Below are 229,641 nucleotides of genomic sequence, written 5' to 3' on the forward strand. Positions count from 1 at the left end.
AGTTGTAGAAAAATTCGGTGGAGCGGTAGTTCAGTCGGTTAGAATACCTGCCTGTCACGCAGGGGGTCGCGGGTTCGAGTCCCGTCCGTTCCGCCACTTATTAAAAGCCCTGAGCATTTGCTCAGGGCTTTTTCTTTTCCTGCTGTTCTATTTTTGCTTATTGAGCAAAAATCCTCTGCATTTATCGATCTTTTTCCCTTTCGTTACATCAACCATAATGACCTCAATCAGCCAACATTAAGAAATAACGAGGAATTTTATGGCAATCCCTGCATTTGGTCTTGGAACCTTCCGCCTGAAAGATGACGTGGTCATCGCATCAGTGAAAACGGCGCTGGAACTGGGATATCGTACGATTGATACCGCTCAGATTTATGATAACGAAGCCGCTGTTGGCCAGGCTATCGAAGAAAGCGCTGTGCCGCGTGATGAGCTGTTTATCACCACCAAAATCTGGATTGAAAACCTGAGCCCGGAAAAGCTTATCGCCAGTCTTGAAGAGAGTCTGCAGAAGCTGCGTACAGATTATGTCGATCTGACGCTGATCCACTGGCCGTCGCCGAATGATACCGTTGCCGTCGAAGCATTTATGCCTGCACTGCTGGAAGCGAAAAAGCAGGGTCTGACCCGTCAGATTGGCATCTCTAACTTCACGATTCCGCTAATGGAACGTGCGATTGCCGCCGTCGGTGCTGAAAATATCGCGACCAATCAGATTGAGCTCTCTCCGTACCTGCAAAACCGTAAAGTGGTGGAGTGGGCTACACAACACGGTATCCATATCACCTCTTACATGACGCTGGCTTATGGTAAGGCTCTGAAAGATGAAGTGATTGCCGGCATTGCGGCGAAACACAATGCGACGCCGGCACAGGTTATTCTGGCCTGGGCGATAGGTGAAGGCTACGCCGTAATCCCGTCGTCCACGAAGCGCGAAAATCTGGCAAGCAATTTGAAAGCTCAGGATCTGCAGCTGGATGCCGAGGATCGTCAGGCGATCGCCGCGCTGGATTGCAACGATCGTCTGGTTAGCCCGGAAGGCCTGGCGCCTGAGTGGGACTGATCGTCTGAATCAGCACGAGCGGCTGGCCGACTACGCGAAAAGAGCGGTCGGGAACGCGCGTATTACAGCTCCTGCGGGAGCTGTTTTACATGCTCGCTAAGAAAGTCGATAAATGCCCGGATGCGCGTGCTGACGGCTCTGTCACTGTAGTAAACCGCGCTGAACGGCATTTCAACCGGCAGGCGCTTCTCGGCCAGCAGTTCAACAAACTCCCCGCGCGCAATTTCCTGGTTGACCATATAATCGGACAGACAGGCAATACCATTCCCTGCCAGGCATAGCTGCTTAAGGGTTTCCCCGCTGTTCGATGAGATCTCACAATTCACTTCCAGCAGTTGACCATCGCAGCAGGAGACGGGCCAGGTATTCAACGAGACCGGTTCGGTAAAGCCCAGGCACAGGTGATCTTTCAGGTCTGCGACATTTTTCGGCGTACCGTGGCGAGCCAGATAGTCCGGGGAGGCGATAATTTTGCGGTAGCTGTTAAAAAGCGGCCGGGCGCGAAGGCTGGAATCTGTTAACGTACCGGCGCGGATCGCGACGTCGACTTTACGCTCAATCAGATTGATAAAGGTTTCTGATGACACCAGCGACAGGGTCATTTCCGGATAACGTTCGCGGAAAGGTTTCACCAGCGGCATCAGGAAATGCAGCATCACCGGCGTGGCGGCATCAACGCGTAACAATCCCCTCGGTGTCGTCCGTGTCTCCAGAAGTTCATTCTCCGCCGCCGCCATCTCCTGCAGGACAACCTGCATGCGACGAAAATAGCGCTCTCCTTCTTCGGTCAGATTGAGCTGACGGGTTGTACGGTTCAACAGGCTGACGCCAAGTTTTGATTCCAGCTTTTTTACCGCCCGACTGACGGCGGAATTAGCCTGCCCCAGCTGTTCAGCCGCCCGGCTAAAGCTCCCGCTTTCGACGACGGCGATAAAGATGGCTATCTCTTCTGAAGTGGCTCTCATTATTGCACCTGTAGCAAAATTCTATTGAGACTTTGATAGTTTTTGTTATTTAAACATCGCTTCATACTACGTGTCATCTTAATCCTGATGATACGGAGTAAATTATGCCACTGGCGCTACTTGCCTTAACAATCGGTGCCTTTGCTATTGGTACCACGGAATTTGTGATTGTGGGGCTGGTCCCCACGATTGCTGAACAACTGGCTATCTCGTTGCCTTCTGCCGGCCTGCTGGTTTCTATCTACGCTCTGGGGGTGGCCATCGGGGCGCCGGTGCTGACCGCATTGACCGGGCGTATGCCGCGTAAACAGCTGCTGCTGGCGCTGATGGTGCTCTTTACCGCCGGTAACCTGCTGGCCTGGCAGGCTCCCGGTTATGCGACGCTGGTCTTTGCGCGTCTGCTGACTGGCCTGGCACACGGTGTGTTCTTCTCGATTGGCTCAACTATCGCGACGAGCCTGGTGCCGAAAGAGAAAGCCGCTTCGGCCATCGCCATTATGTTTGGTGGCTTAACGGTCGCCCTGGTGACCGGTGTACCGATCGGTACCTTTATCGGCCAGCATTTTGGCTGGCGAGAAACCTTTCTCGCCGTTTCGATTCTCGGCGTCATTGCACTGGTGAGCAGTCTGATTTTGGTACCGAACAACATCCCAGGCCGCGCCAGCGCAAGCCTGCGCGATCAGATTAAGGTCCTCACCCATCCGCGTCTGTTGATGATTTATGCCATCACCGCATTGGGATATGGCGGCGTCTTCACCGCGTTTACTTTCCTGGCTCCCATGATGCAGGAGCTGGCCGGGTTTAGCCCATCAACGGTGAGCTGGATTCTGTTGGGCTATGGTATCTCGGTGGCCGTTGGCAACGTCTGGGGCGGAAAACTGGCCGATAAGCATGGGGCCGTTGCGGCACTGAAGTTAATCTTTGCCGCGTTGGTAGTTCTGCTGCTGGTATTCCAGTTTACCGCCAGCATCCAGTATGCTGCGCTGGCAACGGTGCTGGTGATGGGGATTTTTGCCTTCGGTAACGTGCCGGGGCTGCAGGTTTACGTCGTGCAAAAAGCCGAGCAGTATACGCCGGGTGCGGTTGACGTGGCCTCCGGCCTGAATATCGCCGCGTTCAACGTTGGCATAGCGTTAGGTTCCGTTATCGGTGGACAAACGGTGGAGCGCTATGGGCTGGCCGAGACGCCGTGGATAGGGGCCGTCATCGTCTTCGCCGCGCTGCTGCTGGTTGTGCGCAGTGGTCGTCTGGATAAGTACCGACCGGCAAAGACGGTGAATGTCGAAGGATAAAGGTTTCTCGCGAATTGCATTGAAAGTACCAGTGAAAGTCCCTATAACAGAAGAACCAGCCGCAGTCAGGCTGGTTTCCTGTTATCGAGGTTTGATGCCCAAATTGCGAAAGAATACTTATGCTATGCGCTACGTTGCCGGACAGCCCGCGGAGAGAATTTTGCCTCCGGGGTCATTCGCAAGCGTGGGCCAGGCATTTCCTGCCGGCGTGCCATTAAGCACAGATGAAAAGATCCGCGTCCTGGTGTGGAATATCTTTAAGCAGCAGCGGGCGGAGTGGAAGTCCGTTCTCAAGAACTTCGGTAAAGATGCCCATCTTGTGCTGTTACAGGAAGCGCAAACTACCCCTGAAATGGTTCGATTTGCGACGACTAATTACCTGGCCGCCGATCAGGTTCCGGCTCTGGTATTGCCGCAGCACCCCTCTGGCGTCATGACGCTGGCTTCGGCGCATCCGGTGTACTGCTGCCCGCTGCGCGAGCGTGAGCCGATTCTGCGGCTGGCAAAGTCTGCGTTAGTGACCGTGTATCCGCTGCCGGATACGCGTTTACTGATGGTTGTGAATATTCACGCAGTTAATTTCAGCCTCGGTGTCGATGTCTACAGCAAGCAGCTGCTGCCGATTGGCGATCAAATAGCCCATCACAGTGGGCCGGTGATTATGGCCGGTGATTTCAATGCCTGGAGCCGTTCACGAATGAATGCGCTCTATCACTTTGCGCGAGAAATGTCGCTGCGCGAAGTCCGTTTCCCTGACGATCAGCGCCGTCGGGCGTTTGGGCGTCCGCTTGATTTTGTATTCTATCGTGGGTTAAGCGTACACGATTCTTCCGTGCTGGTGACGCGCGCCTCTGACCACAACCCGCTACTAGTCGAATTCAGTCCCGGCAAGCCTGATTAATTAAGGTATGTCAGGCCTGCCACCGGGCAGGTCTGCGCTCAGCACGATGCTGCCCTTAATGATTCACACAACCGAAGGACAACACAATGACAACACGCTCTCACCATGACAATGTCGAAAAGCAGTTCGGCTCACAGGCTAGCGCCTATCTGACCAGCGCCGTACACGCTTCCGGGCGCGATCTGCAGCGCCTGGCCGAACGGCTGGCCGATTTCCCACAGGCAAAGTTGCTGGATATGGGATGCGGGGCAGGGCACGCCAGCTTTACTGCCGCGGGGCAGGTGGCGCAGGTTACGGCTTATGATTTATCGAGCCAGATGCTGGAGGTGGTTGCTGAAGCCGCAAAAGATAAAGGTTTCGCCAATATTGTTACTCAACAGGGGTATGCGGAAACGCTGCCGTTTGCCGATGACAGCTTTGATGTGGTGATAAGCCGCTATTCTGCCCATCACTGGCATGATGTTGGCCAGGCGCTGCGTGAGGTTAAGCGCGTCCTGAAGCCGGGCGGCGTGATGATAATTATGGATGTGATGTCGCCCGGGCATCCTGTACGCGATATCTGGCTGCAAACCGTTGAAGCGCTGCGTGATACGTCTCATGTACGAAACTACTCGAGCGGAGAATGGCTGGCATTAGCGAATGAGGCCGGGCTGGCGGTTAATCAGCTGTTGACCGATCGCTTGCCGCTGGAATTTTCCTCATGGGTGGCCCGTATGCGCACGCCAGCACCGCTGGTGGAGGCCATCCGTTTATATCAGGAGAGCGCATCCGCAGAGGTCAAAGCCTATTTCGCTTTGCAGCAGGACGGCTCCTTTACCAGCGATACGATTATGTTTGAAGCGCATAAAGCGCTTTAAAACAAAAAACGCTTTAAAACAAAAAGGCACCGGGATCCGGTGCCTTTTCTACTAAGCAGATGTATCAGGAGTCTGGCCTGTCGCTGTTCTTCACGTACAGCGTCAGCTGGTCGCCAGGCTTCAGGTCATCAGTGCCGCTATTCCAGCGCATCACATCACGTGTATTCACGCCGTGACGTTTCGCGATGCTCGACAACGAATCACCTTTACGTACGCGATAGGTGATGCTATCGCTGTTGTTGGCAAGACGCTGTGCGCTGCTACCGGCGCCAATCACCAGGTTCTGACCCACTTTCAGCCCGGACCCGCGCAGGTTATTCCACTGCTGCAGATCTTTCGTCGATACGCCAAGACGCGATGCAATCCCGGAAACCGTATCGCCCGAACGCACCCTGTAGCTACGGCTGGTCAACGGCGTGTTGTCCGCCAGCAGCGTAGGTTGCACGGCTGCAATATCGCCAGAGGCCAGTGATTCACGCAGCTGAGCAGCGTGTTTCTGTGGCACCATAACGTACTTTGGCCCGCTGGCACCAAGGGTTGATCCTTTGACGCCGGCGTTGAAGGTTTTCAGCTTGCCGACAGGCATGCCTGCCATATCTGCGAGCTGGCTAATCTCAACCGGACTGTCGAGGCGAACACGCGCCAACGCACGGCTTTCGTCTGCCGTCGGCAGCTTCACGCCATAACGTTTGCTGTTTTTGAGAATATCACTCAACGCCAGCATTTTTGGCACATACACCTTGGTTTCCCGCGGTAATGGCAGCGACCAGAAATCGGTGGGTTTACCACGCGAACGGTTCGCTTTCATTGCCTTCAGCACTCGACCTTCGCCGCTGTTGTACGCGGCGACCGTTAACAACCAGTCGCCGTCGAACATCTTGTTCAGACGCTGCATCATATCCAACGCCGCCGTGGTAGAGGCGACGACGTCACGACGCGCATCGTAGCTGCGGGTCTGTTTCAAACCATAATTGCGCCCGGTGCTCGGAATGATCTGCCAGATGCCTGCGGCATTGGCGCCAGACGTTGCGTGCGGGTCAAAAGCGCTCTCCACTATGGGTAGTAATACCAGTTCCATTGGCATGTTACGTTTCTTAACTTGCCCGGCTATCCAGTACATATACGGCTCTGCCCGTAAAGTTACATCGTGGAGATAGCTCTTATTACTTAAATACTTCTGTTTTTGTTCGCGAATCCGGGGATTTTCCGGTATTCCCATCTTTAGCTCGTCGCCTATGGAAGTCCACAGATCCTGGTCTTGCGCGTAGAAGGTTCCATCATCTAACCAGCGCGCTTGACTTGTGAACTTACCTGCTTCCCCTTGACCAGCTGCAGAAAGGCTCTGTGCGTGCTGTTGGACGTTGCCATCGTTTTTCGACGACTGGCACCCCACCAGCAGGACAGAGGCGAGTAAAATCGCTCGTGCCTTCATGTGTGTGTCAATAGTTGCTTAAAAGACGAGCAAGAATAACGGTGAAGGCGGCGAATGACAAGAATTAAATGTCAGAAGTCATCTTTCTTTGACCTTAACCAGGCAAATCTCTGCGCAGAGTGTTGCAAATTTGTTTCTTTGGATATTTCTTTAATTAAATCATTGTCATCCGTACGTAAGAAAATATTTATACGTCGCTCATTTTTCAGAGTTACGGGCAGTGTTTTTTGTTTTTTTGCACGTAACTCATTAACTTTATGGTAGTAATCATTTATATCCCTGTCATCAGGCAGGATACTCAATGCAAACTTCATATTCGCTAAAGTATACTCATGTGCGCAACAGATTAGAGTATCCTCAGGAAACGCGTTTATTTTCCTAAATGATTGATACATCTGATCTGCTGTTCCTTCGAAAAGCCTTCCACAGCCGCCGGAAAACATTGTATCGCCACAAAAAAGATAAGGTTCGCTGTAGAAACAGATGTGTCCTAAAGTGTGACCGGGGGTGGAAAAAATAGAAAATTCGTGACCCAAAATCATCACCCGATCGCCATCGGCCACAAGGTGAGTGGTGCCTTTATCCTGGGTTTCTGCCGGTCCGTAAACCACAAGACCCGGGAACTTTTCACGCAGTTGTTTTACGCCGCCAACATGATCGTGGTGGTGGTGGGTCAATAAAATGGCTTCGGGTTGCCAGTGATTGGCTTCGATGGCGGCCAGTACCGGTGCCGCTTCGCCGGGATCGACGATAAGACAGCGACCGTTCTCCTCACTAAGAACCCAGATGTAGTTGTCCTGAAATGCGGGAATGCTGATAAGATTCATAAATTACCTCTCAAAGCGTAGCGGAAGGTTGCGATGAAGCCGGCAAGGATACCTCAGACAATCACAGCGCCCGAGCACTGGTCCAGTATGCCCTGGGGCGAATACTATCGCGAATCGCTGGAACGGCAGATGAAACCGTGGCTGGCTAAATTATATGGCTTTCATTTACTTAAGATTGGCAATCTGAGCGCGGAAATCAACACGGAAGCCTGTGCTATCTCTCATCAGGTGAACGTGTCTTTGCAGGGCAACCCGATTCAGGTGAAAGCCGATCCGCTCCATCTTCCCTTTGCAGAAAAATCGGTTGATGCCTGCCTGCTGGCGCATACCTTGCCCTGGTGCAGCGATCCGCATCGTTTGCTGCGAGAGGCCGACCGGGTATTGATTGATGACGGCTGGATGATTTTGACCGGCTTTAACCCCGTCAGTCTGATGGGCCTGCGCAAGCTGGTGCCGGTATTACGTAAGACGACGCCCTACAACAGCCGGATGTTTACGCTCACGCGTCAGCTGGACTGGCTGGCGTTGTTGAATTTTGAGGTGCTGCATTATGGCCGGTATCAGGTGCTGCCCTGGTCCAGGCATGGTGGCAAACTCCTCAGCACTCATCTGCCGGCACTGGGCAGTTTGCAGCTGATTGTTGCCCGGAAGCGGACGGTTCCGCTGACGTTAAACCCGATGAAGTCGGGAAAAGCAAAAACGCAGCTGCGCCAGACGGTTGGCGCCACGCGTCAGTGGCGCAACGGCCAGAGTTAGCTTTCTGGCTGGTAGCCGGTATCGCTCTGCGTCGGGCTGGAGGCAGCAGCGCGCGCCAGCTCATCACAGCGTTCATTTTCCGGGTGGCCGGCATGGCCTTTGACCCATTCCCATTTGATTTGATGCTGGCCGAGCGCGGCATCCAGGCGCTGCCAGAGATCGACATTTTTAACCGGTTTTTTATCAGCGGTTTTCCAGCCGCGTTTTTTCCAGTTATGGATCCACTGGGTGATCCCCTGGCGCACGTACTGGCTGTCGGTGCTGAGGATCACTTCGCACTGCTCCTTCAGCGCCTCGAGGGCGACAATTGCCGCCATCATTTCCATCCGGTTATTGGTGGTGAGGTGATAGCCCTGACTAAAGATTTTTTCTTTTCCGCGATAGCGTAAAATCGCCCCATAACCACCGGGCCCAGGATTTCCCAGGCATGAACCATCGGTGAAAATTTCTACCTGTTTAAGCATCTCTGGTAGACTTCCTGTAATTGAAATCGATAGATAAACGGCAAGTCTGACATAAATGACTGATATGAGCACTGCAATTACACGACAGATTGTTCTTGATACTGAAACCACTGGTATGAACCAGATCGGTGCGCACTACGAAGGACATAAGATCATCGAAATCGGTGCGGTAGAGGTAATAAACCGCCGCCTCACCGGGAACAACTTCCATGTTTATCTGAAACCGGACCGGCTAGTGGACCCGGAAGCGTTCGGCGTTCACGGGATCGCCGATGAATTCCTGATGGATAAACCGGTGTTTGCGGATGTGGCCGACGAGTTTATGGACTATATCCGCGGCGCGGAGCTGGTTATCCATAACGCCTCGTTTGATATCGGCTTTATGGATTATGAATTCAGCAAGCTGAATCGCGGCATTGCGAAAACGAATACTTTCTGCAAAGTCACCGATAGCCTCGCACTGGCGCGGAAAATGTTCCCCGGCAAGCGTAACAGCCTCGATGCGCTGTGCTCACGTTATGAAATAGACAACAGTAAGCGCACGCTGCACGGGGCATTACTCGATGCCCAGATTCTGGCCGATGTCTATCTGATGATGACCGGTGGTCAGACGACGATGGCATTTTCAATGGAAGGAGAGGGGCAGCAGCAGGCTGGTGAAATGGGAATACAGCGGGTTGTTCGCGCCGCCAGCAAATTACGCGTGGTTTATGCGACTGATGAAGAGATCGTGAGCCATGAATCCCGACTCGATCTGGTGCAAAAGAAAGGCGGAAGCTGCCTGTGGCGCGCCTGAGTCACTGGGATATGCTGTAAAAATCACCTGGCGGGCGATTTTTACAGCAAACGATTCAAAACTGAAGAAAAAGCGTTGACGGCGTTACGGGGAATCCGTAATATTCGCCTCGTTCCCAAGGGAACAGTAAGTGGAGCGGTAGTTCAGTCGGTTAGAATACCTGCCTGTCACGCAGGGGGTCGCGGGTTCGAGTCCCGTCCGTTCCGCCACTATTCAGAAAGCCTGAATCAGAAATGATTCAGGCTTTCGTCGTTTCACGCCCCGCCAAAACAAACTCATTGAGTTCATTTTATATATTTCAATTGCTTGCGAATATGATGCTGCATAACGGCCAGCATGCAGGCACCGGACAGGCCGATCATCAGCGCCCCGTTGACCGCCTCCAGCGGACCGAGCAGTTTCCATCTGGCGCTCATCACAACATCGCCATACCCCAACGTCGCGAAGTTCACCCCGGAGTGATACACCGCATCCAGCAGCGTCGGAAACTCGCCCAGCCAGACAAACAGTATTCCCCAGAGCAAAATCTGCAGCAAATTACCCATTAAAATGATGATGATGGTGCCGAACAGCGCCAGCACGCCGGCAAGTAGCCCCTCTTTGCCGTGAAAACGCTTGAGATAAAAGCGAATGCACCAGACGGACACCAGAGATTGCAGCAGCATATTACACAGGATAACGGGCATGCCCGTAATCAGCGGAAGCAACATGTTAATCTCCTGAATGAAGTTTTGTTGAGGGGGCGTCAAGGGGGCGCCAGCGCTCAAGAAGGGCGATGCAGGCCCAGCCATAAAGCGCGATGATGAGATATAACGCGCAGCGCATCACGGCGGCTGTCCAGACATCTTTTCCTGAACTGCTGTCCTGAATCGCCGGGCCGAACAGAATGAGGGCGGTTATCCAGACATTGCTCCAGAAAGAGCGGGGAAACCGTCCCGGCACCAGACGAACCAGCCGCCGGGCCACCCACAGACTGACCAGGCTCAGCCAGAGCACCAGCATTAGCAGCGACGGCCAGAGGCTAAGACCGAACCACAGCCCCAGCGCCAGCAGCGCCCCCAGTAGCGTCGATAGCACCAGTTCTTTTCCCGACGTTTTCGTGGTGAGCGTCGTCGCCTGCTGCGCCAGCGTGACGGTTTTCATCACCGCCGGGATGTAGAACGTCGGGTGGCTCAGTGCCAGAAGCCAGACGGGGAGTACAATAATCACCGCCCGTAGCGCCCTGACATGGGGAGAACTCACCGCCGGCGATTCCCTGGGCTGGGGCGCCGGGCCCGGTGGCGGTGGGAATAACGCCACCGCCAGCCCGTTGACCAACGTACCGGTAATAAAACCGATCCCCAGCATTTGCGCCAGCCCCATCGCCAGCGCCTGCTCAATCAGCCCGGCAATGGGAATCACCGCTATTGCCACCACCAGCAGCATCGACAGCGTGGCCTTCCCGGAAAGGCCCATTAATATCAACTGATACAGCAACAGCGCCGTGAGCAGCACGCCCGGTAAGGCGTAATAGGTCAGTAATGGCACCATCAGAATGCCACCCGTCATGGTGACTATCAGGAGAGAACCAATGACGAGACCTTTTTTCAGCGCCAAAGGTTTCCCCTGGCACAGCACAATCCAGGCCATGATGCATCCGAGGTGCGGCATCGGCAGCGCGCTGGCATAGCAGACCAGCGCGGCCAGTCCGCTGCCACAGCTTATTCTCAGTACGGCACGGTCCACGTTATGCATCGCGCTGGTCCCCTAATAGAGCCAGGAGAACAGGCTCATGACACGGATATACAGGTAGCCTGCAACGTTCAGCAGGCTACTGCCGCTGGTATAAACCAGCACATCTGCCTGCCCGCCAACGCGAAGGCTGGTGGGCGGCGGGGTATCCTCTTTTGCAAAGGCGATTTTAACCGGGAAGCGCTGGGCCTGACGGAGCCAGTCACGGTTGTTATCCACGGTAGGGAGACCGCCGGCTGGCGGGGGTTGCGAGGCGTTGATACCATAGCCGATGCTGAGTACCCGGCCGGTAAAAATGTGTCCGGGCATGCTGTCGAGAAGAATCGCTACCTCATTACCCGGCCGGATACGACCGAGGTTATTTTCGGTCATGTCCGCGTTAATCCAGACATCGTTCAGGGCAATCAATGTCATCACCGGGGCGCCCGCGCCAACAAACTGGCCAGCTTCGGTGCGTAAATCGGTAATCAGCCCGCGGCTGCCGGCAATCACGGTGCTTTTACTGCGGTCCAGCTCGGCTTTGCGAACCGCGGCCCGGGCGCTTAACAGCTGAGAATTATCGTCACCGGCTGCACCGGCGGCTTCAATGGCACGCCGCACGTCGGCAGCGGCAGCGGCCATCTGACTACGGGCGGTTTCCCGGGTGGCCTGGGCTATTTCCAGGCGCCGGACGGAAATCGTGCCGGGATCTTCACGATAGAGCCGTTCCTGGCGCTCGGCATCTTTCGCCGCATTCTGGTAAGCGGTGGTGGCGGCCTGAAGGCCAGCCTTTGCCGCGACCACGCTTTCACCGCTGGCCTTCACGGAACTGAGCACCGTGGCATAGTCCGAACGTGCACGCGCCAGGGCGATATCATAAGGTTCCGGGTCCAGCTCAAACAGCGGTTCGCCCATAGCGACACGTTGATTGTCACGAACATATACCTTTTTTATTTGCCCGGTCACTTCCGCTGCGACCGGAATGACGAAGGCCTGTACCCTGGCCTGCGAGGTATAGGGCGTCACCCTGTCCGTGACTAAATAAAAGCCGATCAGCAGTACAATCACCACCACCAGGCCGATGGCCGTACGCCGGCTGGCCTGTCCAGGTGAAGAGGAGGGGGCATTCATAGCGAAGGTCCTTCTGAAGGAGATGTGGCGGAAGGAAGCGGGGTCTTCAGCAGCGGCAGCCAGCTATCACGCTGGCGCAGGTGCGTTTCCGTTGCGGCATCGACCAGCGGGCGTGTCCGTCCGCTTTCCCAGCCGCCCCCCAACGCTTTATACAGCGCGATCAGATCGCGCATCGCCGCGCCGCGGCTGCTGACCAGCCGTTCTTGTTGGTTGAACAGCGCCCGCTGCGAGTCAAGGACACGCTGAAAGTCAGCCATTCCCTCACGATACTGCGTGTTGGCTATTTCGAGGGAACGGCTGGCGGCTTTACCCGTTTGGCTCAGCAATACAATTTCATCTTTATCATTCGCGTAGGCGATAGCCGCATCGTCGACTTCACGCGCGGCCTGAAAGACGGTATCGCGATAGTGCTCGTGAAGCTGGAGAAAACGGGCATCCTGAACCAGAACCTGATTTCCGAGCCGGCCTTGATCCAGCAGATTCCAGCTGAATGTCGGGCCCGCCGCCCAGCTGAGCGTGCCATTGCTCTCCGTCCTGCCGCTAATCCCGACGCTGCCGATCAGCGAAATGGACGGGTAGAGCTCGCTCTCCGCTACGCCGATAAGCGCCGACTGTGCCGCCAGCTGTCGCTCAGCCGCCCTGACGTCGGGCCGTCGGCGCAGAAGGTTGGCAGGAAGTTCAGACACTAACGAGAGTTCGCCCAGCGGGATATCGCCGGTCTGGCTCGCCATTTCCGGCAGGGGGCCGGGCTTGCGTGCCAGCAGCGCGCTCAGGGCATTCTGGCTTTGTGCGAGGCTGGTTTCCAGTTGGGGGATCGTCGAAAGCGTGGAGAGGTATTGGGTTTTTGCCTGCTGAACGTCCAGCTCCGCGCTGTTGCCGCTGAGGAATAACCGCTCGGTGATCTGCAGGCTACGCTGCTGGATCTTCGCATTGCTGCGGGTTATTTGCAGGCGGGCTTCCAGCGTGCGGATATTGACGTACCACTGCGCCACCTGGGCCGCCATCAGCACTTGAATATCATCGTACTGCGCTAGCGTGGCGAAATAGCTGGCATCGGCGGACTCGACGCCGCGCTGAAACTTACCCCAGAAATCGATTTCCCATCCCAGATTAACCCCGGCGCTGTAACGGGTCCCTGAGCTGTAGTTTCCCGAACGCTGCTGGCCGGTGCGCAGCAGATCGCCGCTGCCGATCGTCGCCTGCGGTCCCAGTAAGCTCTCGGCGATCCCCAGCTGCGCCCGGGATTCCAGCAGACGCAGACCGGCGATTTTGACATCCGGATTTTTCCGCAGAGCTTCGTTAATCAGCGCGGTTAAGGTCGGGTCGTTGAGCTGCGTCCACCACCGTGCGTAATCGGCAGGCGTCGAGCGGGAAGCCATCCGCTGCGTGGCCGGCTGCCAGTGGGTCAGCTCCGGCGTTTTCGGCGGATGGTAGTCTGGCCCCAGCGTCGTGCATGCGGTGAGAACAAGGCAGGCGCCAGCGGTGAACAGCAGGCGCCTGGTATGGTGCTCATTGAGCATCTTTGTCGTCCGGAACGACAGGAGTCTGGCTATCGCCGACCTGCCCATCGTTGACCCAGGACATGAAAATACGATAGCCAATAGAGAGCAGGGTCGCGCCGATAAACATACCGAGAATACCGCTGGCCGCCATGCCGCCTAATGCACCAAGCAGCACGACTGGCATCGGGGCATCGACACCGCGTCCGAGCATCAGCGGTTTGAGTACGTTGTCTGCCATACCGGCCACAATCAGCAAGATCGTGTAGATGATATTCATCGCCGTTCCGTGGTCGCCGAGGCTCCACATCAGCACAATGGCCGGCGCGGTCACCAGAATCACGGGAATCTGCGCGATCCCGAGGATCAGCGCCAGAACAAAGAAGATCCCCACTGCCGGAATGCCCGCCACGATCATAATGACGCCTACCAGCAGCGCCTGGATCAGCGCGACGCCGATCACGCCCTGCGCCACCGCACGGATCGTGCTGGTACACAGTTTCACCAAAGCGTGTCCTTTTTTCTCATCCGTCAGGCGTATGGCAATGCGTCGGGCGCTGTCCGCCCCGGCGGCGCCCCAGGTCATGATAATGCCCGCTACGATGAAGGAGAGGATAAAACCGAGCAATCCACCGCCCATGCTGGCAAGAATACTGAGGATATTTTTAGCGATATCTCCGATCTGCGAACGGTAGTTGCTAATCAACCCCGGCAAATCGTTGGACGCTTTTAACCACAGGAGGCTAATTTTTTCTCCGACGATGGGAATGGTGGCGATATGCGCTGATGGCGGCGGAATGACGAAAGTACGGCCGCCGAGTTTATCAATCATCACGCTGACGCTTTCACCCAGAGAGCTTATCATCAGCACCGTAGGGACCACGATCAGCACAATGCCGAGCAGGACTATCAGGGTTGAGGACCAGCCCTGTTTTCCTCCCAGCTTCGTCGCAAAATACTGGTGGAGAGGGTAAAGAGTGACGGCCAGGATAACGGCCCACAGCATCATATTAAGAAACGGAGAAAATACGGTATAGCAGAAAGAGGCTAATGCCAGAATAAGTCCAAAGCGAATGAACATATCCAAAAAACGGGCAACCAGTCTTTTTTCAACAACAAGCAGGGTATTATTTTCCATGATGGTTTGTTCTCACTGATAATGCGCGCACGACCTTACAGGTCGGGCAATAAAACCAGACCAGGACCGAGATGGAATCGCTTTAAAAAAAGCTGAAAGTTATTTGAAAATGAAGTTTGTGCTTGTTGAATTTTATCCACTTAATGAGTGTAGAACAGAAATAATCCGTCCAAAAAAATATTATTTTTCCGCTTATTCTGCGGGCTGGCGGGGGAAAAGGGAGGGGCGAGGTATAAAGCGGATTCCCCTCGATTAACGAGGGGAGAAGGCGATCAGTTCAGGGTGAAAGGATCCGCATCCTGCCAGGCCGGAAACTTCTCTCGATACTCTTTGAGCGCCGTCATCGACAGCTCTGCATCCAGGCGCGTTGCCTGATGGGGTTCTGCCGTTGCCAGAATCTCTCCCTGCGGGCTGATAATGCGGCTATCGCCGCGGTAATGATGGCCGTTACCATCGGTGCCGACGCGGTTACAGCCGGCAACATAGGCCAGATTCTCGATGGCGCGCGCCACCAGCAGAGACTGCCAGTGCAGTGAACGCGGGGCAGGCCAGTTGGCAACATAGAGCGCTAAATCGTAGTCGTTATGGTTACGTGACCATACCGGGAAGCGCAGGTCATAGCATACCAGCGGCAGAATTCGCCAGCCGCGCCACTCAAACACGACCCGTTCGTTGCCCGCCTCATAATGGTGATGTTCTTCGGCCATGCGGAACAGATGGCGTTTGTCGTAGAAGTGGGTTGTGCCATTAGGCTCTACCAGCAAGAAGCGGTTAACCGGCCCACGATCGGTTTGCAGCGCCGCGCTGCCGGCAATCAGGGCATTTGTTTGCACCGCTTTGCTCTGCATCCAGTCAATGACGTTTTCGGGTGACATCGACTGCTTTGCGGCCTCCATAGCGAATCCGGTCGTGAACATTTCCGGCAATACAATGACGTCACGTCCGGTGATGCCTTCCAGTTGACGATCGAAATGACGCAAGTTGGCGGGACCGTCCATCCACACCAGGGGTTGTTGCAACAACGTAATTTTCAAACCAGGCACAGTGTTGAACTCCATCATCATGAGAGCATCAGGGTAATTTTAACACCATATCAGTCTCTCGCTGCTCAGCGGAATATGTTGTTAAAAAAATGATAACGCAGACAGGTGAATGTCGGTCGACGGGTAAAAAAGAAAGGCGGGGAAATTCCCCGCCCTGGTCGTGATGTGGTGACGGTTATTGTTTTATGCGGCTTCAACCTTGCGGACTTTCTCCGGGAGCTTTACCGGTTTGGTCGCCAGCTCATCGGCTGCGAAATCGTCAACGTTAATGCTGCGCAGACGGCTGGTTTCCGCACGGCTCAGAATATCGGCTTCATCCTGATTGATTAAACCTTTTGCCAGCGCGTTGCGGGCCAGTTCATCCAGACGGGTAAACGGCAGGTTTTTACCCAGCTCTTTGCAGATACGCTGATGAATCGGATCGGCGGCCATGACATCAAGCAGCGCCTCTTCCAGCAGACCGACCGGGTTATGTTCACTCGGGGTCAGATACTGGCCGCGGCCGATACGTGAACGCGTTGCGCTCGGTACCTGCAGGATTTTTGCCACCTTATGATCCAGCTTATCGGACGGCGCGTCGTAGTGACGGCCGGTCGGGAAGATAGCAATGCGCAGGGCGCCGGCGACAAAACGGTTCGGGAAGTTCTTCAGCAGATCGTCAATCGCCTGTTCTGCCTGATACAGCGCATCCTGGACGCCCCAATGGACCAGCGGGAGGTCTGCTTCATTGCGCCCTTCATCGTCATAGCGTTTCAGCACCGCGGAGGCGAGATAGAGCTGGCTCAGGACATCGCCGAGACGCGCGGAGATGCGCTCGCGACGCTTCAGGCTTCCGCCCAGCACCGCCATGGAGACGTCGGACAGCAGCGCAAGGTTCGCGCTCAGACGGTTCATGTGCTGGTAGTAGCGACGGGTGCCATCGCGGGTCGGCGTGCTGCTTGTCAGCCCGCGGGTCAGGCCCAGCCAGAAGCTGCGGACTTTGTTACTGCCGACGTGACCAATGTGTTTAAACAGCAGTTTGTCGAAAGCGTTAACATCATTGTTTTGCGCGGCGGCCATTTCATCCAGTACGTACGGATGGCAGCGAATCGCCCCTTGACCGAAGATCATCATGCTACGGGTCAGGATATTGGCCCCCTCCACGGTGATGGCAATGGGCGCGCCCTGGTAGGCACGGGCGAGGAAGTTACCTTCGCCCAGCATGATGCCTTTCCCGCCGGTGATATCCATGGCGTCAATAATTGAGCGCTGGCCGCGATGGGTACAGTGGTACTTGACGATAGCCGACAGCACCGCCGGTTTCTCTCCCAGCATAATGCCGTAGGTAATCAGCGAAGCGGCGGCATCCATCACATATGCGTTACCGGCAATACGCGCCAGAGGCTCTTCGATGCCTTCCATTTTACCGATGGAGATTTTGAACTGGCGGCGAATATGGGCATAGGCACCGGTCGCCATCGCCACGGATTTCAGTCCGCCGGTGGCGTTAGACGGTAGGGTGATGCCGCGTCCCACGGACAGACATTCCACCAGCATCCGCCAGCCCTGACCGGCCATCGACGGGCCGCCGATGATGTAATCGATCGGCACGAAAATGTCTTTCCCCTGGGTCGGACCATTCTGGAACGGCACGTTCAGCGGGAAGTGGCGACGGCCAATTTCGACACCCGGCGTGCTGGTCGGGATCAGCGCGCAGGTAATGCCCAGATCTTCTTCGCCGCCCAGCAGACGGTCAGGATCGGAGAGTTTAAAGGCCAGACCCAAGACGGTCGCGATAGGCGCGAGGGTGATATAACGTTTGTTCCAGGTCAGGCGCATGCCCAGTACCTGCTCACCTTGCCATTCGCCCATGCAGACGACGCCGCTGTCCGGGATGGCACCGGCGTCAGAGCCGGCTTCCGGACTGGTCAGCGCAAAGCACGGAATTTCCTGACCACGTGCCAGGCGCGGCAGATAGTGATTTTTCTGCTCTTCTGTACCGTAATGTTGCAGCAGTTCGCCCGGGCCTAAGGAGTTCGGTACGCCGACGGTAATTGCCAGGATACCGGAAACGCCGGAGAGCTTTTGCAGCACCCGTGACTGAGCGTAAGCGGAGAATTCCAGGCCGCCGTACTCTTTCTTAATGATCATCGCAAAGAAACGATGCTCTTTCAGGTAGGCCCACAGCGCCGGTGGCAGATCGGCCATTTCATGGGTGATTTCAAAATCATTCGCCATGCGACAGGCTTCTTCTACCGGGCCGTCGATGAACGCCTGTTCTTCGGCGGTCAGGCGCGGCTGCGGATAGTTGTGCAGCTTCTGCCAGTCTGGCGTCCCGCGAAACAGGTCGCCTTCCCACCAGGTTGTGCCCGCGTCGATGGCCTCTTTTTCGGTACGCGACATTGGCGGCATCACCTTACGGAATGCGCGGAATGCCGGCGCCGAGAAAATTGACTTGCGCATCGGCGCAAAGTTGAACGGCAGCAGGATAATCGCCAGCGGTACCAGCAGCCAGATATTCCACAGCCCGGCCACGCTAAGCGCGGCGGTCCAGGCGAGCAAAATCACGCTGCTCAGCAGGAGATTAATTCGGTGATAGAAGAGCGCACCGAGTAAAACAACGGTTGCAACAATACTCAAAATCATCATAGAGAAATGCTCCCTGTCTTGTAGGAGGTCTGACCACTTGTGATGATATGGTTGTAGTGGATGTTATTGGCTTTAGCAATGTGTTTACAAAATAATTACAACCTTGCTCACATTGTTGTACGTAAATGCGGCACGTAAAAGCAAAACCACGGCGGATAACGTCGGCTGCTGCTTCTCGCTTCGGCGCCTATCCGGTACACTGCCAGGGTTATTCCAACCATACTGAAGGATTATCCTCATGTACCAGGATCTTATTCGTAACGAACTGAACGAAGCGGCGGAAACGCTGGCTAACTTTCTGCAGGACGAAGCTAATATTCACGCGATTCAGCGTGCCGCGGTGCTGCTGGCTGATAGCTTTAAGGCCGGTGGTAAAGTCCTCTCCTGCGGTAACGGCGGTTCCCACTGCGATGCGATGCACTTTGCGGAAGAACTGACCGGGCGCTATCGTGAGAATCGCCCTGGCTATCCGGCGATTGCGATTTCAGACGTCAGCCACCTGTCCTGCGTCAGTAACGATTTTGGCTATGAGTATGTCTTCTCCCGCTACGTCGAGTCCGTGGGGCGCGCCGGCGATGTGCTGCTGGGTATCTCCACTTCCGGCAACTCCGGCAACGTGATTAAGGCGATTGAAGCTGCCCGTGCGCAGGGGATGAAAGTCATCACGCTGACCGGCAAAGACGGCGGTAAAATGGCCGGCTCCGCCGATGTTGAAATTCGCGTGCCGCATTTTGGTTATGCCGATCGTATTCAGGAAATTCACATTAAAGTGATTCATATTCTGATTATGCTGATCGAAAAAGAGATGGTTAAGGCCTGATGACATGGTGTCGGGCGGCACAGTGTTTGCCCGACCTGCGGGCTGAGTTGTCGGCCGGGTAAGCAGTGCACTACCCGGCAGTGCCTGAAAGTGCGTAGAGGTGATGTATGTGCGAATTGCTCGGGATGAGCGCGAATGTGCCAACAGATATTTGTTTTAGCTTTACAGGGCTGGTTCAGCGCGGTGGCGGCACCGGCCCGCATAAAGATGGCTGGGGTATTACCTTTTATGAAGGTAAAGGCTGTCGCACATTCAAAGATCCGCAGCCCAGCTTCCAGTCGCCGATTGCCAAACTGGTACAGGACTATCCCATCAAATCGTGCTCGGTTATCGCCCATATTCGCCAGGCTAACCGCGGTATCGTTGCGCTGGAAAACACCCATCCGTTTACCCGCGAGCTGTGGGGACGCAACTGGACCTATGCTCATAACGGCCAGTTAGAGGGCTATGAGACCCTGGATACGGGGAATCTCCAGCCGATCGGCGAGACCGACAGCGAAAAAGCCTTCTGCTGGCTGCTGCACTGCCTGACCGAGCGCTATTCGGGGACGCCGGACGACATGGTTGAAGTGTTCAGCTTTATCGCGACCCTGGCGGGCTCGCTGCGGGAAAAAGGCGTCTTCAATATGCTGTTGTCGGACGGACGTTACGTAATGGCGTTTTGTTCGACGAATCTGCACTGGATAACGCGGCGGGCGCCGTTTGGCGTGGCAACGTTACTGGATCAGGACGTAGAAATCGATTTTCAACGGGAGACCACACCCAACGATGTGGTCACCGTTATCGCCACTCAGCCGCTGACCGGCAACGAGACCTGGCATAAAATCATGCCAGGCGAGTGGGCGTTATTTTGCCTCGGGGACCGTGTAGTTTGAAGCCAGCTGCGGCTGGATAACTTCATGACTGAGCGGCTTGCTGACGATATAGCGGCCATCGGCCACTGAGATAACCGGCGGCTTGTGGGTTTGCTGGAAATAGTCGTAGCCTGGCTTCAGCTGTTTCCAGAAATCCGCATAGTAGGAGTATTTGTGGCGTTCCATATTGGCGTTGGTCATGCGGAAAGGATAAATGCTGACCTGTACGCTGGACTGGCCGAACACTAGCGCGCCGGTCACAAACTGGAAAATCTCATCAATGCCGGTATCGGTCATCGCGTAGCAGCCGATGGATACGCAGGCACCGTGAATCATCAGGTATTTACCTTCATATCCATGAGCGCGATCGTAGGCGTTCGGGAAGCCGATATTAATGGCTTTATAGAAACGGCTGTCAGGCTTGAGCTGATTGCGCGTCACGCTATAAAACCCTTCCGGACTTTTGAAGTCGCCCTGACGCTGCTTCGGCCCCAGACCGCCGGAATAGTTACAGATCCGGTAGCTGTCGAGTAGCTGGTAGGTTTCGCCCATTTTGACGTAGAGATCGAGCGTGCGCTCTTCTTTGAAGATCTCAATGTAAACCGGGGAACCCAGTAATTGTTGCTTGTATTCTTTGCTAACCGGCGTCGTCGAGCCGCTATTGCTGAGTAACCCAGCAAATGAAACGCACGGCAACAGAAGCATCGCAATAAATAATGCGATTTTGCGCATACTGCTTGTTCCTTGATAAATCAAAAACCACATTGCCAGGACGGCAAGAGATACCCGAAATCAGACTTTTCTGGATTTAGAGCGCTCACATTAGCATCACGGCATTTTTTCGCAAGCGCGGCCTTGCCGCGTTTACAATTTAGTTGTCCTTTATAGCGAATCCGACGTCAAAGCGCAGTCAGAACTTTGCGCAATAGATCTCATTTTATAGGTAGTTAATGGTGGTTTATCTACTGACGCCGCTCACGAAATGTTACACTTGCGCCGCTTAACGATCAGGGTAAGAAAGGATGCTTCTCTCCCGTCTTGTGAATCGCCAGGACTCAGCTTTTCCTTTTCTCTGATTTCCCATCAATGTTGCTGGCCTCGATCTGATATCGAGGTTTAGGTTACGGATACCTGCTAACGATATGATTAAAATCACGAAAGGGCTGAATCTGCCCATAGCTGGCATGCCATCACAGCAGAAAACTTCTCAGGTTGCCGTCAAACGCGTCGCGCTGTTGGGCGAGGAGTACGTTGGTATGCGCCCCTCAATGGCGGTGCGCGAAGGTGACCGGGTACAAAAAGGGCAGATCCTCTTCGAAGACAAAAAGAACCCCGGTGTCTGCTTTACCGCACCTGCGGCTGGGGTGATTAGCGCCATCCATCGCGGCGAACGTCGGGTTCTGCAATCCATTGTTATCGATGTCGACGGCGATGAGGCCGTCTCCTTCCCCCGCTATGCGCCGGGCGATCTGGCTGGATTGGCGCGGGAAACCGTGCAGCAGCAGCTGCTGACTTCCGGCCAATGGACGGCATTTCGCACCCGTCCGTTTAGTAAAACGCCGGCGCCGGGTAGCGTACCGGCGGCGATTTTCGTGACCGCTATCGATACCAACCCGCTGGCGGCAGATCCGCAACCGATTATTCTGGCCCGCCGTGAGGCCTTTGATGCGGGACTCACCGTGCTCACCAGCCTGACGGATGGCAAAGTTCATGTCTGCCAGGCCAGCGGCGGCAAGCTCGGTGGCCACCCGTCAGGTCAGGTGACCTTTAACCAGTTCGCCGGACCGCATCCGGCCGGGCTGGCAGGTACCCATATCCATTTCCTTGAGCCCGTCAGCCTGAAGAAGCAGGTCTGGTACCTTAACTATCAAGATGTTATCGCTATCGGTCGGCTGTTTCTCGACGGGGAACTTTACAGCGAACGCGTGATTGCGCTCGGGGGCCCGCAGGTCAAAGAGCCGCGGCTGATCGAGTCCTGCTGCGGCGCCAGTCTTGATGAACTGCTGGCCGGTGAGCTGCTGGAGGGGGAAAACCGGGTGATTTCCGGCTCGGTGTTGAGCGGCACCCACGCCCAGGGGCCGTATGCGTTCCTTGGCCGCTATCACCTGCAGGTGAGCGTCGTGAAGGAAGGGCGTGAGAAAGAGCTGTTTGGTTGGGTGATGCCGGGCAAAGACAAATTTTCGATTACCCGCACCACGCTCGGACATTTTCTCAAACACAAACTGTTCAGTTTCTCAACGGATACCAACGGCGGCGAGCGTGCGATGGTTCCCATCGGCAACTACGAGCGCGTGATGCCGCTGGATATTCTGCCGACACATCTGCTGCGGGATTTGCTGGCGGGAGACACCGACAGCGCGCAGGCGCTGGGCTGCCTGGAGCTGGATGAAGAAGATTTAGCGCTCTGCACCTACGTCTGCCCGGCAAAATATGAATACGGCCCGCTGCTGCGTGACGTCTTAACCCGCATTGAGCAGGAAGGATAAGTGATGGGTTTGAAAAATCTGCTGGAAAAAATTGAGCCGCATTTCACCCACGGCGGCAAACTGGAAAAGTACTACCCGTTGTATGAGGCGGCGGCGACCATTTTCTATACCCCGGGTCAGGTGACGAAAGGGGCCTCTCACGTCCGTGATGCCATCGACCTCAAGCGGATGATGATCCTGGTGTGGCTGGCGGTGTTCCCGGCGATGTTCTGGGGCATGTACAACGTTGGTCTGCAAACTATCCCGGCGCTACACAAACTCTACGGCGCGGAGCAGCTGCAGCAGGTGATCGCCAGCCACTGGCACTATAGCGTGGCGCAGTGGCTGGGGGTGAACTTTGGCCCGGATGCGGGCTGGCTGAGCATGATGGGGCTGGGCGCAGTATTCTTCCTGCCCATTTATCTCACCGTGTTTATCGTCGGCGGCTTTTGGGAAGTGCTGTTCGCCATCGTGCGCAAACACGAAATCAACGAAGGCTTCTTTGTTACCTCCATTCTGTTCGCGCTGATTGTGCCGCCGACGCTGCCGTTGTGGCAGGCGGCGCTGGGCATCAGTTTTGGCGTGGTGATTGGCAAAGAGATCTTTGGCGGCACCGGCCGTAACTTCCTCAACCCGGCGCTGGCCGGGCGCGCATTCCTGTTCTTTGCCTATCCGGCGCAAATTTCCGGCGATCTGGTGTGGACGGCGGCGGACGGTTTCTCCGGCGCAACGCCGCTTTCTCAGTGGGCGAGCCGCGGCGGTGAAGCGCTGGTGAATGTCACCAGCGGCCAACCGGTAAGCTGGATGGATGCGTTCCTCGGCAATATTCCGGGCTCCATCGGCGAGGTCTCGACGCTGATGATTCTGATTGGCGGCGCCATCATCATTTTCGGTCGCGTCGCCTCCTGGCGCATTGTCGCCGGGGTGATGATTGGCATGATTGCCACGGCAACGCTGTTTAACGTTATTGGCTCTGACACCAACCCGATGTTCGCCATGCCGTGGTACTGGCATCTGGTGCTCGGCGGCTTTGCCTTCGGCATGATGTTTATGGCGACTGACCCGGTGTCGGCGTCGTTCACCGACAAAGGAAAGTGGGCATACGGTGCGCTGATTGGCGCGATGTGCGTACTGATCCGCGTGGTGAACCCGGCCTATCCGGAAGGGATGATGCTGGCCATTCTGTTTGCCAACCTCTTTGCGCCACTGTTCGATTACCTGGTGGTGCAGGCCAATATCAAGCGGAGGAAGTCGCGTGGCTGAGAAAAAAAGTAACGATAGCATCGGCAAAACGCTGCTGGTGGTGCTGGTGCTTTGCCTGGTCTGCTCGGTCATTGTTGCCGGTTCTGCGGTGGGGCTGAAGCCGCGCCAGCAGGAGCAAAAAGCGCTCGATAAACAGCGTAACATTCTCTCCGTCGCCGGGCTGATGCAGCCGGACATGAAGCAGGAGGAGATTGCCTCGGTGTTTGCCGAGCGTATCACTCCGCGGCTGCTGGATTTGAAAAGCGGCGCACTGCTGGAAAAAGATCCGGACTCCTTCAATCAGGGGCTGGCGCTGAAAGATCCTGAGCAAAGTACCGTGCTGGAGGCCAGCCAGGATCCGGCGGGCATCAAGCGTCGTACTAACGTGGTGGAAATCTACCTTGTGAAAGACGAGCAGAAAAAGGTTCAGGAAGTGGTGCTGCCGATTTACGGCAACGGCCTGTGGTCGATGATGTACGCCTTTGTGGCGCTTGATACCGATGGCCGTACCGTGAAAGGCATCACCTATTACGATCAGGGCGAAACGCCGGGCCTCGGCGGCGAAGTGGAAAACCCCGCCTGGCGTCAACAGTTCATCGGTAAAAAAGTGCTCGACGACAGCGGCATGCCTGCGCTGAAAGTGGTGAAAGGCGGCGCACGTCAGGGGGATGACTATGCGGTTGACGGCCTTTCCGGCGCAACGCTCACCTCCAACGGCGTGCAGCACAGTTTTGATTTCTGGATGGGGGAGCAGGGCTTTGGTCCGTTCCTCAAGCAGATTCGTGAAGGAGGCCTGAACAATGGCTGAGCTCGATGAGATGAAAGAAGTAAAACGGGTGCTGGTCGGGCCGTTGATCAGCAACAACCCCATTGCCTTGCAGGTGCTGGGCGTCTGTTCGGCGCTGGCGGTGACCACCAAACTGGAAACCGCATTCGTCATGACGATCGCGGTAACGCTGGTGACGGCGTTTTCCAGCATGTTTATCTCGATGATCCGCCACCATATTCCCAACAGCGTGCGCATTATCGTGCAGATGGCGATCATCGCCTCGCTGGTGATCGTGGTCGATCAGCTGCTGCGCGCCTACGCCTATGAAGTCTCCAAACAGCTGTCGGTGTTTGTCGGGCTTATCATCACCAACTGTATTGTGATGGGGCGTGCGGAAGCGTATGCCATGAAGTCGCCGCCGCTGGCGAGCTTTATGGACGGTATTGGTAACGGTCTGGGATACGGTGCCATTCTGATGATTGTCGGTTTCCTGCGTGAGCTTATCGGCAGCGGTAAACTGTTTGGCGTCACCGTGCTGCAAACCGTGCAGAACGGCGGCTGGTATCAGCCGAACGGCCTGTTCCTGCTCGCGCCGAGCGCGTTTTTCATCATCGGTCTGCTGATCTGGGCGCTGCGCAGCTGGAAACCGGAACAGCAGGAGAAGGAGTAACCGATTATGGCTCATTACCTCAGTCTTTTTGTCCGCGCGGTGTTTGTTGAAAACATGGCGCTGGCCTTCTTCCTCGGCATGTGTACGTTTCTTGCTGTGTCGAAGAAAGTCTCCACGGCGTTCGGTCTTGGCGTGGCGGTGACGGTGGTGCTCGGCATTTCCGTGCCGGTGAACAACCTGATTTACAACCTCGTACTGCGTGACGGTGCGCTGGTGGAAGGTGTCGATCTGAGCTTCCTCAACTTCATCACCTTTATCGGGGTGATCGCCGCGCTGGTGCAGATTCTGGAGATGATCCTCGATAAGTATTTCCCGTCGCTGTACAACGCGCTGGGGATCTTCCTGCCGCTGATTGCCGTGAACTGCGCCATTTTTGGCGGCGTCTCCTTTATGGTGCAGCGCGACTATAACTTCCCGGAATCCATCGTGTATGGCTTCGGCTCCGGCATCGGCTGGATGCTGGCGATAGTGGCGATGGCGGGCATCCGCGAAAAAATGAAATACGCAAATGTGCCCGCGGGTCTGCGCGGGTTAGGGATCACCTTTATTACCACAGGTCTGATGGCGCTGGGCTTTATGTCATTCTCCGGTGTGCAGCTATAAGGGCGGAAAGTATGGAAATTATTCTTGGCGTCGTGATGTTCACGCTGATCGTGCTGGTGCTGTCGGGGTTAATCCTGGCGGCGCGCTCGAAGCTGGTCAACGCCGGTGATGTGGTTATTGAAATCAATAATGAAGCGGATAAACAGATTCGCACGCCGGCGGGCGATAAGCTGCTGAATACGCTGTCCAGCAACGGGATCTTTATCTCTTCTGCCTGCGGAGGCGGCGGTTCCTGCGGCCAGTGCCGGGTGACGGTCAAGGAGGGGGGCGGAGATATCCTGCCTACCGAACTTTCCCATATCACCAAACGCGAGGCGAAAGAGGGCTGCCGTCTGGCCTGCCAGGTTGCCGTGAAGCAAAACATGAAGATCGCGCTGCCAGAGGAGATTTTTGGCGTCAAAAAATGGGAGTGTGAAGTTATCTCTAATGATAACAAAGCGACTTTCATTAAAGAGCTGAAGCTGGCCATCCCGGAAGGCGAAAGCGTGCCGTTCCGCGCGGGCGGCTATATTCAGATTGAATGTCCGTCGCATAAAGTGGCATATGCCGATTTTGACGTGCCGGACGAGTACCGCGCGGACTGGGATAAATTTAATCTGTTCCGCTATGTTTCCGACGTTAAAGAGCCGACGCTGCGCGCCTACTCGATGGCGAACTATCCGGATGAGAAGGGCATCATTATGCTCAACGTGCGTATCGCGACGCCGCCGCCGAAAGTGCCGGACGCGCCGCCGGGGATCATGTCTTCGTATATCTGGTCGCTGAAAGCCGGTGATAAGGTGACGATTTCCGGGCCGTTTGGTGAGTTCTTCGCTAAAGAGACGGATGCAGAGATGGTCTTTATTGGCGGTGGCGCCGGCATGGCGCCAATGCGTTCGCATATTTTCGACCAGCTTAAACGGTTGCACAGCAAGCGCAAAATCAGCTTCTGGTACGGCGCGCGTTCGCTGCGTGAAATGTTCTATGACGATGAGTTTGAGCAGCTGGCGCGTGAAAATCCGAACTTTACCTTCCACGTGGCGCTTTCCGATCCGCTGCCGGAAGATAACTGGAACGGCCACACCGGCTTTATTCACAATGTGCTGTATGAAAACTACCTGCGCGATCATCCGGCGCCGGAGGACTGCGAGTTTTATATGTGTGGGCCGCCGGTGATGAATGCCGCAGTGATCAAGATGCTAAAAGATCTTGGCGTTGAGGATGACAACATCATGCTGGATGACTTTGGAGGTTAATGATGTTGACGGTGTTTGTGGCAACCTTCGTCATTTTCGCGCTGGTGATTCTGGGGATGTCTTTAGGATATCTGATAAAGCGCAAAAGTCTCCAGGGCAGCTGCGGCGGTATCTCATCGCTGGGGCTTGAGAAGGTCTGCGACTGCCCGGAGCCGTGCGATGCGCGTAAAAAGCGCATCGCGCGCGAAGCGCAGCGCCAGCAAAATCGGATCCTCTGATCTCTCCGTAGGCCCGGCAAGCTTGCGCCGCCGGCGCATTATGGCCTGATGGCGTAAGCTTATCAGGCCTACAAACCCCACTTCTCATTCCTTGTATTATTACTGTATACTTAACCAGTGATCGTTGAGGGCTGAGTATGCGCAAAATTATCCATGTCGATATGGACTGCTTTTTTGCCGCCGTGGAAATGCGGGATAATCCAGCCCTGCGTGATATTCCCATTGCCATTGGCGGTAGCCGGGTACAGCGGGGGGTGATCAGCACGGCCAACTATCCGGCGCGCCAATTTGGCGTGCGCAGCGCGATGCCGACCGCGATGGCCCTCAAGCTTTGCCCGCATTTAACCCTGTTACCCGGCCGCTTTGATGCCTATAAAGAGGCCTCGTCCCATATCCGGGAAATCTTCTCTCGCTACACGTCGTTGATTGAACCGCTGTCGTTGGATGAGGCGTATCTCGACGTCAGCGATAGCGTTCACTGCCAGGGCTCTGCCACGCTGATCGCGGAAGAGATTCGCCAGACCATTTTTCACGAGCTTCAACTGACCGCCTCCGCCGGTATCGCGCCGGTAAAATTTCTGGCGAAAATTGCTTCCGATATGAATAAACCCAACGGTCAGTTTGTGATTGCGCCGCATCAGGTCGCGGAGTTTGTCCGCACCCTGCCGCTGGCGAAGATCCCCGGCGTGGGGAAAGTCTCAGCCGCAAAGCTGGAAGGCATGGGGCTACGTACCTGCGAAGATGTGCAGAAAAGCGACCTGGCGATGCTGCTCCGCCGTTTTGGTAAGTTTGGTCGTATCCTGTGGGAGCGTAGCCAGGGAATCGATGAGCGGGAGATCAACAACACCCGACAGCGTAAATCGGTGGGCGTTGAACGTACGCTGGTGGAGGATATCCACGAGTGGTCTGCCTGTGAGAGCATCATTGAGAACCTCTATCAGGAGCTGGAACGGCGGGTGCTGAAGGTCAAGCCGGACCTTCTGATTGCTCGTCAGGGGGTAAAGCTGAAATTCAATGATTTCCAGCTGACCACTCAGGAACACGTCTGGCCGCGTCTGAATAAAGAGGATTTGCTTTCCACCGCCTATAAAGCCTGGCACGAGCGGCGGGGCGGTCGCGGAGTGCGGCTGGTCGGGCTGCATGTAACGCTGCTTGATCCTCAACTGGAGCGGCAGCTGGTACTGGGGTTATAACGATGCTGAAGATCAGACCTTATCGCGACGATGATTTTACTGCGCTGGGCGCCATTTTTCTGCGCGCGGTACAAGAGACCGCCAGCCATGATTATTCCCCCCGCCAGATAGCCGCCTGGGCGCAGATAGACGAGGCCCGCTGGCGACACAAAATGAGGGATTCTCGGGTGTTGGTCGCGGTCATTGACCCGCTTCCAGTAGGGTTTATCAGCGCCGTGGACCGCTATATCGATCTCCTGTTTGTGGCGCCGGAGTATGGCCGTCGAGGCATTGCCAGCGCGCTGCTCCAGGAACTGTTTGCGCAGATGCCGCATGGCTCCTTGACGGTCGACGCGAGCATTACGGCAAAACCGTTTTTTGCACGGCATGGTTTCAGGGGCGAGGAAGAACAGCAGGTGGCGGTGCGCGGCGAGACGTTTATTAATTATCGGATGGAGAAGATGAGACGGCCCGGATAAGGCGCCACGCGCCGTTATCCGGACCGTTTATTGCCGTAACTTACTTCGCCGGAATCGCTTTCAGCAGTTCCGTCAGCAGCGTCCAGTATTGACCCACGCTTTCGATATGCACCTGCTCATCCGGAGAGTGCGGGCCGGTAATGGTTGGCCCGATGGAGACCATATCCATATTCGGGTACGGTTTTTTGAACAGACCGCATTCCAGGCCGGCGTGAATAATCTGGATGTTCGGCGTCTTGTTGAACAGACGCTGATAGGTTTCACGCACCAGATGCATCACCGGCGAGTTCGCGTCCGGCTGCCAGCCCGGGTATGCGCCTTTGGCTTCGGTTTTCGCGCCCGCCAGTTTACCCAGCGAATCCAGCATGCTGACTACGTAATCTTTGCCGCTGTCGATCAACGAACGAATCAGACAGTGGATCTGGACATTGTCATCGGTCATGGTCACGACGCCGACGTTCAAAGAGGTCTCTACAACGCCTTTTGCCACGTCGGAGTTACGAATAACACCGTTTGGCGTAGCGTTAAGCAGACGCACAAAGCCGTCACGGGATTGCGCCGTCAGGGCCGCTTTGTCATTGGCGGCGGCATCCAGCAGCAGCACCAGGTTCTTCTCTTTTGCCGCCAGTTCGTTTTTCAGGATGTCCTGATAGGTGGCGACCTGCGCTTTCAGAGCATCGACCTTGTCGGCCGCGACGGCGACGGTGGCGAACGCTTCACGCGGAATGGCGTTACGCAGGGTGCCGCCGTTGAAATCCACCAGACGCAGGTCCAGCTCTTGCGCATGACCTGCGAGGAAGCGGGCCAGCAGCTTGTTGGCATTCCCCAGGCCGACGTGAATTTCGCCGCCGGAGTGACCGCCTTTCAGCCCTTTTAAGGTCAGCTTAAAGCTCTGGAAACCTGCCGGAACCGCTTCGCGGGTTAAGGCCAGGTTTGAGGTAAAGTCGATACCGCCGGCGCAACCCATATAGATTTCGCCCTCTTCTTCGGAGTCGGTATTGATCAGAATATCGGCCTGCAGCCAGTTAGCCTGAAGACCAAATGCGCCGTCCATGCCGGCTTCTTCGGTCATGGTCAGCAGCACTTCCAGCGGGCCATGTACGACGTTGTCATCAGCCAGCACTGCCAGCGCAGAAGCCATACCGATACCGTTATCCGCGCCCAGGGTGGTGCCGCGCGCTTTGACCCACTCGCCATCGATATACGGCTGAATCGGATCTTTGGTGAAGTCATGAACGGTGTCGTTGTTTTTCTGCGGCACCATATCAAGGTGCGCCTGCAGAACAACCGGTTTACGGTTTTCCATACCGGCCGTGGCGGCCTTACGAATCAGAATGTTGCCAACCTGATCGCGTTCTGCGTGTAAGCCTTTTTCTTTTGCCCAGCCCATGATGTGTTCAGCGAGTTGTTCTTCGTGATAGGACGGATGGGGAATGGAGCAGATTTTGGCAAAAATATCCCATAGCGGCTGCGGGGATAATTGAGACAGTTCAGACACGATGAGTCTCCTTACGATCGCCTGCAAAAGTCTTTTACAGGTCGAGGGTTAGCAATAAAAAATACAACAGGCGCAGGCTTGCGCGGTGGGGTTGAGAATACCACTTTCCACGCCGACTGGTAGTGTAAACAACGCAAAAAGCGCTGGGATGGCCGCTTAACACTGGTTTTTAGTGCGTCAGATCTCTATAATCTCGCGCAACCATTTTCCCCCTCGAACATCATTTAAGCCGTATAACACAGGCTGGGACACTTCACATGAGCGAAAAATACGTCGTCACCTGGGACATGTTGCAGATTCACGCCCGCAAACTGGCCAATCGTCTGATGCCTTCTGAACAATGGAAAGGCATTATTGCCGTAAGCCGCGGTGGTCTGGTACCGGGTGCATTACTGGCGCGTGAACTGGGTATTCGTCATGTTGATACCGTTTGCATTTCCAGCTACGACCACGATAACCAGCGCGAGCTGACCGTCCTGAAACGCGCTGAAGGGGATGGTGAAGGTTTCATCGTGATCGATGACCTGGTCGATACCGGCGGTACCGCCGTCGCTATTCGCGAAATGTACCCAAAAGCACACTTCGTTACCATTTTTGCTAAACCGGCTGGTCGTCCGCTGGTTGATGATTATGTTGTTGATATTCCGCAGGATACCTGGATTGAACAACCGTGGGACATGGGCGTGGTGTTCGTACCGCCGATCTCAGGTCGTTAATTTACAAGGTGAGTGCTATTTACCACGCCCGGTTATGCCGGGCGTGGTTTTTTTTGCCCGTATGCAGGTTACAATAGTCCGGAGTGGCAACACGATGGAGGCTGCACATGTCACAAGCTAACCTTAGCGAAACACTGTTTAAACCTCGATTCAAACATCCAGAGACGTCTACGCTGGTGCGTCGGTTTGCGTCGGGTTCGCAACAGCCGATCCACTCTGCGCTTGACGGGAGCAATGTCGATCACTGGTATCGCTTGATTAACCGTCTGATGTGGATCTGGCGTGGCGTGGCGCCACAGGAGATCCTGGATGTGCAGGCGCGCATTGTGATGAGCGATGCTGAGCGTACGGATCCGGAGCTTTATGACACCGTGGTGGGCTATCGTGGTGGCAACTGGATTTTCGAATGGGCCAAACAGGCGATGATCTGGCAGCAAAAGGCCGGGCAGGAAGCCGATCCGCTGAGCAGCGGGCGTCACTGGCTGCATGCGTCCAATCTCTATAGCATTGCCGCCTATCCGCATATTAAAGGTGACGAGCTGGCGGAACAGGCGCAGGCGCTGGCTAATCGGGCCTATGAAGAGGCCGCGCTTCGCCTGCCGGGCGAGCTGCGCGAGCTGGAGTTTCCTGTGCCCGGCGGCGCGCCGGTGACCGGCTTTTTACATATGCCGAAAAGCGAAGGTCCGTTCCCGGTGGTTCTGATGTGCGGCGGGCTGGATGCGCTGCAGACGGACTACTACAGCCTGTATGAGAACTACTTTGCGCCGCTGGGGATCGCTATGCTGACGCTGGATATGCCTTCGATAGGCTTCTCGTCAAAATGGAAACTGACCCAGGATACCAGCCTGCTGCATCAGCATGCGTTGCGGCACCTGACGAATGTTCCGTGGGTCGATCATACCCGGGTCGCAGCGTTCGGTTTCCGTTTTGGGGCGAATGTCGCCGTCCGTCTGGGCTATCTGGAGCCGCAGCGCTTAAAAGCCGTGGCCTGCCTTGGCCCGGTGGTGCATAACCTGCTGGTGGATCCGCTGCACCAGGGCCGGGTTCCGGAAATGTATCTCGACGTTCTGGCATCGCGGTTGGGCATGCACGATGCGTCTGATGAAGCATTGCGCATCGAGCTGAACCGCTACTCATTAAAAACCCAGGGGCTTCTGGGCCGTCGCTGTCCGACGCCGATGCTTTCCGGCTTCTGGAAAAACGATCCGTTCAGCCCGGAAGAGGAATCGCGCTTAATTACCTCGTCATCCGCCGATGGCAAGCTGCTTGAGATTCCATTTAAGCCCGTTTATCACAATTTCGATCGCGCATTGCGCCAGATTGCCCGCTGGATCAATCATAGATTTAGTTAATATATTGCTAAATTTTATTGATTTGGTAAAACAGTTGCATCACTAAAGGAGATCGCAATGACGTTACCGAGTGGACACCTCAAGAGTAAGCTGATTAAGAAATTCACGGCTCTTGGCCCTTATATTCGCGAAGAGCAGTGTGAAGACAATCGCTTCTTTTTCGATTGCCTGGCAGTTTGCGTCAATGTAAAACCCGCCCCGGAAAAACGAGAGTTCTGGGGATGGTGGATGGAGATGGAAGCACAGACATCACGCTTCACTTACAGCTATCAGTTTGGCCTGTTCGATAAAGAAGGGGTCTGGCGACCGGTGGCTATCGACGATCCGGAAGTCAGCGAGAAACTTGAGAAAACGCTGCGTGATTTCCACGACCGGGCTAAGGCATTGCTGGCGACATTCAGTCTGAAGCTGGAACCCGCCGATGACTTTAGCGAGCCGCTCAGACTGCGGGCCTGATGTCCCACGTCTGTCAGATTCAGTCTAAAAAAATCCACGCCAGAGCGCGTGGATTTTTTTATCAGTCATCGGGCGGGACAGCGCGATGGTTTAGTCTGTTTTTAAAATACGATACGGCTGGCCTACGACAATCGCGCCGTCAGGCAGATCTTTGGTCACAACGGTTCCGGCGCCCACTTTGACATTATCACCCAGCGTAACCGGGCCAATCACAACCGCATGCGCACCGAATTCAACATTGTTACCGATGAGTGGGCTGATGCTTTCCTGCCCGTTGCTATCAGCGACGCTCCCGATCGTGACCCCCTGACGCAAAGTACAGTTGCTGCCAATGACCGTGTCCCGGTTAATTACGATGCAGTGTGGATGAAAGAGTTTTAATCCGTATCCTATACGTGCTTGCCAGGGAATTTCGACGCAAAATAGACATTCGTTAATGATCTTATTCAGGATCACAAACGGGAGAGCACACAGTTTCCAAATCGGATTGCGGCTGCGAAATAACGTTGCAAGACGATAAAGCAGGAGGGCGATTTTAGCTTTCATTCCGCCGGCGTGCTTGATTTCCTCTCCAACCTGTCGAATGGATTCAAACATAGTTATTCCTTAATGTTAAATGAAGCCATCGGATACCATCCCTCGGCATTTCCACCTTCGTTGGCGAGGCGAATGCGTGGTGTACCCTGCTCGTTGGTTAAAGCCACCTCCAGCTGGTATTTCCCGGAGGTCAGGGTTGCAGGCAGTGCAAGGGTGAACTGGCTCTGATAGCTGCCGGGCAGCCATTGGCGGATATCGTCCTGGGTTGTTTTCCGGGCAACGACCTCCCCCAGGGCATTAACGACTCGCCATTGCACCTGATAGGGGAGATAAACCGGCGCCACGCCGTCATTGTACCACGTGGCATCCACGGTCAGGGGCAGGCCCGGTGGTACAGAGCTCTCCAGCTGAAGCTGGCTCACGCGGAAACGATAGCCGATGCGCAATAGCGCCCGATCGACGATATCGCGGTATTCCTCGGGGACCGGGCGGGATTTCAGATTCAACGTACTGGCATGTTGTTGTAAAGCCCAGTCAAAGGTTGCCTGAACCTCTTCGCGAGTGTAGTGCTGCACGCTTTGCCATTCGTGCATATAGCCGCAAATCTCCAGACTTACCGGTGCCTGTTGCCAGCGGGTTTGCAATCCAGAATATGCGGCCTGAGCTGCCGCCAGACGCTGGGGATAGTCATCGCGCATATGGCTCCATTCGGGCGTAAAGTTATGCCAGTCCCCCCAGCAGTCTGCGCGCCATCCTGCGCCTTTTTGGCTTGCATAGGCCAGGGAACCACCGCCGCTGATGAGCATAATTTTGGGCGTTTTGGGAAAGCTGGAGAAGTGCATATCCACGTAGCGATTGAGCTGTTCCGGCGTATATTTTTCCAGTAAAGGCTGCACGTCGGTAAAATTGGAATTATGCCACTCTCCCCATGAACCCACGATACCAATATCGACGAACGCCAGTTCAGGATTGCCATCATAGCGGGCGCCCAGTGCGTTTAGCAGCTTCTGCACGTAGGCGACAAAGACGGGATCGCTGAGGTCCGGCACAAACGTTTTGCCGTTGGCGACCCACTGGCCTTTTATGCCTTTTGCAATTAGCCAGTCGGGTATTTTAGAACCTGACTGTGGTTCATCCAGCACCATAAAGCGCAGGCCGACGTTCATAGCCGGTTGATGGTATGCCGCGACGGCGAACGCATGGTCAATGAGATCAAAGTGATAGATCCCTTCCTGTGGCTCCAGTTCGTTCCAGTAAAAGCGATCGTATTCAAAGCCGGTTTCAGGATACTCCGCTGGCGTCGGTTTTTGCCCATAGCCATCATGAAAGCTGGCTACGCCCATACCGGGATTGGTCAATATGCCGTTGAAGGCAGGAAGAGAGACCGAGATCCGTTCAGCTTGCACGGGCAAAGAGGTGACTCCACCTGAGAGTAAAAGCGCCGCCAGGAGAGCTATCGCGCGAGGGGAAGTTACGGCCATCGTTAGTTCACTTTATCATGGAGGTTGACAAACCATGTCCAGATACCGACATGGAAGTTCTTAAAGAGGTCGATACCTAACGCGGACTTGAACATATACAGCATCAGCAGCACCGACAAAATACATATCAACAGAGCGATGGAGATCGCCAACGTCGAAAAAATACGCCCGAGGGTACTGTCCCGTGAAATTTTGCGCAGATCGCGGCCAAACAAAAACACCACAAAGTAACGTCGATGGAGAAAAGGAAAGCTGCGGCGAAAATCAATACGGTGGCGAGAAGAGAGCGTGGCTCTGACTAGCGCCTGCTCAATTCCGCGTTTTTGTTCCGGGGTCAACGAGGCTTCTACCTCCGCATCGAGCGAGGCATAGAAACGATCTACTACCAGTTCGGATGTCGGTTTCTCCACTATTCATTCCTGTCGGTCAAGCGCTGATACACTCGGGTGGTTTCAGCAGCAATTTCTGGCCAGCGATACTTCGGCATCAACAGGCTATAATCAACGGCGTCAGTAACGCTCCAGGCCTGCAGTTTTTGCGCCAGAGCTGTAACGTTGCCGACCGGGAAATAAACATCGGATGGCAGACCTATTTCCAGGTTTGCCGGAATGTCGCTGACCACCACCGGTAAGGACCACGACATCGCTTCCAGTAGCGCAATCGGCAGACCCTCATGGTACGAAGGCAGGACAAACAGCCCGGCTTGCGAAAATAACGTATGCAGAGGCTCGCCGCTGATAAAACCGGTCATGATTACATTCGGATTTGCCGCCGCCTGTGCTTTCAGCCGCTGGCTGTATTCATCAGGATGATCTGCGTCACCGATCAGCACCAGAGGAACCTGGCACTGTGCGGCTTCGTGGGCGGCTATCAGATCATGGAGGCCTTTTTCCTCAACGAAGCGGGCAACGGCCACAATATACTGACCTGTTTTCAATGCGTATTTATCCAACGTCGCAGCCAGAGACTCCGGCGAAGGCAACGCCTGCTGACGTACGCCATTGTAAATCACGTTAGCGTTGCTACGGCCATGTTTGCTCTTGATCAGATTGTTGATCACTTCCGAGATAACGATAACCTCGTTGGCATATTTAACGGCCCACTTTTCTCCCAGGCGTAACATCTCTTTGGCCATTTTTCCCCATTTCTGGCGATCGTAATCCGGGCCGTGATGGGTAAAAACGACGCGTTTGCCCAGCAGACGCAGCAGGGGAACAACCAGTCCTGGGCCAACGGCGTGGACGTGGACCACATTTGAACCATCAAACAGGGTGCTGAAAGCTGCCAGCGTCGAATGAATAATTGCCTCGAATTTCCGGCTCTTCGGCGCCCACAGGCTTTTCAGACGAACGCCTTTGTATTCACTATGGCGATAATTCACGTAGGGCGAACGGGCAATAACACAAATATCAGCATGACTCTGCTGATAAATTTCCGGATATAAATTCTGGCAATGTGTTTCTACGCCACCCTGAACGTCAGGAATTCCGCGGGTTCCAAGAACCGTCACTTTGAGCTTCATTGTTGTTCCCCCACGAGCTGCTGGTAGAGCGCTCGTAGCACCTGCATATGGTGGGCAAGATCGTATTTATCCTGCAAACGTTGGCGAGCATTGCTCCCCATTTCACGGGCTTTCTGCGGGTTGGCCGCCAGATCGTCCATCATCTGCGCTAGCGCATCGGCGTTTCCGGGTTCAAACAGATAGCCGTCAACACCATTACGGATCTGTTCAGGAATCCCGCCGATGTTACCGCCAACGACAGGCCGACCGAAGGCCATCGCTTCCAGGACAGACATCGAGCAGTTTTCATAGTATTCAGAAGGGACAATCACTGCCCTGGCGCCGCGTATCAAGTCGTTGAGGGCCTCTCCGTGGCGCATATAACCGAGGAATTCCGGGCCGGTGAACCGTGAACGCAGATCGGCATTTAATGGGCCATCACCGATGATTTTGAGCGGCATCTTTTGCTGCATTTTCTGCTGTGCTTGTGCCAGGGTGGCGACGCCTTTTTCCCGGCTCAGACGGCCAATATAGAGGAAATAATCTCCTGCGGTATCACCCGGGATGGTCGCGCTGGCATCGATTCCGTTGACGATGACGTCAATCCGCGCGTTGGGTAATTTTCGCAGCAGAGTCTGGCGCATAAATTCACTCGGCGCGACGATGGAATCGAGCATGGCGTAGTTTTTGGCAAATTTCTGCCAGTAGGCTTCCAGAGAGAGCAGCAGACTTTTACCAGTATCACCTTGCTGACAGCGATGACGGAAGGCATTCATTACTGAGCCAGTAATACAGTCATCGCAAACGTGACCATCACGCAACATCGTGTAGGAGGGGCAGACAATCTTATAATCGTGCGCGGTTAATACGGTTTTGCAGCCAAAGCGTTTGGCGATGCCAATGAGCGCTGGCGTGAGCTGATGATAAATATTGTGGAAGTGAACAATATCCGGCTGCTCCTGGAGCAACAAGGTATTGAGCTTTTCACATGCATCAGCATTATAAATAAAGTCGATACCGGCTTTTATCTTCCCCAGCAGACCATGACTACCATGATAATCTACGTTATGTACGAAAAACGGCTCCCAGGGCGAAGGCTTGTTCTCGGTATGTTTCATACTGAAATCAATAACCTGAAAACCAGATTGCAGCATGGCATCCCGTTCCTGGAAGAATACGGTTTCCGCTCCTCCTTTAATAAAGAAGAACTTATTAACGAATAATATTTTCATTTTCTGTCTTGATATGCTTTGGATTGGTAACGGTCACCGCCGGTCGTTTCATCGGATCTTTGGTTGAATTAATGACGCCGCGCAGCAGGCCCGCAGAAAAAAGCGATAAGTTGATGACGCTTTGTACTCCATCTCTCAGAGAGCGATTCTTGAGCGCTTTAAGGGCAATAAATGCCAGCAGAGGGAGGATAGCGATAGCGATCAGTTTGAGGTTCAAAGAAAGAAGGCAGATGAATAAGACGAGCAGATATACAGTAAATATCAGCTCATTGCGTACAATCCTAAACGCTGCCGGGAAATGGGGTTTTCCCCAGCAGTTGCGCAATAACTCGCCTGGAGCCCATAAAAAACCATTTTTCCAGCGATAGGCGAGCATCTTAAACGTGGGCATGGTGTAAGAGGCATGGCTGAAATAGGGGACGGAAAGACGATGCAGTTTATAACCTGCCGCCTGTAAACGAATGCCTAATTCCGCCTCTTCATAGCCATGCAGATTGAGGTTTGTCAGATAGCCAATTTTTTCTATGGCGGAGCGACGATAAAGACCGCCGCCGCCCAGATGGTCCGTGTCGCCCAGGGGATATATAAGATGCAGACGCTGCTTACGTGATTTGAATTCATAATTGGAAGCATCGTCCATTTCTACGCTCCCGGCCACGCCCGCGTATTCCGGATGGGCCTCAAGAAAAGCGATCGCCGTGTCAAGGAAGCCAGGTTCCAGTTCCATGTCACCATCCAGCAGCAGCAGATAATCCCCTTCGCTGAAGAGCCAGCCCAGCTGGTGGCCAATACCGCAGCAGCGGTCTTTGGCGTTATCCAGACAGACAACCATCGCATCTTTCGCCACCGCCAGTTCACGGGTGTTATCCGTGGAGAGGCTATCAGCGACGATGACCTGGTGAGGATAAGGCTGTAATTGCTTGCGCACGCTGTCGATCGTTTTTTCAATCCCCTGAGCTTCATTCAGAGTCTTAATGCTGACGGTAATGGAAGGAGTTTTATTCATATTAGATACCGGAATTCAAACGAACAGAGCGGTGGATGATAATCAGCGCCCCAAGGGCCAGCCATAATAAGAACTGTAGCATGGGAATGATCATCAGGATCTGGCTATAGGGAAGGCTAAGTAAACAGCCGATAGTAAAGACATAAAATGCCGGTGCTGAACTGAGAAGCTGTAAATCTTCCCGCTTCAGGTCGTATCGCGAAAATGTCTCTTTTGGCCGCATTGAGATAAGAATCGAGGTTATCATGGCAATAAAAATCACGACGCCAATAATGCCGACTTCCCAAAGCAGCATACTCAACGCCGTGGAGTCGAGAATTAAGTGGAACCAGGCGCCAATATAGCCAGGCGATACGGTACTCCCGCTGTTGGTGGCATTCAGGCCATAACCGAACAGCATTCCGCCGGGGCCGAAAAGTTCATTGTGCTGAAGCCAAAAGAAAATAGTGGTAAAGCGCCCCAGTTCACCGCTATCCATGATGTAGTTGGTGTCAAAAATATAACCGAGAGAGTCGATAAACACGGAGAATGCGCTTTTTGTCGGATCGCCGCCAAATGCGGCGGAATAGTTGGCGGCAAGAATGGTAATGGCAGAAAAAATTAATACCACCATTCCTGCGGCAATAATGAGCAGCGAACGCAGGCTGACTTTACTGACACCGCTGACATAGCCTGGCATGATCCAAAGCAAGACCAGCAGGAAAGGGGAGAGCAGAATAACGAATTTAACTTCACCAATGATACAGAGTACAAAAGCCAGCACGATATGTATGGACATGGATTTAAAGGAGCAAATGCCGTGCTTAAATTCAGACACTTTTAACAACATGATCAGCAGGCAAAACATCCCCATAGCCGCGGTATTCCCACCGCCCATCGGATCGCCGCCGAAGGTACCGACAACTGAATCCCACTTTTCATCTTCCCCGCGTATGGCAACCCGCTGTGGCACTACAAACAGAACCTGATAGATAGCAATCGGAAACTGTATGTAAAACAGCCAGTAAAATAACTGAATTAAGCGGTACAGTTGAGATTCACGGAACATACCGAGCAACATGCAAAACATGACCAGCGACAGCGCCAGCTCGTTCTTAAAACCAACGACAGTGGTCACGACTCCGGATTGCAAAACTGTCGAGGAAAGGCTCAGGATAATAAATGTCAGATAGAGGACAAGTACCAGCTTTTCACGTGTGCTGAGCCTCAGAGGCTGCGGATTGCTCTGCATCATCAGCAGCACAACCATGATCAGCACCATAAAAAACGGTATCCACAGTACCGCTACAATACCGGTGAAATACTGCACGGTCCCGCAGAAGACGATGGTCATCAGGGCGAATGCTTCCAGATAACGACCGGTATTCAGCTGCATGCCTTCTGCTCCTGCAATGAGAGTTTCTACGCCCGGGCGTTCATTTTTAGCAGGATGAACAGGTAGCGTACGCTGGTGAGCAACGAAAAGGCCAGCAACGAAATGTCATAACCAATGCCCATTTTTGGCATCACGACAAATGCCACGCCGATGATCAGCAGCTGTTCCAGCTGGATGCGCAGGAAGTAACGTTTTGAGCCAAAAATCAGCTCAATGACGGTCAATGGACTGACGGCCAGGGCGGCAAACAGATAGGGCAGCATGTAGCGTGATGTCGGGATGGAGTTGAGCCATTCCTGGCTGAAGCCCAGGCGCATGACCAGAGGATAGAAAATCCAGATCCCCATGATGCAGACCATCGCCGCAGCCATCAGTAATAAACGAACCTTTTTATATTCATGATAATTAAAGGTATTGTTGCGAAAATCCATCGACCATTTGGAGAAGATAGAGTTACGTACCGCATTACCAATGATCATGACCGGCGACAGGCAGAAGCGGCTGACAACGGAAAAATAGCCGGCAACCAGCGGTGAAAACCAGACGTTAATCAGCATGGTTGGCAGGTTGTTGCTGGCCATGGCCAGTACTTCAGCGCTGCCAACCCGGCTGACATGCTGCCAGTGTTCGCGAAGAAAGCGACCATTCATGGTGGGAGAAAAGTGCGCCAGCGTCAGCGTTCTGAAGTTGAACAAACGTAGCAGGCAGGCGCCCAGGAGCAGCAGAATTCCCACCATCCACGCCAGATAGAACAAGGTGGTATTGGGCATGATCAGCAGTGCGATCGCCACTACCAGCGAGACTGCGATACGCTGAAAGGTCAAAAACTGATAATTTCCGCCTCTCAGCGAGAGGTTTTCCGCAATCAAGACCAGCGCATAGCCAAACGTCATCAGATAGAGAAAGGCGATATTTAGCTCAAAAATCAGCCCGGTGATGACCGCCCACGGAATTGCCATGATAAGGCTTTGCAGCAGGCAAAACACCACATTTTGCCCGAGCTCATAATCTTCCTGGCGGGGGATTAGCAACTGCGAAGCAAAGGTACAGACCTGCGCGCCAATCAGCACGTTACTGTAAATCATCGCGTAATGCCCCACTTCGGCCATGCCGTAGCGATGGGAGATCAGCCAGACAGAAAATGCACCGATCAGTTGTGACAAGACGGAAGAGCTCGCGATGGATGAAATGCTTTTTATTAAATTCATAGGCTCTGCTTCGGTGAGATAAGTTCGCGCATACCGCGTTCAGGCAGGCGTCGACCTTCCTGAGTTTGCAGATTTTCTTCTGTCACCTGGTTGAGCATACTGGCTACCTGCAGGCTTCCCGCTGCACGCAGTCGACTGTCAGCATCCCGGATTCGCCCCGCCTGTTCAGCAGCTTTGACCACCAACAGCACCACATCGACATGCGGGGCCAGCAGCAGGCTGTCCTGAGCCTGGCTCAGCGATGGCATATCGAGGATCAGCGTGTGGTACGTCTGCTGCAATGATTTCAGGAGGGCAGGGAGCTTCCCGGACGACAGTAGTAATAAAGAGGAGTCGCTGAGCTCGCCGCGTGGCATTACATCAAGGTTTTCCCCCAACGCAATCACCGCCTGTTCCAACTGGCATCGCCCGTTAAGATACTGACTAAAACCGTCTTTATGCTGCGGCCATCGGGCTGATAATCCCGTATTCGTGAGGTAGTCCAGATCAATCAGCAGGGTTTTGTGGGCTTTACTGTTGGACCAGGCCAGCAGTTCGGCAATGAGGCTACTGCCCGATGGTGAACGAACGGCCGTGATCAGAATGGTGCCCGGGCGATCGAGTTTGTTCAGCAGCGCCAGGCGCAGACTGTGGATCATGTCGGCGTACACCACGTCGCGGAACGTTGCCTGCGCACTGTCCAGATGAGGCAGCCGCGGGAATTCACCGCTGGCATCAAGCATGGCTTTGGTTTTCAGTTCGCTGATGCTGTTCACCGTTTTATCCAGTGCGGTGCTGACTATCAGGTACATGACATACACCGCCAGCGCCATCATGGCTACCATGACAATCAGTAAGCCGCGGTTCGGTTTCGACGGTAAATCTGGCGGAACGGCGGCATCGTAAATAACTTCATCCGCAACGGAGAATTGTTCGGATAACTTTTGCTCATTGGCGCGCTGATACAACGACTTATACAGCTCTTCGGTTTTGTTCAGCTCCGTGGTCATGGTGTTGTACTTATCGCGTTTCGCCGCCAGTTCCTGGAAGTTACCTTTCTGTGCATTGAGCATCTGCTGATAACGTTGCTCATCATCCAGCGCAATCTGGTACTGCTGGCGTAAACCGTTTAACAACTCGCCGAGAACCTGCCCTATCTGGCTGTTGACCACCTGCAGCTGCGCCTGAGCCTGACGATATTTTGGATGATCGGGACCATAGTGTTTTGCCGCTTCCGAGAGGTTACGACGCGTCTGGGTTAACGCAATTCGCAAATCCTGAATTTGCGGGTGGCCAGAGATATCCGGCAGTGAAATGATCTCTTCCGGCGTTTTTCCCTGCTGGCGGCGGACTTTATCCCAGATTGTTTGCGCCTTAAGGCGACGCTGGGTGGCGTCGGCAAGATGGTTAATGGTGATACCGAGCTGCTCGGTTTCATAACCGTCCATACTTCGAAACGTTAATAATCCGTTCTGTTTCAGGAAATCATCGATGTCAGCTTTTTGCTGCGTCATCTTGTTTTTCAGGTCATCCATCATTTTTTCGTTCCAGCCCTGGGCCTGGAGTAACGATTTCTGCTTCAGCAGCAGACTGTAGTCGATGAATGCCTGGGCAACGCCGTTAGCGATGAGCGCTGCTTTCTCAGCCGATTTGGCTTCCATAGAAACCGACACCAACTGGGTGGTCCTCACGCCAGAAATGGTGATCCCTTTTTGCAAGGCGCGGATGGCGTTGTTCAATTTTGTCGCGTCGTCGAGGTTGTTACCGCCATTAAATTCCTCATCCTGGTCGAGCTTCAGGTTTTTGATCGCGGATTCAAGAACAACCCGCGACTTCATTAACGCATACTTTGTTTCGTAGTAATCGCTACGGGTAGAATCATAGTTTTCTAGCCGCGGTAACGGTGTCACATCCTGGGCCTGAGCTTTAAACAGCACCGTCGCCGTCGCCGTATAGCTGGATGACATAAAACGCGTCAGGATAAAGGCCGCCGCTCCCGCCAGGATAACCACCAGCAGGCACCAGATAAGCTTGTGCTTAATTTTGTTGAAATAGGGTGTAAAGTCGATAACACCTTCTTTCTTCTTTCCATTTTCTACTAATGAAATTGCCATATCAGAAGAAGCTCATTCCAATAATAATGGTATCTCCGGCCTGAACGGCGGAGTCGGCGGCGACATTCTCCAGCAGCTTACCGCTGCGTACCTGGCGAATGCGGATATCCTGGCGGTCGGCGCGATCGGTGAATCCACCGGCCAGCGCAATGGCTTTTTCAGCTGTTAGACCGGGCTCCCAGGCATAGCCGTCGGGTTTCTTGACTTCTCCTAACAGGTAGATCTTACGGTATTCAGCAATGCTGACGGTCACCATTGGCGCCTGCAGATAACTGCCGCGCAGCTTGTCGGCTATCTCCTGACTAACCTGTTCTGGTGTTTTACCCTTCAGCATCAGGGAGCCAATGTAGGGATACGCAATGTTGCCGCTGCTATCGATTTTAACGCGCATTGTCAGATCCTGTTCACCTGAGACGGTAATGTTGACTTCATCCCCTTGATCCAAATGATAGACGGCATCCGGCGGGTTTTTGACCGTTTGTGGCGGTGTCGAGCAGCCTGTCAGCAGCCATGCCAGAAGAGGAATCACTGCCAGTTTCCTGCTAGTTAGGATCATATCTGTACCTGCGTCATAAAAATAATTGCCGAATCGTTGTAGCCCAGCGTGCGCTCGACGGCATGGTCGTAGTTCGGGCCAATATAAAAGACATCCGTATCTTTATTGGAATGCATCGTGTTCCATTGCAGCTTCAGCTTAAAATTAATGGATGGACGATAGTCATAATTAAAGGTAAGCGACAAAAGATTTGACTGGTCTTTTCGCCCATTCGATTGATGTTTATAGTCTTCGGTGATGTAAGAATAATCTACCAGGGTTGAAAAACGATCCACCAGCCAGTGATGTTCATAACCGAGACCGAAATTAGAGACCAGGATATAGCCACCGGAGTCAGAAGGGTCCTTAATGCGTTGTGAACTGTGCAGGTTCAGCTTAATCTGCTCGAGTGGCTTCCAGTCGGCATTAATATCCCAGTTCAGGCCGTTAAATCCCTGTGAATCAGGGTTATGGATAAAATCTTTGTACAACCAGGCGACGTTGCCATTTACCTCAGTTTTACCGGAAAGGCGGTTTTTCATACCGACCAGCAGATAGTATTCGTTGGTATCTTTTAAAGGATTAAGTTCATAGCGACGTTGGTTGGTGATAAAACTGTAGCGATAGCGCAACGTTTTGGCTTTCTGGTCAAAAATCTCAGCAATCAGGCTGTTCTCATGCCATTCCTGATCGTGCATATAGTAATAAAAGTCAGCATCGGCAGCTTGAATGTCAGAGAGATCGCGAAAGCGGAGCTGTTTATGGAGCAGCGCCAGTTCTGCCTTACCGCGTCCCTCCGGAGCACCGTAGCTGTAGCGTAATTCGCTATTGAAAAAACGCGTACTGAGCGGTTTATTGATGCCAAACTCTTTAAACTGTTCCGGTAAAAAGCCCAGCGTGGTATCCAGTCCGCGCTCTTCATGACCGTATGTTTCATCAAGATCCAACGACAGACCGTGCATTTTCCCATAGCGCCAGCTGCCATTGAACATGAAAAAATGGTTACTGCGGTTGTCTGCGCTATCTCTGGTGTAGTTGCGATAATCCCCCGAGTACATCAGTAGATAGCGATCTTCATAACGCTGGCCAATAGCTTTCAAGATCGGTTTGATATTCTGATAACCTGAGGCAATCTTATTGTGGTCTGCGCGCTGCCAGGTCACGTTATCATTGTAACCGACGTCATAGCCTATCTGGCTCTCGAAATCGATGCCAGCGACGCCCGTATGCGGTTTTGCTTGTAGGTCAGCATATCCGTACGGGAGATACAGCAGACCGGCCAGAAAGATGAGCCTAGAACGCATTTTTCCCCACAAACCCTCGGAAAAAGGTCAGGAAGATAATTTTCAGATCGAGAAATAACGACCATGACTGGATATATTCCAGATCGTAGTGAATGCGTTTCTCCATTTTATCCAGGGTGTCCGTTTCGCCCCGGAAGCCACTGATTTGCGCCAGTCCGGTGATTCCCGGCTTCACTTTATGGCGAATCATATAGTTATCGACCAGAACACGATATTCCTCATTATGAGCAACCGCATGAGGACGGGGGCCGACAATCGACATTCTTCCTTGCAGGACATTGATAAATTGCGGCAGTTCATCGAGTGAGGTTCTGCGTAAAAATGCGCCAAAACGGGTAACGCGCGGATCTCCCCGGGTGGCCTGCTTAACCACGGCATTGTTTTCCATAACCCGCATCGTGCGGAATTTCCAGACCTGAATCTGTTTACCGTTCAGGCCATAACGGTTTTGCTTAAATAAAACCGGCCCGGGTGATGTTAACTTGATTCCGATGGCGATGAGTAGCATTGCCGGTAAGCTGAGCAGGGTGAAAAATGTACCGAGAATGATATCTTCGATGCGTTTTAGCAGCGCGCCATCACCATCAAAAGGTGACGTAAAGATACTGATTGTCTGAATATTGCCAAACATACGCAGCTGTGAGATATGCGAGCTATATGAAAACAGATCCGGAACCAGAAACACATCAACGGTGGTATCGGAAAATTCGTTAAGGAACTGACGGATGCGCTGTTGAGCGACCATGGGTAGGGCAATGTAGATTTCATCAACCTTATCCGCCTTCGCCAGCGCAAGTAAATCGCGTGAGTTGCCCTTTTGCTCAATGTTGATGAACCGACTATCGCGCTGAATATTCCGATCCTCAAAGTAGCTGATTTCGATGCTTTTCTTTGAAAACTCATGCAACAGAGCTTGTTCAATTGCCAGCCCGGCAGGGGTAATTCCCAGGATCGCTACATGGAGTTTTTTGCGGTTGAAAAAACATCTGATAATTAACCGGACGACCAGTACGCTGCTAAAGATAATAATTGAACATTGGCTAAGGGCTTTGGCCAGAAGGAGGGTATTTTCCGTTGAGTGTTTATTCAACAGTATCTCGGAGAGGACAAAAAATATGAACGAGAGAAGACTGCTTAAGCAAACGCTCAGAAACAGACTCACCGATTTCCTGAGTAAATTTTCTCTGAACTGACTTGCGTAAAGACGGAAATACTCATTACCGTGGATGAATATTAACGAGTAGATAACGCCGAGAAGGGCAGAGGCAGTTGATGGTTCGGTGTAAAAATACTTTAGATAAATAAATATCAGAGCGTTGACTGTAAAAAAATCCAGAAGCTTCATCAACTTGCTATAGCGGACGTTGTAAATTTTTATTTTGCTATCTGCCATTTTTTTCTCGTTTAATAGAGTTAATTAAACAAAATAATACATGCTTTAAATTAGTGACTGATATTCGATAATCATTCATATAATTAATGAATGATCAGCCCTTATCATTATAGCTTATAGTTCATATCATGTCGAATAGATGCGTATTTAAATTGAAATTTGTTTTGAAAAAAATGCTGTGAATTAAATGTAAATATATTTCACTATCAGCGTTATTTATAAACATGTTGTCTGTTTTATCATTCCATAATGGAAATAATTGGGTGCTAATAATAACAGTGTTATTTCGATGACGTATTGTGTCCGGGGGACTGGTTTACCCAGGCTGGTGGAAACCGCAGCATCAGAGGCGTGCTGCCCGTTATTGCAGCAAAAAGATCAACAAAAGAAAAGAGACAGGATTGTTCTTAGAAGCGCGCTGTCCCGAGAAAATGTGCTCCGCGAGAATGCCTGAACAGGCTATCCGTGTTACCGTCACCACATGGATCTGTAAACTAAAGATATTTATGAAAATTATATTACTAATGAGTCTGGTAAGCCTGTTTCTTTCTCCGGCATTTGCGGGTACTGCAGTGAAATTGTCCTGCTCGTTACGCAAAAGCGTGACGATCTCAAAATTCCATTACAAGCTGTCGACGATGAAATGGGGCGATCACTTCCAGGTTGCTTCCGGAATCAGACAGGCGCAAACCACAGGCAATGTCCCGTTTCGCGTGACGCGTTTTCAAAATGGCGATGATCTGGTCTTTTTCCCGGACAGCGAGGCCTATTATTTCTTCTATTCCGGGATGGCGACACCTGACCGCTGTATTGTACAGGAGACCTATTCCTACCCGGTTGTTGAGCTACCGCGCTATAAGAAAAGCGAGTAACCGGCGGCGCAAACGGAGCCCGAAGGGTTACCCCATCGGGACTCCGTTGCCAGGAACGGACGTGGATTAAAGGCCAATACACATGTATTTGATTTCTAAATAGTCTTCAATACCATACTTCGAGCCCTCGCGACCCAGACCGGAAGCCTTCACGCCGCCAAACGGGGCGACTTCGTTGGAAATCAGCCCGGTGTTGATGCCCACAATCCCATACTCCAGCGCTTCGCCGACGCGGAAAACGCGGCTTAAATCACGGGCATAGAAGTAGGCGGCGAGACCAAATTCGGTATCGTTGGCCTGGCGGATGACATCCGCTTCATCTGTGAAGCGGAACAGGGGAGCCAACGGGCCGAACGTCTCTTCTTTCGCTACTTTGGCGCCGTCGGGAACATCGACCAGAATAGTCGGCTGAAAGAAGTTGCCGCCGAGGGAAGCCACCTTCCCGCCGGTGATGACCCGGGCGCCTTTTCCGACGGCATCGGCAATATGCTCTTGCACTTTGGCAATCGCTTTCTCATCAATCAACGGTCCGGTTGTGACGCCCGGCTGTAGGCCATCGCCGAGGTGCAGCTGCTCCACCGCCTGCTGCAGTTTTTCGGCAAAGCGCGCATACACCCCGTCCTGCACGTACAGGCGATTGGCGCAGACGCAGGTCTGCCCGGCGTTACGAAACTTCGACGCCATGGCGCCTTCTACCGCTTTATCCAGATCGGCATCATCAAACACGATAAACGGCGCGTTACCGCCTAGCTCAAGCGAAACTTTTTTGATGTCCTGAGCACACTGTGCCATCAGCTGGCGGCCGATTTCCGTGGAGCCGGTAAACGACAGCTTACGCACCAGCGGGTTGCCGGTCAGTTCATTACCCACCGCGCTGGCGGAACCGGTCACCACGTTAAATACGCCGTCAGGGATCCCGGCGCGTCTGGCCAGTTCGGCCAGCGCCAGCGCGGAAAAAGGGGTCTGGCTGGCGGGTTTGAGAACCATTGTGCAGCCGGCCGCTAACGCCGGGCCGGCTTTACGGGTGATCATCGCCGCCGGGAAATTCCACGGCGTGATCGCAGCGGTAACGCCAATCGGCTGTTTAATCACGATCAGGCGCTTATCGGCCTGATGACCGGGAATGGTATCGCCATAAATGCGTTTTCCCTCTTCGGCAAACCATTCGATAAATGAAGCGGCGTAGCTAATCTCGCCTTTTGCCTCTGTCAGCGGTTTGCCCTGCTCCAGGGTCATCAGCCGGGCCAGATCGTCCTGGTTTGCCATCATCAGATCGAACCAGCGGCGCAGGATCGCGGCGCGCTCTTTCGCCGTGAGCTGTCGCCAGGCGGGAAGGGCGCGATGGGCGGCCTGGATCGCGTCGTGCGTCTCTTCTGCGCCCATTTTAGGTACTGAGCCCAGCACCTCTCCGTTCGCCGGGTTGGTCACCGTAATGACATCGCTGCTGAGGGCATCACGCCACTCACCATTGATAAATGCCTGCTGGCGGAACAAGGTTAGGTCATTCAGTTGCATGGTTATTTCCTGTCTCAGAACGTTAACGAGTGAATGGCGTACTCCAGCGTAGCGGAGAATCAAAAGCGGCGTTTGCGATGGCCTTCACGTTTAGCAACGGCTATGGTGCGAATCCGCGTTATGCCCGGTAAAGACTCTTTCGGCCCTCTTCTTGTACGCCAGCCAGGCACGCCTGTGTTTGTTTAGTGTAGTCGCCAGAGTCAGATGACAGCAGCGACTAAACAGTGACTAAACAGCGATGAGGGCGTTTTCACGATGTAAACCTGAGCCTGAATTCGCGACGCCTGCCACAAAATTCACACATCATGCACGATGACGGGGGGAAGCAACTTGCTTTTATCTGGCGAGGCGAATACGGTCTGTAACGTTACACTAAAACGTTACAGAAGAAATTTACCCTCCGGTTATGACTGAAGTCCCTGGCGATTTAGCGAGGCCCGAAGGTGCTACAGACACCTCAACGGTACGTGAAAGGATAACGATGATGAAAATGACACAGTTTTGTTCGGCCAGACGTATTTTAGCTTTTGCTTGTTTGAGCTCGGCCCTGATAGCGGGAAGTGCGGTGAGCACCTTAGCCCATGCGGCACTCAACTTCCGCGTTTATTCTTCTCTCCCCGCGGACGACTCCTCGGCGCACTACATCTGGTTCAGCCGTTTTCAGGAAAACATTAACAACAATGCCAAATTGAAAGGGCAAATTAAGCTCAACTATTTTGCCAACGGCATGTTGGGGAAAGAGGCCGATGCGACGCAGCAGGTTCGCATTGGCGCAATTAATATGATGATTTCCGGTACATCCATTTGGGCCACGCTGGTACCTGAAATGGGTGTCCTGGATCTGGGTTATTTATTTAAAGATTACAGTCAGGTAGGGAAAGCGCTGGATGGCAGCGCCGGGGAAAAACTCTCCGCCTTAATGATGGATAAAGCCAACGTGATGGTGCTCGGCTACGGCTTTAACTTAGGTGCTCGCAATATTTATACCAAAAAGGTGATTGAAAAGCCGGAGGATTTAAAAAACCTGAAAATTCGCGTGCTACCGGTGCCTAATTTTATCGCCACGTTAAACCATATGGGAGCAGTGGCGATCCCTATGCCGGGCGGTGAAGTCTATTCCAGCCTGCAAATGGGCGTTATTGACGGCGTAGAGCACGATGCCCCGACGATTTATGCGAGCAAATATTATGAAATCATCAAAAACGGCACCCTGACTCGCCACAGCTACAACCCGCTGATGATTGCGATGAATAAAAAGAGTTTCGAACAAATCCCGCCGGAACTGCGCGCGGACGTGCTGGCGGCGGCGAAAGAGGCGACGGACTATGAACGCATGCAAGCGGGTAAAAAAGAACAGGAAGCAATAAAGAACCTTGAAGCAAAAGGGGTGACGTTCCGCGAAACCGATCGCCAGTTCTTCTATCAGCAGGTGCAGCCCGTGTGGCAGTCGTTCCTCAAGCAGTATCCGGATATGAAGCCCATCGTTGATGAAATTACCGCGGCGGCAAAAGACCCGTCATGATCGGCGCCGCTTACCCGGCCGTGTCACGGTGGGGTTAAGCGGTGAGATTGGCAATCTTGTGGAGAAGATTCAACATGGCTGATATCTCTATTAAAGCAAAGGATGAGTGCTTCGTCCTTGCGCTATTGGGCAAGCTGAGCCGGTTTTTAACCACCTTAACCGCCTGGGCCGGAGCGCTGGTGTTGTTTATCAACGTGCTGGTGGTGTTCGCATCCGTTATCTGGCGCTATGCGCTGCACTCGCCCATTCATTGGGCCGAAGAGGTGGCCCGCGCGCTGATGATTGCGCTGGTGTTTTTCGGCGTGGCCACCTCGACGGCGAAAGGAGGCCATATTGGCGTCGATCTGTTCCTGCGTTTCCTGCCTGAACAGGTTCGGCCCTATGTCGTTCATGCCAGCCGCTGGATCCTGTTTCTGGTCTCGGTTGGGCTTGTCGTTTCCAGCTACGACCTGGTGCAGGCCGCGCGATTGCAAACCACGGAGACCGGTTTGCCGCAGACAATCTACGTCATTCCGGTGCTGATTGGTTCGCTGGTTATGATGGTGGCGGCGCTGGAGCTTGCCTTGCGGGAGCGCATTCGGGTTGTGCTGTTTAGCGGCCTTGGCATTGTGGTTCTGGCCGCCATTGGCTATATGAAACTCTCGCTGATGGCCGATCCCGCCAGCGCTGCAGCCGGGCTGATGCTGATCTGCTTTGTCCTCGGTATTCTCGCCGGCGTGCCGATTGCGTTTACCCTTGGTCTGTCGGCGATGGTGTTTTTTATCTGCGATCCGTCATTACCGTTTGTCTTTTTCTCCCAGCAGGTTGCGGCGGGGGTAGATCACTTCGTGCTGTTGGCCATTCCGTTCTTTCTGCTGGCCGGTGCCGCGATGGAGATCAACGGGATGTCAACGCGGCTCGTTGAACTTATCGTGCGTGGCATGGGGCGCTTTCGCGGCGGCCTCAACATGACCACCGTACTGTCGATGGCCTTCTTTTCCGGGATCTCCGGCTCCAAGCTGGCAGATGTTGCGGCGGTTGGCGGCGTGCTGATGCCGGCGGTGCGTCGGGCTAAACAGGATGGCGAAGAGGCCGCCGGGGTGTTCGCTGCCTCGGCCGTGATGGCCGAAACAATCCCACCTTGCGTGAATCTGATTGTTATGGGCTTTGTCGCGAACATCTCGATTGGCGCGCTGTTTATTGCTGGTCTGGTGCCCGCCGTCTGCCTGCTGGTACTGCTGATGATTGCCGCCAACCGGTTTGGCGGCAAAATCAACGTTAGCGAAGCGTATCCGGTATTACGGCCGCGCACGCAGCTCTACCTTGGCGCCGCCGTTGGGCTGGTGATGATTTTTATGATCGGCCGCGGCGTCATGATGGGGATCGCCACCTCGACAGAAATCTCCGCTTTTGCCGTGATTTACGCCATCGTCGTCGGTCGCCTTGCATTTCGTGAACTGACGTTCAAAGCAACGGTAAAAATGTTTATCGATATCGCCGCCATGTCCGGAGTGCTGTTGTTTATCGTCGCCTGCGCCACCAGCCTTTCTTATGCGCTCACGATACAGATGATCCCGCAGCAAATAGCGGAATTACTGGTCAGCATTGGGGTCGAGCAGGGAGCCTGGCTGTTTCTGCTATTAACCATCGTTATTCTGGTTATTTTTGGCGCCGTACTGGAAGGTGCTCCGGCGCTGATTATCTTTGCGCCGATACTGGTGCCGATCGCCGTTCAGCTGGGCTTCAGCCCGCTGCATTTCGGCATCATTATGATTATGGCAATGGGCTTTGGTCTCTTTTCACCGCCTATCGGACTTGGCCTTTATACCACTTGCGCCATTTGCGGCGTGGAGATGAAACACGTTATTCGGCCAATGGCAAAATATCTGGCGGTGGTCTTCGTCGGTATTATTATCGTGGCCATGGTCCCACCATTAACAACATGGTTGCCGGGGCTCGCTGGTTATTAATTGTGAATCCAGTAGTAAACCGCATTTTGTTATTTAAAGACGGTTAAAAGAGGCGTCCTGTCAATATCGACAGGGCGCAAGGTCAACATGTATCGCTAAGGTTCTGATATTTAACACGCCTGCAGGTGGGGATAACAACGTCCTGAATCTCTCGCTGATAAATATTATGCGCTGATGGCGGATTTATTCTGAAGAAAGGAGTATGCAATGGGGTCATTAACGGGAAAGAAAGTATTTATTACTGGCGCTGAGCAAGGTATTGGTAAAGAGACCGCGAGAAAACTGATTGAGGCCGGATGTGATATCTATATTCACTATTTCAGCGGTGAAGAAGGCCCCAGAGAATTAATCGCTATTGCCCAACAGCGGGGAGGCAAGGCCGCCTGCGGCTATGCGGATTTGACCAGCGAGGCGGATGCGGCACGCTGCGTTGCCGAGGCGGCGGCGTTCTTAGGCGGGATCGATATTCTGGTGAATAACGTCGGGGGAATTATTGCCCGAAAATGGCTCGGTGAAATTGACCCGCAGTTCTGGCGTACCGTCATTGATGTCAATATGACGACCATGCTCAATGTGACTCAGTCGGCGCTGCCGTGGTTAAAAGAGGCGACTGACGGCGCGAGTATCGTGAATCTCGCCTCGTTAGCCGGACGCTCCGGCGGGCACTCCGGATCGCTGGTCTATTCGATGGCTAAAGGCGCGGTGCTGACGTGGACCCGCTCCCTTGCCGCAGAGCTTGGTGAGTTTGGTATTCGGGTGAATGCTGTGGCGCCAGGGCTGATTCTGGGGACTCGTTTTCATAACCAGCATACCACTCAGGCCTCGGCCGATCGGACTATCGAAGATATTCCGCTGGGAAGAGCCGGTACGCCTGAAGATATCGCGCGCGCGATCTGCTTCCTGGCCTCGGAATACGATGGCTTTATCTCCGGGGCGACTCTGGATATTAACGGCGGTATTTATCGGGCATAAATCTCAGGGCGGGGTATATCCCGCCCATATTCAGAGAGCGTCGTCATGATCAAATCAGAAATTATTCATCCGGACTTACTCCAGGCGTTGGCCCAGTGTGGCCATAAAGCCAATATTCTTATCGCTGATGCTAATTATTCATTTTTAACCAACTCGTCGCCGCGGGCGCGGATTATTTATCTGAATTTTTCCCCGGGTTTAATTAGCAGCGTGGTCATCCTGCAAAAAATGCTCGGCTACATCAATATTGAAAAAGCGTTGCTGATGTCCTGCCCGGATGATTTTGATAATACGATTGCGCGTGAATATCGCAGTCTGCTTGCTGAGTCGACCGGAGTGGAATATGTGGCCCGGGAGGACTTTTACGCGCAGGCGAAATCGTCGGATACCCTGTTGGTTGTCGCCTCCGGCGAAACCCGCCGCTTTGCCAATATTCTGCTCACCGTCGGCCCGACGCTACTGTGACGTGGGAGAAGGAGAACGTGTTTTTCTCCCGTCACAGGCACAAAAACAGCGGCGCGAGAGTCAGACCTCGGGCGCATCGCGTACCGACTGACGGCACACCAGGGAAGGGGTAAACAGAAATTCCTGCGGCGGGAGAGACGGGTTGTCCGTCCGTTCAATCAGGCGTTGTACCATGACCTCCGCCATCTCACTCAGCGGAGGCATCACGGAACTCAATCTGGGGTAAACCAGGCCGGATAGCGGGATGTTGTCGATGCCGATGATGGAGATCTCTCCCGGCACGCTAATCCCGGCTTCGTGCAGGCCGGCCATCAGCCCAATGCCGAGCGCGTCATTAATTGCCACAATACCATCAGGACGGCGCGACTGGCGGCAGATTTTTTGCGCCAGCGAACGGCCCAGTTCGGTCATTTCCGCATCACCGTACGCCGCCTGCGTTTTCTCCTCGACAATCATGCCTTCACGAAATAGCCCATGACGCTGCACCGCGCTGAGAAAGCCTTCGATTTTATGGGCGCGACTCGGGATCATACCGGCGACGGTGGCGAACGTCAGATGCCGACACCCACGCTCAATCAGATGCTCTGTGGCTAAACGCCCGGCTTCGACGTTATCCATGGATACGCTGTCGAGCGCCAGGCCGCCGGAACCGGCGCTGGCCGGCATACGACTGTCGTAGTTGACCATAATCATGCCCTGAGAGGCGGCGCGCACAAAATGCGTTTTTTCAATATCACCGGCGGCGACAATAATGCCGCGCACGCCGTGGGCGAACATATCTTCCAGAAAGGCTTCTTCTTCTTCAATCTGACGGTAGGTGTTGCCGATCAGCACACGATAGAAGCGCTTTTTTGCCGCCAGATCCACTTCACGGACCAGCGAGGCGAAGCTGGGGTTGACGATGGACGGAACCAGCAGGCCGATCATTTTGGCCTGGCCTGTTTTCAACTGCTGGGCGACGCGGTTAGGGAAGTAATTGAGCGTTTGCATGCTTTGCTGGATACGCGCCAGCGTCTCTTCGCGCATCTGGTCTGTACGGCCATTGAGCACGTTGGATACGGTGCTGACGGACACGCCAGCATGCTTTGCGACATCGCGAATGTTTGCCATACATCTCCTTTGCAGCGGTGGGCGAGGCGCGGAGGAGAGCGATTCTCCGCGCCGTTTTATACGGGGGTCGACAAGCCTGATCCTGCATCGCTTTCTGATGAGGAACATCAACAATAACGGTTTAGTGTAACGTTACAGTTGGTGCTGTCAATGTGCTTGCGAGCGACAAGTGATGTAAGCCACGCGACAGCGGTCCAGGGCCTACGGGAAATCGCAGGCCCTTTCTTTAACCCGGTTCGACCCTCCGTAGGGTATTTTTCCCGCCGGGATGGCTATCAACGCAGGCAGTGAGGTGTCGCGAAAGGAGACAAATGAGAGCGGGAGAGTCTCGGGGTCATCGTGAGGCATCCTTACCTGCGATAGTAAACACTGTGGGTGTTAATGACCCTTTGATATTAAAAGACTCATTGCTGGCTACAATGCATTATGCTGTACACGGCAGCGCGTTAAGCGCGACATTAACTGCCGCTAACAATCGCGCTTCTGTGATGCCATCTCGCGCCTGAACGGAAAGACCATGTAAAAAGACGGCGAAATAGTCTCCCAGGCTGTCGGCATCGGTCGTATCCGGTAACTCGCCGTTATACACCGCCTGCCTTAGGCGGTCGATGATCTGTTGCGTGCGTTGCAGGCGATGCTGGGCCAGCCAGGTTTTGATCTGATCATTTTCCGCGCTGACACTCGCGGCAGAAGCGACGACCATACATCCTCGCGGCAATTCCGCCTGGCTGTACAGGTGCACGGCGTCCACTAGCATCTTTTTGATCGCCTCCTGCACGTTATTCTCAGCGGCGAAGGCCCGATCTGCAAACCCGCCTTCCTGGCTTTCATAATGGACTATGGCTTGTCGGAACAACTGTTCTTTTGAACCGAACGCTTTGTAAATGCGCGCGGAAGCGATGCCAAGTTCTGCCACTAAATCCGACATTGACGTACCTTCATAGCCCTGTCGCCAGAAGAGATTGCGCGCCTTCAAAAGTGCATGTTCGCGATCAAATTCGCGCGGTCTACCTGCCATTATGCTGCTCCATTTTGCCTGCCTTTCAGTCACACAGGATCGCTTAAACCTGCGCTATTACCAAAGAATTTATAAATTATTCTTGTGGTTCTCCGATTTTACTCCTATTGTTTGTCAATCGACAAACAATAGGAGTTTACGATGAAAACCATCAAAGGCCCAAGCCTGCATCTCGCCCAATTCAGTGATGGGATAGCCCCGTTCAACAGCTTGCCTACGATTGCCCGATGGGCGTCGGAAACCGGCTTCAAAGCATTGCAAATTCCGGCATGGGATCGGCGTCTGTTTGATGTCGCCACCGCGGCGGAGAGCCAGGCCTACTGTGATGACCTCACCGGAATGCTGGCGGAACACGGCCTGGTTGTCAGTGAACTGACCAGCCATATTTTCGGTCAACTCATGGCGGTGCATCCGGCTTACGACGCCATGTGCGACAGTTTTGCGCCGTCGGATGTGCATGGTAATTCGCAAGCGCGCGGTGAATGGGCGCGGCAACAGCTGCTGTTGGCCGTCAAAGCCTCCGCACGGCTTGGTCTCAGCGAGCTGGGTACGTTCTCCGGCTCACTGGCCTGGCCCTATCTGTTTCCGTTTCCGCAGCGTCCGGCTGGGTTAATCGAAGCAGCTTTTGACGAGTTGGCCAGACGCTGGCTGCCGGTACTCAATGCCTGCGATGAACAGGGCATTAACCTGTGTTATGAAATCCACCCGTGCGAAGATCTGCATGATGGCGTGACGTTCGAAATGTTTCATCAGCGGGTAGGGAAACATCCTCGCTGCCAGGTACTTTTCGATCCCAGTCACATGGTGCTTCAGCAGCTTAATTATCTGGAGTTTATTGATATTTATAAAGATTTTATTGGCATGTTTCACGCTAAGGATGCTGAGTTTAATCCAGACGGTCGCCAGGGTATCTATGGTGGATACCAATCGTGGATAGACCGTGCAGGCCGTTTTCGCTCGTTGGGTGATGGTCAGGTTGATTTTAAAGGCATCTTCTCGAAGCTGGCACAATATGACTATTCCGGCTGGGCTACCCTGGAGTGGGAATGTTGCCTGAAACACCCGCAGGACGGCGCCCGGGAAGGCGCTGCGTTCATCCGCGACCACCTCATTAACGTCACTGATAAAGTGTTCGACGATTTCGCCGGGGCACAGGTTAATCCTCATCAGATCAATACATTACTCGGCATTCGCTAAGCCGTAATATCACAAGGAACCCCCCATGAAACCGCTATATGACGAGATCCTCGAACAGGATCCCGGGATGGAACACGTCTATACGAAGGTAAACGGACAACGCATCCATTGCGTTGTCGCAGGGAAAGGGCAGCCAGTCCTGCTGATCCCCGGATGGCCACAGACCTGGTATACCTGGCGCCATGTTATGCGCGCGCTGGCCGCGGCTGGTTTTCAGGCGATAGCCGTAGACCCGCCCGGCATCGGCGATTCGGACAAACCGCGCGACGGTTACGACACCGGGAGTATTGCCGTGATGCTGCATACGATGATGACGCAACTGGGGCATTCACGTTACCGTCTGGTGGGTCACGATGTCGGGATGTGGATTGGCTACGCTATGGCGAGCGATTTTCCGCAAGCAGTCGAACGCCTGGTGCTGACAGAAGCGGTGATCCCCGGTCTTGCTCCGCCACCGCCGATTTTTGTCGCGCCGGAGGAGAACATTTTTCTTTGGCACTTCATGTTCAATCAGTTGGTTGATTTACCTGAAACCTTGACCCACGGGCGTGAATCACAGTATCTCAACTATATTTTCAACCGCTGGTCTCATCGCCGCGACCGGGTTGCCGCAGAGGTTTACATTGCCGCTTATTCGACTCCGGGTGGATTACGAGCAGGTTTTGAGTACTATCGGGCGATTCCGGAAACCATTCGACAGAACCAATTACGCGCGCAAACGCCATTAACTATGCCGGTACTGACAATAGGTGCTGAGCACGCGACGGGCGATGCGCCGCTGGCCACTCTACAAGGCAACGCGCATGACTTGCGCGGCGAGACGGTGGCCGACTGCGGACATTTTATTACCGAAGAGAGCCATGAGGTTTTTATCGCGCTGATCGTGCCATTTCTGTCTGAGGGGACTCGTTATGCCGCTTGATGAGCATATTGCCAACTTTTTGACCTCTTTGGCGGGAATACCAGCGCCCGTATCGCTGACCGATATGAGAGCGACGACAGAAACGGGTTTGCGCCAGCTGCAGGGAAAAGGGGAAATGAGCGGAGGTATTAAGGATTATGTCGTTGTCGCTGATGACGGCCATCGCATTACGCTTCGCGCCTATAAACCCGTAGCGGCAAATGACGGGAGCGCACAGCCAGCAATGCTCTTCGCCCACGGCGGCGGTTGGTGCCTGGGATCTCTGGCGCTGTACGATCAACCTTGCCAGGCATTGGCCAACGCGACAGGCCGGATAATACTGTCGGTTGATTACCGACTGGCGCCAGAATATCCGTTTCCTCGCCCCCTGGAAGATGTCTATCAGGCGCTATGCTGGGTTAATGAGCAGGCGCGTCGTCTGGGGATTGATGCCAGTCGGTTAGCGGTGGGCGGCGATAGCGCTGGAGGAAATATGGCTGCGGCGACGGCATTGTTGGCTCGGGACCGCGGTGGCCCTCATATCGAGCATCAGCTGTTGTTATATCCTGCGTTAAGTCGCGATATGGCGACGGAGAGCTACCGAGAGTTTGCCGAAGGCTACTTTTTAACGCACGATGCGATGGCGTTTTGCTGGGACAACTATCTTGGCCTGCGTCGTCATCCCTACGCCGAACCGCTGCATGCCGCTTCACTTAGCGGCTTACCTCCGGCTACCATTTTGAGCTGTGAATATGATCCGTTACGCGATGAGGCTGAAGAGTATGGGCAACGGCTGCAGAAAGCTGGCGTTAAGGTGCGCAGCGAGCGATTGCAGGGCATGGTCCATGCCTGTATCCATATGTCAGGTCTGACTCCGGCGGCAGGCCAGCTATTCGAGCTCGCCCGCGGTTAGCGGAAGACGTGCAGCCAAAAAAGCACATTGCAATGGCGCGGCGGGTGGTTTACAGCCGCTGATAATCCCCCTCTCAGGCATTTTTGCCCTGCCGATTTTCAGCCCGCATTAGCGGTAATCAGTGCCGGTTCAACCCCACAATGTTTGCAAATGGACCGGCATTTATCCGCTGCGACATGCTGCAATTGTACGTAGCATGTTGAGCCGCTCTGACGGTTTAATCCAACCGACTGGCTGTGCCTGCTTACGGGAAAATAGCCCGTAAAATGCCTGCATACTGGCGGAGGCATCTCGTGCCGACATTTGTTTATCTTTTCAACAGCATTGCGGACTTACCCGCGTAATGATCACGAAACCGCCGGCTCTTGCTGCCATTCGGTTCAATAAGCAAAGATAATCCCCGGCCATCTTCAGGTGTACAGGCTTTAGCCTCAGACTTCGTGCGGCGAATCTGCATATCGTTAAAAACACATATACACATTCCGTATCGGATTCTACTGGATGGTTGCGGACGATGATGGACTAAAAAGCGGTAAAATATTTATAAATCAATGTGGTTATGGATGAATGCGGACGTTTTGGGAAGTTGAGATGGTGCCGATAATAGGAGTCGAACCTACGACCTTCGCATTACGAATGCGCTGCTCTACCAACTGAGCTATATCGGCCCTGAAGAGGACATCTTCACGAATGTGAATCACGGGGTAAAAGGTTAAAACTAAGTGGAGGGGGCGTCAATGCCCTCTTGTACCGAATGGCTATTTTTCCAGCGCCTGCATGGTATTAAGCATCAAATTGTCCACTTCTACGACGATCATTGACCTGAATTGTGCCGGGTATTGGTGCGAGCTGCTCTTTAGCTACACGCTTTCAAAACGCTATCACTGCAGCCTATAAGAGCCGTAAAAAATGCTAACTGTATGCAACTAAAGGTAATGGGCCAACCTTAGTAGTTGTCAGCTTTCCCCTAAATGATAAAATCAGTCGCGGTTAATAACAGGATGATGCAGTGAAAAAAATACTTTCTAATCCCGCATTGAAATATGTAATGGTGGGGTTATTGAATACAGCAATAACTGCGGTGGTGATATTTTTATTAATGTCTACCGGGGTTGGAGTATATCTATCAAATGCCATGGGATATGTGGTAGGTATTCTCTTTAGTTTTGTGGTTAATTCGTTGTTTACCTTTTCAATAGCGCTGACCGGCAAACGGTTTATAAAGTTTCTGGCATCTTGTGCAATGTGCTGGGTAGCTAATATTATAACAGTTAAAATGTTTTTATTAATATTCCCTGATTTGATTTATATATCTCAGTTATGTGGCATGATTGTTTACACAATTGCTGGTTTTTTAATTAATAAACTCTGGGTGATGAAATAATGAAACAACCAAAGTTGGCTATTGTTGTGCCATGTTATAACGAGGAAGAAGTATTCAGTCACTGCTTATCTGAATTACAAGCGGTTCTGGCGGAATTAGTCACGGCAACACTGATTTCAGCTGATAGCTATATTTTATTCGTTGATGATGGCAGCTGTGATTCAACGTGGCAGTTGATTGCTCAAGCATCGATGGATTACTCAACGGTTAAAGGGGTTAAGCTTTCAAGAAATCGTGGTCATCAGGTAGCCCTGGTTGCGGGTCTTGAGGCCGCCGAATCGGATATTACTGTGAGCATTGATGCAGATCTTCAGGATGATACTTCTGTTATTGCATTAATGGTTAAAGAGTACCTCAATGGTAATGAGATCGTATATGGTGTACGTAATGATCGGGCATCTGACTCTCCATTTAAAAGAAAAACCGCGGGTCTCTTTTATAGTTGTATGAAGTGGATGGGCGTTCAGCAGATTCCTCAGCATGCCGATTTCAGATTGTTAAGTGATCGCGCTAAAAAGGCGTTGCTGAGCTTTAAAGAGCAAAATTTATATTTACGCGGATTAGTGCCACTGATTGGTTATCGTTCCACTCAGGTTGCATATTCGAGAACAGTTCGTCTGGCTGGTGAGTCGAAGTATCCATTAAAAAAAATGCTTGCCCTGGCAATTGAAGGCATCACTTCTCTGACCATTACCCCATTAAGGATTATCGCTATCTCAGGGTTTGCGATCAGTATTCTTTCGGTGTTTGCAGCAATTTATGCGCTGTTTGAGAAATTCTCAGGAAATACCGTTGAAGGGTGGGCCTCAGTTATGATCGCTATTTTCTTCCTCGGCGGTGTACAGATGCTATCGTTAGGCATCATTGGTGAGTATGTCGGTAAGATATATATGGAGTCTAAAGGTCGTCCTAAATATTTTATCGAAAAAACAACGCAGCAGAAGGTTGATGATGAATAACGAAAAAATAATCAGTAGAATACAGTATGTGGTTTTCATCGCCATATTATCAGTACTTTGTTATTCCTTTGTGGCAAGTGAAAATCAGGCTTATACATGGGATTCCAGATTTTACTGGGTAGTATGGAATGAGTATACTGGCTTACTGCATGACTCATTTAGTCAATGGCTTGCTAGTATAAAATATTCAGTCTATTCAGCTGATTATAACCCTTTGCCAGTCATTGCACTGATCCCGTTTAACTATCTGCCGATAGGAAATCGGGAAGCTTACATATTGGGTGTGTATATTCTTTATTTTTTACCATTTGCTTATATTGCAATGCGTTTGTTTGCGACTGCTGCAGGTGTGGACAACAAATACCAGCCGTATATCTTTGTTTTTCTGGCAAGTTTTATTCCTTTTGTCACACCAACCTTGCGCGGCTATCCTGATATCATAGGAATGATTCCACTATCGCTGTGCTGCTTGATTTTGTTTAAAGTTAATATCTTAAAATACCAGGGAGCCCGTTTTGTATTACTTGCAATCGCAATGGGAGTATTACTATGGTTGCCCTTTGCATTCCGGCGATGGTATGCCTATAGCGTAGTTTCCTTGTTTGTTACGTTGCCTTTTTTGAATACATTTTTGTTTGGTGAAGCGGCCAGGTTTAGTAAGGAAAGAATATTTAAATACTTTATTTTCTTTACTCTTTCTGGGCTGGTAGTGATTTTTTTAGTCTGTGTTTTTCAGTTCGAACTGGCTGAGAGAATACTGACGACAAACTATTCTGATATTTATTCTGCATACAAGGCGACAGAGCAAGCAACCTTCTTTATAACCCTGAACTATGCTGGTTTATATTTGCTGCCATTAATTGTTTTGGGAGGCTTGTATATTGTTTTCGGAACCAGTTTTCGTCTTAAAGTTCTTTGTGCTTTTGCATTAGCTAATTTTATTATCACCTATATTATATTTACCCGAACACAGACACCAGGGATGCAGCATGGAATGCCATTCTGTTTTTGGTTGGCAATACTCGTGCTTTCGGCTTTAAAACTATTCTTTGACAGGTTAAACAAAGGACTGGCGATAACACTTACGATCGCATTCTCATTACTTACGGTTGCAGTCTTTATTAGCACATATTCAAAACCATTTGGTAAACCGGAATTAGTCAGCCGCTATCTTCCTGGCAAAGAGTATCCTCTCAGATTAGAAAACTTTGACCATTACCATGAGCTGATTGCCTTTATGAGTGCGCGTGTTGAGCCAGATGATAAGGTGGCTGTTTTTGCATCCAGCGGTTCACTTAATAATGATCTGTTTTCAGCCATATCACCGGCATCGTTTGTCAGCCATATCGCCAACGTCTCGCAGGTAGATTTGCGTGATAAGCTGGCTACTGAAGCCTTTAGTTCTCGTTATGCGATTGTGACCGATCCAGCTCAAACGCATCTTGGAATTCATGGACAACAGGTTATATATCTGCCAAATAATCTTATCCTGGAAGGTAAGGGAATTGGTGCCGCTTATAAAAGAGTCAGTCAGCCATTTATACTTAGCGGCGGTGTTCAGGCATACGTCTATGAAAAAATCAGACCGTATACAATCGATGAATACAGAAGCATGATTGATGAATTTTCCCGTTCCTACCCCTCATGGAAAGCGGAGTATGAAAATAATCTTACAGAGAGTTATCTAAGCGCGGCAGTGGAGAAAGGCGACACCTGGGGGCAGTTTAGTATGTATCGTGAAGGTCGAATCTACGCCCACCCAGGCGCAACAACACCGACTATTGTCAGGATGTTCGTCGGGGAATATGACACCTTACGTATTACGTCAGTCAATAAAAACTGCGGGAAAACTGACGGAGTGAAAGTGATTATCAAAGATGCGACGCATCGTGTAGAAAAGCATATTGCCACAGCAGAGAGCGTGGTTTTTGATATGCGCGACTTTCACAACAAAGATATTACCTTGATTATTGATAATAATGGTTCTTCTGCTTGTGATAGCCTGGATATTAACCAGTAAAGAAAAAATGGGGGCAATCGCCCCCATTTTACTACCGTTGCCGATTTGACTTAACCACGAATCGTATCGTTGCCGAAACCAATCCACTTGTAGGTGGTTAACGCTTCCAGGCCCATCGGGCCGCGCGCGTGCAGCTTCTGGGTGCTGACCGCCACTTCTGCGCCGAGGCCAAACTGGCCGCCGTCGGTAAAGCGGGTAGAGGCGTTAATGTATACCGCCGAGGAATCCACTTCGTTGATAAAGCGGTTGGCATTGCTCAGCGTACGGGTCAGGATGGCATCAGAATGCTGGGTACCGTGCTCGCGGATATGGGCGATGGCCTCGTCGAGGCCAGCGACCACTTTGACATTCAGATCCAGCGACAGATACTCATCGTTGTACTGCTCCGCCTTCACCGGCTCGACGTTTGCCGGGCCGTTTTGCAATACCGGCAGGGTGGCGGCGTCAGCATGCAGCGTCACGCCGCTTTCCGCCATCTGTTGGCTCAGGGCTGGCAGGAAACGGTCGGCGATATGCTGATTCACCAGCAAGGTTTCTACCGAGTTACAGGCGCTTGGGCGCTGAACTTTGGCATTGACGATAATCTTCAGCGCTTCAGCTATATCGGCCGAATCATCAATATAGATATGACACACGCCAATCCCGCCGGTGATCACCGGGATCGTGGACTGCTCGCGGCACAGCTTGTGCAGACCGGCGCCGCCGCGTGGGATCAGCATATCGATGTACTTATCCATCTTCAGCATCTCGCCAACCAGCGCGCGATCCGGATTCTCAATCGCCTGGACCGTCGCGGCCGGCAGCCCGCACTCCTCCAGCGCCCGCTGAATCACTTTCACCGTGGCGGCATTGGTGCGCCAGGTCTCTTTCCCGCCGCGCAGAATCGCGGCATTGCCGGTTTTCAGGCACAGGGAAGCAACATCGACGGTGACGTTAGGACGGGCTTCATAAATCACCCCCACCACGCCCAGCGGCACGCGGCGGCGTTCGATGCGCAGGCCGCTGTCCAGCAGACCGCCGTCGATCACCTGGCCAACCGGATCGGCCAGATTGCACACCTGGCGAACATCGTTCGCAATGCCGCTTAGACGCGCCGGGTTAAGCGCCAGGCGGTCGAGCAGCGCCTCGCTTAAGCCATTGGCGCGCGCTTCCGTCAGGTCTTCGGCGTTGGCGCGCAGAATCTCTTCACTCTGCGCTTCGAGATAATCGGCGATCTTTTCCAGCACCTGATTCTTTTCACGGCTGGAGAGTTGCGCGAGTTTGTAAGAGGCCGCCTTGGCAGCAATGCCCATTTGTTCCAGCATTTTCAGCTCCTTAACGGATAATCATATCGTCACGATGGACGGCAACCGGGCCGTATTCATAGCCCAGAATGGCATCAATCTGCTGCGAGTGCTGGCCGGCAATCAGGCGCAGCGCATCGCTGTTATAGCGGCTGACGCCGTGGGCAATATCGCGACCTTCGCTATTGCGGATGCGGATAACTTCACCGCGGGAAAAGTTACCGGTGACGGTTTTGATGCCTTTTGGCAGCAGGGAGCTGCCGCGTTCCAGAATCGCCTGGGTGGCGCCGGCATCCACGCTAATTTCACCCGCCGGCGGGGCACCGAAGATCCAGCGTTTGCGGTTCTCCAGCGGCGATTCCTGCGCGTGGAAGCGAGTACCGACCGACACGCTCTCCATTACATCGGCAATCACGCCGGGACGGTTGCCGGCGGCAATAATAGTGTCGATACCGGCACGACAGGCGACATCGGCGGCCTGCAGCTTGGTTCCCATACCGCCGGTGCCCAGGCCGGAAACGCTATCGCCGGCGATGGCGCGCAGGGCATCATCAATGCCGTAGACATCTTTGATCAGCTCTGCCTGCGGGTTATTGCGCGGGTCGGCGGTGAACAGACCCGGCTGGTCGGTCAGCAGCAGCAGCTTATCGGCGCCGGCAAGGATCGCCGCCAGCGCGGAGAGATTGTCGTTATCGCCGACTTTAATCTCGGCGGTCGCCACGGCGTCATTTTCGTTAATGACCGGCACGATGTTGTTATCGAGCAGCGCGCGCAGGGTATCGCGGGCGTTGAGGAAGCGCTCGCGATCTTCCATATCCGCACGGGTCAGCAGCATCTGGCCGACGTGAATACCATAAATGGAAAACAGCTGTTCCCACAGCTGGATCAGACGGCTCTGTCCGACCGCAGCCAGAAGCTGTTTCGACGCAATGGTCGCGGGCAGTTCCGGGTAGCCGAGGTGCTCACGCCCGGCGGCAATGGCCCCGGAGGTCACAATGACAATACGGTGGCCCATTGCGTGCAGCTGTGCGCATTGACGCACTAATTCGACGATATGGGCGCGGTTCAGGCGACGGGATCCGCCCGTTAAAACACTGGTGCCCAGTTTTACCACCAGCGTCTGGCTATCACTCATGATTCTCTGCCGTTCAAAAGGAATATCGATATCGAGCTGATGTTGTAACAGGACTCAGGCCGCTTGCCAACACCTGGCGTATTGGGCGAGCCACTTTATTGCGCGAGATCGGGCATTATGGCGTAACACGATGACAAATTTATGACGGAAACATCTAAACACTCTTTTTTATAAAAAGTTCCACATTGTCATAAATTTTTAATATCGGAGCGTTAAAAAACCTCCTGTTTTTCACGGGGCCTTCGCCCGGAATTGATTAGCGCGTATAAATAAATCACCAGGACTGAATAATGAAAAAGAGCTCACTGGCATTAATGATGATGGGTCTTGTCGCTTCTTCAGCTACACAGGCAGCAGAAGTTTATAATAAAGACGGCAACAAACTGGACGTGTATGGCAAAGTCAAAGCGATGCACTACATTAGCGACTATGACAGTAAAGATGGCGACCAGACCTATGTCCGTTTCGGCATCAAAGGCGAGACCCAGATTAATGACCAGCTGACCGGCTACGGTCGTTGGGAATCTGAATTCTCCGGTAACAAAACGGAAAGCGACTCCACCCAGAAAACCCGTCTGGCCTTTGCCGGCCTGAAATTGAAAAACTACGGTTCTTTCGATTATGGTCGTAACCTCGGCGCCCTGTATGACGTTGAAGCCTGGACCGATATGTTCCCGGAATTCGGCGGCGACTCTTCCGCACAGACCGACAACTTCATGACCAAGCGTGCCAGCGGTCTGGCAACCTACCGCAATACCGATTTCTTCGGCGTGGTGGATGGCCTGGATATGACTCTGCAATATCAGGGTAAAAACGAAGGCCGCGAAGCGAAAAAACAGAACGGCGACGGCTTCGGCACCTCGTTAAGCTATGACTTCGGCGGCAGCGATTTTGCCATCAGCGCGGCCTATACCAGCTCTGACCGTACCAATGACCAGAACCTGCTGGCGCGCGGCGTGGGTAAAAAAGCGGAAGCCTGGGCGACCGGTCTGAAATATGACGCCAACAATATTTATCTGGCCACTATGTATTCTGAAACCCGCAAGATGACGCCAATCAGCGGTGGTTTTGCCAATAAAACGCAGAACTTTGAAGCCGTTGCTCAGTACCAGTTCGACTTCGGCCTGCGTCCGTCCCTGGGCTATGTGCTGTCAAAAGGCAAAGATATTGAAGGCGTTGGTAACGAGGACCTGGTGAACTACATCGACGTGGGTCTGACTTATTACTTCAACAAAAACATGAACGCCTTTGTTGATTATAAAATCAACCAGCTGAACAGCGATAATAAACTCGCTATCAACAATGACGACATCGTCGCTCTGGGTATGACTTACCAGTTCTAATCCGCGACCGCCGCAGGAGACTCCCGCGGCGGTTAGCAGGCTGAACAAAAAACCGCAGCGTTATTGCTGCGGTTTTTTATTGAAAAGGATTAATGATTTTTAGCCAGGTGCTGATGGTCGCTATTCATGGTGATCTGCGCGTTATATTCTTTCGGCAGGCGACGCGCCTGGTAGAAGACCGAGTTCCAGTAAGGGTTGTCCAGCGAGGAGCGCATGACGCCCTGGCTGCTGGAAGCGTGCAGGAAGTTGTGCTCGGTGTCATAGAAACCGACGTGCATCCCGCCACGAATACGGAAGAATACCAGATCCCCCGGACGGAGCTGCTGCTTGCTGACGCGGACGCCCATATGCAGGAGATCGCTCGTTGTTACGCGCTCCATGGGCAAATTGAAGCGGTCCTTGAGCGTTCGCCAGACGAAGCCAGAACAGTCGACGCCGCTTTGCTCGGTACCGCCCCATTCATAGGGGGTGCCGTGCCAGGTGTGCATTTGATCGTGCAGGGCGGCAACCACCGGAATCAGATCGTCAGATCCGCTATCGATCGGGGCGTATTGGTGTTTGGCGGCGGTTTTTGGCGGATGTTTAGATGAAGATGAGCATCCTGCCAAAATTAAAAAAGGCACCAATAATAAAGCGTGAGCAAGTTTAGGCGTCATATCGTTATTTTTCGTGAGGGGGAATGGGCCGTGGGTATTTATAGCGTATCCGCCATATTGTCAGAATGGTTCGCTGAAAAATTTACGAAACCTTACGTAGAGTAAACTTGTTACTTCACGTTTTTCATTGCTCCAGTTAAATATAAGAGAAAAATCTGTGGTGTCGCTTGTTAATAAATTATTTCACCATGAAACACTATTTCGCGATCGCATATAAGACGCATCTGATGTTAATGACTCTCTTCTCTTCGCGGAAGGTGAAAGATCCTCATCATCCGGCCATTGCGCGCCGGGGGCGGCGTCCAGTACTTTGTCCGCTCCAGGTCCCTGTGAGGCAAGCTTATGCATCTCGATTTTCGCCAGCTGCGCAACTTTGTCGCGTTGGTTGAATACGGTAGTTTTCACCGCGCCGCCGAGGCGGTATGCCTGTCGCAATCGGCCTTCAGCCGCAGTATTCAGTCGCTGGAGCTGAGCGTCGGCCATCCCTTATTCGACCGGCAGAATAAGCTGCCGACGCTGACGCGACACGGGCAAACGCTGCTGCCTTACGCCCGCCGTTTCCAGGAGCTAAACATTGAGCTGAGCAGCCTGCTGGGAGAAACGGACGATAGCGAAAGTGGCGAAGTGGCGTTCGGTTGCGGCCCGGCGCCAGCGGCGCGCCTGATCCCGGCGGCCATCGGTGAGTTTCATCGCCGTCTACCGCAGGCGAGGGTGCGTTTTCAGGTCGATAACTGGTTTGCCCTGCATCACGCGCTGACGACCCAGCAGTTTCCCTTCGTGGTGGCCGACAGCTGGCATGCGGAGCTGGATCCGCAGCTGCGGGTCCAGCCGCTCAGCCCGCAGCGCTGTTTCTTCATCTGTCATGCCGACCATCCCCTGGCGCAGAGCGGGCCGGTGGCTATTGAGGAGATGCTGCGCTACCCCTTTGCCGCGCCCTATCTGCCTCCGGGGGTGCGAAAAGTGCTGGCAACGCTCAGCCAGCAGCAGGATTTCACCCCGGCGATTCAATGCGATCACGTCTACGCCTTGCTGTCGACGCTGGCGCACACTCAGGCGATAAGCTTTGCCAGCGAAGACGGCTTCGCCCTGTGCCAGCACAGCCATCGGCTGGTGAAGCTGGAGCTCAGCAACCTCCCGGAAGAGTGGCGGCTGATGCAGACCCGCTTTGCGGTGATCTCCCCGGTTCATGCCGCGCTTTCGCCGCTGGTCGCCAGGTTTATCGATATTATCCTGCATACCGACCGCCAGCATCAGATCCCGCTGCTGGCGCAGGAGGAGGGGGCTTAGCCGGCGTCCGCCGCCTGGCCCTGGCTATCATACTGCGGCCAGTGGTTTTCCAGCTGCAGAGTCTTCAGCGCCCGTTCGACAAACTGCCCGTCTGCCCACTGCGTCACCGCAAAGGCGTTGCGAATGAGGCGACCGCTTTTGGCCTGCTCGACGCTGCTGCTGAAGCTGTCGGCCAGGAAGGGGTCGATGCGCGGCGAAGTGCTGAAGTTGAGATCCTGCGGCTGCAGATCCTCAAGGAACAACGCCTGCGGAATTTGGCTCTGCTGCGCCATCTCCGCCGACCAGGCCTCGCGATTCGCCGGGTTGCTGATTTCCGCCGCGTTTTTCACCAGCACGTCAATAACTTGCTGGGTGGCCTGCGGCCAGGCCTGAATAAAGTCCTGAGTTCCGAGAAAAGCCGCCTGGGTGGTATTCTGGCGACCGGAATCACCGCTTTTCAACACCACGTCAATCTTATCGCCGCGCAGCGCCAGCAGCGAGACGCCGCCCCACACCGCATCCACGCGACCGGCGGCCAACGCGGCTTTCCCGGCGCTCCAGTCCAGATTAATGACCTGCATATTGCGTTCGCTAAGTCCGACGGTCTGCAAAGCGCGATCGAAGGCCAGCTGGTCTGCGGTACCGCGATACACTGCCACGCGTTTCCCTTTCAGGTCCGCCAACTGTTTAATCGCCGATGCTCTGGTGACCGCGAGGTAGGATTCCGACCCGCGGCTGCCCAGCAGCAGACGGGTTGGCAGGCCGTTGGCTTTGCCGATAATCGCCGCCAGATCGCCGAGATAGACAAAATCGAGCTGCCGGTTGGCCAGCGCTTCATTCACCGCCGGGCCGGCGCCCTTAAAGAACTGCCACTGCACCTCCACACCCTGTGGTTTAAACACCGCCTCCAGCTGATGACGGATAAACGCCATCCCGACCGGCCCTTCAATAAACGGTTTGCTGCCGGCACTTTGATCCGGCACGCCAATGCGAATGGTGCGCAGACTCTCGGCCTGCGCGCTGGCCATCAGCGTGACCACGGCGACCAGCGCCAGCGCCGTACGGGTAAAAATAGCTTTCATCATTGGTGGTGACTCCCTGAGTTTTTTCTCACCCTAAAGAGGCTCACCGCGTACTGTTAAATGCTTTTATTCGCAGAGCAAAGGCAAAAATAAGCTAAATCAGAGCCCGCCTGTCCGCCAGGCTGAGATGCATTTGTTGCATCGGGATTATTCAGCAAACGCAATGACGACAGACGGTGAGGACGGTTTTATAGGGTGATGATTTCACTCAAAACGGACCGCTATGTCGCAGATGATCTTGAAAAGACGCAGGTACTCCTGGCCTGCTATCAGGCTAAACGGCTGGCCCCTGCTGCTGCCGGCGCTGATCGCGCTGCTGTGGCACATCGCCGCCGTAAAGCGCTGGATGCCGGAGCAGATCCTGCCCGCCCCGGCGGTCGTCGCCGATACCGCGCTGTCGCTTCTCAGCGGCGATCTGCTGGCGCAATGGGGGTTTAGCCTTCAGCACTTGGCCGTCGGGCTGCTGCTGGGCGTGGCGGCGGGTACCCTGCTGGGGGCGTTGTTTGGTCTCGTACCGGCCGCGGCTCAGCGGATAGAACCGCTATTTTATGCCCTCGCGCAGATCCCCACCCTGGGCTGGATCCCGCTGTTTATGGTGCTGTTTGGCATCGATAACGGCCTGAAGCTGGCGGTTATCGTCAAAACCACCCTTGTCCCGATGACTATCCATACGCAACTGGCGGTCACCAGCGTCTCGCCAGCGCTGGGGGAAGCGGCGCAGGTGATGAATTTTTCCCGATGGCAGCGGCTGCGCTGGCTGGTGATTCCCGCGAGCCTGCCGGGCTGGTTTACCGGCCTGCGACTGGCGTTATCTCAGGCCTGGGTGTCGCTGATTGTTGTCGAGCTGCTGGCCTCGTCTGAAGGGATCGGCTACCTGATGGTCTGGGGCCGCCAGCTGTTTCAGCTGGATATTGTCTTCGTCACCATCGCGGTGGTCGGGCTGAGCGGGCTGTTGATGGAGTGGGCGACCAACCGGGTCTATGCCCGGCTGGTCTTCTGGCCGCAGCCCGCTACCGGGCGGTTGGCCTGGAAGCCGCAGGCCAGCTGGCATGCATTCCAGCTGCCGCTGATCCTGCTGGCGCTGTGGCAACTGGCCAGCGGCTGGGGCTGGATCGACAGCACGTTATTCTCCTCGCCGCTGGCGGTGGCGCAGCGCTTTATGGCCGGAGCGGCCAGCGGCGAGCTGCCCGCCGCGATGCTGGCCAGTCTCGGACGGGCCTTTGCCGGCGGCGCGCTGGGGATCGCTATCGGGCTGCTGTGCGGGTTGCTGCTGGCCCTGCGCCCGCGAGCCGGGCAGATATTGACCCCGACGCTGAACGTCCTGCGCCATATCGCGCTCTTTGCCTGGCTGCCGCTGCTGACCGCGTGGGTGGGCAACGATAACGGCGGCAAAATCGTATTTATTGCCCTGGCTTCTTTCTTCCCGATGTTTTTTAGCACCTTGCAGGCCGTCAGCCAGCGCGATCCGCAGCTTGATGAAGTGGCGAAGGTGCTGCGCTTTGGCCCGTTGACCCGCCTGCGGACGCTGATTTTACCGGGGGCGGCGCCGGGCATATTTGCCGGTCTGCGCCTGGCGTTGATTTATGCGTGGCTGGGCAACATCGGCGCGGAATATTTCATGTCCTCCGGGACCGGTATCGGCAGCCTGATGATCAACGCCCAGCAGCTGCTGGATATGCCGACCATTCTCTGCGGCATGGTGCTGATTGGTATCACCGGCGCCGCGCTGGATAAAGCCGGACGTTTACTGGAATCTCGCGCCACCCGCTGGCGCCAACGGGAGCAACGATGACCGACTCGACCCTGGTCTCTTTTCGCCATGTGCATAAATCCTGGCAACAGGTGACGGCACTGCAAAACTTCAGCCTCGATATCGCCGCCGGCGAGCTGGTGGTGCTGGTGGGTAGCAGCGGCTGCGGCAAGTCCACGCTGCTGCGGATGTTGATTGGCCTGGAGCCGGTGACGCAGGGGGAAATCCGCGTTAACGGCGAGCCGGTACGCGGCGTGGGCAAAGAGCGCGGCATTGTCTTTCAGGAGCCGCGGCTGTTTCCGTGGCTGACGGTGATCGACAACGTGATGCTGGGCCTCGCGGATGAAAAGCTGAGTCGTGGGGTGAAGCGCCAGCGCGCGCTGGCGATGCTGGAGCGCGTGCAGCTACAGGAGTTCGCCCATGCGCTGCCATCCCGGCTTTCCGGCGGGATGGCCCAGCGGGTAGCGATTGCCCGCGGGCTGATCGCCCGGCCGCAAATTCTGATGCTCGATGAGCCTTTCGGCGCGCTGGATGCCCTGACGCGCCATACCCTGCAGCAGGAGCTGCTGCATATTCATCGCCGCACGGGGACCACCACGCTGCTGGTGACTCACGATGTGGAAGAGGCGGTGGCGCTGGCCGACCGGGTGGTGGTGCTCTCTCCCCGTCCGGGACGGATTCGTGAGGTGGTGACGCTGGCGTTGCCCCATCCGCGACAGCGCGATGATGAGTCGTTCTCCGCCGCCTGCCGGCAGATTCGTACCTTGATTACTTGTGCCTGATTTGACTATTTAAGGAGTGACAATATGGGACATCCTTCCGTCTACCCGACCGGCGCCACGCTCTACGATCCGCAGCGCGCGTGGAGCGGATATACCGTTTTTCAGGCCACCGAACGCGGGGCGATTCTGGTCGATATGAATGGCAACGTGGTCCGCGAATGGCCCGAACTGCACGGCTTTCCGAATAAAATCCTGCCCGGGGGGGCGATCCTGGGCCACAGCGGCGAACGCGATCCCCGCTACGGGATGCAGGATATGCTCGACCTGATTCAGGTGGACTGGGAAGGCAATATCACCTGGAAATTTGACCGCTATGAACAGGTGAGCGACCCGGGTCACGCGCCGCGCTGGATGGCGCGCGCGCACCATGATTATCAGCGCGCCGGGAATCCGGTGGGCTATTACGCCCCGGGGCTTGAGCCGCAGGTTGACGGCGGCAACACCTTAATTCTGGCCCACACCAACCTGGTGAATGAAGAGATTTCCGATAAGCTGCTGCTTGATGACACCATTATTGAGGTCGACTGGCAGGGCAATGTGGTGTGGGAATGGCGCTGCAGCGATCATTTCCACGAGCTGGGCTTTGACGAGGCGGCGCGCGCGGCGCTGCGCAATAACCCCAATATGCGCGCCAGCGGCGGCGGGATGGGCGACTGGATGCACATCAACTCCATGTCGGCGCTGGGACCAAACAAATGGTATGACGCCGGCGATGCGCGCTTCCATCCTGACAACATCATCTGGGATGCCCGCGAATCCAATATCATCGCCATCATTGATAAACAGAGCGGTAAGATTGTCTGGCAGCTTGGCCCGGACTACAGCACGCCGCGGTTGAAGCATCTGGGGTGGATTATCGGCCAGCACCACGCGCATATGATCCCCCAAGGATTACCCGGGGCGGGCAATATTCTGATCTTTGATAACGGCGGCTGGGCCGGGTACGGCGCCCCCAATCCGGCGTCGGCGGACGGGGTGAAAAACGCCTGGCGCGACTATTCGCGGATCCTCGAGATCAACCCGGTGACGCTCGATATCGAATGGCGCTACTCGCCGTATGAGGCGGATCTCCCGCAGCCAACCGACTCGTATCGGTTCTATAGCCCGTATATCAGCAATATGCAGCGCCTGGAAAACGGCAATACCCTCATCAACGAAGGCTCCAACGGCCGCATTTTTGAAGTGACCCGCGACCATGAAATCGTCTGGGAGTATATTTCGCCATTCTGGGGCAAGACCTTGAATAACAACATGGTTTACCGCGCCTATCGTATTCCGTATGCCTGGATCCCGCAGCTGGCGCGGCCGTCCGAAGTGCCGATTGCGGCGGTTGACGTGCGGACTTTACGCCAGCCCGGCGCCGCAGCGGCAGGTCCGGCGCAGAGCGTGGTGCGCGTCGCCGGCGTGCAGCCCTACAGTAAGAGCGCCGATGCGCTGTGCGTGGCGACCGATAACGATACCCTACGCCGCAGTCCGAAACTGTTCCGGGTGGCGGAGAGCCGCTTCACGCCGCTGAACGCGGAAAGCGAGCTCTCCGGCGAGTCTGAATCTCCGCTGCTGTTGTTCGTCGGCGCTGAACGCTGCGTCCACTGCCGTAAGCTGTGGCAGCTGCTGGGTCATGCGAGCCTCGCGAACCATCTGGCGGCGCTGGAGACACGCTATCTCGATGCCGATCGTCATCAGCAACTGGCGACAGCGCTGGGGGTCCGTGGTTTACCTGCGCTGCTGATGGTGAAATCGGGTCAGCCGACGGCGCGGGCCCCGGCGGACCTTTCCGTGGAAAGCCTGCTGGACTGGCTGCAGAGCGCGGTGCTGTGACTCCGTCTGGATAGGGCGCGGCTGCGGCGTCAGACCGGGCCGCCGTTCATCTGGCGGACAAACGCGGTGGGCGCCTGGCCGATCGTTTTACGAAACATGCTGGTAAAGGCCGCCGGATGTTCATATCCCAGGCTGAGCGCCACGTCGGTAATGGTTCTGCCTTCCCGCAGCGCCGTCAGGGCGTACATCACGCAGGCCTGCTGGCGCCAGTCGCGAAATGCCATGCCGGTCTGCTGGCGAAACAGGCGATGAAAAGTCCGGGCGCTTTTATTCAGCCTGGCGGCCCACTGTTCCGGCGTGCTGTGAATATCCGGCTGGCGCAGAAAGTCGCTGCATAGCGCAACCAGCGGCGCACTTTGCGGAAGTGGGGTAAACATCGGTAGCGGAGAGGCGGCTTTCAGCTCATGCAAAACCAGTTCGATTAATGCGCCATCATGTCCGTCTTCGTGGTAAAGCAGCGGTAGCTGGCAGGCGCTCAGCAGCAGCTGATGTAACAGGGGAGAGACCTGCAACACCTCGCAGCGTTCTCCGGCACGCGGCGCCGCATCCGGTTCGATGTACAGGCTGTGGGTGCTGACCCCCGGCATCAGCACCCGGTGCGGACGGGTGGCCGGGATCCACACGCCGCTGTAGGGGGGAACCAGCCACTGCCCGTCATCCGTCTCCACCTTCATCAGTCCGTTCATGGCATAGAGAAACTGCGCCCGGCGATGGCTGTGGCGCTCCAGCTGCGTATTCGCCGGGTAATCGCTGCCCAGCGCCAGCACCCGGCGCGGGAGGTCATCGACATCGTTCACCGCAATATTGCGCATGACACATCCTTCTGGCTGAAAATCGTAAGATGATGGCTTTTAATCGTAAGTCAGCCATGCCGCTATTCTATATCGTGATGACTCTGAACGGAGGAGAATCGAATGATAGGCTGGCTTTTTATCTGCGGTGTAGCGTGTGGCGTCACGACCTGGCTGTTTGGTTTTGGCGGCGGTTTTGTCACCGTACCGCTGATCTCGTTTCTGGTGACCGCAGTGTGGGGCGCGCAGAGCGATGTCGGCGGGCAGGCGATGCACATTGCGGTAGCCACCTCTGCGCTGGTGATGCTTTGTGCAGCGCTGCTGGCAACCTGGCGCCATCTTCGCGGTGGAACGCTGCGCTGGCGTCCTCTGCGGATGATGTTCGTGGGCATTGCCCTCGGCGGGATCGCCGGGGCGTTGCTGGCGCTCTCGGCGAACGGGCGGTGGCTTCGCTGGCTGTTCGTCGGCTATCTGCTGGTGACCATTCTCGACTGCTATTTTCGTCCGGGTTTTATGGCCCCTGGCGTCCGGCGTTCTGCGCCGGTTGCCGCGCGCGAGCTGACGACGGGCGGTGTGATTGGCCTGATTGCGTCGTTTCTTGGCGTCGGCGGAAGCGTCATGACCGTTCCGTTAATGCGTCGTCGTGGCGCGACGATGCCGGAAGCGGCGGCCACGGCCAATTTGCTGACGCTGCCGCTGTCGGCGAGCGCTACCGCCACGTGGGTGGCGATGAGCGGCGTGTCGCCCGCAGGGCTGCCGGCAGGATTTTTGGGCCATATCTGGCTGTCGGCCGCGGCGTTGCTGGTCGCCGGGAGCTGGCTGGGGCTGCGGTTAGCTGCCCGTTGGCTGACACGTCTGCCGGATCGCTGGCACGCGCGGATTTACCCGCTGTTGCTGATAGCGGTACTGCTGGTGATGATCTTGCAGGGATAGCCGAAGGGCGACATTTATGCCGCCACGGTTCGCGGCATATCGCCGCCGATCCGCTAATCTGACCCGTTTTTCCTCTCTTTTGCTACCCTTTGTCCGGTGCGCAGGCGAGTCATTCTCCTGTCATCTTGGTTAAGCATGCTCTGGCGAGCCAATTTTGCTGATTAGGGAAAATGAACAATGTCCAAAAATCTGACGATTTTCGATCTGGATAATACCTTGATTAAGGGCGACAGCAGCACGGTATGGAGCCGGTTCCTGGTGCGGGAAGGGTGGGTGAGCGATCCGGCGTATCTGGCGCGGGAGGCGATGCTGATGGACGATTACGATCGCGGCGAAATGAATATCGCCGACTACGTTGCCTTAATCCAGGCGCCGCTCATCGGCGTGCCGAAGGCGGAGGTCGATGCGCTGGTGGCGCGCTGCGTGCAGCAGGATATTATGCCGCGCGTCTATCCGCAGGCGTGGGATCTGCTGCAAACCCTGCGGGCGCAAGGCGAACAGATGCTGGTGATTTCGGCCTCGGTTAGCCTGCTGGTGCAGGCGGTGGCCTCGGCGTTGGGGATTGAGCAGGCGTTAGGTATCGACGTGGAGATGGCCGACGGCGGCTATAGCGGAGTGATTGCCGGTACGCCAAGCTACCAGCAGGGAAAGGTCGTGCGGCTGGCGGCGTGGCAGAAAGCCTGGCCGCACGAGAGCGGCGAGGTGACCTTCTATACCGATTCGATAAATGATCTGCCGTTGTGTCTGCATGCTGACCATGTCCGGCTGGTTAACCCGTGTCCGCAGCTGGCGGCGGTGAATGCCAGCCACAACTGGCCGGTGCTGGAATGGCGGCTCTGAGCAGGTCCCCGCGACCGCAGAAGCCGTAGCCCCGGTAAACGCAGCGCGACCGGGGAACGGGTTACTCCGCTTTGAACAAGGGCACCACGTTGCCGCCAATATAGCGGCGGCGTAACCACGCCGAGAGCGTATCCATCGCCATGACCACGATCACCAGCAGCAGGGTGATAAACATCACCACGTCCCAGTTCCACAGGCGCATGTTTTCCGCATAAATCAGGCCGATACCGCCGGCGCCGACGAAGCCTAACACTGCGGCGGAGCGGGTATTCGACTCAATCTGATACAGGCTCAGCGCCAGAAACGTCGGGAAAGACTGGGTAAAAATGCCGAAGCGGTGCTTCTGCAAGCCGTTGGCGCCCACGGCGGTCAGCCCGCGCCCCGGTGAGCGGTCAACCGCCTCATGTCCTTCGGCATACAGCCGCCCAAGCAGTCCGGTATCCTGCATAATAATCGCCAGCACCCCGGCCAGCGGCCCGAGGCCCACGGCGCGGACAAAAATCAGCCCCCAGATGGCCATATCAATGCCGCGCAGCACGTCAAACAGACGGCGCATCAACAGAGCGATAAATCCGGGAATCAACCCGCGCATAATGTTACGTGCCGCGAGGAAAGAGAGCAGTAGCGCAATCACCGTGGCGGTCAGAGTCCCGACGAAGACAATCGCCAGAGTGATGCCGATTTGCGTGAAGTAGTAGGCAAACGGCCAGTTCAAAAAGTCGTGCCAGACGAACATCCGCAGCAGATAGCGGCTAATTTGCTGCAGGCCGCTGGTGAGCTGTTCGCCGCTGATGCCAAACTGGCTAAAAAACCAGACGTAGTAAAGTAAGCCCGCCAGCGTCAGCAGACCGACGAAGCGCAAATAGCGCCCCTGGGCTTGATACAGTTGTCGATGCTGGCGGCGGCTGGCGGCGACATCCGGTTGGCTTTGCCATTGACTCATTTTTTGCCCTCAAGAACCCACTGTCGCAGGCGGCCGGACAGCATATCCAGCAGCGACACCACGATGATGATCAGCAGCAGCGTGATGCTGACCTGATCGTAACGATCCAGCTTGATGTTGGTCATCAGTTCCTGACCGATCCCGCCGGCGCCCACCAGCCCAAGAATGGTTGACGAGCGAAAGTTAATCTCCAGACGCATAAAGCCGTAGGAGAGAAAAATCGGTTTGACCTGCGGCCACAGCGCGAAGCGAATGCGCTGGATCGGTGAAGCCCCGCAGGCCATCAGGCCGCGTACCGGTTTGTCCTGCGCGCTTTCCACCGCTTCGTAAAACAGCTTGGTCAGGCTGCCGATGGTATGCAGCATCAGGGCCAGAAATCCGGGAATGGCGCCGATGCCGAAGGCCATCACGAAAATCACCGCCCACGCCAGCTCCGGCATGGTGCGTAAAAATGCCACCACCACGCGGATGGCGAAACGCAGCGGCGGCGGTGACCAGGCGTTATTAGCGGCGAGGAACGCCAGCAGCGTCGCAATGACCACCGCAATCAGCGTGGAAGCCAGCGCCAGCTGTAATGTTTCCCAGATCAGCGGCAGTTGAATCGGCAGACGATAGCCCCAGTAGGCCAGCGAGCCTTTGGTGTGGACATCGGCGAACAGAGCGCTGACGTGGAGCGTCGGCAGCGTCTCAAACATGTAATCGAGAAAATTCGGCAGAGAGCGCCAGATAGTGAAGAGATTAAATTCCGCGGCGCTGCCGGCAGCGAAATAAAGTACCAGCAGGAGCACAGACCAGCTAAAGGTATCGCGCTTTTGTCGCGCTCGTACCTGCTGGTAATAACGTTCAAATTCGGTATTCGGCATATTCATACGTCGATGGGTCTTCAGTATGCCGCCGCCTCACGCGGGCCTACGCGGAGGCGGCGTTGGGGCGGGATTAACGGGCGCTGACCAGCTCGCGTTTCATATCGATAATCTGCTGGAAGTCAGCCACGCTGCCCGGGCCGATATGCTGAGTACCGCCCATGGCTTTCACAAAGCAGGCATGCTCGTCGGTATCCAGCTTTTTGATCGCGCTGATGACTTTGGCTTTAAAGTCAGCCGGCAGCGCGTTGCTGACCAGGATCGGCCCGTTGGGGATCAGCGGCGATTGCCAGATGATGCGGATCTGCTTCATCAGATCCGGGTGATCCATACGAATCAGGCGGTTGAAGGCACCGACGCTATAGCCGCTGTTGTAGTCGCCGACCATCGAAGTCCAGGTGACCGCCCCCGCGAACTGGCCGTTCAGCACGCCCAGGATGTCCTGCTCGTGACCGCCAGAGAAGGTCACGCTGGAGAAGAAGTTGTTGTATTTGTTATCTGAAGTGCCGCCGAATTTCTGTTTGAAGGCGTGGTTCGGGATCAGATAGCCGGAAGTGGAGTCCGGATCGGCGAAGCCGAAGGCTTTGCCTTTCAGATCGTCTAACGATTTATACGGGCTGTCGGCTTTGACAATCACCACCGAGTGGTAGCCGCGGGACTGATCTTTATCATCCACGGCGATACCGACAATATCCACCGCTTTCGGGTTATTGATATAAACCGAAGCGTAAGACGAAGGCGACATACTCAGCACGACGTCGACTTTACCGCCCAGCAGACCCTGAATAACGCCGGAATAGTCAGAGGAGTTGCGTAATTTGGTATCGACGTTCAGCTCTTTGTCGAGAAACTGTTTTACACACTGGTTATCACCAATTTGCTGGGTGGCGTTCTGGCCCCCCAGGATCCCCAGGTTTAATTCTTTTGGCTGCTCCGCAGCGCCTGCCTGCCATGCCATCATCATTCCCGCGACCGCGGCGGATATACGAACTGCACCAGTGATGTATTGTTTCATTATCTTGTCCGTGTGAGTGGAAATTAATGCAATTGGCTAATTTCATCCCCGTACAGCTGATGCAGAATATCCTGAGTCAGCTGTAAGGGATGGTCGTCAAAAATAATGTTGCCCTTCGCTACGCCAATAACCCGCGTGCAATACTCTTTCACCAGTTCCACCGAGTGCAGGTTCACCATCACGCTGATGCCCTGTTCGCTGATTTCGCGCAGTACGTTCATGATGCGCTGTGTGTTTTTCGGATCGAGAGAGGCGACCGGCTCATCGGCCAGCAAAATACCGGGGTTCTGCATTAGCGCGCGACAAATCGCCACGCGCTGCATCTGCCCGCCGGAGAGATTTTCGGCCCGCTGCAGGGCATGCGGCAGCATATTCATCCACTCCAGCAGCGAGATGGCGCGCGCCCGGTCGGCGTCAGGGAAGATCTTAAACAGGGATTTCAGCGTTGAAGTCTGGCTCAGCCGGCCCAGCAGCACGTTGGTTAACACGTCAAGACGCGGCACCAGGCAGAAGTCCTGGAAAATCATGCCGCACTTGCTGCGCCAGGCGTTCAGCGCGCGGCCTTTTAGCTTCGCCACATCGTGCGGCATGCCCACTTCCGGGTAGCTGAGGATCTCACCGCCGGTGGCGCTGTGGGTGCCGTTCAGCACATGCAGCAGGGTCGACTTACCGGCACCAGAACGGCCGATCACCCCCACCAGTTCGCCGGCATGGAGATCAAAACTGATGTTATCGAGTACGGTTTGCTGCGCACTGTAAGACTTATTCAGGTTGCGCACGCTTAAGACTTTCCGCTGCCGGGCGGTATTCGGCTGACCAAAATGCGGATAATCGGTGTCGGTTACCGCGGCAAGAGAACTATTCATAAGAGCGTCCAGATTCATCATTAAACTGGGCACTATTAATGGCGTTTTATGTGATCGTTAGATGACGGTAAGACGAAAAAACGGTGAATGGCGAGATTATTGCACCGGCGATAGCGCGGGGAAAAGCGATGGAAGCCGCATCTGGCGCAGCGCGCCAGATGCGCAAAAAGCCCTTTATTCGTCATTCAGCAACGGGCTGACCAGCGCTATGTGGGTTTTGATACCGATGGCCAGGGCATCTTCGTCGATGCGGAAATGCGGATTATGCACGTTCCAGACGGCCCCTTTTTCCTTGTTACCGCAGCCGATAAACAGGAAGGTACCGGGAACCTTTTCCTGATAGGAGGAGAAGTCTTCGCTGCCAAACAGCGCTCGATCCTCCAGCTTCAGGGTCCCCGCCGGGAAGTGGCGTTCGATGGCGGCGCGGGCGATGGCGTTGGTGCTGTCGTGGTTGTGACCGACGGCGTAACCCTGCTGCCAGCGAATGTCGCAGCTCGCGCCGTGGGCGGCGGCAATCCCGTCAATGATGCGCGACATCAGCTGCGGCACCGCTTCGCGGACCTGCTGGTTATGGGTACGCAGCGTGCCGGCCAGGCGGGCGCTGTCAGGGATGACGTTGTAGCTGTCACCGGCCTGGAAGGTGGCGATGGTTAATACCGGCGCCGTACCCGGGTCGATATTGCGCGCTACGATCTGCTGCAATGCCCCGACCATTTCCGCACCGATGGTAACCGGGTCGATACAGTGCTGCGGCATTGAGCCATGACCGCCTTTGCCACGAATGGTGATATCGAAGTTGTCGCTGGAGGCGACGTAGACGCCTTCTTTCAGCGTCAGGGTGCCGACCGGGCTGGTGGGGAAGACGTGCAGACCGAAAATATGCTCCACGTCGTCGACCACCCCCAGCTCCACCAGCTCCCGCGCGCCGCCCGGCGGTACTTCTTCCGCCGGCTGGAAAATAAATTTAATGCTGCCGTGCAGGTTATCGCGCCGCTGGCACAGCACTTTTGCCGCCCCCATCAGCATCGCCGTATGGGCGTCGTGGCCGCAGGCGTGCATCACGCCAGGCACGGTGGAGCAGAAACTCTCGCCGCTCTCCTCCTGCAGCGGCAGGGCATCAATGTCGGCGCGCAGCGCCCACGTCGGCCCCGGATGCGGGCCGCGTAGCACGGCAATCACGCTATTATCCAGCGGGCGGCTAATCTCCAGCCCGGCAAATGACGCCAGCTCGCGGGCGATGTAATCGGCGGTCGGCTTCTCCTGGAAAGAGAGGTCCGGGTGGGCGTGGATGTGGCGACGCCAGCGCAGCGCCTCTTCGGCGGCGGCGGAAATCAGCAGTTCGGTGGCGTGATTCATCAGATTCTCCTTCAATCAGCAACGGGCAGGCCGGCGACGGTTTTGCGTTTCATCAGCGGCAGCACCGCTAGCGCCGAGCAGACCATCGCCAGTGACAGAAACAGGAACGCGCTGGCATAGCTGTGGGTTTTCGCCACCAGATAGCCAATCACGATCGGCGAAACAAAGCCGCCAAGGGTGCCGCCGGTATTAATCAGGCCGATAGCCGAGCCCATGATGTTCTCCGGCAGCCGCTTCATCGGCAGGGTAAAAGCGGTAACGAACGTGGCCATTAAAAATATCTCGCCGACGAACAGCAGCAGGCTGGCGGTCAGCGCCGTCCCGGCATGAAAAATCGCGAAAATGGCGGCGGCGCTAAGCAGGGCGCTGACGGCGATCACCAGCGGTTCACGATGAAGAAAATATTTCCCTACCAGCCAGCCGGTTCCCAGCGATGAAACCCAGATCCCGAGGCCGCCGGCGGCCACCACATAGCCTGAAGCTGACAGCGACATTCCCATGCTTTGGACGAAGAATTTCGGCAGCCACGCCATCAGGCCGTAGCTGGGAATGTTGACGCAGAATATAGAGATAAACAGCAGGATAACCGTCGGGTTACGCCACAGCGCGCAGCCGGCGGCTGCCTTCTTCGCCGCTGCGGGAGCCGGCGGGCGGCGCGGTACCCGCCAGGCAATAAGGGCGGCAGTGACGCAAACCAGCGCTCCGAGGGCGGCAAAGGAGCGGTGCCAGCCCAGCAGCGACAGGGCGTTCACCGCGATAATCGGCCCGATAGTCATCGCCAGCCCGGCCGAGGAGAGGAGAACTGACTGGGCGAAGGTGCGGTTTTCGACGCTGAAATTACTGACGACCGCTTTTGCGCATGAGCAGGGGTAGCCGGAATGGCCCACCCCTGAGAGAAAGCGAAACAGCAGCAGCAGACCGAAGCTCAGGCCCAGCGCGCCGAAGCAGAGGGCGAAAATCCCCAGCGCCGACAGCGACAGTACCAGCATCGTTTTATAGCCAATCCGGTCGTTTAACCAGCCCGCCGGGACCTGGAACAGGGAGTAGGCGAGGAAAAAGATACCGGTGATGTAGCCCAGCTGTTCGGCGTTGAGGCCAAATTCTTTTTCGATCGGCAGCAGCGCGAAGCCGGTGACGGTTTTATCGATATAAACGAAGACGTAGCCAATAAACAGCAAGAAGATCATTTGAGACTGACTTTTCATTTTTGTTTCCGCCTTTTGTCTCATGAGTGTGTTGTGTGTGCGGGAGACCCCATCCGCATCCTGGGGCTTTACTGCAACGGCGGGAAGATATAATTTTTCTATAGGTGATGCTTTTTTCTGATAGGGGCTGGCGGTGAAATATCTCCCAAAAGTGAGCCATCTGCAGGCGCTAAGGCAGGTGGCGCGCAGCGGCAGCATCCGTTCGGCGGCACGAGAACTGGGCCAGTCGCAGCCGGCGCTCAGCCGGACGTTGCGTGAGCTGGAGCAGACCCTCGGCACGCAACTTTTGCTGCGCAGTAAAGAGGGGATCACGCTCACCGAAGCGGGCAGCGCGTTTTCGCAGCGCGCGGAGTGGGTGCTGGAGGAGTTGCGCCGGGCGGCGGACGAGGTTGAACAAATTAATCAGGTGACCCACGGCCGCCTGACGATAGGCTTTTCATCGCTGATCGCGCTGACGGTGTTTCCGGCGGTGGCGGAGGGGTTTAAGCAGGCGTTGCCGCAGATGCTGCTGACGCTAAAAGAGGGGCAGCTCTCTTCCCTGTTGCCCGGGGTGCGCAGCGGCGAAATCGATCTGGCGATCGGTTCGGTGGACCCGATGCGGCCGCCGGAAGGGGTGATGATCGAGCCGCTGTTTACCGCGCCGTTCTGCGTGGTGGCGCGTAAAGGGCATCCGCTGGCGAATGAAAGCGATTTGATGGCCTTACGGCGGGCGAAATGGTTGCTGCCGGAGTCGCCGATGGGCTACTACCAGCAGCTGCAAAACGAGCTGATTCATTTTTATCGCCAGGTGGCGATCACCCCGCTGCGTACGGACTCGGTGATCACCGGACTCAACATGGTGCTGGAATCGGATTATCTGACCATTGTCGCCCGGGCCATGAGTCACCCGCTCCAGCTCGGGGATAAGCTGGTGACCCTGCCGGTTTCCTCGCTGCCGGCGGCGCAGTATTGCGCCGTGTGGTCGCAGAAATCGGCATTGACCGCGAACGCGCAGCAGTTTCTTACCCGCCTGCGTAGCGCCTGTCAGCGTTACGCCTGGTAAAGCGGCGGTTTGCCAGCAGGCTCAGGCCGCAGCACAGCAGGTAATAGACCGCGCCGGTGAAAACGAAAATCGCTAGCGGGTAGATCTGCACCCGGTTGTTCACCTGGCCGGCGACGGTGGTGAGCTCCGGCACGTTGACGATAAACGCCAGCGAGGTGTCTTTCAGCAGATTGATAAAAATCCCCACCAGCGACGGCTGCACGTTGCGCAGCGCCTGCGGCAGCAGGATGAAACGCAGCGCTTGCCCGGCAGAAAATCCCTGGGTTCGCGCCGCTTCAAACTGCCCGGCGGACAACGACTGCAGCCCCGCCAGCACCGAATGCATCACCGAGGCGGCGGTAAACCACGCCAGCGCCAGGGTGACCGTCACCGCCCCCGGCAGGTCGCTCCCGGTGAGCATCGGCAGCAGATACCACAGCCAAAAAATGACGAAAATAAGCGGAATACCGCGAATCAGCTCCGCCCACAGGAACAGCAGTCGGCGCACCAGCCCGCCATAACGCCAGGCGGCGCCTGCCAGCAGAATGCCGAGAGGAAGCGCCAGCGCCGCGGCGCCGAGCGCCATCATCAGGGTCAACGCCACGCCGCCGGGAATGCCATCCGCCAGCCGTCCCCACAGCAGGTAATCGAGGTTATCGGCGATCACCGCCAGATTAGCGTTCATGCTGCGCGCTCCTGTGCTGGGTTTTGTCCGGGCCAAGACGCGCCAGCGCCATCCCCATCACCACCCCAAGCGCCAGATACAGCACCGTGCCGACGGCGAAGGCCTCCAGCGCGTGGGCGTTATAGCTTTCGATTTGTCGTACCTGGTAGGTCAGTTCGGCAAAGCCGATGCCGCTGGCCAGCGACGAGAGCTTCATCAGGTTCAGATACTGGCCGATGATCGGTTGCCAGGCGTTCGCCAGCCCCTGCGGCAGCAGAATATGACGCAGTTCGCCCCATGGCGTAAAACCTTGCGCAAGAGCGGCTTCGCGCTGACCGTGGCTGACGGCGCGCAGCCCGGAGGCGATCTCTTCTACCAGAAACGCCGAGGTAAACACCCCCAGTCCCCACATCGAGCAGAGAAACTCCGGGGTCAGCCACCAGACGTTACCCGGCAGAATGGACCAGGCGTGGTCGTCATTGATGAAATCCCGCGCCGCCAGCGGCAGCAGGTTCCAGGCGGCGAAATACCAGAACAGCAGCTGTACCAGCAGCGGCGTATTGCGAAACAGCGAGACCCAGCAGGCCACCAGCCCGCGGCCCGCTTTACCGCCGCCTAAGCGCAGCGCCAGCAGCACAACGGCCAGCACGGTCGCCAGTATTATCCCGGCGACGCTGACCCACACAGTGGTCAGAAAGCCGGAGATGATCCACTGCAGCGGCTGCCCGCTCAGGACGCCGTGCCAGTCGAGAACCGGGTTCACTCGAGACTCTCCTGGTGCAGCGGATTGAGCACCTTTTGCAGAAAACGCCGCGTGCGGTCGTGCTGTGGCCGGGCGAAAAAGTCCGCCGGCGGCGCCACTTCGAGAATATCGCCGCCGTCGATAAACACCACCCGGTCGGCAATTTCGCGCGCGAACTGCATCTCATGCGTCACGACTACCATGGTAATGCCGCTGTGCGCCAGCTTCTTCATGACCAGCAACACTTCGCCGATCATTTCCGGATCGAGCGCCGAGGTGGGTTCATCGAAAAGAATAATTTGTGGCGACGAGGCGAGGGCGCGGGCAATGGCCACGCGCTGCTGCTGGCCGCCGGAGAGCTGGGACGGCATCTGGCGGGCTTTATCCTCCAGCCCGACCTGTTGCAGCAGCGCCAACGCGCGTTCATGCGCGGCGGTTTTTTCCCAGCCGTGCACGCGCTCCAGCGCCAGGGTGATATTTTCCTGCGCCGTCAGATGGGCATAGAGGTTGAACTGCTGGAAAACAAAACCCACGCGGCTGCGTAGCTGACGCAGCGCACTGTCCGTAAGATGGCGAGTGGGTTTGCCGTCGATCAGAATCTCGCCTGCGCTGAGGGATTCGAGCTGATTGATCAGGCGGATCAGCGTTGATTTCCCCGATCCTGACGGCCCGAGGATCGCCACTACTTCCCCGGGTTCGACCTGCAGATTGATGCCGTTGAGCACCTGATGGTCGCCGTAGCGTTTTGCCGCCTGGCGAAATTCTATACTGGCGCGCTGCAAATGCGAAAAATCCGCGGACGAAGCCGCGGAGCGTGAAAACAGACCCGATAACATATTATTTAGCTTCTATGGTAAACGCACGCGGCTGTGGAGTTTTGGTGGCAGGGCCAAACCAGACATCATAGATTTTGGCGGCCTGGCCCGATTTTTCCAGCTTGACCAGCTCGTCATTGACCGCTTTCAGCAGCGCCGGTTCGCCTTTCTTGACGCCAACGCCGATCTCCTCTTTGCTCAGCAAATCGGGGATGATTTTAAAGTTAGCTTTGTCCGGCGCCTCTGCCAGCAGGCCAGCGAGAATGGTGCTGTCCTGGGTGATGGCCTGGACGTTGCCGTTACGCAGGGCGGTCAGCGCCAGCGGAATATCGTCATAGGAGAGCACGCGCGACTGCGGGAAACGCTGATGCAGCGCCTGTTCGCCGGTAGTGCCTTTGACCGCGCCGATCCGCGCTTTGCTGTAGCTGTCGAGCTGGTCCGCTGATTTTGCCGGGACGAGGAACTGCTGGCCGGTGACAAAATACGGTGTAGAAAAATCAATGACCTGTGCGCGTTCCGGGGTGATGGTGATATCGGCGACGATCAGGTCGGCCTTCCCGGATTGCAGCAGCGGAATCCGGTTGGCCGGGTTGGTGGCTACCAGCTCCAGTTTTACCCCAAGCGATTTTGCCAGCGCCTGGGCGAAATCGACATCATAACCCACCAGCTGGTGGGTTTTCGGGTCGACGGAACCAAACGGCGGGTTGGCGTCGAAGGTGGCGACTTTCACCACGCCGGCGGCTTTGATATCCGCCAGCTGGTCTGCCTGAGCCTGTGCGGTCAGCGCCAGAATGCCCAGCGCCAGCGCGATTTTCGTTTTTGCAATGCGCATGATTATTTCCCCTGAATCCCTGTTTTTGTTTTGTGCTTATCACGCTCCCACAAACCGACCGTCTCCGGCAAAGAAGAAAAAGTTCTTATCTATATCAAAAAAGAACTTAGAGAATGCATGGGTATTCCCCGACGTGACCGGCGGGGCAATATGCGCCTTCCGGGATTGAAAACCCGGAATTGATATTTCCAGGCTTGCGCCATCTGTGGTTGAAATACGGTCAGGCAAATCGCTTCCCGACGGAGGAAAAATGAAAGTAGCACTATGGCAACGATTAACGCGCTGGCTGGCTTTTTTATCTAACGGTGAAGCCGGGCAGCAGGATACCCAACGAATGATGGAGGCAATATTGCCAGTCGCCAGCCTTTACGGCGTGGATATCGGCAATGTTGAAACACGGTGGTTCCGTCATGATAAGACATACTGAGCGACGCTGGACGCGTGAAGCCTACTGGAACGAGGTGTGCTTTGTGTAGCGCGAGGCTGCTGGAGGTTGCGGCGAGCGGGATGCCATGCCGCAGCCTCCAGCGGCTTTAAATCTGTTGCATCCCCAGCGGTTTTACCCTGCCATGCAGCGCCGGGTTATCGCTCTCATCCTTAAGACGTACGCCGGTCAGACGACGTAAAAAAGCCTGCTCCAGCAGCCACGCCAGCTTAAAGGCGGCGGCATCATAGCTCAGCCCGTCCGGGCGAATATTCGAAATACAGTTACGCTCCGACTCCAGCCGTTGACGATGCGGTTGCCAGGTCAGATAGACGCCAAGGCTATCCGGTGAAGAGAGCCCCGGCCGCTCGCCGATTAATATCGCCACCGCCCTGGCCTTCAGCGTTTCGCCAATATCATCCCCTAACGCCACTCGGGACTGATGGGCAAGCACGACCGGCGCAAGGCTGATGCCCAGCGTGTGCAGATAGGGCAGCAGCGCGCGAATCAGCGGCAGAGCCTGACGATGCACGGCATACGAGGAGAGCCCGTCGCCAATCACCAGCAGCAGATCCGCCGGCCGCACGCCGCTGGCGGCGAGATCGGCGCGGCTGGCCTCATCCAGTCGGCGCCCGAGATCCGGACGGTTAAGGTAAATATGCCGATCGCCGGCGGCGCTGTGGACCGTGAGCGAGGAGAGCCCCATTGCCGCCAGCTCCGGTTCCAGCTGTTCGCTGTCAAACGGCCGGTGAATCGCGTCCCGGGCTCTGGCATGAGCCAGACCAAAGTTGAGCACTTCGCGCGTGGGCAGGCTGGCGCCGCTGCGCCCCAGCGCAATGCGCGCATCGGTAAATTCACGCAGCGGGTTCCAGGCGTCGGGGGGATTCATACCGGTTCTCCTTGCGGCAGGACGGACAGCAGCGGATGGCGGGCATCGGTCAGACGCAGGGTGCCATCCGGATCGATAATGCGCATTTTTGTCAGCCAGGCGGCAAACTCGGGGGCGTGTTTCAGGCCGAGCAGACGACGGGCGTACAGCGCATCGTGAAAGGAGGTGCTCTGATAGTTGAGCATAATATCGTCCGCGCCCGGCACGCCGATTAAGAAAGTCAGTCCGGCGGTACACAGCAGGGTCAGCAGCGTATCCATATCATCCTGATCCGCTTCGGCGTGGTTGGTGTAGCAGACGTCGCAGCCGATCGGCAGCCCCATCAACTTGCCGCAGAAGTGATCCTCCAGACCGGCGCGGATGATCTGCTTACCGTCGTAGAGATACTCCGGGCCGATAAAACCGACCACCGTATTGACCAGCAGCGGATCAAAATGGCGGGCAACGGCATAGGCGCGCGCTTCGCAGGTCTGCTGATCGACGCCGTGATGGGCGTTGGCGGAAAGCGCGCTGCCCTGGCCGGTCTCGAAATACATCACGTTGTTGCCGAGGGTGCCGCGATTAAGGCTTAGCGCCGCCTCACGCGCTTCCTGCAGTAAGGCCAGATTAATACCAAAACCGCTGTTGGCCGCCTCGGTCCCTGCCACCGACTGGAACACCAGATCGACCGGCGCGCCGCGCTCAATCAGCTGCAGGGTGTTGGTGACGTGGGTCAGAATGCAGGACTGGGTGGGGATGGCGAAGCGCTGAATAATATCGTCGAGCATATGGTTGAGCTGCGCCAGCACCGGCAGGCTGTCGCTTGCCGGGTTAATGCCGATCACCGCATCGCCCGCGCCGTACAGCAGGCCGTCAAGCATACTGGCAGCAATGCCCTTCATGTCATCCGTCGGGTGATTAGGCTGCAGGCGCACGCTAAGATGTCCCGGTAGCCCGATCGTATTGCGAAAACGAGTTATGACCTGGCACTTGCTGGCGGCGAGGATCAGATCCTGATTGCGCATCAGTTTGCTCACCGCCGCCGCCATTTCCGGCGTTATCGCCCGCGCGACTCGTTGTAGGGTGGCGGTATCGGTGGCGTCATCCAGCAGCCAGTCGCGAAAATCCCCGACCGTCAGGTGGCGAATAGCGGCGAATCCACCGCTATCGTGGGTGTCGATAATCAGCCGGGTGACCTCATCCTGTTCATAGGGGATGAGAGGATTGGCCAGAATTTCGCTCAGCGGGACATCCGCCAGCGCGATTTTTGCCGCCATACGCTCCTCGGCGCTATCGGCGATCACGCCCGCCAGCGCATCGCCGGATCGCGCCGGCGACGCTTTCGCCATCAGCGTTTTCAGACTATCAAAGCGCCAGACCTGGCCCGATAGCGTGGTTTTATACATGCCGCCTCCTCAGGAGACAATGCGCAGCTGTGGGTCCGCCGGCGCGCGTTCGCGGGAGGAGGCGGTTTTGCGAAACCACAGATAGCCTCCCAGCATCATCGCTGCGAAAATCAGCGCCAGCAGCGGGTTGTACCAGACCATCGCCACCAGACAGAGTACCGCCATCGCCAGGGCGAACGCCGGTGCCCACGGGTAGAGCGGCGCGCGGAACGGACGAATCAAATTTGGCTCGCTGCGGCGCAGCTTAAACAGCGCCGCCATCGAGGTGATATACATAACAATAGCGCCAAATACCGACATTGTGACGATACAGGCGGTCAGCGGCATCCCGCTGATGGTAATCAGCGAGTCGGAGAAAATCGCGGCCACGCCAACCACGCCGCCGGCGAGGATCGCCAGATGCGGCGTGCGGGTTCGACGGTTGAGGGTGGCAAGACCGGCAGGGAGATAGCCCGCCCGCGCCAGCGAGTAGATCTGCCGGGAATAGCCCATGATGATGCCGTGAAACGAGGCCACCAGACCGAACAGACCCAGCCACACCAGCATATGCAGCCAGCCGCTGCTGGTGCCGACCACCATTTTCATCGCCTGCGGCAGCGGGTCGTTGATGTTGGCCAGGGTGCGCCAGTCGCCAACGCCGCCGGCAAACACCATCACGCCAATGGCCAGCACGGTGAGGGTCAGAATACCGCCGCCCAGCGCGCGTGGGATGGTACGCTGCGGATCTTTTGCCTCTTCGGCCGCCATCGATGCGCCTTCAATGGCCAGAAAGAACCAGATAGCAAAGGGGATCGCGGCAAACATGCCCGGCAGCGCCAGGCCGCTGAAACTCTCTGCGCCTGCCCAGCCGTTGGCGGTAAAGTGGCTCCATGAGAAGCCCGGCGCCACCACGCCCATAAACACCAGCAGTTCGAAAATCGCCAGCAGGGTGACGATCAGTTCGAAGGTGGCGGCAATGCCGACGCCGAGGATGTTCAGCGTCATAAAGATAACGTAGGCGCCGCAGGCGACCCATTTGGGGTCCAGCGCCGGGAACTGGACGTTAAGATAGGCGCCGATCGCCATGGCAATCGCCGGAGGGGCAAAGACAAACTCAATCAGGGTGGCGAAACCGGCAATAAAGCCACCGGTCGGACCGAATGCGCGGTAGGCGTAAGCGAATGGCCCGCCCGCATGCGGAATGGCGGTGGTCAGCTCGGTAAAGCTAAAGATAAAGGCGCAGTACATGGCGGCAATCGCCAGCGCCACAATCATAAAGCCCAGGGTCCCGGCCTGTGACCAGCCGTAGCTCCAGCCAAAATATTCACCGGAGATGACCAGCCCGACGGCGATCCCCCATAAACGGAAACTGCCGAGCGTTCTTTTTAATGTCGTGGTGTGCCCTGTCATATTCGCTGCCTCGCCAGATGAAGATACGCAGGACGCTGCAAAGAAGATGCCAGGACAGGGCTGGCGTCAGCGCTTCACCCGGCGGCACAAGATGAACAAAAATGGGGCAAGAGGCGGGGCAATCGCGCGACGGGATGGTGCAGCACGCTTTGCTTTTTCGCCATCGGCAGGGTATAACAGACCTTCTTTGGATGTTTAGATGTCCATACGTTTAGAAGGTAATATGCAAACAACACAACAACAAGGTGGGCAGTTAAAGCGCACCATGAAGACACGTCATCTGATTATGCTGTCGCTGGGTGGCGTCATTGGTACAGGGTTATTTTTTAATACCGGTTATATCATCTCCACCACCGGCGCCGCGGGTACGCTGCTGGCCTATCTGATCGGCGCGCTGGTGGTCTGGCTGGTGATGCAGTGTCTGGGCGAGCTGTCGGTGGCGATGCCGGAAACCGGCGCTTTTCACGTTTATGCCGCACGCTATCTCGGTCCGGCGACCGGTTATACCGTGGCGTGGCTCTACTGGCTGACCTGGACGGTGGCGCTGGGTTCAAGTTTTACCGCCGCCGGGTTTTGCATGCAGTACTGGTTTCCGCAGGTGCCGGTGTGGATCTGGTGCGTACTGTTTTGCGCGCTGATCTTTGGCCTTAACGTCATCTCCACACGCTTCTTCGCCGAAGGTGAATTCTGGTTTTCGCTGGTGAAAGTCGTCACCATCATTGCCTTTATTATTCTTGGCGGTGCCGCCATCTTTGGCTTTATTCCTATGCAGGATGGTTCACCGGCGCCGGGTCTGCACAACATCACCGCCGAAGGTTGGTTCCCCCACGGTGGATTGCCGATTCTGATGACCATGGTGGCGGTGAATTTCGCCTTCTCCGGTACTGAGCTTATCGGGATTGCCGCCGGTGAGACGCAAAATCCGCATCAGGTCATCCCGGTCGCTATCCGCACGACCATCGCGCGACTGATTATCTTTTTTATCGGCACCGTTTTTGTGCTGGCGGCGCTGATCCCGATGCAGCAGGCGGGGGTGGAAAAAAGCCCGTTTGTGCTGGTGTTCGAAAAGGTGGGGATCCCCTATGCGGCGGATATTTTTAACTTTGTGATCCTCACGGCCATTCTCTCGGCGGCGAACTCCGGGCTGTATGCTTCCGGGCGGATGCTGTGGTCGCTGTCGAATGAAAAGACGCTACCGGCCTGTTTTGCCAAAGTGAACAACAACGGCGTGCCGCTGATCGCCCTGTCGGTCAGTATGCTGGGCGGCGTACTGGCGCTGTTTTCCAGCGTGGTGGCGCCGGATACGGTCTTTGTCGCGCTGTCGGCTATCTCCGGCTTTGCGGTGGTGGCGGTCTGGCTAAGCATCTGCGCATCGCACTTTATGTTCCGTCGCCGCCACCTCCAGCAGGGGAAAGCGCTGAGCGAACTGCACTATCGCGCCCCGTGGTACCCGCTGGTGCCGGTGCTGGGCTTTATTTTGTGTCTGGTGGCCTGCGTTGGTCTTGCCTTTGACCCCAGCCAGAGAATTGCGCTGTGGTGCGGGATTCCGTTCGTCGCCCTGTGTTATGGTGCGTACTATCTGACTCGTTCACGGGCATTGACCCAGGAGCCTCAACATGTCGCAGAATAATCCGTTAACCGCCATCCTGGACACCCGGCCCTTTATCTTGCTGGACGGCGCGATGGCGACGGAGCTGGAAGCGCGCGGCTGCAATCTCGCCGACAGCCTGTGGTCGGCAAAAGTGCTGGTCGACAACCCGGAACTTATCCGCGAAGTCCATCTGGATTACTTTCGCGCCGGCGCGCAGGTCGCTATTACCGCCAGCTATCAGGCTACCCCGGCGGGGTTTGCCGCCCGCGGGCTGGATGAAGCGCAGTCGAAGGCGCTGATCGGTAAAAGCGTTGAACTGGCGCGGAAGGCGCGGGAAGCCTATCTGGCGGAGAACCCGCAGGCGGGCACGCTGCTGGTTGCCGGTTCGGTCGGGCCGTACGGCGCGTTCCTGGCGGACGGTTCGGAGTATCGTGGCGATTATGTCCGGAGCCGCGAAGAGTTTCAGGCGTTCCACCGCCCGCGGGTGGAAGCGCTGCTCGACGCCGGGGCCGATCTGCTGGCCTGCGAAACCATGCCCAACTTTACCGAGATTAAGGCGCTGGTGGAGCTGTTGAGTACCTATCCTCGTGCGCGGGCGTGGTTCTCGTTTACCCTGCGCGATGCGCAGCATCTCAGCGACGGAACCCCGCTGCGAGAAGTGATTTCCATACTGGCGAACTACCCGCAGATTGTGGCGCTGGGAATTAACTGTATCGCGCTGGAAGACACCACCGCCGCGCTGGAGCATCTGTATAGCCTGACGGCGCTGCCGCTGGTGGTTTACCCTAACTCCGGTGAGCATTATGACCCGGTGACCAAAACCTGGCATCACCATGGTGAAGCCTGCGCCACCCTGGCGGGTTACTTGCCGCAGTGGCAGGCCGCAGGGGCGAAGCTGATTGGCGGCTGCTGCCGGACGACGCCGAAGGATATTGCGGAGTTGAACGCGCAGCGCTGAGTGGCTGCCGGGTGGCGCTGCGCTTACCCGGCCTACAAGGTATCCGACCTCCAGGTGCGGGGGCGCTGTGCTTACTCGATCTGCAAGCTACACGAACCGTAGGCCGGGTAAGGCGTAAGCCGCCACCCGGCATCAGTTACGCCGCATCGGCCAGCACAAGCATCCGCTACGGGTGTATTCAAGGTAATCGGGTTGCAAAACCTTGGGCCGGGGGCGCTGCGCTTACCCGACCTGCAAGGTACACGAACCGAAGGCCGGGTAAGGCGTAAGCCGCCACCCGGCATCAGTTACGCCGCATCGGCCAGTACAAGCATTCGCTACGGGTGGATTTCAAGGTAATCGGGTTGCAAAACCTTAGGCCGGGGGCGCTGCGCTTACCCGGCCTACAAGGTACACGAGCCGTAGTACACGAACCGTAGGCCGGGTAAGGCGCAAGCCGCCACCCGGCGTCAGTTACGCCGCATCGGCTAATACAAACATCCCGTATGGGTGGATTTCGAGGTAATACTGCTCGCCGACATCCGGCTGTAGCCGCGTCGCGTTCACCTGCAGCAAGATTTCCTGCCCGTGCCACTCCACCGTCACCTCATACTGCGGCCCCATATAGGCCACGTGGCGGATGGTACAGCGCTGGCTCTCCTCGCCGCGATCGCTCAAGGTAATCGCCTCCGGACGTACGCCGACGCTGCCTTCGCCCTCGGCGGCGAAATGCAGCGGTCTTGGCAGCCGATAGCCATAAATATCGACAAAATCCTCGCTGAAGGCGGCCGGGAACAGGTTGGCGTCGCCCATAAAGCTCGCCATAAAGCGCGACGCGGGCTGGCGGTAAAGATCCTGTGGCGAGCCGATCTGCATGATATGGCCCTTGTTCATCACCAGCACGGTATCGGAAACCGCAAAGGCTTCGCTCTGATCGTGGGTCACGTACAGCGAGGTGATATCAAACTGCTTTTGCAGCTCGCGGATCTTATCGCGCATGCTGCGCCTGAGGTTGGCGTCGAGGTTGCTCAGCGGTTCGTCAAACAGCAGCACCTTCGGCTTGAGGATCAGGGCGCGCGCCAGCGCTACGCGCTGCTGCTGACCGCCGGAGATCTGATCGACATAGCGGTCTTCAAATCCTTCCAGATCCACCATCGCCAGCGCCTCTTTCACCCGCGCTTTCACGTCGCTGCGCGACACGCCAAGCATCTTCAGACCGTAGCCGACGTTATCCCCCAGCGACATGTGCGGAAACAGGGCGTAAGACTGAAACACCATGCAGATGTCGCGCTGCTGAATCGAGCGATGGGTAACGTCCTCGCCATCAATGAAAATCTGCCCTTCGCTCGGTTTTTCCAGCCCGGCCACCAGGCGCAGAATGGTCGTTTTGCCGCAGCCGGAAGGGCCGAGCAGCGTCACCATTTGCCCCTGCGGAATGGTGAGATTGATATTGTCGATAACCCTGTTGCTGCCGAATTGCTTGGTGACATTGCGCAGCTCAACAAAATTTTTCTGACTCATAGTGCGCTCCATTATGCCTGGTTTTTGGCTTTTGACCGGGAGATACGCGCTTCCCCGATCAGCCAGTCAAAGATGAAAATAATCGCCAGCATCACTACGATCAGAATCGATCCGTAGGCGATCGCCACGCCGTATTCGCCGTCTTCCACCCGGTTAAGGATATAGGCGGTCGCGACGCGGGTGTCCGGGGTCACGAGGAACACAATGGCGCTGACGGTGGTAATGGCGCGCACAAAGCTGTAGATCAGCGCCGAGAGGATCGCCGGGCGCAGCAGCGGCAGCAGAATATGCGTAATGGTGCGTAGGCTTCCGGCGCGCAGGCTGAGCGAGGCTTCATCCAGCGATTTGTCGATCTGGCCTAAACCGGCAATGCCTGCCCGAATGCCAACCGGCACGTTACGCATCACCATCGACATAATCACAATCGCCGCCGTTCCGGTGAGGTACACCGGCGCGCTGTTAAAGGCGAGAATATAGGAGACGCCCGCCACGGTGCCCGGCACCGCGAAGCACAGCATGGTGGTGAACTCGATGGTCTTTTTACCTTTAAACTGCTGGCGCACCACAACCCAGGCGATCAGCAGGCCGAAAGCGGCGGTAATCGGCGCGGCGATCCCGGCGTACAGCAGGGTGTCGAGCAGTGAAGGCCACGCCCCGTCGCTCATTCCCTGGCCGAACAACTTGATAAAATTATCCAGCGTCAGGGTGTAGTCCACGCCCCAGTTGACGGTAAAGCTGCCGTAGAAAATGCTGCCGTAGAGCAGGGCGTTGAAGGCTACCCACACCGCCAGAATGGCGATCACGCTCCACACCAGGGTCACCGGCAGCGGCTGCACGTCGCCGCGATAGGACTTACCGGAGACCGTGACGTAGGAGCGCTTGCCGATCCACATATACTGAATACAGAACACCAGCAGGGAGAACAGCAGCAGGAACGCGCCCAGCGTACTCGCCGCCTGATAATCGAGCTGCGAACCGGTGATGTAGAAGTAGATCTGCGTTGCCAGCACGTCGAAGTTGCCGCCGAGCACCAGCGGGTTGCTGAAGTCGGCCAGCGACTGGACGATGACGATTAAAAACGCGTTCGCCAGCGCCGGCTTCAGCAGCGGGACGAAGACGCCGTTAAAGGTCTGCCAGCGGCTGGCGCGCAGGGTGTACGACGCCTCCTCCAGCGACGGATGGATAGTCTTAATCGCCCCGTCGAGGATCATAAACGCCATGGGAGTGAAGGCCAGCACCTGCGCCAGCCAGATGCCGGTAAACCCGTACAGCCAGTTGGTGTTGGTTAAGCCGAACCACTCCACCATAAACTCGGTGACATAGCCGGAACGGCCCATCATCAGGGTTACGCCGAGGCCGACGACGAACGGCGGGGTGACGATGGGCAGAATCGAGAAGATCCGACCAATAACGGCGCTGCGCCTGGCGATGCGGGTGGTGTAAATCGCCAGTACCAGACCGAAGAAAGTGCAGCCGATACCTACCGCAATCGACAGGGCGATGGAGTTGAGGATCACCTGGACAATATGCGCCTGCGACAGCACGGTCATAAACGCCAGCGGGGCAAACTCGCCGGCGTCGTTGGTGAACATCGGGATGAAAATAGCGATGCTCGGCCAGACGATAAAGACGCCAATTAACGCCACGATGGTGACCAGCGAACCAATCACAAAGCGGTCGCCGCCCAGCCATTCAAGGCGGGTGAGCGCCAGCGTCATGATGGCGCCCAGCGCGGCAAACAGCACGATGGTGGCGTAGCCTAACCCACGACCTTCAACGGTGGCGCTGATGACGATAAACGCCATGCATAATAACGCCCAGCCCGCGTCGAGGTAGTGGCGGCTGCGCTGCTCCCGCGCGGCTTCCTGCCAGGGACGAATCAGCAGCAGGCTCGGCAACAGATACCAGAGCCAGCTGATATTGAACTGTGACCAGCCGTAGGCCGCGAGGATTTCATCGCTCGTGGACTCCAGCAGACCGTAATCCAGGCTCCAGCTCGGCAGCAGGGCGAACGCCAGCCAGCCGAATAAAACCCAAAGGAATATCGCATCCCGTTTTTTCACGGGATGGAGTGCAAGTGTGTGTGACATAGCGGTTCCGGTGTTGAGGAAGTTGAAGGCCGGGTCAGGCGAAGCCGCCGCCCGGCATTAACCGCAAGAGTGGGCTTATTTGCCCATCTTCACTTCGCTGACCCATTTATTGATCAGCGCTTTACGCACGTCCGTTGAGCCGTATTTATCCATGTCGTAGTTGATGAGCTTCAGGTCGTCGAGCTTCAGCGAGTTCGGCGAGGTTTCGGCGGTGGTGTTGGTCAGGATCTGATAAGACTTGCCTTTTTTCCACGCCAGCTCCTGGGCCTCTTTCGACAGCACCCAGTCGACAAACAGTTTGGCGTTGTCGAGGTTGCGCGCGCCCTTCAGAATGCTGACGCCGCCAATTTCATAGCCGGTGCCTTCGCAGGGGGAGATCAGCTCCAGCGGTGCGCCCTGTTCTTTTTCCAGCGAGTAGTCGTGCAGGAAGCCGATGCCAATGGCCGTTTCACCGCGGGCGGCGTTACGCGCCGGGGCGATACCGGATTTGGTGTACTGAGAGACGTTGGCGTTGAGCTGTTTCAGGTAATCAAAGGCCTGATCTTCTCCCCACAGCTGGGCGAAGGTCGCCAGCGCGGTATAGGCGGTGCCGGAGCTTTGCGGGTCGGCGATCTGGATTTCGCCTTTGTATTCCGGTTTGGTCAGATCCTTCCAGCATTTTGGCACCGGCAGATTTTTCTCTTTCAGGCGCTGGGTATTGACGCCGAAGCCGAGGATGCCGACGTACACCGCCGAAGAGTAGTTGCCTTTCAGCTTCGCCGGATCGCGGAACTGCTCCATCACCTGCGTAAGATTCGGCGACTTATAGGGTTGCAGCAGGCCCATTTCACCGGCCTGGGACTGCGGATCGAGGGTACCGCCGTACCAGACATCGGCCTGCGGGTTTTTCTTCTCGGCATCGACCTTCGCCAGCGTGCTGCCGGAACCGTTGCGAATAAACGAGGTTTTGACATCATATTTGTCGCCGAAGGCTTTGGTTTCGGCTTCACACATTTCGTTGGTGGCGCTGCAATAGACCACCAGTCGACCTTTGGCGTGCGCCGCGCCGCTTAGCGTCGCCAGCGCAATGCCGGAAGCAATCAGGGTAGTGACCAGCGTTTTTTTCATTATTTTATCCTTTGAGCAGCAGAGGTAGTCATGCTCGCCATCAGCAGCGGCATCAGTAATAAACCCATCAGTACCGCGGCGACCGAAAGCAAACTGAACATGCCCGGCCAGCCGTAGCGTTCAATGACCAGCGACAGAGGCCAGCCCGCCAGCGCTGCCCCCAGATAGGCGAACAGGCCGAGAAAACCCGTAATCGAACCCGCCGCCGCTTTGTGTCCGCACTCCACCGCGGCGAGGCCAATCAACATTTGCGGGCCAAAAACGAAGAAGCCCACCGTAAAGAAACAGACCGCCAGCAGCGCGTAGTGATGCACCGGGGCCAGCCAGAGGGCGGCGACGGAGACCATCAGCCCCAGCGTGAACAGCAAAATCATCGGCGCCCGCTGGCCGCTGAACAGCAGATCCGAGCCCCAACCGGCGAACAGCGCGCCAAGCAGTCCGCCCGCTTCAAATAACATGACCGTGGCATTGGCGCTGAGCAAATTGACGCCGTGGCTCTCCGTCAGCCAGATGTTGCCCCAGTCGTTGAGCGCAATGCGGATCAGGTAGACCAGCACGTAAGAGACGCCCAGCAGCCAGATCATTGAGTTCTGCAACATCGTGGTACGCAACATCTGCCATAGCCCCATCGGCGGGCTTTGCTGCTCCTGGCGCAGCTCCAGCGGATCCTGACGCCAGGCGCCAACTGACGGCAGTCCCTCTTCCTGAGGCGTCCCTTTCAGCTGCAGCGTTAACCAGATCCCCAACGCCATGCTGATAATCCCCGGTGTCAGCATCGCCGACTGCCAGCCCCACCAGTGGGCGGCAAAGGCGCTAATCAGAGGGATAATCGCCCCACCGATATTGATCGACATATTCCAGCACCCCCACCAGAAACCGCGTTCGTTGCGCGAATACCAGTGGGTCAGCAGGCGGGCGCAGGGGGGCCAGCCCCAGCCCTGGAAAAATCCGTTCAGCGACCAGACCGCCAGCAGCAGCGTCAGCGACTCGCCAAAGGCGAAGACCACGTTCAGCAGGCCGGTAGTGAACAGGCCAACGCCCATAAACCAGCGCTGCCCGTGGCAGTCGTGCCACAGCCCGGCGGTAAACTTCGACAGGCCATAGGTCAGGTAAAACAGCGACCCCAGCAGGCCGATATCGCCTTTATCCAGCCCCAGATCCGTTTGCAGCGCTGGCAGCACGTAGTTGACGCTTTTGCGCGTCAGGTAAAACGCGGCATAGCCGATCACCATGTACATCAGCAGCTGTGGACGCAGCGTCCGGTAATGTTGGTTGATGTCAGTTGCTGAGCGTGCGTACATAGCCGTCTCCGTTTTGCTGACTATATAACCGTCATACTTCAAGTTGCATGTGCGTTAGCTGCACTTACTCACCCCAGTCACTTACTTATGTAAGCTCCTGGGGATTAATGAGAGACTCCTGCCTCTCACCGGAGGCCAGCCTTCGGCTGGTCAAATTCGTTCCCGACGAATTTGTTGCTCACTTGCTACCTCCTGCAACTCGAATTATTTAGGTTATAGAGAAGTGAACTTGAAAAGGGATGAGAGAAAGTCCGGAGTGGCTAAGACTTTTTCCTGGTTAGCAGGCCGTTTGTTGCAAATTTGTGGGCAGGTTAACAATTACCCACGTTCCGCGCTGCGATTCCAGCGTCAGCTCGCCGCCCAGGGCGCTGACCCGCTCGCGCATGCCCTGAATACCGAATCCGGTAATTTTGTCCGGGCTGATACCGATACCGTTATCCTTCACTTCCAGGCGCAGCCACTCACCCTGCTGAAACAGGGTAATGGCGACCTCGCTGGCATCGGCGTGTTTACAGACGTTATTGAGCAACTCCTGCAGCAACCGATAGAGGGTAAAACGCACCGTTTCGCTCGCCGGGGTGGCGGTAAGCTGATAGTCAAAATGGCAGCGGATACCGCGCTCGGCAAAGGCAAACTCATTGAGCAGATGGTGTAGCGCCTCTTTAAACGACAGTTCGTCCAGGGCCGGGGGGCGCAGCTGGCGCAGCAGCTGGCGGGTGGAGTGGTGAATACGCCGCGCGAGCTCGTTAATCTGGCTGGCGGCGGCCTGGGTTTGCGCCGGATCGCGCGCCCGTTTCACCAGCTGCGACTGGATCTGAATGGCGGTGATGTTCTGGCCGATTTCGTCGTGCAGTTCGCGCGCCAGGCTTTTGCGGGTGTCTTCTTCGGTGTGGATCAGCTTTTCGGTCAGCGCCCGTCGCGCCGCCAGCTCCGTTTCCAGCCGCTGGCGATAGTGATGCAGGTTTTGCGCCAGGTGCTGCTGGCGGCTGATGGCAATGCCCAGCCCGATGCCGAGCAGCGCCTGAGTCGCCAGAAAAATTTCCAGCTCCACCAGATTGCTGAATCCGACGCCAACCTGGCGGGCGATGGTGATCATCATGCTGCCCAGCAGGCCGGAGAGGACGCCGCCCTGCCAGCCGAACTTCCACGCCATGACCACGTTGGGCAGAAACACCATAATTAACAGCAGGCGCTCGATTTCCGGCGACAGCACCATCTGGGTGCCGATGCCGATAATAAAGAACAGGCTGCACCAGATGATTAACGAAGTGCGCAAGGGCGGATTGTTGGTATCCAGCCCCAGCAGGTGGTAGCGGTGCTGCTGGCGCAGGAATTCAAAAATCAGATAGACAAACGGCGTCAGCAGCACGCCGCCGGTAAACGAGGCCAGGCCGAGCATCATCGCCGGACTTTTGACAAACGACGAGAGCAGGGCAGTGTTGAGTAATGCGCTGGCGGTCACCGTGGCCAGCAGCAGCGTCAGCCGCTGCCAGTAGAGGGGAAAACGATGCCAGCACTGTTGGGCGAGAGCGGCAGGGAGCAGGCTAATCAACGGCGCGGCCAGCAGAATATAGCCGTTCAGCAGCTGTTCGCTGCGCAGCCAGAGCAGTATCAGCAGCGGGGGGATCACCAGCGCGGGCCAGTAGCGGCGCGAAAGCAGGATCAGCAGCGCCAGATAGACGCCGTGCGGCAGGAACAGCGCCGCCTGCTGGCCGTTATGGGTCAGATAAAAGCCGAGCGTCCACAGCATCAGCCAGCCGCTTCCCCAGGCCAGCACAATGAACAGCGAAATGACCCCGTGGCGAAGGCTGCGCGACATTAATGCCCTGCCAGCAGCTGGTGGTCGAGAGCGAAGTGCACCAGTTCGATCGTGCTTTGGCAGTGCAATTTGCCCAGCACGTTGGCGCGATGGACATGCACCGTTTTGTGGCTGAGATCGAGTTTGAAGGCAATTTCTTTTACGCTATCGCCTTTGACCAGTAAATCAAACACTTCACGTTCACGCGGGGTGAGTCCCTCCAGCACCCTCGCCGGTTGTTCCCCGCCGCGCAGCGCCCGCAGCGCATCGGCGCACAGGTAGTGTCCGCCCATGCCGACAGAGCGGACCGCCTGAACTAACTCTTCCGGGCCGCAGCGCTTGGTCAGATAGCCGCTGGCGCCTGCATCGAGCGCGCTCTGTACAAAAGTCGGGGTGTCATAAATGCTGAGAATAATGGCGCGAAACTGCGGTTTTTGCGTGCGCAGGCGCTTGAGCAGACTCAGCCCGTTTTCATCCGGCATAGCGATATCCATGACCGCCACGTTGACGTCGTCGCGTAATAACGCCGGCCAGGCTTCCGCCGCGCTGCTGAACTGGCCAACGATGTCGAGATCCTCTTCGAGACTGAGTAGCTGCGCAAAACCGGAACGCACCACCACATGGTCATCGACCAGCACTACACGAATCATGTTCATACTCTCTTAGCGAATCATGATTGTATGATGCCTGCCGCCGCTGTGCTGGCAATCACCGGGGTGCGGATATGTAACGAATGTAACGAAATCTTAATAATTTGCCGGGTGCTATAGACCGGATAAGGCGCTTGCGCCGCCATCCGGCTGGGAAGGCTATCCGTAATGAGTGAAATAGCTAACCATTGCCGCTTTTTTTCTAAAAACGCTTTGTTCTTAGCAAGAATTTTTAATTACTTCATCAAATGCATCGCGCCGGAAATACTGCACCCATAACAACAACGGGAAGCAGACACTATGGCACTATCATCGCGTATCACACTTATTACCGCACTGGCACTGGCGGCATTCCAGGCCCAGGCGGTCAACGTCACCGTGGCGTATCAGACTTCCGCAGAGCCGGCGAAAGTCGCCCAGGCGGACAACACCTTTGCCAAAGCGAGCGGCGCAACCGTTGACTGGCGAAAATTCGATAGTGGCTCGAGCATCGTGCGGGCGCTGGCTTCCGGCGATGTACAAATCGGCAACCTCGGTTCCAGCCCGCTGGCGGTTGCCGCCACGCAGCAGGTGCCGATTGAAGTGTTCCTGCTGGCGTCAAAGCTCGGAAACTCTGAAGCGCTGGTAGTGAAGAAGAGCATCAGCAAACCGCAGGACCTGATCGGTAAACGCATTGCGGTACCGTTTATCTCCACAACCCATTACAGCCTGCTGTCGGCGCTCAAACACTGGGGCATTAAGCCGGGCCAGGTGCAGATTATCAACCTGCAGCCGCCGGCGATTATTGCCGCCTGGCAGCGTGGAGACATTGACGGCGCCTACGTCTGGGCCCCGGCGGTGAACGAACTGGAAAAAGAGGGCAAAGTGCTGACCGACTCATCCCAGGTGGGGGAGTGGGGCGCGCCGACGCTGGATGTCTGGGTGGTACGCAAAGATTTTGCCGAGAAACACCCTGAGATTGTGAAAGCCTTTGCCAAAAGCGCGATCGATGCCCAGCAACCGTACATTGCCAACCCGGATGCGTGGCTGAAGCAGGCGGATAATATCAGCAAGCTGTCGCGCCTGAGCGGCGTGCCGGATGCCGATGTTCCGGGGCTGGTAAAAGGCAATACCTATCTGACCGCCGCTCAGCAGGCTCAGGAGCTGAATGGTCCGGTGAATAAAGCGATCGTCGACACCGCCAGGTTCCTCAAAGAGCAGGGTAAAGTCCCGACGGCCGGCACCGACTACAGCCAGTACGTAACCGACCGTTTTGTGAAGTAAAGGAGGCCACGATGCTGCAAATCTCGCATCTTTCCGCCGACTACGGCGGTAAACCGGCGCTGGCGGATATCAACCTGACGCTGGACAGCGGCGAACTGCTGGTGGTCCTGGGGCCCTCCGGCTGCGGTAAAACCACGCTGCTGAACCTGATTGCCGGATTCGTGCCTTATCAGCACGGCAGCATCACCCTCGAAGGCCTGCGGGTAGAAGGACCGGGCGCCGAGCGCGGCGTGGTCTTTCAGCATGAAGGGCTGCTGCCCTGGCGCAACGTACAGGATAACGTCGCGCTGGGACTCCAGCTGGCGGGTGTGGATAAAGCCGCGCGCCGGGAAACCGCGGCGCGGATGCTGAAGAGAGTGGGACTCGAAGGGGCGGAAAAGCGCTTTATCTGGCAGCTCTCCGGCGGCCAGCGCCAGCGGGTCGGCATTGCCAGAGCGCTGGCGGCAAACCCGCAGCTACTGTTGCTGGACGAGCCGTTTGGCGCGCTGGATGCCTTCACCCGCGAGCAGATGCAAACCCTGCTGCTTAACCTGTGGCACGAGACCGGCAAGCAGGTACTGCTGATTACGCATGACATTGAAGAGGCCGTATTTATGGCCACCGAACTGGTGCTGCTATCGCCGGGGCCGGGCCGGGTGCTGGAGCGGCTGCCGCTGAATTTTGGTCGCCGCTTTATCGCCGGCGAGTCCTGCCGCAGCATTAAATCTGACCCGCAGTTTATCGCACAGCGTGAATATGTCCTGAGCCGGGTATTTGAACAACGGGAGGCCTTCTCATGAGCGTGGTGATTAATGACAAACCACAGCCGCGGACGCTGAAGTGGCGCTGGCCGCTCTCCCGCCAGCTGACGCTGAGTTTCGTCACGCTGGCGGTGCTGCTGGTTGTCTGGTGGGGCGTGACGGCCCTGCAGCTGATTAGCCCGCTGTTTCTTCCGCCGCCGCAGCAGGTATTACAGAAACTGATCGCCATTGCCGGTCCGCAGGGCTTTATGGATGCCACGCTCTGGCAACATCTGGCGGCGAGCCTGACGCGGATCGCGATCGCCCTGGTCGCGGCGACGATCCTTGGCGTGCCGGTCGGGATCGCTATGGGCCTGAGTCCGACGATCCGCGGGATTCTCGATCCGCTGATCGAACTGTATCGACCGGTGCCGCCGCTGGCCTGGTTGCCGCTGGTGATCATTTGGTTCGGCATTGGCGAAACGCCAAAAATATTGCTGATTTATCTCGCGATTTTTGCGCCAGTGGTGATGTCGACGCTGGCGGGAGTGAAAAGCGCCCAGCAGGTACGGATTCGCGCCGCGCAGGCATTAGGCGCCAGCCGGGCGCAGGTGCTGTGGCTGGTGATTTTGCCCGGCGCATTACCGGAAATTCTCACCGGCCTGCGTATCGGGCTCGGGGTGGGCTGGTCAACGCTGGTGGCCGCTGAACTGATTGCCGCCACCCGCGGATTAGGTTTCATGGTGCAGTCCGCCGGTGAGTTTCTCGCCACCGATGTGGTGCTGGCCGGCATCGCGGTGATTGCGATCATCGCCTTTTTACTGGAACTGGGGCTGCGCGCGTTGCAGCGGCGCCTGACGCCCTGGCATGGAGAAGTACAATGAGCGAACGTTTAAGCATTACCCCGCTGGGCCCCTATATTGGCGCGCAGGTTTCCGGCGTCGATATTACCCGCCCGCTGAGCGACAACCAGTTTGAGCAGCTGTATCACGCGGTGCTGCGCCATCAGGTGGTGTTCCTGCGCGAGCAGAACATCACCCCCGAGCAGCAGCGGGATCTTGCCCTGCGCTTTGGCGACCTGCATATTCATCCGGTTTATCCCCATGCGCCGGGCGTTGATGAGATTATCGTTCTCGATACCCACGACGATAATCCGCCGGATAACGATAACTGGCACACCGATGTTACCTTTATTGCGACGCCGCCTGCCGGGGCGATTCTCGCGGCAAAAGAGCTGCCTTCAACCGGCGGCGATACTCTGTGGACCAGCGGCATTGCGGCGTATGAGGCGCTCTCTGAGCCTTTGCGCCAGCTGTTAAGCGGCCTGCGCGCGGAGCATGATTTCCGTAAATCGTTCCAGGAGTATAAATATCGCAAAAGCGAAGAGGAGCATCAGCGCTGGCTGGAGGCGGTCGCCAAAAATCCGCCGCTGCTACACCCGGTGGTGCGTACCCATCCGGTGACCGGCAAACAGGCGCTGTTTGTCAATGAGGGGTTCACCACCCGCATTGTCGACGTGACGGAAAAAGAGAGCGAGGCGCTGCTCGGCTTCCTGTTCGCCCACGTCACGAAGCCGGAGTTTCAGGTACGCTGGCGCTGGCAGCCGAACGACGTGGCGATTTGGGATAACCGCGTCACCCAGCACTACGCCAACGCCGATTACCTGCCGCAGCGGCGCATTATGCATCGGGCGACGATTCTCGGGGATAAGCCCTATTATCGGGCAGGATAATCAACATTAGCTTGTAGCCCGGCTAAGACGCAGCGCGCCGCAAGCCGGGAAAGGCTTTTATGCCGATTTTTGCGCGTCCAGATGTACCCCAATATAGCGCTGATAGCGGTTGGCCTTCAGATAGGTCAAATCCACCAGCACCAGACCATCCACGCAGTTGTTGAAATCCGGGTCGCTGCCGAAATCGATAAACTGCACGCCGCCCGGCTCGCAGACTTCCGAGTACTGCTTATACAGCGGCGGGATCGCGCAGCCGAGGTTGCCGAGCAGGGATTTCAACCGCGCCAGGTCGTCGTTGTAATCTTCCCCGCCAAACTGCGCCAGCACATCCGGCAGTGAGGCAGGATACGGGCGACGGGATTCCGCCAGCGGATGCGTCGCCGGGAACCACAGACGGTAGAATGCCACCAACAGATCGCGAGCCGCGGGCGGCAGGCCACCGGAAATGGAGACCGGGCCGAACAGATAGCGATAGTGCGGGTAGCGCGCCAGCCAGGCCCCGATGCCGCACCACAGATAATCCAGCCCGCGACGCCCCCAGTAGCGCGGCTGAATAAAGCTCCGACCCAGTTCAATCCCGTGGGTGAGGATATCCTCCATCCGCGCATCGTAGTGAAACAGGCTGTAGCTATAGATCCCTTCCAGGCCGCGTTTTTCCAGCTGCATGGCGGTAGGCATAAAGCGATAGGCACCGACGATTTCCAGGTCCTCTTCGTCCCACAGAATCAGGTGCAGGTAATCGTCATCATAGCCGTCGACATCGCGGCGTTTGCCGCTGCCTTCGCCGACCGCGCGAAAGGCAATCTCGCGCAGGCGACCCAGCTCGCGCAGCAGCGGCGCATCTTCCTTGCCGCCGCGCTGCCACAGATAGATGACTTTGCCATCTGCCGTGCGCCCAAGGCACTCCGCCTGGCTGAGTTCGCGCTTAAGCAGGGCGCGATCCTCGGGACGCGCAATTGCGCTTTCCGTTTTAAACCCCCCCGGCATCCCTTTGCCCAGTCGCTCAACGTGACGATAGACGCGATCCGCCAGTTCGCGCGTAGACGTTTGCGCGCTGTACCATGAGGACCAGGCAATTTGTTGGCCGATAGCGATCGGCAGGCTGCTGTTACGCCGGCGGAACATTTGCTGCATCAGCAGCAGCAGAGGAAGATTGTCGGAGAGCAGAGTGCTGGCATAAAACAGCGCGCTGTTGTGCGCCCGGATCCATACCGGGAGCAGCGGGGCGCGGTACCTGGTTGCCAGTTTGATAAAGCCAGAGTGCCATTTTTTATCGCGGATCCCCCGGCGCGTCAGGCGCGAGACTTCTCCCGCCGGGAAAAAGATCAGTACGCCGCCGTTCTGCAACTGGTGATCCATCTGTTGTAGCGCGGTTTTGGCGGTACGGCCGTTGATATTATCAACGGGAATAAACAGCGAGCTCAGTGGTTCAAGATGGGTTAACAGGCGGTTAGTCACCACTTTGACATCGCGGCGCACGCGGGAAACGGCATAGAGTAGCGCAAGGCCGTCAAGCGTGCCGGTGGGGTGGTTAGCGACGATCACCAGCGGACCGTGTTCAGGGATTTGTTCCAGATCGTGCGCCGGAATTGCGCAGCGGATATTGAGATGTTCAAGCACCTGTTCGACCGTATCAAGCCCTTTCAGGTGGCGATGGCGAGCGGCAAATTGTTGAAACTCCTCCTCATGGAGTAATTTTTTGAGTAGTTTTTTTTGCCAGGGGGCAGGCCTCGCCTGAGGCCACAGGTCGTCGAGTACATTGTCGAGACTAAACATAGCGCTTCCTCCTCCGTCCTGCCCAGACAGTAGAAGGTGCAGATGTCGCTCAGATTACAGTTGAGTGAAGATTTGGGGCCGGCGCAAGTCCATTGCCCCGGCTGCGGCTGGCGCCTGGCCCGGGTTACCGGAGCCCCGGTAAGCGTAGCGCCACCGGGGGAATGACTGGGAATTAACGCAGGATTTTCTTTTCAGCCAGATCGAGGGCGAAGTAGCTGAAGATCAGATCGGCACCGGCGCGCTTAATGGCACCCAGGCTTTCCAGCACCACTTTTTCTTCGTCGATAGCGCCGGCCTGAGCGGCAAATTTGATCATCGCGTATTCGCCGCTCACCTGGTAGGCGCCGAGGGGCAGATCGCTGCGCTCGCGGATATCGCGCAGAATATCAAGATAGGCACCGGCCGGTTTGACCATCAGGCAATCTGCGCCCTGGGCTTCGTCCAGCAAGGATTCGCGAATGGCTTCACGGCGGTTCATCGGGCTCATCTGATAGGTTTTACGATCGCCTTTCAGCGCGGTACCGGCCGCTTCGCGGAACGGGCCATAGAATGAAGAGGCAAACTTGGTGGAGTAGGACATGATGGCCGTCCGGGTAAAACCGGCGGCGTCCAGCGCCTGGCGAATCGCCTGCACCTGACCATCCATTGCCGCAGAGGGGGCAATAAAATCGGCGCCTGCCGCAGCGGCAACCACCGCCTGTTTGCCAAGGTTCACCAGGGTAGCGTCGTTGTCGACGCCGTGATCGCATAATACGCCGCAGTGGCCGTGTGAGGTGTATTCACAGAAGCAGGTATCGGACATGACAATCATCTCCGGTACGGCATCCTTACTGATGCGTGACATACGCGCCACCAGGCCGTTCTCATTCCAGGCATCGCTGCCGGTCGCGTCGGTGTGGTGCGAAATACCGAAGGTCATCACCGAGCGGATACCGGCGTTGGCGATACGCTCGATTTCCCGCGCCAGGTATTTTTCCGGAATGCGCATCACGCCAGGCATGGCCTCGATGGCTTTGTAATCGTCGATTTCTTCTTCAACAAAGATCGGCAACACCAGGTCGTTCAAACTCAGTGTTGTCTCTTCAAACATGGCGCGCAGCGCAGCGGATTGACGCAAACGGCGGGGGCGAGTGATTAAATCTGTCATGGTTTGCCTGATTTTGTGAAATGAAAGAGCGCAGTATACCTGAGTTTGCGTACGGGTGTTTTACGAAAGTGGCTCAAAAGTGGCCCGTGCAAGGGACGGCGATAATGAGAGTGTGAATCTAATAGGTGTGATGAATTAAACATACTAGCAGGTGATATTTTTATTTTTTTTGCATGTGTTAACTATTGATGAATTTATTGACTTTTGAAAAATATTGAATCTTATTCCGATTTATTCATTGGGTTTTTGTTTTGGGGTTTAAATATTAATTTGTTGTATGGTATGCCTGCTTCTTTTTAATTAACTGAAATTATTTGTTTTTCTTTTTTAAACTACCGGCTTGTATCATGAGATTATTGTCCGGTTTCGGACTTTAGGTGAAGAATAATTGAACCTTTCTCTGGTGATACCGCATAATCGTTGTCGCGAAGCATAATAATATTCTTCTATGCATTAATAATTGATGGATCAACGATATTACGTCCCCGAGGAGGGATGACAAATGCACCCTTGGAAAAAGAAATTTGTAGTTTCACAATTAGCATTAGCCTGCACTTTGGCAGTCACCTCTCAGGCAAGTGCTTCTACTGATATTTCTGGAACCACCTACACAACATTTAAACATTATAATGACGCAGCCTATTCTGACGGCGTTTACTATAATGGTTATGTCGGCTGGAATAATTACGCGACTGATAGTATTTATAATGGTGATATTTATCCGGTAATTAATAAAGCTGTCGTCAATGGCGTGATCTCTACTTACTATCTGGATGATGGGCTTGCAACCAACACCAATAGCAATAGTCTGACCATTAAAGACAGCACAATTCATGGGATGATCACCTCTGAGTGCATGACTACCGTTTGTGTAGATCGCGATGCTACCGGTTATGTTTATGACCGTCTGGCGCTGACCGTTGATAACTCAACCATTGATGATAACTATGAACATTATACCTATAACGGTACGCATGCTGATGGCACCGTAGATACCCATATTGTTGACGTTTATGACCTTGGGACGGCTATTACGCTGGATCAAGAGGTGGATCTGGTTATCAAAAATAACTCCCATGTCGCGGGTATTGACCTGACTCAGGGTTATGAGTGGAGAGATACTGACGATAATACTGTCAGCACGGGCGTCGACAGTAGCGAAGTATTTCATAACGCAATCAATGTGATGGACTCTACCGTGACGTCAGGTTCATGGTCAGATGAAGGCACCTCTGGTTGGTTCGGTAACAACAATAATGCCAGCACTTATAGCGGTACCGGTTTTAATGCCGATGATATTGCGATCTCTGCCGTCGCAAATCCGCATGCGGATAACGCGATGCAGACGACCGTTAACCTCACAAATTCTACCCTCATGGGCGATATCCTGTTTTCCAGTAATTTTGACGAGAATTTCTTCCCGAATGGTGCGGACAGCTATCGTGATACCGATTCTGCGGTAGATACTAACGGTTGGGATGGTACTGACCGTATGGATGTCACGTTAAATAACGGCAGTAAGTGGGTAGGGGCAGCGATGTCCATGCATCAAGTAGATTCCGATGGCGATGGCGTTTATGACAGCTTTGCTGTGGGTACTGAAGCAACTGCAACGCTGCTTGATATTACCGCGAATAGCCTCTGGCCATGGTCGACTTATGGTATCAATAACAGCGACACGGCCTATGATGAAAACGGCCATGTCATTGGCAACGAAGTCTACCAGAGTGGTCTGTTTAATGTGACGTTGAACGGCGGCTCGCGCTGGGATACTACCAAAACTTCTCTGATTGATACCTTGAGCATCAACGGTGGTTCTGTCGTGAGCGTAGCGGATTCCACCCTGGTTTCTGACACGATCTCTCTGACCGGCGGTTCTGCGCTGAAAATCAATGAAGATGGCCATGTAGCGACCAACGCACTGACCATTGATAATAGTAACGTAACGATTGCCGATGATGTCTCCGCTGGCTGGGGCGTGGATGATTCCGCACTGTATGCCAACACAATCAATATCACTAACAATGGTATGTTGGATATGGGCAATAGCACGGCGTACGCGCTGCAGGCCGATACGCTGAATCTGACCAGTGCGACGGATACACACGGGAATGTGCATTCTGGTGTGCTGAATGTACATAGCAATAACTTCGTGCTGAATGCCGATCTCACGAACGATCGTACTAATGACACCACCAGGTCTAATTACGGCTACGGCACAATCGCGATGAACTCTGATGGTCATCTGACCGTGAATGGTAATGGTGACGCCGACACGTCTTTCGACCAGTCCGAAGTGGATAACGCAGGCGACAACGTTGCGGCCGCAACCGGCAATTACAAGGTTCGTATTGATAATGCGGATGGTAAGGGTTCTATTGCTGATTACAAAGGTAAAGAGCTGGTTTATGTTAACGACAAAAACAGCACTGCCACCTTTTCTGCGGCTAACAAAGCCGATCTCGGTGCTTACACCTACCAGGCTAAGCAGGAAGGCAACACCGTTGTTATGGAGCAGAGCCGGCTGACCGACTATGCGAACATGGCGCTGAGCATCCCGTCTGCCAACAGCAATATCTGGAATCTGCAGCAGGATACCGTGGCGACTCGCCTGACCCAGTCGCGTCATGGTCTGACCGATAACGGGGGGGCCTGGGGAAGCTACTTTGGCGGTAGCTTCAACGGTGATAACGGCACTATCAGCTACGATCAGAATGTTAACGGCGTCATGGTGGGTCTTGATAGCAAAATTGACGGTAACGATGCTAAGTGGATCGTCGGTGCTGCGGCGGGCTTTGTGAAAGGCGATCTGAGCGATCGTAGCGGTCAGGTGGATCAGGACAGCCAGACGGCTTACCTCTACACTTCTGCTCATTTTGCAAACAACTTTTTTCTTGACGGTTCTGTTAACTACTCTCACTTCAACAACGAACTGTCGGCCAACATGAGTAACGGCCAGTACGTTGACGGCAGCACCTCTTCAGATGCCTGGGGCTTTGGTCTGAAGCTGGGCTATGACGCGAAGTTGGGTCATGCTGGCTATGTGACGCCGTATGGCAGCATATCTGGTTTATTCCAGTCTGGTGACGACTATCGCCTGAGCAATGGCATGAAAGTGGGTGGTCAGTCTTACGACAGTATGCGCTATGAGCTGGGCGTTGATGCGGGTTATACCTTTACCTACGGTAATGATCAGGCGCTGACGCCTTACTTCAAACTGGCCTATGTGTATGACGATGCCAGCAATCACGCTGACGTAAACGGTGATTCGATCAATAACGGTACCGAAGGTTCTGCGGTTCGTGTTGGGCTGGGTACGCAGTTCAGTTTTACCCGCAATTTCAGCGCCTACTCGGATGTTAGCTATCTCGGCGGTGGTGATGTGGATCAAGACTGGGCCGCTAACGTGGGCGTTAAATATACCTGGTAAGATTATTTACAGTGAGAAAAACATTGTAGATATTTAATCGAAGACTATGCCCGTCAAGGATTTGACGGGCATTATTGTCAGGAACGTATCAATGTTATCGCTGAGTAAACCGCTTGATGCATTTGGTCAGCTAGATCAATACTTGTCCAGATATGGCACTCACTTCGAGTTTTGTCGTGAAAAACAGATTATATTTGTTAATGATATACATTGCGCCGAAACGGTTGTCATTCTGGAGGGCGTGATTTCTCTGCGTAGAAACGAAAATATACTCATTGGCATCGCCCAGGCTCCTTTTATTATCGGGTTGGCTGATGGCGTGATGAAAAATGAGATCCGATATCAATTAATGACGGAAGGGAAATGTAAGGGTTACCACCTTCCTTCTTCACAAGCGCTTAAAATAGTTGAACAGAATAATTTGTGGCGCGACGCATTCTGTTGGTTGGTATGGCATAGTCGTATTATGGAACAACGCGATTTACAATTGATTGGTCATAATTCCTATGAACAAATTCGGGCGACGTTACTGTCGATGATTGACTGGGATGAAAAATTGCGTTTTCGTATTGGAGTGATGAATTATATTCATCAAAAAACGCGTATCTCACGCTCTGTCGTTGCCGAAGTACTTGCCGCCCTGCGCAAGGGCGGATATATCGAGATGGATAAAGGCAAACTGGTTAGCATCAACCATTTGCCTTCAGATTATTAATTCGGTCGCGAGAATAAATCAGGACTCAGGGATTGACGCCGGCTGTCCGCCGCTGAGCTCGCTGACCAGATCGTTAATACCGTTGCTCATATTACTAAAGCGGGTCAGCGATGAACGGGTGACCACCACAAAAGCGCCGATATTGGCCTGCGGGTTCATGGCCATATAGGTAATGAATCCGCCGCCGCCGCCGGTCTTTTGAATAATCCCCGGTTGGCCATTTTTCGGCTTCATATAGACCCAGCCAAGACCCAGGGCGTCAGCTTTGCCCGGCACATCCATACCGATAACCCGTGTTAGCTGGCTACGTTGATAAATCAACGTCTGCATACGGTCAGCCTGCTGCCCGCGGGTGTAGAAATCGGAGGAAAGGAACTGCTGCATCCAGCGCATCATATCGCCCGGCGTCGAGTAGACGCCGCCGCTGCCGATCGCTGCCAGCGTATTGTTGCACGGGCTGGCGCCTTTCTCGGCGACCATCAGACGGCGGCACTGATCCGGTGAGGGGGTAAAGGTGGTGTCTTTCATACCCAGCGGCCGGGTGATTTGCTCTTCAAATAGCTGCGGATAGGGTTTCCCGGCAGCCGTAGAGAGGGCGTCTGCCAGCAGATCAAACGCGAGGTTGGAGTAGGCGGCCTGCGACCCCGGGGCTGCTTTCAGCGATGCTGTCGACAACCACGACCAGCGATCCTGGCGCGTTGGCCAGACGAAGACCGGACGATGCGGCGCACCACCGGGCTGTTCGCGCGGCAGCGCGCTGGTGTGGGTCGCCAGGTTGACCAACGTAATCGGCGTGCCCTGATACGTCGGCACCCGGGCACCCGGCGGCGCGTATTTACTGAGCGGGTCGTTGAGCTTCACGACGCCCTGATCGAGCATTTTTACCAGCATCTCGCTGGTCATCAGTTTACTCAGCGAAGCAATGCGGATAACCGAATCCAGCTGCGGATGCTCATTGTTGCCCGGACGCGTTTCGCCAAAGCTGCGAAACACGCGCTGGTTGCCATCAATAACAACCAGCGCCATGCCGGTGGCACCGCTACCGTAATAGATATGGTTGGCGTAACGATCGACTACATTGGCGGCAAATTCCGGGTCAACGATCGGTTGAGCTGCCTGGACCGATGTCCATGACGCCGCACACAGCGCAGCAAAAATAAGCAGACTACGTTTCAACTGGGGTATCCATAATGATAAGAGGAGATATAGGGCATATTTATACTACGAAGCGCGGCTGAACGAAGTGGAATAACGACAATATTTAGCAGAAAAACGTAACCGTGCGTAAAAAGGGCTTTTTTATGCTTTCGGATATCCGCTTTCCCCGGTGGGCGCGTATGATGAGCGTTTGATGTATCGGGTGACGAGAGAGAAATATGGCGGCTCAACGAGTGGTGATGGTAGTAGATATGCAAAATGGCGTCTTTGCGACGCCGCGTATTGAGCGCGAACGCTGCGTCGCGCATATTAACCGTCTGATTCGCGCCGCGGATCGCGTGATTTTTATTCAGCATGCCGAGGATGGCGGTCTGGAAGAGGGGAGCGAAGGCTTTGCGCTGCTGGCGGAGCTGGAACCCCCCGCAGACGCCCTCTATGTCACGAAAACCGCCTGCGATGCGTTCTATAAAACATGTCTTGAGCAGGTACTGAGCGAGCAGCAAATCCACCAGTTCGTGATTTGCGGCTGCGCGACCGATTACTGTGTCGATACCACCATCAAAAATGGTGCCAGCCGCGGCTATGCCATCACCGTGGCTGAGGATGCGCACACCACGGCGAACCGTCCGGCTGCGCAGGCCGCAACGCTGATTGACCACTACAACGATGTCTGGCGTACGCTAACCGTACCCGGAAATCCTGTCCGCGTGAAATCCGTAGAAACAATTCTGGCCGAATGGCAGACGAACTAAGCTGCTGATATTTGGTCTCATCATCCGACCGCCCTCCCCAGGCTGCTACAGTGATGCGGCGGGCGTCTTCGTGGTACACAGCATAGCCAGAACGATAAAGAAGTTAGCAGGAGTAGATGATGTTTAAATCTTTTTTCCCCAAACCGGGGCCGTTTTTTCTTTCTGCCTTTGTCTGGTCGCTGCTTGCAGTGATCTTTTGGCAGGCGGGCGGTGGCGACTGGCTGCTGCGTTTAACCGGGGCATCACAAAATGTTGCCATCAGCGCTGCGCGATTCTGGTCGCTGAACTATCTGGTGTTTTATGCCTACTACGTTTTCTGCGTGGGCGTTTTTGCGCTGTTTTGGTTTACCTACAGCCCGCACCGCTGGCAATACTGGTCAATTCTCGGCACCTCTTTGATCATCTTCGTCACCTGGTTTCTGGTGGAAGTTGGGGTGGCGATCAACGCCTGGTATGCGCCGTTCTACGATCTGATCCAGACCGCGCTGGCCACGCCGCACAAAGTCAGTATTAACCAGTTCTATCAGGAAATTGGCGTGTTCCTTGGCATTGCGGTGATCGCGGTGATTATTGGCGTGATGAACAACTTCTTCGTCAGCCACTACGTTTTCCGCTGGCGTACGGCGATGAACGAACACTATATGGCCCACTGGCATCACCTGCGCCACATCGAAGGTGCCGCTCAGCGTGTGCAGGAAGATACCATGCGCTTTGCCTCCACCCTTGAGGATATGGGCGTGAGTTTTATCAACGCCGTCATGACGCTGATTGCCTTCCTGCCGGTGCTGGTTACGTTGTCTGAACACGTGCCGGATCTGCCGATTGTGGGCCATCTGCCGTATGGCCTGGTGATTGCAGCGGTGGTGTGGTCCCTGATGGGGACCGGTTTGCTGGCGGTCGTGGGGATCAAACTGCCGGGGCTGGAATTTAAAAACCAGCGCGTGGAAGCGGCATATCGTAAAGAGCTGGTGTATGGCGAAGATGATGAATCCCGCGCCACGCCGCCGACGGTGCGCGAGCTGTTTAGCGCCGTTCGTCGCAACTATTTCCGCCTCTATTTCCACTACATGTATTTCAACATCGCCCGCATTCTTTATCTGCAGGTGGATAACGTTTTCGGTTTGTTCCTGCTGTTTCCGTCGATCGTTGCCGGTACGATTACGCTGGGCCTGATGACGCAGATTACCAACGTGTTCGGCCAGGTACGCGGCTCGTTCCAGTATCTGATTAGCTCGTGGACGACGCTGGTGGAACTGATGTCCATCTACAAACGTCTGCGTAGTTTTGAACGCGAACTTGATGGTAAAGAGCTGCAGCCCGTTACCCAGACGCTAAACTGATTACCGATCCCTACCCATAGCAGAGGCAGACTGAAGGATGATACAGAGACAAGGAAAGTGCAGGGCAGCCGCGGTACCACGTCGAGTTTCCTGCGCCCTGACGCTGCTGGCTGGGGGGGTTCTGAGCGCCTGTACCAGCAACACGGCGCCGGTACTCAAAGAGGGCGAAAAGCCCGTTGACGTTGCCGCCGTGGTCAGGCAAAAAATGCCCGCCAGCGTGAAGGACAGGGACGAATGGGCGCAGGCGATTGCCAAAACCTTCGAAAGTCAGAAGCTGGCGCCGACGGAAGAGAACGTCTGTTCGGTGCTGGCGGTCGCGCAGCAGGAGTCCAACTATCAATCCGATCCGGTGGTGCCGGGGCTGAGCAAAATCGCCTGGCAAGAGATAGACCGCCGGGCCGAGAAGATGCATATCCCGGTTTTCCTTGTGCATACGGCGCTGAAAATTCCGTCACCCAACGGCAAAAGCTACAGCGAGCGGCTGGACAACGTGAAAACGGAAAAGCAGCTTAGCGCCGTGTTTGACGATTTTATCGGCATGGTGCCTATGGGGCAGAAGTTATTCGGTTCACTCAACCCGGTGCATACCGGTGGCCCGATGCAGGTGAGCATTGCTTTTGCCGAACAGCATACCGATGGCTATCCGTGGAAAATCAACGGCACCGTGCGCCAGGAGGTGTTCAGCCTGCGCGGCGGCCTGTGGTTTGGTACCTGGCACCTGCTCAACTATCCGGCAAACTACAGCGTGCCGCTGTACCGTTTTGCTGACTTTAACGCGGGCTGGTACGCCAGCCGCAATGCTGCGTTTCAGAATGCCGTCAGTAAAGCGAGCGGCGTGAAGCTGGCGCTGGACGGTGATTTAATTCGTTATGATAGCGATGATGCAGGGACGACGGAGCTGGCGGTACGCCGTTTAGCCGGGAAGCTGGCGATGAGCGATGATGACATCCACCGACAGTTGAAAAAAGGCGACAGCCTGGCGTTTGAAAAAACCGAACTGTACCAGCAGGTTTTCCGTCTGGCGGATAAGAAAGCAGGCAAAGCGCTGCCGCGAGAGATACTGCCGGGGATTCAGCTTGAGAGCCCTAAAATTACGCGCAATCTGACCACAGCCTGGTTTGCGAAACGCGTTGATGAGCGGCGGGCCAGCTGTATGGCGCGCCGCTAGCGATTATCGCTCCAGCGCAGGATAAGCCCCAGCGTTCCGATCAACAGGCCGCCGAACAGGAAGGGGATCAGACCAAACAGGGTCCCCACCGCCAGCCCAATCTTAATTCGCGGCGAGCTGTTGTCCTGGATTTGCATCAGGTGCTCGAAAACGCCGGGGGCATGTACCAGCATACTTAACATCTGCGCGCCGGCCCAGAAACAGAACAGCACAAACAGGGCATAGGCAATATTGCTGCGGGTGATGGCGCTTCTTTTTTTAGCGGCAATAAGTGATTTTGAAAAGGCGAACTCAGCCATCTTACCCTCCGAACTTGACTGACCTGCTGGTTTTGCATCGCGGCATAGCGATTATTCTGGCAGCGGGAAGGGTTTCTCAGTATCAGATTGCTGGTAATTTACGACCAGGAATATTCCTGTTTTCTGTCCGGCGCGGGGGCGGATCATTGTGCAGAACTTAGAGCGATATCCCAATGTGTGATAATTCTCCCCGGGGCTACAGACCGCGGATTCCGGCTGTGCGAAGATGCTTTTTTTGTTGTCGGAGGGGCTATGAAACTCACTGAAAAAATCCGCCGTGACTGGCATTACTACGCGTTTGCGCTGGGATTAATTTTTATTCTGAACGGCGTGGTGGGGCTGCTGGGCTTTGAAACGCAAGGCTGGCAATCCTATGCTGTCGGGCTGGTGACCTGGGTGATTAGCTTCTGGATTGCCGGAAAGATTATCCGCCGTCGTCAGACCGGGGTGGAGGAAGCCTAGGCCGCACGCGTTCTCCGTGGCGGGAAGATGGGCCGGGCTTGAGGCGCTGCGCCTCAGATAGCCCGGGTAAGGCGCCACGCGCCGTCACCCGGGGAAAGAGCATCAGTTCATGGATGTCTTCAGCGCGCGGTCTGCCGCATGGCGCTCCAGCGCCAGTTCAATCAGGCGGCTGATCAGGCTGGTGTAGTCCAGGCCGCTGGCCTGCCACAGCTTCGGATACATACTGATGTTGGTAAAGCCTGGCAGCGTATTGATTTCGTTAATGATAACCTCGTTGTCTTCCGTCAGGAAAACATCAACGCGCGCCATGCCGCTGCAGCCCAGCGTCTGGTAGGCCTGAATGGCAACATCGCGGATTTTATCGTTGATATCGCTGGCAATGGCCGCAGGAACCACCACTTTCGCCCCCTGATCGTCGATGTACTTGGTATCGTAGGCGTAGAATTCGCTGTTCAGGACGATTTCGCCGCAGGTACTGGCCTGAGGATGATCGTTCCCCAGCACCGCACACTCAATTTCCCGTCCTTTAATCCCTTGTTCCACCACCACTTTATGATCGAATTCAAAGGCCAGCGCGACCGCCTGCTGGTACTGCTCTTCGGTGTTGACTTTGCTGACGCCTACCGAAGACCCCTGGTTGGCCGGTTTGACAAACAGCGGCAGGCCGAGTTTGTCTTTCACCTGCGTAAAGCTGAACTGCTGGCGATTGGCGCGGGTCAGGGTGATGAACGGGGCAATCGCCAGTCCGGCATCACGCAGCAGGCGCTTGGTGACGTCTTTGTCCATGCAGGCGGCGGACCCGAGGACGTCGGAGCCGACGAAGGGCAGGTTAGCCATGCGCAGCATCCCCTGCAGCGAGCCGTCTTCCCCGAGGGTACCGTGGACAATCGGGAAAATCACATCGATGGCGGCCAGCGGTTGGCCGCTGTCGGCGTCGATCAGCTGCTGCGCGTCACGGCCGGGAATTTGCGCCAGCGTGACGTCGGAAGGACGCAGGGCAATACGGGCAGGATCCTGCGGGTTTAACAGATAGTTTCCGGCATCGTTGATATGCCAGAGTCCCTGTTTATCAATGCCGAGCAGAACGACATCAAAGCGTGTTTTATCAATTGCTTCAACGATATTTTTCGCCGATTGCAGCGACACTTCATGTTCTGCCGACTTACCGCCAAAAACGATCCCAACCCTCATCTTAGCCATTTCAACTTCCATCCTGATGACAACAAAGCACATAACATAGCATGTGCAATGCGCGCATGGCTGCCAGAATGTTGCTCCCGGAAAGCGGCAGGCTAAAAGCTGTTCGATTGCCATCCAGTGCACCCTGCAGGTCAGCAGAACGCGCTGAAGGGGCGGCGGTTGGTCCTGATAATCTTCGATAAAAAATTTAATCGAGCGATAAAACACTAAACTCGGGCTCAGCGCATCTCTGGTAATACGTCGATGAGTGGAAATTGCTAAGCTAGGTAATAATTCACAAAAAATTAATGAATACGTGTAGTTATGGAATCCTGGAAGGTCAATCTCATCTCCGTCTGGTTTGGTTGCTTTTTCACCGGCCTGGCGATCAGTCAAATTCTGCCTTTTTTGCCGCTTTATGTTTCCCAGCTCGGCGTGACGTCTCACGAGGCTTTATCGATGTGGTCGGGGCTGACGTTCAGCGTTACCTTCCTTGTGTCGGCTATTGTCTCCCCCATGTGGGGCAGTCTGGCCGATCGGAAAGGGCGCAAGCTGATGCTGCTGCGCGCCTCCCTGGGTATGGCGATTGCCATTCTGCTTCAGGCCTTCGCCACCAACGTCTGGCAGCTGTTTATCCTGCGTGCGGTGATGGGGTTGACCTCAGGCTATATTCCGAACGCGATGGCGCTGGTGGCCTCTCAGGTGCCACGGGAACGCAGCGGCTGGGCGCTCAGTACATTATCGACGGCGCAAATCAGCGGAGTTATCGGCGGGCCGCTGCTGGGCGGCTTTCTGGCCGACCATGTTGGGCTGCGGGCGGTCTTTTTTATCACCGCGATTCTGCTGACGGTCAGTTTTCTCGTCACGCTATTTCTGATTAAAGAGGGTGTCAGGCCGCAGACCAGCAAGGCCGATCGCTTAAGCGGCAGGGAAGTGCTGGCGTCGCTACCTTATCCGGGACTGGTGATTAGCCTGTTTTTCACAACCCTGGTCATTCAACTGTGCAATGGCTCTATTGGTCCGATACTGGCGTTGTTTATCAAGTCAATGGCGCCGGACAGCAACAATATCGCCTTTCTCGCCGGGATGATTGCCGCCGTGCCCGGGGTTTCCGCGCTGATCTCCGCGCCGCGTTTAGGCAAACTTGGCGATCGCATCGGAACCTCGCGCATCTTGCTGGCCACCTTGTGCTGCGCGGTGGTAATGTTTTTCGCCATGTCGTTCGTCACCACCCCGCTGCAGCTGGGCGTCTTGCGTTTCCTGCTGGGCTTTGCCGATGGCGCAATGCTGCCGGCGGTACAGACTCTGCTGCTCAAATACAGCAGCGATAAGGTGACCGGACGTATTTTCGGTTATAACCAGTCGTTTATGTACCTGGGAAATGTGGTCGGGCCGCTGATCGGCGCTTCGGTATCGGCAATGGCCGGTTTTCGCTGGGTCTTTATTGCCACCGCCGTTATCGTGCTGATTAACCTTTGGCAGCTGGCCGTGATGCTGCAACGCAGTCGCCGTACCGCCGCCTAGTGCCTGTCTCCCGGCATTTACGCCTGCGCGTAAATGCCGCGTTCAGATCTCTCCCTTCCGCCCATCGCCGGCAAATGTCGCACTGATCACAAATTGATCATTTCTCTTCTTTTCCCTCTTTAAAATACAACTGTTACGCGTATACAGTTACGCATAACATCACATGAAAAAGAGTTTTTATGAAAAATTTATTTGATTTATCCGGCAAGCGTGCGCTGATCACCGGCTCCGCCAGAGGTATTGGCTATCTGCTGGCGGAAGGCCTGGCGGAGTATGGGGCCGAGATTATTATCAACGACCGCACGCAGCAGAAAGCGGATGCCGCGGCACAGGCGCTGTGTGCGCAGGGCTATCGTGCGACGGGCGTGGCTTTTGATGTCACCCGCAGCGCCGAGGTTGAGCAGGCCGTTGCGCGGATTGAGGCGCAGATCGGGGCGATTGATATTTTGATTAACAACGCCGGGATCCAGCGTCGTTATCCCTTCACCGAATTTCCTGAGGATGAGTGGGACCAGGTTATTGAGGTTAACCAGAAAGGGGTTTTCCTTGTTTCTCAGCAGGTTGCTAAATATATGATGAGGCGCCGTTCCGGGAAAATAATTAATATTTGTTCAATGCAGAGTGAATTAGGTCGTAAGACTATTACACCGTATGCCGCATCAAAAGGGGCGGTCAAAATGCTGACGCGTGGAATGTGTGTCGAGCTGGCCGAATATAATATTCAGGTTAATGGTATTGCGCCGGGTTATTTTGCCACAGAAATGACCGCGGCATTAGTTAACGATCGGGATTTTTCTGCCTGGCTCTATCAAAGAACCCCCGCCGCGCGCTGGGGAAAACCGGAAGAATTAATTGGCGCCGCGGTCTATCTGGCCTCCCCGGCGGCTAATTTTGTGAATGGACATCTGTTGTTTGTTGATGGCGGGATGCTTGCCGCCGTGTGAGTCGTGCGTCGCCTTTTAGCGGCCGCACTCCGGCCGCCAGAAAGCTGATGAATATATAAAATAATGAACCCCGTTTGATTATGCACTTTATCTGAGGATGGCATATGCAAATGCTCGCGAAATTACCAGCGCGTCGCTGGTGGTATTTAATGCCGGTAATTTTTATTACCTATAGTCTGGCGTATCTCGATCGTGCGAATTATGGTTTCGCCGCCGCTGCCGGTATTGAAAGTGATTTAGGAATTACCAAAGGAACGGCATCGCTTATTGGTGCTCTCTTCTTCCTGGGCTATTTCTTTTTCCAGGTTCCCGGTGCCATGTACGCCGTAAAACGCAGCGTGCGAAAAATGATTTTCTTCAGCCTGGTATTATGGGGCTTTTGCGCGGCGGCCACCGGGTTTGTCAGCAATATTCCGATGTTAATGGTTATTCGCTTTACGCTCGGGATCGTCGAGGCGGCGGTGATGCCGGCGATGCTGATTTATATCAGCAACTGGTTTACCAAAACCGAGCGTTCACGCGCCAATACCTTCCTGATTCTTGGCAACCCGGTGACGGTATTGTGGATGTCGATTGTCTCCGGCTACCTGATTCAGTCCTGGGGCTGGCGGGAAATGTTTATTATCGAAGGCATTCCGGCGGTGCTATGGGCTATCTGCTGGTGGATTCTGGTGCGAGATAAACCGTCGGAGGTCTCCTGGCTGAATGCGCAGGAGAAACAGGTTCTGCAACAGGCGATGGATAGCGAACAGAGCCATATCAAACCGGTGCGCAACTATGGCGAGGCGCTGCGTTCACGCAACGTGATCATGCTGTGCGCTGTCCATGCGCTGTGGAGTATCGGGGTTTATGGTTTCATGATGTGGATGCCGTCGATTCTGAAAAATGCCGCGCAGATGGATATCGTCGCCGTCGGCTGGCTGGCGGCGGTTCCCTATCTGGCGGCGATTTGTCTGATGCTGACGGTCTCCTGGCTGTCGGATAAATTCCAGAATCGTAAACTGTTCATCTGGCCGCTGTTGCTGATTGCCGCCGTGGCGTTCTTCGGTTCCTGGATGATCGGCAATCAGTCTTTCTGGTTCTCCTACGGGCTGCTGGTTCTCGCCGCCGCCTGCATGTATGCGCCATATGGCCCCTTCTTCGCGCTGATCCCGGAGCTGCTGCCGCGCAACGTATCGGGGGTGTCGATGGGGTTAATTAATAGCTTCGGCGCGCTCGGTGCTTTCCTTGGCGCCTGGCTGGTGGGCTACCTCAATGGCATCATGGGCGGGCCTGGCGCGTCGTACACCTTTATGGCCATCGCGCTGCTGGCATCGGTGGTGCTGATGTACAACGTGCGGGCCAACGACGATCGAACTTCTGCGCTGATGACGACAAAAAAGCTTGCGGGTTAACAGAATCGAAGCTGCTGTGGTAAGGTTCTCTGCGAGCATATGAGTCGTTTGTCGCAGAGAACCCGATGAAAAACAACCGGATGACATTACAGGATATCGCGAACCTGGCCGGACTTAATAAAATGACGGTCAGCCGTTATTTACGAGACCCGGGCCAGGTATCGCAGCGTAGCCGTGAATTGATCGCTAAGGTCATGGAAGAGAACAACTATATTCCTAACCGGGCGCCGGAAATCCTGCTCAATGCTCGCAGTAAAACCATCGGCGTGCTGATTCCCTCCTTTCGCAACCAGATATTCGCCGATGTGCTCGCCGGCATTGAATCCGTCACTTCCGCCCACCAGTATCAGACCCTGATCGCCAATTACGGCTACGATCCGCAGCGTGAAGAGCGCGAAGTGCTCAATTTGCTCTCCTACAATATCGATGGGCTGATTCTCACCGGTAAGCAGCACACTGACCGCATGATCCAGTATGTCCGCGCCAGCGGTATCCCGGTAGCGGAGCTGATGGACATCGGCGGGCAGCCGCTCGATATCCAGGTGGGGTTTGATAACGAGAAAGCCGGCTGGGATATGGCTCATGCGTTTCTCGAAAGCGGCAAACGAAAAATCGCCTTTTTTGGTTCGATGGACGATCCCCGCGATCTGAGTCGTTTCCGTGGGACTGAACAGGCGGTGGCGGCCTGTGGCCTGAAGGCGTATCACATCACGCCGCGTACCATCTCCTCGGTAGCGCTGGGCCGTCAGATGTTCCTGCAAATGCAGCAATCGCACCCGGATATTGACGCGATTTTTTGTACCAATGACGATCTGGCGGTCGGCGTGCTGCTGGAGTGTCAGGCGCAGGGGATTGCGGTGCCGCAGGAGATAGCGATTGCTGGCTTCCACGGGCTGGAAATTGGTCGCGCGCGGCTGCAAAAAATCGCCAGCGTCATTACTCCTCGTTATGACATCGGTAAAACGGCGAGCGAAATCCTGATTGCCCGTCTGGCGGGGAAAGACGCGCCAGATAGCGTGAATTTGGCCTATCAGATATATTATGGCGATACGTTATAATTATTACCGGAATAGCAATATTCTTTTTTATTATTATCTATTGAATTTAGTTATGAAAAGTATTGTTCTCGCCTTGAGTTTATTCCTGGTGGCGATCGTCGAATGAGCAAAACGTTTCGCTTATTATATTGCGAGACAAACAATCATTTTTAAAAAATAATACTGGTATCCGAAGGCGAATGTATGACATAACTAGCAAATAATGGAACCCGCATAAGGATACAGTGCTGTGAAGAATCTCATTGCTGAACTACTGGTAAACCTGGCGCAAAAGGAGGAAGAAGCAAAGGAACTGACGGTGCAGGTTGAGGCGCTGGAAGTTGTCGTGACGGCGCTGCTTCGCCATATGGCACAGGATGCGCAGCAGGCATTAATTAACGATATTGAGCACGCTATTGAGCAGGCAAGCCCCGGTCCGCTGGTGGACGATCGCGATGCTCAGCTGTTGCAGCAATATATAAAAAAGCTGTTGCGGCATCCGCGTAGTTAGTTCTTTTGACAGGACATGGATGCTGTCATTTTACTGTCATCTCGCTTTTATAAAGTCTCCCTCGTTTTGTTTTTTAAGTATTTTTACATGGAGACGACAAAAGTGAAATTAAATGCCCTCGTTATTGCCCTGTTACCTCTGCTGGGCTCCCCGGTTATTCATGCAGAAACCACGGCTGCCCCGGTTCTGGAAAATCGTGCCGCTCAGGGCGATATCACGACGCCCGGCGGCGCGCGCCGTTTAAGCGGCGATCAAACTGCCGCGCTGCAGGCCTCGTTAATCAACAAACCCGCAAAAAATATTATTTTGCTGATTGGCGACGGGATGGGCGATTCTGAAATTACGGCGGCGCGCAATTATGCCGAAGGCGCCGGCGGTTTCTTTAAGGGCATTGATGCGCTGCCGCTGACCGGTCAGTACACGCATTATTCTCTGGATAAGAAAACCGGCAAACCGGATTACGTCACCGATTCCGCCGCGTCCGCTACCGCCTGGACAACCGGCGTAAAAAGCTACAACGGCGCGCTGGGGGTCGATATTCATGAAAAAGATCATCAGACTATCCTCGAGCTGGCGAAAGCCGCAGGGTTTGCCACTGGCAACGTCTCCACGGCAGAACTGCAGGATGCCACGCCAGCGGCGCTGGTTGCACACGTGACTTCGCGTAAATGCTACGGCCCGAGCGTCACCAGCGAAAAATGTCCCGGCAACGCGCTGGAAAAGGGCGGTAAAGGCTCAATTACCGAGCAGCTGCTGAATGCCCGCGCGGACGTGACCTTAGGCGGCGGGGCAAAAACATTCGCCGAAACCGCGACGGCCGGCGAATGGCAGGGCAAAACGCTGCATGAACAGGCCATTTCCCGCGGCTACCAGATTGTCACCGATGCCAGCTCGCTGGCCGCGGTCAGCGAAGCTAACCAGGGCAAACCGCTGCTGGGCCTTTTCGCCGACGGCAACATGCCGGTGCGCTGGGAAGGGCCGAAAGCCTCTTACCACGGGAATATTGATAAGCCGGCGATAACCTGCACTCCGAACAGCAAACGTGACGCTTCCGTTCCGACGCTGGCGCAGATGACCGAGAAAGCGATCGGTCTTCTGAGCAGCAACGAGAAAGGATTCTTCCTGCAGGTTGAGGGCGCCTCTATCGATAAACAGGATCATGCGGCGAACCCGTGCGGTCAGATTGGCGAAACCGTCGACCTTGATGAAGCGGTACAAAAAGCGCTGGAGTTTGCCAAAAAAGAGGGTAACACGCTGGTCGTTGTTACCGCTGACCACGCGCACTCCAGCCAGATTATTCCGGCCGATTCCAAAGCTCCGGGCCTGACTCAGGCGCTGACGACCAAAGACGGCTCGGTGATGGTCATGAGCTACGGCAACTCGGAAGAGGAGTCGATGGAACATACCGGCACGCAGCTGCGCATTGCCGCCTACGGTCCGCATGCCGCAAACGTGGTGGGGTTAACCGATCAGACCGATCTGTTCTACACCATGAAAGCCGCGCTGGGTCTGAAATAAGCCGCTGCCGATGGCGAATTGTGGTCATCGGCTGGTTTTTTTCCCATCAGCGACCAGACTTACAGAGATTGACTGACAAAAGGATGGTGTGATGAAAATAACATTGTTGGTAACCCTGCTTTTTGGTCTTATCTTTGTGACGGCGGTGAATGCCGCGGAAAAAACGCCCACGCCCCAGCAGCAAAAAATGACGACCTGCAACAAAGAGGCCTCGTCGAAAACGCTGAAAGGGGACGAGCGTAAAGCGTTTATGAGTCAGTGCCTCAAGAAAGATGCGCCGGCGCCGGAAAGTAAGGGGCTGACGCCTCAGCAGCAAAAAATGCGCGAGTGCAACGCTCAGGCGACTCAGCAGTCTCTGAAAGGGGACGATCGTAATAAGTTTATGAGCGCCTGCCTGAAGAAACAGGGATAAGCGTGCCTCTGTCGAAGCAGACGGCGTAAAAACGGGTGAGGAGACTCCTCACCCGATATCAACATGAGGCGGGGATCAGGAGCGGCTGAGCTTCTCTGATTTTTCCATGCATTTGACCATGGCCTCGATGACCGCAGAGCGGAACCCTTTCTCTTCCAGTACCCGCACGGCTTCGATGGTGGTGCCGCCTGGCGAGCAGACCATATCTTTCAGCGTCCCCGGATGTTCCCCGCTTTCCAGCACCATCTTTGCCGACCCCATCACCGCCTGAGCGGCAAATTTGTAGGCCTGAGCGCGTGGCATACCGCCGAGAACGGCAGCGTCCGCCATCGCTTCAATAAACATGAAGACGTAGGCCGGCGCGGAACCGCTCACGCCCACCACCGGGTGGATCATCGGCTCAGCGATAATTTCAGCCTGGCCGAAGCAGCGGAAAATCGTCAGCGTTTCGGCGACCTCTTCGCTGGTCACCAGCGCGTTAGGCGTCACTGAGGTCATCCCGGCGTTAACCAGCGACGGGGTGTTCGGCATCGCGCGGACGATCTTGCGATCGTGGCCCAGCGCCCGTGCCAGCTGATCGAGGGTGACGCCAGCGGCAATTGAGATAACCAGCGAGTCTTTATTCAGACTGGAGGCGACTTCGCTGAGCACTTTAATCATGATCCCCGGCTTGACCGCGCCGAAAATGATATCGGCGACCTGAGCGACTTCCTGTGCGCTCTGCGCGGCATTGATGCCGTACTGGTCGTGCAGGGCCGCCACTTTGTCCGGCGACGGGGTATAGACCCAAATTTGCCCAGGCTGCACCTGTCCGCTGGCGATCAGACCGCCCAGAATGGCCTTACCCATATTCCCGCAGCCGATAAAGCCAATTTTCTTCTCCATCACCGTTCCCCTTTGCTTATTTTGTCGTGAGTTCTCTAGCTTATCACTCCAGCGCTTCCCCGGGGGACAAAAGCAGGTGACAATGATGGCTCCCTTTTTCGTCGACAGGAGCCGGAATGGCTATTTGGGTTGATGCGGACGCGTGTCCGAACGTCATTAAAGAGATTTTATTCCGCGCCGCCGAGCGTACGCAGACCTCGCTGACGCTGGTTGCCAACCAGCCGCTGCGGGTGCCGCCATCGCGGGTGATCCGCACGCTGCGCGTGCCGCAGGGGTTTGATGTGGCCGATAACGAAATCGTCCGCCTCTGTGAACCGGGCGACCTGGTGATTACCGCCGATATTCCGCTGGCGGCGGAAGTTCTGGCCAAGGGCGCTGCAGCCTTAAATCCGCGCGGCGAGCGCTACAGCGATGCGACCATTCGCGAACGTCTGACGATGCGGGATTTTATGGAAACGATGCGGGCCAGCGGCGTACAAACCGGCGGCCCGGATAGTTTGTCGCAGCGCGATCGGCAACAATTCGCCGCCGCGCTGGAGAAGTGGCTGTCAGAGACAAAACGCCCGCAGGGTTAAACCCAGCTGTCGTCATCGCCGCCGAAATCGTCGTCGTTACCCATACCCGCGTCGAAGTCAGAGTTCCAGGTGTTGTTATCCGCGAGGAACTGATTATCGTCCTGACGGAACGGATCGTCCGCGGCGGACAGTTCCTGCGTCTGGTTAAGGTCAGGCTGCGGTTTTTCTTCAATAATATTGACGATTTCCTGCGGATGCGAGCCGCTGAACATATTGGTCAGCATGTTGCCCAGCACCACGCCGCCTGCCACACCTGCCGCCGTTTGTAGCGCGCCGGCCATAAAGCCGCCGCCGTTGCGCGCCGCCTGCGGCGCATAGTTTTGCTGCGGCATTTGCGGCGCATACTGCGGTTGCGCGCTGGCCTGAGGGCGGCCATATTGTTCGGCCTCGGGAATGGGGTCGGAGCCGCGGCTCTGACCGCCGCCAAACAAGCCGGAGAGGAACCCGCCGCTGCTCGGTTTTGCCGCCTGTAGTTGCGTCACCTGGCTTTCCAGCGCCTGGATACGATCGTTGAGCTGCTTGATGGCGGCTTCCTGGATCAGTATCGTTTGCGCCATGTAATAGGGCGCGGCGGGCTGCTCTTTCATGTGTTGCGCAATCCGCTCCTCGGCGCTGGCATCGCGCGAAGCGCTCTGCGTCCCGGCCTCTTTCAGGCGGGAAAACAGTCCATCAATAAGGCGTTGTTCTTCAGATTGCATGGTACTTTCCTCTGTCATACTGGTCGTTTAGCGTCAGAGTGCGACTGAACGCGCCATGTTGTAAATATGTTGATGCGTAAAGCTATGCATAAATGTGTTACCGTTTACGCCAGCCAGCGGCTGAAAAATAACCTTTTTGAATAAGTAAATCTGGAATAACACTTAATGCAATGATAGGTTTACGCGATAAATCCTTTTGCCATCTGTGGTGAACAGGTTTTGTTAGAGCGATGTAACGTTTGTTTTACGATTATTGCCGGCGATTTTGCCGGTGCCATTGCTTACTCTTCGTATTCATTTTCCCGCGATATGCGGAACCAGGGGGTCTTCGGTAATGACATTGCCAATCTTTCTCATCGGGCCGCGCGGCTGCGGTAAAACGACAATCGGCCATGCGCTGGCGCGGGCGCGTCATTACCAGTTCACCGATACCGATCATGCGCTGCAGGAGCGCGAGCAGCGTACGGTCGCGACTATTGTTGAGCAGGAGGGCTGGGCGCGTTTTCGTGAGCTGGAGTCAGAGGCGCTGAAAGCGGCCACGCGGCCGGAAACGGTGGTAGCGACCGGCGGCGGCATTATTCTGGCTGAAGTTAACCGCCAGTTCATGCGCGAAAACGGCGTGGTGATTTACCTGCAGGTGCCGGTTTCGGCGCTGATCGCCCGCCTTGAAGCGTATCCGAAAACCGAGCAGCGGCCGACGCTGACCGGCAAACCGGTACGCGATGAAGTCGGCGAAGTGCTGGCGCAGCGGGAAGCGCTGTATCGCGCAACCGCGCATCATATTATCGATGCCACCGCGACGCCGGATGACGTCGTCGGACAAATTCTGGCGACGTTGCAGAATGTCTCTGCGCCGCAAGAGGCTCAATGCGCCGAGACCGCAAGGGAGTAGGGGGGGCCGGCCGCGCGGCGAGTTAAGACTTTACTGACGGTAAACGACGCAGGGGCCCCTATACTTAATAGCTCTGATCGCCGAAGAAGGAAGAGCTATGCCAACCCAACCTCCATATCCGAGAGAAGCGCGTATCGTTGCCGTTGCGAAAGGTCCCGCAGGTCAGGGGGAGACCTGGTATCAGCTGCGTGCCGATTTCCCGACGCCCGATTCACTGATCAGTGAACACCCCACCGAGCAGGAAGCGCTGGACGCGAAACAGCGCTACGAAGACCCGGATAAATCATAATCTCGCCCGCCCGGAATTCTCTTTACGCAGAGTAATACCGGGCCTCCATCACATTTTTAATTCATCAGCCCTGCTGATGATTCCCTAAGGTACGGATTTTTCAGGCACGCGCCTGAGGTCACATCAATCTTTACATTCAACGGCGGCGGTAAGCTGCTACGCTTCTGGACGGTTGATTTTTAGTCAACAGGGGGGCGAAGTGGTGTGCAGTAAGCCTGTGCTGAAGCAGTGGTAGTGAAAAGGTACGTGATATGAGTACAACGATGGCAATTTTAACCGTTGGCGTGGTACCGGTGGCTGAAGTTTTGCCGCTTTTAACCGAACATATCAGGGAAGAGCAGATCACTCATATTAGCCTGTTAGGCAAAATGACGCGTGAAGACGTTATGGAAGATTATGCTGTTGATTCCGGCGATGAATGCCTGCTGACGTTATTGAATGACAACCAGCCAGCCGAGGTTTCGCGCCAGAAGGTCGAGCGTGATTTAAAGCATATTATCGCGATGCTCGACAGGCAAGAATATGATGTCATTCTGTTTTTGAGTTCCGAAATGCTCAGCGGCCTCACGGCGCGCAATGCCATTTTACTGGAGCCGCAGCGGATTATTCCGCCGCTGGTGGCGTCGATTGTTGACGGTCATCAGGTCGGGGTTATCGTTCCCGTTGAGGAGGTGCTGCCCATGCAGCGGCAAAAGTGGCTTTCGTTAGATAACGCGCCTTACTATGCGTTAGCCAACCCGATAAGCGGCAGCGATAGTGATTTATTGAGCGCCGGACGGGCGCTGCTGGAGCAGGGCGCCGATGTGCTGGTGCTGGACTGCCTGGGTTACCACCAGCATCATCGCGACGTATTGCAAAAAGCGCTGGATGTGCCGGTTCTGCTGTCAAATGTGCTGGTTTCCCGGTTGGCTGCAGAACTATTAGTTTAACATGGTCCGATAGATTAATTTTGCGTGACAGGGGCAAGGAGCGCCCCCTATATTGAGGCTTCAACAAAAGATCATAAGGGCTTGTTTATGCTTCAAAGCAATGAATACTTCGACGGAAAAGTGAAATCGATTGGCTTCACCAGCAGCAGCACCGGTCGCGCGAGCGTCGGGGTGATGGCAGAAGGGGAATATACCTTTGGTACCGCGCAGCCGGAAGAGATGACGGTGGTGAGCGGTGCGCTGAATGTGCTGCTGCCGGGGGAAACCGAGTGGAAAGTGTATGCCGCCGGTGAAGTGTTCAATGTCCCAGGCAACAGCGAGTTTCATCTGCAGGTGGCTGAGCCAACCTCTTATCTGTGCCGCTATCTGTGATTCATCGCCTTCCTGCTGCGGCAGGAAGGCATGTTGCCCGCTTTGTCGGGCGCACCCGGCGCTGATTAGCGCTGTGCTTCTCCGCCCAGAGCTTCCACCAGATTCTGAATCAATGCCGCCAGTTCGCCGGTCATCAGAATAAAGTCGGCGTCAAAACGCTGAGCGAAATCTTCGCGGTCAATATCTTCATTCTGGTCACGCAGTTCGTCGCAGAACTTCAGACGCTTGATTGAACCATCATCGCACATCAGGAACTGAATACGCTGCTGCCAGTCGAGCGCCAGTTTGGTCACGACTTTCCCGGCTTCAATATGCACGGCGATTTCATCGCTGACCAGATCCTGTTTCTTCGCCCGAATGACGCCGCCGTCTTCAAGCATGGCTTTCAGTTCGGCTTCATCCAGCAGCTGGAAACCTTGAGCAACGGTCCCGGAGCGGACCCATTCGGTCAACGTCAGCTCGATCGGGTTTTCCAGCGCCAGCGGAACGACCGGCAGAGAACCTAAGGTTTTACGCAGCAGCGCCAGCGTATCTTCCGCTTTCTTGGCGCTGGCGCAGTCGACCATGATCAGCCCGTTGACGGTGTCGATCCACATCATTGTCTGGCTGAAACGGCTGAAGGCGCGCGGCAGCAGCGAGTGCAGCACTTCGTCTTTCAGCGAATCTTTCTCGGTTTTTTTCAGCTTACGGCCCTGATCGGCTTCTAGCTTGAGGATCTTCGCCTCCAGCGCCTGTTTGATCACCGGTGATGGCAGGATCTTCTCTTCTTTGCGTGCGCAGATCACGATCTGGCCATTTGCGGTATGCGTCAGCGCATCGCTGTGCGAACCCATCGGCGATACCCAGCCGGTCTTCGCCATATCCTGGCTACCACAAGGGGTAAATGTCAGCCCGGCCAGCTGTTTTTCCATCTCCTCGGCACGCAATGAAATCTCGCGGCTGAGACGGTAAACCATTAAATTTTTGAACCACAGCATGATAATTTCCACGGCGTTGTCGTTAAATCCAGCGGGCATGATAGCGAATTGTCGCTATGCTTGCATTGTTAATCGGGGAGAGGAGCTTACAGTGCGTATTGGTATTGATCTGGGCGGCACAAAAACAGAAGTCATTGCTCTGAGTGACCAGGGAGAGCAGTTATTTCGCCACCGTTTGCCGACTCCACGAGAGGATTACCGGCAAACGATAGAGAATATCGCGACGCTGGTCGGGATGGCGGAGCAGGCCACCGGGCAGCGCGGCAGCGTTGGCGTCGGGATCCCGGGGTCGATTTCACCCTATACCGGGGTAGTGAAAAATGCCAATTCTACCTGGCTCAACGGTCAGCCGTTTGATAACGATCTGAGCCAGCGCTTAAATCGCGAAGTACGCCTGGCGAATGATGCCAACTGCCTGGCGGTTTCCGAAGCGGTAGACGGCGCCGCCGCCGGGGCGCAGACCGTGTTTGCGGTGATTATCGGCACCGGATGCGGCGCGGGAGTGGCGATAAATGGCCGTTCCCACATTGGCGGCAACGGTACCGCCGGGGAGTGGGGGCATAACCCGCTACCGTGGATGGATGAGGATGAACTGCGCTATCGCGCCGAAGTGCCGTGCTATTGCGGTAAGCAGGGATGTATCGAAACCTTTATCTCAGGTACCGGTTTTGCCACGGATTACCAGCGACTGAGCGGCCAGTCGCTAACGGGCAATGCGATTATGCAGCGGGTTGGCGAGCAGGATCCGTTGGCCGAACAGGCGCTGAAGCGTTACGAGATGCGTCTGGCGAAGTCGCTGGCCCACGTGGTCAATATCCTCGATCCGGATGTGATAGTCCTCGGCGGCGGCATGAGCAACGTTGAACGCCTCTACCAGACGGTGCCTGAGCTGGTGAAACCATGGGTATTCGGCGGGGAGTGCGAGACGCCGATTCGAAAAGCCGTACACGGCGACTCCAGCGGCGTGCGCGGCGCGGCCTGGCTGTGGCCGCTGTAAAGCAGCGTGACCCCGTTGCCCTGCTCAGCAGGTGCAACGGGGGGAATTACAGAACGGGGATCTCGTCGAGGCGATAATAAATCGGTAGCCCCCTTTTTTCCCCTTCCTCGACATCAAGATCGGCACCCCGGGACTCCCCCGGTATACGCAAAATCGCGTCGCAGCGGCTAATCAAACGATGCGCGACGGGATATAAAAACTCTTCGCTGATCGGATCGCCTGTTTCTTTTGAACCTGCGGCTTTGGCAATAGGTAAAGCGAGCCACTCGCCAATAACAGGAATATGCCCTTTACGATAAATACTCAGCGCAACCTGTGCCATGGCGTCCAGGTTGGCAGCAATCAGTTCCGGGTGATTATTGGTACCGCTGCGGACGGGGCCCGCAACCAGAATAAGACAACTTTTCATCTCTAAGACCTTCTTAATATATGAGCGGGAAGACGGGAAACCCGATGGATATCCGGAAAGGCGCTTTTACCTGGCGCGTACCTGTCGGGTATGTTGACCTGCGTGTTTGTGCACGAATGACGGTGTTAATCGATTTTTCCGTTTTTTGGTGCCTGAAACGTCATGTCTATGCCTGTTTATTCTCATTAAGGAAAGAGAAATGAAATTAACATGCATATTCGTGCATGATCAAGATAATTCGTGAAGTGGCGGCAGGAATAATGCGCCGGGGGAAATACGACCTTTCCCCTAAGGGAAAGGTCTTCAGCGGAGGAATCGCCGGGGGTTACTCGACGGAAAACATTTTATCCAGCCGGCTGTAGCCAAGGCCGTTGATTTTCTTAACTTTGATCTGCACCGGAATTCGCTCTTTCATTGCTTCAACGTGGCTTATCACGCCGATCACCTTACCGCTGGCATTCAGGGCGTCGAGCGCATCCAGCGCAGTATCGAGCGTTTCGCTATCGAGCGTGCCGAACCCTTCATCAAGAAACAGCGAATCGATGCGCGTTTTGTGGCTCACCAGATCGGACAGCGCCAGCGCCAGCGCCAGGCTGACAAGGAAGCTTTCACCGCCGGAGAGGGTTCGGGTATCGCGTACCGCATCCGCCTGCCAGGTATCAACCACTTCCAGCTCCAGTGCTTCGCTGGCCTTGCGCTGAAGCTGGTAGCGCCCGTGCAGGCGATTGAGCTGATGGTTCGCCAGCCAGACCAGGTTATCCAGCGTTAGCCCCTGGGCGAATTTACGGAACTTATCGCCCTCTTTAGAACCGATCAGCGCATTAAGCCATGCCCAGTCCTCGAGCTGCTGCCCGGCCAGCGCGATCTCCTGATGCAATGTCTGCTGGCGTTGCTGGTTCCCGGCGTTCTGTTTCAGCTGTTGGCGGATCTCTCCCTGGCGGGCGCTGTTTTCCCGCAGCTGCGGCGCCAGCTGGAGCAGACGGGCCTGGACCTGCTCCAGCGGTTGGGTGAGGTCGACGTCTGCCGGCGGTTGCTGCTGATGCCGGGCAAGCGCATCGCGGGCGCGCAGCGCCAGGGCGTTATTTTGCTGTACCGCATTTTCCAGCGTCTGTTTAAGCCGCTCCAGCCGCTGGCGCGTCTCTTCGTCGAGCATGGCAGCGAGAAAGGCCTGCTGGTCGGCAAACGGGCTGCTGGAGAGTGCGGCAGCGAACCGGGTTTGCGTCTCCCGCAGCGCTTCCTGCTGCTGGCTCTCCTGCTGGCTCAGCGTCCGCCACTGGCTTTGCAATGCCAGACAGTCGTCGTGCACCTGACGCCAGCCCGTCAGCGGCGCCGGATCGGCTATCTCGTCCGTTGGCGGAAGGGACTCCGGCTCTGTCTGCGGAAGCGTATCCAGCAGCGGCGTCAGCTGTTGAAGCTGCTCCTGAAGCGCAACAAATTGATTCTGTTTTTCCTGCCACAGGCGGCTCTCTGCTTCCCGCTGCGCCAGCCACTCCGCCGTCCGATCGGCCTGCGGAACGCTGAGCGCGAAGGGCGAGAGTTCCGCCTCCAGCTGCGCGCGCCGTTGTTCCTGCTCATGCTGGAGCTGCCTGAGCTGTTGCTCGCCCGCCTGCTGCTGGGCCTGCCAGGCCAGTCGCTGCTGGTGCTGATACAGCTGCTGTTCGCTCTCCTGCTGGGCCGCCAGCCAGCCGGGAATATCATCCTGCGGCTGCAGTTCGCAATGGAGTCCGCTGACGGTTGTCTGCCATTGCGAGGTGAGCGCTTGCTCCTGCTGGAGGAGTGAGTCCAGCTCTTCTTTCTCTTTAACCTGTTGTTTAAGCAGTGCCTCAAGCTGACCGCGTAGCTGGGCGCCTTCTTCCGTCAGCTGTTTGACTTCACGCTCCAGACTATCCCGGCGGGCCTGATTCACGCCGGGTTCCAGCGCCCGGTATTGCGCGACCGCCGGGTGTTCGCTGGAACCGCACAGTGGACAAGGGCTCCCGGGCTGCAGGCGAGCGCGCTCTTCCTCCAGCCCGACAATGCGCGCTTCCAGCTCACAAATAGCCTTCACATCGCTGAATTGCTGATGTTTTTCTTTGTATGCCAGCCGGCGCTGGGCCAGGGTTGTTTCCAGCTTTTCCTGCTCCTCGCGGCGGGCCTGCTCCGCGGTTTGCAACTGCTGCTGACGCTGACGAAGCGGCAACAGGCGACTGTGCAGCGTCGAAAGCTGCTGGCGCAGCGGGCGAGCGGCGGCGTGCTGCGCCAGGCTGGCGGTAACCTGGTCGGCATCCAGCGTCAGCGCCGCAGGCGGCAGCTCCGAAAGCTTGCGAGTGGTTTCCGCCAGGCTCTGCTGCACGGCGTTCTGCTGTTGGGCATCGCGCGCCTGCTGCTGGAAGACGGCCCGCCAGCCCGCCAGCGAGTTTCCCCACTGGCGATAGCTATCGTGTTCTTTAAGCCACAGGTTGAGGGCGTGATGGGTATCCTGTAAGCGCGTCATCTGCCGGCTGGCGGCAAGGCGAATCCCGGCGCGCAGCCGCAGCCTGTCCTGTAAGCGAGTATTCACTTCCTCCACCTGGCGGTGGGTTTGCGCCAGCTCGGCGCTTTGCTCCTGCTGCCGGGTCCACAGCGGACGCAGCTGCTCTGCCGGCTGCGCGTTGAGCAGCGCCGCGAGCTGCGGCTGGGCCTGATCCAGCGCCTGCTGCGCCTCCTGTAGCCGGATCTGCGACTGCGAGGCTTCCGCGCTGAGCTCCTGCTGGCGCAGCAGCCACTGCTGCGTCGCCTGCAGGCGGGTTTGCTCAGCGAGCTGTAGACGCTCTTCATCAGTAAGTGCTTGCAAACTTTGCTGTAACGCCTGCTGTTGCTCATCGCTCAGCAGCAGAACGCCGGACGCCTGGGCCTGAAGTTTCTCCAGTTCATTGCGGGCAAGTTTATGCTTTTCAAACACCTGTGCTGAAATTTGACCGTAGATTTCGGTGCCGGTCAGCTCTTCCAGCAGCTCAGCGCGTTCTTTCGGTTTGGCATTGAGGAACGCGGCGAACTGGCCTTGCGAAAGCAGCATTGAGCGGGTAAAGCGACCGTAATCCAGTCCGGTGAGCGAAGCGGTAAGTTCGAGCTTATCTTTGACTTTATCGGCGAGGATCTGCCCATCGTCGCAGCGCGCCAGCTCAACGCGCGGGGCCTGCAGGTTGCCCTCCGGCTGATTGCGGGCGCGGTTCTGGCTCCAGAAGGCGCGATAGGCGGTCCCTTTGACCTCAAATTCCACTTCCGCCAGACATTCGGCGGTATCGCGGGTCATCAGATCGTTTTGCGATTGCGAGACGCTGCTCAGACGCGGCGTTTCGTGATACAGCGCGAGGCAGATAGCGTCCAGCAGAGTGGTTTTCCCGGCGCCGGTGGGGCCGGTGATGGCAAACAGCCCGTTGCTGGCGAACGGTTCTGCGGTGAAGTCGATTTTCCATTCGCCTTTTAACGAGTTGATATTTTTCAGGCGCAAACTCAGAATTTTCACAGGTGCTCCTCACCATTCAGACTATGCAGCGTTTCGTTGAACAGCTGCGTCAGGCGCAGCTGCTGCGCCTCTTCCAGCGTTTCCTGCGCCAGGCGGCGTTCAAACACCTCCTCGACCTGCAGTTCGCTCAGCGTCTCCCGCCGCTCGCCCGCCAGGATGCGTTCACGTTGGGCGCGGCTGCGGCGAACCAGCAGCACTTCCACCGGCAGATCTTCGGTCTGAGCCTGAATTTTGCGCTGAATATCATGGAGATATTCGTCACTGGTAATTTCAATATCCAGCCAGACGACCGGCTCCTGAGGGGCGTCCCGCCACTGGGTGAGCTGTTCGCTGATGCTGGAGAAATCGCCTTTCAGCACCGCCAGCGGCTGCGTCACCGGCACCGTCAGAGGAAGCACCTCCGTCAGTTGCCCGTCGGTGAAGGTCACCAGATTGACGCTTTTGCTTTTTCCTGTCTCATCAAAGCTGAGGGCGATGGGGGAGCCGCTGTAGCGAATATGTTCGCTGCCGCCAATCTTTTGCGCCCGGTGAATATGGCCGAGGGCAATATAATCAACGGGGGGAAAATGGCTGGCGGGAAATGCCTCCAGCGTGCCGATGTAGATATCGCGCACCGCATCGCTTTTGCTGGCGCCGACGGTGGTCAGGTGGCCGCTGGCGACGATCGGCAGCGGACGATCGCCGCGCAGGGCGCAGGCCGCTTCGTACTGCTGCTGATAATAGTCGCTGATGGCGTTCAACAGCAGCTGCTGTTTTTCGCCGCTGGAGTGTCCGGCCTGGCTGGTGACCAGCTCGCGCGGGCGCAGGAAGGGGACCGGGCAAAATATGGCGCCGGGGGTGCCGTCGCGCTGCGGCAGAATAAAGGGGGCATGGCCGGCGCTGGCCACCACCGTGGTTTTCAGAAAGGCCAGAATATCGCGGGATTCATTCAGCGTCGCCACCGAATCGTGGTTGCCCGCCAGTACCACCAGCTGGCAGCCGGTCTGCTGAAGCTGAACCACAAAGCGGTTATACAGCTCGCGAGCGTAGCTTGGCGGCGAGCCGGTATCAAAGATGTCGCCGGCGACAATAATGGCATCGACCTCGTGCGCCTGCGCGCTGGTCAGCAGCCAGTCGAGAAAGGCCGAGTGTTCGGCGGCGCGGCTCTTGCTGTAAAAGTTCTGGCCAAGGTGCCAGTCAGAGGTGTGGATGATGCGCATAAGTATTCCCTGGCGAAAAAGCATGGGCGCATTATATACCTGTCATCCGGCAGGTTGCCCCTTTAACGCCTGCAGGATCGATTGTTACTCCTTGTCATTATTCAAAATCCGCTATCATATGACGGTCATTTTCTTCATAAATCTGTCACAAAACTGACGCATAATGGCGCCGCACTCTATACTGATGGCTAAAAAATACAGGGTAAATAATGGCGAGAAGAATTCTGGTCGTTGAAGATGAAGCTCCGATCCGCGAAATGGTCTGCTTTGTTCTTGAGCAAAACGGCTTTCAGCCCGTCGAGGCGGAAGATTATGACAGTGCGGTGAATCAACTCAATGAACCCTGGCCTGATTTGATTCTCCTCGACTGGATGCTGCCGGGCGGATCGGGTCTCCAGTTTATCAAGCTGCTCAAGCGTGAGGCGATGACCCGCGATATCCCGGTCGTCATGCTCACCGCCCGCGGTGAAGAAGAGGATCGTGTACGTGGTCTGGAAACCGGCGCCGATGATTACATCACTAAGCCTTTTTCACCGAAAGAGCTGGTGGCGCGAATCAAAGCGGTGATGCGCCGTATTTCGCCGATGGCTGTGGAAGAAGTGATTGAAATGCAAGGGCTTAGCCTTGACCCTTCCTCCCATCGCGTGATGACCGGAGAAAGTCCGCTGGACATGGGGCCGACGGAGTTTAAATTGCTACACTTCTTTATGACTCACCCGGAACGCGTCTACAGCCGCGAACAGCTGCTGAATCACGTCTGGGGGACGAACGTGTATGTAGAAGACAGAACGGTGGATGTGCATATTCGCCGTCTGCGTAAAGCGCTGGAACATAGCGGCCATGACCGGATGGTACAAACGGTCCGCGGCACGGGATATCGTTTCTCCGCCCGTTTCTGAATCTCGACAGGAGTGTGAACCGTGCTGGAACGGCTGTCATGGAAAAGGCTGGCGCTTGAGCTTTTCTTATGTTGTATCCCGGCCCTGATTCTTGGGGCGGTGGTGGGTTATCTGCCGTGGTTTTTGCTGGCGGCAGTAACCGGACTTCTCATCTGGCATTTCTGGAATTTATTACGTCTTTCATGGTGGCTATGGGTCGACCGTAGCATGACGCCACCGCCGGGAAGCGGCAGCTGGGAACCGCTGCTCTACGGCCTTCACCAGATGCAGATGCGCAATAAAAAGCGCCGACGCGAACTGGGCAGTCTGATCAAACGCTTTCGTAGCGGGGCGGAGTCGTTGCCCGATGCGGTGGTGCTGACGACGGAGGAGGGGGCCATCTTCTGGTGTAATGGTCTGGCTCAGCAGATCCTCAATCTGCGCTGGCCGGACGACAGTGGACAAAATATTCTTAACCTCCTGCGCTACCCTGAATTTGCTCACTACCTCAAAAACAGAGATTTCTCAAAGCCGCTCAATCTGGTCCTCAATACTGCTCGTCATCTGGAGATCCGCGTCATGCCCTACAGCGACAAACAGTGGCTGATGGTGGCGCGCGATGTGACGCAGATGCACCAGCTGGAAGGCGCGCGGCGCAACTTTTTTGCCAACGTCAGCCATGAGCTTCGCACGCCGTTAACGGTACTGCAGGGCTATCTGGAGATGATGCAGGAGCAGGTGCTGGAAGGGATGACGCGCGAAAAAGCGCTGCATACGATGCGCGAGCAAACCCAGCGCATGGAGGGGTTAGTCAAGCAGCTGCTGACGCTGTCGCGGATAGAAGCGGCGCCGACGCTGGCCATGAATGACAAAATCGACGTGCCGATGATGCTGCGGGTGGTGGAGCGAGAAGCCCAGACGCTCAGCCAGCAGAAGCAGACGCTCCACTTCCACGTCGATGAGACGCTGCTGGTGCTGGGCAACGAAGAGCAGCTGCGTAGCGCGATGTCCAATCTGGTGTATAACGCAATTAACCATACGCCAGCGGGGACGGAGATTACCGTCAGCTGGCAACGGGCGCCGCATGGCGCGTTGTTCAGCGTCGAGGATAACGGTCCGGGGATTGCGCCCGAGCACATTCCGCGTCTGACCGAGCGATTCTATCGCGTGGATAAGGCGCGTTCGCGGCAAACCGGCGGCAGCGGTCTTGGACTGGCGATTGTCAAACATGCGGTAAATCATCACGACAGTCGCCTGGAAATTGAGAGTACGGTAGGCAAAGGGACGCGTTTTAGTTTCTTACTCCCGGAACGTTTAATTGCCAAAAAAAGCGCCTGAACGCGCCCTTGTCAACATGACTTGCCAATGACCAGCTTCGGCTGGTCATTTTCGTTTGCAGTCACTTTTTAGCCGCGTAATTAATGAACGCCTGCTGCTTTTTTGTTCGCATGATTAGCCGGGGGTTTTCCTTAGATATGGTCAATAATCCCGCTCGTAAAAATAGACTTAGCATAATCATCTGCTTTTGCGATCCCGCCTTGCATTAAAACGTTATAAGCGTTTAAATTGCCCCCCATGCAGTCGCAGACAGACTGTTTTTGCGTGGTAATTCAAAAAACAATTCTTTCCCACGCGTGTTCGGGAGCATATCCCGCTGATTTTTCCGGCAACCACCGCTGTATCCTCCCTCAGGGGAAGACACGGTATTTTCCGTTTGTTAACAACACCACATCCACAGGCAGTAATGAATTTATGACCCATCAGTTAAAATCTCGCGACATTATCGCGTTGGGCTTTATGACCTTCGCGTTGTTCGTTGGCGCAGGCAACATTATCTTCCCTCCGATGGTGGGTTTACAGGCTGGTGAACACGTCTGGACCGCCGCTATTGGCTTTCTGATTACCGCCGTGGGTTTACCGGTGCTGACGGTTGTGGCGCTGGCGAAAGTCGGCGGCGGCGTGGAAAGCCTGAGTACGCCGATTGGCAAAGTGGCCGGCATCCTGCTGGCGGTGGTCTGTTACCTGGCCGTTGGCCCGCTGTTTGCGACGCCGCGTACCGCAACGGTCTCTTTTGAAGTCGGGATTGCCCCGCTGACCGGCGACGGCGCGATGCCGCTGATGATTTACAGCGTGATCTATTTTGCGCTGGTGATCCTGGTTTCGCTCTATCCGGGCAAACTGCTGGATACGGTGGGGAATTTCCTCGCACCGCTGAAAATTATTGCGCTGATCATTTTGTCCGTTGCGGCAATTATCTGGCCGGCTGGCTCGATCAGCAATGCGCTGGAAGCTTACCGCACCGCGCCGTTCTCTAACGGCTTCGTTAACGGCTATCTGACCATGGATACGCTGGGTGCAATGGTGTTCGGTATCGTCATTGTTAACGCCGCGCGCTCTCGCGGCGTAACGGAAGCGCGCCTGTTGACTCGCTACACCGTCTGGGCCGGACTGATGGCCGGCGTGGGGCTGACGCTGCTGTATCTGGCGCTGTTCCGCCTCGGGTCTGATAGCGCGACACTGGTGGATCAATCCGCTAACGGCGCGGCGATTCTGCATGCCTATGTCCAGCACACCTTCGGTGGCGCGGGGAGCTTTATGCTGGCGGCGCTGATTTTCATCGCTTGTCTGGTGACCGCGGTGGGCCTGACCTGCGCCTGTGCGGAGTTCTTCGCGCAGTACCTGCCATTATCCTATCGCGCGCTGGTATTTATCCTCGGCATTTTCTCGATGGCGGTCTCCAACCTGGGGCTGAGCCATCTGATTCAGATTTCGATTCCGGTGCTGACGGCTATCTATCCGCCATGTATCGCCCTGGTGGTCTTAAGCTTTACCCGCAACTGGTGGCATAATTCGTCCCGCGTCATTGCGCCGGCCATGTTTATCAGCCTGATGTTTGGTATCATTGACGGCATTAAATCGTCGGCGTTCGCGGAGATGTTACCGGCCTGGACCTCGCGTCTGCCGCTGGCTGAACAGGGTCTTGCCTGGCTGATGCCTACCGCCGTGATGGTGGTTCTGGCGGTGATCTGGGACCGTGCGGCAGGACGTCAGGTGACCTCCAGCGCGCATTAACCGACGGTTTTAATCAGTGTTAAGCCACGGGACTTTGGGTCCCGTGGTTTTTTGTTTTTCAGGTAATCCTCTTTTGCGGCCTGCTCCGGCGAAGGTCTGAAGAGAAAAACGGCATGGAATACGATGGAAAGTAGTAACAAACTTAAGCGCGGGCTAAGTACCCGGCATATCCGCTTTATGGCGCTGGGATCCGCAATTGGTACCGGCCTGTTCTATGGTTCAGCTGACGCCATTAAAATGGCGGGCCCAAGCGTCCTGCTGGCCTATATTATCGGCGGCGCGGCCGCGTACATCATTATGCGCGCGCTGGGAGAGATGTCGGTACACAACCCTGCCGCCAGCTCATTTTCCCGCTATGCGCAGGATTATCTCGGTCCGCTGGCGGGCTATATCACCGGCTGGACCTACTGCTTTGAAATTCTGATTGTCGCGATTGCCGACGTGACGGCTTTCGGGATTTATATGGGCGTCTGGTTTCCGACGGTACCGCACTGGATATGGGTGCTCAGCGTGGTGCTGATTATCTGCGCCGTCAACCTGATGAGCGTTAAGGTCTTCGGCGAGCTGGAGTTCTGGTTCTCGTTCTTTAAAGTTGCCACCATCATCATCATGATTCTTGCCGGTTTCGGCATCATTATCTGGGGGATCGGCAACGGCGGACAGCCTACCGGCATCCATAATCTGTGGAGCAACGGCGGCTTCTTCAGCAACGGCTGGCTGGGAATGGTGATGTCGCTGCAGATGGTGATGTTCGCCTACGGCGGGATAGAGATCATCGGCATCACCGCCGGTGAAGCGAAAGACCCGGAGAAATCCATTCCGCGCGCGATTAACTCGGTCCCGATGCGCATTCTGGTGTTCTATGTCGGCACGCTGTTCGTGATTATGTCCATTTATCCGTGGAATCAGGTGGGCACTGACGGCAGCCCGTTCGTTCTGACCTTCCAGCATATGGGCATTGCGTTTGCCGCCAGCATCCTTAACTTTGTGGTGCTGACCGCCTCGCTGTCGGCGATTAACAGCGACGTCTTCGGCGTCGGACGTATGCTGCACGGCATGGCCGAGCAGGGCAGCGCGCCGAAGATTTTCGCCAGGACTTCGCGTCGCGGGATCCCGTGGGTGACGGTGATGGTGATGACCGTTGCGCTGCTGTTTGCGGTCTATCTTAACTACATCATGCCGGAAAACGTCTTCCTGGTGATTGCGTCACTGGCCACCTTCGCCACCGTCTGGGTGTGGATCATGATCCTGCTGTCGCAGATTGCCTTTCGCCGTCGCCTGTCGCCGGAAGAGGCGAAAGCGCTGAAGTTTAAGGTACCGGGTGGCGTCGCCACGACTGCCGTGGGTCTGGTGTTCCTCGTCTTTATTATTGCGCTGATTGGCTACCATCCGGACACCCGTATCTCGCTGTACGTCGGTTTCGCCTGGATTGTGCTGCTGCTGGCTGGCTGGCAGTGGAAAACTCGCCGCGACCGCCAGCTGGCGCAGGCACAGTAACGCTTCCCCCGCGCCTGTCCGATTTGGCAGGCGCGCTCTCCACCCCCATTATCCTCCCCCAATAATTCCTGTGATGATGAGTCATCCGCCTGTGGGCTGTGGCAAGGTGTGCCCATTCTAAAGAGAGAGGAATGACGATGTTGAAGGCATGGCACCTGCCTGTGGCTCCGTTTATCAAGGAGCAGCAGGAACGACTCTTTATCACTTTATGGCTCAGCGGCGACGATCTGCCGCAGCGGGTGACGTTGCGTGCGGAAGAAGATAATGAAGAGCTCTCGCTGCCAATGCACCGACTGCGCCAGGAACCGCATCCGGGCGTTGTTGCGTGGCGGGGCGAAATCAATCTTGCCAGCGGCCAGCCGCGTCGGCGCTACAGTTTTAAGCTGCTGTGGGCGGATCGTCAGCGCTGGTTCACGCCGCAGGGCTTTAACCGTTTTCCGCCGGCGAGGCTGGAGCAGTTCGCCGTCGATCTGCCGGATCGCGGCCCGCAGTGGGTGGCCGATCAGGTCTTTTATCAAATTTTCCCAGATCGTTTTGCGCGCAGCGAGACGCGAGAAGCGGAACAGGATCGGGTCTATCATCATCACGCCGCCGGGCGCGACATTGTCCGGAAATCGTGGGATGAGCCGTTAACCGGTGAAGCGGGCGGTTCCACCTTTTATGGCGGCGATCTTGACGGCATCAGCGAGAAACTGCCGTATCTCAAGCAGCTTGGCGTGACTGCGCTCTATCTGAACCCGGTATTTGTCGCCCCCAGCGTGCATAAATACGATACCGAAGATTATCGCCGCGTCGATCCGCAATTCGGCGGCGACGGCGCGCTGCTGCGTCTGCGCCACAACACGCAGCGCGAAGGGATGCGTCTGATTCTTGACGGTGTGTTTAACCATACCGGCGATTCGCACGCCTGGTTCGACCGCCACCAGCGCGGCAGCAGCGGGGCGTGTCACCATGCCGATTCGCCGTGGCGCGACTGGTTTACCATCTCTCCCGAAGGGGAAGCGCATAGCTGGCTGGGCTACGCCAGCCTGCCTAAGCTGGATTATCAGTCCGCAAGCCTGGTGAATGAAATCTACGCCGGAGAAGACAGTATTGTCCGCCACTGGCTGAAAGCGCCGTGGAGCATGGACGGCTGGCGGCTGGACGTGGTGCATATGCTGGGTGAAGGCGGCGGGGCGCACAACAACCTGCGCCATATTGCCGGTATTACCGCGGCGGCGAAGCAGACGCAGCCCGAATCCTTTGTCTTCGGCGAGCATTTTGGTGACGCCCGCCAGTGGCTCCAGGCGGACGCTGAAGATGCCGCCATGAACTACCGCGGTTTTACCTTCCCGCTGTGGGGATTCCTCGCCAATACCGATATCTCTTACGATCCGCAGAAGATTGACGCGCAGACCTGCGTCGCCTGGATGGATAACTATCGCGCCGGGCTGTCGCATCAGCAGCAGCTGCGGATGTTTAACCAGCTGGACAGTCACGATACCGCGCGATTTAAGTCGCTGCTGGGCAGAGATGTCGCACGCCTGCCGCTGGCGGTCGTGTGGCTGTTTTGCTGGCCGGGCGTACCCTGCATCTACTACGGCGATGAAGTGGGCGTCGATGGCAACAACGATCCCTTCTGTCGTAAACCCTTCCCGTGGGATCCCGCCCTGCAGGATACCGTGCTGCTGGGGCTGTATAAGCGGATGGCGAAGCTGCGCAAAGCCAATAAGGCACTGCGATACGGCGGCTGCCAGGTCATTTATGCCGAAGAGAACGTGGTGGTATTTGCTCGTGTGTATAAGCAGCTGCGCGTGCTGGTGGCCATCAACCGCGGCGAAGCCTGCGAAGTGGTTGTCGAGGATTCGCCGCTGCTGGACGTTGGCGCATGGCAGGTGCAAGAGGGCGCCGGTACGTTGCATGATGGCGTGCTGAGCCTGCCCGCTATTTCCGCCAGCGTCTGGTTCAGCCGTCAGGAGTAGAGCTGGTTCAGGAACGGGTCGCGGAGAATCGCCTCCCGCCACCAGCGCTGGGCGAGGCCGTCGTTATCGCTGCGCCAGGCGATATAGGTGAGATCTTTCTCGCGGCAGGAGAGAACCGGCTTTTCTATCAGCTCCCCGTTCTCCAGCCACGGCTGTGCGATATGGCGAGGTAAAAAACCGCAGCCCAGCCCGGCGCGCAGCAGCGCCACCTTGCTGGCAAAATCGTCGACGCGAATTTGCGGCTGTTCAGCGAGGAGGTTGCTGTTGAGCGGATGGCAATAGCGGGCGCTGTCGCTAATCACCACCGCGCGATGCAGGCTCAGCTGCTTGTTGTTGAGCGGCTGCGTCGCTTCGGCGAGCGGGTGAGCGGGGGCGACAACGAAGACATTATCCAGCGCGCCGACCATTTTCCACGACCATTCGGCGGAGGTGGGCGGTTCGTTGATGGCGCCGAGAATAATATCTGCGCCGTTGCGGGTCAGCTCTTCCCAGGAGCCGGCCAGCGTATGGTGGGTAAAGTTGAGCCGGGTTTGCGGGTTTTGCGCGTAAAAAGCGTCGATCAGCGGCAGCAGACGTTCAAAAGGGAAAGAGGCATCGAGCGCGATATCCAGATCCCGCTCCCAGCCGGCTTCCAGCTGGACGGCCTGTTTTTCCAGATCTTTTGCGGCGTTGAGCAGCAAACGACCCTTTTCCAGCACCATTCGGCCGGTATCGGTAAATTTCGCCCGATGACCGCTGCGATCCAGCAGAGTGATATCCAGATCGCTTTCCAGCTTCTGGATCATATAGCTCAAGGCGGCAGGGGTCTTATACAACGACTCTGCGGCGGTGGCGAAAGACCCGTGGGTATCTAACGCGTCCAGAATCAGCAGAACATCATGGTTTAAGCGCATCCATTACTTACCGGTTAACAAGGGTGACTCAGTTTTACCGAAGCCGGATGGTCAATGCCAGTGAATAATTTAGAACCCTTTCGCGTAAATTTTTGATAAGCATTGCTAACCAGACAGCCAGGTTTTTATATTTTTACCCCATTATCTTCCTCTCTTTCCGCCTTCATACGTCTGAAATTTATCGCCCGTAGCTTATACATTTAGCAATAGCACGGAGAATTTCTTTAATAACTCGTTAGAAATAACTGACTATACTCAGCATGCTTTATCCTTCACGATTCAGACCCACAGTAACTTGTTTTATATCTCTTTAACTTATTGATTAAGAAGGTATGTCATGTCTATTCGGGAACTGATCGATCCAACCAACTCTGCCCTAATCTTTATTGACCATCAGCCGCAGATGTCGTTTGGCGTTGCCAATATTGACCGTCAGACGCTGAAAAACAACACCGTTGCCCTGGCGAAAGCCGGCAAGATTTTTAATGTTCCGGTTATTTATACTTCCGTTGAGACCAAAAGTTTTAGCGGCTATATCTGGCCAGAATTACTGGCGGTCCATCCGCAGGTTAAACCGATTGAACGTACGTCGATGAACTCCTGGGAAGATGCCGCTTTTGTTAAGGCGGTCAAAGCCACCGGACGCAAAAAATTGATTATTTCTGCGCTGTGGACCGAAGTGTGCCTGACCTTCCCGGCGCTGATGGCTTTGGAAGAGGGGTTTGAAGTCTACGTGGTTACCGACACCTCCGGCGGCACCTCCGTTGACGCCCATGAACGGTCAATTGATCGCATGGTGCAGGCCGGCGCTGTTCCGGTCACCTGGCAGCAGGTATTGCTGGAATACCAGCGCGACTGGTCACGCAAAGAGACGTATGACGCGGTCATGGATCTGGTTCGCGAACACAGCGGCGCTTACGGGATGGGCGTGGATTATGCCTATACCATGGTACACGGCGCGCCGGAACGTAAAGCCTGAATACACTTCGTCCTTCAGGCTGTCTCTGTGTGGCCTTCGTTTGCCCGCCCCGGTCGCTGACTTATGTCAGTGACCGGGGGCGTACAAGCTTGCCGCTTCGACGCAGCATGAATGATTTTGTGTATTGTCATTGATGGAGAAGGGGGGGAAATCCCGCCCTTCTCCGCAGCAAGGAGCCCGGTCATGACGCAACAGAAATCGGTGACCCTGGTAATAAGCCATACGCTCGACCCTGAACACGGGGAACGCTATGAGCAATGGTTAGGTAAAATTATGCCTGTCGCGGCAGAGTTTCCCGGCCATCTGGGCGCTAACGTGATTCGCCCGACCGCCGGGCAGAATTTATGGAGCGTCATTATTCGTTTTGACACCATTGAACACCTCTATGCCTGGACGCAGTCAGAAACGCGTCGCGAACTGGTCGCGGAAATTGCGCCGCTGCTCAATGAAGGCGATCGCACGGAAGTGCGGACCGAGCCGGCCTTCTGGTTCACTCCACCGGCGGCGAACGTACGCCAGCCGCTGCGCTGGAAGCAGTTTCTGATTACGCTGCTGGTGATCTTTCCCAGCACTAACCTGGTGCCCTGGCTGACCGGGATGTTCCTTCCCTCATTGCGGGGAAGCCTGCTGCTGCATTTGATAAATGATGCCTGTGTGGTCGCGCTGGTGGTCTGGTTCTGGATGCCCATCGTGACCCGTCTGTTTGCTGGCTGGTTAAAGAAAAACTGAGTCAGCCTCCTGAAGGAGAGCGTTATGTCGCAAACTGCCACACTGATCCTTACCAACGGCCGAATTCATACACTCGACCGCACTAATCCGTTGACCGAGGCGATCGCCATCGCCAACGGCAAGATCCTCGCCACCGGCAGCAGCGATCGGATCATGAGTTTTGCTGCGCAAGGGACACAGATAGTTGATCTACAAGGTCATACGGTGATCCCCGGTCTGAACGATTCCCACCTGCACCTGATCCGCGGCGGGCTGAATTATAATCTCGAGCTACGCTGGGAGGGGGTTCCGTCGCTGGCCGACGCGCTGCGCATGCTGAAAGATCAGGCCGATCGCACGCCGTCTCCGCAGTGGGTGCGCGTTGTCGGCGGCTGGAGTGAATTTCAGTTCGCCGAACGGCGTATGCCCACCCTCGAGGAGTTGAACGAGGCGGCGCCGGATACGCCGGTATTTGTCCTCCATCTCTACGATCGCGCGCTGCTGAACCGTGCGGCGCTGAAGGCCGTGGGTTACACCAAAGAGACGCCGGATCCGGCCGGCGGTGAAATCGTGCGCGACAGCCACGGTAACCCCACCGGGATGCTGATCGCCAAACCTAACGCGATGATTCTCTATGCGACCCTGGCGAAAGGGCCGAAGTTGCCGCTGGAGCTGCAGGTCAATTCGACGCGTCAGTTTATGCGTGAGCTGAACCGGCTTGGCCTCACCAGCGCGATCGATGCCGGGGGCGGTTTCCAGAACTATCCGGAAGATTATGAAATTATTGAACAGCTGCATGCGCAAGAGCAGATGACCGTGCGTATTGCCTATAACCTGTTTACCCAGCGGCCAAAACAGGAGCTGGATGATTTCGAACGCTGGACCGATATGCTGAAACCGGGGCAGGGGACCGACTTTTTCCGTGCCAACGGCGCCGGCGAAATGCTGGTCTTCTCGGCGGCGGATTTTGAAGATTTCCTGCAGCCGCGTCCGGATCTGCCGCAAGGGATGGAAGATGAGCTGGAGCGGGTGGTACGCCATCTGGTGGAGCACCGCTGGCCGTTCCGCCTGCATGCGACCTATGATGAATCCATCAGCCGGATGCTGGATGTTTTTGAGAAGGTGAATCGCGATATTCCGTTTAACGGCCTGCACTGGTTCTTTGACCATGCGGAGACCATTACCGAGCGGAATATTGAACGCGTGAAGGCGCTCGGCGGCGGTATCGCGGTGCAGCACCGAATGGCTTTTCAGGGCGAATATTTTGTCGATCGCTATGGCAAAGATGCGGTCAAGCATACGCCGCCGGTGGCGAAAATGCTGGAGCTGGACGTGCCGGTGGGGCTGGGGACCGATGCGACGCGTGTCGCAAGCTACAACCCGTGGACCGCGCTCTACTGGCTGGTCTCCGGGCGTACCGTGGGCGGCATGGCGATGTATGACGAGAGTAACCGTCTGCCGCGCGAGGTGGCGCTGGAACTGTGGACCGCGGGCAGCGCCTGGTTCTCCAGTGAACAAGGCAAAAAAGGGCGTATTGAGAAAGATCAGCTGGCCGATCTGGTGGTGCTGTCCAAAGACTATTTCAGCGTGCCGGAAGAGGAGATCAAAGGCATTGAGTCGGTGCTGACGGTGGTCGATGGCAAAGTGGTTTATGCCGCAGGGCATTTCTCGCCGCTGGCGCCGCCGCCGATTCCTGTTCTGCCGGAGTGGTCTCCGGTGGTTAAGGTGCCGGGCCACTATCGTTCCGCTCCGCCTGCGGCAGTGAAAATCGGGGCGATAGTACAGATGCACCAGTGCTGCGGCAGCTGCGGCGTGCACGGTCATCAGCATGATATTGCCCGTAAGTCGTCGGTGCCGGTGTCGGACGAACAGGCGTTCTGGGGCGTGATGGGCTGTTCCTGCTTCGCGTTTTAGCCTCTTCCAGGTTTACGCGCTCCTCAGGCCAGATCGCCGGGGGAGCGCGTAGCGCAACCATCTGCTTGAGCATCAATGATAATGCCGGACTTAGCCTCGGTTCTGAGAGCCAAATAGCTGGATCCGGCGGGCAACCATCTCGCGTACGGGCAGCAAGCCTTGCTGGATAACTTTGCGTGGATCGTTAATATCGTGGCCGTTATCGGCGGCAAACAGCGCTTTCACGGCCTCACACCAGGCGTACATATTCTCGGTGTTGACGTTAATTTTTGCCGTACCGCAGGCAATCGCTTTGCGTATATCGTCGTCAGCAATGCCGGTCCCGCCGTGAAGTACCAGCGGCACCTTGACCAGCTCTGATATGGCTTTCATTTCGGCAAAGCCGAGTTTAGCCTTCCCTTTATAAAGCCCGTGCGTAGAACCGAGCGCGGCGGCGAGGCAGTCTACCTGCGTTTCGCTGACCAGGGTAAAACACTCCTGCGGATCGGCATAGATAACCTCAGAATTCACGATGCCATCTTCACTGCCGGCAATGGTTCCCAGCTCGGCTTCGACGGAGATGCCTCTGCTGTGCGCCAGGTCGACCAGATGGCGGGTGATCGCCAGGTTTTCCGCAAACGGCAAATGGGAGCCATCAAACATAATTGAGCTAAAGCCAGCTTCAATGGCCGCTTCACAGGCCTCGCGCGTGGTCCCGTGATCGAGATGCAAGGCGACCGGAATATCAATCTGTAGATAGTCCATCGCATTCACCACGATGTCGTGAATGCATTTCAGGCCCAGCATATGTTTTACCGTGCCGCCGGAGACCCCCAAAATAATGGGTGAGCGGAGCTGTTGCCCGGTGCTTAATACGGCGCCAACCCATTCCAGATTATTAATATTGAACTGCCCTACGGCATAACCGTCCCGTAGGGCATGCTGAAGCATGTCCTTCATAGAAACTAACATAATCACCTCGGAATTAATTATTCATCAAAATACTGCGTTAAGTTTCTTTCGTAGCTATTTAATGCGTTATGAACAACGGCAAGATCCGGCATGGATTCACGAACACCTTTTTTCTCAATAGAGATTGCGGCGGTCAGGCTGGCAAAAAGAATAATATTATCGATATGCCATGAATAATGAACGCCGTAAGTGAAAGCACCATGAAAAACATCGCCGGCGCCGGTCGTATCGACGGCCTGACATTGCCAGGCGGGAACAATATGCAGCATCCCGCTCTTTAAAAAGGCACAGCCTTTTTCTCCAAGAGTAATAAAAGCTTCGCCCCGGCAGATTTTATTCAGTTCGAGAAGCGCTGTTTTTAGCTCTTTCTCTGTGCTCAGCGCACGGTAGCTCATATAGTCTCTGGCGAAATGTTCGCTGACGACGAAATAATCTGTCCAGGCCGCCAGTTTGATATTACTGGCGCGTAACGAACCGCCATCCATGACCACGCGGGCTGCGGGGAGTTTTTTAATTAAATACTCGCTGATTTCGGCTTCGTGACCATCAATTAACAGAGTAACCGGCTCTTCTGAAGCAATAAGGCGCTGTGCGAGATCGTCAAGTTTCAGTTTTTGATCGTAGGTCAGCGAAGGTGGCGTTTGCATTTTACGGGTAATAATGGTTCGCGAGCCCGTTAAACGGTTAACCAACACCGACGCCAGCGGGGTGATCATCTCATCGGAAAAGACGATGTGGCTGGTATCGACTCCGGCCTGAGCAAATTCATCGACGATACGCTGACCGTAAATATCCGCATTTAGATGACCGATGTAATAGACATCCTCGCCCCATAATCCCAGCAGCCATGCGGCATTTGCCGCTGGACCGCCGCCGCTTTCAATAAAGTCGTGGCAGAAGTTTTTGGTGTTTTCCTGCGGCCACTCATTCAGAAAGAAGAACTGATCAAAACATGAAAAACCTATGGACAATATAGCCATAACTACTCCTGATAATGTCGTCAGCTGCGGGAAGAATGCTTCCCGCAGGGAAAAATGAAACCCTATTCATTTTTCTTATTCGCCGTGAGCGCTTCGTAGCTGAGCGTATCTCCTACCACGCGCACTGAGCGGAAGCAGAAAGGCACCAGCAGCGCGATGAGCAGGGCGAGGCAAATCAAATAGATGGTTATCTGGCCAAACTGGGTAAACGCATTACCGATAATGATGCCCCATACCGCGAAATCGAAATCGGCAAAGGTACTGTTCTCAAAGCCCAGGCTGCCTAAAGCCGGTAGCAACATCGCCGGCAGGAAGGCGAGGAAGATGCCGCCAATGAACGAGGCAATGACGCAGCCCCGCTTGCCGCCCAGCTTGTCGGCGAAAACGCCGGAGGTCCCGCCGCAGAAGAAATGCGGCACCATACCGGGAATGATCAGCGCCATGCCGAAGGCGCCCAGCAGCAGCATCCCGACCAGACCGCCGATAAAGGAGCTGATAAAACCGACGACCACCGCCGTTGGGCTAAACGTAAAGAACACCGCGCAGTCAACGGCCGGAATCGAATCGGGAATCAGCTTCTGGCTAATCCCCTGGAATGCCGGTACCAGATCGCCAAGGATCAGACGCACGCCGTTGTAGACGATGGCGACGCCGACGGCAAACTGCAGGCCGGTCAGAATAGAGAAGATCAGCATGTTCTGGTCAGTGATTGTCCGCAGGTATTCGGTGCCGGCCACGGCGCTACAGACAAAGTAGATAACGAACATCACGATCCCGGTAGTGACCGTGGTATCGCGCAGAAAGCCCCATTTCTCAGAGATTTCGGTATCGGCGAAGGAGTTCGCCGGGTTGCCGGTTTTGCTGGCGATCCATGCGGAGATGTAATACCCCAGCGAGCCAAAGTGCCCCATCGCAATGCCGCCATCTTCGGTGACCTGCTTGGTATAGCGTTGGCCAATAGCCGGAGAGATCGCCGACCAGGAGCCGAGTAAGAATCCGCCAATCAATACCAGCATCCAGCCGCGGAATTCTGCCGCCTGCAGTACCGCCGAGAACAGACAGGCGAGGAAGAAAGAGTGGTGACCGGTAAGGAAGATATATTTATACTTAGTGCAGCGGGCAATCAGCAGGTTAAAAATAAAACCTAACAGCAATATACTCATGGTTTCCACACCCAGTACCTTCTGGGCGACGGAAACAATAGCCTCGTTGTTAGGAATAACGCCGCGAATATTAAATCCGGCTTCGATAATTCCGCCGAGCGGATTGAGGTTGGCAACGATAACCCCAGCGCCGGCGCTGAGCATTAAATAACCGAGGATGGGCTTTAAGGTACCGGTGAGAAGTTTATTTCCGGGGGAGCGCAGTGCCACTAAACCGACAAATGCGATAATCCCCATCAGAAATGCGGGTTGGCTGAATATTTCTGATAAGAATGTGAGTATAGCCTGCATGATCGTGTCCTTAATAATGATTAAGAATGAGTCGCAGCAATTTTTGTCAGAGCGTCGGTAATATCTTCAGCAATTTTTGCTTTATGTACATAGCTGCGAATGATGGCGACCTGACAATGTGCAGGGAACTGATTGGCTAATTCTTTGATGGTGATATAGAGATCGGCTTTCTCTCCTACGGCATTGGCAAAATCAACGGAGGCGACGTCAGCTTTGATCCCTAATTCATCACATATTTTTTTGACATTGCTTGCGGCCATTAATGAACTGCCAATCCCGTTACCACAAACTGTTCTGATAACTAACATAATGACGACTCCATTTTATTGTGGATGAAATTGAATACGGCATTGATGTCATGCTCTTCGCGAAGGAACGACACAATATCTGATTCAATCAGTGCGGCGATTATCTGGATCATTTTTATATGGTTATCGGCATCGGCGCCGGCGATACCGATAATGACGCTCACCGGGTCAAACTCCTCGTGACCAAAGTGAAGCGGCTGGCGGGTGGTGATTAAAGAAAAACCGGTGCGGATGGCCCCTTTTTCGGGGCGTGCGTGGGGCATCGCCAGCCCGCTATCAATAACAATGGCGGGACCAAAATCCTTATAGACGTCGAGCATCGCGGTGATGTATTCGGGGCGACAAATTTGCTGGCGGGCCAGCAGCGTCCCGGATAATTCGATAGCCTGACTGGCGCTGGTAATGTTCTGATCAAGTGCGATTAACCGGCGATCAAAAATGATTTCCATAATCCAATCCTTAACGCATTTATTTTCTGAGTTAAATCATGACGAAATAGAACGCAGGAAATCATGGTTCAGGTCACATTTGAATTTTTAAACCTTGAAGTTGATCACAGTGGAATGATCTTTGCGTTATTTTTTAAGGGAAAATAACATTTATTATTATGTTAATTATCAATTGGTTATAATTGGAGTATGGAATTTTAAAAAAATATCAGGCGGGACAGAACAAAAATAAGAGAGAATTATTTTTTAGAAGTGCTTCGCGTATCACAAATATCATGGCAGTTTTTTACCAAAGCTTGAGTTTGATAACAAAAAAGCCGTCTGGAAAGCATGAGGGGCGGCGACTGCGCGCGAGAGCGCAACATGTGCTGCGGCAGAAGATAAAAAAGGCCCGCATGCGCGAGCCTTTTTCTGAACATGGGCCGATTACAGGCTGGACACGTTCTCGGTCAGGTATTTAGCAACGCCTTCCGGAGAAGCCGCCATACCTTCTTTTCCTTTTTCCCACTGTGCCGGGCAAACTTCACCGTGCTCTTCGTGGAACTGCAGCGCGTCAACCATACGCAGCATTTCGTCGATGTTACGACCCAGCGGCAGATCGTTTACTACCTGGTGGCGAACGACGCCGTTAGCGTCGATCAGGAAGGAGCCGCGCAGCGCCACGCCTTCGTCCGGGTGTTCGATACCGTAAGCTTTCTGGATTTCACGTTTGATATCAGCAACCATCGCGTATTTAACCGGACCGATACCGCCCTGGTCTACCGGGGTGTTACGCCATGCGTTGTGAACGAATTCAGAGTCGAAGGAGACGCCAACAACTTCTACGCCGCGTTTCTGGAATTCTTCGTAACGTTTGTCAAAAGCGATCAGCTCAGACGGGCAAACGAAGGTGAAGTCCATCGGCCAGAAGAACAGGACGGTCGCTTTACCGTTGGTGTGTTGTTTGAAGTTGAATTTCTCAACGATTTCGCCGTTACCTAAAACAGCTGCTGCGGTAAAATCCGGAGCCTGACGAGTGACCAGAACCATATGATTCTCCTGTTAATAATAAGGTTAATTGGAACGCAACGCGGGCAAGTATAGGGACTGGTTCATGCGAACTCAACGTGACGTTGACAATCAATGAGATAGGTTTTACCTATCAATTTATATCGGAAAACGTTGTTCAGGATAGCCTTTCTGTGAGAAAGCGCAATCTTTATAGTTCGCGCCTGGCGGCCTGCGCCATCATTCGCGGATAAAAAGTCCAGAACTGCTGCTCGAGTTTATCGTAGTGCGTATCCAGATCCTGCCAGGAGTCGCGCAGGGCATCAAGGCGCGGACGACGGCTGGCCATGCCGTTGAGGACGCTCTGAATAAAGTCCATATCTTCATAGCGTTCAAGCCAGCGCTCCGACCACAAATAGGCATTGAGATTCACGAAACGCGGCGGCGAATCGGGTAACACCGGCGTTACCTGTGCCTGGGCATAGCGGACAAACTCATTGAGCGGCATATCGGGTGAAATGCGCGCCCAGTGATACGACAGGAAGTGATCCCACATCACATCCAGCGTAATGGGCGCCACGCGGCGGGTCTGCGGGCGAAACCAGTCGCGCGCTGCTTTTACTTCCGGCAGATTATCGGTCATGACATCGATGCGCCGGTGCATAAAAATGCCGTCGACAATGTCGGCCGGGAAGTCCGACTGGGGATTGCCGCGAACAAAATCGGCCAGAAGATTGCCGGGCAGGGAACTGTCGGCGAGATGGGCTAAGTGCAGGTGTGCAAGAAAATTCATAGACCTTTTATCCTTCAAACTGCCTCTTTGTTGGCTTCAGCTACCCGGCTCATCTTTGAGCCTCGCCCTCGCGGGCCGCCACTCCGCGGCGTTCAAATCTGTTCCTGACAGATTTATCACTCACCCGGCCATAGACACCTGTCTGCTCCCGGGGACGCATTCAGCTGCCGCGTCGATGCATCTTGAATGGTTTTGTGTATAGATTATGTTATTCATCAGGAGGGGTAAAGGTTGCAGGGAGGACGCCCCGGCACTAGACTACCCGCCTCTTTATTTAGTCTGAGCCACCGTCATGCGCGTTACCGATTTTTCCTTTGAACTACCCGAATCCCTGATCGCCCACTACCCGCAGCCGGAGCGCAGTCGCTGTCGCCTGCTGTCGTTAGACGGTCCGACGGGAGCGCTGACGCATGGGACTTTCACTGATTTACTCGACAAACTTAACCCGGGCGATCTGCTGGTCTTTAACAATACCCGCGTGATCCCGGCGCGCCTGTTTGGCCGAAAAGCCAGCGGCGGCAAGATTGAAGTGCTGGTCGAGCGCATGCTTGATGACAAACGTATTCTGGCACATATTCGCGCATCTAAAGCGCCGAAGCCGGGAGCGGAGCTGCTGCTGGGCGATGATGAAAGCATCAACGCCACGATGGTGGCACGTCACGACGCGCTGTTTGAAGTCGAATTTAACGACGAACGCCCGGTACTGGATATCCTCAACAGCATCGGCCATATGCCGCTGCCGCCGTATATCGATCGTCCGGACGAAGACGCCGACCGCGAACTGTATCAAACCGTATACAGCACCAGGCCGGGGGCTGTGGCCGCGCCGACCGCAGGCCTGCACTTTGACGATATGATGCTGGAGAAGCTGCGCGAGAAAGGGATTGAAATGGCGTTTGTGACGCTGCACGTTGGCGCGGGGACTTTCCAGCCGGTGCGCGTGGAGACCATTGAAGATCACATCATGCACTCCGAGTACGCCGAAGTGCCGCAGGAGGTCGTTGATGCGGTGCTGGCGGCGAAAGCGCGCGGCAACCGGGTCATCGCGGTGGGCACCACCTCCGTACGTTCGCTGGAGAGCGCGGCGCAGGCGGCGAAAAACGACCTGATTGAGCCGTTTTTCGGCGACACGCAGATTTTTATCTATCAGGGGTATCAGTACAAAGCGGTTGATGCGCTGGTGACCAACTTCCATCTCCCTGAATCGACTCTGATTATGCTGGTTTCAGCCTTTGCTGGCTATCAGCACACCATGAATGCCTATAAGGCTGCGGTAGAACAAAAATATCGCTTTTTTAGCTACGGGGACGCGATGTTTATCACGTACAATCCGCAGGCTATTTTTGAGCGTGTCGGGGAATAACTCCGCGACATGAGTGTTTAACGTCAGACTGTTTTTCTGACGCAGGAGTTAAAATGAAATTTGAACTGGATACGACCGACGGACGCGCCCGCCGCGGCCGCCTGGTGTTTGATCGCGGCGTGGTTGAAACGCCAGCCTTTATGCCCGTTGGTACCTACGGCACCGTAAAAGGGATGACGCCGGAAGAAGTTGAAGCCACCGGCGCGCAAATTATCCTCGGCAACACGTTCCACCTGTGGTTACGTCCGGGCCAGGAAATCATGAAGCTGCACGGTGACCTGCATGATTTTATGCAGTGGAAAGGACCCATCCTGACCGATTCCGGCGGCTTCCAGGTGTTCAGCCTGGGCGATATCCGCAAAATTACCGAGCAGGGCGTCCACTTCCGCAACCCAATTAATGGCGACCCCATTTTCCTCGATCCGGAAAAATCGATGGAGATTCAGTACGATCTCGGTTCCGATATCGTGATGATCTTCGACGAATGTACGCCGTATCCGGCGGACTGGGATTACGCTAAGCGCTCGATGGAAATGTCTCTGCGCTGGGCGCAGCGCAGCCGCGACCGTTTTGACTCTCTTGGCAATAAAAATGCGCTGTTTGGCATTATCCAGGGCAGCGTTTACGAAGATTTACGTGATATCTCCGTTAAAGGTCTGGTAGATATCGGCTTTGATGGCTACGCTGTCGGCGGTTTGGCTGTCGGTGAGCCGAAGGAAGACATGCACCGTATCCTGGAGCACGTTTGCCCGCAGATCCCGGCCGACAAACCGCGCTATCTGATGGGCGTCGGCAAGCCAGAAGATCTGGTTGAAGGGGTGCGTCGCGGTATCGACATGTTCGACTGCGTCATGCCCACGCGCAACGCGCGCAACGGCCACCTGTTCGTCACCGATGGCGTGGTGAAGATTCGTAATGCGAAGCATAAAAGCGACACCGCGCCGCTGGATGCCGAGTGTGATTGCTATACATGTCGCAATTATTCACGCGCTTACTTGCATCATCTCGATCGTTGCAACGAAATATTGGGCGCGCGCCTCAATACCATTCATAACCTTCGCTACTATCAGCGTTTAATGGCTGGTTTACGTAAGGCTATCGAAGAGGGTAAATTAGAGAGCTTCGTGACCGATTTTTACCAACGTCAGGGGCGACCTGTTCCTCCTTTGAACGTTGATTAATTTTAATAATGAGGGAATTTGAATGAGCTTTTTTATTTCTGATGCGGTAGCAGCAACCGGTGGCGCGGCGCAGGGTAGCCCGATGTCTCTGATTCTGATGCTGGTGGTGTTCGGTCTGATTTTCTATTTCATGATCCTGCGCCCACAGCAGAAGCGCACCAAAGAACATAAAAACCTGATGAACTCTATCGCCAAGGGCGATGAAGTGCTGACGAATGGCGGCCTGGTTGGTCGCGTCACGAAAGTTGCTGAAAGCGGATACATTGCTATCGCGCTGAACGACACCACTGAAGTGGTTATCAAACGTGACTTCGTAGCTGCCGTTCTGCCGAAAGGCACCATGAAGGCACTGTAATCCACTTTTCCCTAAGGGAACTGCCGTGTTAAACCGTTATCCTTTGTGGAAGTACATCATGCTGGTCGTCGTTATTATCGTCGGCCTGATGTATGCGCTCCCCAACCTGTATGGTGAGGATCCGGCCGTTCAAATCACTGGCGCGCGCGGTGTCGCCGCCAGTGAGCAAACGCTGATCCAGGTCCAGAAAACGTTACAAGAAGAAAAAATTACCGCTAAGTCTGTGGCACTGGAAGAGGGCGCAATCCTTGCGCGCTTCGACACCACCGATGTCCAGCTGCGCGCACGTGAAGTGCTGGTGGACGTGTTAGGTGATAAATACGTCGTGGCGCTGAACTTAGCTCCGGCGACTCCTCGCTGGTTAGCGGCTATCCATGCCGAGCCGATGAAGCTGGGTCTTGACCTGCGCGGCGGCGTACACTTCCTGATGGAAGTGGATATGGACACCGCGCTGGGAAAACTGCAGGAACAAAATATCGACAGCCTGCGCAGCGAGCTGCGTGAAAAAGGCATCCCTTACTCCACCGTGCGTAAGGAAGACAATTATGGTCTGAGCATCGCTTTTCGCGATAGCGCCGCACGCGATCAGGCCATCTCCTGGCTGAGCCCGCGTCACCGCGATCTGGTTATCTCCACGCAGGGCGCTACCGGCCTGAAAGCGGTGATGACCGATGAGCGTCTGAAAGAAGCCCGCGAATACGCCGTGCAGCAGAACATCAACATTCTGCGTAACCGTGTTAACCAACTGGGTGTTGCCGAGCCGCTGGTACAGCGTCAGGGTGCCGACCGTATCGTGGTTGAACTGCCGGGTATTCAGGATACCGCTCGGGCGAAAGAAATTCTTGGCGCCACGGCGACGCTGGAGTTCCGTCTGGTTAACAGCAACGTTGACAGTGCCGCCGCCGCTTCCGGCCGTGTCCCTGGCGACTCTGAAGTGAAAGATACTCGTGAAGGCCGGCCGGTTGTGCTGTACAAGCGCGTGATTCTGACCGGTGACCATATCACCGACTCCACTTCCAGCATGGACGAGTTCAACCAGCCGCAGGTTAACATCTCGCTGGATAGCGCAGGTGGTAACATCATGTCTAACTTCACTAAGGACAACATCGGTAAACCGATGGCGACCCTGTTCGTGGAGTATAAAGACAGCGGTAAGAAAGATGCTAACGGTCGTGCCATTCTGGTGAAAGAGGAAGAGGTGATTAACATCGCCAACATCCAGTCTCGCCTGGGTAACAGCTTCCGTATTACCGGTATCAGCAACCCAAATGAAGCGCGTCAGCTCTCTCTGCTGCTGCGTGCGGGTGCGCTGATTGCGCCGATTCAGATCGTTGAAGAACGTACCATCGGCCCGACTCTGGGTATGCAGAACATCAAACAGGGTCTGGAAGCGTGTCTGGCCGGTCTGGTGGTCTCTATCCTGTTCATGATTTTCTTCTATAAGAAATTCGGTCTGATCGCGACCTCTGCGCTGGTGGCTAACCTGGTCCTGATCGTCGGTATCATGTCCCTGCTTCCTGGGGCCACGCTGAGTATGCCGGGGATTGCGGGTATCGTGTTAACACTGGCGGTAGCGGTCGATGCTAACGTACTGATCAACGAACGTATTAAAGAAGAGTTGAGCAACGGACGTTCTGTTCAGCAGGCGATTGATGAAGGTTACCGGGGCGCATTCAGCTCGATCTTCGATGCGAACATTACGACGTTGATCAAAGTTATCATCCTGTACGCGGTCGGTACCGGTGCAATTAAAGGGTTTGCGATTACCACCGGTATCGGTGTGGCAACCTCGATGTTTACCGCTATCGTCGGCACCCGTGCCATCGTGAACCTGCTGTACGGCGGCAAGCGCGTTAAAAAGCTGTCTATCTGAGGAGTGCGTTGTGGCACAGGAATATACTGTTGAACAATTGAACCACGGCCGTAAAGTCTATGACTTTATGCGCTGGGACTACTGGGCTTTCGGCATTTCAGGTTTTCTGCTGATTGCTGCCATTGTCGTGATGGGCGTGCGCGGATTTAACTGGGGTCTGGATTTCACCGGCGGTACGGTAATCGAAATTACCCTCGAAAAACCGGCCGAACTGGATCAGATGCGCCAGGCGCTGCAGAAGGCGGGTTTTGAAGAGCCGCAGGTGCAGAACTTCGGCAGCAGCCGCGACATTATGGTACGTATGCCGCCGGTACATGATGCCAACATCAGTCAGGAGCTGGGCAGCAAGGTCGTTAGCGTGATTAACGAATCGACCAGCCAGTCGGCGACGGTTAAGCGAATCGAGTTCGTGGGGCCGAGCGTCGGGGCTGACCTGGCACAAAGCGGCGCGTTGGCGCTGCTGGCGGCGTTAATCTGTATCCTGGTGTACGTTGGTTTCCGTTTCGAGTGGCGTCTTGCCGCCGGGGTAGTTATCGCCCTGGCGCACGACGTGGTCATTACGATGGGCATCCTCTCGCTGTTCCATATCGAGATTGACCTGACCATCGTTGCCTCGCTGATGTCGGTTATCGGCTACTCGCTGAACGACAGCATCGTGGTATCTGACCGTATCCGTGAAAACTTCCGTAAGATCCGCCGCGGTACGCCGTATGAGATCTTCAACGTGTCGTTGACCCAGACGCTGCATCGTACCTTGATCACCTCCGGAACCACATTGGTGGTGATCCTGATGCTGTATCTCTTTGGTGGCCCGGTACTGGAAGGCTTCTCGCTGACCATGCTGATCGGTGTCTCCATCGGTACGGCCTCATCTATCTACGTTGCGTCCGCACTGGCGCTGAAGCTGGGCATGAAGCGTGAGCATATGCTGCAGCAGAAGGTCGAAAAAGAAGGGGCGGATCAGCCGTCAATTCTGCCGTAAATCTGGCGCGTTCAGATAAAGCAATCCCGGTCGCAAGGCCGGGATTTTTTTATTACAGCCCGGCCAAATTTCGCTACTCTCCACTCTTAGCGCTTAATGAGATGGAGATTCCCCATGCCCGCCATAGTCCTTTCTGCCGTCGCCCAGCCCACCGTCTGGCACGATGTGCCTTCCGTGACGCTCAGTGATGAAACCCTACGCCAGCGTAAAGCCAGGGTGCTTGCGCAAATACACCAGCATGGCTACGACACGCTGATCGTGTATGCCGATAAAGAGCACGGCGGGAACTTCGAATATCTCACCGGCTTTATCCCTCGTTTTGAAGAAGCCTTGCTGGTATTGCATCGCGAAGGGGAGGCGGTGCTGGTGCTGGGTAATGAAAACCTCAAACTGGCGGCCTTTGCCCGGCTGGAAAACCGGGTGGTCCATGCGCCGTGGTTCTCGTTGCCGAATCAGCCAATGAGCAATGAAAAGAGTCTGCCTCAGCTGCTGCAGGATGCCGGTATACGCAGCGGGAGAACGCTGGGCCTGGTAGGCTGGAAGCTGTTTACCGGCAGCGCTGACGACCGCTCACAGATGTTCGATCTGCCTGCTTTTATCGTTGACGCGATTCGGCAGGCTGCGGGGCAGCAGGCGGCTGTGGCCAATGCCACGGCAATATTTATCGCGCCAGATGGCGGTGTGAGAACGGTAAATTCTGCTAATGAGCTGGCGCACTATGAATATGGCGCCAATCTGGCGTCGACGGCGATCCTCACGGCTTTGAATGCCATCGCGCCGGGAAAAACGGAAAAACAGATCGGCGCGCTGCTGGCAGCAGAAGGCCAGCCCAACAGCGTGGTAATGATTGCCGCTACCGGCGATCGCTTCGCCGATGCCCGTCTCTATCCTGGCGATAAGGCTATCCGTCGCGGCGATAAGTTTTCGCTCACCACCGGGTTTAAAGGCGGCTTAAGCAGCCGGGCAGCCTACGTGGTCGGCGATGAAACGGAGCTGGCGCCGGAGGTGGCGGACTACCTCGATGTGGTGGCGAAGCCCTATTTCCGGGCGGTGGTCAGCTGGCTGGAGAATCTGCGTATCGGGATGCGCGGCGGTGAGATGTATGCGCTGATCGAGCGGGTGTTACCGCAAGCAGAGTATCACTGGCATTTGAACCCCGGCCATCTGGTCGCCGACGAAGAGTGGCTGTGTTCTCCCATAGGGCCGGACTCCCAGGCCTGTATCCGTAGCGGCATGCTGCTGCAAATCGATATCATCCCCTCACGGGCGGGCTATGCCGGGGCCAGTATTGAAGATACCGTAGCGGTTGCGGATGAGGCGCTACGTGAGGAGCTGGCGGAGAACTGGCCGGCGCTCTGGCAGCGCATCGTCACCCGGCGGGCCTATATCCGCCAGCAGCTGGGGATTGTCCTGCCGGAGGAGGTCCTGCCGTTATCGAATACCGTTGGCTATTTACGTCCCTGGCTGCTTGATAACGCACGGGCATTGGTTTGCACAACGCCGTCCGCGTAAAACACTCCTGACAGTATGCTGTCAGGAGCCTTGTCATACACTCCTCCTGAACCCAAACAATGGACAGGAGGATGTATGCATAATGTAATTAACTGGTTTGAAATTCCGGTCGTCGATATGGATCGTGCCATCGCGTTTTATGAGCCGGTCATGCAGGTGGCGCTTCGCCGGGAGAGCATGGATGTTGCCGAACTCGCTGTTTTCCCACATCAGGATCCGGCCACCGGCGGGGCGCTGGCAAAATTTGATGGCATCACACCGTCGCTGGATGGCGCTATCATCTATTTGCATACCCACGATCTTGCCGCCACGCTTGACCGGGTAGCCTCTGCTGGCGGGCGATGCGTTTTTGGCCCGCTGGCGCTGCCGCATGATATCGGGACTATCGCCCTGTTTACCGACAGTGAAGGAAACCGCGTCGGCCTGCACCAGCCGGCTTAATCTTCAGAGCTTATGTGAAAAGAAAATGACCCGACGCGCCGACCGTTTATTTCAAATCGTGCAGATTCTGCGAGGCAGGCGGCTGACAACGGCCGCCCTGCTGGCGGAGCGGCTCGGCGTATCGGAGCGGACCATCTACCGTGATATTCGCGATTTATCGCTTTCGGGCGTTCCGGTTGAGGGCGAGGCGGGCAGCGGATACCGGCTGATGTCGGGGTTTGATCTGCCGCCGCTGATGCTGACAAATCGTGAGTCGGAGGCGCTGATGGTGGCTATCCGTTTGCTGAAAACCTGGGGCGGCGATTCGCTGTCGCGGGAGCTGGAGTCGGCGCAGGAAAAAGTGCTGGCGATTCTACCGGAGGAGAGCCGTCGCAAGGCGGAGCAGACGCGGATTTTTGCCCCGGATTTCGGCAATCAGCACTATTCCCGACGCGATTTCGATGTCATGCATCAGGCCATATCCACGCAGCGGGTGCTGGCGCTGCACTACCGTGACGAAGCGGGGAAGTTGACGCAGCGGGAAGTGATGCCGCTGGGGCTGTTTTTCTGGGGGGAGCGCTGGATGCTGGTTGCCTGGTGCGAGCTGCGCGATGATTACCGCTGCTTCCGCCTTGACCGCTGTCTGGATATCACCCCGACGGAGCGGCGCTTTCATGAGTGTGCCGATCGCTCATTGAGCGATTTTTTACGCAAGGTGAAATGTTAAGCGAAATGTCTCCCGTCTGGCTGGCGCTAAACCGGCTTTCGGGAGAAGAAACGGACCCGACGGCATAGCCGCCGGGTCGGGGATCAGGCTGGATTAGAAGTTGTAGCCGACAACAAAGTAACCGCCCCAGCCGGTAGAGCGTACGTTGAAGTCGCCATCGCCGAAGTTCAGCTTCGCATCATCGGCCCACTGACCGCCGTTATGCCAGTAACGAGCCACAACGGAGTAGTGCCAGTGCGCGTAGTTCAGCGCCAGGATGTGGCTGGAGGCGATGGAGTTGCTGGTGCGCGCGTGCTTGCCGTTCATGTCATAGAAGTTATCATCGCCCAGATCGGAACCCCAGTCAAAGTTGGTGAAGCCGATGTAGCTCAGCGAGCCGCCCCACAGGTCGGTCAGCGGGACAAAGTATTTCACTTTGAAACGGTAGCCATCCCATTCGTTTTCGTTGGATGCGCCATAGTTCTGCCACTGATATTTCGCATACACGTTCAGAGACAGGCTCATCGGCAGACCGGTATCGATATCGGTACCCAGACCCATATACCAGGTGCTCTGCTCCTGAGAATCGTTACGACCCATATCGTAGATATAGTTGTTGGCGAAATACCACTCTTTGAACGGGCCGAAGCTGAGATCGGTGTTGGTCAGCTTATCGATAGAGAAACGCGGTTCGATTTCCATAAACAGCGGGGAACCGTTGTTCCAGATACCTTTTGCCGTGCTGTTGCCGCCAAAGAATACCGGTGCATCGATATAGCCATAGAAATCAAACCAGTCTTTTTTAGCAAACGCTTCGTATTCCAGATAGGTATCGTTACGGATTTGCGGTCCAAAACGGGTGTGGTAGCTCCCCACCACGTTTACACTCTGGTGCCACCAATCAGACAGGTACTGCGGTTTATCGTTTTCTGCCGCGCCAGCAGTGAACGATGTGGACAGCGCCAGTACGGCGCCTGCTGCCAGTAATGTTTTTTTCATAATGATGCCACTGTTTAAATTAAGCCAAAAGGCGTTAAGAACGTTGCCGAAGCGTTGCTAAATATTTCGTATTTCTGTGGGGGTCTATTATAGAAATCATTGCTCACAAAAATACGTGTTGTTTCACATAACGTAAACATACGTAATCGATTGCGTTCACGATTCTATGCATTTCCTGACAGAATGCCACTGAAATTCATCCATACAGTCAATTTTTACTGAACTGTTTAGAAAAATTGTAAATGGATTTTTGGCTGGGGGACCGGGTGTCGGCGACACCCGGTGAAGGCGATTATTGCGCGGTTGCGGGCTGGATATCGTGAATGCGCAGGAAGCCGAGCTGCTCCGGCGTGATGCCGTTCAGACGTAGCGGAATATCAACGTCACTCGGCGCCAGGATGCTGGCGGGGGCGCTAATCAGCCGATCGTGTACGTTAACTTCCTGATAATTCTGCGTGGTGCCGGTGATTTGCCCCCAGGCAACGGTGGCGCTAAACGCCGGCAGCGGGTCGTTTGACTCCCCCTGGATACGCAGCGTCAGGCGGGTACCGTCGGCGTCGGCGGCGATGTCACGCAGCGACATACGCAATGTGCCGATTTGGCTTTCGAGGCGCGCCGGGGTATTGGCGCCGGGCAAAAGATAAACGCCGCTGCTGGATTTCGCATTCAGCGCGTTTTGCTGAGTAATTTTCACCGTCTGCTGATTAAGCTGAGTCATCTCTTTGCTCAACGTGCTTACGCTTTCATGCATTTGACGGACTTCACTTTGCTGCGCGCAGGCGCTGAGTGTGAACAGAGTGGTCAGCATAGCCAGCTTCAAATAACGTCTTGTCATGGTCATGGATTCCGTTTTCAGGGGATACTTCATGGTAGAACGTCTCCGTCCACGAGCCATAGATCCTTTGTCTCAAAAGCTCTTTCTTTGTTGTCGGGGCACTTCGCGGTAAACTACCTGTCAGTTTAACTTCCTGTCAGGACGCGCTATGCATTGCCCTTTCTGTTTCGCCGTAGATACCAAAGTGATCGACTCTCGTCTGGTGGGTGAGGGCTCTTCTGTGCGTCGTCGTCGGCAGTGCCTGGTTTGTAACGAACGTTTCACCACGTTCGAGGTGGCAGAGCTGGTGATGCCGCGTGTGGTCAAGAGCAACGATGTGCGGGAACCCTTCAATGAAGATAAGCTGCGCAGCGGAATGCTGAAAGCGCTGGAAAAACGGCCGGTCAGCGCTGATGATGTGGAAATGGCGCTCAATCATATCAAAACCCATTTACGCGGCACCGGCGAGCGCGAAGTCCCGAGCAAAATGATCGGCAACCTGGTGATGGAGCAGCTGAAAAAGCTCGATAAAGTTGCCTATATCCGCTTTGCTTCCGTCTATCGCAGTTTTGAAGATATCAAAGAGTTCGGCGAAGAGATCGCCCGCTTACAGGACTAAGCCATGCATGACGAAATGTACATGGCGCGAGCGCTTAAGCTGGCGCAGCGCGGGCGCTTTACGACCCATCCCAATCCGAATGTCGGCTGTGTGATCGTCAAGGACGGTGAGATTGTCGGCGAAGGTTTTCACTATCGCGCCGGCGAGCCGCATGCGGAAGTGCATGCGCTGCGCATGGCTGGCGAAAAAGCCCGGGGCGCTACTGCCTATGTGACGCTGGAACCCTGCAGTCATCACGGCCGAACGCCGCCGTGCTGCGACGCGCTGATTACCGCGGGCGTTTCCCGCGTCGTGGCCGCCATGCAGGACCCCAACCCGCAGGTGGCGGGGCGCGGCCTGTATCGCCTGCAGCAGGAAGGGATTGACGTCAGCCACGGCCTGATGATGGGCGAAGCCGAAGCGCTGAACAAAGGCTTTCTTAAGCGGATGCGCACCGGTTTCCCTTACATACAGCTAAAAATGGGCGCTTCTCTGGATGGTCGCACCGCGATGGCCAGCGGCGAAAGCCAGTGGATAACCTCGCCGCAGGCACGACGCGACGTGCAGCGTCTGCGTGCGCAAAGCCATGCGATCCTGACCAGCAGCGCGACCGTCCTGGCAGACGATCCGGCATTAACCGTACGCTGGGAAGAGCTCGATGCCGATATTCGCGCCCGCTACCCGCAGGAAAACCTGCGCCAGCCGCTGCGTATTGTGATCGATAGCCATAATCGCGTTACCCCTGAGCACCGCATCGTGCAGCAGGCGGGAGAGACTCTGTTTGCCCGCACTCAGGCCGATGACCGCAGCTGGCCGGAAAGCGTGCGAACGCTGATGGTGCCGGAACATAACGGCCATCTCGATCTGGTGTTACTGATGATGCAGCTTGGCAAACAGCAGGTTAACAGCATTTGGGTGGAAGCGGGGCCGACGCTCGCCGGCGCATTGTTGCAGGCCGGGCTGGTGGACGAGCTTATCGTCTATATTGCGCCTAAACTGTTAGGCAGCGACGCACGCGGGCTGTGCGTGCTACCGGGGCTTGAGAAACTGGCCGCAGCCCCCCATTTCAAATTCAACGAGATACGCCAGGTAGGCCCCGATCTTTGCCTGCATTTAGTGGGCGCATGATCTTCCCTTTCGCAAGGGAAAACAGCATCGCTACGCGAAATCATTCAAGATGCGTCGAGGCGGCCAATCCGGGAATCCCCGTCGGCTTACAGCCGTAAGTGACCGGGGGCGACGGGCTCCGCCAACGCGGAGGCAGTTTGAAGGATGAAGTGTATAAATTATTATGATAGAATCCGCCCCCCTTGCGGGGCTATATGAACCCGAAGGAAGAGTATGAACATTATTGAAGCTAACGTTGCTACCCCGGACGCTCGCGTCGCCATCACCATTGCGCGTTTCAACAACTTTATCAATGACAGCCTGCTGGAAGGTGCTATTGACGCACTCAAGCGCATCGGTCAGGTAAAAGATGAAAATATTACCGTTGTTTGGGTTCCAGGCGCGTATGAGCTGCCGCTGGCGGCTGGCGTGCTGGCTAAAACCGGTAAATATGACGCAGTGATTGCTCTGGGTACGGTGATTCGTGGGGGTACCGCGCACTTTGAATATGTGGCTGGCGGAGCAAGCAATGGCCTCGCACATGTCGCGCAGGACAGCGAAATCCCGGTAGCCTTTGGTGTTCTGACGACAGAAAGCATTGAACAAGCCATCGAACGCGCTGGTACCAAAGCCGGTAACAAAGGCGCAGAAGCTGCGCTGACCGCGCTGGAAATGATTAACGTATTGAAAGCCATCAAGGCCTGAATTTTTTTGTAAGGGGAATTCCGTGAAACCTGCTGCTCGTCGCCGCGCCCGTGAGTGTGCCGTCCAGGCGCTTTACTCCTGGCAGTTGTCCCAGAACGACATCGCTGATGTTGAATACCAGTTCCTGGCGGAACAGGATGTCAAAGATGTCGACGTTCTGTATTTCCGCGAACTGCTGTCCGGAGTGGCGACTAACAGCGCATACCTCGACGGCCTGATGAAGCCGTACCTGTCCCGCCTGCTTGAAGAGCTGGGTCAGGTGGAGAAAGCGGTACTGCGTATCGCCTTGTTCGAGCTGTCTAAACGTGACGATGTTCCGTATAAAGTTGCGATTAACGAAGCTATCGAACTGGCGAAAACCTTCGGCGCCGAAGATAGCCATAAGTTTGTTAACGGCGTGCTGGACAAAGCAGCCCCGGCAATTCGTCCCAACAAAAAGTAAACTCCAGGCCGGGTCTCGCGGGATGTCATCCACGCAAGGTCCGGCCTTATTCTTTTCTTTTGCTGAGGCATAACGTATGGCATGCGGCGAATTTTCCCTGATTGCCCGTTATTTTGATCGCGTAAAAAGCATGCGTCTCGATGTGGAAACCGGCATCGGCGATGACTGCGCTCTCCTGAACATTCCCGAGAAAAAAACGCTGGCAATCAGCACCGACACCCTGGTGGCGGGCAACCATTTTTTACCTGATATCGATCCTGCCGATCTGGCTTACAAGGCGCTGGCGGTCAATCTGAGCGATCTCGCGGCGATGGGCGCCGAACCGGCGTGGTTGACGCTGGCGTTAACGCTACCGGAAGCGGATGAAGCGTGGCTGGCAGCGTTCAGCGATAGCCTGTTCATGCAGCTCAACTATTACGATATGCAGCTGATCGGCGGTGATACTACCCGCGGTCCGCTGTCGATGACCCTGGGTATTCACGGTTTTGTCCCGCCAGGACGCGCTCTGAAGCGTTCCGGTGCGAAGCCTGGCGACTGGATATACGTCACCGGCACCCCCGGCGACAGCGCCGCAGGATTGGCCATTTTGCAGGATCGTCTGGTGGTGGAGTCAGCGGCTGACGCCGACTACCTGCTGGCGCGCCATTTGCGCCCGATGCCGCGCGTGTTACAAGGACAGGCGCTGCGCGATCTGGCCAGCTCGGCCATCGATCTGTCCGACGGTCTTATCTCCGATCTGGGGCACATTCTGAAGGCCAGCGGCTGCGGCGCGCGGATCGATCTTGACGCGATGCCGTTATCCGATGCGCTGCTGCGCCATGCGGAGAGGGAGCAGGCGTTGCGCTGGGCGCTCTCTGGCGGTGAAGACTACGAACTGTGCTTTACCGTGCCTGAACTTAACCGCGGCGCGCTTGATGTGGCTATCGGCCAGCTTGGGGCGCGCTTTACCTGCATTGGACAGATTAGCGCCGAGGCGGACGGTTTGCAGCTGATGCAATCCGGTAAACCGGTCCAGCTGGATTTACAGGGGTACGATCACTTTGGTGCGTAGTAAAGATATCGCAAAAAGCCGCCTCAATATGCTGAATCCCTGGCATTTGCTGGCGACCGGTTTTGGCAGCGGGTTAAGCCCCGTGGTGCCTGGCACAATGGGTTCGCTGGCGGCGATTCCGTTCTGGTATCTGATGACCTTTCTCCCCTGGCAGCTCTATTCGCTGGTGGTGATGATGGGCATCTGTATCGGGGTCTATATCTGCCATCGCACGGCGAAAGATATGGGCACGCACGACCACGGGAGCATCGTCTGGGACGAGTTTGTCGGGATGTGGATCACCTTGATGGCGCTGCCGACGCTTGACTGGCAATGGGTCGCCGCCGGGTTTGTTATCTTCCGTATTTTTGATATGTGGAAACCGTGGCCGATTCGCTGGTTTGACCGCAATATCCACGGCGGGATGGGGATCATGGTCGATGATATTGTCGCCGGGGTAATCTCCGCCGGCGTGCTGTATCTGATAGGCCACCACTGGCCGATTGGTCTTTTCTGAGCTCACTCCCCGGGGTGAGTTTGCCCGGGCCTGTGGCCCGGGCGGCTCGCTTATTTAAAACCCACAATCGGATGCGGCTTGTACGGCGCCTCCAGCTTTTCTACCTGTTCGGGCGTCAGCGTTAAATCCACCGCCCCCAGCAGCTCGTCGAGCTGCTCCTGTCTGGAGGCTCCGACGATTGGCGCGGCGACGCCGGGCTTGCTCAGCAGCCAGGCCAGCGCCACCTGGGCGCGGTTGGCACCGAGTTCTTCCGCCACTTCAGCAAGATTCTGTGCAATCTGCGCATCGTTTTCATCGCTGGCGCTGTAGAGCGATTGACCAAACTCATCAGAGACCAGCCGGGCCGTGGTTTCGCCCCACGGACGGGTGAGGCGACCCCGCGCCAGCGGGCTCCAGGGGATGACCGATACGCCAGCACGATGGCACAGCGGCAGCATCTCGTTCTCTTCTTCACGATAGATCAGGTTGTAATGATCCTGCATGGTGACAAAGCGCGCCCAGCCGTTGCTCTCCTGAAGCTGTAGCGCCTGCGCAAACTGGCGGGCGTGCATCGATGAGGCGCCAATATAACGTGCTTTCCCGGCCTTAACGACCTCATTCAGCGCTTCCAGGGTCTCTTCAATCGGCGTGCTGTAATCCCAGCGATGGATCTGCAGCAGATCGACATATTCCATACCTAAACGGCGCAGGCTGTCGTCGATAGAGCGCAGGATTTGCGCACGCGAGAGGCCCTCCGGCAGATCCCCGACCTGGTGATATACCTTAGTGGCCACCACCACTTCGTCGCGGCGGGCGAAATCGCGTAGCGCGCGACCGACAATCTCTTCGCTGCTGCCGTCTGAGTAGCTGTTTGCGGTATCAAAAAAGTTGATGCCGCCTTCCAGCGCACGTTGAATGAGCGGTCGGCTGCTCTCTTCAGGCAGGGTCCAGGCGTGCTTGCCCCGATCCGGCTCGCCAAAGGTCATACAGCCGAGACAAAGCCGGGAGACCCGCAGGTGGGTTGCTTCAGGTGTGATGTAGTGCATGAACGGCTCCTGCTATCAACAAAAAGGGTATCCTTTAAGCATAGCAGGCGCCGTTAGCGGAGAGGATTCAGACCAGCCAGGCGGTGATTTTGGCTTCGATACCGGCGGCATCAAGGCCGAGGTCGGCGCGCACTTCTTCCTGGGTTCCCTGGGGAATAAAGAAGTCCGGCAGGCCGATATTCAGCACCGGAACCACACGGCGATGGGCCATCAGCAGCTCATTCACGCCGCTACCCGCGCCGCCCATAATGGCATTCTCTTCCACAGTTACCAGCACATCGTGGTCGGCGGCAAGCTGCAAAATAAGCGCATCATCAAGGGGTTTGACAAAACGCATATCGACCAGCGTGGCGTTGAGCTTGTCTGCCACCTGCGCCGCTTCCGGCAGCAGAGTGCCGAAGTTGAGTATCGCCACCTTTTCGCCCGTGCGTTTCACCACGCCTTTGCCGATCGGCAGTGAAGCCAGCGGCTCCAGCGTGGCGCCGGTGCCGGTGCCGCGCGGGTAGCGAACCGCGCTCGGCCCTTCATTGTAGTGATAGCCGGTGTAGAGCATCTGACGGCACTCGTTTTCGTCGCTCGGCGTCATGATCACCATATCCGGGATACAGCGCAGGAAGGAGAGATCGAATGCACCCTGGTGCGTTTGTCCGTCGGCGCCGACGATTCCCGCGCGGTCGATGGCAAACAGAACCGGCAGCTTCTGGATAGCGACATCGTGGATCAGCTGATCGTAGGCGCGCTGCAGGAAGGTGGAGTAGATAGCCACCACCGGCTTGTAGTCGCCGATCGCCAGGCCGGCGGCGAACGTCACCGCGTGCTGTTCCGCAATCGCCACATCGAAATACTGGTCAGGGTATTTTCTGGAAAACTCGACCATGCCCGAGCCTTCGCGCATAGCCGGCGTAACGGCCATCAGCTTGCTGTCTTTCGCCGCGGTTTCGCACAGCCAGTCGCCAAAAATTTTCGAGTAGGAGGGCAGGCCGCCGCTGCTTTTCGGCAGGACTCCGCTGGTATGGTCAAATTTCGGCACCGCGTGGAAGGTAATCGGGTCTTTTTCCGCCGGCTCATAGCCGCGACCTTTTTTGGTCATAATATGCAGGAACTGCGGCCCTTTCAGGTCGCGCATATTTTTTAGCGTATTGACCAGACCGAGTACATCGTGACCGTCCACCGGGCCGATGTAGTTAAAGCCCAGCTCTTCAAACAGGGTTCCGGGAACGACCATCCCTTTGAGATGTTCTTCGGTACGTTTGAGCAGCTCTTTAATCGGCGGCACGCCAGAGAAGACCTTTTTACCGCCTTCGCGCAGCGTAGAGTACAGTTTTCCGGAGAGCAGCTGCGCCAGATGATTATTCAGCGCGCCGACATTTTCGGAGATCGACATTTCGTTGTCGTTCAGCACCACCAGCAGATCGGGTTTGATATCGCCCGCATGGTTCATCGCCTCAAACGCCATACCTGCGGTAATGGCACCGTCGCCAATGACGCAGACCGCACGCCGCTGTTTGTCTTCTTTCGCCGCGGCAATCGCCACTCCGATACCCGCAGAAATGGAGGTTGATGAGTGGCCGACGCTCAGGACGTCATATTCGCTTTCGCCGCGCCACGGGAACGGATGCAGCCCGCCTTTCTGACGAATGGTGCCGATTTTATCGCGGCGCCCGGTCAGAATTTTATGCGGGTAGGCCTGGTGGCCCACGTCCCAAATTAAACGGTCAAAAGGCGTGTTATAGACGTAGTGAAGCGCCACGGTCAGTTCGACCGTGCCGAGGCCGGAGGCAAAATGCCCGCTGGAACGGCTGACGCTGTCCAGCAGGTAGCGCCGGAGTTCGTCGCACAGTTTCGGCAGGCTGTCTTTCGGCAACAAACGCAACTCCTGGGTGGAATCCACCAGTGCCAGGGTCGGGTATTTGGCAATATCAAAACTCATCAGAGACTCTTATTGTTTATTTATCGCGCTGAATTATGTAATTCGCGAGCGCTTCCAGTGCCGTAGTATCCAGAGATTGCGCGGCCAGCTCACTCAGCGACTGACGGGCGTCTTCAATCAGGTCATGCGCTTTTTTACGCGCTTGTTCAAGTCCCAGAAGCGCAGGATAGGTACTTTTGCCTAGCTGCTGGTCAGCTCCCTGACGTTTGCCAAGGGTCGCAGTATCCCCTACCACGTCAAGAATGTCATCCTGGACCTGGAAGGCGAGACCGATATTTTGCGCAAAGCGATCGAGCGCCGGCAGGGCCGCGCGGCCGCGTTCACCTGCGCTCAGCGCGCCCATGCGCACCGCGGCGCAGATCAGCGCGCCGGTTTTGTGGCGATGAATCCGCTCCAGCGCCTGCAGGTCAACCTGATGACCTTCGGCTTCCAGATCCAGCGCCTGTCCGCCGCACATTCCGGCGACGCCGCTGGCGTGAGCCAGCGTCGAAACCATCGCCAGACGATCGCTGTCCGGCACTTCAGGCATCGGCGCATCACTCAGTATAGAAAATGCCAGCGTTTGTAGGGCATCTCCGGCAAGAATTGCGTTCGCTTCGCCAAATTTAATGTGGCAGGTCGGCAGACCGCGGCGCAGATCGTCGTCGTCCATAGCGGGCAGATCGTCATGCATCAGAGAGTAAGCATGGATGCATTCGACGGCGGCGGCCGGCGCGTCCAGCGTTGTCCGGCTGACGCCGAACATTTCGCCGGTGGCATAGACGAGGAACGGACGCAGGCGTTTTCCGCCTAATAGTGCGCCGTACTGCATGGCTTCAACCAGTGGAGTGTTCTGAAAAGGCAGCGGAGCGAGGAAACGGCGTAGCGCGTCGTTGGCCTGCTCAACGCAAGCGTGTAATTGTTGCGAGAAGTCCATTTATTCAGCATCCGGTGTCAACGGCGTCAGCGGGCTATCCTCGCTGTCGGCCAGCAGAATCTGGACGCGCTGTTCGGCCTGCTGCAATCGGGCCTGCCCCTGACGCGCCAGCTGTACGCCGCGCTCAAATTCGCTGAGCGCCTCTTCTAACGGCAGCGCGCCGCTTTCCAGACGATTAACAATCTGCTCCAGCTCGCCCAGGGCGGTTTCAAAGCTGGCCGGGGCCTCATTTTTCTTTGGCATAGTGAATATAGACTCTTGTAATGTCGCGACACCAATATGGTAACGAAGTCACGTGGTTAAGCAAATATACACCTCATCCTTTCGCGGAATCGTTGCCGAAAGCGCGCAAACGGGTGGCTGGCAAGTGGGTTATGCCCCCGTCGCGCGGGAGCATCCTGAATGATTTTATGTAAAACGCGCAATGCGAGGCGCAATGTACTCAATGGTGATATACTGCGCTCCCTGGATGCAGGCACCGCGGTGCACTGCAGTACAACTTTTGCTTAAAGCCCCGTCGGGCTTGCCAACGAACTATTGTCGCCATGAAGTTTATCATTAAATTGTTCCCGGAAATCACCATCAAAAGCCAATCCGTGAGATTGCGCTTCATTAAGATCTTAACCGGGAACATTCGTAACGTTCTCAAAAACTATGATGAGACGCTTGCCGTCGTTCGTCATTGGGATCATATCGAAGTTCGCGCGAAAGACGAAAATCAGCGTCCGATTATTCGCGATGCGCTGACCCGAATCCCGGGTATCCACCATATTCTGGAAGTCGAAGACGTCCCGTTTACCTCACTGCACGATATTTTTGAGAAAACGTTGCCGCTGTGGCGTGAAGCGCTGGAAGGCAAAACCTTCTGCGTGCGCGTAAAACGTCGCGGCAAGCATGAGTTTACCTCTATCGAAGTGGAACGCTACGTCGGCGGTGGCCTGAACCAGCATATCGAAACGGCGCGCGTGAAGCTGACTGACCCGGATATTACGGTCAATCTGGAAATTGAAAACGATCGTCTGCTGCTGGTAAAAGGGCGCTACGAAGGGATCGGTGGTTTCCCGATCGGCACTCAGGAAGATGTGCTGTCGCTGATTTCCGGCGGCTTCGACTCCGGCGTCTCCAGCTACATGCTGATGCGTCGCGGCTGTCGCGTGCACTACTGCTTCTTTAATCTTGGCGGCGCGGCGCATGAAATTGGCGTTCGTCAGGTGGCGCACTACCTGTGGAACCGCTTCGGCAGCTCGCACCGCGTTCGTTTCGTGGCGATTAACTTCGAACCGGTCGTGGGGGAGATCCTCGAGAAAGTCGACGATGGCCAGATGGGCGTGGTGCTGAAGCGCATGATGATCCGTGCGGCATCGAAAGTAGCCGAGCGCTATGGCGTGCAGGCGCTGGTGACCGGCGAAGCGCTGGGCCAGGTGTCCAGCCAGACTCTGACCAACCTGCGTCTGATTGACAATGTCTCCGACACCCTGATTCTGCGTCCGCTGATTTCGCACGATAAAGAGCACATCATCGACCTGGCCCGTGAAATCGGTACCGAAGATTTTGCCCGCACCATGCCGGAGTATTGCGGCGTGATTTCGAAGAGCCCGACCGTGAAAGCGGTGAAGGCGAAGATTGAAGCAGAAGAAGAGAACTTCGACTTTAGCATCCTCGATAAAGTGGTGGCGGAAGCGAATAACGTGGATATTCGCGATATCGCCCAGCAGACTCAGCAGGAAGTGGTGGAAGTTGAAACCGTGACCGGCTTTAGCCCGAACGACGTCATTCTGGATATTCGTTCCGTAGACGAACAGGATGAAAAGCCGCTGAAGGTTGAAGGCGTTGACGTTGTGTCATTACCGTTCTACAAGCTGAGCACCCAGTTCGGCAATCTCGACCAGAGCAAAACCTGGCTGCTGTGGTGCGAACGCGGCGTGATGAGCCGTCTGCAGGCGCTGTACCTGCGTGAGCAGGGCTTTGAGAACGTGAAGGTTTACCGCCCGTAAACCGCGAACAATCACGGTCATCCCGGATAGCGGCGCTCCTGCCTTATCCGGGCGACCGTTTCGCCAAATCAGGCTTCGTAGTAGTTATAAATTCCCGCCGCCATCACCAGCTGTGACGCAACCTCATGGGCTTTTTCACGCCCGACCAGCAGGTCGATCATTTTGAGCGCAAAATCAATGGATGTTCCTGGCCCCTGGCTGGTGAGCAGGTTGACCCGCGGGTCCCAGACCACGCGCTTGTCCTGCCACTGCTCTTCAGGGATGCGATCCTTAAGGGCCGGAAAACCGGTCATATTGCCGATGGGGAAAAGGTTATGCGGCACCAGTACGGTCGCCGCCGCCGCGCAGATGGCGGCGACAATGCGTCCGGAAAGATGAAACTGGCGGACCGTTTCCACCAGCAGCGGGCTGTCGCGGAAATACTCCGCGCCTTTTATCCCACCGGGAAGGACGATAATGTCATAATCGCCGTCGGCGACCTCTACCAGCGGCGCATCCGCCAGCAGCCTGACGCCCCGCGAGCAGACGATAGTCAGGCCGCCATCGCTGGCGACGCTGGCCGTGGTGACCTGCACGCCGCCGCGGACCAGTAAATCCATTGTGGTGACCGCTTCGGTCTCTTCGCTACCAGGGGCGAGGCAAATCAGTGCCGACGCGCTCATATTCATTCTCCTTACGCTTTACCAGTTCAAACAAACGGGCGTTTTCCGGTACGGCAAGGCCGTGAGCGCGGGCGCGCTTCAGTAGAAAACCGGTGATATAGTCGATTTCCGTACGACGCTGCGCGCGGATATCCTGCAACATCGAAGAGATATTTTCTGCCGTACTTTCAATTACCTGATGGACATAAAATAACAGGTTTTCCGGTGAAGTATGAATACCTTCGCGCTCCATGACCGCAGCGACCTCCCGGCAGATGACCTCAACTTCCTGCGGATAGTCGCGCAAATCGCCGTTGTGGCACTCTTTCAGCGCCGTCAGCGGGTTAATCACGCAGTTAACCGCCAGCTTGCTCCACGTTGCCGGGCGGATATTATTGTGCCAGGCGACGTCCGGCAGGACGCTTTGCAGGGTATCGGCAAGGTCGCTGTAATCCTGCGGATAGTCTTTCGCCGGGCCGATATGCGTCGTGCCGTTGGCGACGTGCACAATGACGTTGCCGTCGCGGCGTGCGGCCTGGGTTGTCGAGCCCAGCAGCAGCGGCTGCTGCACGCCTTTCAGTTCATCGACGGTCCCCATCCCGTTATGGATAAGCAAGATCGGCGACGAGGCGGGGAGAGTTTGCGCCAGATTTTTTACCGCGTTGGAGACCTGCCAGGCTTTTAGCGTCACCAGCAGCAGGTCGCTGCTGGCGAGAAAGTCAGGATCGTTGGCGGTTAACGACTCATTAAAAATCGTCCCGTCAGTCTCGATCAGATTGACGCTACAAAAGGGTTGTGGGACGCGTAACCAGCCCTGGACATCGTGTCCGTGTTTGCATAACGCGGTTAGCCATAGCTGCCCCAGCGCACCGCATCCGAGTACGGTTACTTTCATTCTTCCTCCTCACCTGCGACTACCCCAGGCATTTATAGCTAAAGTATATACTCGTTGCGCTGCCGGCTGCAGCCCACACCTCGGTGGCCTGGCGTGCATTGAGCATCGGAACATCGGCTATGCTTGCGGGATAACCAGTTGAGTTATGTCGCGTTGCGGGTATTATGCAACGCAAAAGAAACAGAAGGAGAGGAAAAGATGCCATCTTTCGATATTGTCTCTGAAGTCGATCTTCAGGAAGTTCGAAACGCCGTAGAGAATGCGACCCGTGAAGTGGAGTCGCGTTTTGATTTTCGTAACGTTGAAGCGAGCTTCGAACTGAACGAAAAAAACGAGACCATCAAGGTCCTCAGCGAATCTGATTTCCAGATTAACCAGCTGCTGGATATTCTGCGTGCGAAGCTGTTAAAACGCGGCATTGAAGGCAGTTCTATCGAAGTGCCGGACGAGTTCGTACACAGCGGGAAAACCTGGTTTGTCGATGCGAAGCTGAAGCAGGGGATTGAGAGCGCGACGCAGAAAAAAATCGTCAAGCTGATCAAAGACAGCAAGCTGAAGGTGCAGGCGCAAATTCAGGGCGAAGAGATTCGCGTCACCGGTAAAGCGCGCGACGATCTGCAGGCGGTGATGGCGCTGGTGCGCGGTGGCGACCTGGGACAGCCGTTCCAGTTCAAAAACTTCCGCGACTAAGTCGGGGCTGCTGGCGTATCATCTGCAAAGGTCGGCCAATAAAAAAGCGGGGATTTCCCCGCTTTTTTTATACCCCTTTGATGGCCTGCTCAATTTCGAAGCGGTTGGTCACCTTGCTGTCGATTTTGATATACACCGACCGTTCGTCGGGCACCACCAGAACCTGTTTTACCCCATCAGTGCTCTGCAGACGCTCCTGCAGCGCGCTATCGGCCACCACATCACCGGGAATTTCAACCCGCAGGCTGCTGACGTACGGCGGTTCGCTCATCGTCCCGGCAACCAGCAGCCACAGCATCGCCAGCAGCGCGCCAAGCAAGAATACGGTTTGCGAATCAAAGAAGCCGTCTACCCAGCCTCCCAGCGCGCCGCCAATCGCCACGCCAAGGAACTGGCTGGTCGAATAGATGCCCATTGCGGTACCTTTATAGCCCGCCGGCGACTCTTTACTGATTAAAGAGGGGAGCAGGGCTTCCAGCAGGTTAAAGGCGAGGAAGAACAGCTGAACGCCGGCGACCAGTTCCCAGAAATAGCCGCCTGCGCCCCACAGGACGATTTCGGCCACCAGCAGCAGCGCGACGCAGAACAGGAACACGTGTTTCATCTTGCGCTTCACTTCGGCATAGATGATAAACGGCACCACCGAAACAAACGAAATCAGCATGGTGACCAGGTAAATTTTCCAGTGCTCGGCGGCGGGGAAACCGGCGGCTTCCAGCTGCCCAGGCAGGGCAACAAAGGTGGACATCAGCATGATATGCAGGCACATAATGCCGAAGTTGAGCTTCAGTAGTTTCGGCTCAGCAAGCACTTTGCTAAAGCAGCCTTTGACCATCCCTGATTCACGGTTCAGCACGTGATTATGGCTGTTGGGCACCACCCACAGGGTCAGCAGGATGCCGATCGTCGCGAGGATGGCGATCATCCAGAACAGCGCATGCAGGCCGAGCTGGTGAGTAATAATCGGCCCCAGCACCATGGCGATGGCAAAAGTAACGCCAAAACTGACGCCGATAAAGGCCATCGCCTTCGTACGGTTCTGTTCGCGGGTTAAATCGGAGAGGAGCGCCATGACCGCTGCGGCAATGGCGCCGGAACCCTGCAGCGCGCGCCCAAGAATGATGCCCCAGATAGAGTCGCTGAGCGCGGCGATGACGCTACCGATAACGAAGATTAACAGGCCGCCGACAATCAGCGGTTTACGACCAATACGGTCGGAAAGCAGGCCGAAGGGAATCTGGAATACGGCCTGTGCCAGACCATAGATACCAATAGCCAGGCCAATCAGCGCTTCGCTGGCGCCCTGTAACGCCATGCCATAGGTGGTCAAAACCGGCAGAACCATAAACATGCCGAGCATACGCAGCGAGAATACGGTCCCCAGACCCCAGGTCGCGCGCAGTTCACCTGGCGTCATTTTATTGTCGTTCATTACCACCTCAATCTAAAAACTGCGACTAGTGTAGTGGTGGCAGGCATAAGCGTAAATAAATGTTTGTTTAACAGATATTACCGCTGTGTTGCATGATGAGGTAAACGCGGGGAAAACAAAGAAACCAGTGGAGAAGGCCCCACTGGTTGATGGCATTTATTGTAAATTAAAGTCAACCCATTGGCTGCCGGCGTCGGCGGATTTCACGCATTGCTCCACCCAGTAGACGCCGTGCAGACCTGCTTCAACGTCCGGGTACCAGAAGCTCTCCAGAAACGCGCGATCGCCCCGATCCATCGCATCGATGGCTATCGCATAGCGCCGGTAGAGGTTTGCCCACGCTTCAAACAGTCCCTCCGGGTGGCCGCCGCCGATACGATCGTCTGCCAGGGCCGCGGCGCTGAGATAGGGCATGCCGCGCTCAAGTACCCGCGCCGGCTCACCTTGTACCTCGTAGCTGAGCTGGTTAGGATGCTCATCCCACCACTCGATGCTGGCTTTCTCACCGACGATCCGCACCTTCTGCGAGTGCATGGCGCCGCTATTGACCGCGCTGGTCCACATTGAGCCCACGGCGCCGTTATCGTATTCCATCAGCACAAACGCGTTATCTTCCAGCGGTGCGCGCGATGCAACGAAACTCTGGCGAGAACACATCAGACGGCGAATGTTGAGGTGCGGCGCCATCGTTTCGGCCACAAAGAGCGGATGCGTTGCCAGGTCGCCCAGCACGTAGCTTGGCCCGGCATACTTCGGCGTAACGCGCCAGCGGGTTGACTCCGCCTGCAGCTCGACGGCTTCATTATGAAAACCGTGGGCAAACTGCATATTGATAATTCGAATCTGTCCGAGCAGCCCGTCGGCAATCATCTGGCGCGCCTGCTGAATCATCTGATACCCGGCATAGCCGTAGGTGACGCCGACGATTTTATTATGCTTGATGCTCAGCTCCCGCAGCTCCTGGGCTTCCGCGGCGGTAAAGCAGAGCGGTTTTTCGCAGATAACGTGCAGTCCGGCTTCCAGCGCCGCTTTGGTAATGGCGAAGTGGGTATTGTTCGGCGTGGTTACCGACACCACTTCAATACCGTCAGGACGCAGCGCCTCTTCGCGGAACAGCGTTTGATAATCGGCATAGCAGCGCCCCGGCGCGATCCCGAGCTGTTCACCAAACTGACGTCCGCGTTCGGCATCAATATCAAAAGCGCCGGCCAGCAAGGTAAAGACATTGTCACGCAGCGCGGCTGAGCGGTGGCTGTAGCCGATCTGGCTGGTGGATCCGCCGCCGACCATTCCCCAGCGCAGGGAGCGAGACAGGGGTTTCATGCCGTTTAACATGGTGTTCTCCTTGATACAAAGTACGGATGTCTGATGAAAATCGCTCCCTGCTCCAGGAAGCGGGACAGGACCCTGGCGCCACGCCTGACGATGAAACTGTCGCCTGAGGAGTGACAAGGTAAATTTAAAAATGTTTATTTCATTTTCTATATTATATGAAATTAAATTTTTATTTATGAGAGAAGGATCGAAAAATTATCAAGATTATCCTCACCGTCGAGTGTGCCTCTGAAAAGTGACGATTTGGCTAAAAAGCGTATTAAATGAGATTATTAACCCTATTTTTATTGGTGTTTCTGGCCAGGGATGTGTGATAGTGCGGGTGAAACCGCTGAGCTAACGAGCGATGTAATTTCATTTTTTGTTTAAATGAAACTTATTTTTCTTTTTCTTCCGTAGTAAAGATAGCAGGAAAGTCGGCGCAATGCGGTATTGCGCCGACATCTGTTTATGCGGATCCGGTCGTCTGGCCTGCCGCCCGCTGAATGGCGGCAACGATCTCCAGTGAGCGCAGCGCATCGGCAGCATCGATCAGCGGTTTCTCCTCGCCCGTGATGACCTGCAAAAAGTGGTCAAGCTGCAGCATGAAGGGATCGATAGCCTCGACGTGAAGCCTGTCACTCAGCAGCGGGTGGAGCCAGCCGCGCGCTTCGCCATAGCGCCACCGCTGCATCTGCGGGATCGCCAGCGCGCCGCCGGTACCGGAAATCAGATAGCAGTTTTCCGGCGCATGGGCGTAGTTCGCATTTTCTCCGGAGTTCATCTCCCAGCTCCACGGGCCTACGCCGCAATCGGTGAGTACCGCGCTACCTAATGCCCCGCTGGCGAACCGCAGGTTTACCACCGCGCTGTCTTCATTGGCGAAGCGGCGTACGGCATGGGAGGTAAAGGCCTGCACCTGGTCGATTTCGCCAAACAGATAGCGCATCAGGTCAATATCATGGACCAGATTGACCAGCAGCGGTCCCGCGCCGGGCTCGCGTCGCCAGGCAATGTCAAAATACTCATCCGGCTTTTGCAGTACCCAGTGCGCGGAGACGGTGACGATTTGCCCGAGTTCGCCGCTGTCGATCGCTGTCTTCGCCGCGGCGATCAGCGCGTTATGCCGCCGGTGGTGCCCTACCAGCACCGCAACCTGATGGCGAGCAGCGGCATCGACCAGTTCCCGGGCGCGTTGCGGCGAGTCGGCGACGGGCTTTTCGACCAGCACCGGGATCCCGCGTTCGATGCAGGCCAGAGCACAGGGCAGGTGCAGAATATTGGGCGTGGCGTTAATCACCCCCTGCGGGTGGACCGCGTCCAGCAGGGCTTCAACGCTGTCATACCCTGGGATATCCAGCGATTGCGCCAGCGCCTGCGCCTGGGGTGAAGGATCGGCCAGCGCGACCAGCTCAGCCCGTGGGTTAGCGCGAATTACCGCAATATGTTTGCGTCCGATGGCGCCCGCGCCAATGACGGCAAGACGTATTTTGCTCACGACAGACTCCTCAGCGTGGGGGAAGGGGCAGGGGAGGCCGTTTCGGCATCGCTGGCAAACAGCCCCTTCACTACCAGACCGACGACGGTTAATGCCGCCGGGATCCCAAGGATTAAAAAGACGTTTTCGAAGCTGAGATTCAGCGCCATCATTTCCGCGCCGGCAAAGGCGCTGAGGATGGCGCCCATTCGGCCGACGCCGTGCATCCAGCTGGAGCCGGTCGCGCGCGCCTGGGTCGGATAATAGCGGGCGGAGAGCGCATTCATGCCGGTATTCGCGCCGTTCAGGCAAGCGCCGCTGACGAAGGCCAGCAGGCACAACAGCGCAAAACTGGCGGCGGCATAGCCCATGGCCATCGTAAACAGGCCGCCGATGGCATAAATCAGCCCCAGCGCCCGATGGGGATTGATGCGATCCATTAGCCAGCCAGCGAACAGAGAGCCTACGGTGCCGCCGGCCTGATAAATCGCCGTCATCACCGCCGCCTGACTGACGGTCAGCCCAACCTCTTTGACCAGCGTCGGCAGCCAGCTGCCGAGGATATAAACCAGAAACAGGCCCATAAAATAGACCAGCCATAACATCAGCGAGCCGAGGCGGTAGTGGCGCGAGAGGACAAGGCGCATGGCGTTGGCGTTGACGGGCTGCGCCGGGAGCGTGAATTCAGCGTTATCCGCGATTTGCCCCGGATAGAGGCGTTGTAATATCGCCCGGATACGTGCCGCCGGCGCGCGTTTAACCACCAGAAAGCGCACCGACTCCGGCAGCAGCCAGATAAGTAACGGCGCGAACAGCAGCGGAAGAATCCCGCCGAGCGCCATCAGCGAATGCCAGCCAAAACGCGGGATTAGCCACGAGGCAGAAAAGCCGCCTGCCGCTGCGCCAAAGGTAAAGCCGCAAAAAATCACCGTAATCAGAAATGAGCGCTGGCGCTCGGGGGCATACTCCGATACCAGCGTGCCGATATTGGGCATCGCCGCACCGAGCCCCAGTCCGGTCATAAAACGGAAAAAAATCATCTGTTCGATGTTCTGCGAGAAGGCGGTGACGATGGTCCAGAAGCCAAAGAAAAAGACGCTGTTGACGATGATTTTCTTTCGCCCCAGCCAGTCGGCTAGCGGGCCTGAGAGGATCGCCCCCAGCGCCAGGCCAATCAGCGCCGCGCTGATGACGAAGCCGAGCTCGTAGTTGGTTACCCCCCATTCATGCTTCAGCGTCGGGGCGATAAACCCCATAATCGCAATATCAAAACCGTCGAGGGCAATCACGCAAAAGCCTAAGAAAACCACCAGTTTCTGGAAACGGCTAAGCGGATTACCGTTGATTAACTCTCTGACATCCAGGCGTTGGATCTGAGTCATAGGGTTTTCCTTATGCGCAGGGGCGCAGGTAAGACTGCGCGGCATTGAACAGCAACTGCGCGCGGTTGAGGGCGGGCAGAGCGCCCTGGGCGCCGCTTAACGGGACTTCCAGCGATACCGGCAGCGTTGTCGGCAGCGCGGACATCAGACCATGCAGATCCAGCCCGCCTTCGCCCGGTACCTTCCGCGCGGCGCGGGCCTGGTGGATCAGTTCCTGTTCGTTATCGGGAATCTGCGCCGGGGCGTCGCACAGCTGCATATAGTTGAGGCACGCTGGCGGCAGGTCGGCGAGGCTGGAGAGCGACTCTCCCGCGCGCCAGAAGTGGATGGCGTCGATCAGAATCCCGATGTCCGCCCGCCCGCTGGCGGAAATCAGCCGCCTGGCGTCAGCGATAGTGCGCAGCTGGGTCCACGGCATCGGCTCCAGGTTCATGGTTAAGCCATACCCACGGCCGGCTTCGGCGAGCGCGGCAAGATTTTCAGCGCTGCGGGTCAGGTGGTTATCGTTGCCGGCCACCAGCACCTGACGGGCGCCCAGGCGCGCGGCGGTTTCCAGAAAGCTTTCCAGGCGGGTATTAAGCGAAAAGTCGCTCGTCAGACGGACGATTTCGACATCTGATACGCGAATACCGGTCTCCATCAGCGCAGAGAGGGTTGCGCGAACGGTCGCGGTATCGCCGAGCATATCGTAATCAGGATCGGTCGGCGTGGCAGGGAGCAGACGCAGGCCGACATGAGTAAAGCCGGTTTGTGACGCGATCCGCACCTGTTCCGGTGGCGGAACGTCGAGCACGGTGAGCGCGGCGAGGGACAGGGTTCGCATGTTCATAAAAGACTCCGGTACAGTTGCAGGTGATTGTTGTTATGTGTACTGCCGTCCCTGGTAAGATGTCGGTTACGATGCTGTTTTTGTTATATTGGCGGCCAGTGTTTTTCCCACCAGATAGCCAAAGGTCATGGCCGGACCGAGCGTAATACCGCCGCTGGGGTAGTACCCCTGCATCACGCTCGACATATCATTGCCAATGGCGTAGAGGCCAGCGATCGGCTGCTGGCGCGCATCCAGCACTCGCGCCTGTTCATCGGTTTTCAGTCCGCTAAAAGAGCCCAGCGACCCCGGTAAAATACGCACCGCATAAAAGGGCGCGTGGCGCAGCGGGCCTAGCGTTGGGTGATGAGGATGCCTGGCATCCCCCTGAGCCCGGTTATAGGCCGAGACGCCGCGCTGAAATTCCGGGTCCTCTCCTTGCGCGGCGTAGTCGTTAAAACGGGCCACCGTCTCCGCCAGCTGCTTGCCATCGATGGCACACTGTTCCGCCAGCGCCTCCAGCGTGGGTGCCGAGCGGAGATAGCCCGTGCGCAGCCATGCCGCGGGTGAAAACGGAAAGGGGCGGGCGTGGCCCAGGCCATAGCGGCGCAGCGTCCGGCTATCGGCCAGCAGCCACGCTGCCGGCTGCTCTCCCTCAGGCGTTGCGGCCAGCAGCGCGGCAATAAAGTCGTGGTAGGAGTCGGCTTCATTAGTAAAACGCTTTCCGTTGGGCAATACGGCGATAAACCCCGGCTTCGCGCGTTCAACCAGGTGCGGGAAGACCAGCTGCAGGCCGCTCGCGAGGGTGACGCGGGAGACCGGCGCCCAGGCCATGGCGTGTTTGAGCGAGGCGTCGAACTGACCGCCGACCGATTCCCCGAGCCGGATCCCGTCCCCCTGATTACCCGGCGGCGCGGCGGAGAAGTGGCCATAGCCGTCCGCCGCGTGGGGAACCTGCTGCGCCAGGCGTTGGCGATCGTGCGGAAAGCCGCCGCAGGCGAGGATTACGGCGCCGGCGTGAACCTCAATATCGCCATCATCGCTGCGCAGTATCGCGCCGCTGACCCCACTCGATGATGTCAGCAGGCGAGCAACAGGGGCATTCAATTGAATACTGACGCCAGCGTCGAGCGCCGAACGCAGCAGGCGGCCCATCAACGCGTTACCGTTAACCAGATACTGCCCGCGGCCTGCTCGCAGTCGTTGCCAGCCGTGGTGCAGCAGACGCCGGGCGGCATACAACGCCGATCGCGGGGAGCGGGTTGCGTTAAAAAAGTGCGCCATGTCGCTACCGCCGGCGATGCCCATGCCGGCCAGGCTGATGGTTTCCAGCGGCGGGCGCAGACGATGTAACCAGTCGCCAAGCAAGCGTCCGTCAAACGGTTGTGCCGTCACCGAACGTCCCCCCTGGGCGTAGCCCGGCGACATATGAAAATCCGGCATCTTACTGCCGGAGAGAAATTGCACCGCCGTATGGCGGCGGAAGAAGTCGATCATCTCCGGACCCTGCTGCAGGAAGGTGAGCAGGCGGGCATCGGCGGGCTGGCCGCCCATTTCGTGCTGCAGATAGGTTAGCGGCGCGTCCTCTTGCTCCTGAATGCCCTCTTCGCAGGCGAGCGGATTGCGCGGTATCCACAGCCAGCCGCCTGACCAGGCGCTGGTGCCGCCGATGACCGGCTCTTTCTCGGCCAGCAGGACGCTGGCGCCCTTGAGGGCGGCGGTCACCGCGGCGGAAAGCCCCGCCGCGCCGGAACCGACGACCAGCACATCCACCTTTTTATGCCCGCTCATCTCCGTCCCCTTATTGCAGTGGTGAAAAATCAACAGGACGCAGCAGGACCGACTCCAGCCGCTCAACGGCCGCCAGTTCGCGGTTTTTACGCGAGAAGGTCAGCCAGCGTTGGTCTTGCGCCATGCGCGCCCGACGTACCAGGCGATCGTCGAGGCTTTCGTAAGCCCAGATATGCACCACCTGATTCACCACGCCGATTTCGGTGAAGAAAAAGCCGATCAGCTTACCGAGATGCTCGGTCTGGACGGCGTAAGCATCGCTTTTGTACAGCGCCAGCCAGTCGGCCATTTTCAGCGGATTAATGGTGTAGGTGCGTTTTTCATAGATCATGGTGTTTCTCCTGTTGATAGGGTCGGTTGTTGTGCCATATGGCGGGCAGAGAGATAGCCGAAAGTCAGCGCCGGGCCGAGCGTAATGCCGGGACCGGGGTAGGTGCCCGCCATCATGGAATCCATATCGTTACCAACGGCATAAAGGCCTCTGATCGGCTGACGTTGTTGATTAAGGACCTGGGCGTTTTCGCTGGTGACCAGGCCGCGCGACGTGCCTAAATCACCGGTGTAGAGGGTGATGGCATAAAACGGCGCCTTCAGCAGCGGGGCATTGCAGGCGTTCGGTTGATGGCGCGGATCGCCCATCGCGCGGTTATAGCTGTTGCCGCCTTTGGCGAATTGCGGATCTTCTCCCTGCGCGGCGTCGCGGTTGTAGCGGTCCACCGTCCCGGCGAGCGCTTGTGCGTCAAGCCCTAGCTGTTGAGCAAGCCGGGCGAGGGAGTCCGCTTTGTGCAGGTAGCCGGCCTCGATCAGCGCATCGTTGTTCACCGGCGCGGGCCGCGCAAGACCGAGGCCGTAGCGTTTCATCGCCAGGGCATCGCAGATCAGAAAACAGGGGGCGTTTTCGGGCTGGCTTTGCATGGCGCTGGCGAAGTGGTGGTAAGAGTTTGATTCGTTGACGAAACGTTCCGCCTTTTGGTTCACGGCGATAACGCCCGGCTTGGCCCGGTCGGTGACCAGGTGCGGGAAGCGTTCTTCGCGCCCGTCGGCGTGGCGTAGTACCGAGACCGGCGCCCAGAAAAAATTGGACGACAGGTCGGCTCCTTCACAGGCGTTGAGTGCGCTGGCAAGACGGAATGCGGCGCCATCATTGCCGGCCGGCGACATGGAGTAATGCTCGCGGGTATGCGGCCGGTAGCGTGCCGCCAGCTCTCCTGCGGCAAAGCCGCCGGCGGCCAGCACGACGCCGCAGCGCGCCTGTAAGGTCTCTTGTTGGCCGTCACATTCAATATTGACGCCGGTGACCGCGCCCTGGTGCTCAACCAGAGAAAGGACGTTGACGTTCAGCCGGAGCGTCATGCCTTTGCGCAGCGCTACGGTGGCCATGCGGGCAATTAAGGCGTTGCCCATCGCCAGCCGGGTGCCGCGCGGGTGACTGATGCGGTCGCGCGCGTAGCGCAGCAGCAGCTTCGCGCAGTGCGATAACGAGCGCAGCGAGCGGCGCATCTCCAGAAAATGCTGGATATCCACGCGGTTGACCATCATGCCGCCAAATAACAGCATCCCCGGCGGGGGAGAGCGCAGGTCGCGAAAGCGGTCGCCGAGCTGGCGTCCGTCGTACTCCACGACCTCCAGCGCGCGTCCGCAATCAACGGCGCCCGGCTCATCAGGATAATAGTCCGGTGACAGGGGGCGCAGACTGTACTTCACCGCGCCCTCTTTTTCGAGGAACGCCAGCGCTTCGCGCCCGGAAGCGACAAACGCATCGACAATGTCCGGACGATAGTTCTGTTCACCGATGATCGTTTTCAGGTAGGTTTTGATCGCGTCCGCCGCACCGCTTTTTCCCTGCGTACGCGCCTGATCGGTATCGTTGATCCATACCGCTCCGCCGGAAATCGCCGAGGTGCCGCCAAACTGCGGCGCTTTTTCCAGCATCAGCACCGACAGCCCTTTGCAACAGGCCGTGACCGCGGCGGCGAACCCGCCGGCGCCGCTGCCGATGACAATCACATCCCAGCTTTTCATGCCGCGGCCCCCTGTTCCTGGGGGATGGCTCCGATGAATTGCCCCATGAGTTTCATCTGCGCCAGCGCCATTTCGGGGCCGGTTTGTATTACGCAGCCGCGCGCCTGCGCGAAAGCCAGCAGCGGCGTGAGCGCCGGGGCGGTAACGACATCGGCGACGTGGGTTGCCGCGTCGAGAGTCTCCAGTAAGTGTGGCGGTAGCGGCAGAGGATCGAAATTCGCCATTCCCGCCGGAGAACCGTTTACCAGCAAATGCATGCCACTCAGGGTGTCGGGCAGGGGAGTGAGGATAACCTCAGGGAAATGGGTAGCGAGACGGTTATGCAGCAGCTGTAATGTGGCCGGATTCTGGTCATGTAGCGCCAGCTGGCGAATGCCGGCTTCACACAGTCCCCAGGCGATGGCGCTGCCGACGCCGCCGCAGCCGGAGAGCAGCGCCGTCTTCCCTTCAGCCTGAAAACCGTGGGCCGCCGCGGCAAGAGAGAAGCCGACGCCATCCAGCATATCGCCCTGCAGACGGCCATCCGCCAGTTTGCGAATGACATTCACCGCGTTGAGATGGCGGGCGCGCGGCGTTAATTCGTCAACCAGCGTGGCGGCGCGCTGTTTGTGCGGCACGGTGACCAGTACGCCGCTCATGTTCAGCCATCCGCGTAACGCCAGCAAATAATCCGCCACCGCTTCCGGGGCGATATCGACCGGGATCATCACGCTGTCCATCTGCTGGTCGGCGAAGTAGCGGTTGAAGTTCTCCGGTGATTTAACCTGCGTAATCGGATGGCCGATAACGGCAACGACCTGCGTGAATCCACTGACCATTTCAAACCTCATTTGTTAAATGAATGTTGTGAAAGTATTTCAGCGGAACCTGAGAGCAACAACGCAGAATTCGGACGTATTGGTTGTTAATCGCACCACCACTGCGATAATCGCAGTGAATCGATGGCAATGTTGCAGAAATGTGAGCTGATATGCAAAACACAATACATCCGCGCGATTTGATAGTCGGTCTGCAAAAAGGACTGGCCTTGATCCAGCTTTTCTCCAAAGATTTTCCCCGACTCAGCGTGCCTCAGGCGGCGAAAATGAGCGGCCTGACGCAGAGCGCCGCGCGTCGTTTTCTGCTGACGTTGCTGCACGAGCGCTATGTACAGACCGACGGGCGCTATTACTGGCTGACGCCAAAAGCGCTGCGCCTGGGGCAGGCCTATGTTGATTCGGCACAGTTTCCGCGCATGGTCCGTCCCATCGTTGAGTACATTGCCAGCCGGACGGAAGAGCATGCGTCGGTCGGGGTGATTGATGAAGATGAACTGGTGTATATCGCGCGCAGCAAACATACGCCGTTTAACTCGACCTCGGTGAGGTTAGGGGAGCGGGTGCCAATATTCTGCACCGCCGGCGGGCGACTCTGGCTGGCTTCGCTGCCGGAAGACGAGTGCGAGGTGATTCTGCGACGTATCAAGCGTGAACAGCGCACGCCGTATACGGTGACGGACGTGGCGATGCTGATGGAAAAAATTGCTCTGGTGCGGCGCCAGGGGTTTGCCACTATCGAGCAGGAGTTTGAAATTGGGATGCTGGTGCTGGCGGTACCTCTGTCTGACAGGGAAGGGATGTACTGGGGCGCGCTGAGCCTGACCTCTCACCAGTCGCGGACGTCGCTGGATGCGTTGTGTCGCGACCATCTGGATCTGCTCTATAGCGCGCAGGCGATGCTGGTGGGGTAATTCCGGGCAATAAAAAACCCCGCCGGAGCGGGGTTTGTCAGAGCGACAATCTTATCTGACGTAGGCCAGCAGATTGTGTGAATCCGGCACCATAAAGTCGACGGACATCATCACCGACAGTGCGGTAATGGCGACGATAGAAAAGACGAACAGCTTACGCGCCCAGACTTTGTCATCCGCCACTTTGTAACCGCGCAGCGCCATCCCCAGCCACCAGACGCTCACCGCGGCGGCAACGACCAGGTATTTATACCCGGCGTAGCCACCCAGTGACAGCATCAGCGTGGCGACAGCAAAGGCCACGATGTACAGCGTAATGTGGTTCTTCGCCACGGAAATGCCTTTCACCACCGGCAGAACCGGAATGTTCGCCGCCTGATAATCCTTGAAGCGGAAAATCGCGATGGCGTAGGAGTGAGGCATCTGCCACAGGCTGAAGATAGCCAGCAGAATCGCCGCGCCGCTATCGAAATTACCGGTCACCGCGCAGTAGCCAATCACCGGCGGCGCAGCGCCGGAGAGAGAACCAATCAGCGTACCGTAGACGGAGTGGCGTTTCATGTACAGGCTGTAGACGCCGACATAAACCACGAACCCCATCACCCCCAGCCAGCAGGCCAGAGGGTTAGCGCCAAACCACAGGAGCATGAAGCCAGCAATACCCAGCAAGGTGGCGTATACCAGCGAAACTTGTGGCGAGATCAGCCCTTTGACCAGCACCCGGTTTTTCGTCCGTTCCATCTTACGATCGATGTCACGGTCGATGTAGTTGTTGAATACACAACCCGAGGCGACCACCAGGGACACCCCAAGGAGCGTCCATGCAAACAGCGGATAGTCGATGTGGCCCTTGGAGGCCAACAGGAAACCGCCGATCACGGAGATCAGGTTGCCAAAAATGATGCCAGGTTTCGTTACTTGCAGGTATTGCTTAAACATACTTGCCGCTCTTAGTGCATCATCATGTTGTAGTTCAGGTTCCACATAATCCAGATGGAGCCAACAACAACGATAGCAATGATGATTACGGTGAAGATAAACGCGGTCAGGTTCCAACCTTCGTCAGACTTGCTGTTCATGTGCAGGAAGTACACCAGGTGTACCAGAATCTGCACAACAGCGGTGACCAGGATAGTTCCCAGAATAGCCGCATGCGATGCGGAGCCACTCATAACCATAGCAAACGGGATAACCGTCAGAATGATCGACAGGACGAACCCTGTCATGTAGCTCTTTACGCTGCCGTGAGAAGCGCCGTTATGATCGCTAGAATGACTCATTACATTGCCCCCATCAGATAAACAACCGAGAACACGCAGATCCACACAACGTCCAGGAAGTGCCAGAACAGGCTCAGGCACATGATACGGGTGCGGTTAGTGTTGGTCAGGCCACGACGTGAAACCTGAACCATCAGCACCGCCATCCAGATCAGGCCGGAGGTGACGTGCAGACCGTGGGTTCCGACCAGCGCGAAGAACGCTGACAGGAAGCCGCTGCGATCCGGGCCCATACCTTCAACAATCAGATGATGGAATTCATAGAGTTCCATCGCGATGAACCCTGCCCCGAAGAGGAAGGTCAGCGCCAGCCAGGAAACAACCTGGCTCTTATTGTTTTTGTACATGGCGATAGCCGCCATGCCGTAGGTGATGGAGCTGAACAGCAGCAGCGCGGTTTCAACCAGAACGAACGGCAGTTCAAAAATATCTTTACCGGTCGGTCCGCCAGCCGTGCCGTTCACCAGAACGGCATAGGTAGCAAACAGGGTGGCGAAGATAATGCAGTCGCTCATCAGGTAGATCCAGAAGCCGAATACCTTCATCGGCCCTGTATCGTGGTGCCCGTGTTCATGCGCGTGGGCGTTATGCGCAAGAGTATCAGTTGCCATTTTTCAGCCCTGCTTTGTTAATCTCATCGAAATGCTGATTTTCCAGTTTTTCGACTACTGCAACCGGCACGTAGTAATCCACGTCCTCGTCAAAGCTCTTAATAATCCAGGTCACCAGGATACCGACGAAGCTTGCAATCGCCATCCACCAGATGTGCCAGATCATCGCGAAACCAAACACCGTTGCGAAAGCAGCAATAACGATGCCTGCGCCGCTGTTTTTCGGCATATGAATCTCTTCATAGCCAGCCGGTTTCTTATACGCTTCGCCTTTTTCTTTCATTTCCCAGAACGCGTCACGCTCGTGAACGACAGGAACGATAGCGAAGTTGTAGAACGGAGGCGGAGAAGAGGTTGCCCACTCCAGAGTACGGCCGCCCCACGGGTCACCGGTCAGGTCGCGGTTCTGATCGCGATCGCGGATAGACACGTAGAACTGAATCAGCTGGCAGAGGATACCGCAGGCAATCAGCGCCGCACCGCATGCCGCAACAACCAGCATCGGGTGGAACTGCGGGTCAATCTGCTGGCTCAGGCGACGCGTCATACCCATGAAGCCCAGTACGTACAGCGGCATAAATGCGACGAAGAAGCCGATGATCCAGAACCAGAAAGCGCGTTTGCCCCAGGTTTCGTTCAGCGTGAAGCCAAAGGCTTTCGGCCACCAGTAGGTCAGGCCAGCAAAGCAACCGAATACCACACCGCCGATAATAACGTTATGGAAGTGGGCAATCAGGAACAGACTGTTGTGCAGCACGAAGTCCGCGCCCGGTACCGCCAGCAGAACGCCGGTCATACCACCAACAGAGAAGGTCACGATGAAGCCGATAGTCCACAGCATGGCTGAGTTGAAGACGATACGGCCCTGGTACATGGTGAACAGCCAGTTGAAGATCTTAACCCCGGTCGGGATTGCGATAATCATGGTAGTAATACCGAAGAAGGCGTTGACGTTCGCGCCGGCACCCATGGTGAAGAAGTGGTGCAGCCAAACGATGAACGACAGAACGGTAATACACACTGTTGCCCATACCAGCGAGGTGTAGCCAAACAGACGCTTACGCGAGAAGGTTGCGGCGATTTCGGAGAAGACACCGAATACCGGCAGCACCAGGATATACACTTCCGGGTGGCCCCAGGCCCAAATCAGGTTGATGTACATCATCATGTTGCCACCCATCTCGTTGGTAAAGAAATGGGTGCCCAGGTAGCGGTCCAGGGTCAGCAGCGCGACGGTGACGGTCAGGATTGGGAAGGAGGCGATAATCAGGATGTTGGCGCACAGAGATGCCCAGCTAAATACTGGCATCTTGAACATCGTCATGCCAGGGGCACGCATCTTGATAATGGTCACGAAGAAGTTAATACCGGTTAACGTCGTACCAATACCGGATAGCTGGAGAGCCCAGATCCAGTAATCGACCCCAACGCCCGGACTGTACTCGATTCCCGACAGCGGCGGATAGGCCAGCCAACCGGTCTGTGCGAATTCACCGACGCCCAGAGACAAGTTAACCAGAATTACGCCGACAACGGTGAACCAGAAGCTCAGGTTGTTGAGGAACGGGAAGGCAACGTCGCGCGCACCGATCTGCAGCGGAACCACGAGGTTCATCAGACCGATAACAAACGGCATCGCTACGAAGAAGATCATGATAACGCCGTGGGCGGTAAAGATCTGATCGTAGTGGTGAGGCGGCAGGAACCCTGCTTCCCCGGCCGAGGCCAGCACCTGCTGGCTACGCATCATAACGGCGTCAGCGAAGCCACGCAGCAACATCACGATTGCTACGATGACATACATGATACCAAGTCTTTTGTGGTCGACCGAAGTCAGCCACTCATTCCAAAGGTAGGACCACTTACCGAAGTAAGTGATTGCCGCCAGAAGCGCCAGTCCCCCGATGATAATCGCAGCCACCGTAACCACAATAATGGGTTCGTGGTAGGGCACTGCATCCAGTGTAAGTTTTCCGAACATCGTTTTCTTCCTCGGCCCCTTAGTGAGCGGTTTCCGCGTGGCTCATGTCCATGCCTTCCATCCCTTCGTGCGCTGCGTGCTCGCCTTCAGGCTGGGACATATCCATGCTCTTGCCATGAGACATAAATTTGTTCACAACATCTTTAAACAAATCCGGTTTCACGTCAGAGAAGTATTCCACTTTGTTGTATTCGCTAGGCGCAGCCAGTTTGTCGAAAGCCGCCATGGAGTCCATGGTGTTCGACGACTGTTTCGCTTTCGCTACCCACTGATCGAAGGTTGCACGATCCGGCGTGGCGATAGCTTTGAACTTCATACCAGAGAAGCCCGGGCCGCTATAGCTTGCGGAGATACCGTCATAAGTGCCAGTTTCATTCGCGATGAGGTGCAGCTGAGTCTGCATCCCGGCCATTGCGTAAATCTGGCTGCCTAAACGTGGGATAAAGAACGAGTTCATCACGGAGTTAGAGGTCACTTTGAAGTGTACCGGTACGTTCGCCGGGAAGGCGATTTCGTTGACGGTAGCAATACCCTGTTCCGGATAGATGAAGAACCATTTCCAGTCCATCGAAACAACTTCGATGACGATCGGTTTCTCTTCGTGAGCAAGCGGTTTGCTTGGCTCAAGTGCGTGAGTGGTTTTCCAGGTCAGAACGGCCAGGAACAGGATGATCAGAATAGGAACCGTCCAGACCACAGCTTCAACTTTGTTGGAGTGTGACCAGTTCGGGCTATACTTCGCATCTTTATTACTCGCACGATACTTCCAGGCAAATCCTACTGCCATTAAGACGGCGGGAATAACGACAATCATCATCAGGCCAAAGGCCGTCAGTATCAGAGAACGTTGCTCCAGTCCAATCTGTCCTTTTGGGTCAAGGAGTGCAGAATCACAACCACTGAGTAATACAGTACCTGCGATTAATGACATCCATCCCAAACTTTTATTGTATTTCCTAAGTCTCATTGAACGACCTCAATTCCACGGAATCTGGTGGCGCTTAAAGTGTACGGGCATTTTACGGGAAGGTTGCATTACTGTAAACATGATTGGGGCTGTGTCAGTTCTGTGTTAGCGGGTTCTGCTCGCTTTGTCACATATGTAACCGAGTGTGACGCTGATGCTTGCAAAGCACGCTATATGCAGGATCTATAACGAAAGAGATAAGAATGGATGGGCTTATGGGGGAATGAGTATAAACACTCGAAAAATAACACAACTAATTAACAATTAATTATCAAATAACAGACATTGCTCGGCGGCGATATTAAATCGCTTTTGCTGAATCGGTTAAATTATTTAATGTTTTGAATAAAAGTTGTCAATAACTTCCCAAAATGTAAAGCGCACAAAACAACAAATGAAAAATGAACAATATAAAATCGTTAATAAGCCGTTATAATTACGTTCAGTGATTACAACGGCTAATAACCCCGCGATTATGCGTTAAATCAGCGCTCTCTTCCGTAACGCCAGATAATCAAGCAGACTTCCGAGTAAAACGCCGGCGATGGCGGTGATGGCCGCAATTTCCAGCAGCGCGGGCAGGAAGGAAAACGAGGTGAAGTCGAGGGCATTAAGTATCAGCAACAGCAGCCATATGCCCAGCATCAGCGAACCCACGGCCAGAATCAGCAGCGCCAGCGTATAGGTCTGTGGATAGTCCGTGCGCGGAATAAAGCTTCCGGTGCGTTGCGTGTACTCCAGGGTTTGCCGGCAGAGCAGCAGGAGCACAATCCCCGGGACGGCGGCAAAGACGGAGAACAGATAAAACGTAGGCCAACCGTGAGCTTCGACGAACCAGCCGGCAATCGGCCCGACGTACACGCGACCAACTGCCGAGAGCGCGGACAGCAAAGCAAACTGGGTGGCGGAAAACGATTTATTACACAGGGTCATTAACAGGGCGACAAATGCCGCCGTGCCCATACCGCCGCACAGGTTCTCGAAAAAGACCGCCGTCGCCATGGAGTAAAGATGTTTATCGGTAATCGACAGCAGCCAGTAGCCGGCATTGGATACGCCCTGTAGCACGCCGAAAATCAGCAGGGCGCGAAACAGGGTGAGGCGCTGCATTAATACGCCGCCGTAGAGTGCGCCAACAATCGTCGCGAAAAGTCCCAGCGTTTTATTGACCATTCCGACCTCGCCGGCATCAAAACCGACGCCACGAATCAAAAACGTGGTGGTCAGACTCATCGCAAAGGCATCGCCGAGCTTATAAAGGACGATGAGCAGCAGGATCAGCCAGGCGTTGTTGCGTCCGAAGAAATCGCGCAGCGGTTCGGCGACCGCCTGTTCGAGGCTTTTCGGTACCGGAATCACATCGCTCGGTTCTGGCGCCAGCAGGGTGGCGATAATGCAGGGAATCAGCAGCACGGCCATCAGCCAGTACATTCCCTGCCAGCCGAGCCAGCGATCGGCCAGCCACAGCGCCAGACCGCCGGAGACCAGCATCCCCAGGCGATAGCCCAGCACGCTGATGGCCGCGCCTGCGCCACGCTCCTCTGCCGGCAGCACATCGGTTTTCCAGGCGTCGAAAACGATATCCTGCGATGCGGAGCAGAAGGCGATAACTACCGCTAATGCCGCCATCCAGCGGAGCTGGGTGGAGGGCTCAAGGAACCCCATGGCGGCGATGGCGATCAGCAGCAGAAACTGGGTGGTCAGCAGCCAGCCGCGGCGCCGGCCAAGAAACGGCGGCGTGTAGCGGTCCATTAACGGCGACCAGAGAAACTTAAAGACGTAGGCCTGACCAACCAGCGAGAAGAAGCCGATCGTTTTCAGATCGATATTTTCAACGGTCATCCACGCCTGGAGCGTGCCGGAGGTCAGCGCGAGAGGCAGGCCGGAAGCAAACCCAAGGATCAGCAAAATAGCTGATTTAGGCTGCTGGAAAATGCGTAAGTAGTGGTTGGACATGGCTTATGGCGCAAACCCGGCGCGAGGCCGGGTTTGCGAACGATCAACGCGCGTTTTGCTTGATGAAATCATGAATGCTGGTGTCCTGCGCCATATCGGCGATGGTATCGGTCAGGACGCTGTTCACTGCATTGGCGATATTCTGGTTAGAAGCCTGGAAGGCGCCTTCAACAGAGTAGCTTGCGCGATAGTTTTTGGTCATTTTGGTGCCGTTCGCGGCAGTGGCGATAATCGCGATATCTGCTTTCGTGGCGATGTTGTAGCGCACGTTGCCCTGTGAAACGTCGGCATACAGTTTGTTGACGATGATCTGCAGATCGACCGCGCCGTTCGGCCCAATCATATAACCGCGCGCGGTCATTTGTTTTTCCAGCACTTCCTGCAGCAGGAAGCGCAGATCGCGAGAGGCGGTCAGCGTAACCTGTTGGTTATCGCGGGTGACCTTCGCCAGCGCCTGATCCGGACGCTGATCCGCACCGTTAATGCTGACGGTGACGCCCATCAGACTTGGGTCCTGCTGCGGCAGGCTCATTTTCGGCGATACATCAATGGTGGTCGGAGGCGTCGCGCATCCTGCCAGCATAAACATCGCGACCAGCGGGAAAAGAATTTTCTTAAACATGTTCAGGGTCTCAGCGCATGGTGTTGTTATACCCGTCATACTTCAGGCAACGGTTGCGTTAGCGGCTCTTGTTCGCCCTCGTCACTCGCTTCAGCAAGCGCCTGAGGACTCTCCCGTTTGTAGCCTTTCCGTCGCGCAAATTTATTTCGGGTCATTGAGGAAAATTACCGCCATCATAACATCGCCAACGGCGAGGGGAAGTGGCAACGCATGTAAATTCATCGCGTTGTACATTTTATCGCCGTCTCCCATTTTTATCGCGATCCAGGCGGACGTTCTGGGGGAGAGAGTAAGTAAACTTGATACTTTTGAATGAAAATATCAGAACAATGCTAATTTTTTGTTGTTTTCCCCTAATGGAAGCGGTAAAAGCGGCTAACATTTAAAAGGAATGGCGGCATCTCAGCGTTGTCGGAGGAGAAAATTCATGATGATACGTGAACAGATCGAAGCAAAACTTAGGGCAGCGTTCGACCCCGTGTATCTCGAAGTCGTGGATGAAAGTTATCGCCACAATGTCCCGGCTGGCTCTGAAAGTCATTTTAAAGTGGTGTTGGTGAGCGATCGTTTCACCGGCGAGCGTTTTCTGAACCGTCACCGTATGATCTACGGTACGCTGACTGAGGAGCTGTCGAGCACCGTGCATGCGCTGGCGCTGCATACCTATACGATTAAAGAGTGGGAAGGGCTTCAGGACACGGTATTTGCATCTCCTCCTTGTCGCGGTGCGGGAAGTATCGCCTAGAAATCGTATTTGCAACCGCGGGAACTTTTCCAGTATGTTGCGTGAAGATTTATTAAAAAACGGCCTACGGGCCGTTTTGTTTTGTCTGAAAATGTGTGCAGTGGGCGCTTTTAAAGGCAAATTTGCGCGGGAAATGTGAAAAATGCCGCAGCAGTGGGCGACAACCGTTCTCGACTCACAAAAGTGATGCCGCTATAATGCCGCGTCTTATATGAATGTCTTCGGGATGATTCTGGCGACAGGGAATGTGTTTCTGATTGAAGAGGGCATCCCGGTTCTGCGAAGCAACGTACACGCGCTTCCAGAGTTGACCGAGCACTGTGATTTTTTTGAGGTAACAAGATGCAAGTTTCAGTTGAAACCACTCAGGGCCTTGGGCGCCGTGTAACGATTACTATCGCCGCTGACAGCATCGAGAATGCTGTCAAAAGCGAGCTGGTCAACGTGGCGAAAAAAGTTCGCATTGACGGCTTCCGTAAAGGGAAAGTGCCGATGAATGTTGTTGCTCAGCGTTATGGCGCATCCGTTCGCCAGGACGTGCTGGGCGACCTGATGAGCCGTCATTTCGTTGACGCGATCATCAAAGAGAAAATCAATCCAGCCGGCGCACCGAACTACGTTCCGGGCGAATACAAGCTGGGTGAAGACTTCACCTACGCGGTAGAGTTCGAAGTTTATCCGGAAGTTGCTCTGCAGGGTCTGGAAACTATCGAAGTTGAAAAACCGGTTGTTGAAGTGACCGAAGCTGACGTCGACACCATGCTGGACACTCTGCGTAAGCAGCAGGCTAACTGGAAAGACAAAGATGGCGCTGTTGATGCAGAAGACCGTGTAACCATCGACTTCACCGGTTCTGTTGACGGCGAAGAGTTCGAAGGCGGCAAAGCGTCTGACTTCGTACTGGCGATGGGCCAGGGTCGTATGATCCCAGGCTTTGAAGACGGTATTAAAGGCCACAAAGCGGGCGAAGAGTTCACTATCGATGTGACCTTCCCGGAAGAATACCACGCAGAAAACCTGAAAGGTAAAGCGGCTAAGTTCGTTATCAACCTGAAGAAAGTTGAAGAGCGCGAGCTGCCGGAACTGACTGCTGAATTCATCAAACGTTTCGGCGTTGAAGATGGTTCTGTCGAAGGTCTGCGCGCTGAAGTGCGCAAAAACATGGATCGCGAGCTGAAAGGCGCCGTGCGTAACCGCGTGAAGTCTCAGGCTATCGAAGGTCTGGTTAAAGCGAACGACATCGACGTGCCGGCTGCCCTGATCGACAGCGAAATCGACGTTCTGCGTCGTCAGGCTGCTCAGCGTTTCGGTGGCAATGAGAAGCAGGCTCTGGAACTGCCGCGCGAACTGTTCGAAGAGCAGGCTAAACGCCGCGTAGTTGTCGGTCTGCTGCTGGGCGAAGTCATTCGCACCAACGAGCTGAAAGCTGACGAAGAGCGTGTTAAAGGCCTGATCGAAGAGATGGCTTCCGCTTACGAAGATCCGAAAGAAGTTGTTGAGTTCTACAGCAAAAACAACGAACTGATGGACAACATGCGTAACGTCGCGCTGGAAGAGCAGGCTGTTGAAGCCGTTCTGGCAAAAGCGAAAGTGTCTGAAAAAGCCACTACCTTCAATGAACTGATGAACCAGCAGGCGTAATTTCGCCCCGCGGTTTAAAGTTCAGGTAAAACCCGTTGCCGAGAGGCGGCGGGTTTTTTTTTATCGCAGCAATAGCTTCACGATGAGTGCGAAAACGCGATATCAATGATAGCGTTACGACAAAAGCTTGTTATGCTTGAATTATGGTTGCATCGTCCCCACTACGAGGAGACGAAACTGCACGCGTGAAATCATGCATAATGACGAAGCGTATCTGTCGGGAGTGGTTCAGGTTGCGGGCGTAAGGCCGATATTCAGGTAATTTGAACGATGACGGACAGAAGACTCTGGCTGATAATCCGTCCATAAGGTTACAATCAGTGCGGCAGGTTTATTCAAAATTAATCCAGGAGACGGAAATGTCATACAGTGGCGAACGAGATAACTTTGCACCCCATATGGCCCTGGTGCCGATGGTCATTGAACAGACCTCGCGCGGTGAACGTTCTTTTGATATCTACTCCCGTCTGCTCAAGGAACGCGTCATCTTTCTGACCGGCCAGGTGGAAGACCACATGGCGAATCTGATCGTGGCGCAGATGCTTTTTCTGGAAGCAGAGAACCCGGAAAAAGACATTTATCTGTACATTAACTCTCCGGGCGGGGTGATCACCGCCGGGATGTCGATTTACGACACCATGCAGTTCATCAAGCCTGACGTGAGCACCATTTGTATGGGCCAGGCGGCTTCGATGGGCGCGTTCCTGCTGACCGCAGGGGCAAAAGGCAAGCGTTTCTGCCTGCCGAATTCCCGTGTGATGATCCACCAGCCGCTGGGCGGCTATCAGGGTCAGGCGACGGATATCGAAATTCACGCCCGCGAGATCCTGAAAGTGAAAGGGCGGATGAATGAACTGATGGCACACCATACGGGTCAATCCCTTGCGCAGATTGAGAACGACACCGAGCGTGACCGTTTCTTGTCAGCCTCCGAAGCGGTGGAATACGGCCTGGTCGATTCCATTTTGACCCATCGTAATTGATGCCCCTGGCGCAAGGGGGCCGCTATACTTGTCTGGAGTAGGGCGGCACAACGCTTATCAGCGACTTGCGCCTGAGAATGGCATTTGCGTCGTCGTGTGCGGCACAAAGAACTTAATAAGAGGTTTGGACTCATGACAGATAAACGCAAAGATGGTTCGGGCAAACTGTTGTATTGCTCTTTTTGCGGCAAAAGCCAGCATGAAGTGCGTAAGCTGATCGCCGGGCCATCCGTGTATATCTGCGACGAATGCGTTGATTTATGTAACGACATCATTCGCGAAGAGATTAAAGAAGTCGCGCCGCATCGTGAACGCAGTGCGCTGCCGACTCCGCACGAAATCCGCCACCACCTGGACGATTACGTTATCGGTCAGGAGCCGGCGAAAAAAGTGCTGGCCGTTGCGGTATACAACCACTACAAACGCCTGCGCAATGGTGATACCAGCAACGGTGTTGAGCTGGGTAAAAGTAACATTCTGCTGATCGGGCCGACAGGTTCCGGTAAAACGCTGCTGGCGGAAACGCTGGCGCGTCTGCTGGATGTGCCGTTCACCATGGCTGACGCCACCACCCTGACCGAAGCGGGTTATGTCGGTGAAGACGTCGAAAACATCATTCAGAAGCTGTTGCAGAAATGCGACTACGACGTACAAAAAGCGCAGCGCGGTATCGTGTACATCGATGAAATCGACAAAATTTCCCGTAAATCGGATAACCCGTCGATTACCCGCGATGTCTCAGGTGAAGGCGTGCAGCAGGCGCTGCTGAAGCTTATCGAAGGGACCGTTGCCGCGGTACCACCGCAGGGCGGGCGTAAACATCCGCAGCAGGAGTTCTTGCAGGTTGATACCTCCAAGATTCTGTTTATCTGCGGCGGCGCGTTTGCCGGTCTGGATAAGGTCATTTCCCATCGTGTTGAAACCGGTTCAGGTATTGGTTTCGGCGCGACGGTAAAAGCCAAATCTGACAAAGCGAGCGAAGGCGAGCTGCTGTCTCAGGTTGAGCCGGAAGATCTGATCAAATTTGGTCTGATTCCAGAGTTCATCGGTCGTCTGCCGGTTGTCGCAACGCTGAATGAGCTGAGCGAAGAAGCGCTGATTCAGATCCTGAAAGAGCCGAAAAATGCCCTGACCAAACAGTATCAGGCATTGTTCAACCTGGAAGGCGCTGAACTGGAGTTCCGCGATGAAGCGCTGGACGCGATCGCCAAAAAAGCGATGGCGCGTAAAACCGGCGCTCGTGGTCTGCGCTCCATTGTTGAAGCCGCGCTGCTCGATACCATGTACGATCTTCCATCAATGGAAGACGTGGAAAAGGTGGTCATCGATGCTTCTGTTATCGACGGCCAAAGCAAACCGTTGCTGATCTATGGCAAACCGGAAGCGCAGCAGGCGTCTGGTGAATAATTAGCCAACTTGCTCAAGCAGTTAACAAAAAGGGGGGATTTTATCTCCCCTTTTATTTTTCCTGCATTCCCGCCGTTGAATGTGTGGAATACATCCCCATATACTGGATTACATATTAACGGCGTCGCGATGACGAGTCGTGCCGCTGGCTACCTGGCGGACTTTAAACTAAGAGAGAGCTCTATGAATCCTGAGCGTTCTGAACGCATTGAAATCCCCGTATTGCCGTTGCGCGATGTGGTGGTTTATCCGCACATGGTCATACCCCTGTTTGTAGGGCGGGAAAAATCTATCCGTTGTCTTGAAGCGGCTATGGACCATGATAAAAAAATCATGCTGGTTGCGCAGAAAGAAGCTTCGACGGATGAGCCGGGTGTAAATGATCTTTTCACCGTCGGGACCGTGGCGTCAATTTTACAGATGCTGAAGCTGCCTGATGGCACCGTCAAAGTGCTGGTTGAAGGCCTGCAGCGCGCGCGTATTTCTGCACTGTCTGATAACGGCGAGCATTTTTCAGCGAAAGCGGAGTACCTGGAATCGCCGGCGATCGACGAACGCGAGCAGGAAGTGCTGGTGCGCACCGCGATCGGTCAGTTTGAAGGCTACATCAAGCTGAACAAGAAAATCCCACCGGAAGTGCTGACGTCGCTCAACAGCATCGACGATCCTGCGCGTCTGGCTGATACCATTGCTGCGCACATGCCGCTGAAGCTGGCAGATAAGCAGTCCGTCCTCGAGATGTCCGACATTAACGAACGTCTGGAATATCTGATGGCGATGATGGAATCGGAAATCGATCTGCTGCAGGTTGAGAAGCGTATTCGCAACCGCGTGAAAAAGCAGATGGAAAAGTCTCAGCGTGAGTACTATCTGAATGAGCAGATGAAAGCCATCCAGAAAGAGCTTGGCGAGATGGATGACGCGCCGGACGAGAACGAAGCGCTGAAGCGCAAGATCGACGCGGCAAAAATGCCGAAAGAGGCGAAAGAAAAAACCGAAGCGGAACTGCAAAAGCTGAAGATGATGTCGCCGATGTCGGCAGAAGCGACCGTCGTACGCGGCTACATCGACTGGATGGTGCAGGTGCCGTGGAGCGCGCGCAGCAAGGTCAAAAAAGATCTGCGTCAGGCTCAGGAGATCCTCGATACCGACCATTACGGCCTGGAGCGCGTGAAGGATCGTATCCTTGAGTATCTCGCAGTGCAGAGCCGTGTCAACAAGCTGAAAGGGCCGATTCTGTGCCTGGTTGGACCGCCGGGGGTGGGTAAAACCTCGCTGGGTCAGTCCATCGCTAAAGCGACCGGACGTAAGTACGTGCGTATGGCGCTGGGCGGCGTGCGTGATGAAGCGGAAATCCGCGGTCACCGCCGTACCTATATTGGCTCAATGCCGGGCAAACTGATCCAGAAAATGGCGAAAGTGGGCGTCAAAAACCCGCTGTTCCTGCTTGATGAGATCGACAAAATGTCCTCCGACATGCGCGGCGATCCGGCTTCAGCGCTGCTGGAAGTGCTGGATCCTGAACAGAACGTGGCGTTTAACGACCACTATCTGGAAGTGGACTACGATCTGAGCGATGTCATGTTTGTGGCGACCTCTAACTCCATGAACATTCCGGCGCCGCTGCTGGATCGTATGGAAGTGATTCGTCTTTCCGGTTATACCGAAGACGAAAAACTGAACATCGCCAAACGTCACCTGCTGTCTAAGCAGATTGAGCGTAATGCGCTGAAGAAAGGCGAGCTGACCGTAGAGGACAGCGCGATCGTCGGGATTATTCGCTATTACACCCGTGAAGCGGGCGTGCGTGGGCTGGAGCGTGAAATTTCCAAGCTGTGCCGTAAGGCGGTTAAACAGCTGCTGCTGGATAAATCACTGAAGCACATCACGATTAATGGCGATAACCTGCATGATTTCCTTGGCGTGCAGCGCTATGACTACGGTCGTGCGGATAGCGAAAACCGCGTCGGCCAGGTCACCGGTCTGGCATGGACGGAAGTGGGCGGCGATCTGCTGACCATCGAAACCGCCTGTGTGCCGGGCAAAGGCAAGCTGACCTATACCGGTTCGCTGGGCGAAGTGATGCAGGAGTCTATTCAGGCTGCGCTGACCGTGGTACGTTCGCGTGCGGATAAGCTGGGGATTAATTCGGATTTCTACGAAAAACGTGATATTCACGTTCACGTTCCGGAAGGGGCGACGCCGAAAGACGGTCCGAGCGCCGGTATCGCGATGTGTACCGCGCTGGTCTCCTGTCTGACGGGGAATCCGGTACGCGCTGACGTCGCGATGACGGGGGAAATTACCCTGCGTGGTCAGGTGCTGCCAATCGGCGGTCTGAAGGAAAAACTGCTGGCGGCACATCGCGGCGGCATTAAGACTGTTCTGATTCCTGATGAAAATAAACGTGACCTTGAAGAAATTCCAGATAACGTTATTGCCGATTTAGATATCCATCCGGTGAAACGAATCGAAGAAGTTCTGACACTTGCGTTGCAGAACGAACCATTCGGCATGCAGGTCGTCACGGCAAAATAGTGATTTCGCGCAAATAGCGCTAAGAAAAGTGGGGCTGGGAAGTAAATTCGTACTTGCCAGCCTTTTTTTGTGTAGCTAACTTAGATCGCTGGCAGGGGGTCATCTACAACTCTGTTGTAAGGGCATGACAGTCCTGATATAACTGCTGCGCGGTCGCACCACGAAGGATTCTGGTGCGATATAAATTATAAAGAGAGGAAGAGAACAGTGAATAAATCTCAACTGATTGACAAAATTGCTGCGGGTGCGGACATTTCTAAAGCTGCAGCCGGACGTGCGTTAGATGCTTTAATTGCTTCTGTTACTGAATCTCTGCAGGCTGGGGATGACGTTGCGCTGGTCGGGTTTGGTACCTTTGCTGTGAAAGAGCGCGCTGCCCGTACTGGTCGCAACCCGCAAACAGGTAAAGAAATTACCATCGCTGCTGCCAAAGTACCGGGTTTCCGTGCCGGTAAAGCGCTGAAAGACGCGGTAAACTGATCGGCTTCCCATCAGGGAATGTGACGAAGTACAAGGGCGCATCGCGAGATGTGCCTTTTTTATTTGCCCGGAACCCGACTTTATGTGTGTTTGTACGCACTTGTGGGCTGACAATCACCCCATTTTCTTGTCAAAATAGGTCCTCACGCGCGGCAGCCATCACGTGCTATGCTGCGCGAGCTAAAGTCATCTACAGCGGAGCGTTGTTACACCATGATGGACAACCTACGCACGGCCGCCAATAGCGTCGTGCTCAAGATTATTTTCGGTATCATCATTATCTCGTTCATTTTGACCGGGGTGAGTGGTTACCTGATTGGCGGCAGTAACAATTATGCCGCGAAAGTTAACGACCAGGAAATTGGTCGCTCACAGTTTGAAAATGCCGTTGCCAGCGAACGTAACCGTATGCAGCAGCAGCTTGGCGATCAGTTCTCTGAACTGGCGGCCAACGAAAACTACATGAAAACCATGCGTCAGCAGGTGCTGAACCGTCTGATTGACGAGTCGCTGCTTGACCAGTACGCCCGCGAACTTGGACTGAGCGTCAGCGATGCTCAAGTCAAACAGGCTATCTTCCAGACTCAGGCTTTCCAGACTGACGGCAAATTTGATAACGAACGTTTTAGCGGTATCGTGAATCAAATGGGCATGACCACCGATCAGTACGCGCAGGCGCTGCGCAACCAGCTGACGACTCAGCAGCTGATTAATGCGATTGCCGGTACCGACTTTATGCTGTCCGGTGAATCCGATCAGCTGGCTGCGCTGGTATCCCAGCAACGCGTAGTGCGTGAAGCCACCATCGATGTCAACGCACTGGCGGCGAAGCAGGCGGTGACCGATGAGGAAGTCAACGCTTACTACCAGCAAAACCAGGCCCGTTTCATGGCGCCGGAGCAGTTCCGCGTGAGCTACATCAAAATGGATGCAGCAGGCATGCAGGAGAACGCTTCTGACGAAGAAATCCAGTCCTGGTATGATCAGCATCAGGATCAGTTCACGCAGCCGCAGCGTAACCGCTACAGCGTGATTCAGACCAAGACCGAAGCCGATGCCCAGACCGTTCTGGATGAGCTGAAGAAAGGGACCGATTTCTCCACCCTGGCGAAAGAAAAATCTACCGACATTATCTCCGCCCGCAACGGTGGCGATATGGGCTGGATGGACGATGCCGCAACGGTACCAGAGCTGAAAAATGCCGGTCTGAAAGAAAAAGGCCAGCTTTCTGGCGTGATCAAATCTTCCGTTGGTTTCCTGGTTGTCCGTCTTGATGATGTTCAGCCGGCGAAGGTTAAACCGCTGGCCGAAGTTCGCGATGATATCGCGGCGAAAGTGAAGCAGGAAAAAGCGCTGGATGCTTACTACGCGCTGCAGCAGAAAGTGAGCGATGCAGCCAGCAATGATAACGAATCGCTGGCCAGCGCCGCACAGGCTGCGGATGTGAAAGTCAGCGAAACCGGCTGGTTTGGGCGTGACAATCTGCCAGAAGAGCTGAACTTTAAACCGGTCTCCGATGCTATCTTCAACGGCGGTCTGGTGGGCGAGAACGGTACGCCGGGCAGCAACTCCGATATCATCACCGTCGATGGCGATCGCGCATTTGTTCTGCGTATCAGCGAGCACAAAGCGGAAGCCGTGAAGCCACTGGCGGACGTGAAAGCACAGGTTATCGATATCGTAAAACATACCAAAGCTGAACAGCAGGCGAAGCTGGATGCAGACAAGCTGCTGGCCGCGCTCAAAGATGGCAAAGGTGACGAGGCGATGAAAGCCGCGGGTTTAAGCTTCGGCCCGGCGCAGACGCTGGCACGTACCGGTCAGGATCCCTTGAGCCAGGCGGCGTTTGCTCTGCCGCTGCCGCAGCAGGGTAAACCTGTCTACGGTATGGGGAGCGATATCAAAGGCAACGTGGTGCTGCTGGCGCTGGATGAAGTGAAAGCCGGCGACATGCCGGAAGCGCAGAAAAAAGCCATGGTTCAAGGCATCACGCAGAACAATGCTCAGATTGCTTTCGAAGCGCTGATGAGCGACCTGCGTAAGTCCGCGAAAATTAAACTCGGCGATGCTATCGACCAGCAGCAATAATTTCGTGACGCTTCGCAAAAATCAGTAACCTGATGTAATCCTCAAAGGCCGCTTTCGCGGCCTTTTCCATTTCTGCGGTTTGTCTTTTGTACTCCTTTTCCACTCTCGCTATTGTGACCTTGCTGTCTACAAACAAGGAGATAACAGCATGAAACGTGGATTGAAAACGCTTATTGCCGCCGCCGTACTGGTTTGTGCGGCAGGACATCAGGGTGTACTTGCCGCCCCTTCCAGCGGGAAGACGTCGGCGACGGCAAAAGAGAGCGTACAGACGCCGCAGGCGAAAGCGCCTGATGTGTTAAATGCGACTGAGAATGATGGCATCAGGGTAAGTATCAATAACGCCAGCGCAGAAGAGCTGTCAAAGGCTCTGAATGGCGTCGGTCTGAAGAAAGCGCAGGCTATCGTAAGCTATCGCGAAGAGTACGGGCCATTTAAAACCGTTGACGATCTTAAGCAGGTCCCGGGGATGGGTCACTCGCTGGTGGAGAGAAACCTGTCACATCTGAAGCTGTAAATTTTCAGTACAAGTTTGCACAGTCGTTATTATTTGCCAGAATGAAGAGGTCACTTAAGTGGTGTGACCTCTGACCTCAATACAACAATGCAAGATAAGGCATGTACGCTATGCAGACACAAATCAAAGTTCGCGGCTATCATCTCGACGTCTATCAGCACGTCAATAATGCGCGTTATCTGGAGTTTCTCGAAGAGGCGCGTTGGGACGGCCTGGAAAGCAGCCCGGCTTTTCACTGGATGACCGCACGCAACATCGCTTTTGTGGTGGTAAATATCAATATCAACTATCGACGCCCGGCGGTACTAGGCGATGTGCTTACCGTCACCAGCAAACTGGAACAGCTGAACGGAAAAAGCGGAACGTTAAGCCAGGTGGTAACCCTTAACCCTAACGGCGAGGTGGTAGCCGATGCGCTAATCACCTTTGTCTGCATCGATCTGAAAACGCAGAAGGCGCTGCCGCTGGAGGGTGAACTGCGCGAGAAACTGCTTCAGCTGGAGCCTTGCTGACGGGCCAGTCGGAGGAGTATGTCCCGGATGCGCTGCCGCGCATCTGTCTCAGCTAACGGTCATAGAGAAAATGCCGGGTGGCGGCTGAGGCCTTACCCGGCCTACGGTTCGTTGCGGACTGGTTACTGGAATTGCGCTGACCGGCTACGGGCTTGATGCTATGCGCAGATCTTGCAGGCCCGGTAAGGCCTCAGCCGCTACCGGGAAGCCACCGGTTACTGTAGTCCGGTTTTGTGTTTCATCACTGCCATAATACCCGGCCGATCGGCCTCGTACTGGCTTAGCCCGTTGGCGCGCAGGTTACAGGCCGCACACTGTCCGCAGCCGTCGCCTTTAATGCCGTTATAGCAGGTCAGGGTTTCATGGCGCACCAGTGCTAACTGGCCCCAGTAATCGGCTAAGGCCCATGTCTCGGCTTTGTTAAGCCACATCAGCGGCGTCTCGAAACGAATATCTTTTGCCATTCCGAGGCTGACGGCATGGTGCAGTGCTTTCACGAACTCGTCACGGCAGTCCGGGTAGCCGGAAAAATCGGTTTCGCACACGCCGGTAATGATCGCTTCCGCCTTAACCTGGTAGGCGTAAATCGCCGTCAGGGTTAAAAACAGGATATTACGCCCGGGAACGAAGGTATTCGGGATACCGCTGGCTTCCGGCTCATAGTCCGGCACCGGGATGTTATCGCGGGTCAGGCTGCTGACGGCAAGCTCGTTAAGCAACGTCACGTCGAGCACCTTATGGGCAACGGCGCCCAGCTTTAACGCCAGAGAGCGAGCGACGTCAATTTCCGCGCGGTGGCGTTGGCCATAATCAAAAGTGACGCAGTGCACTTCATCGTACTGTTGCAGAGCCTGCACCAGGCAGGTCGTTGAATCTTGTCCTCCGCTGAAGACAACTACGGCGCGTTTCATGGCAATTCCTGACAATCAAAGTGAAAGCGATATGGTAGCGCCTGACGGGCGCGGCGACCAGCTTCATCACGGCGACGATGCCGGTAGCCAGGCGCTGGCGAAATCAAACCAGCCTCGGGCGTTAAGCTGCAGGCCGTTTACGCCTGGCGGGGCGCTGATGCGATAATTGTAATTAAATAGCGGCGTCATGATGGCATCGTCCATCAGGATATTGAAGACATTGCGCAACGCTTCGTTGCGGCTGCGTTCTTCAGGCTGCGCCTGGACGGCATCGAGGGTGGCCTGCAGATGAGCATACTGTGCTCCGGTCAATAAATGAGGCCACATCGTATCGCAGCGCAGCCACTGTTCCAGCGTGTATTCCGGGGCTTCGCCGATCAGCCGATCGCCCATGACCAAATCCGCCTGCGCCAGCTCCTGGCAACCGTGCCAGTTTTTGGCGTCGTGAAAAATGAGTTTCAGTTCACAGCCGAGAGCGGCAAGCCGTAGGCGAAGCTGTTCTGCCATCGTGTGCAGTTCGACCGGCAGGTGATACAGCAGCGTAAGCTGTTCAGGCAGAGGAACATCCTGATTCTCTGGCCCCAGGGGAATGGTCCAGCCGGGCAATACCTCGTTGCTGGGGGTAATCAAATCTTCGTCAAGCGGAAGTGTCTTCAGCAGTGAAGAGCGGTGAATAAGCGATACCAGACGTTGCGCCTGAGCTTTGCTGAGGCGAGGGCTTTGCCGCAGCGCCAGGTAGCAAAACCCGAGGCTGATGCTATTGCTGACCTGACGTAGATTTGCCAGCTTATCCGGATCGCCAATGGTAATCTGCACCGGGTGGCGGCAGCTGGTGCCCAGATTGTGCTCAAACAGCTGGGGGGCTATCCAGTACTCCACCGCCTGGATCAGCGGATGGTTCAGATGATAGCGCGGATGATTCTCCAGCCGCACCAGCTCCGGGCTGAACAGTTTCAGACGGAACGGCCCGCTACCGACCGTTGGTTCATCGGGGTGCGCCAGTACGCTGCCGTCGCTGGCGAGGCGGAACGGTAGCCAGTAATCCGGGCGATGCAGCGTAATCGTCAGACACTGCGCATGGGTGACATCGATCCGGTTAATGTTGGCAAACAGGGTGCGCAGGGCGGGCAGCTCCAGCAACATCAGCAGCCGCCGCTGAAGCTGTGGCGTTTCTATCGGATCGCCATTATGCCAGAACAGCGTTGAGCGGATATAAAACTGCCAGCGCAGGCCGTCCGGCGATACCTGCCAGTGATGGGCTAAATCACCGACCGGAGCGCTGCTTTGCGCCCCGAAGCGCGTCAGACCGGAAAAAATTTGCCCGGCAAGATGTTGTTCGGCGCGGCCGGGTAAAAAACCCGGCTGCAGCGCCTCAAGCGGGCGATAGTAGGGAATGCGCAAAGTCGGCGTATTGTTTTGCCACTGACCGCCAAGAAAAGGCGAAAGCAGCGCCTTCAGCTCTTCCGTCGCCAGCTGAGCCAGCTCAAGTGCGTTTTTCTGCTGGCCTTGACTCAGCGCCAGCTCCATCATCTCATTACGTAAGGCTTCCGGCGCGGTGTGAAAAACCAGCGTGCCGCGTTTTCCGCGCCCGGGAGTCGCCTGCCAGCTCAACCAGCCGGCCTCCTGAGCCTGACGAAGCAGCGTTCGAATATGGCGCTCGCTGCAAAAACAGCGTTCTGCCAGCTCGCTCACGGTCACCTGCTGTGGCGCGCCGGAGGAGGGGAGCCACAGGCGCTGGTACTGGTTCAGCCTGTTCAGTAATCTCATATACACTTCATCCTTCAACCTGCCTCTGCGTTGGCTACGCTTGCTCACCCCGGTCACTTACTGGAGTAAGCTCCCGGGGATTCGCGCACTTGCCGCCTTGATGCAGGCTGAATGATTTTGTGTATATTCACCCCACCTGGCAAGGCTGCCTCTGTGCTGCTCGCGCTTGCTTACCCCGGCTACTTACTGGAGTAAGCGCCCGGGGATTCGCGCACTTGCCGCCTTGATGCAGGCTGAATGATTTTGTGTATATTCACCCCACCTGGCAAGGCTGCCTCTGTGCTGCTTGCGCTTGCTCGCCCCGGCTACTTACTGGAGTAAGCGCCCGGGGATTTGCGCACTTGCCGCCTTGATGCAGGCTGAATGATGTTGTGTATATTCACCCCACCTGACAAGGCTGCCTCTGTGCTGCTTGCGCTTGGTCACCCCGGCTACTTACTGGAGTAAGCGCCCGGGAATTCGCGCACTTGCCGCCTTGATGCAGGCTGAATGATGTTGTGTATATTCACCCCACCTGACAAGGCTGCCCCTGTGCTGCTCGCGCTTGCTTACCCCGGCTACTTACTGGAGTAAGCGCCCGGGGATTCGCGCACTTGCCGCCTTGATGCAGGCCGAATGATTTTGTGTATATTCACCCCACCTGACAAGGCTGCCCCTGTGCTGCTCGCGCTTGCTCACCCCAGTTACCCGAGCGGCCCTTCGGGGCCTGCGCGAGTGCGGTTTATAAACCCGGAACAATAAAATTTATCTATTCACTATTACTTCCGTATATCTCAGGCAATACTGGAACTCAAGTAAAACTCACCGTGCTTTTGGGAGCTCACATGGCAAGACTCGCTGCTTTTGATATGGACGGTACGCTGCTGCTGCCGGACCATCGTCTGGGAACGTCAACGCTCTCAGCGCTGAAGCGCCTGCGCGATCGTGACATCACCCTGACCTTTGCCACGGGACGCCATGCGCTGGAAATGCGCCACGTCATCGGTGAGTTCTCGCTGGATGCCTACTTAATTACCGGCAACGGTACGCGGATTCATGCGCTGGATGGAGAAGAGTTGCATCGCAGCGATCTCGATCCTGGCGTCGCCGAAGCGGTGCTCCACCGTCGCTGGGACACGGCGGCCAGCATGCACGTCTTTAATGACGGTGGCTGGTTTACCGGGCAGGAGATGCCCGAATTGCTGAAAGCGCATATTTTCAGCGGCTTTCGCTATCAGATTTCCGATCCCCGGCGGATGCCGACGGATAACGTCACCAAAGTCTGCTTCTGCGGCGATCACGACGATCTCCAGCGGCTCAACGTTCAGCTGGCTGAAGCACTCGGGGATCGCGCGCATATTTGTTTTTCAGCGTTCGACTGCCTGGAAGTGCTGCCGAATGGTTGTAATAAAGGCGCTGCGCTGGCGGTACTTAGCCAGCATCTGGGCCTGTCGATGCAGGATTGTATGGCGTTTGGCGACGCCATGAACGACCGCGAAATGCTCGGTAGCGTCGGGCGCGGGGTCATTATGGGTAACGCTATGCCGCAGCTCAAAGCGGAACTGCCGCATTTGCCGGTTATTGGAGACTGCCGCCATGAAGCGGTCTCCCATTTTTTAACTCATTGGCTGGATAATCCCGATCTTCCTTATTCCCCCGAATAAACAGACCCTTCCAGCAAGCCAGGCACCACGGTGTCTGGCTTTTTTTATTGTGTATTCACCATCGCCGCGATTTTTGCCTGCCACGGAGTGATATCGCCGATCTGACTCGCGACCCACTGCGGGTTGTAATAGCTTTCCAGATAGCGTTCGCCGCTATCGCACAGCAGTGTGACGATAGAACCGGTACGCCCCTCAGCGCGCATACGCACGGCAAGCTCAAGCACGCCCCACATATTGGTGCCGGTGGAGGCGCCGACTTTGCGACCAAGCAGCGTTTCCAGCCACAGGGCGGTGGCGACGCTGGCCGCGTCCGGCACCCGCAGCATCTCATCGACGACGTCAGGAATAAATGATGGCTCGACGCGCGGACGACCGATACCTTCTATTTTGCTTCCTACCGGGCTGCGCAGGCCGGCATCGCGGCTCTGCCAGTAGTCGAGGAACACCGAGTTTTGCGGATCGACGACCAGCAGCTGAGTATCATAGCCCTGACAGCGGATATAGCGGCCAATCGTGGCCGATGTCCCGCCGGTCCCTGCACTCATCACGATGTATGAGGGCTGCGGATGCGGTTCATGGGTCATCTGCCGGAAGATGCTGTCGGCAATATTGTTATTGCCGCGCCAGTCCGTTGCTCGTTCAGCGAAGGTAAACTGATCCATATAATGGCCGTTCAGTTCGCGAGCCAGTCTCTCGGAGGCGGCATAGATTTCGCACGCGCTCTCGACGAAGTGACAGCGACCGCCATAAAACTCAATCTGCTCAATTTTACGTTTTGCCGTACAGGAAGGCATGACGGCGATAAACGGCAGACCGAGCAGACGCGCAAAGTAGGCTTCAGAAACCGCCGTCGAGCCGGAAGAGGCTTCGATAATCGTCGTCCCTTCTTTAATCCAGCCGTTACACAGGCCGTAAAGGAACAGCGAGCGCGCCAGGCGGTGTTTCAGGCTGCCGGTAGGATGGGTGCTCTCATCCTTCAGGTAGATCTGAATACCCGGGAACCCGGGCAGCGCCAGGCGAATAAGGTGCGTGTCGGCGGAACGCTGATAATCGGCGTTGATTTCACTGATTGCATGTTTTACCCAGGCGCTATTCATCGTCATTTCCTGTTTGTCATTTTGTGCCCAGCTTAGCGGAAGCGTGAGGAAAAATTGTTGCTATTTAGCCTTTCAATTACAATGAAGGGAGAAAATTTTTCTCCAGAGGTGCCCTGTGTTAGATAAAATTGACCGTAAGCTGCTTTCTTTGCTGCAAACTGACTGCACCCTCTCTTTGCAGGCGCTGGCTGATGCCGTTAATCTGACCACCACGCCCTGCTGGAAACGGCTGAAGCGGCTGGAAGATGAGGGGATCCTGCTCGGGCGCGTGGCGCTGCTGGATGCCGAAAAGCTTGGGCTCGGTCTGACGGCATTTGTGCTGATTAAGACCCAGCATCACAGCAGCGACTGGTACTGCCGTTTCGTCAGCGAAGTCACGCAGATGGCGGAAGTCCTCGGCTTCTGGCGTATGGCGGGAGAGTATGATTACCTGCTGCGAGTGCAGGTGGCGGATATGAAACGCTACGATGATTTTTATAAACGGTTGGTGAACAGCGTACCCGGGCTGTCTGATGTCACTTCGAGTTTCGCGATGGAACAGATAAAATACACCACTGCCTTACCTATTGATTAACGGCGTTTGCCGCGACGATTTATACACTCAGGATTTAACTGCTTGCGATTATTTGCTCAACTTAGCTGGTACTTCCGTCGGGAGTGGCGCCGTTATCTCGGTGCGATTGCCCTGCTGGCCATTATCGCCGTTTTACAGCTGATTCCGCCAAAGGTGGTGGGAATCGTGGTTGACGGCGTCACCAGACAACATTACACCGCGGAGAAGGTGTGGATGTGGATCGGCGCGTTAGTCCTGATCGCGGTGATGGTCTATCTGCTGCGCTACGTCTGGCGCGTGCTGCTTTTTGGCGCCTCTTATCAGCTGGCGGTGGAGCTACGGGAGGACTTTTATCGTCAGCTCAGCCGTCAGCATCCGGCCTTTTACCTGCGCCACCGCACCGGCGACCTGATCGCGCGCGCCACCAACGATGTTGATCGGGTGGTCTTTGCCGCGGGGGAAGGGGTGCTGACGCTGGTGGACTCTATGGTAATGGGCTGTGCGGTGTTGATCGTGATGTCAACGCAAATCAGCTGGCAGCTCACTCTGCTGGCGCTGTTGCCGATGCCGGTGATGGCTCTGGTTATCAAGCGTAACGGTGATGCGCTCCATGAACGCTTCCGCGTCGCGCAGGCGGCATTCTCCAGCCTGAACGATCGTACTCAGGAGAGCCTGACCAGCATTCGCATGATTAAGGCCTTTGGCCTGGAGGACCGGCAATCGGCGCAGTTTGCTGCCGATGCGGCGGATACCGGCAGGAAAAACATGCGTGTGGCGCGCATTGATGCGCGCTTTGATCCGACTATCTATATTGCGATTGGCACGGCTAACCTGCTGGCAATCGGCGGAGGGAGCTGGATGGTGCTGCAGGGCAGTATGACCCTTGGCCAACTGACCAGCTTTGTGATGTATCTCGGTTTGATGATTTGGCCGATGCTGGCGCTGGCATGGATGTTTAACATCGTAGAACGCGGCAGCGCGGCCTACAGTCGGATCCGCACGATGCTTGAAGAGGCGCCGACCGTCAACGATGGTCATGAGCTGGCCCCGGAAGGGCGCGGTGCGCTTAGCGTCGCCGTACGCGAATTTATCTATCCGCAGGCGAATAAGGCCTCGCTGGAGAAGGTCAACTTCGTGCTCCAGCCAGGGCAAATGCTGGGCATTTGCGGGCCAACCGGCGCAGGGAAAAGTACGATTCTGGCGCTGATTCAGCGCCACTTTGACGTCACGCAAGGGGATATTCGCTTCCATGATATTCCGCTGACGCGGCTGCAGCTCGATAGCTGGCGCGCCCGGCTGGCGGTCGTGAACCAGACGCCGTTCCTGTTTTCCGACACTGTCGCCAACAACATCGCGCTCGGCAGGCCCGATGCGACGCCGGAGCAAATTGAGCATGTTGCGCGGCTGGCCAGCGTACACGACGATATTCTGCGCCTGCCGCAGGGATATGAAACGGAAGTCGGCGAACGCGGCGTGATGCTGTCCGGCGGGCAAAAACAGCGCATTTCCATCGCCCGCGCGCTGTTGCTGGAAGCGGAGATTCTGATTCTTGACGATGCGCTGTCGGCGGTGGATGGCCGGACCGAGCATCAGATATTGCATAATCTGCGGCAGTGGGGAGAGGGGCGAACGGTTATTATCAGCGCCCATCGCCTGTCGGCACTGACTGAGGCCAGCGAGATTCTGGTGATGCAGCATGGTCATATTGTCCAGCGCGGTCGTCACGATGGACTGGTGGCGCAGCCCGGCTGGTATCGCGATATGTATCGCTATCAACAGCTGGAAGCGGCGCTGGACGATGCGCCGCAGGATCAAGAGGAGGCCGCTGATGCGTAGTTTTTCCGAGCTCTGGCCGACTTTAAAACGGCTGCTGGCCTACGGTTCCCCGTGGCGTAAACCGCTGATTATTGCGGTGGTGATGATGTGGATTGCCGCGGCCGCCGAGGTCAGTGGTCCACTGCTGATCAGCTACTTTATCGATAATATGGTGGCGAAGAACTCCGTGCCGCTGAAGCTGGTCTGCGGTCTTGCCGCGGCCTATCTCGGCCTGCAGATCCTCGCAGCGACTCTGCACTATAACCAGTCGCTGCTGTTTAATCGCGCCGCCGTTGGCGTGGTGCAGCAGCTGCGCAGTGATGTGATGGATGCTGCGCTGCGCCAGCCGCTGAGCGAATTTGATACCCAGCCGGTCGGACAGCTCATCTCTCGCGTCACCAACGATACGGAAGTGATCCGCGATCTGTACGTCACGGTGGTGGCGACGGTACTGCGTAGCGCGGCGCTGATTGGCGCTATGCTGGTGGCGATGTTCAGCCTTGACTGGCGCATGGCGCTGGTGGCGCTGACGATTTTCCCGGCGGTGTTGATCGTGATGATGATTTATCAGCGCTACAGCACGCCGATCGTACGTCGGGTGCGGGCCTGGCTGGCGGATATCAACGACGGCTTTAATGAAGTCATCAACGGCATGGGCGTTATCCAGCAGTTCCGCCAGCAGGCGCGTTTCGGCGAGCGGATGCGTGAAGCCAGCTATGCGCACTATCTGGCGCGGATGCAAACGCTGCGCCTCGATGGTTTCCTGTTGCGCCCGCTGCTGAGTCTGTTCTCAACCCTGGTGCTCTGCGGGCTGCTGATGCTGTTCGGATTTAGCTCGGCGGGCACAATTGAAGTCGGGGTGCTGTACGCCTTTATCAGCTACCTGGGGCGCCTGAATGAGCCGCTGATCGAGCTGACGACCCAGCAGTCGATGCTTCAGCAGGCGGTCGTCGCCGGCGAGCGCGTTTTCGAATTGATGGATCGCCCGCGCCAGGCGTGGGGGCAGGACAGTGCGCCGCTGCGCAGCGGCACGGTGTCGATTGAGAATCTCTCTTTTGCTTATCGCGGCGATCGTCTGGTGCTGCAGGACATTAACCTGGATATTCCGTCCCGTGGTTTTGTGGCGCTGGTCGGTCATACCGGCAGCGGTAAAAGCACCCTGGCCAGCCTGATGATGGGCTACTACCCGCTGAGCAAAGGGGAAATTCGTATCGACGGTCGTCCGCTCGCTTCACTGAGCCACAGCGCCTTGCGCCAGGGCGTCGCCATGGTGCAGCAGGATCCGGTGGTGCTGGCGGATACCTTTTATGCCAACGTCACGCTCGGTCGCGATATCAGCGAGGCGCAGGTCTGGGAGGCGCTGGAGTCGGTGCAGTTGGCAGAACTGGCGCGCGGGATGAGCGAGGGGATTTATACGCAGCTGGGCGAGCAGGGGAATAATCTCTCGGTGGGACAGAAGCAGCTGCTGGCGCTGGCGCGGGTGCTGGTGGATACCCCGCAGATTTTGATTCTCGATGAAGCGACGGCGAATATCGATTCCGGCACCGAACAGGCGATTCAGCAAGCGCTGGTCAAAGTTCGTCAGCACACCACGCTGGTGGTGATTGCGCATCGTCTGTCGACGATTGTTGAGGCCGACACCATCCTGGTGCTCCACCGTGGTCAGGCCGTCGAGCGTGGCAATCATCAGCAGTTGCTGGCAGCAAAAGGGCGCTACTGGCAAATGTATCAGCTGCAGCTGGCTGGTGAAGAGCTGGCTGCCAGCGCGCAGGAAGAGTCGCTTATTGCCTGATGCACTATAAGCAAGCAGTCGTGCTGGCGCGGTTTAGCATGGTGCAAAAATGCAACGCCTGATGCACTGAAATGGTGCGTTTTGGGCGGTGGTCGGCGCTTTTCCGCTATCTTCTGCCACCGTTCTTCTGTTTTCTTCGTTAAAAGGGCCGCTATGCGGCCCTTTTTCATTTCTGGCATAGCCCTTGCTTTATTCCCTGTGTGTTAGCTGCTGCCATTACGAATTCAGAGCGGAGGGGACTTATGAAGCTGGTTACCGTGGTAATCAAACCATTCAAACTGGAAGATGTGCGTGAAGCGTTATCTTCCATCGGCATTCAGGGCCTGACGGTCACTGAGGTAAAAGGGTTTGGCCGTCAGAAAGGCCACGCCGAGCTGTACCGTGGTGCCGAATACAGCGTCAATTTTCTGCCAAAGGTGAAGATTGATGTCGCGATTGCCGACGATCAGCTTGATGAGGTCGTTGATGTGATTAGTAAAGCGGCCTACACCGGAAAAATTGGCGATGGCAAAATTTTTGTCGCCGAGTTGCAACGCGTTATTCGCATCCGCACCGGCGAAGCCGACGAAGCGGCACTGTAACGTCCAGACCACACAGTGATGGGGATCGAGAAAATGAAAATAGCAACAATGAAAACGGGTCTGGGTTCGCTGGCACTGCTTCCGGGGCTGGCGATGGCCGCACCGGCAGTGGCAGATAAAGCCGACAACGCCTTTATGATGATTTGCACCGCGCTGGTGCTGTTTATGACCATTCCGGGCATTGCGCTGTTCTATGGTGGCCTGATTCGCGGTAAAAACGTGCTCTCTATGCTGACCCAGGTCATCGTCACCTTTGGGCTGGTATGCGTGCTGTGGGTGGTTTATGGCTACACCCTGGCGTTTGGTACCGGCGGCAGCTTCTTCGGCAGCTTCGACTGGGTATTATTGAAAAACATTGAGCTGAAAGCGCTGATGGGAACCTTCTATCAGTACATCCACGTCGCTTTCCAGGGCTCCTTCGCCTGCATCACCGTTGGCCTGATCGTGGGCGCGCTGGCTGAACGTATTCGGTTCTCCGCGGTGCTGATTTTCGTCGTCGTCTGGATGACGCTCTCCTATGTGCCGATTGCACACATGGTATGGGGCGGTGGTCTGCTGGCGACGCACGGCGCGCTGGATTTTGCCGGCGGTACCGTGGTGCATATCAACGCCGCCGTGGCCGGTCTGGTTGGCGCCTATATGATGGGCAAACGCGTTGGCTTTGGCAAAGAAGCGTTCAAACCGCATAACCTGCCGATGGTCTTCACCGGTACGGCAATTCTGTATGTTGGCTGGTTTGGCTTTAACGCCGGTTCCGCGAGTGCGGCGAACGAAATTGCCGCGCTGGCTTTCGTCAACACCGTTGTGGCGACCGCCGCGGCTATTCTGGCCTGGACCTTCGGCGAATGGGCGACCCGCGGTAAACCTTCTCTGTTAGGTGCCTGTTCCGGGGCGATTGCCGGTCTGGTTGGCGTTACCCCGGCATGTGGTTACATCGGCGTAGGCGGCTCACTGATTGTGGGTATCGCCTCCGGTCTGGCGGGTCTGTGGGGCGTAACGGTTCTCAAACGCTGGTTGCGTGTTGATGACCCGTGCGATGTGTTCGGCGTACACGGTGTCTGCGGTATCGTGGGCTGTATCCTGACCGGTATCTTTGCCGCAACCTCTCTGGGCGGCGTTGGCTACGCGGAAGGCGTCACCATGGGCCATCAGCTGCTGGTGCAGCTGGAAAGTATCGGTATCACTATCGTCTGGTCCGGCATTGTGGCCTTCATCGGTTATAAAGTGGCGGATATGACCGTAGGTCTGCGTGTTCCGGAAGAGCAGGAGCGCGAAGGTCTGGACGTCAACAGCCACGGCGAAAACGCCTACAACGCCTGATAAATTGAGTCACTCCAGTAGCAGCAAAGCCTCCCGACGGGAGGCTTTTTTTCGTCAGGAGGGACAACATCAGATGTTACCCGTCGCGCATAACTCCTTACGCGTTACGGTTGCGCATGACCCCTTCCTGCACCGTTGACGCCACAAGCGTGCCATCCTGAGTATAAAACTCACCGCGAACGAAGCCCCGGGCGCTGGAGGCAGAAGTGCTCTCAACGCTGTACAGCAGCCAGTCATTAATGTTGAACGGGCGATGGAACCACATCGAGTGGTCGATCGTCGCCACCTGCATCCCCGGTTCCAGGAACCCGACGCCGTGTGGCTGGAGCGCTACCGGCAGGAAATTGAAATCGGAAGCGTAGCCCAGCAGGTACTGATGGATGCGAATATCCTCCGGCACCGCGCCGTTGGCGCGGATCCACACCTGACGGGTCGGTTCTGCAACGTGGCCCTTCAGCGGGTTGTGAAACTCAACCGGGCGGATTTCCAGCGGTTTGTCGCTGAGGAACTTATCTCTGGCCTGCGGCGGCAGCAGGTGCGCCAGCTTGCGCGCGATGTCGGTTTCGGAAGGCAGAGCATCCGGCGCAGGGGCGGTCGGCATCGATTTCTGGTGCTCATAGCCGGGCTCTGGCGCCTGGAAGGAGGCGGTCATATAAAAAATGGGTTTCCCGTTTTGAATGGCCGCCACCCGACGGGCGCTGAAGCTGTTGCCATCGCGCAGTACTTCGACGTCATAAATAATCGGTTTCTGGCTATCGCCAGGGCGCAGGAAATAGCTGTGGAATGAATGGATCAGACGCTCGGCAGGCACGGTTTCTTTCGCCGCGTACAGCGCCTGACCGACGACCTGGCCGCCAAAAACCTGACGTAAGCCCAGATCTTCACTCTGCCCGCGGAATAACCCTTCTTCAATTTTTTCCAGATTCAATAATGCCAGCAGATTGGTTAGTGCCTGACTCATATTTACCCTCAATCAATGATAACTGCCTTGCGCAGTGCGTATTGAGGCCAAGTATAACCTGGAATCGCAAGTGGTCCGATGGGTGTAATAATCTGAATAAAGGGTCATTTGCAGGAAGAGAACTGAGATCTGTGCCACACTTATCCACGATGCCAATGTTACTGCTCGCCAGTCGGCAGGACATACTCCTGCAAGTAAAGGGATGAAAAGGAGAACATAATGAAATTTGCCTATATGTTAAGTGCTTTAGCCGTTGCAACCGCTTTGACCGCCTGCGCGAATAATCACAGCGCCACGACAGCCAATAAGGCGGCTGCCCCCGATCCATATGGCATTGCGTCACTGACTTCTTCGCAGCAGCAGCCTAATGTATCAGGGACTATCTCGATCCGGCAGAGAGTCGCCCTACCGCCGGATGCGGTACTGACAGTCACCTTATCGGATGCGTCGCTGGCCGATGCACCGGCGCATGTCCTGGCGCAGAAAACGGTTCGCACCGAAGGCCAGCAGCCGCCGTATAACTTTGTCCTGCCGTACAACCCGGCGGATATCAAACCGAATGCCCGCATTTTGCTGAGCTCGGCCATTACGGTTAACGGTCAGATGATGTTTATCACCGATACCGTGCAGACGGTGGTGAATGGGGGTGGGAACCGGGCCGACCTGATTCTGGTGCCGGTACAGCAGACGGCCGTACCGGTCGCCAGCAGCGATGCCCCTGCCGCGCAGTAACCCATCTATGCCCCTGCCGAGGGGCATTTTTTTTATCTTCAGTAAATCCAGCGATAGTGCTGCAGATCGATATGGCCGCTGCCGGACACCTGGACACCTTCAGCCAGCAGCGCCTGGCGCTGGCGCTGCAAATCCGGGCCAGTAAGGGAAATGTCGCCGTGGCGATTGACCACCCGGTGCCAGGGAAGCGTGGAACCTTCAGGCAGGCGCTTGAGGACCCCGCCAACCTGGCGCGCCGCACGAGGTGAACCCGCCAGCCGTGCTATATCGCCATAGGTGGCGACGTAACCTTGCGGAATTGAGGCCACAATTTGCCAGACCCGCCGGGGAAAAGTGTCGTGAGAATCCATCGTGCGTCCTGTAAACCGGGAAAGGCTCAGAATAAGCGCTGACCGAGTGGCTGTACAGCGTCGGGGCTATCCAGGTTTCACGACCGTGGAAGCGAACGTCGCAAGCGGAGGCGACGCAGCGTTGCCGGTCTTGCCAGGGGTGTACAGGAAGCTTTTCGCCCGGCGCTGCACAATAAACCAGCATCCGGTTGGGGTTAGCTTGCAATTCGTCGGTCCAGTAGGGATAATGCGGCTGCGCGTTGGATAACGACGCTCTCAATGGGGGCTCTGTTGGTTCTCCCGCAACGCTACTCTGTTTACCAGGTCAGATCCGGAAGGAAGCAGCCAGAGCAGACGACGTGTGTGCCGGGATGTAGCTGGCAGGGCCCCCACCCAATTCTGGGGATCCCTGTTTCTTTCTTTGTTTTTCTCATGCTCCTGCACACAGCAAAAAAACCGCTTTCGCATCCTGGATGTTGGACTGCTTTTCCCTGATTATTCTGCTCCCGAATCGTGCCAGCACGAAGAATAGCGGATAGTTTAAGGATCATCGTGCCTGCCAGTATCGCCTCTAAAAATACCCCCGGTTTATGCTTTAAAAATATATGTCATAAATTTGAAATAATAGTGAAATATTAATGTCATTTTCATGTCACAAATAACTGGCAGATTATCTCTGGGCATTTATTGCCTGTTCGGCAGCTGAAAATATATGTCTGGATCAGTTTGTTAACTTCGTGTATTAATTATGATAAATTTATTGCACGGGAAGCATGACGATGACTACAGTAGTTTTGAACGTAAAAATTGATGCGGAGTTAAAAGAAAAGCTGCGTCATTATGCGGAAGTAAATAACGAAAATCTGGGTACTGCAACGGAGAAACTGCTGCTTCTGGCATTTCAAATGGCAGATTCAGCAGGTGAGGCGGGGGTTTCGGAAGAGGATATCGATAGCCAGCATACCGAAGAAGAAGCTTCTCCATTAACCCCTAAAGAAATCAAAGCATTAAGAAAAATTCTGAAGAAGAAAAAATGAAACAACAACTCTCTACAGCCAGCAACTATAGCGAAGCCTGCGACTTGTTACGTTCAGGGTATGTTAAGCATGTTCGCCTCAACTGGAATATCGGTAGTGATGAGTTCTTTCGCATTGCCTCCGACTGGTGTGATACCGGGGCGAAAATAAAAAAAGATGAAGATGGTTTTATTATCTCGTTAAAAAGTTTTCCCATCCCACGCCAGCATTAATGAAATTTATTCATTGATGTCATCGGGCTGACATATAGCAATGACATCATGAAGTGCAATTTATAAAAAACATCTCATATGCGTCATGGATGATGGTTTTTGACGGGCTGAATCCAGCCCGTCGATATTTTATTATATTATTTTACGCATTCGCGTATTTTCATTCTGCTGCGTAAGACCCGCCCAGACTGGCTGCAGGGTCGTAAATGCGTTGCGCAACTCCTCATCGTCCAGGGTGAAAGGTAAACGCAAGTAGCGGTCAAAGGCGCCAGCCAGACCGAAGCGCGTTCCGGTACCAATATGAATCCCGATACTCTCCGCTCTTGCTGAGAAGAGCGTCGCCAGCATGCCCGGTAATTCCACCCAAAATGACAGTCCGCCTTCAGGTGATGTGAAGCGCCAGTGGGGAAAGTATTCCGTCATGAGCGCACCACACATATCACGGCGTGCGGCCAGCATTGCTCGACGCGCCGGGAGCCAGGCCCGATCATTTTCGAACAGCCAGCTGCAGGCCAGCTGTTCAAGCAGCGGAGTGCCCAGGTCGAGTGAATCCCGGGCCTGAACTAACGAGGCGATGGTGCGTGAGGAAGCGCGGATCCAGCCGATACGTAATCCCCCCCAGAAACTTTTTCCGGCCGAGCCAATTGTTATCACCGGTGCCTCGGCGTTGAAGGCCGCTAGCGGCGGCGGTGGCGGGGCGTTGTACCATAAATCCACCATTGTCTCATCGACCACCAGCGTCGTACGCGTTTGCGCTGCCATATCGGCCACTCGCTGGCGGGTCGCGCTATCCATACAACGGCCGGTAGGGTTGTGGAAATCAGGCATCAGCCAGGCCAGCCGCGGTGCGGTTTGCGCAATGGTTGCCGCCAGTCCGTCGCAGTCCCAGCCGTGCTGCGGCAGGGCGACGCCGACCGGCCGACAGGAGGCGCCCTGAATGGCGCTGATCGCCATGGGATAGGACGGCGCGTCAATCACCACGCGGTCGCCTGGCCCGGTTAGCAGGCGAAGCACCAGCGAAAATGCGCTCAACGCGCCGTTCACAATCATCACTTCCTCGCTGCGGGTTGGAAGACCCCGTTCGCAGTAGCGGCGGGCTATCGCCTCCCGCAATACCGGCAGCCCGTGCTGGTCGTAACCGGTATGGGACAGATGTTGCGGCAGCATCGTCAGGGCCTGATGATAGGCCTGGTGTATCTCTGGTCCGGCGCTCAGGGCGGCGGTGGCCAGATTGACCGATGATGGACGGAAGTCCGCTGTTGTCACCGTGTCCGCTCGTTCCGGCAGCGCGATACGCGAACCGCTTCCCTGACGACTGTAAAGATAACCCTCTTCACGCAGCTGGCCGAGCGCGCTGGCGATGGTGGTGCGGCTGACGTTCAGGGCCGCGGCCAGCTCCCGTTCGCCCGGGAGCCGCGTTTCCAGCGTCAGGCGACCATCAAGAATCAGCAGACGCAGGGCGTCCGCCAGCTGGCGCCAGAGCGGCGTTCGGGTCGAAGACTCTTGCCAGTGGCCCAGCAGGCGTACCAGCGATTGCGTACCGAAGCGACGAGAAACCATAGCGATCCACTTTTAAAAAACTGGCCATTAATTATCAATCCATTTTTGCTGATGATGGCGAGGTCCGCAATCATCCAGAGGTAAAAAATGTTACGTCGATTAGTGCAGCTCTATATCGGTCTTGTTCTGTACGGCGTGTCGACCGCGTTGTTTGTTCATGCCAATCTGGGTGCCGATCCGTGGGATGTTTTTCATCTCGGCGTCGGTAAGCAGTTTGGCCTCGATTTTGGCACGGTGATTATTCTGACCGGGGCCGCGGTGCTGCTGTTGTGGATCCCGCTGCGTCAAATGCCGGGTCTGGGAACGGTCAGCAATGTGATTGTGCTGGGGCTGGCGGCAAACGCGACGCTGGCCGTCCTGCCGCCAATGGAGTCGCTGGTGCTGCGCAGCCTGATGCTGATCGGCGCCATCGTACTGAATGCTCTGGCCACGGGGATGTATATTGGCGCCGGTTTTGGCCCCGGACCGCGTGATGGACTGATGACCGGTTTGCATGCCCGTACCGGGTGGTCTTTGCGGGGGATCCGCACCGTCATTGAACTATCGGTGCTGGCGATCGGCTGGGCGCTGGGCGGTACCGTTGGCGTCGGCACCGTGCTTTATGCGCTGACGATTGGGCCGCTTATCCAGCTGTGTTTACCCTGGTTTCTCCAGCCGACGGTGCGCAAAACGGTCACCGCTACCGGTGAGGCGGTCTCCTGATTTTATCCCGTAATAAGGGATGAGGGCTAAACTTAGCCTTACAGATGCGGTCGGGTTCGCCGGTCGCGCTGTTCACTTCGGAGATCATACTCATGAAGTACGTTGATGGTTTTGTCGTTGCCGTGCCCGCGAAAAATAAGGAGGCCTATCGCGAGCTGGCAGCAAAGGCCGCACCGCTGTTTAAAGAGTTTGGTGCGCTACGGGTGGTGGAGTGCTGGGCGGACGATGTGCCGGACGGTAAGCTCACCGATTTTCGCATGGCGGTGAAAGCCGGGAGCGACGAAGAGGTCGTGTTCAGCTGGATAGAATATCCGTCAAAAGAAGTGCGCGATGCGGCGAATGCCACCATGATGACCGACCCAAGGATGAAAGCGTTAGGCGATAGCATGCCGTTTGATGGTAAGCGAATGATTTTCGGCGGCTTCCTGCCGTTACTGGATGAATAATCTGTCCCGCCGTCCCTTTCCTGTGGAAGGGGGCGGCAGTGGCGTGGTCAGGATACTTTGGTAAACAGGTGGCGATAATCGCGTACGTCGCCGTCGGTACGAAACAGACCGCCGCCGCTATAGTGCAGTGTCTGTGGCCACCTGGGCTGCGGTTTTACGTTTGCCGCCACCACTTCAAAAATAAAGAAGTTATAGCTGTCCACCAGCGCAGCGTCGAAGAGCCGGCATTCAAAACTGGCGTGGCATTCGGCAATTGACGGCGCGGACACCTGTTCACTGGCTTCCGCGGTGAGCCGGAAGGCAGCAAACTTGTCTACCGCGTCACCGTCACAGTTCCCGATTCTGGCGACCGTCTCCGCCATGGCGGCGTCAGGCAGGTTGATAACGCACTCCCCGCTGCGGCGAATCATGTCGAAACTGATGTTGCCGGCGGAAATCATGCACCCTACCAGCGAGGGGGAAAACTCCAGCACCGTATACCAGCCAAGGGTCATGATATTATTTCGATCCTGCCAGCGGCTGCTGATTAAGACGACCGCGCCGGGTTCCAGCCAGTGGCGCACATCGTGTAAAGGCCAGGGATGTTTTTGCATCAGGGAGCTCTCCCTTCATGGATTTACCTTAAGCGTAGCGCATGCGCTTTAAGGTTATTTTCCGCCCACAGAATAAACTGCTCTTTCGGCAATGCCGGGCTGTACAGCCAGCCCTGGGCGTAGAGCACATCGTGGCGACACAGCCAGTCGCGCTGTTCTGCTGTTTCGACGCCTTCGGCAATGGTAGCCAGGTGGAGCGCTTTTGCCATTTTGATGATATGCGGCGTCAGCGGCTTATATTCGAGGGTATCGACGAAGGATTTGTCAATTTTCAGGGTATCGACATCCAGTTTTTGCAGGTAGCTGAGGCTGGAATAACCGGTCCCGAAGTCATCGATCGAAATGCTGTGTCCCGCCTGACGATAGCGGGCGATCACCGGCAGAGTGGTTTCGGGATCGACGAAACCGCGCTCCGTCAGCTCAAGCGTAATTTGCGCAGGCGCGATCTCCCACTGCTGTAGCCGATCGGCCAGAAGGGCTGGCAGAGTAGGTGAGCGCAGATCGTCGACCGACAGATTAATCGAAATGTGGAGTTCCGGATGCGTGTGCAGCCACGGGCCGAGCTCGGCGAAAATTTTCCGCACAATATCTTCAGTTAAATGGGTAATGAGCCCGGTCTCTTCGGCAAGCGGAATAAAAATATCCGGCGATAAAAAGCTGCCGTCGGGCTGCTGCCAGCGCGCCAGGGCTTCGGCGCCGACGATTTTGCCCTCCTTCAACGAGACGATGGGCTGGTAATGGACCCGAATCGCGTCGGAGTGCAGCGCATCCAGCATCCCATAGCGTGGAGAGCGTAAGGTGCGCAGTAGTCGCAGTAGCAAAAATGAGGTCAGCAGACTGATAAACAGGCCGAGGGGAAGCCACAGCACCAGCTGGTGGCGGAATTTTTCCTGCAGCGGCAGCGTGGATGACCAGGTGGCGATAGCCAGCCCCAGTTCTGGAATACGATGGAGGCGATAAACCGTGTTGTCGACGGTGAGCGTCTGGCCATCCAGGTGCTTGATTTGCTCCCAGACCACCGGGTTGAGAGGCTCGCTGCTGGTAATCACCTGCTTGTCTTTGGTGCCAAACAGAATCGCATGAATATTTTCCTGGCCGGGCGAAATGATATCGATAAATGAGGCGGGATCGATCATCACGACATGATTCTTACTGCCTAGCGCCGTCATTTTGCGCTTCAGGCCGAGATCGTTGACTGAAGTGAGCCAGGCCCGATAACCGTCGGTGGTGATGTGATCGGGGTCAGGAAAGGAGACAGGGGGACTGCGATCTTCAAGAGAAGAACATTGCGGCACCGAACCTTTGAGCCAAAGCACCTCCTGCACATAGCGGTGGGTATAGGCGATTCGGCGCATCGCGAGCAGATGCTGTGGGCTGCAGGCGGCTGCGCTGTGGGCATCGGCTTCCTGCAGCGCTTCTCGTGCCTGGCTCGCCACCTGCTGGATGCGCATCAGCACGCGGGAAGAGTAGTTATCCAGCTCGGAATAAAACAGTATTTTTGCCTGGTTGGTCGCCAGCCAGATGCTTAAGGCTATCGGCACAATGACGGCGAGTATCAATACCCCGGTTACCAGACTCACCAGATTCCTGGTCGTCATGCGCATATCCTTATGTTATTGGGGATTTGATCAGTATATCCGATAGCGGAGAAAGGTCGCAGACGAGCGACAATTATTATTGGATTTAAAAAATGCCCGAATCACGACATAGCGCGGATATCGGGCTAACAGTGGATGATCCGCAGCGGTCGAGGCAATGAGCGGCGCGGATTAAAACGAGGGCTGGAGCTGGCATGCCGATAGCTTGCGTTATCAGCATCCAGGTTCAGTTTACAGCGTAATCATGACAGCCAGATGTTTTTTAATGAGCATCTGGCGCAGTAATATCGGCGCTGATCCGCAGATCGTTTTCATCAAAAACCATACAGAAGCGGTCGTCAAAGGCGACGTCGATTTTCTGCCACGGTCGGAAGTGCACATCGCCGGGCAGCAGAATTTTCACGTTGT

General features: G+C 55.7%; 214 protein-coding genes, 3 tRNA genes, 1 other RNA gene and 1 pseudogene (1 of these 219 only partly in view). 113 read left to right on the top strand and 106 right to left on the bottom strand.

The features are described from left to right. Positions 1-19: 19 nt before the first annotated feature. Positions 20-96: transfer RNA gene (locus tag BV390_RS04145), tRNA-Asp, on the top strand. A gap of 163 nt (positions 97-259) precedes the next feature. Then, the gene (gene dkgB, locus BV390_RS04150; protein ID WP_032689388.1) at positions 260-1,063 is read left to right on the top strand and encodes a 2,5-didehydrogluconate reductase DkgB; all 804 of its coding nucleotides are present in this window, start codon (positions 260-262) and stop codon (positions 1,061-1,063) included. A 62-nt stretch (positions 1,064-1,125) separates the two neighbouring features. Here dkgB and yafC read toward each other — a convergent pair whose 3' ends face one another. Beyond that, complete coding sequence (gene yafC / locus BV390_RS04155; RefSeq protein ID WP_032689387.1) at positions 1,126-2,028, bottom strand: DNA-binding transcriptional regulator YafC; 903 nt, start codon at positions 2,026-2,028, stop codon at positions 1,126-1,128. Positions 2,029-2,132: 104 nt separating this feature from the next. Between yafC and BV390_RS04160 the strand changes: the two genes are divergently transcribed. The 3 genes from BV390_RS04160 to BV390_RS04170 all read left to right on the top strand — a co-directional run bounded on the left by BV390_RS04160 (position 2,133) and on the right by BV390_RS04170 (position 5,078). Further along, on the top strand, positions 2,133-3,320 hold the full coding sequence (locus BV390_RS04160) for an MFS transporter (RefSeq protein ID WP_032700764.1): 1,188 nt from the start codon (positions 2,133-2,135) through the stop codon (positions 3,318-3,320). Positions 3,321-3,423: 103 nt separating this feature from the next. Next, complete coding sequence (locus BV390_RS04165) at positions 3,424-4,221, top strand: endonuclease/exonuclease/phosphatase family protein (RefSeq protein WP_085396695.1); 798 nt, start codon at positions 3,424-3,426, stop codon at positions 4,219-4,221. 86 nt (positions 4,222-4,307) lie between these two features. Further along, positions 4,308-5,078, top strand: coding sequence for a class I SAM-dependent methyltransferase (locus BV390_RS04170; protein ID WP_032689384.1), 771 nt, complete (start codon positions 4,308-4,310; stop codon positions 5,076-5,078). 64 nt (positions 5,079-5,142) lie between these two features. Here BV390_RS04170 and mltD read toward each other — a convergent pair whose 3' ends face one another. Next, the gene (mltD, locus tag BV390_RS04175) at positions 5,143-6,510 is read right to left on the bottom strand and encodes a murein transglycosylase D (protein WP_032689383.1); all 1,368 of its coding nucleotides are present in this window, start codon (positions 6,508-6,510) and stop codon (positions 5,143-5,145) included. Between the two features lie 71 nt (positions 6,511-6,581). Then, positions 6,582-7,337 carry a hydroxyacylglutathione hydrolase gene (gene gloB, locus BV390_RS04180; RefSeq protein WP_032696615.1) on the bottom strand — a complete coding sequence of 252 codons (756 nt, stop codon included), beginning with the start codon at positions 7,335-7,337 and terminating at the stop codon, positions 6,582-6,584. 33 nt (positions 7,338-7,370) lie between these two features. Between gloB and BV390_RS04185 the strand changes: the two genes are divergently transcribed. After that, a complete protein-coding gene (locus tag BV390_RS04185) occupies positions 7,371-8,093 on the top strand; it encodes a class I SAM-dependent methyltransferase (protein WP_032689381.1) in 723 nt (240 codons plus the stop codon). On the opposite strand, the gene rnhA is transcribed toward BV390_RS04185, so the two are convergent. Then, positions 8,090-8,557: a ribonuclease HI gene (rnhA, locus tag BV390_RS04190; RefSeq protein WP_004858198.1), complete on the bottom strand. Its 468-nt coding sequence runs from the start codon at positions 8,555-8,557 to the stop codon at positions 8,090-8,092. The genes BV390_RS04185 and rnhA overlap by 4 nt on opposite strands. Positions 8,558-8,621: 64 nt before the next feature. On the opposite strand from rnhA, the gene dnaQ reads away from it, so the two are divergent. Beyond that, complete coding sequence (gene dnaQ, locus BV390_RS04195; RefSeq protein WP_047665456.1) at positions 8,622-9,353, top strand: DNA polymerase III subunit epsilon; 732 nt, start codon at positions 8,622-8,624, stop codon at positions 9,351-9,353. A gap of 132 nt (positions 9,354-9,485) precedes the next feature. Next, positions 9,486-9,562 (top strand) — tRNA-Asp (locus tag BV390_RS04200). A 75-nt stretch (positions 9,563-9,637) separates the two neighbouring features. Here BV390_RS04200 and BV390_RS04205 read toward each other — a convergent pair. The 7 genes from BV390_RS04205 to fadE all read right to left on the bottom strand — a co-directional run bounded on the left by BV390_RS04205 (position 9,638) and on the right by fadE (position 18,502). Further along, positions 9,638-10,063: an ion channel gene (locus BV390_RS04205; RefSeq protein ID WP_032689379.1), complete on the bottom strand. Its 426-nt coding sequence runs from the start codon at positions 10,061-10,063 to the stop codon at positions 9,638-9,640. A gap of 1 nt (position 10,064) precedes the next feature. Next, positions 10,065-11,087 (bottom strand): DUF2955 domain-containing protein, encoded by a 1,023-nt coding sequence (locus BV390_RS04210; RefSeq protein ID WP_085396634.1) that lies wholly within the window; start codon positions 11,085-11,087, stop codon positions 10,065-10,067. A 12-nt stretch (positions 11,088-11,099) separates the two neighbouring features. After that, entirely contained in the window at positions 11,100-12,194 is a 1,095-nt protein-coding gene (locus BV390_RS04215) for an HlyD family secretion protein (protein WP_032689377.1), read from the bottom strand. Then, entirely contained in the window at positions 12,191-13,714 is a 1,524-nt protein-coding gene (locus BV390_RS04220) for an efflux transporter outer membrane subunit (RefSeq protein ID WP_085396635.1), read from the bottom strand. Before BV390_RS04220 ends, BV390_RS04215 begins: the two co-directional genes overlap by 4 nt. Beyond that, positions 13,704-14,831 carry an AI-2E family transporter gene (locus BV390_RS04225; RefSeq protein WP_085396636.1) on the bottom strand — a complete coding sequence of 376 codons (1,128 nt, stop codon included), beginning with the start codon at positions 14,829-14,831 and terminating at the stop codon, positions 13,704-13,706. The genes BV390_RS04220 and BV390_RS04225 overlap by 11 nt, the downstream gene beginning before the upstream one ends. Positions 14,832-15,103: 272 nt before the next feature. Further along, entirely contained in the window at positions 15,104-15,874 is a 771-nt protein-coding gene (locus BV390_RS04230) for an amidohydrolase (protein WP_032689394.1), read from the bottom strand. A 183-nt stretch (positions 15,875-16,057) separates the two neighbouring features. Continuing rightward, entirely contained in the window at positions 16,058-18,502 is a 2,445-nt protein-coding gene (fadE, locus tag BV390_RS04235) for an acyl-CoA dehydrogenase FadE (RefSeq protein ID WP_032696610.1), read from the bottom strand. A gap of 238 nt (positions 18,503-18,740) precedes the next feature. On the opposite strand from fadE, the gene lpcA reads away from it, so the two are divergent. Both lpcA and BV390_RS04245 read left to right on the top strand, forming a co-directional pair. Next, positions 18,741-19,322, top strand: a complete 582-nt coding sequence (gene lpcA, locus BV390_RS04240) for a D-sedoheptulose 7-phosphate isomerase (RefSeq protein ID WP_004099149.1) — start codon at positions 18,741-18,743, stop codon at positions 19,320-19,322. Between the two features lie 107 nt (positions 19,323-19,429). Further along, positions 19,430-20,197 (top strand): class II glutamine amidotransferase, encoded by a 768-nt coding sequence (locus BV390_RS04245; RefSeq protein WP_032696609.1) that lies wholly within the window; start codon positions 19,430-19,432, stop codon positions 20,195-20,197. On the opposite strand, the gene dpaA is transcribed toward BV390_RS04245, so the two are convergent. Continuing rightward, entirely contained in the window at positions 20,168-20,908 is a 741-nt protein-coding gene (dpaA, locus tag BV390_RS04250) for a peptidoglycan meso-diaminopimelic acid protein amidase (protein ID WP_085396637.1), read from the bottom strand. The two genes, BV390_RS04245 and dpaA, sit on opposite strands and share 30 nt — an antisense overlap. Before the next feature lie 410 nt (positions 20,909-21,318). Between dpaA and BV390_RS04260 the strand changes: the two genes are divergently transcribed. From BV390_RS04260 to BV390_RS04300, 9 genes are all read left to right on the top strand, one after another. Next, positions 21,319-22,662, top strand: coding sequence for a Na(+)-translocating NADH-quinone reductase subunit A (locus BV390_RS04260; RefSeq protein WP_032700758.1), 1,344 nt, complete (start codon positions 21,319-21,321; stop codon positions 22,660-22,662). Positions 22,663-22,665: 3 nt separating this feature from the next. Continuing rightward, the gene (locus BV390_RS04265) at positions 22,666-23,904 is read left to right on the top strand and encodes an NADH:ubiquinone reductase (Na(+)-transporting) subunit B (RefSeq protein WP_032696607.1); all 1,239 of its coding nucleotides are present in this window, start codon (positions 22,666-22,668) and stop codon (positions 23,902-23,904) included. Beyond that, positions 23,897-24,691, top strand: coding sequence for a Na(+)-translocating NADH-quinone reductase subunit C (locus tag BV390_RS04270; protein WP_032689373.1), 795 nt, complete (start codon positions 23,897-23,899; stop codon positions 24,689-24,691). Before BV390_RS04265 ends, BV390_RS04270 begins: the two co-directional genes overlap by 8 nt. Continuing rightward, positions 24,684-25,322 (top strand): NADH:ubiquinone reductase (Na(+)-transporting) subunit D, encoded by a 639-nt coding sequence (locus BV390_RS04275; protein WP_004858245.1) that lies wholly within the window; start codon positions 24,684-24,686, stop codon positions 25,320-25,322. Before BV390_RS04270 ends, BV390_RS04275 begins: the two co-directional genes overlap by 8 nt. Before the next feature lie 6 nt (positions 25,323-25,328). Then, positions 25,329-25,925 carry an NADH:ubiquinone reductase (Na(+)-transporting) subunit E gene (nqrE, locus tag BV390_RS04280; RefSeq protein ID WP_032689372.1) on the top strand — a complete coding sequence of 199 codons (597 nt, stop codon included), beginning with the start codon at positions 25,329-25,331 and terminating at the stop codon, positions 25,923-25,925. 11 nt (positions 25,926-25,936) lie between these two features. Further along, complete coding sequence (gene nqrF, locus BV390_RS04285; protein ID WP_032696606.1) at positions 25,937-27,160, top strand: NADH:ubiquinone reductase (Na(+)-transporting) subunit F; 1,224 nt, start codon at positions 25,937-25,939, stop codon at positions 27,158-27,160. Positions 27,161-27,162: 2 nt separating this feature from the next. Then, a complete protein-coding gene (nqrM, locus tag BV390_RS04290) occupies positions 27,163-27,378 on the top strand; it encodes a (Na+)-NQR maturation NqrM (RefSeq protein WP_032689392.1) in 216 nt (71 codons plus the stop codon). A 137-nt stretch (positions 27,379-27,515) separates the two neighbouring features. Beyond that, on the top strand, positions 27,516-28,571 hold the full coding sequence (gene dinB, locus BV390_RS04295; RefSeq protein ID WP_032696605.1) for a DNA polymerase IV: 1,056 nt from the start codon (positions 27,516-27,518) through the stop codon (positions 28,569-28,571). Positions 28,572-28,573: 2 nt separating this feature from the next. Next, positions 28,574-29,029 carry a GNAT family N-acetyltransferase gene (locus tag BV390_RS04300; RefSeq protein WP_046853060.1) on the top strand — a complete coding sequence of 152 codons (456 nt, stop codon included), beginning with the start codon at positions 28,574-28,576 and terminating at the stop codon, positions 29,027-29,029. A gap of 40 nt (positions 29,030-29,069) precedes the next feature. On the opposite strand, the gene pepD is transcribed toward BV390_RS04300, so the two are convergent. Further along, a complete protein-coding gene (gene pepD, locus BV390_RS04305) occupies positions 29,070-30,527 on the bottom strand; it encodes a cytosol nonspecific dipeptidase (RefSeq protein WP_032689369.1) in 1,458 nt (485 codons plus the stop codon). Positions 30,528-30,784: 257 nt separating this feature from the next. Between pepD and gpt the strand changes: the two genes are divergently transcribed. The 3 genes from gpt (at position 30,785) to crl (ending at position 33,051) form a co-directional block, all read left to right on the top strand. Next, a complete protein-coding gene (gene gpt / locus BV390_RS04310; RefSeq protein WP_004858267.1) occupies positions 30,785-31,243 on the top strand; it encodes a xanthine phosphoribosyltransferase in 459 nt (152 codons plus the stop codon). A gap of 107 nt (positions 31,244-31,350) precedes the next feature. Continuing rightward, a complete protein-coding gene (frsA, locus tag BV390_RS04315; protein ID WP_032689368.1) occupies positions 31,351-32,595 on the top strand; it encodes an esterase FrsA in 1,245 nt (414 codons plus the stop codon). 57 nt (positions 32,596-32,652) lie between these two features. Next, positions 32,653-33,051, top strand: a complete 399-nt coding sequence (gene crl / locus BV390_RS04320) for a sigma factor-binding protein Crl (RefSeq protein WP_032689367.1) — start codon at positions 32,653-32,655, stop codon at positions 33,049-33,051. 90 nt (positions 33,052-33,141) lie between these two features. On the opposite strand, the gene BV390_RS04325 is transcribed toward crl, so the two are convergent. From BV390_RS04325 to BV390_RS04380, 12 genes are read right to left on the bottom strand one after another with little or no spacing between them, the layout of a single operon-like run. Then, positions 33,142-33,648, bottom strand: coding sequence for a serine acetyltransferase (locus BV390_RS04325; RefSeq protein ID WP_032700750.1), 507 nt, complete (start codon positions 33,646-33,648; stop codon positions 33,142-33,144). Positions 33,649-33,650: 2 nt separating this feature from the next. Further along, a complete protein-coding gene (locus BV390_RS04330; RefSeq protein WP_085396638.1) occupies positions 33,651-35,069 on the bottom strand; it encodes a DUF4832 domain-containing protein in 1,419 nt (472 codons plus the stop codon). Positions 35,070-35,071: 2 nt separating this feature from the next. Further along, the gene (locus BV390_RS04335) at positions 35,072-35,479 is read right to left on the bottom strand and encodes a hypothetical protein (RefSeq protein WP_032700748.1); all 408 of its coding nucleotides are present in this window, start codon (positions 35,477-35,479) and stop codon (positions 35,072-35,074) included. After that, positions 35,479-36,591: a glycosyltransferase family 4 protein gene (locus BV390_RS04340; protein WP_032689363.1), complete on the bottom strand. Its 1,113-nt coding sequence runs from the start codon at positions 36,589-36,591 to the stop codon at positions 35,479-35,481. Before BV390_RS04340 ends, BV390_RS04335 begins: the two co-directional genes overlap by 1 nt. Beyond that, positions 36,588-37,802, bottom strand: coding sequence for a glycosyltransferase family 4 protein (locus BV390_RS04345; protein WP_032689362.1), 1,215 nt, complete (start codon positions 37,800-37,802; stop codon positions 36,588-36,590). Before BV390_RS04345 ends, BV390_RS04340 begins: the two co-directional genes overlap by 4 nt. Then, on the bottom strand, positions 37,783-38,808 hold the full coding sequence (locus BV390_RS04350; protein WP_085396639.1) for a glycosyltransferase family 2 protein: 1,026 nt from the start codon (positions 38,806-38,808) through the stop codon (positions 37,783-37,785). Before BV390_RS04350 ends, BV390_RS04345 begins: the two co-directional genes overlap by 20 nt. 1 nt (position 38,809) lies before the next feature. Continuing rightward, entirely contained in the window at positions 38,810-40,183 is a 1,374-nt protein-coding gene (locus BV390_RS04355; RefSeq protein WP_032700745.1) for a hypothetical protein, read from the bottom strand. Between the two features lie 26 nt (positions 40,184-40,209). Next, positions 40,210-41,391, bottom strand: a complete 1,182-nt coding sequence (locus BV390_RS04360; protein ID WP_085396640.1) for a lipopolysaccharide biosynthesis protein — start codon at positions 41,389-41,391, stop codon at positions 40,210-40,212. Next, positions 41,388-43,484, bottom strand: a complete 2,097-nt coding sequence (locus BV390_RS04365; protein WP_085396641.1) for a GumC family protein — start codon at positions 43,482-43,484, stop codon at positions 41,388-41,390. Before BV390_RS04365 ends, BV390_RS04360 begins: the two co-directional genes overlap by 4 nt. 1 nt (position 43,485) lies before the next feature. Beyond that, the gene (locus BV390_RS04370) at positions 43,486-44,040 is read right to left on the bottom strand and encodes a polysaccharide biosynthesis/export family protein (protein ID WP_032700743.1); all 555 of its coding nucleotides are present in this window, start codon (positions 44,038-44,040) and stop codon (positions 43,486-43,488) included. Further along, positions 44,037-45,323 (bottom strand): outer membrane beta-barrel protein, encoded by a 1,287-nt coding sequence (locus BV390_RS04375; RefSeq protein ID WP_085396642.1) that lies wholly within the window; start codon positions 45,321-45,323, stop codon positions 44,037-44,039. The genes BV390_RS04370 and BV390_RS04375 overlap by 4 nt, the downstream gene beginning before the upstream one ends. Next, positions 45,313-46,716, bottom strand: coding sequence for an undecaprenyl-phosphate glucose phosphotransferase (locus BV390_RS04380; RefSeq protein WP_032700741.1), 1,404 nt, complete (start codon positions 46,714-46,716; stop codon positions 45,313-45,315). The genes BV390_RS04375 and BV390_RS04380 overlap by 11 nt, the downstream gene beginning before the upstream one ends. Positions 46,717-47,222: 506 nt before the next feature. On the opposite strand from BV390_RS04380, the gene BV390_RS31415 reads away from it, so the two are divergent. After that, the gene (locus tag BV390_RS31415; protein ID WP_032696601.1) at positions 47,223-47,588 is read left to right on the top strand and encodes a hypothetical protein; all 366 of its coding nucleotides are present in this window, start codon (positions 47,223-47,225) and stop codon (positions 47,586-47,588) included. Positions 47,589-47,654: 66 nt separating this feature from the next. On the opposite strand, the gene gabD is transcribed toward BV390_RS31415, so the two are convergent. Further along, entirely contained in the window at positions 47,655-49,103 is a 1,449-nt protein-coding gene (gene gabD, locus BV390_RS04390) for an NADP-dependent succinate-semialdehyde dehydrogenase (protein WP_064793344.1), read from the bottom strand. Between the two features lie 565 nt (positions 49,104-49,668). Here gabD and BV390_RS04395 point away from each other — a divergent pair. The 4 genes from BV390_RS04395 to BV390_RS04410 all read left to right on the top strand — a co-directional run bounded on the left by BV390_RS04395 (position 49,669) and on the right by BV390_RS04410 (position 54,011). Continuing rightward, a complete protein-coding gene (locus BV390_RS04395) occupies positions 49,669-50,625 on the top strand; it encodes a TRAP transporter substrate-binding protein (protein WP_223306609.1) in 957 nt (318 codons plus the stop codon). A gap of 74 nt (positions 50,626-50,699) precedes the next feature. After that, a complete protein-coding gene (locus BV390_RS04400; protein WP_032689352.1) occupies positions 50,700-52,574 on the top strand; it encodes a TRAP transporter large permease in 1,875 nt (624 codons plus the stop codon). Positions 52,575-52,781: 207 nt separating this feature from the next. Beyond that, positions 52,782-53,546 carry an SDR family NAD(P)-dependent oxidoreductase gene (locus tag BV390_RS04405; protein WP_032700740.1) on the top strand — a complete coding sequence of 255 codons (765 nt, stop codon included), beginning with the start codon at positions 52,782-52,784 and terminating at the stop codon, positions 53,544-53,546. Between the two features lie 45 nt (positions 53,547-53,591). Then, positions 53,592-54,011, top strand: coding sequence for an RbsD/FucU family protein (locus BV390_RS04410; protein WP_032689350.1), 420 nt, complete (start codon positions 53,592-53,594; stop codon positions 54,009-54,011). Between the two features lie 60 nt (positions 54,012-54,071). Here the strand turns inward: BV390_RS04410 and BV390_RS04415 are convergent, their stop codons facing one another. Beyond that, positions 54,072-55,121: a LacI family DNA-binding transcriptional regulator gene (locus BV390_RS04415; RefSeq protein WP_046853057.1), complete on the bottom strand. Its 1,050-nt coding sequence runs from the start codon at positions 55,119-55,121 to the stop codon at positions 54,072-54,074. 424 nt (positions 55,122-55,545) lie between these two features. After that, positions 55,546-56,139 (bottom strand): TetR/AcrR family transcriptional regulator, encoded by a 594-nt coding sequence (locus BV390_RS04420; RefSeq protein ID WP_032689348.1) that lies wholly within the window; start codon positions 56,137-56,139, stop codon positions 55,546-55,548. 141 nt (positions 56,140-56,280) lie between these two features. Between BV390_RS04420 and BV390_RS04425 the strand changes: the two genes are divergently transcribed. From BV390_RS04425 to BV390_RS04435, 3 genes are read left to right on the top strand one after another with little or no spacing between them, the layout of a single operon-like run. Next, complete coding sequence (locus tag BV390_RS04425; RefSeq protein WP_073554082.1) at positions 56,281-57,336, top strand: sugar phosphate isomerase/epimerase family protein; 1,056 nt, start codon at positions 56,281-56,283, stop codon at positions 57,334-57,336. Between the two features lie 25 nt (positions 57,337-57,361). Further along, complete coding sequence (locus BV390_RS04430) at positions 57,362-58,258, top strand: alpha/beta fold hydrolase (RefSeq protein WP_032689346.1); 897 nt, start codon at positions 57,362-57,364, stop codon at positions 58,256-58,258. Then, complete coding sequence (locus BV390_RS04435) at positions 58,248-59,150, top strand: alpha/beta hydrolase (RefSeq protein ID WP_064384264.1); 903 nt, start codon at positions 58,248-58,250, stop codon at positions 59,148-59,150. The genes BV390_RS04430 and BV390_RS04435 overlap by 11 nt, the downstream gene beginning before the upstream one ends. 319 nt (positions 59,151-59,469) lie before the next feature. Here the strand turns inward: BV390_RS04435 and BV390_RS30560 are convergent. After that, positions 59,470-59,631: pseudogene (locus BV390_RS30560) on the bottom strand (Arm DNA-binding domain-containing protein); the annotation flags it as partial. A gap of 111 nt (positions 59,632-59,742) precedes the next feature. Further along, a tRNA-Thr gene (locus BV390_RS04445) sits at positions 59,743-59,818 on the bottom strand. 341 nt (positions 59,819-60,159) lie between these two features. Between BV390_RS04445 and BV390_RS04450 the strand changes: the two genes are divergently transcribed. The 3 genes from BV390_RS04450 to BV390_RS04460 are packed head-to-tail and all read left to right on the top strand — an operon-like array spanning position 60,160 to position 63,513. Beyond that, positions 60,160-60,534, top strand: coding sequence for a GtrA family protein (locus BV390_RS04450; protein ID WP_227517223.1), 375 nt, complete (start codon positions 60,160-60,162; stop codon positions 60,532-60,534). Next, positions 60,534-61,493: a glycosyltransferase family 2 protein gene (locus BV390_RS04455; protein ID WP_032700723.1), complete on the top strand. Its 960-nt coding sequence runs from the start codon at positions 60,534-60,536 to the stop codon at positions 61,491-61,493. The genes BV390_RS04450 and BV390_RS04455 overlap by 1 nt, the downstream gene beginning before the upstream one ends. After that, on the top strand, positions 61,483-63,513 hold the full coding sequence (locus BV390_RS04460; RefSeq protein ID WP_223849359.1) for a hypothetical protein: 2,031 nt from the start codon (positions 61,483-61,485) through the stop codon (positions 63,511-63,513). Before BV390_RS04455 ends, BV390_RS04460 begins: the two co-directional genes overlap by 11 nt. A gap of 50 nt (positions 63,514-63,563) precedes the next feature. On the opposite strand, the gene proA is transcribed toward BV390_RS04460, so the two are convergent. Next, on the bottom strand, positions 63,564-64,817 hold the full coding sequence (proA, locus tag BV390_RS04465) for a glutamate-5-semialdehyde dehydrogenase (protein ID WP_032700722.1): 1,254 nt from the start codon (positions 64,815-64,817) through the stop codon (positions 63,564-63,566). Between the two features lie 10 nt (positions 64,818-64,827). Then, the gene (proB, locus tag BV390_RS04470) at positions 64,828-65,931 is read right to left on the bottom strand and encodes a glutamate 5-kinase (protein ID WP_004858334.1); all 1,104 of its coding nucleotides are present in this window, start codon (positions 65,929-65,931) and stop codon (positions 64,828-64,830) included. 290 nt (positions 65,932-66,221) lie between these two features. Here proB and phoE point away from each other — a divergent pair, with 290 nt between their 5' ends. Beyond that, on the top strand, positions 66,222-67,274 hold the full coding sequence (gene phoE / locus BV390_RS04475) for a phosphoporin PhoE (protein ID WP_032689340.1): 1,053 nt from the start codon (positions 66,222-66,224) through the stop codon (positions 67,272-67,274). 89 nt (positions 67,275-67,363) lie between these two features. Here phoE and BV390_RS04480 read toward each other — a convergent pair whose 3' ends face one another. Further along, positions 67,364-67,930, bottom strand: coding sequence for a C40 family peptidase (locus BV390_RS04480; protein ID WP_032689339.1), 567 nt, complete (start codon positions 67,928-67,930; stop codon positions 67,364-67,366). 342 nt (positions 67,931-68,272) lie between these two features. On the opposite strand from BV390_RS04480, the gene BV390_RS04485 reads away from it, so the two are divergent. Beyond that, positions 68,273-69,217: a LysR family transcriptional regulator gene (locus BV390_RS04485; protein ID WP_085396643.1), complete on the top strand. Its 945-nt coding sequence runs from the start codon at positions 68,273-68,275 to the stop codon at positions 69,215-69,217. Here BV390_RS04485 and BV390_RS04490 read toward each other — a convergent pair. Next, positions 69,214-70,281 carry an ABC transporter substrate-binding protein gene (locus BV390_RS04490; protein ID WP_085396644.1) on the bottom strand — a complete coding sequence of 356 codons (1,068 nt, stop codon included), beginning with the start codon at positions 70,279-70,281 and terminating at the stop codon, positions 69,214-69,216. The genes BV390_RS04485 and BV390_RS04490 overlap by 4 nt on opposite strands. A gap of 220 nt (positions 70,282-70,501) precedes the next feature. On the opposite strand from BV390_RS04490, the gene BV390_RS04495 reads away from it, so the two are divergent. Genes BV390_RS04495 through BV390_RS04505 form a run of 3 tightly spaced genes read left to right on the top strand, consistent with a single transcriptional unit; the run spans position 70,502 to position 74,628 of the window. Then, positions 70,502-72,070: an ABC transporter permease gene (locus BV390_RS04495; RefSeq protein ID WP_085396645.1), complete on the top strand. Its 1,569-nt coding sequence runs from the start codon at positions 70,502-70,504 to the stop codon at positions 72,068-72,070. Beyond that, a complete protein-coding gene (locus BV390_RS04500; protein ID WP_032689335.1) occupies positions 72,067-72,810 on the top strand; it encodes an ABC transporter ATP-binding protein in 744 nt (247 codons plus the stop codon). Before BV390_RS04495 ends, BV390_RS04500 begins: the two co-directional genes overlap by 4 nt. A gap of 24 nt (positions 72,811-72,834) precedes the next feature. Next, positions 72,835-74,628: an aryl-sulfate sulfotransferase gene (locus tag BV390_RS04505; RefSeq protein WP_046853052.1), complete on the top strand. Its 1,794-nt coding sequence runs from the start codon at positions 72,835-72,837 to the stop codon at positions 74,626-74,628. A gap of 29 nt (positions 74,629-74,657) precedes the next feature. Here the strand turns inward: BV390_RS04505 and BV390_RS04510 are convergent, their stop codons facing one another. Beyond that, positions 74,658-75,440 carry an AraC family transcriptional regulator gene (locus tag BV390_RS04510; RefSeq protein WP_032689333.1) on the bottom strand — a complete coding sequence of 261 codons (783 nt, stop codon included), beginning with the start codon at positions 75,438-75,440 and terminating at the stop codon, positions 74,658-74,660. Between the two features lie 102 nt (positions 75,441-75,542). Here BV390_RS04510 and BV390_RS04515 point away from each other — a divergent pair, with 102 nt between their 5' ends. Both BV390_RS04515 and BV390_RS04520 read left to right on the top strand, forming a co-directional pair. Beyond that, positions 75,543-76,352: a sulfite exporter TauE/SafE family protein gene (locus BV390_RS04515; protein ID WP_032689332.1), complete on the top strand. Its 810-nt coding sequence runs from the start codon at positions 75,543-75,545 to the stop codon at positions 76,350-76,352. A 177-nt stretch (positions 76,353-76,529) separates the two neighbouring features. Continuing rightward, on the top strand, positions 76,530-77,192 hold the full coding sequence (locus BV390_RS04520; RefSeq protein ID WP_032696588.1) for an HAD family hydrolase: 663 nt from the start codon (positions 76,530-76,532) through the stop codon (positions 77,190-77,192). Positions 77,193-77,253: 61 nt separating this feature from the next. Here BV390_RS04520 and phnE (BV390_RS04525) read toward each other — a convergent pair whose 3' ends face one another. The 6 genes from phnE (BV390_RS04525) to BV390_RS04550 form a co-directional block, all read right to left on the bottom strand. Then, positions 77,254-78,135: a phosphonate ABC transporter, permease protein PhnE gene (gene phnE / locus BV390_RS04525; protein WP_049266103.1), complete on the bottom strand. Its 882-nt coding sequence runs from the start codon at positions 78,133-78,135 to the stop codon at positions 77,254-77,256. Beyond that, positions 78,132-79,004: a phosphonate ABC transporter, permease protein PhnE gene (phnE, locus tag BV390_RS04530; protein ID WP_032689330.1), complete on the bottom strand. Its 873-nt coding sequence runs from the start codon at positions 79,002-79,004 to the stop codon at positions 78,132-78,134. The genes phnE (BV390_RS04525) and phnE (BV390_RS04530) overlap by 4 nt, the downstream gene beginning before the upstream one ends. Positions 79,005-79,071: 67 nt before the next feature. Further along, a complete protein-coding gene (phnD, locus tag BV390_RS04535) occupies positions 79,072-80,013 on the bottom strand; it encodes a phosphonate ABC transporter substrate-binding protein (RefSeq protein WP_032689329.1) in 942 nt (313 codons plus the stop codon). Positions 80,014-80,036: 23 nt separating this feature from the next. Further along, positions 80,037-80,879 carry a phosphonate ABC transporter ATP-binding protein gene (phnC, locus tag BV390_RS04540; RefSeq protein WP_032689391.1) on the bottom strand — a complete coding sequence of 281 codons (843 nt, stop codon included), beginning with the start codon at positions 80,877-80,879 and terminating at the stop codon, positions 80,037-80,039. Positions 80,880-81,053: 174 nt separating this feature from the next. Next, on the bottom strand, positions 81,054-82,235 hold the full coding sequence (locus BV390_RS04545; protein WP_085396646.1) for an amidohydrolase: 1,182 nt from the start codon (positions 82,233-82,235) through the stop codon (positions 81,054-81,056). Between the two features lie 11 nt (positions 82,236-82,246). Beyond that, positions 82,247-83,440 carry an MFS transporter gene (locus BV390_RS04550; protein ID WP_085396647.1) on the bottom strand — a complete coding sequence of 398 codons (1,194 nt, stop codon included), beginning with the start codon at positions 83,438-83,440 and terminating at the stop codon, positions 82,247-82,249. Between the two features lie 133 nt (positions 83,441-83,573). On the opposite strand from BV390_RS04550, the gene BV390_RS04555 reads away from it, so the two are divergent. Further along, positions 83,574-84,482 carry a LysR substrate-binding domain-containing protein gene (locus tag BV390_RS04555; protein WP_032689327.1) on the top strand — a complete coding sequence of 303 codons (909 nt, stop codon included), beginning with the start codon at positions 83,574-83,576 and terminating at the stop codon, positions 84,480-84,482. Here the strand turns inward: BV390_RS04555 and BV390_RS04560 are convergent. Genes BV390_RS04560 through BV390_RS04575 form a run of 4 tightly spaced genes read right to left on the bottom strand, consistent with a single transcriptional unit; the run spans position 84,442 to position 87,514 of the window. Further along, a complete protein-coding gene (locus BV390_RS04560) occupies positions 84,442-85,146 on the bottom strand; it encodes an amino acid ABC transporter permease (protein ID WP_046853047.1) in 705 nt (234 codons plus the stop codon). The genes BV390_RS04555 and BV390_RS04560 overlap by 41 nt on opposite strands. Then, positions 85,136-85,888, bottom strand: coding sequence for an amino acid ABC transporter permease (locus tag BV390_RS04565; RefSeq protein WP_085396648.1), 753 nt, complete (start codon positions 85,886-85,888; stop codon positions 85,136-85,138). The genes BV390_RS04560 and BV390_RS04565 overlap by 11 nt, the downstream gene beginning before the upstream one ends. After that, positions 85,885-86,703 (bottom strand): amino acid ABC transporter ATP-binding protein, encoded by an 819-nt coding sequence (locus tag BV390_RS04570; RefSeq protein ID WP_032696583.1) that lies wholly within the window; start codon positions 86,701-86,703, stop codon positions 85,885-85,887. The genes BV390_RS04565 and BV390_RS04570 overlap by 4 nt, the downstream gene beginning before the upstream one ends. Before the next feature lies 1 nt (position 86,704). After that, positions 86,705-87,514 (bottom strand): ABC transporter substrate-binding protein, encoded by an 810-nt coding sequence (locus BV390_RS04575; protein ID WP_032696582.1) that lies wholly within the window; start codon positions 87,512-87,514, stop codon positions 86,705-86,707. Positions 87,515-87,764: 250 nt separating this feature from the next. On the opposite strand from BV390_RS04575, the gene BV390_RS30565 reads away from it, so the two are divergent. Then, positions 87,765-87,941 carry a hypothetical protein gene (locus BV390_RS30565; RefSeq protein WP_015585065.1) on the top strand — a complete coding sequence of 59 codons (177 nt, stop codon included), beginning with the start codon at positions 87,765-87,767 and terminating at the stop codon, positions 87,939-87,941. Positions 87,942-88,047: 106 nt separating this feature from the next. Here the strand turns inward: BV390_RS30565 and eutC are convergent, their stop codons facing one another. The 3 genes from eutC to eat are packed head-to-tail and all read right to left on the bottom strand — an operon-like array spanning position 88,048 to position 91,601. Further along, positions 88,048-88,827: an ethanolamine ammonia-lyase subunit EutC gene (gene eutC / locus BV390_RS04580; protein ID WP_032689318.1), complete on the bottom strand. Its 780-nt coding sequence runs from the start codon at positions 88,825-88,827 to the stop codon at positions 88,048-88,050. Further along, a complete protein-coding gene (locus BV390_RS04585; protein ID WP_032689317.1) occupies positions 88,824-90,212 on the bottom strand; it encodes an ethanolamine ammonia-lyase subunit EutB in 1,389 nt (462 codons plus the stop codon). Before BV390_RS04585 ends, eutC begins: the two co-directional genes overlap by 4 nt. Before the next feature lie 9 nt (positions 90,213-90,221). Continuing rightward, a complete protein-coding gene (eat, locus tag BV390_RS04590) occupies positions 90,222-91,601 on the bottom strand; it encodes an ethanolamine permease (RefSeq protein WP_032689316.1) in 1,380 nt (459 codons plus the stop codon). Positions 91,602-91,824: 223 nt separating this feature from the next. On the opposite strand from eat, the gene mmuP reads away from it, so the two are divergent. Next, on the top strand, positions 91,825-93,231 hold the full coding sequence (mmuP, locus tag BV390_RS04595) for an S-methylmethionine permease (RefSeq protein WP_032689315.1): 1,407 nt from the start codon (positions 91,825-91,827) through the stop codon (positions 93,229-93,231). Beyond that, positions 93,218-94,150: a homocysteine S-methyltransferase gene (gene mmuM, locus BV390_RS04600; protein WP_085396649.1), complete on the top strand. Its 933-nt coding sequence runs from the start codon at positions 93,218-93,220 to the stop codon at positions 94,148-94,150. The genes mmuP and mmuM overlap by 14 nt, the downstream gene beginning before the upstream one ends. A gap of 453 nt (positions 94,151-94,603) precedes the next feature. Here the strand turns inward: mmuM and fbpC are convergent, their stop codons facing one another. From fbpC to BV390_RS04630, 6 genes are all read right to left on the bottom strand, one after another. Next, a complete protein-coding gene (fbpC, locus tag BV390_RS04605; RefSeq protein WP_032696579.1) occupies positions 94,604-95,650 on the bottom strand; it encodes a ferric ABC transporter ATP-binding protein in 1,047 nt (348 codons plus the stop codon). Positions 95,651-95,661: 11 nt separating this feature from the next. Then, positions 95,662-97,740: an ABC transporter permease gene (locus BV390_RS04610; RefSeq protein WP_032696578.1), complete on the bottom strand. Its 2,079-nt coding sequence runs from the start codon at positions 97,738-97,740 to the stop codon at positions 95,662-95,664. A gap of 75 nt (positions 97,741-97,815) precedes the next feature. Further along, the gene (locus BV390_RS04615) at positions 97,816-98,847 is read right to left on the bottom strand and encodes an ABC transporter substrate-binding protein (RefSeq protein WP_032696577.1); all 1,032 of its coding nucleotides are present in this window, start codon (positions 98,845-98,847) and stop codon (positions 97,816-97,818) included. Then, positions 98,847-100,172 (bottom strand): MFS transporter family glucose-6-phosphate receptor UhpC, encoded by a 1,326-nt coding sequence (uhpC, locus tag BV390_RS04620; RefSeq protein ID WP_255379241.1) that lies wholly within the window; start codon positions 100,170-100,172, stop codon positions 98,847-98,849. The genes BV390_RS04615 and uhpC overlap by 1 nt, the downstream gene beginning before the upstream one ends. Positions 100,173-100,425: 253 nt before the next feature. Then, positions 100,426-101,967, bottom strand: a complete 1,542-nt coding sequence (locus tag BV390_RS04625; protein ID WP_032689309.1) for an MASE1 domain-containing sensor histidine kinase — start codon at positions 101,965-101,967, stop codon at positions 100,426-100,428. Further along, positions 101,967-102,596 carry a response regulator transcription factor gene (locus BV390_RS04630; RefSeq protein ID WP_032696630.1) on the bottom strand — a complete coding sequence of 210 codons (630 nt, stop codon included), beginning with the start codon at positions 102,594-102,596 and terminating at the stop codon, positions 101,967-101,969. Before BV390_RS04630 ends, BV390_RS04625 begins: the two co-directional genes overlap by 1 nt. 300 nt (positions 102,597-102,896) lie before the next feature. Here BV390_RS04630 and tauA point away from each other — a divergent pair, with 300 nt between their 5' ends. Genes tauA through tauD form a run of 4 tightly spaced genes read left to right on the top strand, consistent with a single transcriptional unit; the run spans position 102,897 to position 106,310 of the window. Further along, on the top strand, positions 102,897-103,859 hold the full coding sequence (gene tauA, locus BV390_RS04635; RefSeq protein WP_046853040.1) for a taurine ABC transporter substrate-binding protein: 963 nt from the start codon (positions 102,897-102,899) through the stop codon (positions 103,857-103,859). Between the two features lie 11 nt (positions 103,860-103,870). Next, a complete protein-coding gene (gene tauB, locus BV390_RS04640) occupies positions 103,871-104,638 on the top strand; it encodes a taurine ABC transporter ATP-binding subunit (protein ID WP_085396650.1) in 768 nt (255 codons plus the stop codon). After that, the gene (tauC, locus tag BV390_RS04645) at positions 104,635-105,462 is read left to right on the top strand and encodes a taurine ABC transporter permease TauC (protein ID WP_032689306.1); all 828 of its coding nucleotides are present in this window, start codon (positions 104,635-104,637) and stop codon (positions 105,460-105,462) included. Before tauB ends, tauC begins: the two co-directional genes overlap by 4 nt. Next, the gene (tauD, locus tag BV390_RS04650) at positions 105,459-106,310 is read left to right on the top strand and encodes a taurine dioxygenase (protein ID WP_032696575.1); all 852 of its coding nucleotides are present in this window, start codon (positions 105,459-105,461) and stop codon (positions 106,308-106,310) included. The genes tauC and tauD overlap by 4 nt, the downstream gene beginning before the upstream one ends. Before the next feature lie 57 nt (positions 106,311-106,367). Here tauD and olsF read toward each other — a convergent pair whose 3' ends face one another. Together olsF and hemB are read right to left on the bottom strand one after the other, a co-directional pair. After that, entirely contained in the window at positions 106,368-108,086 is a 1,719-nt protein-coding gene (gene olsF / locus BV390_RS04655; RefSeq protein WP_032689305.1) for a bifunctional ornithine lipid synthase OlsF, read from the bottom strand. A gap of 172 nt (positions 108,087-108,258) precedes the next feature. Next, a complete protein-coding gene (gene hemB / locus BV390_RS04660) occupies positions 108,259-109,233 on the bottom strand; it encodes a porphobilinogen synthase (protein ID WP_004858446.1) in 975 nt (324 codons plus the stop codon). 502 nt (positions 109,234-109,735) lie between these two features. Here hemB and ehaB point away from each other — a divergent pair. Together ehaB and iprA are read left to right on the top strand one after the other, a co-directional pair. Then, positions 109,736-112,663: an autotransporter adhesin EhaB gene (gene ehaB / locus BV390_RS04665; protein ID WP_046853039.1), complete on the top strand. Its 2,928-nt coding sequence runs from the start codon at positions 109,736-109,738 to the stop codon at positions 112,661-112,663. 91 nt (positions 112,664-112,754) lie between these two features. After that, complete coding sequence (gene iprA, locus BV390_RS04670; protein WP_049264575.1) at positions 112,755-113,378, top strand: hydrogen peroxide resistance inhibitor IprA; 624 nt, start codon at positions 112,755-112,757, stop codon at positions 113,376-113,378. Between the two features lie 18 nt (positions 113,379-113,396). Here iprA and ampH read toward each other — a convergent pair whose 3' ends face one another. Beyond that, complete coding sequence (ampH, locus tag BV390_RS04675) at positions 113,397-114,554, bottom strand: D-alanyl-D-alanine-carboxypeptidase/endopeptidase AmpH (protein ID WP_032689302.1); 1,158 nt, start codon at positions 114,552-114,554, stop codon at positions 113,397-113,399. Between the two features lie 221 nt (positions 114,555-114,775). Here ampH and BV390_RS04680 point away from each other — a divergent pair, with 221 nt between their 5' ends. The 3 genes from BV390_RS04680 to BV390_RS04690 all read left to right on the top strand — a co-directional run bounded on the left by BV390_RS04680 (position 114,776) and on the right by BV390_RS04690 (position 117,796). Then, the gene (locus tag BV390_RS04680) at positions 114,776-115,288 is read left to right on the top strand and encodes an isochorismatase family protein (RefSeq protein WP_463669585.1); all 513 of its coding nucleotides are present in this window, start codon (positions 114,776-114,778) and stop codon (positions 115,286-115,288) included. A 119-nt stretch (positions 115,289-115,407) separates the two neighbouring features. After that, entirely contained in the window at positions 115,408-116,628 is a 1,221-nt protein-coding gene (gene sbmA / locus BV390_RS04685; RefSeq protein WP_032689300.1) for a peptide antibiotic transporter SbmA, read from the top strand. A 37-nt stretch (positions 116,629-116,665) separates the two neighbouring features. Then, positions 116,666-117,796, top strand: a complete 1,131-nt coding sequence (locus tag BV390_RS04690; protein WP_032689299.1) for a DUF1615 domain-containing protein — start codon at positions 116,666-116,668, stop codon at positions 117,794-117,796. On the opposite strand, the gene BV390_RS04695 is transcribed toward BV390_RS04690, so the two are convergent. After that, the gene (locus tag BV390_RS04695; RefSeq protein WP_032696570.1) at positions 117,793-118,095 is read right to left on the bottom strand and encodes a DUF2755 family protein; all 303 of its coding nucleotides are present in this window, start codon (positions 118,093-118,095) and stop codon (positions 117,793-117,795) included. The two genes, BV390_RS04690 and BV390_RS04695, sit on opposite strands and share 4 nt — an antisense overlap. 252 nt (positions 118,096-118,347) lie before the next feature. Between BV390_RS04695 and BV390_RS04700 the strand changes: the two genes are divergently transcribed. Next, positions 118,348-118,557: a DUF2754 family protein gene (locus tag BV390_RS04700; protein WP_004858472.1), complete on the top strand. Its 210-nt coding sequence runs from the start codon at positions 118,348-118,350 to the stop codon at positions 118,555-118,557. A gap of 102 nt (positions 118,558-118,659) precedes the next feature. Here BV390_RS04700 and ddlA read toward each other — a convergent pair whose 3' ends face one another. Further along, positions 118,660-119,757 carry a D-alanine--D-alanine ligase gene (ddlA, locus tag BV390_RS04705; protein WP_032689298.1) on the bottom strand — a complete coding sequence of 366 codons (1,098 nt, stop codon included), beginning with the start codon at positions 119,755-119,757 and terminating at the stop codon, positions 118,660-118,662. Positions 119,758-120,060: 303 nt separating this feature from the next. Between ddlA and BV390_RS04710 the strand changes: the two genes are divergently transcribed. From BV390_RS04710 to psiF, 7 genes are all read left to right on the top strand, one after another. Further along, a complete protein-coding gene (locus tag BV390_RS04710; protein ID WP_004858477.1) occupies positions 120,061-121,260 on the top strand; it encodes a multidrug efflux MFS transporter in 1,200 nt (399 codons plus the stop codon). A gap of 179 nt (positions 121,261-121,439) precedes the next feature. Further along, on the top strand, positions 121,440-122,204 hold the full coding sequence (gene idnO / locus BV390_RS04715; RefSeq protein WP_047664174.1) for a gluconate 5-dehydrogenase: 765 nt from the start codon (positions 121,440-121,442) through the stop codon (positions 122,202-122,204). Positions 122,205-122,308: 104 nt separating this feature from the next. Beyond that, positions 122,309-123,598 (top strand): MFS transporter, encoded by a 1,290-nt coding sequence (locus BV390_RS04720; RefSeq protein WP_032689295.1) that lies wholly within the window; start codon positions 122,309-122,311, stop codon positions 123,596-123,598. Positions 123,599-123,663: 65 nt separating this feature from the next. Then, the gene (gene idnR / locus BV390_RS04725; protein ID WP_032689294.1) at positions 123,664-124,656 is read left to right on the top strand and encodes a DNA-binding transcriptional regulator IdnR; all 993 of its coding nucleotides are present in this window, start codon (positions 123,664-123,666) and stop codon (positions 124,654-124,656) included. A gap of 229 nt (positions 124,657-124,885) precedes the next feature. Then, positions 124,886-125,146 (top strand): anti-adapter protein IraP, encoded by a 261-nt coding sequence (iraP, locus tag BV390_RS04730; protein WP_004858488.1) that lies wholly within the window; start codon positions 124,886-124,888, stop codon positions 125,144-125,146. An 87-nt stretch (positions 125,147-125,233) separates the two neighbouring features. Continuing rightward, positions 125,234-126,664 carry an alkaline phosphatase gene (gene phoA / locus BV390_RS04735; RefSeq protein WP_049264684.1) on the top strand — a complete coding sequence of 477 codons (1,431 nt, stop codon included), beginning with the start codon at positions 125,234-125,236 and terminating at the stop codon, positions 126,662-126,664. Positions 126,665-126,755: 91 nt separating this feature from the next. Then, positions 126,756-127,076, top strand: coding sequence for a phosphate starvation-inducible protein PsiF (gene psiF, locus BV390_RS04740; protein ID WP_032689293.1), 321 nt, complete (start codon positions 126,756-126,758; stop codon positions 127,074-127,076). Positions 127,077-127,151: 75 nt separating this feature from the next. Here psiF and proC read toward each other — a convergent pair whose 3' ends face one another. Continuing rightward, on the bottom strand, positions 127,152-127,961 hold the full coding sequence (gene proC / locus BV390_RS04745) for a pyrroline-5-carboxylate reductase (RefSeq protein WP_032689292.1): 810 nt from the start codon (positions 127,959-127,961) through the stop codon (positions 127,152-127,154). Between the two features lie 116 nt (positions 127,962-128,077). On the opposite strand from proC, the gene BV390_RS04750 reads away from it, so the two are divergent. Beyond that, positions 128,078-128,536 carry a YaiI/YqxD family protein gene (locus BV390_RS04750; RefSeq protein WP_032689291.1) on the top strand — a complete coding sequence of 153 codons (459 nt, stop codon included), beginning with the start codon at positions 128,078-128,080 and terminating at the stop codon, positions 128,534-128,536. Here BV390_RS04750 and BV390_RS04755 read toward each other — a convergent pair. Next, complete coding sequence (locus BV390_RS04755) at positions 128,533-129,234, bottom strand: DUF2076 domain-containing protein (RefSeq protein ID WP_085396651.1); 702 nt, start codon at positions 129,232-129,234, stop codon at positions 128,533-128,535. The genes BV390_RS04750 and BV390_RS04755 overlap by 4 nt on opposite strands. Positions 129,235-129,568: 334 nt before the next feature. Between BV390_RS04755 and aroL the strand changes: the two genes are divergently transcribed. From aroL to ppnP, 4 genes are all read left to right on the top strand, one after another. Then, positions 129,569-130,126: a shikimate kinase AroL gene (gene aroL / locus BV390_RS04760; protein ID WP_032689289.1), complete on the top strand. Its 558-nt coding sequence runs from the start codon at positions 129,569-129,571 to the stop codon at positions 130,124-130,126. 97 nt (positions 130,127-130,223) lie between these two features. Then, positions 130,224-130,415, top strand: a complete 192-nt coding sequence (locus tag BV390_RS04765; RefSeq protein ID WP_004858514.1) for a YaiA family protein — start codon at positions 130,224-130,226, stop codon at positions 130,413-130,415. A gap of 251 nt (positions 130,416-130,666) precedes the next feature. After that, a complete protein-coding gene (locus tag BV390_RS04770) occupies positions 130,667-131,344 on the top strand; it encodes an AroM family protein (protein WP_099001304.1) in 678 nt (225 codons plus the stop codon). Between the two features lie 87 nt (positions 131,345-131,431). Continuing rightward, a complete protein-coding gene (gene ppnP, locus BV390_RS04775) occupies positions 131,432-131,716 on the top strand; it encodes a pyrimidine/purine nucleoside phosphorylase (RefSeq protein ID WP_002890284.1) in 285 nt (94 codons plus the stop codon). A gap of 65 nt (positions 131,717-131,781) precedes the next feature. On the opposite strand, the gene rdgC is transcribed toward ppnP, so the two are convergent. Continuing rightward, positions 131,782-132,693, bottom strand: a complete 912-nt coding sequence (rdgC, locus tag BV390_RS04780; RefSeq protein ID WP_032689287.1) for a recombination-associated protein RdgC — start codon at positions 132,691-132,693, stop codon at positions 131,782-131,784. Between the two features lie 91 nt (positions 132,694-132,784). On the opposite strand from rdgC, the gene mak reads away from it, so the two are divergent. After that, positions 132,785-133,690 carry a fructokinase gene (mak, locus tag BV390_RS04785; RefSeq protein WP_032689286.1) on the top strand — a complete coding sequence of 302 codons (906 nt, stop codon included), beginning with the start codon at positions 132,785-132,787 and terminating at the stop codon, positions 133,688-133,690. Between the two features lie 46 nt (positions 133,691-133,736). Here the strand turns inward: mak and BV390_RS04790 are convergent, their stop codons facing one another. From BV390_RS04790 to sbcD, 3 genes are all read right to left on the bottom strand, one after another. Further along, complete coding sequence (locus BV390_RS04790; RefSeq protein ID WP_032696565.1) at positions 133,737-134,099, bottom strand: NUDIX hydrolase; 363 nt, start codon at positions 134,097-134,099, stop codon at positions 133,737-133,739. A gap of 325 nt (positions 134,100-134,424) precedes the next feature. Continuing rightward, positions 134,425-137,583 (bottom strand): exonuclease subunit SbcC, encoded by a 3,159-nt coding sequence (gene sbcC, locus BV390_RS04795; protein WP_064793177.1) that lies wholly within the window; start codon positions 137,581-137,583, stop codon positions 134,425-134,427. Next, a complete protein-coding gene (gene sbcD, locus BV390_RS04800; protein WP_047664180.1) occupies positions 137,580-138,782 on the bottom strand; it encodes an exonuclease subunit SbcD in 1,203 nt (400 codons plus the stop codon). Before sbcD ends, sbcC begins: the two co-directional genes overlap by 4 nt. A gap of 209 nt (positions 138,783-138,991) precedes the next feature. Between sbcD and phoB the strand changes: the two genes are divergently transcribed. The 5 genes from phoB to malZ all read left to right on the top strand — a co-directional run bounded on the left by phoB (position 138,992) and on the right by malZ (position 146,190). Next, a complete protein-coding gene (phoB, locus tag BV390_RS04805; protein ID WP_004204861.1) occupies positions 138,992-139,681 on the top strand; it encodes a phosphate response regulator transcription factor PhoB in 690 nt (229 codons plus the stop codon). A 21-nt stretch (positions 139,682-139,702) separates the two neighbouring features. Then, on the top strand, positions 139,703-140,998 hold the full coding sequence (phoR, locus tag BV390_RS04810; RefSeq protein ID WP_032696562.1) for a phosphate regulon sensor histidine kinase PhoR: 1,296 nt from the start codon (positions 139,703-139,705) through the stop codon (positions 140,996-140,998). Positions 140,999-141,412: 414 nt separating this feature from the next. Next, positions 141,413-142,732: a branched-chain amino acid transporter carrier protein BrnQ gene (gene brnQ, locus BV390_RS04815; protein WP_032689281.1), complete on the top strand. Its 1,320-nt coding sequence runs from the start codon at positions 141,413-141,415 to the stop codon at positions 142,730-142,732. A gap of 123 nt (positions 142,733-142,855) precedes the next feature. After that, positions 142,856-144,229, top strand: coding sequence for a proline-specific permease ProY (gene proY / locus BV390_RS04820; RefSeq protein ID WP_032689280.1), 1,374 nt, complete (start codon positions 142,856-142,858; stop codon positions 144,227-144,229). Positions 144,230-144,366: 137 nt separating this feature from the next. After that, a complete protein-coding gene (gene malZ / locus BV390_RS04825) occupies positions 144,367-146,190 on the top strand; it encodes a maltodextrin glucosidase (protein ID WP_085396652.1) in 1,824 nt (607 codons plus the stop codon). Here the strand turns inward: malZ and BV390_RS04830 are convergent. Next, positions 146,181-147,083, bottom strand: a complete 903-nt coding sequence (locus tag BV390_RS04830) for a LysR substrate-binding domain-containing protein (RefSeq protein ID WP_085396653.1) — start codon at positions 147,081-147,083, stop codon at positions 146,181-146,183. The two genes, malZ and BV390_RS04830, sit on opposite strands and share 10 nt — an antisense overlap. Before the next feature lie 337 nt (positions 147,084-147,420). On the opposite strand from BV390_RS04830, the gene BV390_RS04835 reads away from it, so the two are divergent. The 3 genes from BV390_RS04835 (at position 147,421) to BV390_RS04845 (ending at position 150,684) form a co-directional block, all read left to right on the top strand. Continuing rightward, entirely contained in the window at positions 147,421-148,062 is a 642-nt protein-coding gene (locus BV390_RS04835) for a hydrolase (protein ID WP_032689277.1), read from the top strand. Between the two features lie 183 nt (positions 148,063-148,245). Beyond that, a complete protein-coding gene (locus BV390_RS04840; RefSeq protein WP_032689276.1) occupies positions 148,246-148,791 on the top strand; it encodes an antibiotic biosynthesis monooxygenase in 546 nt (181 codons plus the stop codon). Positions 148,792-148,815: 24 nt separating this feature from the next. Next, positions 148,816-150,684 (top strand): amidohydrolase, encoded by a 1,869-nt coding sequence (locus tag BV390_RS04845; protein WP_085396654.1) that lies wholly within the window; start codon positions 148,816-148,818, stop codon positions 150,682-150,684. A 90-nt stretch (positions 150,685-150,774) separates the two neighbouring features. On the opposite strand, the gene fba is transcribed toward BV390_RS04845, so the two are convergent. The 7 genes from fba to acpH form a co-directional block, all read right to left on the bottom strand. Further along, positions 150,775-151,635 (bottom strand): class II fructose-1,6-bisphosphate aldolase, encoded by an 861-nt coding sequence (gene fba / locus BV390_RS04850; protein WP_032689274.1) that lies wholly within the window; start codon positions 151,633-151,635, stop codon positions 150,775-150,777. A gap of 17 nt (positions 151,636-151,652) precedes the next feature. Then, on the bottom strand, positions 151,653-152,615 hold the full coding sequence (locus BV390_RS04855) for a carbohydrate kinase family protein (RefSeq protein ID WP_004858562.1): 963 nt from the start codon (positions 152,613-152,615) through the stop codon (positions 151,653-151,655). 62 nt (positions 152,616-152,677) lie between these two features. Continuing rightward, positions 152,678-154,069 (bottom strand): PTS ascorbate transporter subunit IIC, encoded by a 1,392-nt coding sequence (locus tag BV390_RS04860; protein ID WP_004858563.1) that lies wholly within the window; start codon positions 154,067-154,069, stop codon positions 152,678-152,680. A 20-nt stretch (positions 154,070-154,089) separates the two neighbouring features. Further along, positions 154,090-154,377, bottom strand: a complete 288-nt coding sequence (locus tag BV390_RS04865) for a PTS sugar transporter subunit IIB (protein ID WP_004858566.1) — start codon at positions 154,375-154,377, stop codon at positions 154,090-154,092. Beyond that, complete coding sequence (locus tag BV390_RS04870) at positions 154,371-154,826, bottom strand: PTS sugar transporter subunit IIA (protein WP_032696557.1); 456 nt, start codon at positions 154,824-154,826, stop codon at positions 154,371-154,373. Before BV390_RS04870 ends, BV390_RS04865 begins: the two co-directional genes overlap by 7 nt. Positions 154,827-155,252: 426 nt before the next feature. After that, on the bottom strand, positions 155,253-155,855 hold the full coding sequence (locus BV390_RS04875; RefSeq protein ID WP_004858569.1) for a peroxiredoxin: 603 nt from the start codon (positions 155,853-155,855) through the stop codon (positions 155,253-155,255). Between the two features lie 169 nt (positions 155,856-156,024). Further along, the gene (gene acpH, locus BV390_RS04880) at positions 156,025-156,606 is read right to left on the bottom strand and encodes an ACP phosphodiesterase (protein ID WP_032700699.1); all 582 of its coding nucleotides are present in this window, start codon (positions 156,604-156,606) and stop codon (positions 156,025-156,027) included. Positions 156,607-156,898: 292 nt separating this feature from the next. Here acpH and queA point away from each other — a divergent pair, with 292 nt between their 5' ends. From queA to BV390_RS04920, 8 genes are all read left to right on the top strand, one after another. Then, the gene (gene queA / locus BV390_RS04885) at positions 156,899-157,969 is read left to right on the top strand and encodes a tRNA preQ1(34) S-adenosylmethionine ribosyltransferase-isomerase QueA (RefSeq protein WP_032689270.1); all 1,071 of its coding nucleotides are present in this window, start codon (positions 156,899-156,901) and stop codon (positions 157,967-157,969) included. A 53-nt stretch (positions 157,970-158,022) separates the two neighbouring features. Then, the gene (gene tgt, locus BV390_RS04890; RefSeq protein WP_032689269.1) at positions 158,023-159,150 is read left to right on the top strand and encodes a tRNA guanosine(34) transglycosylase Tgt; all 1,128 of its coding nucleotides are present in this window, start codon (positions 158,023-158,025) and stop codon (positions 159,148-159,150) included. A gap of 22 nt (positions 159,151-159,172) precedes the next feature. Continuing rightward, positions 159,173-159,505: a preprotein translocase subunit YajC gene (gene yajC / locus BV390_RS04895; protein WP_004099423.1), complete on the top strand. Its 333-nt coding sequence runs from the start codon at positions 159,173-159,175 to the stop codon at positions 159,503-159,505. A 25-nt stretch (positions 159,506-159,530) separates the two neighbouring features. Then, on the top strand, positions 159,531-161,378 hold the full coding sequence (gene secD / locus BV390_RS04900) for a protein translocase subunit SecD (protein ID WP_015585040.1): 1,848 nt from the start codon (positions 159,531-159,533) through the stop codon (positions 161,376-161,378). A gap of 10 nt (positions 161,379-161,388) precedes the next feature. Next, positions 161,389-162,360, top strand: coding sequence for a protein translocase subunit SecF (gene secF, locus BV390_RS04905; protein ID WP_032689268.1), 972 nt, complete (start codon positions 161,389-161,391; stop codon positions 162,358-162,360). Between the two features lie 114 nt (positions 162,361-162,474). Beyond that, the gene (locus tag BV390_RS04910) at positions 162,475-163,872 is read left to right on the top strand and encodes a M24 family metallopeptidase (RefSeq protein ID WP_085396655.1); all 1,398 of its coding nucleotides are present in this window, start codon (positions 162,475-162,477) and stop codon (positions 163,870-163,872) included. A 75-nt stretch (positions 163,873-163,947) separates the two neighbouring features. After that, entirely contained in the window at positions 163,948-164,313 is a 366-nt protein-coding gene (locus BV390_RS04915) for a VOC family protein (RefSeq protein WP_032689266.1), read from the top strand. A gap of 25 nt (positions 164,314-164,338) precedes the next feature. After that, entirely contained in the window at positions 164,339-165,019 is a 681-nt protein-coding gene (locus BV390_RS04920) for a helix-turn-helix transcriptional regulator (protein WP_046853030.1), read from the top strand. Positions 165,020-165,112: 93 nt separating this feature from the next. Here the strand turns inward: BV390_RS04920 and BV390_RS04925 are convergent, their stop codons facing one another. Together BV390_RS04925 and BV390_RS04930 are read right to left on the bottom strand one after the other, a co-directional pair. Then, positions 165,113-165,997 (bottom strand): nucleoside-specific channel-forming protein Tsx, encoded by an 885-nt coding sequence (locus tag BV390_RS04925; RefSeq protein WP_032689264.1) that lies wholly within the window; start codon positions 165,995-165,997, stop codon positions 165,113-165,115. A gap of 292 nt (positions 165,998-166,289) precedes the next feature. Next, positions 166,290-166,832: a SadB/YajI family lipoprotein gene (locus BV390_RS04930; protein ID WP_032696628.1), complete on the bottom strand. Its 543-nt coding sequence runs from the start codon at positions 166,830-166,832 to the stop codon at positions 166,290-166,292. 148 nt (positions 166,833-166,980) lie between these two features. Here BV390_RS04930 and nrdR point away from each other — a divergent pair, with 148 nt between their 5' ends. The 6 genes from nrdR to pgpA all read left to right on the top strand — a co-directional run bounded on the left by nrdR (position 166,981) and on the right by pgpA (position 171,210). After that, positions 166,981-167,430: a transcriptional regulator NrdR gene (nrdR, locus tag BV390_RS04935; protein WP_004858609.1), complete on the top strand. Its 450-nt coding sequence runs from the start codon at positions 166,981-166,983 to the stop codon at positions 167,428-167,430. A gap of 3 nt (positions 167,431-167,433) precedes the next feature. Continuing rightward, complete coding sequence (gene ribD / locus BV390_RS04940; RefSeq protein WP_085396656.1) at positions 167,434-168,537, top strand: bifunctional diaminohydroxyphosphoribosylaminopyrimidine deaminase/5-amino-6-(5-phosphoribosylamino)uracil reductase RibD; 1,104 nt, start codon at positions 167,434-167,436, stop codon at positions 168,535-168,537. A gap of 213 nt (positions 168,538-168,750) precedes the next feature. Next, positions 168,751-169,221: a 6,7-dimethyl-8-ribityllumazine synthase gene (ribH, locus tag BV390_RS04945; protein ID WP_004858618.1), complete on the top strand. Its 471-nt coding sequence runs from the start codon at positions 168,751-168,753 to the stop codon at positions 169,219-169,221. A 22-nt stretch (positions 169,222-169,243) separates the two neighbouring features. Continuing rightward, positions 169,244-169,663 (top strand): transcription antitermination factor NusB, encoded by a 420-nt coding sequence (gene nusB / locus BV390_RS04950; protein WP_004858621.1) that lies wholly within the window; start codon positions 169,244-169,246, stop codon positions 169,661-169,663. A 76-nt stretch (positions 169,664-169,739) separates the two neighbouring features. Beyond that, a complete protein-coding gene (gene thiL, locus BV390_RS04955) occupies positions 169,740-170,714 on the top strand; it encodes a thiamine-phosphate kinase (RefSeq protein ID WP_032689262.1) in 975 nt (324 codons plus the stop codon). Next, positions 170,704-171,210: a phosphatidylglycerophosphatase A gene (pgpA, locus tag BV390_RS04960; RefSeq protein WP_032696553.1), complete on the top strand. Its 507-nt coding sequence runs from the start codon at positions 170,704-170,706 to the stop codon at positions 171,208-171,210. The genes thiL and pgpA overlap by 11 nt, the downstream gene beginning before the upstream one ends. A gap of 50 nt (positions 171,211-171,260) precedes the next feature. On the opposite strand, the gene BV390_RS04965 is transcribed toward pgpA, so the two are convergent. From BV390_RS04965 to xseB, 4 genes are all read right to left on the bottom strand, one after another. Then, a complete protein-coding gene (locus BV390_RS04965; protein WP_046853029.1) occupies positions 171,261-172,235 on the bottom strand; it encodes an aldo/keto reductase in 975 nt (324 codons plus the stop codon). Positions 172,236-172,302: 67 nt separating this feature from the next. Continuing rightward, positions 172,303-174,165, bottom strand: a complete 1,863-nt coding sequence (dxs, locus tag BV390_RS04970) for a 1-deoxy-D-xylulose-5-phosphate synthase (RefSeq protein ID WP_032689259.1) — start codon at positions 174,163-174,165, stop codon at positions 172,303-172,305. Positions 174,166-174,181: 16 nt separating this feature from the next. Beyond that, positions 174,182-175,081, bottom strand: coding sequence for a (2E,6E)-farnesyl diphosphate synthase (ispA, locus tag BV390_RS04975; RefSeq protein WP_032689258.1), 900 nt, complete (start codon positions 175,079-175,081; stop codon positions 174,182-174,184). Beyond that, the gene (gene xseB / locus BV390_RS04980) at positions 175,082-175,324 is read right to left on the bottom strand and encodes an exodeoxyribonuclease VII small subunit (protein WP_032689257.1); all 243 of its coding nucleotides are present in this window, start codon (positions 175,322-175,324) and stop codon (positions 175,082-175,084) included. Positions 175,325-175,626: 302 nt separating this feature from the next. Here xseB and thiI point away from each other — a divergent pair, with 302 nt between their 5' ends. After that, positions 175,627-177,075 (top strand): tRNA uracil 4-sulfurtransferase ThiI, encoded by a 1,449-nt coding sequence (gene thiI, locus BV390_RS04985; RefSeq protein ID WP_032689256.1) that lies wholly within the window; start codon positions 175,627-175,629, stop codon positions 177,073-177,075. Between the two features lie 68 nt (positions 177,076-177,143). Here thiI and yajL read toward each other — a convergent pair whose 3' ends face one another. Both yajL and panE read right to left on the bottom strand, forming a co-directional pair. Continuing rightward, entirely contained in the window at positions 177,144-177,737 is a 594-nt protein-coding gene (gene yajL / locus BV390_RS04990) for a protein deglycase YajL (protein WP_032689255.1), read from the bottom strand. After that, a complete protein-coding gene (gene panE, locus BV390_RS04995; RefSeq protein ID WP_032696550.1) occupies positions 177,700-178,611 on the bottom strand; it encodes a 2-dehydropantoate 2-reductase in 912 nt (303 codons plus the stop codon). The genes yajL and panE overlap by 38 nt, the downstream gene beginning before the upstream one ends. A 198-nt stretch (positions 178,612-178,809) precedes the next feature. Here panE and BV390_RS05000 point away from each other — a divergent pair, with 198 nt between their 5' ends. Continuing rightward, positions 178,810-179,301, top strand: a complete 492-nt coding sequence (locus tag BV390_RS05000) for a YajQ family cyclic di-GMP-binding protein (RefSeq protein WP_004858653.1) — start codon at positions 178,810-178,812, stop codon at positions 179,299-179,301. 67 nt (positions 179,302-179,368) lie between these two features. On the opposite strand, the gene BV390_RS05005 is transcribed toward BV390_RS05000, so the two are convergent. The 9 genes from BV390_RS05005 to BV390_RS05045 all read right to left on the bottom strand — a co-directional run bounded on the left by BV390_RS05005 (position 179,369) and on the right by BV390_RS05045 (position 190,345). Beyond that, positions 179,369-180,733 (bottom strand): MFS transporter, encoded by a 1,365-nt coding sequence (locus BV390_RS05005; RefSeq protein WP_032696549.1) that lies wholly within the window; start codon positions 180,731-180,733, stop codon positions 179,369-179,371. A 156-nt stretch (positions 180,734-180,889) separates the two neighbouring features. Next, complete coding sequence (locus BV390_RS05010; RefSeq protein WP_032696548.1) at positions 180,890-182,068, bottom strand: Gfo/Idh/MocA family protein; 1,179 nt, start codon at positions 182,066-182,068, stop codon at positions 180,890-180,892. Between the two features lie 448 nt (positions 182,069-182,516). Beyond that, on the bottom strand, positions 182,517-183,545 hold the full coding sequence (locus BV390_RS05015) for a Gfo/Idh/MocA family protein (protein ID WP_085396657.1): 1,029 nt from the start codon (positions 183,543-183,545) through the stop codon (positions 182,517-182,519). Continuing rightward, the gene (locus BV390_RS05020; protein WP_032696546.1) at positions 183,542-184,906 is read right to left on the bottom strand and encodes an MFS transporter; all 1,365 of its coding nucleotides are present in this window, start codon (positions 184,904-184,906) and stop codon (positions 183,542-183,544) included. The genes BV390_RS05015 and BV390_RS05020 overlap by 4 nt, the downstream gene beginning before the upstream one ends. Before the next feature lie 10 nt (positions 184,907-184,916). Further along, the gene (locus BV390_RS05025) at positions 184,917-185,735 is read right to left on the bottom strand and encodes a sugar phosphate isomerase/epimerase family protein (RefSeq protein WP_064793182.1); all 819 of its coding nucleotides are present in this window, start codon (positions 185,733-185,735) and stop codon (positions 184,917-184,919) included. 66 nt (positions 185,736-185,801) lie between these two features. Continuing rightward, positions 185,802-187,505: an FAD-dependent oxidoreductase gene (locus BV390_RS05030; RefSeq protein WP_085396658.1), complete on the bottom strand. Its 1,704-nt coding sequence runs from the start codon at positions 187,503-187,505 to the stop codon at positions 185,802-185,804. Between the two features lie 10 nt (positions 187,506-187,515). Continuing rightward, a complete protein-coding gene (locus BV390_RS05035; protein WP_032689247.1) occupies positions 187,516-187,836 on the bottom strand; it encodes an NIPSNAP family protein in 321 nt (106 codons plus the stop codon). After that, entirely contained in the window at positions 187,833-189,527 is a 1,695-nt protein-coding gene (locus tag BV390_RS05040) for an FAD-dependent oxidoreductase (RefSeq protein WP_085396659.1), read from the bottom strand. The genes BV390_RS05035 and BV390_RS05040 overlap by 4 nt, the downstream gene beginning before the upstream one ends. Then, entirely contained in the window at positions 189,524-190,345 is an 822-nt protein-coding gene (locus BV390_RS05045; protein ID WP_085396660.1) for a shikimate dehydrogenase family protein, read from the bottom strand. The genes BV390_RS05040 and BV390_RS05045 overlap by 4 nt, the downstream gene beginning before the upstream one ends. Before the next feature lie 152 nt (positions 190,346-190,497). Between BV390_RS05045 and BV390_RS05050 the strand changes: the two genes are divergently transcribed. Beyond that, positions 190,498-191,256 carry an IclR family transcriptional regulator domain-containing protein gene (locus BV390_RS05050; protein ID WP_032689245.1) on the top strand — a complete coding sequence of 253 codons (759 nt, stop codon included), beginning with the start codon at positions 190,498-190,500 and terminating at the stop codon, positions 191,254-191,256. A 51-nt stretch (positions 191,257-191,307) separates the two neighbouring features. Here the strand turns inward: BV390_RS05050 and cyoE are convergent, their stop codons facing one another. The 7 genes from cyoE to BV390_RS05085 all read right to left on the bottom strand — a co-directional run bounded on the left by cyoE (position 191,308) and on the right by BV390_RS05085 (position 198,673). Then, on the bottom strand, positions 191,308-192,195 hold the full coding sequence (gene cyoE, locus BV390_RS05055; RefSeq protein ID WP_004858694.1) for a heme o synthase: 888 nt from the start codon (positions 192,193-192,195) through the stop codon (positions 191,308-191,310). Positions 192,196-192,206: 11 nt separating this feature from the next. After that, the gene (locus BV390_RS05060) at positions 192,207-192,536 is read right to left on the bottom strand and encodes a cytochrome o ubiquinol oxidase subunit IV (protein WP_004858696.1); all 330 of its coding nucleotides are present in this window, start codon (positions 192,534-192,536) and stop codon (positions 192,207-192,209) included. Then, positions 192,536-193,147, bottom strand: a complete 612-nt coding sequence (locus BV390_RS05065; RefSeq protein WP_004129790.1) for a cytochrome o ubiquinol oxidase subunit III — start codon at positions 193,145-193,147, stop codon at positions 192,536-192,538. The genes BV390_RS05060 and BV390_RS05065 overlap by 1 nt, the downstream gene beginning before the upstream one ends. Next, the gene (gene cyoB, locus BV390_RS05070) at positions 193,137-195,128 is read right to left on the bottom strand and encodes a cytochrome o ubiquinol oxidase subunit I (RefSeq protein ID WP_032689244.1); all 1,992 of its coding nucleotides are present in this window, start codon (positions 195,126-195,128) and stop codon (positions 193,137-193,139) included. The genes BV390_RS05065 and cyoB overlap by 11 nt, the downstream gene beginning before the upstream one ends. A 19-nt stretch (positions 195,129-195,147) precedes the next feature. Beyond that, positions 195,148-196,095 carry a cytochrome o ubiquinol oxidase subunit II gene (cyoA, locus tag BV390_RS05075; RefSeq protein ID WP_004858705.1) on the bottom strand — a complete coding sequence of 316 codons (948 nt, stop codon included), beginning with the start codon at positions 196,093-196,095 and terminating at the stop codon, positions 195,148-195,150. A gap of 480 nt (positions 196,096-196,575) precedes the next feature. Next, the gene (gene ampG, locus BV390_RS05080; RefSeq protein WP_032689243.1) at positions 196,576-198,051 is read right to left on the bottom strand and encodes a muropeptide MFS transporter AmpG; all 1,476 of its coding nucleotides are present in this window, start codon (positions 198,049-198,051) and stop codon (positions 196,576-196,578) included. A gap of 43 nt (positions 198,052-198,094) precedes the next feature. Beyond that, the gene (locus BV390_RS05085) at positions 198,095-198,673 is read right to left on the bottom strand and encodes a lipoprotein (RefSeq protein ID WP_004858708.1); all 579 of its coding nucleotides are present in this window, start codon (positions 198,671-198,673) and stop codon (positions 198,095-198,097) included. A 427-nt stretch (positions 198,674-199,100) separates the two neighbouring features. On the opposite strand from BV390_RS05085, the gene bolA reads away from it, so the two are divergent. The 9 genes from bolA (at position 199,101) to BV390_RS05140 (ending at position 209,584) form a co-directional block, all read left to right on the top strand. Beyond that, complete coding sequence (bolA, locus tag BV390_RS05095) at positions 199,101-199,418, top strand: transcriptional regulator BolA (RefSeq protein WP_015585028.1); 318 nt, start codon at positions 199,101-199,103, stop codon at positions 199,416-199,418. A gap of 342 nt (positions 199,419-199,760) precedes the next feature. Then, positions 199,761-201,059, top strand: coding sequence for a trigger factor (gene tig, locus BV390_RS05105; protein WP_032696539.1), 1,299 nt, complete (start codon positions 199,761-199,763; stop codon positions 201,057-201,059). 359 nt (positions 201,060-201,418) lie between these two features. Continuing rightward, a complete protein-coding gene (gene clpP / locus BV390_RS05110) occupies positions 201,419-202,042 on the top strand; it encodes an ATP-dependent Clp endopeptidase proteolytic subunit ClpP (RefSeq protein ID WP_004858713.1) in 624 nt (207 codons plus the stop codon). Positions 202,043-202,174: 132 nt separating this feature from the next. Next, entirely contained in the window at positions 202,175-203,449 is a 1,275-nt protein-coding gene (gene clpX / locus BV390_RS05115) for an ATP-dependent protease ATP-binding subunit ClpX (RefSeq protein ID WP_004858716.1), read from the top strand. 183 nt (positions 203,450-203,632) lie between these two features. Beyond that, complete coding sequence (gene lon, locus BV390_RS05120) at positions 203,633-205,987, top strand: endopeptidase La (protein WP_004858717.1); 2,355 nt, start codon at positions 203,633-203,635, stop codon at positions 205,985-205,987. Between the two features lie 207 nt (positions 205,988-206,194). Next, entirely contained in the window at positions 206,195-206,467 is a 273-nt protein-coding gene (hupB, locus tag BV390_RS05125; protein ID WP_002444653.1) for a nucleoid-associated protein HU-beta, read from the top strand. 213 nt (positions 206,468-206,680) lie between these two features. Next, positions 206,681-208,555, top strand: coding sequence for a peptidylprolyl isomerase (gene ppiD / locus BV390_RS05130; protein WP_085396661.1), 1,875 nt, complete (start codon positions 206,681-206,683; stop codon positions 208,553-208,555). 148 nt (positions 208,556-208,703) lie between these two features. Beyond that, positions 208,704-209,072, top strand: a complete 369-nt coding sequence (locus BV390_RS05135; RefSeq protein WP_032696537.1) for a helix-hairpin-helix domain-containing protein — start codon at positions 208,704-208,706, stop codon at positions 209,070-209,072. Positions 209,073-209,182: 110 nt separating this feature from the next. Further along, entirely contained in the window at positions 209,183-209,584 is a 402-nt protein-coding gene (locus BV390_RS05140) for a YbgC/FadM family acyl-CoA thioesterase (protein WP_032696536.1), read from the top strand. A 215-nt stretch (positions 209,585-209,799) separates the two neighbouring features. Here BV390_RS05140 and queC read toward each other — a convergent pair whose 3' ends face one another. Both queC and BV390_RS05150 read right to left on the bottom strand, forming a co-directional pair. After that, on the bottom strand, positions 209,800-210,495 hold the full coding sequence (queC, locus tag BV390_RS05145) for a 7-cyano-7-deazaguanine synthase QueC (RefSeq protein ID WP_032689231.1): 696 nt from the start codon (positions 210,493-210,495) through the stop codon (positions 209,800-209,802). 66 nt (positions 210,496-210,561) lie between these two features. Beyond that, on the bottom strand, positions 210,562-212,262 hold the full coding sequence (locus tag BV390_RS05150; protein WP_085396662.1) for an SgrR family transcriptional regulator: 1,701 nt from the start codon (positions 212,260-212,262) through the stop codon (positions 210,562-210,564). Between the two features lie 824 nt (positions 212,263-213,086). Here BV390_RS05150 and cof point away from each other — a divergent pair. Continuing rightward, the gene (gene cof, locus BV390_RS05155) at positions 213,087-213,905 is read left to right on the top strand and encodes an HMP-PP phosphatase (protein WP_032689229.1); all 819 of its coding nucleotides are present in this window, start codon (positions 213,087-213,089) and stop codon (positions 213,903-213,905) included. Between the two features lie 44 nt (positions 213,906-213,949). Here the strand turns inward: cof and BV390_RS05160 are convergent, their stop codons facing one another. Beyond that, the gene (locus BV390_RS05160; protein ID WP_032689228.1) at positions 213,950-215,002 is read right to left on the bottom strand and encodes a PLP-dependent cysteine synthase family protein; all 1,053 of its coding nucleotides are present in this window, start codon (positions 215,000-215,002) and stop codon (positions 213,950-213,952) included. Between the two features lie 115 nt (positions 215,003-215,117). Between BV390_RS05160 and BV390_RS05165 the strand changes: the two genes are divergently transcribed. The 5 genes from BV390_RS05165 to amtB all read left to right on the top strand — a co-directional run bounded on the left by BV390_RS05165 (position 215,118) and on the right by amtB (position 221,063). Beyond that, positions 215,118-215,576 carry an Lrp/AsnC family transcriptional regulator gene (locus tag BV390_RS05165; RefSeq protein WP_004858739.1) on the top strand — a complete coding sequence of 153 codons (459 nt, stop codon included), beginning with the start codon at positions 215,118-215,120 and terminating at the stop codon, positions 215,574-215,576. A gap of 42 nt (positions 215,577-215,618) precedes the next feature. Next, positions 215,619-217,391, top strand: coding sequence for a SmdA family multidrug ABC transporter permease/ATP-binding protein (locus tag BV390_RS05170; protein WP_032700685.1), 1,773 nt, complete (start codon positions 215,619-215,621; stop codon positions 217,389-217,391). Next, positions 217,384-219,162 carry a SmdB family multidrug efflux ABC transporter permease/ATP-binding protein gene (locus tag BV390_RS05175; RefSeq protein ID WP_085396663.1) on the top strand — a complete coding sequence of 593 codons (1,779 nt, stop codon included), beginning with the start codon at positions 217,384-217,386 and terminating at the stop codon, positions 219,160-219,162. The genes BV390_RS05170 and BV390_RS05175 overlap by 8 nt, the downstream gene beginning before the upstream one ends. Before the next feature lie 242 nt (positions 219,163-219,404). Next, entirely contained in the window at positions 219,405-219,743 is a 339-nt protein-coding gene (glnK, locus tag BV390_RS05180) for a P-II family nitrogen regulator (protein ID WP_004858743.1), read from the top strand. A gap of 33 nt (positions 219,744-219,776) precedes the next feature. Continuing rightward, a complete protein-coding gene (gene amtB, locus BV390_RS05185) occupies positions 219,777-221,063 on the top strand; it encodes an ammonium transporter AmtB (RefSeq protein WP_032689240.1) in 1,287 nt (428 codons plus the stop codon). 97 nt (positions 221,064-221,160) lie between these two features. Here amtB and tesB read toward each other — a convergent pair whose 3' ends face one another. Beyond that, positions 221,161-222,024 carry an acyl-CoA thioesterase II gene (tesB, locus tag BV390_RS05190; RefSeq protein ID WP_032696530.1) on the bottom strand — a complete coding sequence of 288 codons (864 nt, stop codon included), beginning with the start codon at positions 222,022-222,024 and terminating at the stop codon, positions 221,161-221,163. A 219-nt stretch (positions 222,025-222,243) separates the two neighbouring features. Here tesB and BV390_RS05195 point away from each other — a divergent pair, with 219 nt between their 5' ends. Continuing rightward, positions 222,244-222,756 (top strand): YbaY family lipoprotein, encoded by a 513-nt coding sequence (locus BV390_RS05195; RefSeq protein WP_032689225.1) that lies wholly within the window; start codon positions 222,244-222,246, stop codon positions 222,754-222,756. A 38-nt stretch (positions 222,757-222,794) separates the two neighbouring features. Here BV390_RS05195 and BV390_RS05200 read toward each other — a convergent pair whose 3' ends face one another. Then, entirely contained in the window at positions 222,795-223,106 is a 312-nt protein-coding gene (locus tag BV390_RS05200) for an MGMT family protein (RefSeq protein ID WP_032689224.1), read from the bottom strand. Positions 223,107-223,374: 268 nt separating this feature from the next. Here BV390_RS05200 and ffs point away from each other — a divergent pair. The 3 genes from ffs to BV390_RS05215 all read left to right on the top strand — a co-directional run bounded on the left by ffs (position 223,375) and on the right by BV390_RS05215 (position 224,334). Further along, an RNA gene (gene ffs / locus BV390_RS05205) (signal recognition particle sRNA small type) lies at positions 223,375-223,471 on the top strand. Positions 223,472-223,864: 393 nt separating this feature from the next. Then, positions 223,865-224,122, top strand: a complete 258-nt coding sequence (locus BV390_RS05210; protein ID WP_032696529.1) for a hypothetical protein — start codon at positions 223,865-223,867, stop codon at positions 224,120-224,122. Beyond that, a complete protein-coding gene (locus tag BV390_RS05215; protein WP_004858752.1) occupies positions 224,119-224,334 on the top strand; it encodes a hypothetical protein in 216 nt (71 codons plus the stop codon). Before BV390_RS05210 ends, BV390_RS05215 begins: the two co-directional genes overlap by 4 nt. 132 nt (positions 224,335-224,466) lie before the next feature. Here BV390_RS05215 and yczR read toward each other — a convergent pair whose 3' ends face one another. Then, positions 224,467-225,894 (bottom strand): MocR-like transcription factor YczR, encoded by a 1,428-nt coding sequence (gene yczR, locus BV390_RS05220; RefSeq protein WP_032696527.1) that lies wholly within the window; start codon positions 225,892-225,894, stop codon positions 224,467-224,469. Positions 225,895-225,981: 87 nt separating this feature from the next. On the opposite strand from yczR, the gene yczE reads away from it, so the two are divergent. After that, on the top strand, positions 225,982-226,596 hold the full coding sequence (yczE, locus tag BV390_RS05225; protein ID WP_085396664.1) for a membrane protein YczE: 615 nt from the start codon (positions 225,982-225,984) through the stop codon (positions 226,594-226,596). A gap of 92 nt (positions 226,597-226,688) precedes the next feature. Beyond that, positions 226,689-227,042: a DUF1428 domain-containing protein gene (locus BV390_RS05230; protein WP_085396696.1), complete on the top strand. Its 354-nt coding sequence runs from the start codon at positions 226,689-226,691 to the stop codon at positions 227,040-227,042. A gap of 47 nt (positions 227,043-227,089) precedes the next feature. On the opposite strand, the gene BV390_RS05235 is transcribed toward BV390_RS05230, so the two are convergent. The 3 genes from BV390_RS05235 to BV390_RS05245 form a co-directional block, all read right to left on the bottom strand. After that, positions 227,090-227,635 (bottom strand): flavin reductase family protein, encoded by a 546-nt coding sequence (locus BV390_RS05235; protein WP_049264621.1) that lies wholly within the window; start codon positions 227,633-227,635, stop codon positions 227,090-227,092. A gap of 23 nt (positions 227,636-227,658) precedes the next feature. Beyond that, positions 227,659-229,233 (bottom strand): EAL domain-containing protein, encoded by a 1,575-nt coding sequence (locus BV390_RS05240; RefSeq protein WP_032689216.1) that lies wholly within the window; start codon positions 229,231-229,233, stop codon positions 227,659-227,661. A 262-nt stretch (positions 229,234-229,495) separates the two neighbouring features. Then, positions 229,496-229,641, bottom strand: partial view of an ABC transporter ATP-binding protein gene (locus tag BV390_RS05245; RefSeq protein ID WP_032689215.1) — the 3' portion only. 964 nt of this gene lie beyond the right edge of the window; only the last 146 of its 1,110 coding nucleotides appear in the window; its start codon lies off the right edge, out of view; its stop codon occupies positions 229,496-229,498.

It is taken from the genome of Klebsiella sp. YJ (assembly GCF_002108615.1).
Classification (GTDB): domain Bacteria; phylum Pseudomonadota; class Gammaproteobacteria; order Enterobacterales; family Enterobacteriaceae; genus Klebsiella; species Klebsiella planticola.

What these genes read in the sequence shown, in the direction of transcription:
- dkgB (WP_032689388.1), top strand. Translation starts at nt 260, where the DNA reads ATGGCAATCCCTGCATTTGGTCTTGGAACCTTCCGCCTGAAAGATGAC.
- yafC (WP_032689387.1), bottom strand. Translation starts at nt 2,028, where the DNA reads ATGAGAGCCACTTCAGAAGAGATAGCCATCTTTATCGCCGTCGTCGAA.
- BV390_RS04160 (WP_032700764.1), top strand. Translation starts at nt 2,133, where the DNA reads ATGCCACTGGCGCTACTTGCCTTAACAATCGGTGCCTTTGCTATTGGT.
- BV390_RS04170 (WP_032689384.1), top strand. Translation starts at nt 4,308, where the DNA reads ATGACAACACGCTCTCACCATGACAATGTCGAAAAGCAGTTCGGCTCA.
- mltD (WP_032689383.1), bottom strand. Translation starts at nt 6,510, where the DNA reads ATGAAGGCACGAGCGATTTTACTCGCCTCTGTCCTGCTGGTGGGGTGC.
- gloB (WP_032696615.1), bottom strand. Translation starts at nt 7,337, where the DNA reads ATGAATCTTATCAGCATTCCCGCATTTCAGGACAACTACATCTGGGTT.
- BV390_RS04185 (WP_032689381.1), top strand. Translation starts at nt 7,371, where the DNA reads ATGAAGCCGGCAAGGATACCTCAGACAATCACAGCGCCCGAGCACTGG.
- rnhA (WP_004858198.1), bottom strand. Translation starts at nt 8,557, where the DNA reads ATGCTTAAACAGGTAGAAATTTTCACCGATGGTTCATGCCTGGGAAAT.
- dnaQ (WP_047665456.1), top strand. Translation starts at nt 8,622, where the DNA reads ATGAGCACTGCAATTACACGACAGATTGTTCTTGATACTGAAACCACT.
- BV390_RS04205 (WP_032689379.1), bottom strand. Translation starts at nt 10,063, where the DNA reads ATGTTGCTTCCGCTGATTACGGGCATGCCCGTTATCCTGTGTAATATG.
- BV390_RS04210 (WP_085396634.1), bottom strand. Translation starts at nt 11,087, where the DNA reads ATGCATAACGTGGACCGTGCCGTACTGAGAATAAGCTGTGGCAGCGGA.
- BV390_RS04215 (WP_032689377.1), bottom strand. Translation starts at nt 12,194, where the DNA reads ATGAATGCCCCCTCCTCTTCACCTGGACAGGCCAGCCGGCGTACGGCC.
- BV390_RS04220 (WP_085396635.1), bottom strand. Translation starts at nt 13,714, where the DNA reads ATGCTCAATGAGCACCATACCAGGCGCCTGCTGTTCACCGCTGGCGCC.
- BV390_RS04225 (WP_085396636.1), bottom strand. Translation starts at nt 14,831, where the DNA reads ATGGAAAATAATACCCTGCTTGTTGTTGAAAAAAGACTGGTTGCCCGT.
- fadE (WP_032696610.1), bottom strand. Translation starts at nt 18,502, where the DNA reads ATGATGATTTTGAGTATTGTTGCAACCGTTGTTTTACTCGGTGCGCTC.
- lpcA (WP_004099149.1), top strand. Translation starts at nt 18,741, where the DNA reads ATGTACCAGGATCTTATTCGTAACGAACTGAACGAAGCGGCGGAAACG.
- BV390_RS04245 (WP_032696609.1), top strand. Translation starts at nt 19,430, where the DNA reads ATGTGCGAATTGCTCGGGATGAGCGCGAATGTGCCAACAGATATTTGT.
- dpaA (WP_085396637.1), bottom strand. Translation starts at nt 20,908, where the DNA reads ATGCGCAAAATCGCATTATTTATTGCGATGCTTCTGTTGCCGTGCGTT.
- BV390_RS04260 (WP_032700758.1), top strand. Translation starts at nt 21,319, where the DNA reads ATGATTAAAATCACGAAAGGGCTGAATCTGCCCATAGCTGGCATGCCA.
- BV390_RS04265 (WP_032696607.1), top strand. Translation starts at nt 22,666, where the DNA reads ATGGGTTTGAAAAATCTGCTGGAAAAAATTGAGCCGCATTTCACCCAC.
- BV390_RS04275 (WP_004858245.1), top strand. Translation starts at nt 24,684, where the DNA reads ATGGCTGAGCTCGATGAGATGAAAGAAGTAAAACGGGTGCTGGTCGGG.
- nqrE (WP_032689372.1), top strand. Translation starts at nt 25,329, where the DNA reads ATGGCTCATTACCTCAGTCTTTTTGTCCGCGCGGTGTTTGTTGAAAAC.
- nqrF (WP_032696606.1), top strand. Translation starts at nt 25,937, where the DNA reads ATGGAAATTATTCTTGGCGTCGTGATGTTCACGCTGATCGTGCTGGTG.
- nqrM (WP_032689392.1), top strand. Translation starts at nt 27,163, where the DNA reads ATGTTGACGGTGTTTGTGGCAACCTTCGTCATTTTCGCGCTGGTGATT.
- dinB (WP_032696605.1), top strand. Translation starts at nt 27,516, where the DNA reads ATGCGCAAAATTATCCATGTCGATATGGACTGCTTTTTTGCCGCCGTG.
- BV390_RS04300 (WP_046853060.1), top strand. Translation starts at nt 28,574, where the DNA reads ATGCTGAAGATCAGACCTTATCGCGACGATGATTTTACTGCGCTGGGC.
- gpt (WP_004858267.1), top strand. Translation starts at nt 30,785, where the DNA reads ATGAGCGAAAAATACGTCGTCACCTGGGACATGTTGCAGATTCACGCC.
- frsA (WP_032689368.1), top strand. Translation starts at nt 31,351, where the DNA reads ATGTCACAAGCTAACCTTAGCGAAACACTGTTTAAACCTCGATTCAAA.
- crl (WP_032689367.1), top strand. Translation starts at nt 32,653, where the DNA reads ATGACGTTACCGAGTGGACACCTCAAGAGTAAGCTGATTAAGAAATTC.
- BV390_RS04325 (WP_032700750.1), bottom strand. Translation starts at nt 33,648, where the DNA reads ATGTTTGAATCCATTCGACAGGTTGGAGAGGAAATCAAGCACGCCGGC.
- BV390_RS04330 (WP_085396638.1), bottom strand. Translation starts at nt 35,069, where the DNA reads ATGGCCGTAACTTCCCCTCGCGCGATAGCTCTCCTGGCGGCGCTTTTA.
- BV390_RS04340 (WP_032689363.1), bottom strand. Translation starts at nt 36,591, where the DNA reads ATGAAGCTCAAAGTGACGGTTCTTGGAACCCGCGGAATTCCTGACGTT.
- BV390_RS04345 (WP_032689362.1), bottom strand. Translation starts at nt 37,802, where the DNA reads ATGAAAATATTATTCGTTAATAAGTTCTTCTTTATTAAAGGAGGAGCG.
- BV390_RS04350 (WP_085396639.1), bottom strand. Translation starts at nt 38,808, where the DNA reads ATGAATAAAACTCCTTCCATTACCGTCAGCATTAAGACTCTGAATGAA.
- BV390_RS04355 (WP_032700745.1), bottom strand. Translation starts at nt 40,183, where the DNA reads ATGCAGCTGAATACCGGTCGTTATCTGGAAGCATTCGCCCTGATGACC.
- BV390_RS04360 (WP_085396640.1), bottom strand. Translation starts at nt 41,391, where the DNA reads ATGAATTTAATAAAAAGCATTTCATCCATCGCGAGCTCTTCCGTCTTG.
- BV390_RS04365 (WP_085396641.1), bottom strand. Translation starts at nt 43,484, where the DNA reads ATGGCAATTTCATTAGTAGAAAATGGAAAGAAGAAAGAAGGTGTTATC.
- BV390_RS04370 (WP_032700743.1), bottom strand. Translation starts at nt 44,040, where the DNA reads ATGATCCTAACTAGCAGGAAACTGGCAGTGATTCCTCTTCTGGCATGG.
- BV390_RS04375 (WP_085396642.1), bottom strand. Translation starts at nt 45,323, where the DNA reads ATGCGTTCTAGGCTCATCTTTCTGGCCGGTCTGCTGTATCTCCCGTAC.
- BV390_RS04380 (WP_032700741.1), bottom strand. Translation starts at nt 46,716, where the DNA reads ATGGCAGATAGCAAAATAAAAATTTACAACGTCCGCTATAGCAAGTTG.
- BV390_RS31415 (WP_032696601.1), top strand. Translation starts at nt 47,223, where the DNA reads ATGAAAATTATATTACTAATGAGTCTGGTAAGCCTGTTTCTTTCTCCG.
- gabD (WP_064793344.1), bottom strand. Translation starts at nt 49,103, where the DNA reads ATGCAACTGAATGACCTAACCTTGTTCCGCCAGCAGGCATTTATCAAT.
- BV390_RS04400 (WP_032689352.1), top strand. Translation starts at nt 50,700, where the DNA reads ATGGCTGATATCTCTATTAAAGCAAAGGATGAGTGCTTCGTCCTTGCG.
- BV390_RS04405 (WP_032700740.1), top strand. Translation starts at nt 52,782, where the DNA reads ATGGGGTCATTAACGGGAAAGAAAGTATTTATTACTGGCGCTGAGCAA.
- BV390_RS04410 (WP_032689350.1), top strand. Translation starts at nt 53,592, where the DNA reads ATGATCAAATCAGAAATTATTCATCCGGACTTACTCCAGGCGTTGGCC.
- BV390_RS04415 (WP_046853057.1), bottom strand. Translation starts at nt 55,121, where the DNA reads ATGGCAAACATTCGCGATGTCGCAAAGCATGCTGGCGTGTCCGTCAGC.
- BV390_RS04420 (WP_032689348.1), bottom strand. Translation starts at nt 56,139, where the DNA reads ATGGCAGGTAGACCGCGCGAATTTGATCGCGAACATGCACTTTTGAAG.
- BV390_RS04425 (WP_073554082.1), top strand. Translation starts at nt 56,281, where the DNA reads ATGAAAACCATCAAAGGCCCAAGCCTGCATCTCGCCCAATTCAGTGAT.
- BV390_RS04430 (WP_032689346.1), top strand. Translation starts at nt 57,362, where the DNA reads ATGAAACCGCTATATGACGAGATCCTCGAACAGGATCCCGGGATGGAA.
- BV390_RS04435 (WP_064384264.1), top strand. Translation starts at nt 58,248, where the DNA reads ATGCCGCTTGATGAGCATATTGCCAACTTTTTGACCTCTTTGGCGGGA.
- BV390_RS04455 (WP_032700723.1), top strand. Translation starts at nt 60,534, where the DNA reads ATGAAACAACCAAAGTTGGCTATTGTTGTGCCATGTTATAACGAGGAA.
- BV390_RS04460 (WP_223849359.1), top strand. Translation starts at nt 61,483, where the DNA reads ATGATGAATAACGAAAAAATAATCAGTAGAATACAGTATGTGGTTTTC.
- proA (WP_032700722.1), bottom strand. Translation starts at nt 64,817, where the DNA reads ATGCTGGAACAAATGGGCATTGCTGCCAAGGCGGCCTCTTACAAACTC.
- proB (WP_004858334.1), bottom strand. Translation starts at nt 65,931, where the DNA reads ATGAGTGATAGCCAGACGCTGGTGGTAAAACTGGGCACCAGTGTTTTA.
- phoE (WP_032689340.1), top strand. Translation starts at nt 66,222, where the DNA reads ATGAAAAAGAGCTCACTGGCATTAATGATGATGGGTCTTGTCGCTTCT.
- BV390_RS04480 (WP_032689339.1), bottom strand. Translation starts at nt 67,930, where the DNA reads ATGACGCCTAAACTTGCTCACGCTTTATTATTGGTGCCTTTTTTAATT.
- BV390_RS04485 (WP_085396643.1), top strand. Translation starts at nt 68,273, where the DNA reads ATGCATCTCGATTTTCGCCAGCTGCGCAACTTTGTCGCGTTGGTTGAA.
- BV390_RS04490 (WP_085396644.1), bottom strand. Translation starts at nt 70,281, where the DNA reads ATGATGAAAGCTATTTTTACCCGTACGGCGCTGGCGCTGGTCGCCGTG.
- BV390_RS04495 (WP_085396645.1), top strand. Translation starts at nt 70,502, where the DNA reads ATGTCGCAGATGATCTTGAAAAGACGCAGGTACTCCTGGCCTGCTATC.
- BV390_RS04500 (WP_032689335.1), top strand. Translation starts at nt 72,067, where the DNA reads ATGACCGACTCGACCCTGGTCTCTTTTCGCCATGTGCATAAATCCTGG.
- BV390_RS04505 (WP_046853052.1), top strand. Translation starts at nt 72,835, where the DNA reads ATGGGACATCCTTCCGTCTACCCGACCGGCGCCACGCTCTACGATCCG.
- BV390_RS04510 (WP_032689333.1), bottom strand. Translation starts at nt 75,440, where the DNA reads ATGCGCAATATTGCGGTGAACGATGTCGATGACCTCCCGCGCCGGGTG.
- BV390_RS04515 (WP_032689332.1), top strand. Translation starts at nt 75,543, where the DNA reads ATGATAGGCTGGCTTTTTATCTGCGGTGTAGCGTGTGGCGTCACGACC.
- BV390_RS04520 (WP_032696588.1), top strand. Translation starts at nt 76,530, where the DNA reads ATGTCCAAAAATCTGACGATTTTCGATCTGGATAATACCTTGATTAAG.
- phnE (WP_049266103.1), bottom strand. Translation starts at nt 78,135, where the DNA reads ATGAGTCAATGGCAAAGCCAACCGGATGTCGCCGCCAGCCGCCGCCAG.
- phnE (WP_032689330.1), bottom strand. Translation starts at nt 79,004, where the DNA reads ATGAATATGCCGAATACCGAATTTGAACGTTATTACCAGCAGGTACGA.
- phnD (WP_032689329.1), bottom strand. Translation starts at nt 80,013, where the DNA reads ATGAAACAATACATCACTGGTGCAGTTCGTATATCCGCCGCGGTCGCG.
- phnC (WP_032689391.1), bottom strand. Translation starts at nt 80,879, where the DNA reads ATGAATAGTTCTCTTGCCGCGGTAACCGACACCGATTATCCGCATTTT.
- BV390_RS04545 (WP_085396646.1), bottom strand. Translation starts at nt 82,235, where the DNA reads ATGAATCACGCCACCGAACTGCTGATTTCCGCCGCCGCCGAAGAGGCG.
- BV390_RS04550 (WP_085396647.1), bottom strand. Translation starts at nt 83,440, where the DNA reads ATGAAAAGTCAGTCTCAAATGATCTTCTTGCTGTTTATTGGCTACGTC.
- BV390_RS04560 (WP_046853047.1), bottom strand. Translation starts at nt 85,146, where the DNA reads ATGAACGCTAATCTGGCGGTGATCGCCGATAACCTCGATTACCTGCTG.
- BV390_RS04570 (WP_032696583.1), bottom strand. Translation starts at nt 86,703, where the DNA reads ATGTTATCGGGTCTGTTTTCACGCTCCGCGGCTTCGTCCGCGGATTTT.
- BV390_RS04575 (WP_032696582.1), bottom strand. Translation starts at nt 87,514, where the DNA reads ATGCGCATTGCAAAAACGAAAATCGCGCTGGCGCTGGGCATTCTGGCG.
- BV390_RS30565 (WP_015585065.1), top strand. Translation starts at nt 87,765, where the DNA reads ATGAAAGTAGCACTATGGCAACGATTAACGCGCTGGCTGGCTTTTTTA.
- eutC (WP_032689318.1), bottom strand. Translation starts at nt 88,827, where the DNA reads ATGAATCCCCCCGACGCCTGGAACCCGCTGCGTGAATTTACCGATGCG.
- BV390_RS04585 (WP_032689317.1), bottom strand. Translation starts at nt 90,212, where the DNA reads ATGTATAAAACCACGCTATCGGGCCAGGTCTGGCGCTTTGATAGTCTG.
- eat (WP_032689316.1), bottom strand. Translation starts at nt 91,601, where the DNA reads ATGACAGGGCACACCACGACATTAAAAAGAACGCTCGGCAGTTTCCGT.
- mmuP (WP_032689315.1), top strand. Translation starts at nt 91,825, where the DNA reads ATGCAAACAACACAACAACAAGGTGGGCAGTTAAAGCGCACCATGAAG.
- mmuM (WP_085396649.1), top strand. Translation starts at nt 93,218, where the DNA reads ATGTCGCAGAATAATCCGTTAACCGCCATCCTGGACACCCGGCCCTTT.
- fbpC (WP_032696579.1), bottom strand. Translation starts at nt 95,650, where the DNA reads ATGAGTCAGAAAAATTTTGTTGAGCTGCGCAATGTCACCAAGCAATTC.
- BV390_RS04610 (WP_032696578.1), bottom strand. Translation starts at nt 97,740, where the DNA reads ATGTCACACACACTTGCACTCCATCCCGTGAAAAAACGGGATGCGATA.
- BV390_RS04615 (WP_032696577.1), bottom strand. Translation starts at nt 98,847, where the DNA reads ATGAAAAAAACGCTGGTCACTACCCTGATTGCTTCCGGCATTGCGCTG.
- BV390_RS04625 (WP_032689309.1), bottom strand. Translation starts at nt 101,967, where the DNA reads ATGTCGCGCAGCCTTCGCCACGGGGTCATTTCGCTGTTCATTGTGCTG.
- BV390_RS04630 (WP_032696630.1), bottom strand. Translation starts at nt 102,596, where the DNA reads ATGATTCGTGTAGTGCTGGTCGATGACCATGTGGTGGTGCGTTCCGGT.
- tauA (WP_046853040.1), top strand. Translation starts at nt 102,897, where the DNA reads ATGGCACTATCATCGCGTATCACACTTATTACCGCACTGGCACTGGCG.
- tauB (WP_085396650.1), top strand. Translation starts at nt 103,871, where the DNA reads ATGCTGCAAATCTCGCATCTTTCCGCCGACTACGGCGGTAAACCGGCG.
- tauC (WP_032689306.1), top strand. Translation starts at nt 104,635, where the DNA reads ATGAGCGTGGTGATTAATGACAAACCACAGCCGCGGACGCTGAAGTGG.
- tauD (WP_032696575.1), top strand. Translation starts at nt 105,459, where the DNA reads ATGAGCGAACGTTTAAGCATTACCCCGCTGGGCCCCTATATTGGCGCG.
- olsF (WP_032689305.1), bottom strand. Translation starts at nt 108,086, where the DNA reads ATGTTTAGTCTCGACAATGTACTCGACGACCTGTGGCCTCAGGCGAGG.
- hemB (WP_004858446.1), bottom strand. Translation starts at nt 109,233, where the DNA reads ATGACAGATTTAATCACTCGCCCCCGCCGTTTGCGTCAATCCGCTGCG.
- ehaB (WP_046853039.1), top strand. Translation starts at nt 109,736, where the DNA reads ATGCACCCTTGGAAAAAGAAATTTGTAGTTTCACAATTAGCATTAGCC.
- iprA (WP_049264575.1), top strand. Translation starts at nt 112,755, where the DNA reads ATGTTATCGCTGAGTAAACCGCTTGATGCATTTGGTCAGCTAGATCAA.
- BV390_RS04680 (WP_463669585.1), top strand. Translation starts at nt 114,776, where the DNA reads ATGGTAGTAGATATGCAAAATGGCGTCTTTGCGACGCCGCGTATTGAG.
- sbmA (WP_032689300.1), top strand. Translation starts at nt 115,408, where the DNA reads ATGTTTAAATCTTTTTTCCCCAAACCGGGGCCGTTTTTTCTTTCTGCC.
- BV390_RS04690 (WP_032689299.1), top strand. Translation starts at nt 116,666, where the DNA reads ATGATACAGAGACAAGGAAAGTGCAGGGCAGCCGCGGTACCACGTCGA.
- BV390_RS04695 (WP_032696570.1), bottom strand. Translation starts at nt 118,095, where the DNA reads ATGGCTGAGTTCGCCTTTTCAAAATCACTTATTGCCGCTAAAAAAAGA.
- BV390_RS04700 (WP_004858472.1), top strand. Translation starts at nt 118,348, where the DNA reads ATGAAACTCACTGAAAAAATCCGCCGTGACTGGCATTACTACGCGTTT.
- ddlA (WP_032689298.1), bottom strand. Translation starts at nt 119,757, where the DNA reads ATGGCTAAGATGAGGGTTGGGATCGTTTTTGGCGGTAAGTCGGCAGAA.
- BV390_RS04710 (WP_004858477.1), top strand. Translation starts at nt 120,061, where the DNA reads ATGGAATCCTGGAAGGTCAATCTCATCTCCGTCTGGTTTGGTTGCTTT.
- idnO (WP_047664174.1), top strand. Translation starts at nt 121,440, where the DNA reads ATGAAAAATTTATTTGATTTATCCGGCAAGCGTGCGCTGATCACCGGC.
- BV390_RS04720 (WP_032689295.1), top strand. Translation starts at nt 122,309, where the DNA reads ATGCAAATGCTCGCGAAATTACCAGCGCGTCGCTGGTGGTATTTAATG.
- idnR (WP_032689294.1), top strand. Translation starts at nt 123,664, where the DNA reads ATGAAAAACAACCGGATGACATTACAGGATATCGCGAACCTGGCCGGA.
- phoA (WP_049264684.1), top strand. Translation starts at nt 125,234, where the DNA reads ATGGAGACGACAAAAGTGAAATTAAATGCCCTCGTTATTGCCCTGTTA.
- psiF (WP_032689293.1), top strand. Translation starts at nt 126,756, where the DNA reads ATGAAAATAACATTGTTGGTAACCCTGCTTTTTGGTCTTATCTTTGTG.
- proC (WP_032689292.1), bottom strand. Translation starts at nt 127,961, where the DNA reads ATGGAGAAGAAAATTGGCTTTATCGGCTGCGGGAATATGGGTAAGGCC.
- BV390_RS04750 (WP_032689291.1), top strand. Translation starts at nt 128,078, where the DNA reads ATGGCTATTTGGGTTGATGCGGACGCGTGTCCGAACGTCATTAAAGAG.
- BV390_RS04755 (WP_085396651.1), bottom strand. Translation starts at nt 129,234, where the DNA reads ATGCAATCTGAAGAACAACGCCTTATTGATGGACTGTTTTCCCGCCTG.
- aroL (WP_032689289.1), top strand. Translation starts at nt 129,569, where the DNA reads ATGACATTGCCAATCTTTCTCATCGGGCCGCGCGGCTGCGGTAAAACG.
- BV390_RS04765 (WP_004858514.1), top strand. Translation starts at nt 130,224, where the DNA reads ATGCCAACCCAACCTCCATATCCGAGAGAAGCGCGTATCGTTGCCGTT.
- BV390_RS04770 (WP_099001304.1), top strand. Translation starts at nt 130,667, where the DNA reads ATGAGTACAACGATGGCAATTTTAACCGTTGGCGTGGTACCGGTGGCT.
- ppnP (WP_002890284.1), top strand. Translation starts at nt 131,432, where the DNA reads ATGCTTCAAAGCAATGAATACTTCGACGGAAAAGTGAAATCGATTGGC.
- rdgC (WP_032689287.1), bottom strand. Translation starts at nt 132,693, where the DNA reads ATGCTGTGGTTCAAAAATTTAATGGTTTACCGTCTCAGCCGCGAGATT.
- BV390_RS04790 (WP_032696565.1), bottom strand. Translation starts at nt 134,099, where the DNA reads ATGAAAAGTTGTCTTATTCTGGTTGCGGGCCCCGTCCGCAGCGGTACC.
- sbcD (WP_047664180.1), bottom strand. Translation starts at nt 138,782, where the DNA reads ATGCGCATCATCCACACCTCTGACTGGCACCTTGGCCAGAACTTTTAC.
- phoB (WP_004204861.1), top strand. Translation starts at nt 138,992, where the DNA reads ATGGCGAGAAGAATTCTGGTCGTTGAAGATGAAGCTCCGATCCGCGAA.
- brnQ (WP_032689281.1), top strand. Translation starts at nt 141,413, where the DNA reads ATGACCCATCAGTTAAAATCTCGCGACATTATCGCGTTGGGCTTTATG.
- proY (WP_032689280.1), top strand. Translation starts at nt 142,856, where the DNA reads ATGGAAAGTAGTAACAAACTTAAGCGCGGGCTAAGTACCCGGCATATC.
- malZ (WP_085396652.1), top strand. Translation starts at nt 144,367, where the DNA reads ATGTTGAAGGCATGGCACCTGCCTGTGGCTCCGTTTATCAAGGAGCAG.
- BV390_RS04830 (WP_085396653.1), bottom strand. Translation starts at nt 147,083, where the DNA reads ATGCGCTTAAACCATGATGTTCTGCTGATTCTGGACGCGTTAGATACC.
- BV390_RS04835 (WP_032689277.1), top strand. Translation starts at nt 147,421, where the DNA reads ATGTCTATTCGGGAACTGATCGATCCAACCAACTCTGCCCTAATCTTT.
- BV390_RS04840 (WP_032689276.1), top strand. Translation starts at nt 148,246, where the DNA reads ATGACGCAACAGAAATCGGTGACCCTGGTAATAAGCCATACGCTCGAC.
- BV390_RS04845 (WP_085396654.1), top strand. Translation starts at nt 148,816, where the DNA reads ATGTCGCAAACTGCCACACTGATCCTTACCAACGGCCGAATTCATACA.
- fba (WP_032689274.1), bottom strand. Translation starts at nt 151,635, where the DNA reads ATGTTAGTTTCTATGAAGGACATGCTTCAGCATGCCCTACGGGACGGT.
- BV390_RS04855 (WP_004858562.1), bottom strand. Translation starts at nt 152,615, where the DNA reads ATGGCTATATTGTCCATAGGTTTTTCATGTTTTGATCAGTTCTTCTTT.
- BV390_RS04860 (WP_004858563.1), bottom strand. Translation starts at nt 154,069, where the DNA reads ATGCAGGCTATACTCACATTCTTATCAGAAATATTCAGCCAACCCGCA.
- BV390_RS04865 (WP_004858566.1), bottom strand. Translation starts at nt 154,377, where the DNA reads ATGTTAGTTATCAGAACAGTTTGTGGTAACGGGATTGGCAGTTCATTA.
- BV390_RS04870 (WP_032696557.1), bottom strand. Translation starts at nt 154,826, where the DNA reads ATGGAAATCATTTTTGATCGCCGGTTAATCGCACTTGATCAGAACATT.
- BV390_RS04875 (WP_004858569.1), bottom strand. Translation starts at nt 155,855, where the DNA reads ATGGTTCTGGTCACTCGTCAGGCTCCGGATTTTACCGCAGCAGCTGTT.
- acpH (WP_032700699.1), bottom strand. Translation starts at nt 156,606, where the DNA reads ATGAATTTTCTTGCACACCTGCACTTAGCCCATCTCGCCGACAGTTCC.
- queA (WP_032689270.1), top strand. Translation starts at nt 156,899, where the DNA reads ATGCGCGTTACCGATTTTTCCTTTGAACTACCCGAATCCCTGATCGCC.
- tgt (WP_032689269.1), top strand. Translation starts at nt 158,023, where the DNA reads ATGAAATTTGAACTGGATACGACCGACGGACGCGCCCGCCGCGGCCGC.
- yajC (WP_004099423.1), top strand. Translation starts at nt 159,173, where the DNA reads ATGAGCTTTTTTATTTCTGATGCGGTAGCAGCAACCGGTGGCGCGGCG.
- BV390_RS04910 (WP_085396655.1), top strand. Translation starts at nt 162,475, where the DNA reads ATGCCCGCCATAGTCCTTTCTGCCGTCGCCCAGCCCACCGTCTGGCAC.
- BV390_RS04915 (WP_032689266.1), top strand. Translation starts at nt 163,948, where the DNA reads ATGCATAATGTAATTAACTGGTTTGAAATTCCGGTCGTCGATATGGAT.
- BV390_RS04920 (WP_046853030.1), top strand. Translation starts at nt 164,339, where the DNA reads ATGACCCGACGCGCCGACCGTTTATTTCAAATCGTGCAGATTCTGCGA.
- BV390_RS04925 (WP_032689264.1), bottom strand. Translation starts at nt 165,997, where the DNA reads ATGAAAAAAACATTACTGGCAGCAGGCGCCGTACTGGCGCTGTCCACA.
- BV390_RS04930 (WP_032696628.1), bottom strand. Translation starts at nt 166,832, where the DNA reads ATGACAAGACGTTATTTGAAGCTGGCTATGCTGACCACTCTGTTCACA.
- nrdR (WP_004858609.1), top strand. Translation starts at nt 166,981, where the DNA reads ATGCATTGCCCTTTCTGTTTCGCCGTAGATACCAAAGTGATCGACTCT.
- ribD (WP_085396656.1), top strand. Translation starts at nt 167,434, where the DNA reads ATGCATGACGAAATGTACATGGCGCGAGCGCTTAAGCTGGCGCAGCGC.
- ribH (WP_004858618.1), top strand. Translation starts at nt 168,751, where the DNA reads ATGAACATTATTGAAGCTAACGTTGCTACCCCGGACGCTCGCGTCGCC.
- thiL (WP_032689262.1), top strand. Translation starts at nt 169,740, where the DNA reads ATGGCATGCGGCGAATTTTCCCTGATTGCCCGTTATTTTGATCGCGTA.
- BV390_RS04965 (WP_046853029.1), bottom strand. Translation starts at nt 172,235, where the DNA reads ATGCACTACATCACACCTGAAGCAACCCACCTGCGGGTCTCCCGGCTT.
- dxs (WP_032689259.1), bottom strand. Translation starts at nt 174,165, where the DNA reads ATGAGTTTTGATATTGCCAAATACCCGACCCTGGCACTGGTGGATTCC.
- ispA (WP_032689258.1), bottom strand. Translation starts at nt 175,081, where the DNA reads ATGGACTTCTCGCAACAATTACACGCTTGCGTTGAGCAGGCCAACGAC.
- xseB (WP_032689257.1), bottom strand. Translation starts at nt 175,324, where the DNA reads ATGCCAAAGAAAAATGAGGCCCCGGCCAGCTTTGAAACCGCCCTGGGC.
- thiI (WP_032689256.1), top strand. Translation starts at nt 175,627, where the DNA reads ATGAAGTTTATCATTAAATTGTTCCCGGAAATCACCATCAAAAGCCAA.
- yajL (WP_032689255.1), bottom strand. Translation starts at nt 177,737, where the DNA reads ATGAGCGCGTCGGCACTGATTTGCCTCGCCCCTGGTAGCGAAGAGACC.
- panE (WP_032696550.1), bottom strand. Translation starts at nt 178,611, where the DNA reads ATGAAAGTAACCGTACTCGGATGCGGTGCGCTGGGGCAGCTATGGCTA.
- BV390_RS05000 (WP_004858653.1), top strand. Translation starts at nt 178,810, where the DNA reads ATGCCATCTTTCGATATTGTCTCTGAAGTCGATCTTCAGGAAGTTCGA.
- BV390_RS05005 (WP_032696549.1), bottom strand. Translation starts at nt 180,733, where the DNA reads ATGAACGACAATAAAATGACGCCAGGTGAACTGCGCGCGACCTGGGGT.
- BV390_RS05010 (WP_032696548.1), bottom strand. Translation starts at nt 182,068, where the DNA reads ATGTTAAACGGCATGAAACCCCTGTCTCGCTCCCTGCGCTGGGGAATG.
- BV390_RS05020 (WP_032696546.1), bottom strand. Translation starts at nt 184,906, where the DNA reads ATGACTCAGATCCAACGCCTGGATGTCAGAGAGTTAATCAACGGTAAT.
- BV390_RS05025 (WP_064793182.1), bottom strand. Translation starts at nt 185,735, where the DNA reads ATGAACATGCGAACCCTGTCCCTCGCCGCGCTCACCGTGCTCGACGTT.
- BV390_RS05030 (WP_085396658.1), bottom strand. Translation starts at nt 187,505, where the DNA reads ATGAGCGGGCATAAAAAGGTGGATGTGCTGGTCGTCGGTTCCGGCGCG.
- BV390_RS05035 (WP_032689247.1), bottom strand. Translation starts at nt 187,836, where the DNA reads ATGATCTATGAAAAACGCACCTACACCATTAATCCGCTGAAAATGGCC.
- BV390_RS05040 (WP_085396659.1), bottom strand. Translation starts at nt 189,527, where the DNA reads ATGAAAAGCTGGGATGTGATTGTCATCGGCAGCGGCGCCGGCGGGTTC.
- BV390_RS05045 (WP_085396660.1), bottom strand. Translation starts at nt 190,345, where the DNA reads ATGGTCAGTGGATTCACGCAGGTCGTTGCCGTTATCGGCCATCCGATT.
- BV390_RS05050 (WP_032689245.1), top strand. Translation starts at nt 190,498, where the DNA reads ATGCAAAACACAATACATCCGCGCGATTTGATAGTCGGTCTGCAAAAA.
- cyoE (WP_004858694.1), bottom strand. Translation starts at nt 192,195, where the DNA reads ATGTTTAAGCAATACCTGCAAGTAACGAAACCTGGCATCATTTTTGGC.
- BV390_RS05060 (WP_004858696.1), bottom strand. Translation starts at nt 192,536, where the DNA reads ATGAGTCATTCTAGCGATCATAACGGCGCTTCTCACGGCAGCGTAAAG.
- BV390_RS05065 (WP_004129790.1), bottom strand. Translation starts at nt 193,147, where the DNA reads ATGGCAACTGATACTCTTGCGCATAACGCCCACGCGCATGAACACGGG.
- cyoB (WP_032689244.1), bottom strand. Translation starts at nt 195,128, where the DNA reads ATGTTCGGAAAACTTACACTGGATGCAGTGCCCTACCACGAACCCATT.
- cyoA (WP_004858705.1), bottom strand. Translation starts at nt 196,095, where the DNA reads ATGAGACTTAGGAAATACAATAAAAGTTTGGGATGGATGTCATTAATC.
- ampG (WP_032689243.1), bottom strand. Translation starts at nt 198,051, where the DNA reads ATGTCCAACCACTACTTACGCATTTTCCAGCAGCCTAAATCAGCTATT.
- BV390_RS05085 (WP_004858708.1), bottom strand. Translation starts at nt 198,673, where the DNA reads ATGTTTAAGAAAATTCTTTTCCCGCTGGTCGCGATGTTTATGCTGGCA.
- bolA (WP_015585028.1), top strand. Translation starts at nt 199,101, where the DNA reads ATGATGATACGTGAACAGATCGAAGCAAAACTTAGGGCAGCGTTCGAC.
- tig (WP_032696539.1), top strand. Translation starts at nt 199,761, where the DNA reads ATGCAAGTTTCAGTTGAAACCACTCAGGGCCTTGGGCGCCGTGTAACG.
- clpP (WP_004858713.1), top strand. Translation starts at nt 201,419, where the DNA reads ATGTCATACAGTGGCGAACGAGATAACTTTGCACCCCATATGGCCCTG.
- clpX (WP_004858716.1), top strand. Translation starts at nt 202,175, where the DNA reads ATGACAGATAAACGCAAAGATGGTTCGGGCAAACTGTTGTATTGCTCT.
- lon (WP_004858717.1), top strand. Translation starts at nt 203,633, where the DNA reads ATGAATCCTGAGCGTTCTGAACGCATTGAAATCCCCGTATTGCCGTTG.
- ppiD (WP_085396661.1), top strand. Translation starts at nt 206,681, where the DNA reads ATGATGGACAACCTACGCACGGCCGCCAATAGCGTCGTGCTCAAGATT.
- BV390_RS05135 (WP_032696537.1), top strand. Translation starts at nt 208,704, where the DNA reads ATGAAACGTGGATTGAAAACGCTTATTGCCGCCGCCGTACTGGTTTGT.
- BV390_RS05140 (WP_032696536.1), top strand. Translation starts at nt 209,183, where the DNA reads ATGCAGACACAAATCAAAGTTCGCGGCTATCATCTCGACGTCTATCAG.
- queC (WP_032689231.1), bottom strand. Translation starts at nt 210,495, where the DNA reads ATGAAACGCGCCGTAGTTGTCTTCAGCGGAGGACAAGATTCAACGACC.
- BV390_RS05150 (WP_085396662.1), bottom strand. Translation starts at nt 212,262, where the DNA reads ATGAGATTACTGAACAGGCTGAACCAGTACCAGCGCCTGTGGCTCCCC.
- cof (WP_032689229.1), top strand. Translation starts at nt 213,087, where the DNA reads ATGGCAAGACTCGCTGCTTTTGATATGGACGGTACGCTGCTGCTGCCG.
- BV390_RS05160 (WP_032689228.1), bottom strand. Translation starts at nt 215,002, where the DNA reads ATGAATAGCGCCTGGGTAAAACATGCAATCAGTGAAATCAACGCCGAT.
- BV390_RS05175 (WP_085396663.1), top strand. Translation starts at nt 217,384, where the DNA reads ATGCGTAGTTTTTCCGAGCTCTGGCCGACTTTAAAACGGCTGCTGGCC.
- glnK (WP_004858743.1), top strand. Translation starts at nt 219,405, where the DNA reads ATGAAGCTGGTTACCGTGGTAATCAAACCATTCAAACTGGAAGATGTG.
- amtB (WP_032689240.1), top strand. Translation starts at nt 219,777, where the DNA reads ATGAAAATAGCAACAATGAAAACGGGTCTGGGTTCGCTGGCACTGCTT.
- tesB (WP_032696530.1), bottom strand. Translation starts at nt 222,024, where the DNA reads ATGAGTCAGGCACTAACCAATCTGCTGGCATTATTGAATCTGGAAAAA.
- BV390_RS05195 (WP_032689225.1), top strand. Translation starts at nt 222,244, where the DNA reads ATGAAATTTGCCTATATGTTAAGTGCTTTAGCCGTTGCAACCGCTTTG.
- BV390_RS05200 (WP_032689224.1), bottom strand. Translation starts at nt 223,106, where the DNA reads ATGGATTCTCACGACACTTTTCCCCGGCGGGTCTGGCAAATTGTGGCC.
- BV390_RS05210 (WP_032696529.1), top strand. Translation starts at nt 223,865, where the DNA reads ATGACTACAGTAGTTTTGAACGTAAAAATTGATGCGGAGTTAAAAGAA.
- BV390_RS05215 (WP_004858752.1), top strand. Translation starts at nt 224,119, where the DNA reads ATGAAACAACAACTCTCTACAGCCAGCAACTATAGCGAAGCCTGCGAC.
- yczR (WP_032696527.1), bottom strand. Translation starts at nt 225,894, where the DNA reads ATGGTTTCTCGTCGCTTCGGTACGCAATCGCTGGTACGCCTGCTGGGC.
- yczE (WP_085396664.1), top strand. Translation starts at nt 225,982, where the DNA reads ATGTTACGTCGATTAGTGCAGCTCTATATCGGTCTTGTTCTGTACGGC.
- BV390_RS05230 (WP_085396696.1), top strand. Translation starts at nt 226,689, where the DNA reads ATGAAGTACGTTGATGGTTTTGTCGTTGCCGTGCCCGCGAAAAATAAG.
- BV390_RS05235 (WP_049264621.1), bottom strand. Translation starts at nt 227,635, where the DNA reads ATGCAAAAACATCCCTGGCCTTTACACGATGTGCGCCACTGGCTGGAA.
- BV390_RS05240 (WP_032689216.1), bottom strand. Translation starts at nt 229,233, where the DNA reads ATGACGACCAGGAATCTGGTGAGTCTGGTAACCGGGGTATTGATACTC.